Raw genomic sequence first — 229536 nt, forward strand, 5'->3', positions numbered from 1 at the left:
CGGGCTACCTGGACATGGTCGCCGCCGAGCTCAACGACCGGCCCCGCAAACGCCTCGGCTGGCGCACCCCCGCCGAAGCCCTCGACCAACTACTGTCGGAACAGTCAGATCCACACGGTGTTGCACCCACCGCTTGAATCCGCCGCACCAAACCTCGCGAAGATTCCACACGGGACGGACGGTTGTCCCCAAGGGGTCGGCCCGTCATCGCCCCATCCACGGGGACCGCTGCGGGAGCACCACCACCGGTCGCCGGGACCAGAGTGAGCGGTATGACGACCAGGCCGCCTGCCAGCGACGCAGCACCGACCGCCGACCAGGGGCGGCAACCTCACGAGCGCGAGTTCCCCCGGGTGCCGGGCCAGGTCGGACTCGCGACGCGCCGCCAACTGCGTGACAGGGGTTGGCGCCCCAAGGCGGTGCGACATCGACTCGCTCACACCTGGCAGCTGGTCTACCCGCGACTGGCCCAAGCGACACGAGGAGACGCACGTCCGGCGCTCTGACCGCGCCTTCGCCACCTATCGCGTGTGTGCTGCCATCCCCGTCACGACGCCCTCGCGGTGCCTCCTTGACGCGGCGTCCTGGGAGATCCCCGACACCGAGGACCAGATGGCCCTGACCCTCGCGGTCCTCCAGCAGGGGCTCACCCGCCCGAGGGACGTCCACCGCGAGCCGCGTTACGCCCGCCGCAACCACACCCTGGGCGTATCCCAGGGCGTGGCCGCCTTCGAGCGCGGCGCATGGTCGAGGCCCGAGGCGGTGCTCGGCGAGCTCTTCGACGGCAGCAACGTCCTGCCGCATGTCTGCCTCAACACGAGGCTGGTGCTGCCGGGCGGTTCCGTGCGCGTCCCGGACGGCTACGTGCGGGAGGTGGCGCTCGCCATACAGGTGCATTCGCGCACTTACCACGCGCGCGAGGAGTACTGGCAGCGCACGGTCGAGGCCGACACCGACCTGACGAGGGCGGGTGTCGTGGTCCTTGGCGTCACCCCGCAGACGCTCTACGACACCGGCGAGTCGTTCCTACGCGACGTCGAACAGACCGCGGCGAAGCTCCACGGCCGACCGTTGCCCGACATCGCGATCCGCTCCCGCTGCTGCTGACCCGCTTCCGGCCGCCCTGGCTCGGGAGGGACTGGGGTGGCCGGGGGCGGGGCCGGGCGGGTCAGGTCAGGTCGGTGCGGCCGGACCGGTGCAGTATGTCGACCACGGACTTCACGTCCTGCGCCCGTTCGCGGGTGGTCACCAGCAGGGCGTCCGGGGTGTCGACGACGACCACGTCGTCCAGGCCGAGGGTGACCACGGTCCGGCCCGAGCGTGGTGCCACGACCCCCGTCGAGTCCTGGGCGATCACCAGGTCGCGATCGCCGAGGACCTTCAGGCCCGGCACGTCGTCGGTGTCGGCGAGCAGCGCGGCGAGAGAAGCGAAGTCGCCCACGTCGTCCCAACTGAACGTGCCCGGGACCACGGCCACCCGGCCCTGCGCAGCAGCAGGCTCGGCCACCGCGTGGTCGATCGCGATCTTGGTGAGCGAGGGCCAGAGCTCGTCGAGCCGCGCCGGGTCGCTGGCGATGTCGCGCAGCCCCTGGGCGAGGTCCGGCTGGTAGCGCGCGAGCAGCTCGAGCAAGACGCTCGCCTTGACCACGAACATTCCTGCGTTCCAGCGGTATTCACCGGTCTCGAGGTATTCACGAGCCGTTTCGGCATCGGGTTTCTCCACGAAGGACGACACCTGGCGCGCGTGCGGCGCTCCACGCACGGTCAGGCCGTCGCCGACGTGGATGTATCCGAAGCCGGTCGCCGGGTAGGCCGGCTCGATCCCGATCGTCACGAGGTAGCCGGTGCGGGCCACCGCGACCGCCTCCCGCACACACCCACGGAACGCCTCCGGCTCGCCGATCACGTGGTCGGCCGCGAACGACCCGATGACCGCCTCGGGATCGCGTCGTTCGAGCAGCGCCGCGGCCAGACCGATGGCCGGCATGCTGTCGCGGGGGGACGGTTCGGCGACGAGGTCCTCGGGCGCCAGGCCGGGCAGCTGCGACCGCACCGCGTCGGCGTGCCGCGCCCCGGTCACGACGAACAGGTTGCCGCCCACCAACGGCGCCAGCCGGTCGCACGTGTCCTGCAGCAGCGAGCGTCCGGTGCCCGTCAGGTCGTGCAGGAACTTCGGTGAGGAGGCCCGGGACAACGGCCACAGCCGCGTGCCGGCACCCCCCGCCGGGATGACCGCCCAGAACCCCTCGAGGTCTCGGACCGACGTCGTCTCAGGCATGCCGGAAACGGTAGCGCACGGCATACGACGCAGTGAGTCGTTGCTCACAACTGACGGACGCGAGACCACCCCGGGGCCGGTGGCGGCCGACCCATCACTAGCATTGTGCCGATCCGGACGACACCGTCCCCGCGAGAGGACCGTGGTCGTCCTTCGTCTCGCAGGAAAGGGACGCACCGTGGCAGTGCAGCCAAAGGCCGCCTCCGGCTCGTTGTACCGGGGCCGAGAGGGCATGTGGTCGTGGGTCGCCCACCGCATCGCCGGCGTACTCATCTTCTTCTTCCTCTTCGCCCACGTGCTGGACACCGCCCTCGTGCGCGTCTCCCCCGAGGCCTACAACACGGTCATCGGTACCTACCAGAACCCGGTCGTCGCGTTCGGCGAGATCGGTCTGGTCGCGGCGGTCGTCTTCCACGCCTACAACGGCATCCGCATCATCCTGGTCGACACCAACACCTGGGCGACCCGCAACCAGCGCAGGCTGTTCTGGGTCGTCGTGGGCCTCTGGGTCGTCACGATGGGCCCCTTCATCTGGCGCCACCTCTCCCACGTCTTCGGCTGAAAGGACTGGTCCCCATGAGCACCACCACCTCGGCCGACTCCAACCGTGGCCCGGTCGTCACCGACCTGACGACGAAGTCCCCCTACGAGCGCCGCACCCACAGCCGCGGCAACTTCGAGCTGTGGTCCTGGCTGTTCATGCGCGCTTCGGGCGTGCTGCTGCTCGTCCTGGTCTTCGGCCACCTCTTCGTCAACCTGATGACCGGCGACGGCATCAAGGGGGTCGACTTCGCTTTCGTGGCCGGCAAGTGGAGCAGCCCGTTCTGGCAGTTCTGGGACCTGCTGATGCTGTGGCTCGCCGAGCTGCACGGCGTCAACGGCGTGCGGACCATCATCAACGACTACACCGAGCGGGACTCGACGCGGCTGGTCCTCAAGACGCTGCTGTTCCTGTCCGCACTCCTCGTGATGGTGCTGGGGACCCTGGTGATCTTCACCTTCGACCCGTGCATCGACCCGAACTCCACGTTGCAGCAGTGCACCGGCCGTTGAGCCACCCGAGCGACCTGAGCCAAGTGAGGCATTGAGAGCATGCAGACACACCAGTATGACGTCGTGATCGTCGGTGCCGGAGGCGCCGGCATGCGGGCCGCCCTCGAGTCGTCCGGGCGGGCCCGGACCGCGGTCCTCACCAAGCTCTACCCCACCCGCTCGCACACCGGTGCGGCCCAGGGCGGCATGTGCGCCGCGCTGTCCAACGTCGAGGAGGACAACTGGGAGTGGCACACCTTCGACACGGTCAAGGGCGGCGACTACATCGTCGACCAGGACGCCGCAGAGATCATGTGCCGCGAGGCCATCAAGGCCGTCATCGACCTGGAGAAGATGGGGCTGCCGTTCAACCGCACCCCTGAGGGCCGGATCGACCAGCGCCGGTTCGGCGGGCACACCCGCAACCACGGTGAGGCCGCCGTGCGCCGCTCCTGCTATGCGGCGGACCGCACCGGTCACATGATCCTGCAGACGCTCTACCAGAACTGCGTCAAACAGGGCGTCGAGTTCTACAACGAGTTCTACGTCCTCGACCTGGTCCTCGCCGAGAGCGAGGCCCACGGCGGCGAACCGGCCGTCGCGGGGGTCATCGCCTACGAGCTGGCCACTGGGGAGATCCACTCCTTCCGGGCCAAGGCGGTCGTGCTCGCCACCGGGGGTGCGGGCAAGGTCTTCAAGACCACGTCCAACGCACACACGCTGACCGGTGACGGCATGGGCATCGCCTTCCGGCGCGGGCTCCCCCTCGAGGACCTCGAGTTCTTCCAGTTCCACCCGACCGGCCTGGCCGGGCTCGGCATCCTGCTGTCGGAGGCGGCGCGCGGCGAGGGCGGCATCCTGCGCAACTCCGAGGGCGAGCGCTTCATGGAGCGTTACGCACCCACCATCAAGGACCTCGCGCCCCGCGACATCGTCGCGCGCTCGATGGCCAACGAGGTCCGGGAGGGCCGCGGTTGCGGTCCGAACCGGGACTACGTGCTGCTCGACCTCACCCACCTCGAGCCGGCCCACATCGACGCGAAGCTGCCGGACATCACCGAGTTCGCCCGCACCTACCTCGGCGTCGAGCCCTACACCGAGCCCATCCCCGTCTACCCGACGGCGCACTACGCGATGGGCGGCGTGCCGACCAACACCGACGCCGAGGTGCTGCGCAACAACACCGAGACGGTTCCCGGCCTGTATGCCGCGGGAGAGGTCGCGTGCGTCAGCGTCCACGGCGCGAACCGCCTCGGCACCAACAGCCTGCTCGACATCAACGTCTTCGGGCGCCGGGCCGGCATCGCGGCGGCGAAGTTCGCCCAGGACGCCCCCTGGGTCGAGATGCCGGACAGCCCCGAGCAACACACCCTCAACCTGCTCGAGGACATCCGCGGCCGGGCGCAGGGCGAGCGGGTGGCCGACCTGCGCCGGACGCTGCAGGAGACCATGGACCGCGACGTGCAGGTCTTCCGCACCGAGGAGTCGATGACCGAGGCCCTCGAGGTGGTGCAGCAGCTCAAGGAGCGCTACCAGCACGTCGTCGTGCAGGACAAGGGCAAGCGCTACAACCTCGACCTGCTCGAGGCGGTGGAGCTCGGCTTCCTGATCGAGCTCGCCGAGGTCGTCGTCCTGGGCGCCCTGGCCCGCAAGGAGTCGCGCGGCGGACACTTCCGTGAGGACTTCACCAAGCGGGACGACGAGAACTTCATGGTCCACACGATGGCCTACCGCACGCCGCTCGGCGCGAACGAGCAGCGCGGGGTGTCCATCTTCACCGACAAGGTCCGGCTCGACTACAAGCCGGTCAAGGTGACCCGCTACCAGCCGATGGAGCGCAAGTACTGATGAGCGTCGACGCACCCAGCAAGAAGCCGATCGCCGAGGCGGTCGAGGTCCCCACGTTCCAGATCACGCTGCGGATCGAGCGCTACAACCCTGAGTTCGACACCGAGTCGCACTACGAGGACTACGAGGTCACGGTGCACGGCACCGACCGCGTCCTGGACGCCCTGCACACGATCAAGTGGGACATGGACGGCTCCTTGTCCTTCCGCCGCTCCTGCGCCCACGGGGTGTGCGGTTCGGACGCGATGCGCATCAACGGCAAGAACCGGCTGGCCTGCAAGACCCTCGTCAAGGACGTCAACCCGGACAAGCCGATCACGATCGAGCCGATCAAGGGCCTGCCGGTCGAGAAGGACCTGATCGTCGACATGGAGCCGTTCTTCGACTCCTACCGCGAGATCATGCCGTTCCTGGTGACCACCGGCCACGAGCCGACCCACGAGCGCATCCAGAGCCAGGCCGACAAGGACCGCTTCGACGACACCACCAAGTGCATCCTGTGCGCCGCGTGCACGAGCAGCTGCCCGGTCTTCTGGAACGACGGTCAGTACTTCGGGCCCGCCGCGATCGTCAACGCGCACCGGTTCATCTTCGACAGCCGGGACGAGGCGGGCGACCAGAGGCTGCAGATCCTCAACGACAAGGAGGGCGTGTGGCGCTGCCGCACGGTCTTCAACTGCACCGAGGCCTGCCCCCGCGGCATCGAGGTCACCAAGGCCATCGCCGAGGTCAAGCGCGCCATCATCACCCGCCGCGTCTGACGCGAGGAGTCATCCCGGCGTGGAGTCGGGGGGCGGCGCGCGGCGGGTCAGCGGCGGCGCACGACGTCCACCACGGTCCGGGCCAACCGGCCGACCGAGCCGACCGCGAGGGCACCGGTGGCTCCGAGGACCGCACCGGCCGCCAGGCTGGCCCGGTCGCTCTCCCGCTTCGCGAAAGTGGGCGAGACCGGCACCGAGCGCGGCCCGACCTTGGGCCGCAGGGGGATGCCGGCCGCGGTGTGCCGCGCAGGTCCCACCGGTACGCCGGCCCGGACCGTGGACCCGTCCCCCGTGGCACCGGGGTTTGCGCCGTGGACAGCGGCACCCTCGGGTGCCGCGTCGTCCGCCTCCGCGGTCGCGGAATCGCGGGCCGTGGCGACCTCGAGGTCGTTGGCTGCCCAGGCCGCCGACAGCAACGTGAGCCGTGACATCAGGTTGAGCCAGAACAACAGCCCGACGACGATGCCGAGGCTGGCCGTCAGCGGGTTGCTCGTGGCGTGGCTGATCAGCTGACCGGCGAAGGCCTTCATCACGGTCAGGCCCACTCCCCCGATCAGCGCACCCTGGAACAGCCCCCGCGTGCCCACCGGCACGCCGGACAGGGCCCGCAGCAACAGGATCATCAGACCGGTGTCCGCGAGCGCACTGAGGACGAGCACACCGGCCTGCAGCAGCCACGAGGCCCCTGCGAACCCGACCAGCCCGGCGACCCACCTGATGAGCGAGCTGGCCACGCTGGTGAAGATGCCGGACAGCGCGATCCCCAGGCCGAGCGAGAGCATCACCCCGAGGTCGCGCAGCTTGTCGGTGATGAAGTTGCCCGGGGTGTCGTCGGCTCCGAACACCGCGCGGATGCCGGTGCGCATCGCACCCAGCCAGCCCATCCCGGAGATCAACAGGGTGACCAGCGCGATGATGCCGGTGATGGTCAGGGCGTCGGCCCCGGGTGCCTTGGCGGGGATGATGCCTCCGGCGCCGGGGTTGTTCGGGTCCTTGATCATCCCCGGCAACTGCTCCCGCAGCGCGTCGAAGACGGTGTTCAACAGGTCGGGGTGCCCGCGCAGGACGAAACCGAAGACGGCGAAGGCCAGCGCGACGGCCGGGAAGACCGAGAAGAAGGCGAAGTAGCCGACCCCACCGGCCAGCACGTTGCCGTGCGCGTCGCCGTAGCGCTTCCACGCCCGCCAAGGACGTGTCCGCTGCAGTCGGGCGACCAGCGCTTTCAGGCGGTTCATCCTCGTCCCCTCCTAGTGCTCCGCTGCGGCGACTCCGAAGTCGTACGTCGCCACCGACCTCCATACCAGGTCCACTCCGTGCTCATAGAGATCGAACCCGTGCACGTCGAACGAGCAACTGTATGTCGCGAGCTCATCGAAGGCGCGGTCGAGGGCCTCGTCGGGCACACCGTGCGCGACGGTGACGTGGGGGTGGTAGGGAAAGCTCAGCTCCCGGTCGAGCGGGCCCCTTCGGACTGCGTGCTCGAGCCGCTCGCACGCGGGTATCCCGCGAGCCACCTGGACGAAGACCACCGGTGACACGGGACGGAAGGTCCCGGTCCCCCGCAGGATCATGTCGAACGGACGGGCCGCGGCTGCGGCCGAGGCGAGGTGGGCGTGGACGGAGGGCATCGCCTCGGTGGCGACCTCCGTCGGCGGCAGAAGGGTCACGTGGGTCGGGATCGCGTCGGCCAGCGGGTCGCCGAAGGATCGCCGGCACTCCTGCAGCTCCTTGGCGTAGGGCTGCGGAATGGGCAGCGAGACGCCGATCGTGGGCATCGTGGGCCGTTCAGCGCTTGCCGGGCAGGAACCCGACCTTGTCGTAGACCCGCGCCAGGGTCTGGCTGGCGACGGCACGGGCCCGGTCGGCGCCCTCGGCGAGGAGTCGGTCGAGCTCGGCGGGATCGCTGAGCAGCTCGTTGGTGCGGTCACGGAAGGGGGTGAGCACCTCCAGCACGACGTCGGCCACGTCCTTCTTGAGGTCGCCGTAGCCCTTGCCCTCGAAGGCCGCCTCCAGCTCGGCGACCGATCGGCCGGACAGGGCCGAGTGGATGCGCAACAGGTTGGACACCCCCGGCTTGGTCTCCTCGTCGAACCGGACCTCGCGGCCGGTGTCGGTGACCGCGGAGCGGATCCGCTTGGCCACGACCTTCGGGTCCTCGAGCAGGTCGATCACCCCGGCCTGGCTGGCCGCGGACTTGCTCATCTTGGCCGCCGGGTCCTGCAGGTCCTGGATCTTGGCCGTGGCCCTGACGATGTGCGGCTCGGGCACGACGAGCGTCTCGCCGTAGCGGCCGTTGAACCGCTGGGCGAGGTCGCGCGTCAGCTCCAGGTGTTGGCGTTGGTCCTCGCCGACCGGCACCTGCGCGGCGTCGTAGAGAAGGATGTCGGCGGCCATCAGCACCGGGTAGGTGAACAGCCCGACGGTCGTGCCCTCGGTGCCGTGCCGGCTCGACTTGTCCTTGAACTGGGTCATCCGGCTCGCCTCACCGAAGCCGGTGATGCACGACAGCACCCAGGTCAGCTCGGCGTGCTCGGGGACGTGGCTCTGCACGAAGACGGTGGCTCGCTCGGGGTCGATGCCGGCCGCGAGGTACTGCGCGGCCGTGACCCGGGTGCGCTGGCGCAGCCTCGCCGGCTCCACCGCGACGGTGATGGCGTGCAGGTCGACGACGCAGTAGAACGCGTCGTGGGTCTCCTGCATCTTGACCCAGTTCTGCAGGGCCCCCAGATAGTTGCCGAGGTGGAGCGAGTCCTGCGTGGGCTGCATCCCGGACAGCAGCCGGGGTCGGCCGCTGCTGGACGCGGCGATGTCGTGCTCAGGCATGCGCGCCATTCTGTCAGGTCGCCCACAGCCGGGACAGGCGGAGGTCTCTGCGGGGGCCTCACGGGCGCATCGCGCGTTCTGGTGGCGCGGCCGCTCCACACCGGGGCTCGCTAGCTGCGCCCTCGTGAGCGATCGTGTCGGTTCTTGCGTCCCCTGCTTCGGCAACTCGGGACGCGGGTAGCGCGGACGTGCGCGGAGGTGTTTGATTATGTCGCGGGATCGACCGGTCCCGGTGAGAGGACGGTCCTCGAGGAGGCGTCGTGCTGGCACGGCAACGTCAGGAACGCATCCTCCGGGAGGTCGATCGTCACGGGGGTGCCCGGGTCTCGGAGCTGGTCGAGATCCTCGGGGTCTCCGACATGACCGTGCGGCGCGACATCGAGGCCCTCGCCGAGCGCGGCCTGGTCGTCAAGGTCCACGGGGGCGCCACCGCCGTCACCGATCGCAGCGCCGACGAACCGGGCTTCCAGGTGAAGTCGGAGATGAACCCCGTCGAGAAGTCCGCCATCGCACGCGCCGCCGCCGCTTTGATCAAGCCCGGGGCCTCGGTCGCGATATCGGCCGGCACGACGACGTATGCCGTGGCCCACGAGCTGCGCACGTTGCCCGGCCTCACCGTGGTCACCAACTCCCCCCACGTGGCGGAGCTGCTGCACGACCCCGCCCGCGACGACTACCAGGTCGTCCTCACCGGTGGCGTGCGCACACCCAGCGACGCGCTCGTCGGACCCGTCGCCGACGCCGCCCTCGCCACCCTTCACGTCGACACCCTCATCCTGGGGGTCCATGGCATCGACGAGCACGCCGGGCTGACCACGCCGAATCTCGTCGAGGGAGCGACCAACCGCGCGCTGATGTCCGCCGCGCGCCGCGTCGTCGTGGTGGCCGACCACAGCAAGTGGGGCGTCATCGGGCTGTGCACCATCGCCACGCTCGACGAGGTGGACGTGCTCGTCACCGACGCCGACCTGAGCCCCGAGGCACGCCGCACCGTGAGCCAGCAGGTCGGCCAGCTGGTCGTGGCGCCGCAGTCGGACCACGCAAGCGCATGAGTGGCATGGCTGGCACCTCGCGATCCACGCTGCTGTCGCCGACGGTGCGCCGCACCCCGTCCGTGCTGGCCGACGGTCGCGAGCTGATCTACTTCGACGACACCGAGCCCTGGCTGTCCGGAGCCGCCGAGCGCTCTCAGCCGGACGAGCGCGCCCTGGGCCCGCGGGCTGCCGCAGGCACGATGCGCCGCGACGCGCTCACCGGCGACTGGGTGGCCATCGCCGGGCACCGGCAGGGGCGGACCTTCCTGCCGCCCAAGGACGAGTGCCCGCTGTGCCCGACGGGGCGAGGGACGGTGCCCAGCGAGATCCCTGCGCACGACTACGACGTCGTGGTCTTCGAGAACCGTTTCCCCTCCTTCTCCACCGTGGCGGGTGACCCGTCGGGCGCCGAGCATCCCCCGGAGGGTGAGTCACCGGCATACGGCCGATGTGAGGTGGTCTGCTTCACCTCCGAGCATGACGCGAGCTTTTCGTCCCTCACCCCCTCTCGCGCGCGCACCCTCGTCGAGGCCTGGGTCGACCGCACCCGCGAGCTCTCCGCGATGCGCGGGGTCGCGCACGTCTTCTGCTTCGAGAACCGCGGACCCGAGATCGGCGTGACGCTGCACCACCCGCACGGACAGATCTACGCCTACCCCTTCGTGCCGACGCGCAGCCGGCTGCTGCTCGAGCGCGCCACCGACCACCACCGCAGGACCGGTCGCCTCCTCGGTGCCGACGTGCTGGCCGCCGAGCGGGCCGCCGGTTCGCGCGTCGTGCTGTCCGGCGAGCACTGGACCGCCTATGTCCCGTATGCCGCCCGGTGGCCGGTCGAGGTCCACCTCGTCCCCCACCGTGACGTGCCCGACCTGGTCGCGCTGGACGACGAGGAGCGCGGGGAGCTGGCCGCGGTCTACCTCGACCTGCTGCGCCGACTCGACCGCTACTTCGTCGCCCGGGACGGCGCGCCGATCCCGCTGCCCTACATCGCGGGCTGGCACCAGGCGCCGGTCCACGAGGGGCGGGACGTGTCGCGCCTGCACCTGCAGGTGATGTCGGTGATGCGCGCCCCCGGCAAGCTGAAGTACCTCGCCGGCTCGGAGTCGGGGGTGGGCGCCTGGATCAACGACGTGGCGCCCGAGGCCGTGGCCGCCCGGCTGCGCGAGGTCGGCGGTGAATGAGTCACCGACCGGGGCCGACGCGGCGGTTGACCCCGAAACCGCGGCCGCGGCCCAGGCGGCGGCGCTGGTGGCGGCGCGGTTCCGGGAACTGCACGGCGCCGATCCAGAGGGGGTCTGGTCGGCGCCCGGCCGGGTCAACCTCATCGGCGAGCACACGGACTACAACGCTGGCCTGTGCCTGCCGATCGCGATCCCGCAGCGGACCCTCGTCGCTGCGCGGCGCCGCACCGACCGCCGGCTCACGCTTGCCTCGCTGCAGGAGCCGAGGGGCTACGACCTGGGGCTGGACGACGTCGCAGCGGGAGCCCCTCAGGGCTGGGGGGCCTACGCCGCCGGCGTGCCGTGGGCGCTGGCTCGCCGCCGCCACGACGTCGGCGGACTGGACCTGGTCGTCGATGGACGCGTGCCGCTCGGCGCGGGGCTGTCGAGTTCGGCGGCCCTCGAATGTGCCGTGGCAGTGGCCTGCTCCGATCTGTTCACTCTCGGCCTCGTCGAGCACGACACCGGCCGCGCCGAGCTGGCGTCGGCCTGCCGGGACGCCGAGAACGTCGTCGCGCAGGCGCCGACCGGCGGCATGGACCAGTCCGCGGCGCTGCGCTGCACGCCGGCCCACGCGCTGCTGCTCGACTGCCGCGACGGCTCGACGCAGCAGGTTCCCTTCGACCTTCCGGCCCACGGGTTGGTGCTGCTCGTGATGGACACCCGTGCCCGGCACGCCCTCGTCGACGGGCAGTACGCCGCGAGGCGGCAGTCCTGCGAGCGGGCCGCCCACGACCTGGGCGTGAGAAGCCTGCGCGAGGTGCCGGCCGACTCGCTCGACCGTGCGCTCCCCCGGTTGGACGATGACGTGACCCGTCGGCGTGCCCGCCACGTCGTCACCGAGATCCAGCGTGTGCGTGACACGGTCACGGCCCTGCGCGCCGACGACTTCGCCGCTGTCGGTGTGCTGTTCGACGAGTCGCACGCATCGATGCGCGACGACTTCGAGATCTCCTGCGCAGAGCTGGATCTCGCCGTCGAGACCGCTCGGAGACACGGCGCGCTCGGCTCGCGCATGACGGGCGGTGGTTTCGGCGGCTCGGCGATCGCCGTCGTGCCCGCGGATCGGCTCGCGGTGGTGACCGAAGCGGTGACGGAGGCGTTCGCCCACGCGGATTTCCGTGCACCCCAGTGCTTCCCGGTGCAGGCTGCAGGGCCGGCCCGGCGCGACGGCTGACCCGGTCGACACCGGTCAACGCGCCGGATCGCACGTTCGTGGGACGGTCGGCTCGTCGGTCAGGCCGGTTCGGCGACCCAGCGCATCGGGTCTCCCCAGCCCAGGTCGGTGACGCCGGCCCGGTCGAGCGCGAGCGCCACCAGGGTGCGGCGATGGGCGGCGAAGGTCAGCACGTGGGCGATCATCCCGCCATACGTGAACACCTCCGCCGGTTCGCACAGGGCGTCGACGAAGGTGTCGTCGAGGCGGTTGCCGTCGACGACCTCGCGCACGTGCGCCAGGTAGGTCGGCCCGTCCTGCGCCAGCCTGCGCCGCATCGAGGTGACGCTCTCGTGCTCCTCGAGCGACCAGTCGTAGTCGCGGCTCGCCAGCGCGGCGTTCCACATCGCCATCTGGCCGACCAGCCGGGACAGCAAGGACCGCAACGTCTGCCGGTCTTCGTCCACCGAGACCTCGATCGGCGCGTCCAGCTGCTCATCGCTCAATGTCGCCGCGCGAGAGACCATCTCGCCGACGAGCCAGACGTGGTGCTCGACCATCTTGGTCAACAGGTCCATGGAGCTCACCTTCGTTCGTGCAGGCAGCCGCAGGCTGCCGGGTGGATGGAAGTGCACGTCGCTGGGCGCCTCGAGCTGGGTGCGGGTCGGGTGCAGCCGCCAGGCGGCCGGCCCGATCCCGTACGCCCGGGTGAACGCGCGGGTGAACGCCTCGTGTGAGGTGTAGCCCGCCTCGACGGCGACGTCGAGGATGGTCCGCCGGGTCGTGATGAGCCGGTATGCCGCCCGCTCCAGCAGGATGCGTCGGCGAAACCTCGCCGGCGGCTCACCGCAGACGCCCGAGACGACCCGGTCGAGGTGGAACCGCGACAGGTGCAGACGGGCCGCGAGATCCGCACCGTCGGCGTCGTGGTCGTCCAGCGCCGCGGCGAGGACGTCCACGAAGGCGGTGAAGGTGTCGCTGCCTGGTGTCATGGCACGATCATCGGGCGGGCGCGCGCGCCGGGCTTGATCGATCTTGCGCACCAGGGCCGTCGGTAGGGGCCGGCTCTCCGGCCGGCGGGGACAACTCGTCGATCAGGGGGATGAGGTCGGCGACCGAGTCGACCACCCGCGTCGGCCGGAAGGGGAATCGCTCGACCTGCTCCGCGCGCGTGGACCCGGTGAGCACGAGGACGGTGCGCAGTCCGGCCTCGAGGCCGCTGATGACATCCGTGTCCATGCGGTCGCCGACCATGACCGTCGTCTCGGAGTGGGCCGAGATCTGGTTGAGCGCGCTGCGCATCATCAACGGGTTGGGCTTGCCCACGAAGTAGGGGTCCACCTGGGTCGCGCGGCTGATCAGCGCGGCGACGGCGCCGGTGGCCGGCAGCGAGCCCGCCGGCGAGGGGCCTGACGGATCCGGGTTGGTGGCGATGAACCGCGCACCGCCCTCGACCAGCCGGATCGCGCGGGTGATCGCCTCGAACGAGTAGGTCCGGGTCTCTCCGAGCACGACGTAGTCGGGGTTGCGGTCGGTCATCGTGTAGCCGATGTCGTGCAGCGCCGTGATGAGGCCAGCCTCCCCGACCACGAACGCGCTGCCTCCGGGGCGCTGCTCCTCGAGGAACTGCGCAGTCGCCAGTGCCGAGGTCCAGATGGCCTCCTCCGGGATGTCGATCCCGCTGGCGGACAACCGGGCGCGCAGGTCGCGCGGTGTGTAGATCGAGTTGTTGGTGAGCACCAGGAAGCGTCGGCCTATCTCCATGAGCCGCCCGATGAACTCGGGCGCGCCGTCGATCGCCCGGTCCTCGCGCACGAGCACGCCGTCCATGTCGGTCAGCCAGCACTCCACCGGCCTGCGGTTCGTCATGGCCCCATCCTGCACCGTCCGGCCCCGGAACGGCCCGCTCAGTGCAGCTCGTAGTCGACCAGCACGGCGGCGTGGTCGCTCCACCGCTGCGCGTAGCTGTCGGCCCGACCCACCGACGTGGCCGTCACCAGCTGGGCGAGCGGCTCGGTCGCGAGCTGGTAGTCGATGCGCCACCCCGTGTCGTTGTCGAAGGCCTTGCCCCGCCAGGACCACCACGTGTAGGGGCCCTCGACGTCGCCGGCCGACCGACGGGTGACGTCGACCCAGCCCGCGCCGAGCCACCCATCGAGGTAGGCCTGCTCCTGCGGCAGGAACCCGGACCTGCCCAGGTTGCCCTTCCAGTTCTTCAGGTCGACCTGCCGGTGGGCCACGTTGAGGTCACCGGTCACCACCGTGAGCCGCCCGTCCGACCCGAGCTGCTTCATCCGCGAGCTCATCGCCTCGAGGAAGGCGTACTTCTCGTCCTGGCGCCCGGTCCCGGCCTCCCCGGTGTGGACGTAGACGGACACGAGGGTGACGACGACCCCGCCGAGACTGACGTCGGCCTCGACCCAGCGCCCGCAGTCGGAGAAGCCGAGGTCGTCGAGCTCGCGTTGGACGCGGGTCGGTGACCGTGGGGTCAGCACCGCGACCCCGGCCCGGCCGGCCGACGAGCACGCCGCGTGCGTCACCTGCCAGTCCTGGAACGCACTGCCATGCAACGCCTTCGCGAGCTGCTCGTCGCTCGCGCGCACCTCCTGCAGACAGAGGGCGTCGGGTCGCGCCTCGGCCAGCCAGTCGAGCCCACCGCGACGCACGGCGGCCCGGATCCCGTTGACGTTCGCACTGATGAGCCGCATGGCGCCATTGTCCCGATCCCACTGCCACCGAGGGCCGCCGGGGTGCGGCTATCGTCGCGGGATGGCCGAACCGACAACTCCCCAGCGCACCGAAGCCGACTCGAAGGTGGAGGAGACCACGACGAAGGAGCCTGCGCCGCCGGCTCCGGCCGACGATCTGGTGACCACCCGGCATACCCTCAAGGTCGGTCGCCGGACGTTCCGCTACAGCGCCACCGCCGGCCGCCTCGTGCTGCGCGACGAGGTCTACGAGGACGGCGTCTTCCGCGGCCACAGGCCCAAGGCAGAGGTCTTCGTCACCTCCTACGTCCTCGAGGGCGAGGGCGCCAAGGACGCGACGAAGCGGCCCGTGACCTTCGCCTTCAACGGTGGTCCGGGGTCGGCATCGGTCTGGCTGCACCTCGGCCTGCTCGGCCCGCGTCGAGTGGTGATGGGTGATGTCGGTGAATTGGCTGCTCCCCCATACGGGCTCGTCGACAACGCCGAGTCACTGCTGGCCGTGAGTGACCTCGTCTTCATCGATCCGGTGTCAACCGGGTACTCACGTGCGGTCGAGGGCGGCAAGCCCGCCGACTACCACGGCTACCAGCCCGACATCGAGTCCGTGGCCGAGGTGATCCGGCTGTGGACCACGCGCAACGGACGGTGGATGTCGCCCAAGCTGCTGGCCGGCGAGTCCTACGGCACGCTGCGCGCCGCGGCCCTGGCCGAGCGACTGCAGAGCCGCTACGGCCTCTACCTCAACGGGCTCATGCTGATCTCGAGCGTCCTCGACATCGGCACCATCGACTTCTGGGACAACAACGACCAGGCGTGCGTCAACTACCTGCCCACCTATGCCGCCATCGCGCACTACCACGGCAAGCACGGGCGCAAGGCGCTACGCACGGTCCTCGCCGAGGCCGAGGCGTATGCCGACCGCGACTACCCGTGGGTGCTGTCGCGCGGCAACCGGCTCACCGCCGAGGAGCGCGCGGAGGCGATCTCGACGCTGGCCCGCCTGACCGGGCTCTCCGAGGACTACGTCGACCGGGCGGACCTGCGGATCGAGCACTGGCGCTACTTCACCGAGCTGTTGCGCGCCGAGGGCCGCGTGGTCGGACGCCTGGACGGGCGGTTCAGCGGGCCCGCTGCCAGCCGGATCGCCGAGAACATGGAGGCCGACTGCTCGATGGACGCACTGGTGGGGCCGTTTGCCGCGGCCTGGGGGCACTACGTCCACGACGAGCTCGGCTACGCCAGCAACCTGCCCTACGAGCTGTCGAGCGAGAGGGTGCACCCCTGGTCCTTCAAGGAGTTCGAGGGGAAGTCGGTCGACGTGCGGGCCAAGCTCGAGCGGGCGATGCGCGCCAACCCGCACCTGCTCGTGCACGTCGCCTACGGCTACTACGACGGGGCAACGCCGCATCGAGGAGCGGAGGAGGTGCTGGCGCACCTGAAGATCCCCCCGCAGTTGCAGTCGAACATCGAGCACGCCTACTACGAGGCCGGCCACATGATGTACGTGCACCAGCCGTCACGCGTGCGTCAGTCCGCCGATCTGGCCGAGTTCGTCCGTCGGGCCTGCCACCAGGTGTGACTCGCCAGTGCCCCGGTCACCCCGCCGTGCTCAGCGTGCACCGCGGTTGACCCGCCCCCGAGCGGCGTGGCGCGAGCAAGGGCAGGGAGCTCAGCCGAGGGCGGCGATGGCGGCGTCGTAGTCGGGCTCCTGGCCGATCTCGGGGACCGCCTCGGTGTAGGTCACCGTGCCGTCCACGTCGAGCACGATGACGACCCGGGCGAGGAGGCCGCGCATCGCCCCGTCGGCCATCGTCACGCCATACTTCTCGCCGAAGTCCGAGCGGAAGTCGGACCCGACCACGACGTCGTCGATGCCCTCCGCGCCGCAGAAGCGGGCCTGGGCGAAGGGCAGGTCCTTGGACACGCAGACGACCGTGGTGTTGTCGAGGCTGGCGGCGAGCTCGTTGAAGCGGCGCACGCTCGCCGCGCAGACCCCGGTGTCGATGCTGGGGAAGATGTTGAGGACGGTGCGACCCGTGACGTCCGCGGACGAGACCTCGCCGAGGTCCGTGCCGGTGAGGGTGTAGTCCGGCGCCTTGGTCCCGATGGCAGGCGGCTCGCCAACGGTGCGGACGGGGGATCCCTTGAGTGCGGTAGTAGCCATGGGTCATTTCTACACGGTGCGCTCAGGGCTGCGTTAGCGTGGCCCGGTCGCGGTAACATCAAGGGAACTTGAGGTCGAGGTGTGGACAAGAGCAACCTGTTGTCGATCGGCGAGGTGGCCAGGCGCGCCGGCGTGGCCCCGTCGGCCCTGCGCTACTACGAGACGTTGGGCCTGATCAGCAGCACGCGCACGGCTGCCGACCGCCGCCGTTACGAACGCGCGGTGGTGCGGCGCATCGCGGTCATCCGGGCGGCACAGCGGGTCGGGCTGAGCCTGCACGAGATCACCGAGGCCTTCCGCGACCTCGACCCGCACCGGGCACCGAACAAGGCCGAGTGGAGCCGCATCTCGCGCAGGTGGCGTCCGCTCCTCGAGCAGCGGATCGCCGACCTGGAGAAGCTCCGCGACGACCTGACGGGGTGCATCGGCTGCGGTTGCCTGTCCCTGAAGAGCTGCAGGCTCTACAACCCCGACGACGTCCTCGGCACCGAGGGCTCGGGCTCACGCCGCCTCTTTCCCGACGACGGCTTCACGACGGACCCCGCATGACTCTCGCCTCTGCGATCAGAGCCCGAGCCGGTCCACCGCAGCCGTTCGATAGCCTGAGCGCCACCAGCAATCACCCCGCTCGACCACTCGACGCACAGGAGTAAGCCGCTCATGGCCAAGATCATCTACACGCTCACCGACGAAGCGCCGATGCTGGCGACCTACTCCTTCCTGCCCGTCGTCCAGTCCTTCGCGGCCACGGCCGGCGTCGACGTGGAGACCCGCGACATCTCCCTCGCCGCTCGCATCATCGCCGCGTTCGGCGACCGCCTGCCGGAGGACCAGCGGGTGGGCGACTCGCTCGCCGAGCTGGGGCAGCTGGCCACCACGCCGGAGGCCAACATCATCAAGCTGCCCAACATCTCCGCATCGCTCCCCCAGCTCAAGGCCGCGATCGCCGAGCTCCAGGGCCAGGGCGTCGAGCTTCCGGACTACCCGGACGAGCCGACGACCGACGAGGAGCGCGACACCCACGCCCGCTACGACAGCGTCAAGGGCAGTGCGGTCAACCCGGTGCTGCGCGAAGGCAACTCGGACCGTCGCGCCCCCGCCGCCGTGAAGAACTACGCGCGCAAGCACCCCCACTCGATGGGTGCGTGGAGCAAGGACTCGCGCACCGACGTCGCCACCATGGACGCCGACGACTTCCGGCACAACGAGCAGTCCGTCGTCCTTCCCCAGGACGACACCCTGACCGTCCAGCTCGTCGCCGACTCGGGCACCACCGTGCTCAAGGAGATCCCCGTCCTGCAGGGCGAGGTCGTCGACGCCACCGTGATGCGCGCCGCCGCCCTCGAGGCGTTCCTCAAGGACCAGGTCGCGCGCGCCAAGGCCGACGACGTGCTCTTCTCGGTGCACCTGAAGGCGACGATGATGAAGGTCTCCGACCCGCTCATCTTCGGCCACGTCGTGCGTGCCTTCCTGCCTGAGGTCTTCACGCAGTATGGCGAGCAGCTGGCCGCCGCCGGGCTGTCCCCCAGCAACGGGCTGGGCTCGATCATCGCGGGCCTGGACTCGCTGCCGGCAGACGTGCGCGACGGCGTCCGGTCGGCGATCGACAAGGGGTTGGCCGACGGCCCGAAGCTGGCGATGGTCAACTCCGACAAGGGAATCACCAACCTCCACGTGCCGAGCGACGTCATCATCGACGCCTCGATGCCGGCGATGATCCGGACCTCCGGTCACATGTGGGGCCCGGACGGCGAGGAACACGACACGCTCGCCGTCATTCCCGACAGCTGCTACGCGGGCGTCTACCAGGCCGTCATCGACGACTGCAGGGAGCACGGCGCCTTCGACCCCACGACGATGGGTTCGGTGCCCAACGTCGGCCTGATGGCGCAGCAGGCGGAGGAGTACGGGAGCCACGACAAGACCTTCGAGATCCACGAGTCGGGCCGCGTCCAGGTGGTCGACAGCGCGGGCGAGGTGCTGATGGAGCACGAGGTCGCGCCCGGTGACATCTGGCGTGCGTGCCAGACCAAGGACGCCCCGGTGCGCGACTGGGTCAAGCTGGCCGTGACCCGGGCGCGGGAGTCACAGACCCCGGCGATCTTCTGGCTCGACCCGGAGCGGGCACACGACGCCAACCTCACTGACAAGGTCAAGACCTACCTCGCCGACCACGACACCGAGGGCCTCGACATCAGCATCATGTCGCCGGTCGAGGCCACCAAGCTGTCGGTCGAGCGCATCCGCCGCGGCGAGGACACCATCTCGGTGACCGGCAACGTGCTGCGCGACTACAACACCGACCTGTTCCCGATCCTCGAGCTGGGCACCAGCGCCAAGATGCTGTCGGTCGTCCCGCTGATGGCAGGCGGCGGACTGTTCGAGACGGGTGCCGGCGGGTCCGCGCCCAAGCACGTCCAGCAGCTGCTGGCGGAGGACTACCTGCGCTGGGACAGCCTGGGCGAGTTCCTCGCGCTGGCCGAGAGCTTCCGTCACGAGGCGAGCGCCGGCAACGCGCACGCGCGCGTCCTCGGAGACGCCCTCGACCGCGCCACCGAGACGCTGCTCAGCGAGAACAAGTCACCGGCGCGCAAGGTGGGCCAGATCGACAACCGCGGCAGCCACTTCTACCTGGCGCTCTACTGGGCCCAGGAGCTCGCCGCACAGACCGCCGACCCCCAGCTCGCCGAGGCGTTCACCCCGCTGGCTGCGGCGCTGGCCCGGGACGAGGACCGGATCAACGAAGAGCTGATCAGCGTCCAGGGCCATCCGGCCGACATCGGCGGCTACTACCGCCCCGACCCCGACAAGGCCGCCGAGGTCATGCGCCCCTCGGCGACCCTGAACGCAGCGCTGGCCACGATCTCCTCCTGACCCCGCTCGGGGTGCCGAGGGCGGTCAGGACGGCACCGCGTCAGGATCGGTGTGCCGTGTCCGGCGCCACCCGGTCGTCGAGGCCCTCGAACCAGGTCGTGCCGGTGAACTCGAGCGCCCGGTCGAGCTTGAACCGAGAGCTGGTCGACAGCTCCGGCAGGCCGGACAGGTCGAACCACGCGACCTCGAGCGACTCGTCGTCGGCCACGTGCGCCAACCCGCTCACGTAGCGGCACCGGAAGGTCAGGTCGAGGTACTGCGCCCGGTCGCCGCCCGGGTAGACCACCGGCGGCTGCACGTGGGTGCTGGTCAGCGCCTCGACGGCTGCCACGACACCGGTCTCCTCGAGGATCTCGCGCAGGACGCCGGTGGCGGGCTGCTCGCCGGGCTCGAGAATGCCGCTCGGCAGCGACCAACCCCCGGTGTCCGCGCGACGGCCGAGCAGCAACCGGTCGCCGTCGAGCACGACGCCGGTTGCGCCCGACATCGGCAGCAGGTCGTGCCCGATCTTCGAGCGCAACCGCAGGACAAAGTCTGGGACGGGCATGGCCCCGACGCTATCGGCCGACGGCGCACGCCCCTCCCGGACACCCATCGTCGGGTGGCGGGAGGGGCGTGCCGGAGGCGGTCATGCGGCGAGGTCGAGCGACTCCCGGGGGTGCTGCCGCACCAGGACGACGATCATCACCAGGGTGAGCGCCAGCAGGCCCGCCGAGGCCAGGAAGGCCTGGTCGGCCCCGACCGCGAACGCGTGGTGAGCCTGGGCCACCGCACCGGCACCGGGTAGGGCCTGGGCCCCGCGGCTCGCGCTGCCGAAGACGGTCACGAGCACGGCCAGACCGAGCGAACCGCCGACTTGCTGCATGGCGTTCATCAGGCCGGACGCGGCGCCGGACTGCTGTGCAGGCACCCCGGAGAGCCCCACACTGGTGAGCGGCACGAAGGCCGCACCGTTGCCAGCACCGAACAGGATGAGCGGACCGAGCACGTCGAGGTAGGAGTCACCGGCCCCGAGGCGGGAGAGCCACAGCATGCTGAGCGTGGAGAGCGCGAGACCGGCCAGGATCACCCGTCGCGGGCCGAACCGCTCCACCCACACGCGCGCGCTGAACTGTGCGGAGGTGAACAGCGCCACCGTGACCGGCAGGAACGCCATACCGGTCGTCAACGGCCCGTAGCCGAGCACGTCCTGCAGGAACAGGGTGAGGAAGAAGAACATCCCTGTCATCCCGGCCACGAGCAGGAGCCGGCCGATGTAGGCCCCGGCGCGCCCGCGGTCGGCGAACAGGCCGAGCGGCACGACCGGCATCGCGGCACGCCGCTCGATCAGCACGAACGCCGCCATGAGCACGGCGCCCAAGGCGAACGAGGCGAGTGTTGTCGTGCTCTGCCAGCCGTCCGAGGCCGCGTGGACGAAGCCGTAGACGAGGGCCGTCATCCCGACGGTCGAGCTGATCGCGCCACCGAGGTCGAAGCGACCGGCGGCCCGCGCGCTGTTGCGCACCACGACGAGGGCGGCGACGAGCAGGCCGAGGCCGACGGGCACGTTGACGAACATCACCCAGCGCCAGGACGTCCACTGGACGAGCATGCCGCCCGCGACCAGGCCGATGGCGGCGCCGCCGACCGAGGCCGCGCTGTAGAGCCCGAGGGCCCGGGTGCGCTCACGCCCCTCCGGGAACTCCGAGGCCAGCAGCGCGAGGACGGCCGGAGCGGCGAGGGCCGCGCCGAAGCCCTGCACACCGCGCGCCGCGAGCAGCCACCACCCCGCCGTGGCGAGGCCGCCGGCGAGCGAGGCGAGGCTGAAGACGGCGACCCCGGCGAGGAACACGCGGCGACGTCCGAAGATGTCACCCGCCCGCGCTCCGAGCAGCAGCAGGCCGCCGAAGGCGAGCGTATAGGCGTTGAGCACCCAGGACAGGCCGCTCGAGGTGAAACCGAGGGCCTGCTGGATGGAGGGCAGCGCCACGTTGACGATGCTCATGTCGAGCACCACCATCAGCTGCGCGACGAGGATGACGGCGAGCAGCACGGTCTTGCTGTGACGAGGCTGCGCGGGCGCAGGTGCGCCGCGCAGCAGGAGGTTAGTCTGAGAGGACATTGAGGTGGTTCCTTCGAGGTATCATCGGTAAGTGGAGGCGCCCTCCATTACGATACGGAGGCGTCCTCCACTTCGCAAGAGGTTTCGGACGACGAATTTCCGAGCACGTTCTCGGACCGAGATGACGGAGGTGCCCCAGGTGGTGACGCCCAAGGCGTCGGACGCGGCGACGACGGAGCGCCCCCTGCGCGCCGACGCGCAACGCAACCAGGCCAAGCTGATCGAGGCGGCCCGCGCGGAGTTCGTCGAGCACGGCGCCGACGCCCCGCTGGAGGACGTCGCCCGCCGCGCGGGCGTCGGCATCGGCACCCTCTACCGCCGCTTTCCCACCCGGCTCGACCTGCTCGAGGCCATCTACAGGAACGATGTCGACGCGATCGCCGGCCGGGCCGTGGAACTGGCCGACGAAGCCGACGTCTGGTCCGCGTTCCGCACCTGGATCACGGAGTTCAGCGCGTATGCCGTGTCCAAGCGCGCGTTGTTCCAACAGCTCTTCGACGCCATCGGCAAGGGTTCCGCCACCATGACGCACTCTCGTGAGACCGTCTCCGCGGCGATGACCACGATGCTCGAGCGGGCGCAGCAGGCAGGTGTCGTGCGGGCCGATGTGTCTGCCTCCGACGTCACCCGCCTGGTGGGCGGCTGCACGATGATGGGCGCGCTCGAACCCGACCAGGCCGCGCGGATGGTCGAGGTCGTGCTGGACGGCCTGCGCGCCTGAGTCCCACTGCTTCCTGTTGCGGGGCGAGCGGCCCCTCGAGGGAGCGCTCCCCTCTCACGACTGCCCCGGTCCCGATGACTCGCCCCGATCTGCTGGCGCACACGCTGCTAACGTCGCTTTCGTACCCAAACTCATTCGCCTGAAGGGGTCGTCACCGTGAGCACCACACCCATCAAGGTCGCCGTGACCGGCGCCGCCGGCAACATCGGCTACAGCCTGCTCTTCCGCATCGCAAGCGGCGCCCTGTTCGGCCCGGACACCCCGGTCGAGCTGCGTCTGCTCGAGATCACGCCCGCCCTCAAGGCGCTCGAGGGCGTCGTCATGGAGCTGGACGACTGCGCGTTCCCGACCCTGGCCGGTGTCCAGACCGGCGACGACCCCAAGAAGGTCTTCGAGGGCGTCAACCACGCGCTCCTGGTCGGCGCCCGCCCCCGCGGCCCGGGCATGGAGCGCAGCGACCTGCTCGAGGCCAACGGCGGGATCTTCGCACCGCAGGGCAAGGCGCTCAGTGAAGTCGCCGCGGACGACGTCAAGGTCACCGTCACCGGCAACCCGGCCAACACCAACGCCCTGATCGCGATGAGCAACGCGCCCGACATCCCGCGCGAGCGGTTCACCGCGCTCACCCGGCTCGACCACAACCGTGCGACCGCCCAGTTGGCCAAGAAGCTGGGCGTGCCGGTCACCGAGATCAGCAAGCTGTCGATCTGGGGCAACCACTCCTCGACCATGTACCCCGACCTCTTCCACGCCGAGGTCGGCGGCCGGGGCGCCGTCGAGGCGGTCGGCGACCAGACCTGGATCGAGGAGACCTACATCCCGACCGTCGCCAAGCGCGGCGCGGCGATCATCGACGCGCGCGGCGCCTCCTCGGCCGCCTCCGCCGCGTCGGCGACCATCGACCACGCTCGTGACTGGCAGCTGGGCACCGACGGGCGCTGGGTCTCCATGTCGGTGCCGTCCGACGGCTCGTACGACGTGCCGGAGGGGCTGATCTGTTCCTTCCCGGTGACCGTGGAGGACGGGAAGTGGCAGATCGTGCAGGGGCTCGAGATCGATGACTTCTCGCGCGCCCGCATCGACGCGTCGGTCAAGGAGCTCACCGAGGAGCGCGACGCCGTGAGCAAGCTCGGCCTGCTCTCCTGACGGCCGCGACACGACGGCCCCGGCAGCACCAGCTGCCGGGGCCGTTTCGCGTCTGTCGCCTCGGCGGGACTCAGCCTTCCAGCGAGATGGGCGGCCGGGCCCGCGTTGCCGACTGCGCTGCGGTGGTCGGCAATGCTGCGCCGGGTGCGATCCCAGACGTCGATGACGATGCCGCGGGGGCCGCGGCTGTTGCCGCGCCGTTGACCGAACCCGGACCGCGGGGGCGCATGTCCAGGACCGAGAGCACTCCCGCCAGGACCGCGGCCAGCGCGAGCATGACCACGACGTCGGTCGCCCGCGAGCGCACCGCCAGGCTGCCGGCGGCGGCAGGCGGAAGCACCAGCCGCAAGAACGCCGACAGGGCAAGGGAGCCCGCGATGACGTAGCCACCCCGCAGCAGGTGGCCGTCAGCGATGAGGAGCAGGCCCACCACGAGTCCGGCAGCGAGCACCCACCAGACCCCGAGCGGGCGGTCGCTCATGCTCGCTGGCGTTCGGCGGCCTCGACCACGTTGGTCAACAACATCGCTCGCGTCATGGGCCCCACCCCACCGGGGTTCGGCGAGACCCACCCAGCCACCTCGTCGACGCCGTCGGCCAGATCACCGGCCACCTTGCCGTCGACCCGGGACACGCCGACGTCGATGACGGCGGCACCGGGCTTGACCATGTCGGGGGTGATGAGGCCCGGCTGCCCGGCTGCGGCAACCACGATGTCGGCCTGCCGCACGAGCCCCGGCAGGTCGCGGGTCCCTGTGTGGCACAGCGTGACGGTGGCGTTCTCGCTCTTGCGGCTGAGGAGCAGGCCGAGGGGGCGACCGACGGTGAGTCCGCGACCGACGACGACGGCGTGCGCGCCGGCGAGCGGCACGTCATACCGGCGGAGCAGCTCGATGATGCCGATCGGGGTGCACGGCAGCGGCCCCGTCTCGCCGAGCACCAGACAGCCGAGGTTGAACGGGTGCAGGCCGTCGACGTCCTTGGCCGGGTCGACGCGGGAGAGGAGGGCGAATTCGTCGAGTCCCGTGGGTTGCTGGACGAGGAACCCGGTGCACGCGGGCTCGGCGTTGAGCTCGTCGACGACCGCCTCGACCTCCGCCTGGGTGGACGTGGCGGGTAGGTCGCGGCGGAGGCTCGCGATGCCGACCTCCTCGCAATCACGGTGCTTGGCACCGACGTACCACCGGCTGCCCGGGTCATCCCCCACGAGCACGGTCCCAAGACCCGGGACGATTCCGTGCTCCCGCAGTTCGGCGACGCGCGACTTGAGCTCTGCCTTGATCGTCGCGAGGGTGGCCTTGCCGTCCAGGAGAGTTGCCGTCACGGGACCTCATCCTGCCATGGCCGATCCCGACGGACGATGACTGTCGGCGCCGCCTGCCCGGCGGTGGTCCATTACTGGCCCGATCACCTCGGCCTCCAACCCGACCACCCTTGGCGCCGACGGCTGCGCGAGCATCGACATGTGCTTCGACCGCTCGGACCGCGAGGCCTCGTGGGAATGATTCTCAGTTGAGCGGCGTTGTCGCGAGTGGCGGGCGTTGTGCCTGTCACTGTCCCGGCTGGCCGCTCGGGGCAGCGTTCGTAGGCCTTTTGTCGACTCACGAGCCAGTCAGGACACCACGATGAGCACGCCCACCCTCGACCGCCCCGACCTGCGTGATCCGAGCACCGGAAGGGTGCTGCCGCTGGCGGCCACCCGACCGTTGACCAAGAACGACCGGTGCGACGCACTCGGGTCGGTCCCGGACGCCAAGGGACGGCGGATGCGTCCGGGAACCTGCGGTGTCGAAGCACTGGTGCGTGCCTGGATCCCCCGGGTCGACCGGCCGTTGTACTTCCGCGGGCACCACTATCGCGCCCACGAGCCCCGACTGCTCGAGGCCGGCGCCTTCGTGCACGACGAGCGTGATCGCGTGGCTCCCGCTGCCGTGACGCAGGGCTGAATCTCTCGTTGTTCGCGGGCGATTCCGGACGTCGTCGACGCGGCGCTCACCCCAGCAGCTGAGTCCGGATTCAGGCGCTGGCTCGGCGCGCGGCCTGTGAGCGCCTCCGGCCGGCAGCGACGCTCGCCATCGCCGCAGCGGCCAGCGTGATCGCGAGACCCAGCACGACCTGGGTGCCGATCTGGCCCCTCGTGCGGGGCGAGGCGAGGTCCAGCGCGAGTGCGGTAAGCAGCTGTCCCGACAACGTGACCAGCCCGAAGAGCAACACGCCCGTGTGACGGACCGCCCAGGCCGCCAGGGCGATGAACCCGATCCCGCACAGCCCGCCGAGCCAAGACCACCACGGAGGCGTGCCGGCGCCCGAGCCTCCGCCGTCGGACCGGGCCAGGGCCACGATCCCGGTGAGGACCAAGAGCAGCACGGTGCCGGTCGCGAAGTTGAGCCAGGTCGTCGACAGCGGCTGCCGGGACACCCCGTTGACCTTGCCGTTCACCGCCTGCTGCGCGGCGGACGAGACACCGACGAGGAAGGCCAGCACGGCCGGGAGCAGCGCGACCGTCGAGGTGCCGTGCTCGCCGAAGACGGCGACGGCGACCCCCACGATGGCCAGCAGGGCGGCGAGCATCCTGGCCCGGGTGACGTCGGTGCGGCCGGCCGGGCCGAGCCCGAGCCGGTCCACGCCCAGCCCGCTGAGGGTCTGGCCCCCGACCACCGCGACGGTGAACAGGGCCACGCCGACGAGCGGCACGGCGTACGTCTGCACCGCCACCAGACAGGCGCCGGACAGTCCGCCGATGCACTCCCACCAGCACAGCTCACCCGACCGGACCGCCGCAGGGACGCGGGCCATCCCCCGGCGCAGGGCCGGGACGAGCAGCAGGGCGGTGAGCAGGGCCAGCCCCGAGCCGAAGCTCCACAGCGCTGCCTCCATCGACTGCCCGAGCCGGTGGCTGAGCTCACCGTTGATCCGCGACTGCACCGCGATCAGCGCGCCGCCCGCCGCGGCTCCCGCCAGCGCCAGGCCGAAGAGCCGGTCCCCCGCCCCGCCTGTGCTCACCTCAGACCGCTTTGCTCGATCCGGGCCGCGTCTGACGCCCGCAAGAGCGGTCCGAGTCGAGCAAAGCGGTCCGAATCGAGCACGGGCACGGTCAGTGGAAGAAGTGTCGGGTGCCGGTGAAGTACATCGTCACGCCGGCCGCCTGCGCCGCCTCGATGACCTCCGGGTCGCGCTTCGAGCCGCCCGGTGCCACGACCGCACGCACCCCGGCGTCCAGCAGCACCTGCAGCCCGTCGGCGAACGGGAAGAACGCGTCGGAGGCCGCGACCGAGCCGCGCGCCCTCTCCTCCCCGGCGCGCCGGACGGCCAGGTGGCAGGAGTCCACCCGGTTGACCTGGCCCATGCCCACGCCGACCGACGCCCCGTCGTGAGCCAGCAGGATCGCGTTGGACTTGACCGCCCGGATCGCGCGCCAGGCGAACTGCAGGTCCGCGAGCGTGGCCCCGTCGGCCGCCTCACCCGACACGAGCGTCCAACGCGACGGGTCGTCGCCGGTCGGCTGCCCGTCTGCGCCCGTGCCCTCGGCGTCGATCTGGTCGACGGCCTGCATCAGCATGCCGCCGCTGATCGGGCGCGTCTCGACGTCGTCCGCGGTGCGCGCCCGGCCGGCGGGCAGCTGGAGGATGCGAACGTTCTTCTTGCGGGTCAGCACCTCCAGCGAGCCCTCCTCGTAGGAAGGCGCCACCACGACCTCGGTGAAGATCTCCGCGACCTGCTGCGCCAGCTCGACGCTCACCGGACGGTTGGTGGCGACGATGCCGCCGTAGGCCGACTGCGGGTCGCAGGCGTGCGCCTTGCGGTGGGCCTCGGCGATGTCCGCGCCGACCGCGATGCCGCAGGGGTTGGCGTGCTTGATGACCGCGACCGTCGGCTGGTCGCCCTGGTCGTGCGCCGCCCGCACCGCGGCGTCCGCGTCGACGTAGTTGTTGTAGGACATCTCCTTGCCGTGCAGCTGCTCCGCCGACGCGATGCCGCTGCCCCAGCTGCGGTAGAGCGCCGCGCGCTGGTGCGGGTTCTCCCCGTAGCGCAGCACCGTGGACCTGTCCCAGGTCGCCCCCACCCAGGCCGGGAAGCCGGTGCCACCCGAGGTGTCGGTGAGGACGTTGCCCATCCAGGAGGCGACGGCCACGTCATACGTCGCGGTGTGCACGAAGGCCTCCGCCGCGAGCTGCTGCCGCTGCTCCAGGGTGAAGCCACCGCCGCGGGCCGCCTCCAGGACGAGCGCGTATGCCGTGGGGCTGGTCACGATCGCGACGCTGGCGTGGTTCTTGGCGGCCGCCCGCACCATCGACGGCCCGCCGATGTCGATCTGCTCGATGCACTCCTCGGGCGACGCCCCCGACATCACCGTGTCGACGAAGGGGTAGAGGTTCGAGACGACGAGGTCGAAGGGCTCGACGCCGAGTTCGCCCAGCTGCGAGACGTGTTCGGGGTTTCGCGTGTCGGCGAGGAGGCCCGCGTGGATCTTCGGGTGCAGCGTCTTGACCCGGCCGTCCAGGCACTCCGGGAAACCGGTCACCTCCTCCACTCGCGAGACCGGGACCCCGGCGTCCGCGATGCGGGCCGCGGTCGAACCGGTCGAGACCAGCGCCACCCCGGCCTCGTGCAGGCCGCGGGCCAGCTCCTCCAGGCCGGTCTTGTCGTAGACGGAGATGAGGGCACGCTTCAAGGGACGCTGGGTGCTCACGCGAGGGTGACCTTCCGTTGGGTGATGGTGAATCCGTGACGGCACATGCGGCCCACGCAGTCGACGAGCAGGCTGCGCTCCGCCGTCTTGATCCGCTCGTGCAGCGACTCCTCGGTGTCGCCGTCCACGACCGGCACGGGCACCTGGGCGACGATCGGGCCGGTGTCGATGCCGGCGTCGACGACGAACAACGTGCATCCGGTGACCTTCACGCCGTACGCGAGGGCGTCCCGGGCACCGTGCATGCCGGGGAAGGACGGGCAGAGGGCGGGGTGGGTGTTGACGTAGCGCCCGCCGAAGCGATCGAGGAAGGCCTCACCGGCGAGCTTCATGAAGCCGGCCGAGACGACCAGCGCCGGGTCGTAGGACGAGACGCGGTCGGCGAGCGCCTGGTCCCACTCCTCGCGGGTCGGGAAGTCCGTGACCCGCAGCACGAAGGTGGGGATGCCGGCCCGCTCGGCCCGGGCCAGTCCCTCGATGCCGTCGCGATCGGCTCCCACGGCGGCGATCCGCACTCCGTAGGCGGGATCGGCGCTGGCGTCGATCAGCGCCTGGAGGTTGGTGCCGGTTCCGGAGACGAGCACGACGATCGGGTGGGGCGTGCCCGAGGTTCCGGCCCGGGCCGACCCGGTGTCAGAGGCACTCGTCACGATGAGAGACGATATCCGAAGGTCCGGTGCGCTCCGGACCCGAGTCGAACGCCGAGCACGGGGGTGAGGAATGTCCACCGGCGAGAGCCGCAAGGCGCCTCGCGGACTCGTGCACTCCCGTCGCGCCGCCGTGCTCATGCTGCTCGGCTTCCTCGCCACCGAGATGCCGATGCCCTACCAGGCGGTGGCGCTGGTCGCCCTCGTGCCGGCCGCGTTCGAGTCGGTGCGGGCCATCCGGCTGCTGAACCACGACGGCGCACCGCGGGCGACCACCCTCTGGTCGGGAGTGGGCCTGGTGCTGGTGGTGGGGTTGTCGGCCGTGGTGGCCCTGTCGGCGGGCGCCTACGCGTTCAACCGCGACTTCCGCGAGTGCATGCAGGGCGCCAACACCCACGCCGCCGTCGCGGACTGCCGGCAGCAGGGCGGCACCGGGCCGCTCAGCGACTTCCTGCTCAGCGGCTGACCAGTGCTCGCCGGGCCCACTCGGGGGCAAGGACGCGTAGGTCGTCCAGCTCCAGAGCGAGTGCGAGCGCCACGGCCGCGGCGCTCGAGGACACGGCCCGCTCGTCCAGGCCCGCGACGGGTTCGAACGGGATGACCTCCACCCGTGAGCCATGGCCATGACCGCCGTTCACCATGCGCCAGGTCCCGACGACCCGGCCGTCGTGCAGCAAGCCCGGTGAGAACATCCCGTTCTCCCGGCGCCAGATCCGGGGCAGGTGCCGCGGGTCGAGGAACCGCCCACGGCCAGGTCCTTCGTAGCCCAGCAGCAACCCGTCGTACTCCGGCAGCAGCACCGTCCCCGGGTCGGAGCCGCCACGCGGGGGTTCGGCGAGGTCGAGGTAGGTCGCGGCCCCGGGCCCGGTGAGTCGCACCACCGCGTCCCCCAGCCGGTCCAACGCCCGGTCCACGTCACGCAGCCGGACGCCCATCCACCACGCGACGTCCCGCCTGGTCGCCGGCCCGTAGGCGCCCAGGTGCAGCCTGACGAGTTCGTCGTGCGCGTGGTCGAGGTCCCGGCCGCCGTCCCCGCCGTCGAGGAGGGTGCTCCCCCGGCCCGGCTCGCCCGGTCGCAGGTGCCGGTGCCAGGTGTCGGTGCGGGTCTCCCAGCGCTGGTCCGGAGGTCGCCGCACCAGCGCCGAGTGCCCCCAGACCAGGTTGGCCGCCGCCGTCGTCAGCGCGGGCCGCGGCGACCCTGCCCGCGCGGCGAGCCAGTCGCGCACCTGGGCGACCAGTTCATCCCGCTCGATCCAGTCGGTGGCGATCCTTTCGATCTCGGCGGTCAGCGTCTCGGGCTCGACCGCGTCCAGCCCCAGCAGGTTGCGCAGCATCAGCGCCCGCGGACGACGCGAGACCGCGTCCAGCAAGGGGTGCAGCTCTCGCTTCGAGGAGTGCACGGTCCCACGCAGGTTGCTCCCCTTCACCAGATCCTCGGACTCGAACGCCGCCACGATCTCGGCGTAGGGCACTCCCGGCAGGCGGGACGCGGCGAAGAGGAAGGCGGCCCTCGGCACCTGCGTCTGCACCGGCCCGAGCCGCTGGTACAGCTCGACCACCGCGGCCCGGCGCCGCCCCCGCACCCTCGGGAACTGCCGTCGCAGCGTCATCGTGGCCAGGCGCTCGCGGGTCAACCTGCGCGTCATACGGACACCTTCCCAGCCCGCGCCGGCACCCGGACCTCCCGCACACCTTAGAAGTTGCTGGGACTTGGCGTCACCGGTGACGCCAGGTCCCAGCAACTTCGAGAGGGGTGGGACGAAGAGGGCGCGTCAGAGGCGGGACTGGCGCCAGTGCGCGACCGACACCACCAGCAGGGCACCGGCCACCAGCTCGAGCAGCAGCACCCCGGCCACGCTCACGGCGTGCACCCCCACACTGGCGAGGTGGTCGGTGCCGAGGGACCCGCTCGCCAGCGCCGCGAGGGCACCGAGCAGCGCTGCGGCGAGCACACAGGCCGTCGCCGCGGCACGCGCCTTGGCCCGCCAGGTGGCCAGACGAGTGGTCGCCCGCAGACTCCGCCAGCCGACCACGCCGCCGATCGCGACCGGCACGAGGACCGACAACCACAACCCCGGCGGTAGGGTGCCCGGCTGCGGCAGGGCCCCGAACACGGGCACCAGCGGCAGCACCCCGGGATCCACATGGGTCCAGGTCACCACCACGTCACCGACCGCAAAACCGGGCCCGGCCACCCAGCCGAGCGCCCACAGCACCAGGTTGGGCAGGGCGAGCGCTTGACCGACCGACAGCACGGTGGCACCCACGACGCCGGCGCCGAGCTCGTCATACAGCCGACCGATCCGGGACAGGTGGGTGACCAGCACCAGGACGACCACGAGCAACCCCGCGAGCAGGAGCAGGCCCGCGCCGACCAGTGCCGGGCGCACCGCCTTGCGCAACCAGGCCGGCGTGCGACGGCCCAACCAGAGCGCGACCTCCTCGCTCAGGCCGCCGACCCCGCTCCGGTGCTCGCGCCACAGTCCGAGCAGCAGCGCGACGACCGGCACGAGCAGCACCCCCGGGACGAGGCCGGGCAGCGAGACCCGGGCGGCTCCCGACGCGACCACCGGCACGAGGAGTCCGGTCACGGCATACGCGAGCACGAACAGCGTCAGCTGGGCCATCGCGGGGCAGCGCCACCCCGGGCCGGCCGTGGCACCCGGCCAACCGGCGAGACGGGCCAGGAGCTGCCGCGCCGCAGCCAACGCGACCAGCAGTGGCACGGCGGTCAGCAGCAGCGGCATCATCCGCAACGACACCGCGCCCACCTGCAGCGACGCGCCGTGCGCGAGGACCCAACCGTCGACGCCGACGCCGAGGGCGGAGCTCCACGAGGTGGTGGTCCGCGGATCGGTCATCCACGCCACCAGCACCGGGAGACAGAGCAGGATCATCGACGCCAGTGCGGCGAGGACGCCCGCGCCAGCGGCGAGGCCACGCAGGTGCCACGGTCCGGCCTCCGCGTCGGAGCTGGATCCGGTGAGGTGGCGCGTTCGTTCGAGCAGAGTCATGACGCCTCCATGGTCGCGGTTGGATCACGATCCGCGGCGAGGCGCGCCGAGTGGGGCACTATTTGGGACACGCGCCACAGCCGCGGCAGATCGCACGCAACCGGGCGGCGTCCCCGGGCGTCTGCTCAGGTGACGGGCCATCCGACCGCCCGCGGACAGCCGAGGGAGGTGGGCAGGTGGCAGCCAACGGCCGGCCGGAGCAGGACTTCGAGGAGTTCTACCGCGCGACCGCGACCTCGGTGATCCACCTCGTCTACGCCGCCACCGGCGACCTGACGTTGGCGCAGGACAGCACGCAGGAGGCGTTCAGCCGAGCGTGGCAGCGCTGGTCGGCCGTGAGCACGTATGACGACCCGCGGGCCTGGGTGCGCACGGTCGCCAGGCGCCTGGCCATCTCGTCGTGGCGCAAGACGACCAACCAGCGCAGCGCCCACCTGCGACACGGTCCCGGCGCCGAGGTGCCGCCACCCGACGAGAACCGGGTGGCCGTCATCGAGGCGCTGCGGACGCTGTCCGCGCCGGTCCGCGAGTCCGTCGCGCTGCACTACATCGCCGACCTGTCGATCGACCAGATCGCCGCCGAGACCGGCACACCCGCGGGGACCATCAAGGCCCGCCTCCACCGGGGCAGGGCCCAGTTGGCCTCCGCCCTCACCAGCGAGGAGTCCCGTCATGGCTGAGCAGGAAAGGTGGACGCAGGAGCAGGACCAGCAGCTGCGTGCCGCGCTCGGGACGCTGCGCCACGACGTCGAGGCCCAGCCGTTGCCGGACGTGCGCTTCGTGATGGCCCGGGGCAACGCGCGCCGCCGGCGCCGCATCTCGATCGGCGCCGCTGCCGCCGCCGCCGTGCTGGTCCTCGGTTACACCGGGGTCCAGCAGCTCGACCCGGACGCCAGCCTGGCTCCCGCGGCGACCGTGTCGCCCGTGGCGCCCGACGGGGCACAAGCCGATCCGAGCAGGCCCCTGGCCATCGCCGGGCCGCTCCCCCTCAGCGCCGAGTGGGGCCGCGCACTGGGAAGCACCGGCGTGGTGCGTCTCGTGCCGGCCCCCTCGGACCAGCCCGTCCCCGGCCCCTGTCCTGCCACGGCCCCCGGCGAACGCGTGCGGGCGGAGGACGTGCGCGCCGAGCCGGCTGGTTGGAACGGTGAGCAGTCGCTCTACCGCGCGTCGTCGGCGAGCGCCGGAGACCGCGCAGTCGAGACGATGCTGACCCGGGTGATGGCCTGCAACGGCACCGCGGTCACCACGCAGGGGTCCGGATCGGAGTGGCCGAGGATCCTGCTGATCCGCGGTGGTGCGGGCGTCCAGTCGTGGGTCGCTGTCGCGCACAGCGGCGCCGACACCAGCGTCCTCGCGGTCAGCGGCACGATCGGGGACCAGCAGGTCGCCCGCAAGCAGGTGGGCGACCTGGCATCCGTCGCGCAACAGCGACTGGAGCAGACCAGCGGCGCTGACCTGTCCAGGTCGCCCGGTGGTCCGGCACCCACCGCCACGCCGCCTGCGGCAGGTCCCACCACCGGCTCCACGGGTGGGTCCACCGACGACGAGCCGATGCACGTCGTCGGCCCCCGTCCGTTGCTGGACGGCGCACTCTTCGTGCCCGCCAGCGCCTGGTCCGCTCCGGGCCTTACCCACGGCGCGGCGACCCGCTCGGTGACCGGCGACTGGGAAGGACAGGCCGCGATCAGCAACTGCGACGCCGACACCGCGCAGGACGGGGCGCCGGGCGCGGGCCGCTTCGGGATCGTCTCCGTGGCGACCGCGACCGACGGGACGTTTGTCGGCAGGCAGCGGGTGCGACTGACCAGCGACGACGCGGCGGCGACGGCGGAGCGTGACCGGCTCGTGCAGGCGTTGCGCACCTGCGCGGCGCGGGTCGAGGGCATGACCGTCACCCCGGACCCCGACCACGCCGGGGCGTTCCGGCTCGACTTCGACAACCCCCATGGCGGACCGGTGATCACCACCTGGGTGGCGGTCACGACCCAGCGCACCACCGGTGCCGTGTCGACCTTCGCGCTGACCGGCGGCGTCCCCGGCGACGAGGGCTTCAGCCAGCTGCAGCGTCTGGTGGGTCTGGCCGGGCAGCGGTGAGCACCCGGCATACCGGCCTCGCGCACGAGGCCATCCAACCCACGGTGACCGGAGCCGGTGCCGCGCCGGGGCCGAGTGCTACTTGGCCAGGCCCTGCATGATCTCCTTCATCAGGCCGGCGGTCTCGGACGGCGTCTTGCCGACCTTGACGCCGGCGGCCTCGAGGGCCTCCTTCTTGGCGGCCGCGGTGCCGGACGACCCGGAGACGATCGCGCCGGCGTGGCCCATCGTCTTGCCCTCGGGGGCCGTGAAGCCCGCGACGTAGCCGACCACCGGCTTGGTGACGTGGTCCTTGATGTAGTCGGCCGCGCGCTCCTCGGCGTCGCCGCCAATCTCACCGATCATCACGATCGCGTCGGTCTCGTGGTCGGCTTGGAAGGCCTCGAGCGCGTCGATGTGGGTCGTGCCGATGATCGGGTCCCCGCCGATGCCGATGGCGGTCGAGAAGCCGAACTCCCGCAGCTCGTACATCATCTGGTAGGTCAGCGTGCCGGACTTGGAGACGAGCCCCACCCGGCCGGCCTCGGCGATGTTGGCCGGGATGATGCCGGCGTTGGACTTCCCGGGGCTGATCAGACCGGGGCAGTTCGGGCCGATGATGCGGGTGGTGCCGGCCTGCTGGGCGTAGGTGAAGAACTCCGCGGTGTCCTTGACCGCGATCCCCTCGGTGATGACGACCGCGAGCGGGATCTTGGCGTCGACGGCCTCGACCACGGCCGCCTTGGCGAACTTCGCCGGCACGAAGATCACCGACACGTCGGCGCTGGTCGCCTCGACCGCCTCGGCGACGGAGCCGAAGACGGGAACGGAGACGCCGCCCTCGAACTCGACCTTCTGACCGCCCTTGCCGGGCGTGACGCCACCGACGATGGTGGTGCCGGAGGCCAGCATGCGCTGGGTGTGCTTCTTGCCCTCCGAGCCGGTCATGCCCTGGACGATGACCTTGGAGTCAGCGTTGAGAAAAATGGCCATGAGTGGGAGCCCTTTCAGTTCGCGGCCGAAGCCAGCTCGGCAGCCTTGCGGGCCGCACCGTCCATGGTCTGCTCGATCGAGACGAGCGGGTGCGCCGCCTCGGCGAGGATGCGGCGACCCTCCTCGACGTTGTTGCCGTCCAGGCGCACGACCAACGGCTTGGTCGCCTGGTCGCCGAGGGCGTTCAACGCACCGACGATGCCGTTGGCCACCGCGTCGCACGCCGTGATGCCACCGAAGACGTTGACGAAGACGCTCTTGACCTGCTCGTCACCCAGGATGATGTGCAACCCGTTGGCCATCACCTCGGCCGAGGCGCCACCGCCGATGTCCAGGAAGTTGGCCGGCTTCGGCTGGCCGGCGACGTCCTCACCGGCGTAGGCGACGACGTCCAACGTGGACATGACCAGCCCGGCACCGTTGCCGATGATGCCGACCGAGCCGTCCAGCTTGACGTAGTTGAGGCCCTTCTCCTTGGCCGCGGCCTCGAGCGGGTCGGCCGACGCCTGGTCCTCCAGCGCCGCGTGGTCGGGGTGGCGGAAGCCCGCGTTGTCGTCGAGGGTCACCTTGCCGTCGAGGGCGATGATCGTGCCGTCCTGGGTCTTGACCAGCGGGTTGACCTCGACCAGCGTCGCGTCCTCCTCGCGGTAGACGTCCCACAGCTTGCCGAAGGTGTCGACCAGCTGCGGCAGCAGGTCATCGCCGAAGCCGGCTGCCTGCGCGATCTCGGTCGCCTTGGCCTCGTCGATGCCGACGAGCGGGTCGACCTCGATGCGGGCCAGCGCCTCGGGCCGCTCGACCGCGAGCTGCTCGATCTCGACGCCGCCCTCCTTGCTGCACATCGCCAGGTAGGAGCGGTTGGCACGGTCCAGCAGCACGGAGAAGTAGTACTCCTCGGCGATCTGGGCGCCCTGCGCGATCATCACCTGGTGGACGGTGTGGCCCTTGATGTCCATCCCCAGAATCGCCTCGGCGTGGGTGCGGACCTCATCCGGCGTCTTGGCCACCTTGACGCCACCGGCCTTGCCGCGGCCGCCGGTCTTGACCTGGGCCTTGACGACGACCACGCCGCCGCTGTCTGCGCCGATCGTCTCGGCCGCAGCCACGGCCTCGTCCACGGTCTTGGCGACGGCACCGGCCAGGACCGGGACGCCGTGCGCCTCGAACACGTCACGTGCTTGGTACTCGAATAGGTCCACGAGCGAATCCGTCCTCGTCGTCGAAGGGATGGTCCGACGGCAGACTAGTCCTGCCACGGCCCATGCGGTCGGCGCGGGTGCCGTGACCACCGGAATGCGAGCGATCTCACCGCGCTCCCGATCGGAGGCAACCCGAGCCGCCGCCGGCGCGTCCAAGTCGGCATGATGACGTCCATGACACGCGCGATCCGGACCCTCGGCATCCCGGCCACGGTGCTCGTCCTCGCCGCGTGCGGCTCGAGCGAGGTCGGTGGGGGCACCGGACCGGCTTCGTCCACGCCCGTCAGCAGCGAGAGCACGCAGAGCGGCCCGGCGACCGGCCTGCCAAGGCCGACCGCCCCGGCGACGTCGCCCACCTACGGCCAGGGCCCCCATGGGCCGGATGCCTCCCGAGTTCCCTTCCCGATGACGGTGTCACGCACCGGTGGCATCGCCGGTTTCCGCGACCGGGTGGTGCTGCAGGCGGACGGCACCGCGACGGTGACGCGCAGGGCGAGCTCCCCCCAGCGCTGCCGGGTCGACACCGCCCTGATGGAGCAGATCCGGGCCTCGGTGGACGGCGTCGACTGGCCGGTCCCCGGCTCCTCCCGCGCCACGCCGCCGGGCAAGATCGCCGACCAGATGTTCGTCACGGTCACGAGTGGTCGCCACAGCGCTTCCCTGGACGACCCGGGGCTGGGCAAGCTCGCCGCGCCGCTGAGCAGGCTCCTGGGTGATATCACCCAGCCGCCGGCCGAACGCACCCTCTGCCAGCCCCTGTGACACGGGCACACCAGCGGGACCGGCCGTCATACCTGCTGGTATGACGGCCGGTCCGGTGTGCGCGGGTGGCTCAGCCCGTCGTGAGTGACGTGTCGTCGACGACGAAGCTGGTCTGCAGCATCGAGTCCTCCTGCATCACGAAACGCAGGGTCACCGTCCTGCCGGTGTAGGCGGACAGGTCCAGTGTCTGCTTGCGGTAGTCGCCGGTGGCGTCGAGGTTGCTCCAGGTCCTGAGGGCCCTGGTGGTGCCGCCGGAGGTGACCTGCACCTGCATGCGGTCGTAGGCGGAAGAGCTGGTCGACTCGGAGGTGTCGGTGCGCAGCCAGAACGACAGGGCCGCCGACGACGCCGACGGGATGGTCACCTGCTGCGACTCCGACTCGGTCGCGCTCGTGCCGTTGCCGCCGAGCCACATCTTCCAGCTGCCACTGTGCGCCGGGCGCCCGGTGTTGGTGGTGATGGGGCCGCTGGTGCCGGTCCAGACCGTCGCACCGGACTCGAATCCCGGGTTCTGCAGCAGGTTGTCACCGGAGGGCGGGTCGCCGGGGTCGGTCGCGCCGGAGCAGCTCTGTGCCCCGGCCGGGACGGCGATCGCGTCGAAGGCGTTCTGGATCCCGGTGCACTCGGTCCCGTCGCCGTAGAGGTCCTTGGCGGACCGGATGGCGGCGTTGCGGGCGTCCTTGTAGGTGCTGCCGGACGTCAGGTAGGTCGACAGAGCGCGGTACCAGACCTTCTCGACCTTCGCACGGCCGATCCCGGACATGCTCTGGCCGTCGCAGGTCGGGCTGTCGTAGCTGACGCCGTTGATCGTCTTGGCTCCGGATCCCTCGGAGGCGAGGTAGAACCAGTGGTTGAGCGGGCCGGACGAGTAGTGCGGATCGAGGCCCGACACCGAGCTGGACCAGCAGTTGGGGCTGCTGCCGTCGCGGGACGGCTTGTCCTGGTAGCGCAACGGCGTGCCGTTGCCGTTGATGTCGATCTCCTCGCCGATGAGGTAGTCGCCCACGTCGTTCGGGTTGTCCGCGTAGAACTCCACGGCGGTCCCGAAGATGTCGCTGGTCGCCTCGTTGAGCCCGCCGGCGTCACCGTAGTAGTTGAGCCCGGCGGTGTTCTCGGTGACGCCGTGGCTCATCTCGTGTGCCGCGACGTCCAGCTCGACCAGCGGACGGGTGTTGCCCGAGCCGTCGCCGTAGGTCATCTGGGTGCCGTCCCAGAACGCGTTGACGTAGTTGTTTCCGTAGTGGACACGCGAGCGGGCTCCCCGGCCGTCGTCCCAGATGCCATCCCGGCCCATGACGTTCTGGTAGAAGTCGAAGGTCTTCTCGGCGCCGTACTGCGCGTCGACGGCAGCCGACGCCCGGTCACTCACGCTCCCGTTGCCCCAGACGTCATCGGCGTCGGTGAAGGTCGTGCCCGTCCCGGAGGTGGCGCCGCGCAGGTCGGTCGTGTAGTTGCCGTGTCCGTCTTTCAGCTGGTAGCCGCCGGACACGGGCCCGCTGCCGATGGTGACCGTGCCCACGAAGATCCCGTGACCGGTGCCGTTCTGGATGTCGTCCCACGTGGCCAGCGTCTTGCCGTTGCGGGCGTCGACGATCGTGTGCAGCCGGCTCGGGGTCTGGTCGGGACGGAACCCCTTGACCACCACGTCGTAGGCCAGCCTCGGGGCCCCCTGCCCGGCGAAGACGACCAGGGTGTCGGAGCTCCTCTCGCCTGCCAGGTGCGCCTGCTGCAGCGAGGTGTGCCGGGCCACCGCGGCAGCGACCGTCGGTGTCGTCGAGGCGACCGAGACCTTGCCGGAGGCGTTGTCGTTCACGCCCTCGATGGCACCGCCCGCGCCCCGGTGGACGACCAGGTCACCGCCGACGACCGGCAGACCGGCGAAGGTGCGGTCGTAGCGCACGTGGGTGGTCCCGTCGGGGTCCTTCGTGACGGCTTTGACCTCCAGCCTCTCCCGGGCGCCCAGCGACAGTCGCTTCGCCATGGTGTCGGCACGGGCCTGCTCAGCCTGTATGGCGCGGTGCGAGTCGCCCTGGACGGCACCAGGCGCCGCGGCGCCTTCGTGTCCGGTCGCAAGGGCACTCCCTGCTGGGGCCAGGGCCGCCGCGGCGACCAGTGCGCCACACGCCATACCGCATGTCAGTCGGTTCACGGACATCTCCTTCTCGGGGCCATCGGTTGATGGCGCGATCCACCCGGAGAGGTCTGGCGTCACGAGGTGACGCGAGCTGGCGAGGTGAGCCGACCGATCTCGTCCCGGGCCGGTGGCAGACGCTCGCGGACCGGCGGGGAGGAGGTCAATGGCCCTTGTGCAATCTTTGCCAAACACTGGCCACAACCCACCGTCACCGTGAAGGGCAAGGCGGGTTCACCGACTGGACGCGCGGAAGGGTAAAGAACCGTCCCTCAATGCCGTTCGACGTTGCCGCGAACCCACTCGACGATCTCGGTCGTCGTGGCGCCGGGGGTGAACACCTTCGCCACACCGAGCTCGTCGAGCTGGGGGATGTCGCCGTCGGGGATGATCCCGCCTCCGAAGACCACGATGTCGGAGGCATCCCTGGTCTTGAGCAGCTCGGCCACCTTCGCGAAGAGGGTCATGTGCGCCCCGGAGAGCACGGACAGGCCGACCGCGTCGACGTCCTCCTGGATGGCCGCCTCGACGATCTGCTCGGGGGTCTGGTGCAGCCCGGTGTAGACGACCTCCATACCCGCGTCCCGAAGCGCTCGCGCGACAACCTTGGCCCCGCGGTCGTGGCCGTCGAGTCCTGGCTTGGCCACCAGGATCCGGAGCGGGCTGGTGCCGGGGTCGGTCGTCTGCGTCATAGGTGCAGACTAACCGCAGCCGGTGCGCGACGCCGCGCCGTGTCGGGATGCTGTCGACGGGACCAAGGGCCCTCTCGGCTCCCTCGATCCCGAGGGATGATGAGCGTGAAGGCGTGGAGGAAGAGGTGAGGACGATGATGTACTGGAACAGCGGAGGCTGGATCTGGATGATCTTCATGTCCCTGCTGTGGATCGTGCTGATCGGCTTGATCGTCTGGGCGGTGGTTCGCCTCACCCAGCAGCCCTCCAGACACGACGATGCCCGCGGCGGGGGACCTGCGCCGAGGGAGACGCCGGAGGAGATTGCCGACCGCCGGTTCGCCTCTGGCGAGATCGACGCCGACACCTACACCGCGATACACGAACGCCTGGCCAGGCGTCGCGCGAGTCAGCACCGGTGACGTCGTCAAGCGGGCACGGCGGCAAGCGCGTCGACCTCAACTCGCGCATCTGGCAGCACGAGGCCGACAACTTGCAAGCGAGCTCCGGGAGCGCTCCAGCGGCCACCAGAGCAAGTTTCACGTTCACGAACACTTGCCGAGCCTGAGTGAGCGGGTCGCCTGCCGAAACCAGCCGGCCTGACGCATCCAGGGCAGCTGACCCGAGCGACACGATGGATCGGCTGTTCTCACGGGTGCGCAGGTCCGGCTCGTCGTGGAGCCAAGGTGCGTGCACGGGGGCCGCTTTCGCAGTACGGTCGGCCGGACCAGACCGGCGCCCCGGCCACCGAGCGCCGCCCAGACCCGAAGGAGCCAGCCACGTGACTGTGTCGCTCCCCTGGCCCTGGTCGGCGCCCCGCACGACCGACGGCACCGGCCGGACCCGAAGCGACGATGACGCAACGCTGCGGGACGGACTCCCCGGTGCGGTGGCACGGTCCCTGGTCCGTGCCGGCCGCAGGCTGGCCACACCGAGCGGACTCGCTGGAGCGGCGGTCGAGGCCGCGTGGGTGGGCACTCACCTCGCGCTCTACCCGTTCGGGGCGCTGGCCCGCGGCGACCGCCGCGGCGGCCACGGTTACGGCGTGGAGCACCTGCCACCGGTGCAGCGGGGGTTGCTCATCAGCGACGTGGAGGCCGCGGGGACGCCGATCCTGCTGGTCCACGGCATGGTCGACAACCGCTCCATCTTCACGCTGCTGTCCCGTGGGCTGCGGCGGCGCGGCTTCGGGCGCGTCCTCTCGATCAACTACTCGCCGCTCACCACCGACGTGCGGACCGCCGCCGCGCGCCTCGCGGAGCAGGTCGAGGAGCTGGTGGCCGAGACGGGCTACGAGCGCATCCATGTGGTGGGGCACAGTCTCGGTGGGCTGATCGCGCGCTACTACGTGACCCGGCTCGGCGGGGACGCACGCGTGCACACACTGGTCACCCTGGGCACGCCCCACGGTGGAACCTGCGATGCCTACGTCCTGCCGCTTCGGCTGGGCCGCCAGCTCCGCCCGGACAGCGCCCTGATGCGGGAGCTGGAGGAGCCGGCCCCGGGCTGCATGACCCGGTTCGTGGCCTACTGGTCCGACATCGATCCCCTGGTCGTGCCCCAGGAACACGGGCGGATCACCCATCCCGACCTCATCGCGCACAACATCCCGCTGCAGGGAGTCGGGCACATGAGCCTGCCGATCAACGGCTCAGTGGTCCACGGCATCTCCACCACGTTGGCCCACCTCGCGCAGGACGGCTCGACCCGCACCGCCGGCGTCACCCAGCTGGAGACCGGCCGGCGCTCCCCCAGCCACCGGCGCTGACGAGCCGCGGCAGCGGTTTTGCCGCGCGTCAGGTGGCTCGGTATCCTCGTGACCTTCTCGTGTCCTCCCGCGTTCCCGAAAGGCCCCGCTGTGCCGCGTCGGCAGTACCACGGCCGCCACCGTGCCCCCCGTGCCCGGCGTGCGGGCGCGGCGTCACGTCATACCAGCCTGCTGCTGGCGGCTGCCACCGGGACGATCCTGTTGACGAGCACTGGTGCCGCACCTGCCGCCCAGCGTCCCGTGCTCGACGGGGCGCGGTCCTCGATGCACGCCACGGCGCGGGACGCCGGCCAGGACGTCATGGACCGCGCGGAGCTCCAGCGCCAGGTGTCACGCTCGGCTGACCGGGTGGCGTCGGCCGTCAGGGAGGTCCGCGCGCAGCAGCAAGAGGCCGCGCAGCTCGTCAAGGAGCGCAGGGAGGCGGCCCGCCGCGAGGCCCGGGCCGGGGCCAGGGCCGAGGCGGCGGAGCAACGCGAAAGGGAGCGCCGCGAGGCGGCTCAGTCGTGGGTCCAGCCGGTGAGCGGGATGCACTACACGTCTGGGTTCGGCTATCGGTGGGGGCGTCTGCACGCCGGCAGCGACTTCAGCGTCCCGATGGGCACGCCCGTGCGCGCCATGTCCAGCGGCACCGTGACCGCGGTGAGCTACAACGCCACCTCGGGCAACCGGGTCGAGATCGAGTACTGGGACGGCACCGTGTCCTACTACTTCCATCTGTCGTCCCGCGCGGTCGTGCCCGGCGAGAGCGTCACGCCCGGTGAGGTCGTGGGCTACTCGGGCAACACCGGCCGCTCGACCGGGCCGCATCTGCACCTGGAGATCCACCCCGGTGGCGGGGCACCGATCAACCCGATGCCCTGGCTCGCCGCCCGCAACCTCGTCTGAGGTCACGCGACGAGTGGCACGGTTGCCGACGAGCGGCACACCTCTACCTGTGCGCTTCGCCGCGAATTGTGCCGTTCGCCGCAGCCACGCCGAATCCGACGTCAGAGCTTCTCGACCGGGGCGTAGCGCAGCAGCAGGCGTTTGACGCCGGCGTCGCCGCCGAAGTCGACGTGAGCCATCGCCTTCTCCCCCTCGCCCTCGACGCGCACCACCGAGCCGAGCCCGAAGGAGTCGTGCGTGACGCGGTCCCCGGCGTGCAACGAGATCACCGGGCGGTTGCCCGGTGAGCGGACACCGGGACGTCCTGCGAGCCGAGCCACGGCCGGGGTCGACGACGGTCGCATACCGGTGGATTCCGTGCGCTGCCAGTCGATCAGCTCCTCCGGGACCTCGGCGAGGAACCGGGAGGCTGGGTTGTATGACGGCGCTCCCCACGCCGAGCGCACCACCGCTCGCGACAGGTGCAGGCGCTCGCGTGCCCTCGTGATGCCGACGTAGGCGAGCCGCCGCTCCTCCTCCAGCTCCTGGGGGTCGCCCAGCGCGCGCAGGTGGGGGAAGGTGCCGTCCTCCATGCCGGTGAGGAAGACCACCGGGAACTCGAGTCCCTTCGCCGTGTGCAAGGTCATCAACGTGACGACTCCGCCGTCGTCCGCCTCACCGTCGGGGATCTCGTCGGCGTCTGCCACGAGTGACACCTGCTCGAGGAAGTCCTCGAGCGTCCCATCGGGATAGGTCTCGTCGAACTCCCTTGCCACCGCTATGAGCTCGGCGAGGTTCTCCACCCGTGTCTCGTCCTGGGGGTCCTGGCTCCGGCGCAGCTCGTCGAGGTAACCGCTCTGCTCGACAACCGCCTCGAGCAGCTCGCCGACCCCCGAGCCGCCCTCGTGAACTGTGCGCAGCGCCTCGAGCAGCGACGTGAAGGCCGCGATCGCGGTGACCGAGCGCGTCGCGATGCCCGGGGCGTCGGCCGCGCGGCCGAGGGCGGCGACGAAGGGAATTCGCTCGCGTTCGGCCAGCGCCGCCACGCAGGCCTGGGCCCGGTCACCGATTCCCCTCTTCGGGGTGTTGACGATCCGCCGCAGGTTGACCGTGTCGGCGGGGTTGGAGATGACGCGCAGGTAGGCCAGCGCGTCCTTGACCTCACGGCGCTCGTAGAACCGGGTGCCGCCGACGATCTTGTAGGGCAGGCCGACCCGCACGAGCACCTCCTCGAGGGCTCGGGACTGGGCGTTGGTGCGGTAGAAGACCGCGACGTCGCGGGGCTTGACGCCGTGTTCGTCCCCGAGCGTGTCGATCTGCTGCGCGACGAACGCCGCCTCGTCGTGCTCGGAGTCCGCCACGTAGCCGATGATCTTCGTGCCCGCCCCGGAGTCGGTCCACAGTCTCTTGGGCCGACGCTCGGAGTTCTTCGCGATGACCGCGTTGGCCGCTTGCAGGATGGTCTGGGTGGAACGGTAGTTCTGCTCGAGCAGGGTGGTCCGGGCGTGGGGGTAGTCCTGTTCGAACTCCACGATGTTGCGGATCGACGCGCCACGGAACGCGTAGATGGACTGGTCGGCGTCGCCCACCACGGCCAGCTCCGCCGGCGGCACGGCATGCTCCCCCTCTCCGCCTCCCTGTCCGACCAGTTCCCGGACCAGTTGGTACTGCGCGTGGTTGGTGTCCTGGTACTCATCCACCAGCACGTGCCGAAACCGTCGGTGGTAGTGCTCGGCGACGTCGGGGAAGGCCTGCAGCATGTGGACCGTCATCATGATCAGGTCATCGAAGTCCAGCGCGTTGGCCTGCCGCAGCCGCCGCTGGTACATCGTGTAGGCCTCGGACAGCATCCGCTCCTGGTGGGTGCCCTCCCCCACCTGCCCGGCGAACGTCTCCTCGTCGACCAGCTCGTTCTTGAGGTTGGACACCTGGTGGGAGAACGATCGTGGCGGATAGCGCTTCGGGTCGAGGTCGAGCTCGCGCATGACCATCGACATGAGCCGCTGGCTGTCGGCGGCGTCGTAGATCGAGAAGGTCGACTTCAGGCCGACGTGCCCCGCTTCACGGCGCAGGATCCGCACGCACGCGGAGTGGAAGGTCGACACCCACATCGCCTTGCTGCGCCCGCCGACCAGTGCCGCGACGCGCTCGCGCATCTCGGCGGCCGCCTTGTTGGTGAAGGTGATCGCGAGGATCTGCCCGGGCTGGACGCCGCGAGCCGCGAGCAGGTAGGCGATCCGGTGGGTCAGCACGCGGGTCTTGCCCGAGCCGGCGCCTGCCACGATGAGCAGCGGCGCCCCCTCGTGCACGACGGCCTCCCGCTGCTGGGGGTTCAGCCCGGCCAGCAGCGCCTCCGGGTCCTGGGCTCCGGGAGCGTCGGTATGCCGTGTGCCCGCCGACGCCGGCGGCTCACCGGCGGCTTCGGCCCAGGTGGGCACTCCGCGGTGGTCCACGTCGCCCCGCGCGGCGGCTGGCGGGAGTCCGGGCATGGGGAGGTCATCGAAGAGCGTGCTCATATCTCCTCCAGCCTACGGGTCGGCGACGACAGCGTGAGGATCGCAGCGGAGCGAGGACCGGAGCGCCGAGGAGCCGACCCAGTCCAGCGGGTCGGCGACGACAGCGTGAGGATCGCAGCGGAGCGAGGACCGGAGCGCCGAGGAGCCGACCCAGTCCAGCGGGTCGGCGACGACAGCGTGAGGATCGCAGCGGAGCGAGGACCGGAGCGCCGAGGAGCCGACCCAGTCCAGCGGGTCGGCGACGACAGGGGGGGACGGATCGAGGCCACGGGCGCGAGTTGCCGGGTTTCGCGGACGTGCGGTAGGACGTGACGGTGACCACGACCTCGAACTCGCCCGTCCGTCCGGCAGCACCGGGAGACGTCCCCGCGATCCTGCGCCTCGTGCGCGCGCTCGCCGTCTACGAGAAGGAGCCGGACGCGGTCGACGCGACGGAGGACGACTTCAGGGAGGCGCTGTTTCCCGCCGAGGGCGGCCCGACGGCATACGCGCACGTCGCGGAGGCGGACGGCGAGGTCGTCGGCATGGCTTTGTGGTACCTCACCTTCTCGACCTGGACCGGGCGGCCCGGGATGTGGCTCGAGGACCTCTTCGTGCTGCCCGAGCAGCGGGGCTCGGGTCTCGGCAAGCAGTTGCTGCGCACCCTCGCCCAGCTGTGCGTCGAGCGTGGCTACCCGCGCCTGGAGTGGTGGGTCCTGGACTGGAACGAGCCGTCGATCGGCTTCTACCGCAGTCTCGGCGCGGTGGCCCTGGACGAGTGGACGGTGTTCCGGATGGACGGCGAGCCGCTGGCCGCCCTCGGTGCACCGGCCGCCGCCCCGGCCACCGGTCGCGACGGGTGACGTCGGCCGTCCGGTGCGGTCAGGCGTCCCGCACCGGCGAAACGGAGGAACCAGTCGTCGAAGGCTGCGCCCTGCTCCTGCGGCCACGCCGTGGCCGGTGTCGTCGCCAGGAACTCGTTGAGCGCGCCGCGCGCGGCGGCCGGGCCCAGGGCGCTCATCAGGGCCGCCAGCGCAGCGCGGTGGGTCCCGACGAGCAGGGACAGTCGCGCCTGGTCGGTGAGATGGCGCAGCACCTCGGCGCCGGGGTCGTCGTCCGGGAGTTCGTCGCTGGCTCGGGTGGTGTAGCCGAGCAGCTCCGCCTCCCGGCGGGCGGTGTCCCCTCTCGAGTGGTGGACCGGGGGGATCGTCGACCGACCGGTAGGACCGGCGGCGGCTGGGTGCTGCTCCACGGCTAGGGACTGCCCGGCGGCGGACGGGGGCCGCCCGGCGGCAGCCACGACCGTGTGGATGTCGGTCAGGACGCGCCGCAGTCCGGTGACGCCCATCTGGGCGATGGAGTGCGGCACCGCCTCGAAGAGCACCGCCCGCACGTTCGGCAAGCGAGGTAGCGCCCGGCGTGCCAGCTCGAGCACCTCGGGCGCCACCGGACCCACGTGGGAGTCGAGGTAGCACTCACCGAGGTAGTCGCCGCCCGCGACGTGGACCTCACGAACTCGCTTCAAGGGAATCTGGTCGAGGAAGTCCTCGACGCTCTGGCGGCCGTTGAGCTCGTTGGCCCAGATGTTGTGCAGGTCGAGCAGAATGCCGCAGTCGGCACCCTCCGCGATGGCGGCGACGAACTCACCGTCGGTCAGGTCACCGGGCACGGCGCTGAGGTAGCTCGTGGGCGTCTCGACCAGGAACGGCTCGTCGCGCTGGTCCTGGTAGACGCCGATGTGGGCGATCGCGGCCGCCGCGGCCTCGGGGGTGGGGATGGGCGGGAGCAGGTAACCGGCATACCGGCGCCCGTCCGGTCCGGCTGCCTGGTTGAAGGACAGGTGCTCGCTCCAGTGCGACGCGCCGAGCTCGCTGGCCGAGCGGGCGGACGCACGGACGCCGTCGCGCTCCGGCGCGGTCGTGCCACCCACCGGGTAGCCCACGCCGTGGCTGAGCAGCGGGCGGTCCCGGGCAAGCACCCAGTCGAGCGCGGCCCGGTTGATCCGACGACTGCCCGCATCGCCCCACAACGTCTGGGGCTCCACCTCGACCACGTCGACCAGGTCGGCGATCTCGTCCCACAGGCGGTCGATGCCGCCGGTGGCGATGACGCCGACGCCCAGCTCGAGGTGGGGCGACGCGGACACCGTTCAGGCCCCGAACGACTGCTCGCGAGACGCGACGGGCGTGGCCTCGAGCTTCGGGTTGATGTAGTACTGCTCGAAGTTGCGCCACTCCAGCTGCAGGCCGGACGTGCAGCCGGCGTGGCCGGCGCGGTCCAGGACGCTGCGGAGCGCCTGACTGAACTTGTCGAAGTCCCAGAGGACGTCGGACGCCGCGAAGACGCTGATGGCCTTGGGCGGCAACGGTTGTGGGTTGAGCTCGGCATGCATGACGGTCTCCCTTGAGATGCGCGCCGCACCCGGCGTGCGGCACCTTCAAGGAGCGGCTTCGCCTGACCGTGATACCCCGCGCCAACCCACGTTCGGCGCCACAGATGCGTCCCGATCCTGAATACGACGTTCACCCGGTGGAACGTGAACCCGTCGTCCTCGTCGGTGCTGCACGGCAGGATGGGCGTATGGCGCGCTGGGTGCTGCACGTGGACCTCGACCAGTTCATCGCTGCGGTCGAGGTGCTGCGACGGCCCGAGCTGGCCGGGCTGCCCCTCATCGTCGGAGGTCGGGGCGACCCCGCCGAGCGCGCCGTGGTCTCGACCGCGTCCTATGCGGCTCGCGAGTTCGGCGTGCGGTCGGGGATGCCGCTGAAGGTCGCGGTGCGGCGCTGCCCGCAGGCGGTGCTGCTGCCCGTGGACACCCCCACCTACCTGGCCGCGTCAGCGCAGGTGATGCAGACGCTGCGAGAGCTGCCTGACGTCGTGGTTCAGGCGCTCGGTTGGGACGAGGCGTTCGTCGGCGTCCAGACCGAGGATCCCGAGGCCTTTGCTCGTCAGGCCCAGGCGGACGTGCTCACGGCGACCCGACTGCACTGCTCGGTCGGGATCGGCGACACGCTCGTGCGTGCCAAGATCGCGACCGAGTTCGGCAAGCCGCAGGGCGTGTTCCGGCTCACCGCGCACAACTGGTTCGAGGTGATGGGCGACCGGCCGACGGATGCTCTGTGGGGGGTGGGACGCCGCATCCAGCAGCGACTCGCCGACCGCGGCATCCAGACCGTGCGTCAGCTCGCTGACGCCGAGGAGGCAGTGCTGGTGGCCGAGTTCGGCCCCAGCATGGGACCGCACTACGGCCGGCTGGGCCGAGGCGTCGGCAGTGCCACGGTGGACGACACGCCGTGGGTGCCCAGGGCGCACGGCCGCGAGACGACCTACCAGCACGACCTCGTCGAGGAGTCGGAGATCGCCGACGCACTGCGGTCTCTCGCCGACCAGGTGGTCGAGGACATCCGCAGGGAGGGCCGGCCCTGCGCCCGCGTCCACCTCAAGGTGCGGTTCGCGCCGTTCTTCACCACGACGCGGATCCGCAAGCTGGCCGAACCCACCTACGACGCAGGCATCATCGCCTCGACCGCGTTGGGCCTGCTGCACCGCCTGGAGGACAACCGGCCGATCCGGCTCCTGGGTGTGCGGGCCGAGATGACGGAGCCACCCGGCGGCTACTGATCGCGCACCCGGCCCAGCTCGCCGGCCCGCGAGGTCGCGCCCCTCAGCAGAGCCAGTCCGGTCGGCTGAGCAGATCCTGCAGCTCGCGGGCAAGGCGCGCGACGTGGAACCCGTCGGCGACCGCGTGGTGGATCTGGACCGCGATAGGCATGTGGGTTCGGCCGTCCCGCTCGTCGAAACGGCCGAGCGTGACGATCGGCAGGTAGTGACGATGCCCTTCCACGATGTCGAGGTTGAAGCCGGTGAAGTGCATCCAGGGCAGGCTGGAGATGTCGAACACGTCCTCCGGGAGGTCCCCTTGGGGAAACATCGAGGTGGCGCTGCGGTGTTCTCGAAGCAGATCGACGACGCGTTCGTGAAAGGGCGAGAAGTCCGGGTCGTAGGGCGTCCAGACCGCCGCGAAGGTCTCTCGCTCGGGATTGAAGACGGTGAAGGCCGGGTGCACCGTCTCCCACACGGCCGGGCGACCGAGGTCGTCGACGGCCATACGGAACTCGTCGTGACGGTTGACCACCGTGGCGATCGCCCAGATCTGTGCCGGGTAGGTCTTCCGCCGCGCGTCGGACAGCGCCCGGCGGAACTCGGTCACGTCCAGCTGCAGGGTCACGCTGTAGGTGCAGGGAACGCGATCGGAGTAGTGCTCGAAGTGCGCCCGGCGGGGCCACGTGGCGAGATCAACGGGTCGGACGAGCGACCGCGGGCCAGCGGTTGCTCGTCGAGGCGGTCGGTCAGCCATGGCAGACACGCCGCGGACGTTACCGGGTCGCCTGCGGCGCCTCACCTCCTTTTCGAGGTGTGCACCGTCAGATGAGCCGCCGGCCCATCGCCCAGCTGGTCAGCTCGTGCCGTGAGGAGAGCTGGAGCTTGCGCAGCACCGAGGAGACGTGGGTCTCGACCGTCTTGATCGAGATGTAGAGCTCCTTGGCGACCTCCTTGTACTGGTAGCCGCGGGCGATCAGCCGCATCACCTCGCGCTCGCGCGCGCTCAACCGGTCGAGTTCCTCGTCCACCTCGGCGATCTCACCCGCCGCCGCGCCGAACGCGTCGAGCACGAAGCCCGCAAGCCGCGGGCTGAACACCGCGTCACCCTCGGCGACCCGGCGGATGGCCGTGGCGAGGTCGGTGCCGCTGATCGTCTTGGTGACGTAACCGCGAGCACCCGCCCGGATCACTGCGATCACGTCCTCCGCGGCATCGGACACCGACAGCGCGAGGAACCGCACCGGCGCTCCCGCCTCCGTCTGCACCCCGGCGCACCCGGTCAGCACGTCGACGCCGCCGTTGCCGTTGCCGCCCGGCAGGTGCACGTCGAGCAGCACGACGTCGGGGCGGGTGTCCCGCACCACGGCGATCGCCCGGTCCACGTCCGCGGCCTCGCCCACCACCTCGCTGGAGGTGTCGAGCTCGGCCTTGACTCCGGAACGGAACATGCGGTGGTCGTCGACGAGGACCAGCCTGATCGGCGCCATCATGTGGGGTGTGGTCATGTGAGGTCCTCGCGAAGTATCGGAGCGAAGCGGAGAGCGGGGTCCCCGCGAAGTACCGAGCGAGGCACGAGCGAGGACTTCGTGGGGTGCTCTTCGTGGGGCGTGGTCATGTGAGCTCTCCTCGGGTCGGGTGGGTCGCGGACACAGACGAGTCGGTATGCCGTGCAGCAGGTTCCGGGGACGAGGCGCCACCGTCCGGGGGCGCGCCGGGCTGGGCGACGGGAAGGGCGAGCGTCACCTCGGTGCCGGTCTCGAGCCGGCGCCACCGCGCCGTCCCCCCCTGGCGGGTCATCCGGCCCAGGATCGACTCCCGGACGCCGAGCCGGTCCTCCGGGACGGCCTCGAGGTCGAAGCCGGGGCCGTGGTCGCGCACGAACGCGTCGACCGAGGTGTTGCCGACCTCGACGTAGGCCGACACCGGCGGTGCGCCGTGCCGCACCGCGTTGAGCAACGCCTCCCGCAGCGCGCGCACCAATGCCGTCCCCGGCTCGTCCAGGGCCCGGTCACCCGTCACCACGAGCTCGATCGGGGTGCCGTGGAGGTCCTCCACCTCGTGACTCACCTCGGTGACTGCGGAGGCGAGCGACGCCTCCGAGCCGCGCGGCCCGGCATACAGCCATCCTCGCAGCTCGCGCTCCTGCGCCCGGGCGAGCCGCGCCACCTCGGCGGGGTCTTCGGCCTTGCGCTGGATGAGAGCGAGGGTCTGCAGGACCGAGTCGTGCAGGTGCGCTGCGATGTCGGCCCGTTCGGTCTCACGAATGCGCTCGGTCTGCTCCTCCCGCAGGCCGTTCCACAGCCGGATGACCCACGGGGCGGCGATGAAGGCGGCGCCGACGAGCACCGCGATCGCGGCGAGGCCCACGTCCCACAGACCCGCGAGGCCGCGGCCCTGGGTGGCCAGCGCCACGACCCCGACGCTGGCCAGCGCGATGCCGAAGACGAGCCGGGTCAGGCCTTCACGCTCACGTCCGCCGAAGATCCAGCGGTCTCGGTCGGCGTCGTCCAGCCGCGACCAGGCGAGCACCGCTCCCACCCCGATGGCCAGCAGCGGCACGAGGATGCCGAGCCGCAGGTTGACCCCGCGGCTCTGCGCGAAGACCCCGATCCCGATCAGGACGAGCACGGCGCCGATCAACAGGTTGCGGCCGGCTTCGGTGTCGAACCGTCCGGAGCCGCCAGCTGCCTCGGCCGACCTGCCCTGGCCACCGGGCACGAGGCCACTCGTCGGGCGGGAGACGCTGCCCGGGCGGCGGGTGCGCTCGGCCGGCGGTCCTCCGCGGGCGGCAGTCGACTCCCCCTCGGGGGTCAGAGCCCACAGGAACGCGTAGGCCAGGAGGCCCGCGCCGGCCACGAAGGAGGCGATGACGCAGCCGATCCGCACCTGCTTGACCGGCACGCCCAGGTGGTCGGCGAGGCCGATGCACACCCCCGCCACGACCCGCCCGCGCACCGGACGGCGCAGCTGCGGTCGCTCGGCGTCCGGTCCCCGAGTGGACCGTCCCAAAGGCTCGTAGGGAGTGGGCACGTTCCCATCATCGCCCACCGCCCGCCCCTGCAGGACCATCGGACCGCCTGTTCAGGGCAGGCTCAGGGGCCGCTCAGGGTCGACCCTCATGGCGAGCGCGCCGCGTGCTCGGCACCATCGAGGTATGAACGACGACACCCAGGGGCGCACGTCCCCCAGCGCCGGCCACACCTCGGCGGACCAGACCCCGGACGACCCGCAGGACCACTCGCGCGGCTCGGACTCCGCACACGCCGATGCCCGCAGCGGCCTGGACAAGGTTTTCGACAGCCTGCGCGGCCTCGGGGTCTTCCGCAGGTCCGACGACAAGTGGATCGGCGGCGTCTGCTCGGGGGTCGCCGACCGGTTCGGTGTGGACCCGATCATCGTGCGCGCCGGCTTCGTCCTGCTCGGTGTCCTCGGCGGCGTCGGGGTGACCCTCTACCTGCTGGCCTGGACGCTGCTGCCGGACGACGACGGTGACATCGCCGCCGAGCTCGCGCTGCGCGACGGCGACACCAGCTCGATCATCCTGTCCGTCGTCACCGCACTGGTGCTCTTCAGCGGCTTCCCGTGGTGGTGGGGACACGGGATCCTCGGCTGGAACTTCCCGTGGCTGCTGGTGGTGGTCGCGGGGCTGCTCTGGTGGTTCTGGTCGGCCGCGCGTGGCGGGGCGCCCGGATCGCTGGCTCCCGAGCAGCAGCGGGCCCGGCGGGAGCGGATGGCACAGCGGCGCCAGCAGGCGGCCTCCCGCAGTCAGGAGCGGAGCGAGAGGGCCGCGGCTCGCGGCCAGGAGTGGAGCGCGAAGGCGGCCGCCCGAGGTCAGGAATGGGGCGACAAGGCTGCGGCGAGCAGTCAGGAGTGGAGCGAGAAGGTGTCCGCAAAATCGGTCGAGCGCGGGCAGCGGCGCCGCGCCGCGAGGCGCCAGGCACGCGAGACTCGCCGTCCCTCGGGCGGGATCGTGCTGGGCCTGATCACGATCGGTCTGGCGCTGGTCACCTACGGCACGCTCGAGTGGATCGGCCCCTTTGCCGGAGTGACGGGCAATTGGGACGCCATCGCGTTGGCCGCCGGACTGGCCGTCTTCGGGGTGGTGCTGGTCCTCGCTGGTCTGTGGGGCCGGAGGGCGGGGCTCGTGGGCTTCCTGGCCATCTGCATGGCGTTTGTCACGCTCGGGAGCGCGGCCACACCCGACAACCTGCGTTTCGGCGGCACGGTCGGCACCGAGCGGTGGGCACCCTCAGTGGTCTCCGGCACCCCTGACTACCGGATCCTCGTCGGCGACGGGACGGTCGACCTCTCGCGGCTCCCATCGCAGGGGTTGCAGGACGCGCGGGTCAACGCCTCGGTCGGTGTCGGCGGCCTGACCGTGATCGTCCCCGACGACCTGACGGTCCGGGTGAAGGCGCACGTCGCGGCCGGGGAGATCAAGCTCCCGCGAGGCTTCGTGGACGATCACGGGCAGAGCGATACCAGCAATGGACTGAACGTCTCACGCGACGTGGTGCTCGGCGACGGACCGACCGAGATGGTGCTCGACGCCAGTGTCGGCACCGGACAGATCCGCGTGGACCAGGACGCCCGCTGAGCACCGACCCGTCGGACCGAGCGTCCGAGACACCGACAGACCCGATGAGAGGCACCCATGAACGACACCCGTGACCCGCAGGAGCCGAGCGACCCGACGCGGCCGATCGAGCAGGACCATCCGGTCCGGCCCACCGAGGAGTCCACCGAACAGATCCCGGCATCCCGGGAACCGAGCGAACCCGTCCCCACGCCGGACCAGCCCGGCGTCGAGGCGGTCGCGCCCCCGAGCCGCCCCAGCGGCCCGCACGCACCAACCGTCCTGCTCGGTCTCGCCTGCCTGGTCGTGGCCGCGCTGGTCATCGCCTACCAGACCGCCGGCCTCAGCGTCGACTGGTCGCTGCTCGGTCCCGGTGCCATCATCGGCGCCGGTGGCGTCCTCGTGCTGCTGGGCCTGGTCGGCCTCACCCGCCGGTCCTGAGGTGGCTGCCGCCGAGCAGGTCCTCGAGCACCGGCCGCCAACCGGACGTGATCTCCAGCGAGCCCAACCGCTCGGGGGCCACCCAGGCCGCCGAAGCGGTGGTCCCTCCGACGTCGTGCACCACCGGCTCGGTCGGGTCGTCGCAGGTGGCGCAGAAGAGAATGCGCACGGCGTGGTAGTCCTCGAGCCGGCCGTTCGGCGCCCGTCCGACCCAGTGCCGCGTCCGCAGCCCCACGAAGCGGCCCACCGTGACGTGCTGCCCGGACTCCTCCCAGACCTCACGCAACACGGCGTCCGTCGGCGCCTCACCCGGGTCGAGGCCGCCGCCGGGCAGGCCCCAGGCTCCCGGCGCACCGGTCCGGTCGGAGTACTCGGTCATGAGCACCCCACGGTGGCTGGTCACGACGGCATACGCCGCGACCCGCTGGTAGACCGTGGGTTCCTCGTCGTCCTCGACGACCAACCCCTCCTCCCGCAGCAGCGCCGGAGTGGACGCGCGGCGCCGCGACCCCGCGGCGGACACACGCAGGCGCGCGGTGAGGACGTGACCGGCGGAGGTGTCCGAGCCGATGCTGACGCCCTCCCCCACCAGCCAGCCGCTGTCCGCAAAGAGCAACTCGGGGTCGTCCCCGTGGCCGAGCACGGCGTGCACCACCTCGCGGCCGTCCGCGTCCTCGCCGATCACCTCGAGCCGCGGCGCCGGACGGATCTGCCGCGCTGCGGGCGGACCGGTCTGCCCGTCGTCGGCCGTCACCGCACCGGCCGTCGGGCTGCGCCCGCTCGCGCGTACTCGCCCTCGGCCACTTCGACGACGTGCTCCCACGACTGGGCCGGGGGCACGGTCTCGTTGTGCCGGGTCAGGCGCTCCCGGAGGTCGTCGTCGACCGCCAGCCTGGCGATGCAGCCGGCCATCGCCTCGTCACCGTCGGCGAGCAGCCCGCTGACGCCGTCCTGCACGAACTCCTCCACGCCGCTGCCGTGCCGCGCGACCACCGGCAGACCTGCCGTGCGCGCCTCCAGCGTCGCGATGCCGAACGACTCGAGGACTGTCGGGGCGAGATACAGGTGCGACCCGGCATACGTCGCCCTGAGCTCCTCGCGACTCACCCGGCCGGGCATCCGCACCCAGGCGGACATGTCGTGACCGGCGACGTAGCGCTCGAGGCGCGCGCGGTCCGGTCCCTCCCCCAGCAGGTCCAAGGACAGGGAGGTGCGCGCCGGCACGAGCTCACGCACACGGGTCATGATGCGCAACAGCGGCATCGGGCGCTTCCGGGTGGCCAGGCGCATCGCGGAGACCATCCGTATGCCGTCCGCCCGACCGCGCCGCGAAGCGTCACCGGCCGGTGCCCACTCGGCGACGTCGATGCCGTTGGGCAGCACGGCCACCTCGCCGGCGTCCCCGACCATGCGCTGCAGCGGCTCGGCGGCCATCGCCGAGACCGCGCTCATGGCCACGCCACGGGCCGCCCAGCGGCGGACGTATCCGGCGAGGCGGAAGAAGGTCTCGGTGCGCGCCAGCACACAGTGCCAGGTCATCGCGGTGGGGACGCCCGCGGCCAGCGCCACCCGGGCGCTGTCGAACGCAAACGGGCTGACCACCCCGGTGTGCACGTGCGCGACGTCGAATCCACCCTCCCGCAGGCGGCGCCGCAGCTCGGGCGGCGCGAGCGGGTTCACCGGCAGGTCGAAGGGCAGCCGCAGCGCCATCCGGTGCACCGCCACGCCGTCGACCTCGTCCACGAAGCCACCACGCTCACCCTGCGGCCCCGGCGTCGCGGTGAAGACCTCGACGTCGTGCCCACGTCCCTGCAGACGACGCGCCAGGTCGTGCACCTGCACCTCGATCCCGCCGAGACGGGGCAGGTAGCAGTCGGACAGCAGGGCGATCTTCACCCGCCCAGCCTCGCATGAGAGAGGATGAACGCCGATGGCCTACACCCTGCTCGCCTTCCACGCCCACCCCGACGACGAGGCGCTCCTGACCTCGGGGACGATGGCGCGCGCCGCCGCCGAGGGGCACCGGGTCATCTGCGTGGTGGCCACCGACGGCGACCTCGGGCTCGCGTCCGGGCAGTTCCGCGACGACGGCCGGCTCGGCGAGCGGCGGATGGCCGAGTTGCGCGAGAGCGGGCGTGCCCTCGGCGTGAGCCGGATCGAGCACCTCGGCTACGCCGACTCGGGGATGGGTCCGGAGACCGACCCCGACCCACCCGGCCGGGTGCGGTTCATCCGCGCGGATGTCGACGAGGCCGCGGGGCGCCTCGCGGACATCCTGCGCGAGGAGTCGGTCGACGTGCTGCTCACCTACGACGCCAACGGCGGCTACGGCCACCGCGACCACGTGAAGGTGCACGAGGTCGGCGGGCGGGCGGCCGAGCTGGCGGGGACGCCCCGGGTGCTGCAGGCCACCGTGCCGCGCGACACGATCTGCCGGGGCATCGCGCTGGCGAGCAAGATCTACCGGTTCCCGCCGGAGTTCGACCCGACCTCCTTCGAGCGCGCCTTCAGCCCGCGCTCGGCGATCACCCACCGGATCAGTGTGTGGCGCCAGGCGGGTGCCAAGCGGGCGTCCATGCGCGCGCACGCCTCGCAGGCGACCGTCGACGGCGAGGCGGACCGCACCCTGGCCGCCTTCCTGCGCATCCCCCGGCCGCTCTACGACATGGTGTTCGGGCGCGAGTGGTACGTCGATCCCGCAGCCGACCCCGGCGCCCAGGTCGCCCGCGACGTCTTCGCGGGGCTGCCGTGAGCCCTGCCACGGAAGTCCCACCACGGCACGGCCACCGTGTCCGTGGCCGCCAGGTGCTGCAGGGCCTCGTCGGGCTGGCCCTGGCTGTCACCCTGCTGGGGTGGGGGCTGCCCTACTTCTCGGGGACCTCCTGGGGCGACATCGTGCACACGATGGAGCAGGTCGGCTGGGGCACTGCCGGCTGGCTCTTCGCCCTGATGGTGCTGGGTCTCTGGCTCTACACGTTCACCCTCACCGGCTCCCTGCCGGGATTGACGCACGCCAAGGCGCTCACCGTGAACGTGGCCGGCTCAGCGGTCGGCAACCTGCTGCCCGGAGGCGGCGCGGCGGGGGTGGCGGTGACCTACGCCATGTGCCGGTCGTGGGGATTCAGCCGGCGAGACATCTCCACCTCGATCATCGTCAGCGGTGTCTGGAACGTCATGGCACGGGTCGCGCTGCCGGTTCTCGGCGTCCTGGTCCTGGTGCTCGGCAGCAGCCCCATGCCGCGCGCCGTCTCGCAGGGCGGGGTCGTCGGGGCCATCGGCGCGCTGCTGCTGCTCGGCGTCTTCATCGCGATCATCGCCTCCGAGCGGGCGGCCACCAGGATCGGTCACTTCCTCAGCCGGCTGCTGCGCCCGATCTCCAGCCGGATCCGCCGCGGCCCCACGCTGACCATCGACGAACTCATCCACGACCTGCGCGCCCGCATCACTGCGGTGGTCGGGTCCGGCTGGCTGCCCATGACGACGGGGGTCGTGGGCTTCTTCGGCGTCTACTGCGTGCTCTTTTGGGGCTGCCTGTCGTCGGTCGGGGTGCACATGCCCTTCGCGGAGCTGTTCGCGGCGTATGCCGTGGGCCGGCTGCTCACCGCCGTCGGCGTCACGCCGGGTGGCGTCGGCGTGACCGAGACGGGCACTGTCGCCGTCGTCATCGCCTGGGGCGCAGATCCGACGGCGGCAGCAGCGGGAGTGGTGCTCTTCTCGATCTACACCCACCTGCTCGAGATCCCGCTCGGCGCCCTGGGCGGCCTGGCCTGGTCGCTCGCCCGTCGCCCCGCCCCGAGACTCGCCGACACGAGGCTCACCGACTCGAGACTCCCCGGAGTCGCTGGCTCCCCGGCAACCTCGGAGAGGGAGCAGGCGGCGCGGTCAGCGGAGTAGCCGGCGGATCTGCCGGGTGCGCGCCTGATCGGCCACGTTGTCGTCGATCTCGCCTGGCTCGAAAGACGCGCCGGTCTGCTCCACGGCCATCCTGATCAGCGCGTCCGCGAGCGCCGGGTTCGCCGGCAGGATCGGCCCGTGCAGGTAGGAACCGATGACGTTGGCGGTGGCCGCGCCCTCGGTGCGGTCGGTGCCGTTGTTGCCCGAACCGTGCTTGACGTTGCCGAAGGGATCCTGCCCGGCCGCCAGCACGGTCGAACCGGAGTGGTTCTCGTAGCCCACGACGTCGCCGTATGCCGTGTCGAGGACCACCGGACCGATCATCCGCTTGGCGTTCCCCTGCGTGGTCACGTCGAGGATGCCCAGACCGGGCAGGCGCCGGCCGTCCACCGTGATGAAGGCCCTGCCGAACAGCTGGTACATGCCGCAGATCATCAGCATCGGCACGCCACGGTCGACCAGCACGCGCAGCCGGTCGGCGTTGCGTGACAGGTCGTCCTCGACCCGTGCCTGTCCCGAGTCCTGCCCACCGCCCCCGACGAGCAGGTGCGCGTCGTCCGGCAGCTCCGAGCCCGGGTGGTGAGGGTGGACGACCGGCTCGTAGCCGTGCCACCTCAGCCGCGAGGCCAGGCACCGGGTGTTGCCCAGGTCGCCGTAGATGCTCATCTCGCGCGGGTAGAGGTGGACCAGGTTGATGCGCCCCTTGGCTCCGCTCATGCCATCGTCTCCGCTCGCATCCACGGTCGCGCTCCTCGGCGCTCCGGGCCTCGCTCGTACCTCGCTCGTGTCCTCACGCCGTCGTCTCCGCTCGCATCCACGGTCGCGCTCCTCGGCGCTCCGGGCCTCGCTCGTACCTCGCTCGTGTCCTCACGCCGTCGTCTCCGCTCGCATCCACGGTCGCGCTCCTCGGCGCTCCGGGCCTCGCTCGTACCTCGCTCGTGTCCTCACGCCGTCGTCTCCGCTCCGAACTCAGGGAGGTCGTACCGCTCTGCCAGGTCGCGGCGCAATCGCATCATCGCGGTGTAGGTGCAGAAGATCCGCTTGGGCTCGTCGCGGTAGACCGTGAGGAACCGGGAGAGCGCCTCCCCCAGGTCGGGCTCGATCTCGTCGACCACGACGTCGTCGTAGCGCAGCCGCAGGGCCATGTCGTAGGCGCGCACGCCGCTCGCCATCGCCACGCCGCGCTCGCGCAGCGAGTCGAAGCCCACGTCATACAGCCAGGAGACGTCGCGGCCGTCCGCGTAGTTGTCGTTGATCGCGATCATCGAGGCGACCGGTGTCGAGCCGTAGGTGCCGAGCGCGACGGTGAAGCCGGCGGGATTCTTCACGAGCACCAGCTCGAGCGGTCGGCCGTCGGCATCGATGACCTCACCGCGCCCGAAGGGCGGACGAACCTGCCGCAACGCCTCGACGACCGACGCCTCGTCGAAGCCCTCACCCAGCAGCATCCGGGCCATGGAGGTCGCCGCCGTCGCGTTGATCATCGCCGCGAGCCCGCGCTGCTGCAGCGCCAGCGGCCCGACGGAGCGGTCCCCGAAGACGACCTCGAAGGACCGTTCGTCCGACGGTTTGAGCAGTCCGTCATCCGAGGTCGGCTCGGGGGCGGTCGCGGCGTCCTCGAACCGCACGTCCGCCTCCTGCAGCTCGGGCAGCCGGCCGGCGACCGAGGGGTCCACACCGAAGTAGCACACGTCCACCCCGTCCGCCAGCTGTTGGCGGATCCGGGAGATGAACGAGTCGTCCAGGTTGAGCACCACCCCACGTGTGGTCTGCTCCGCGAGCCGGGCCAGCAGCTCGGCCGTCTGGTCGATCTCGGCGAAACGGTCGAGCTGGTCGCGGGCGACGTTGAGCAGCAGCGAGTGGGTCGGCGCCACCGTCGCGGCGAACTTCAGCGCGTGCGCCTCGTCGAGCTCGAGGACCGCGATGTCGGCGTCAACCTGTCCCCCCAGCCGGATCTGCCCGAGCATGGAGGAGATGACGCCGCGGGTGAAGTTGCTGCCCGTCGGGTTGCTGAAGACCCGCAGGCCGTGCTGGCGCAGGATCGCGACCAGCATCTTGGTGGTGGTCGTCTTGCCGTTGGTTCCAGTCACCACGACGATGCCGCGAGGAAGGTCGGACAGGGCGTGCGCGAGGAAGCGCGGGTCGATCCGTTCGACGACCAGACCGGGCAGCGCCGACCCCCCGCCCTTGAGCCGTGCGGCCACCCGGGCCGCCTTGCCGGCCACCACGGCCACGGTTGTCCTCAGCACCCGGTCACTCCCACTCGATGGTGCCCGGCGGCTTGCTGGTGATGTCCAGCGTGACTCGGTTGACCTCGGCGACCTCGTTGGTGATCCGGTTCGAGACCTTGGCGAGCAGGTCGTAGGGCAACCGGCTCCAGTCGGCGGTCATCGCGTCCTCCGAGCTGACCGGGCGCAGCACGACCGGGTGGCCGTAGGTGCGCCCGTCGCCCTGCACCCCTACCGAGCGGATGTCGGCGAGCAGCACCACCGGACACTGCCAGATCTCGCGGTCCAGCCCCGCCTCCGAGAGTTCCTCGCGCACGATCGCGTCGGCGGCCCGCAGCACCGCGAGCCGCTCGGCAGTCACCTCACCGATGATGCGGATGCCCAGCCCGGGGCCCGGGAAGGGCTGGCGCCAGACGATCCCCTCCGGGACGCCGAGCTCGAGCCCCACCTGACGGACCTCGTCCTTGAACAGGGTGCGCAGCGGCTCGATGAGCGAGAACTGCAGGTCCTCGGGCAGGCCGCCGACGTTGTGGTGGCTCTTGATGTTCGCTGCGCCGGTGCCGCCGCCGGACTCGACGACGTCGGGGTAGAGCGTGCCCTGCACGAGGTACTCGACCGGATGGCCCTCCGCGTCGGCGGAGCCGGCCACGTCACGAGCCGCCTGCTCGAAGACCCGGATGAACTCGCGCCCGATGATCTTGCGCTTCTCCTCGGGGTCGCTGACCCCGGCCAGCGCCGAGAGGAACCGCTCCCGGGCGTCCACCACCACCAGGTCCACGCCCGTCGCCGCCACGAACTCCTGCTCGACCTGCTTGGCCTCTCCCTGCCGAAGCAGGCCGTGGTCGACGAAGACGCAGGTCAGCTGGTCGCCGATCGCCTTCTGCACCAGCGCGGCCGCGACCGAGGAGTCGACCCCGCCGGACAGTGCGCACAGGACGCGTGCCTCACCGACCTGCTCGCGAATTCGCGCCACCTGCTCGTCGACGACGTTCTCCGGCGTCCACGTCGGCTCGAGACCGGCGCCCCGCACGAGGAAGTTCTCGATCACCCGCTGCCCGAAGGTCGAGTGCATCACCTCGGGGTGCCACTGCACGCCGTAGCGATGCGCCTCGTCATCCTCGAAGGCCGCGACCTCAGCGCCGAGGGTCGTCGCGGTGACGGCCATGCCCTCCGGGGCCTTCGTCACGGCGTCGCCGTGCGACATCCAGACCGACTGCTCGGGCGTCTGGCCGTTGAACAACGTGGACTCGGTGTCCTTGACCTCGGCGACGGTCGAGCCATACTCGCGCCGCCCGGTCTTTGCCACGGTGCCACCGAGCGCCTGCGCCATCGCCTGGAAGCCGTAGCAGATGCCGAGCACCGGCACGCCGGCCTCGAGCAGGGCGGGGTCGAGACCCGGCGCGTCCGACGCGTAGACCGATGACGGGCCGCCCGAGAGGATCAGAGCACCGGGCTTGCGCGCCAGCAGCTCCTCGACCGGCGTGGTGTGCGGCACGACCTCGGAGTAGATCGAGGCCTCACGCACCCGGCGCGCGATCAGCTGGGCATACTGCGCGCCGAAGTCGACGACGAGGACGGGGCGATCCTGCAGGGCATTCGTCACGGGGAGAGGTTACCCGGCGAGCTGGGGCTCTACCTCCTGCGCCACCTGGTGCTCCTGCCAGAACGCGAGGAACGGCACGCAGCAGATCAGCACGATGGCGACCATCCGGCCGAAACCCCAACCCACCTTGAAGCCGAGGTTGACCACCGAGACGGCAAAGACCAGGAAGATGAAGCCGTGGATCGGGCTCCACCAGGACAGCGCCTGGTTGTCCAGGCCGTACTGGAGGATCATCTCGGTGATCAGGACGAACATCGCGAGTCCCGCGAGGATCGCCATCACCTTGAAGAACCCGAGTGCCTTGCGCGTCGCCTGGGTGTCCCGGACGACACCGGACGCGGATCGTTCCGCCTGCTCAGACATGTGCTTCCTTCGTCGTGCGTTCTCGGGCGGGTGAAGTGCCCGTCCGGCGGTCCTCGTTCCAGTCGTCCCGCACCATGCGCCACCACATGTAGGCGGCGAACCCGGCGAAGACCCACCACTGGAGAGCGTATGCCGCGTTGCGCCAGCTCAGTCCGTGGGTCTGGATCTCGGGGGGCGGGATCGGCTTGATGCCGGCGGTCGTGGCGTTCGGCTGCTCGCCCGTCTTGAAGACGAACGCGTTGTAGAGCGAGCCCTTCCACTGGTTGAGCAGCACGCCGAGGTCGATCGTGCCGACCTGTCCGGCCGGCAGCGTCCCGCTGGTGCTGGGCGACTCCCCGGGCGCCAGGGTTCCCGTGACCTTCACGGTGCCGCTCGTCGTGGGAGGCGTGGCCCGCGCGGGATCGGTCACGAAGCCCCGGACCACGACGAGCCGCGCGCCGGTGGCCTCGACCACCAGGGGCGTGATCACCCAGTAGCCGGAGACGCCGTCGAGACGGCGGTCGGCGACGAGCAGCTGGTGCGCCGCGTCATACCGGCCGGTGGCACTGACGGGGCGACCCGAGCCGTTCTCGGGGAACTGCTGGTGCGGTCGGATGACCTGTGAGACGGGCGCGACCGGCAGCTTGGTCGCGGCCTCGGCGGCCTCCGACTTGCCCTTGTCGCGGGCGACGTTGAGCTGCCACAAGCCGAGCCAGGTGAAGCTGACCAGGACCACCAGCAGGAACGCCAAGAGTCCCAGCCAACGGGGTTTGAGGACGGTGCGCAGCACCCCCTCAGGCTACGTGACGTCCTTGTCGTCGAAGACCAGGATGCTGCCGCCGTAGCAGGCCACCCAGACCGTCTGCGTCGTCGGCTCGTAGGTGATGCCGATGGGGTGGGCGTCGGTGGTCACCGTCTGCAACACCTTCATGTCCTCGGTGCGGATCTTGGACATCGAGCCGACGTCGTAGTTGACGACGTACAGCGCGGTGCCGTCCGGCGAGATCGCCATGCTGCGCGGGTCCTGGCCCACGTCCGCCTCGTCCACGATCGTGCCGGTGTGCGCATCGATCTTGCTGATGATGTGGGTGGCGCTCACGGCATAGAGGTACTTGCCGTCGGGGGACACGTCCAGGTGGCGCATCCGGTCTCCCGGAGACACGAAGACGGGCGCCTGCTCCGGCGGGTCGGTCAGGTCCACCTTGTAGACGTGGTCGGTCCACATCGCGGTGACGAACGCGGTCCTGCCGTCGGGGGCGACCGCGATCCCGCGCGGCATCGGGCCGATCTTGACCGTGTCGACGACCTTCGCCTTCGCCCGGTCGATGATGCTGAGCGTGTAGTCGCACCAGTTGGTGACCAGGACGGTCTTCTGGTCGGGGGTGATCGCGACGTACTTCGGCACCGCCCCGACCTTGATCGCCTGGTCGACCTTCATCGTCTTCGTGTCGACGCGGTAGAGGTAGCTGGCGTCGAAGCCGTCGGACGGCTTGCACACGTCGACACCGTGCGGGCCGAACCCGACGCCGTACATCGAGTAGTTCGACACGTAGGCGTAGCGGCCGTCCTTGGTGAACGCCGCCTCGACCGGCGCGCCCCTGGAGGTGCCCGGGTGCCCCTTCACGCCCAGCGAGGAGAGGTCGACCGAGTCCGGGATCGTCGCCTCGAGCTTGCGGGTGGACGCGTCATACATCGTCATCGTGTGGCTGTACATCATGTTGTTGGCGATGACCAGGCCGTGGCCGTTGGCGACCACCGACTTCGGCGTGATCGCCCCGGTGATCCTGTCGACCTGGGTGAGCCTCGTGGTCGCGGAGGGGTGCTCCGGCGGTTTCGTCTCCTGCGACGGCGTGGCGGTCGGCTGCTGCGACGGCGTGCTGTCCGGCGCGTCACTCGCGGCGGCCTGCGCCGCGGTGCCGCCGGCCTGGGGCGTGCCGGGTCCGCGGGACATGCAGCTGGCGAGCAGGACGATCAGGACGACGATGAGGACCAGCGCCGAGACCGCTACCCGTCGCCGACGGACGTGGACGGCTTCCTGACTGATCTGCACCGGCTGCTCCCGGGTCCTCGCGGTCACTGGTCTGGTCGTGGAACCGCGCACCAGCGTACGGCCCGGCGGCCCGACCCTCGTGGAGGCACACCGGGGCGACCGCCCGTGCGCAATCCGCGGACCCGTGAACAACGCACGGCATCACCGGTCAGACACGTGCGCAATCCGCGGACCCGTGAACAACGCACCAGGGGCGACTCAGCGCAGGCCGAAGCGCTTCATGGCGCGAAGTGCCGCGGTGAGGACGTCGGCGAACCGGGCGTCGCTCATCCCGAGCACGGGGGCCACCGGGAGCAGCCGCTGGACGGTGACGTTCTGCGACTCTGTGTACTTCAAGATCCCCTCCGCGCCGTGCCGCCGGCCGAGCCCCGACGACTTCAGCCCGCCCATCGGCGCGCCGAGGCTGCCCCACGCCGCCGCGTAGCTGTCGTTGACGCTGACCGTGCCGGCCTGGATCGACGCCGCGATCGCCCGGCCACGCCGCGTGTCCTTCGTGCAGACGACGGCGTTCAGCCCGAACTCGGAGTCGTTGGCGAGCCGGATCGCCGCCTCGTCGGAGCCGGCCCGGTAGACCGCGACGACCGGGCCGAAGGTCTCCTCCCGCGCGCAGGCCATCTCGGGAGTGACGTCGTCGAGCACGGTGGGCTCATAGAAGTAGGGCCCGAGATCGGGCCGGGAACGACCGCCGGTCAGGACCCTGGCGCCCTGGCGGCGTGCGTCCTCGACGTGTGCGGTCACCCGCCTGAGCTGGTCGGCGCCCACCAGGCTGCCCAGCTCGGGCCCGTAGGCCAGGTCGGCCGACATGCGCAGCGCCCTGGTGGCGGGCACGAAGGCGGCGAGGAACTCGTCCGCGATCGACTCGTGCAGGATCAGCCGTTCCACGGAGACGCACAGCTGTCCGGCGGAGGAGAAGCAGGCGCGCACGGCGCACGCCACGGCCCGGTCCAGGTCGGCGTCCGCCGCGACGTACATGGGGTTCTTGCCCCCGAGCTCGAGGGAGGCACCGACGAGCCGCTCCCCGGCGTCCCGAGCCACCCCTCGGCCGGTCTGCGTCGACCCGGTGAAACAGACGTAGTCGGCGCGGTCGAGCACCGCCTTGCCGACCGTCGGCCCGTCGCCGAGGACGACCTTGAGGACGCCCTCCGGCAGGCCTACCGCGTCGAGCAGCGCCACCGCCTGCAACGCGGTCAACGCGGCCTGGGTGTCCGGCCGCAGCACCGCGGTGTTGCCGGCGATCAGGGCCGGGATGAGGTCGGTGATCGACATGGAAAGTGGGTAGTTCCAAGGGGATACGAAGCCGACCACTCCTCTGGGCTGGTGCAGCTCGACCGCCTGGCTCAGCACCGGCAGGGCCCCGGCACGGCGTCGTGGCCGCAGGTAGCCGGCTGCCCGGCGCGCGTAGTGCCGACAGACCATCGCCACGTCGGCGATCTCCTCGAACGCGTGCCGGCGCGCCTTGCCCGACTCGAGCTGGATCAGGTCGAGCAGCTCGGTCTGTCGCTCCAGCACGAGGTCGTGGAAGCGCAGGAACACCTGGGCCCGCCGCTCGAGCGGCGTGCGGGACCACGCCCGCGCGGCCGACCTCGCGCCCTGGTAGGCGACCTCGACGTCGTCGGGCGTGGACATCGGCAGGTCGGCCAACGGTGCACCCGTCATGGGCGTGCGCGTCTGCATCCGGGGCGGGCGCGCCGCGCAGACGACCCGGTCGGTCAGCCGCCGGACCAGGGCGGGGTCGATGGCATACGTTGCAGTCGGGTCGGTCTCGGGGTCGACGAGCGTCTCGGGGGCCATGGGTCGAGAGTATGCCGAGCGGCGCGCTCCGGACAGTGCCGCAGCCGACGCGCGGCTCGGCAGAGCGGCGCGACCCGGGCGGCTGGTCAGCTGCGCTGGTAGGGGGCGATGACGATCTCGACCCGCTGGAACTCCTTGAGGTCGGAGTAGCCGGTCGTCGCCATCGCCCGCTTCAGGGCACCGACGATGTTGGTGGTGCCGTCGGCGCTGCGGCCGGGTCCGAGCAGGATCTCCTCGAGCGAGCCGACGGTGCCGACCTCGACCCGCTCCCCGCGCGGCAGCTGGTGGTGGTGCGCCTCCGACCCCCAGTGGTAGCCCTGCCCGGGCGCCTCGGTCGCCCGGGCGAGGGCGGCCCCCATCATCACCGCATCGGCGCCGCAGGCCACCGCCTTGACCACGTCGCCGGAGGTGCCCATGCCGCCATCGGGTATGACGTGCACGTAGCGGCCGCCCGACTCGTCCATGTAGTCGCGCCGGGCCGCCGCGACGTCGGCGATCGCCGAGGCCATCGGGGCGTGGATGCCAAGGGTGAGTCGGGTGGTGTGTGCCGCGCCGCCGCCGAACCCGACGAGCACGCCGGCGGCACCGGTGCGCATGAGGTGAAGCGCCGCGGTGTAGGACGCTGCGCCGCCGACGATGACGGGGACGTCAAGCTCGTAGATGAACCGCTTGAGGTTGAGCGGTTCGGCGCGGCTGGAGACGTGCTCCGCGGAAACTGTGGTGCCCCGGATCACGAAGAGGTCCACACCAGCCTCCACCACGGTCTTCCAGAACTGCTGGGTCCGCTGCGGCGACAGCGCGCCGGCGACGGTGATGTCGGCGTCCCGCAGGGTGCGGAGCCGCTCGGTGATCAGCTCCGGCTGGATCTCGGCGGAGTAGAGCTCACGCATCCGGGCCGTCGCGTCGGCGGTGTCGAGGTGGGCGATCTCCTCCAGCAGCGGCGTGGGGTCGCTGTAGCGGGTCCACAGGCCCTCGAGGTCGAGCACCGGCAGGCCACCGAGCCGGCCGAGGGTGATGGCGCTCTCGGGCGAGACGACCGAGTCCATCGGGGCGGCGAGCACCGGCAGCTCGAAGTGGTAGGCGTCGATCTGCCAGGAGACGGAGACCTCCTCGGGGTCGCGGGTGCGCCGCGACGGCACCACTGCGATGTCGTCGAAGGAGTAGGCCCTGCGGCCCCGTTTGCCGCGTCCGATCTCGATCTCGTTCACGCCGGACAGGCTACCGGTCAGCTGCCGGGGTCCGGGATCCAGCCGAGGCGGGTGTTGTCACCGCCGCGTGTAGTTGGGCGCCTCGAGGGTCATCTGGATGTCGTGCGGGTGGCTCTCCTTGAGACCAGCCGAGGTGATCCGCACGAACCGGCCGCGTTGCTGCAGCTCCGGGATGGTGTTGGCCCCGACGTAGAACATCGACTGGTGCAAGCCACCGGTCAGCTGGTGCACGACGGCGCCGAGCGGGCCGCGGTAGGGCACCCGCCCCTCGATGCCCTCGGGCACGATCTCGTCGTCGCTGGAGACATCGGCCTGGAAGTAGCGGTCCTTGGAGAAGGACTTCTTGCCCCGCGACGCCATCGCGCCCAGGGAGCCCATGCCGCGGTAGGACTTGAACTGTTTGCCGCTCACCAGGACCAGCTCGCCCGGCGACTCCTCGCAGCCGGCCAACAGCGAGCCGACCATGACCGTGTCGGCCCCCGCCACGAGGGCCTTGGCGATGTCGCCGGAGTACTGCAGCCCGCCGTCGCCGACCACCGGGACCCCGGCCGGCTTGCACGCCAGTGACGCCTCGTAGATGGCGGTGACCTGCGGGACACCGACGCCCGCGACCACCCGGGTGGTGCAGATGGAGCCCGGACCCACGCCGACCTTGACGCCGTCGACGCCGGCGTCGACCAGCGCCTGCGCACCCGCTCGGGTGGCGACGTTGCCTCCGAGGACCTGGACGTGCCGGGTCGCCGGGTCCCACTTGAGCTTGCGGATCATGTCGAGCATCAACCGGGCGTGACCGTTGGCGACGTCGGGCACGAGCACGTCGACGCCCGCCTCGACCAGGGTCGTGGCCCGGTCCCAGGCGTCACCGAAGTAGCCGATCGCCGCGGCCACCAGCAGGCGGCCGTCGGCGTCCTTGGACGCGTGCGGGAACTGCTCCGACTTGACGAAGTCCTTGACCGTGATCAGGCCGGCCAACCGCCCGTCGGCGTCGACCAGCGGCAGCCGCTCACGCTTGTGCTGGCGCAGCAGCGCCGTCGCCTCCTCACGGCCGATGCCCTCGTGGCCGGTGACCAGTGGCATCGGGGTCATGACCTCGCTGACCTTGGTCGTGGCCCACTCCGCAACCGGCGTGAACCGCAGGTCGCGGTTGGTGCAGATGCCGATCAGGCGGCTGTCCACGTCGACGACCGGCAGGCCCGAGACGCGGTAACGGCCGCAGATCTCGTCGAGGTCCTCCAGCGTCGCGTCCGGCCCGATGGTGACCGGGTTGGGGATGATGCCGGTCTGGGTCCGCTTGACCATGTCGACTTGGTCGGCCTGGTCGGCGATGGAGAGGTTGCGGTGCAGCACACCGATGCCGCCCTGGCGTGCCATCGCGATGGCCATCCGCGACTCGGTCACCGTGTCCATGGCCGCCGACAGCAGCGGCACCCGCACCGACAGCTCGCGGGTCAGCCGCGAGGTGGTGTCGACCTCACTCGGGATGACATCGGTCTCGCCGGGCTGCAGCAGGACGTCGTCAAAGGTCAGACCGAGGGTGGCGAAGGGAGCGGGGACTTCCGGGATCGAGACGGGGGCGTCGCTCATTGCTCGATTCTATGGCCCCGGCCGGAGCGGACTGCACACGCCTCGACGGCTGTCACTGCCCGGCCTGCCGCGAGCCGGCGCCCTCTCTCGCGGGAGCAGGGTTGGTCGCCTTCGCACCGTTCAACGCAGTCGACACCTCTGCCGGCCACCCGTTCGCCTGCACGGACGCGGGAGCCGAGGCCAGCCGGGTGGACCGGAGGCCGTGCGGAGGGTCGACCAGGCGGGCGAACCGCCGCTCGCTCAGGTCGTGCCGCCCCAGCACCGGCTCCCAGAGGCTCGTGGCCACGGGGTCGAGCGCCTGACTGGTGCGCTTGACCGGCAGCGTCTGGTCGAGCTGCCCGCTCTGGAGGGTCGGGTCCGCCGAGTCCGCCGAGCTCACCGACGGGCTCGGTCCAGCCACCAGCGAGCTCGCCGTGGGCTCACTCGTCGCCGGCGAGGCGGTCGTGCGGCTCGGGTTGGGTGTGGCGGTCGGCCGGCTCGACGTGGTCGTGGTGGACCCGGCCGGAGGTGGCGTGGTCGTCCCTGCGCTGGTCGTGCCCGGCGAGGTCGACGCGGTGGTGGGGGGCGGAGGTGTCGTGACCGACTCGCCCGGCACCGGCGTGGTGGTCGACGGCGTCGGCAGGGCTGACGGGTCGGACAGCGACGGGCTCACCGGCGGCACGACCGGGGCGGCAGGAGCCCGGCCGGACCCGGCCTCGCCGTCGGCGCCGCCGCCTGCGCGGTCCTGGGAGCCCTGTCGGCCCGCCGCGGGCTGGTCGCCGGCGACGGAGGAGTCGCGGCCCGTGCCGTCGCGCCGAGTCCCGTCCGACGACGTGCCGCCGTGGACCGTCACCGCGTCGGAGGTCGCCGGGCCGGTCGGGACGGCCCCTCCCGGCTCGACCACGTGCTCGGAGCTCAGCGCGGGACCCGTGCCGCCGTGGAAGTCGTGGGGCAACAGCCGCTGCGTGACTGTGGCGAGGCGACCGAGGACGGGCAGATGGGTGTCGGTGACCGCGGCCGCGACACCGGTGCCCGACAGGGTCAGGCCGAAGACGGCCACCACTGCCGCACCACGCAGGCCCCGGCGGCGGAGCGCCCGGCGGCGGGTGGCGCGTGCGGAGGCGAGGCTCGGCGGGATCGCCATGTCGGTGTCGATCGACCTCGCCCAGTCGCCGAGCACGGCGGACAGCTCGTCGGCAGGGTCGGCGAGCCGACCGCCCAAGACGTCGAGCAGTTCGTCGTCGTCGCGGATGCGCCGCAGTGAAGGTGGCGGCGTCATCAGCCGGCCTCCTGCTCCGCGGCCTCCTCGGCCATCAGCTCACGCAGCCTGTTCAGCGCTCGGTGCTGCGACACGCGGACGGCACCGGCCGTCATACCCAGGGACTGGGCCGTCTCGTCGGCGGACAGCCCGACGGCCACCCGCAGGATGAGCAGCTCGCGCTGCCGGCCGGGCAGCCGCTCCATCAGCCGGTAGGCGCGATCGGCCTCGTCGCTGATGAGCGCCCGTTCCTCGGGACCCGCCTGGAGATCGACGCGCTCGGGCACCTCGTCCGTGGGTCGTGGCAGACGCATGGCGGAGCGCTGGGCGTCGACGACCTTGCGCGAGGCGATCGTGTAGACGAAGGCCTCGAACGGCAGGCCCCGCTCGTCATACCCCGGCAGTGCGGTCAGCACGGCGACGCACACCTCCTGCGCTGCGTCCTGGGCTGCTTCCCGAGCTCCTGGGAAATGCCCCAGCCGAGCACGCGCGTAGCGAGCCGCCATCTGGTGCACGGCGCCCAGCAACCTCTCCTTGGCTGCTGAGTCGCCACCTTGCGCAGCAGCAGCCAGGTCGCGCAGGGAAATCTGCACGTCCGCTGGATGAATCGCGGGAACGCCCTGAAACGTTACCCGCGTCTCAGCGGTCGGTTGCGCGGCCAAGGCGGCAGGGGAGGACCAGCCGTCGTAGCCCGACGTCCCCGAGAGCATGAACCACCGCCCGATCCGATCCTTGACACGCGTGCCCCACCGTACCGAGCCACAGCCGGATGCGGAAACCATCCCCCACAGGTTGCACAGACCGCAACGAACGGGGCTGCTCCCCCGCCGCAGGCTTCGTGGCCGAGACGAGACCCGCGGAACAGGTGTTCTGTGCGCGAATGGGGGTAGAACACCACTGAACGGGTAGTGCACGTCCACGTGTGACGGAGAGGCACATTCGAGACATTCGGAGGCATATCTTGGCTGAGTTGACGCGACTTCCGGGCCCACTCGCCGATGTGTGGGACTGGCAGCTGGAGGGATCCTGCCGACGTTCGGGGGCGGAGGTCTTCTTTCACCCGGACGGCGAACGCGGGGCGGCACGGCGCGACCGCGACCAGGCCGCCAAGTTGGTGTGCATGGGTTGCCCCGTGCTCGAACGCTGCCGCCGCCACGCGCTCGCCGTGCGTGAGCCGTATGGCGTGTGGGGCGGCACCACCGCAGCCGAACGCGAGAGGCTCTACGCCACCCAGGTGACCTGAGCCCGCCGGGCGGGCTAACCGGTCGTGACCCCGATCACGACATCGGCAAGCTCGACGGTGCTGCCGGGATGGACCTGGCGCCCGCGACGGCGCTCGACCACGCCGTCGACACGCACCTCGCCGTCCTCGATCAGCGCACGTGCCTGTGCACCGTCCTCGACGACGCCGGCCAGCTTGAGCAGCTGCCCGAGCCGGATCATGTCGCCGCTGATGGGCACACTCTGCTCGCTCACGAATCCATCCCACCACGCCTGGCAAGCCGCGCGCGAGGGACGGGGTGACCAGCACGCCATACACGCAGACGGTCCCCCCGCCCCGGACCAGCCGGGACGAGGGGACCGATTTCAGCGGGGGTCAGTGACCGTGGCCGTGGCCGTGACCGGCTCCGGCCCCGTCCTGCTCCTCGGGCTTCTCGACCACCAGCGTGTCGGTGGTGAGGACCATCGAGGCGATCGACGCGGCGTTGCGCAGCGCCGAACGGGTCACCTTGACCGGGTCGATGACGCCGGCCTTGACCAGGTCGACGTACTCACCGGTCGAGGCGTCCAGGCCGCTCCCGGCCTCGAGCTCACGGACCCGGGAAACGGCGACGTAGCCCTCGTACCCGGCGTTCTCGGCGATCCAGCGCAGCGGCTCGGCCGCGGCCTTGGCGACGAGCCGGACACCGGTGGCCTCGTCACCCTCGAGGGTGAGCGAGTCCAGACCGGTCAGCGCGTGGACGAGCGCCGAACCGCCACCGGCGACGATGCCCTCCTCGATCGCCGCGCGAGTCGCCGAGATGGCGTCCTCGATGCGGTGCTTCTTCTCCTTGAGCTCGACCTCGGTGTGCGCGCCGACCTTGATCACGCAGACGCCGCCGGACAGCTTGGCGAGCCGCTCCTGGAGCTTCTCGCGGTCCCAGTCGGAGTCGCTGCGCTCGATCTCGGCCTTGATCTGGGAGACGCGACCTTCGACCTCGTCCTTGGCGCCCGCACCGTCGACGATCGTGGTGTCGTCCTTGGTGACGACGACGCGGCGGCACTGGCCGAGCGTGTCGAGGTCGGCCTGGTCGAGCTTGAGGCCGATCTCCTCGGAGATGACCTGGCCACCGGTCAGGACGGCGATGTCCTGCAGCATGGCCTTGCGGCGGTCACCGAAGCCGGGCGCCTTGACCGCGGCGACGTTGAAGGTGCCGCGGATCTTGTTGACGACCAGCGTGGAGAGAGCCTCGCCGTCGATGTCCTCGGCGATGATCAGCAGCGGCTTGCCGGACTGGACGACCTTCTCCAGCACCGGGAGGATGTCGGCGACGGCCGAGATCTTGCCCTGGTTGATCAGCACGTAGGCGTCCTCGAGGACGGCCTCCATGCGCTCGGGGTCGGACACGAAGTAGGGCGAGAGGTAACCCTTGTCGAACTGCATGCCCTCGGTGAAGTCGAGCTCCATCGCCGTGGTCGAGGACTCCTCGACGGTGATGACGCCGTCCTTGCCGACCTTGTCGAAGGCGTCGGCGATGAGACCGCCGATGAGCCCGTCCTGGGCGGAGAGGGTCGCGACCTGGGCGATCTCGTCCTTGGTCTCGATCTCGCGAGCGGTCTCGAGCAGCGTGCTGTTGACCGCCTCGACGGCGGCGTCGATGCCGCGCTTGAGGCCGGCCGGGCTGGCGCCCGCGGCGACGTTGCGCAGGCCCTCCTTGACCATGGCCTGGGCGAGCACCGTCGCGGTGGTGGTGCCGTCACCCGCGATGTCGTTGGTCTTGGTGGCAACCTCCTTCGCGAGCTGGGCACCGAGGTTCTCGTAGGGGTCCTCGAGCTCGATCTCGCGAGCGATGGTCACACCGTCGTTGGTGATGGTGGGGGCGCCCCACTTCTTGTCGATGACGACGTTGCGGCCCTTGGGGCCGAGCGTCACCTTGACGGTGTCGGCGAGGGCGTCGACACCGCGCTCGAGCGCCTTGCGGGCGGAGTCGTTGAACTCCAGGGTCTTGGACATCAGCTTCCTTCGGGACTACGAACGGGGGAAATGAACGTGCCCCGACGCGCGCTGTGAGTCAGATGGTCAGGCTCGTCAGGCGGCGCGCCGGGGCACGACATACGGGCTGGAAGCGCCGTGACTACTTGGTGACGACCGCGAGCACGTCGCGGGCCGACAGGATCAGCAGCTCGTCACCGTTGTACTTGACCTCGGTGCCGCCGTACTTGCTGTAGATGACCTTGTCACCCACGGCCACGTCGAGCGGGACGCGGTTGCCGTTGTCGTCGATACGGCCGGGGCCGATCGCCAGGACCTCGCCCTCCTGGGGCTTCTCCTTGGCGGTGTCGGGGATGACCAGCCCGGAGGCCGTGGTCTGCTCGGCCTCGACGGACTTGACGACGATGCGGTCTTCGAGCGGCTTGATGGAAACCGACACGGTGGGACCTTCCCTTCTGGGATGTCGAATTGGACACAACAGTGGACAGTGGCTTTCGCCTGGTGAGCCGCCGTCGCGGGGGTCGACCTACCCAGGTGATCGCGCTGGCACTTGCCGGAGGCGAGTGCTAACCCGAATCTAGGTCTCCGATTAGCACTCGGTCAACTCGAGTGCCAACACGCGCCCCAGGTCGCGTGCCCCACGTGCCCCAGGTCGCGTGCCCCACGTGCCCCAGGACGGCTTCGCTCGCCGTGCACGGGGGCTGCGCACGGCCCCCGGATGCCCTGCGCAAGGATGACCGGATGGACCTTGCGGTGCTGGAGCGGCTCGTCTCCGGCGAGGGGTGGGGACTGCTGGAGTCACTTCCACCGTATGACGAGTCGTCGGCCATGTCGCTCGGGGAGCGTCTGCGCGAGGCCGGCTTCGACGCCGACCTGGTGGCCGGTGCGCTCACCCAGTCGAGGCTGCGGGCGCGCGGGCGGGACAAGTTCGGGGACTTCGCCGCGGGCATGCTGTTCACGGCGGACGGTCTGGAGCAGGCCACCCGGCTCGACGTGGCGGCGCGCCACGCCGAACGGTTCCGTCGGGCCGGGGTGCGTCACGTCTGGGACCTCGGCTGTGGCATCGGCTCGGACGCGATGGCGTTCGCCGGGCTCGACCTGCGGGTCAGCGCGGTCGACTCGGACCCGGCGACCGCGCTCGTGGCCGGGGTCAACCTGCGGCACTGGCCCTCGGCGTCGACGCTGGTCGGGTCCGTGGAGCAGACCCGGCTCCCCGCCGGCGAGGGTGCCCGCCACGCAGGGGCCTGGCTCGACCCGGCACGCCGCCTACCCGGCGTCGCCGACGGGATGGGGCGCACCAGGAGGGTCTTCCGGCTCGACGCGATCTCGCCGAGCTGGGCCACGGTGCAGCAGGTCGCGGCGTCCCTGCCGGCCGTGGGCGCGAAGCTCAGCCCGGCCTTCCCGCACGCCTCGGTGCCCGCCGGCTGTGAGGCCCAGTGGACGTCATACCGGGGTGAGGTGGTGGAGTGCGTCGTCTGGTGGGGTGCGTTGGTGCGCCGTTCGGGCCGCAGCGCGCAGGTCATCGGCTCAGACGGACGCGCAGCAACGGTGACCGAGGCCGACGTCACCGCCGAGATCCCGCCGTTGCCGGGTCTCGACGCGCTCGGACACGTGCTCTACGAGCCGGACAGGGCCGTGATCCGAGCCGGTCTGACCGGTGCGGTCAGCGCGGAGGTTGACGGCGCCGAGCTCGACCCGGGCGTCGGTTACGTCACGTCCGAGCGGACCCGCGAGCTGCCCTTCGCGCGCCGCTTCGTCGTCGAGGACGCGATGCCGTGGGGGGTCAAGCGGCTTCGCGCCCATCTGCGCGACCGGGGCGTCGGGCGAGTGACCATCAAGAAGCGGGGCGTCACGGTCGACGCCGACCAGCTGCGCCGGCAGCTGCACCTGAGCGGTGACCGAGAGGCAACCCTCGTCATCACCCGCGTCGCCGGTCGCCAGGTCGTCCTCGTCGTCCGCCCGAGCTGATCCGGCAGTCCACCATCCCGGTCAGGACGCGAGCTCGGGGTCGGGCTGGGCGCCCATCCGGGCCACCGCCGCCGAGCCGGCCCGCACGGCGACGGTCAGGGCCTCGGCGCGATCCGCTCCGCGCGCCAGGGCCGCAGCGAGCGCACCGCAGAACGCGTCACCGGCACCGGTGGTGTCCACCACCTCGGCCACCGGGGGACCAGCCGCGGTCTCGCCGTCCCACACCGCGCCCGCCGCGCCGCGGGTCACCACCAGCGACGCAGGGTGCGCGCCACCCGCGCGCAGCAACGCGGCCTCGGGCTCGTTGACGACCACCGGGTCGGCGAGGGCGACCACGGGAGCCGGCAGCTGGGCATACGGCGCGAGGTTCAGCACCACCCGCGCGCCGGCCGCCACGGCCCGGCGGACGGCCTCGTCCACGACCCGCAGGGGGACCTCGAGCTGCAGCAGCACGACGTCGCGGCGTGACAGCCGGTCCAGGGGCGCGAGGTCCCCGGACGACAGCCCGCCGTTGGCGCCCGGCACCACGATGATCGCGTTCTCGCCCATCGCGTCGACGACGACGTGCGCCGTGCCGGTCGGAACCCCGGGCAGGGACCGCACCCCGGACACCTCGACGCCGAGGGCCGACAACCGGGCGCGGTAGGCGTCACCGTCGGCGTCGCGGCCGACGCAGCCGATCATCGCGACCTCCGCCCCCGCCTCACGGGCCGCCACGGCCTGGTTGGCGCCCTTGCCTCCGGCGAAGGTCCCGCCAGCCTCGCCCAAAACCGTCTCCCCCGGCCCGGGGTGCCGGTCCACGCGCGTCACCCGGTCGACGTTCAGCGATCCCACCACCACGACCCGGCCCATCCGCGCTCCCTCTTCGACTGTGCGGTCACTGTGGCACAGCTCGGGCACCGAGCACCGAGCACCGAGCACCGAGCACCGAGCACCGAGCACCGAGCACCGAGCGTTGGGCTACTGCTCCGCGACGCGGTGCTCCCCCGCCACGGTGGACAGCCACAGGTCGGCGTAACGCCCGCCGTCGACCTCGAGCGCGACCTCGACGACCGCCGGCGCGACCCCGTGCGGGTCGTGGGACAGATCTCCGGCCCAGTCCCTGCGGTCCACGACGGTACGACCTCGCGACCACGTGCCGGTCAGCTCGACGCGCACCGGCAGCCTCCGGGTCGACAGTCCTTCGGGGTCGATCACGGCGCAGACCGCGCCGGCGTCCCCGATCGTCGCGTCGGCGGCCTGGAAACGGGCACAGCTGAACTCGAGCAGCCTCCCCGCCAGCTCGACCGGTCCACGACCGCCGACGGCCACGAGCTCACGCGCCCGGTCCAGGCCGACTCGCACGTCGTAGAACACATCGAGGCCGTACATCCGCACCGGCACCCCGAGCTCGGCCGCGCTCTCCAGCACTATCGCGGCCGCCTCGGGGTCGTGCCAGACGTTGAACTCCGCGGACGCGGTGGCGTTGCCGGTCTGCGCGGCACCGCCCATGAAGACGATCTCGGCCAGACCCGCCGCCGCGTCCGGCCAGGTCCGCATCAGGAGCGCGATGTTCGTGAGTGGTCCCAACGGCAGCAACGTGATTCGTTGCGACGGGTCACGGGCTGCCGCCTCCCGCAACAGATCTCGCAACAGCTCCACGGCGTGTCGAGGGTCCGGCGGCACGTCGGGCCGCACCCAGCCCAGGTCCGCCATCCCGTCGCGGCCGTGGACGTGCCGTGCCTCCTGCGGCGGCTCCAGCAGGGGCCGCTCCGCACCACGGGCCACCGGAATGTCGGGTCGTCCGCAGGTGTGCAGCACCAGGGCCGTGTTGCTCACCACGTCGTCCACGGATGCGTTGCCTCCGACGCAGGTCACCGCTCTCAGGTCCAGCGCAGGGTGGCGTGCCGCGAGCAGCAGTGCCATCGCGTCGTCCACGCCGGTGTCCACGTCGAGGACTACCGGCCGCACCATCACGCCTGCACCATCACGACGGGACCGCCACACCGGACCGTCACGCCTGGACCACGGTCACCGGCATCGAGGAGTCGGCCGGCAGGTCGAGCCGGGAGGCAGACCGTCCGCGGCTGACCATCTGCGCGCCGAGCGACGCGACCATGGCACCGTTGTCGGTGCACAGACCCGGTCGCGGCACGCGCAGGCGGATCCCCGCGGCCTCGCAGCGCTCCAGAGCCATCGCCCGCAACCGCGAGTTGGCGGCCACGCCACCGCCAACCATGAGGTCGTCGACCCCGTTCTCCCGACAGGCCAGCACCGCCTTGCGGGTGAGCACGTCGACCACGGCCTCCTGGAAGCTCGCGGCCACGTCGGCGATGGGCACCGGTTCACCGCTCTCCTCCCGCGCCCGCACCCACCGCGCGACCGCGGTCTTGAGCCCCGAGAAGGAGAAGTCGAAACGGTGGCGTTCCATGTCGCGACCCGAGGTGAGACCTCGCGGAAAGTCAATGGTCACCGAACCGCCTTCTCGTGCCAGGCGATCCACGTGCGGGCCACCGGGGAAGGGCAGCCCCAGCACGCGCGCGACCTTGTCGAACGCCTCGCCCGCTGCGTCGTCGAGGGTGCTGCCGAGAGAACGCACGTCGCGGGTCACGTCCGGCACGAGCAGCAGGCTGGAGTGGCCGCCGGAGACCAGCAGGGCCATCGCCGGCTCGGGCAGCGGCCCGTGCTCGACGACGTCGACCGCCACGTGGGCGGCGAGGTGGTTGACGCCGTAGAGCGGGGTGCCGAGTGCCACGGCCAGCGACTTGGCCGACGCCACTCCCACCAGCAGCGCCCCCGCCAGGCCCGGACCGGACGTCACGGCGAGGGCATCGAGGTCCTCGAGCCGGACTCGCGCCTCCCGGCAGGCTCGTTCGATGGTGGGGACCATCGCCTCCAGGTGCGCCCTGCTGGCGACCTCGGGCACGACCCCGCCGAACCGCGCGTGCTGCTCGACGCTGCTGGCCACGGCGTCGACGAGCAGCCTCTCGCCGCGCACGATGCCGACACCCGTCTCGTCGCACGAGGTCTCGATCCCGAGGACCAGCGGCTCGTCACTCATGCCTGTTCTCCTTGGTCGCGGCTGCGTTCTCGGTCGCGGCTCCCGGCGTCGCCGCTCCGCGCTCGAGGTCTACGCGCATGACGAGGGCGTCGACGTCGTCGGGCTGGTAGTAGCGGCGTCGGGTCCGCACGAGCCCGAAGCCCATTCGCTCGTAGAGCCGCTGCGCCGGCAGGTTGTCGGCGCGCACCTCCAGCATGAGGTGCCGGGCGCCGCGCTCCCTCGCCTCGGCCATCAGGTGCCGCACGACCCTGGTCCCGGTCCCGCGGCCCTGCTGTCCGGGCGCCACTGCGACCGTCATGATGTCCGCCACCTCACCCCCGTGGTCGAGACCGCCGTAGGCCGTGATGACGTCGCCCGTGGCGAGCGCCGTGTAGGAGCGGCGTGGTCGCTGCGCCAGCTCCGCCCACCAGGTCGGCTCGGACCACGCCTCCGCGCCGAACAGCGACCGTTCCAGCTCGGCCAGGGCCGGGATGTCCTGCCAGCGCACCTCGCGCAGCGTCACGACGAGGCCGCACTGGTCTTGGAGACCGGCTGGGCGTCGGGACGCCGCAGGTAGAGCGGCTCCGGCTCGAGCAGCTCACCACCGGAGCGCATTCGCTGCACCGCGAGCTCGGCCAGCGCCGCGGCCGACACGTCGAGCGGCGGCAAGTGCGCACCGAACGCCTCCGGATAAAGCACGGGTCCGCGCCCGACACACGACCGTTCGCGCACCCACTGCGGCAGGTCACCGGGCCGGGTCACCGCCGGGTCGTCGCGGCGTTCGACGCCGACCGGAGTCACGTCATACTCCGCCCAGTAGACCTCCTTGCGGCGGGCGTCCGTCGCGACCAGGAAGGGACTCGGCGGCGGCTCCTCGGAGCGGCTGGCGGCGTGCGCCAGGGCGTCGAGGCTGCAAACGCCGCGCACCGGGATGGCGCGCGCCAGGCCGAAGACCCGGGCCGTCACGATGCCGACGCGCAGGCCGGTGAACGGTCCCGGCCCGACGCCGCAGCAGACCTCGGTCACCTCCGTGGTGACCCGACCCGACCGCTCGAGCACCTCCGCGATCGCCGGCGCGAGCAGCTCGCCGTGGCCGCGCACGTTCAGCGTGGTCGACTCGGCCAGGGCCCGCTCCCCGTCGTGGAGGGCGACCGTGACGGCCGAGGTCGCGGTGTCGATGGCGAGGAGGAGCACGGGATCAGGTTAACGACACGAGTTCGGCCAGCTGCTCCCGTGCCTGCGACGACGACCACCGGGGCCCGCGGGCCGCCAGCCGCAGCGACCGCCGGCTCAGGCCGCTGAGCGTGATCGACAGCAGGTCCGGGCTGAGGTCCTCCGCGAGGCCCTCACCCCACTCGACGACGGTGACCGCGGCGTCGATCGCGGTGTCGAGGTCGAGGTCGTCGAGCTCCTCGGCGCCGCCGAGCCGGTAGGCGTCGACATGCACGAGCTCCGGACCACCCACGAGTGAGGGGTGCACCCGCGCGATCACGAAGGTCGGCGAGGTGATCGGTCCGCGCACCCCCAGGCCCTCTCCGATGCCCTGGGTGAGCGTGGTCTTCCCGGCCCCCAGCTCACCGGTGAGCAGGACCAGGTCACCAGCCCGCAGCAGGCGTCCCAGCCGCACGCCCCAGTCACGGGTGTCCTCAGCGGTCTCGAGGACGAGCTCGCCGACGACGGGCATCCCTTCGTCAACCGGCCCCGCGCCGGCCGCCGACTCAGCCACGGCTGCTTCCCGGCCGACCGCTCGGGTTTCCACGGCCACCACGGCCCCTCCGGCCAGCACGTTCGCCGGTGGCCCCGTGGCCCACCTGCCGTGCCCGACCGCGCTGGACGTCGGGGACGCGCCGCACGCTGCGCGACGCCCGCCGGTCGCGGCGCCGCTTGGCCAGGTCGGTGATGGTGCTGCGGACACGCGGTGCCGGCGTGCCGTCGCGCGGCCCTGCCTGCCCACGTCGCGCCCGCTCGAGCAGCTCCAGGAGCTGCTCGTTCACCAGCTCGGGGTGCTCGAGCATCACGATGTGCCCGGCGTCGTTGAGCACGACGTGCTCGGCGCCCGGCACCAGCCGCACGATCTCCTCGCTGTGCTCCGGAGGCGTGAGCAGGTCTCCGGATCCGTTCAGCACCAGCACTTCCGTGCCGTGGAACTGTGCGAGCGCCTCGCGCTTGTCGTGGCCCTCCAGCGACGGCATGAACGCCGCGATCACGTCCATGCTCGTGCCGAAGATCATGTCGGCGGTCAACCGCACGACCGCCAGCGGCACTGGGGACGCGAACGAGTACCGGTTGACGAAGAACTCCTCGACGTCCCGGCCCGCCCGTCGGGCCGAGTCGATCAGGGCCTGTCGCGACGACAGCCGGTCGACGGCCTGCGGCCCGACCCGGTGGATGACCTTGCCGAGAAGCTTGCCGAGTCCCCAGGACACGTCGGCAAGTCCGCCGGGGCTGGTGGCGATGAAGGCGGCGCCCACGCAGCGCTTGCGGATGAGCTCGTGGTGGTCCACGGCCAGGGCCATCATCGTCATCCCTCCCATCGAGTGCCCCACCAGCACGATCGGCCCCTCCGGCACGGCCTCCTCGATCACCCGGGCGAGGTCGCGACCGAGCTGGTCCACGTCGTATGACGTCCGCTCACCGGTCCCGGACCTCCCGTGCCCGCGCTGGTCCCACAGGACCACGGGGTAGCCGGCCGCGCGGAGCGCCCGCCGCTGGAACACCCAGCTGCGCAGGTTGAGCGTGTAACCGTGGCTGAACACGACGGTCGGCACGGCGTCGTCCGGTCCGGCGCCCGCGGGCCGATCCTGTGGGCGGTCGATCTCGACGTGCAGCGGCACGCCGTCGTCGGCCATCACGACGCGTTCCTCGTCGGGCACGTCGTCATACTCCTGCGCTGTCCCCAGGGCGATGGCGGTGCCACGGGCGCGCAGCAGCCGGTCGGCAGCGACGCCCACGGCCGCGGCACCGGCCGCGGTGGCCACCCCGACCCCCAAGCCGATAAGGGACCTGCGCTGGCCGTCACTCACCCGTGGCTCCCACGTGGATCCGAGGCACGCGCGCCCCGACCCGCGTGACGATCTCGTAGGCGATGGTGTCGGTGGCGCGCGCCCAGTCCTCCGCCGTCGGCTCGCCGTGGGTGCCGGTGCCGAAGAGGACGGCCTCGTCCCCGGCACCCGCCACCAGGTCCGGCCCGACGTCGACGACGAACTGGTCCATGCAGACCCGTCCGGCGATGGTGTGGCGCCGGCCGCCGATGCTCACCGGCCCGACGTTGGTGGCGTTGCGCGGAATGCCGTCGGCATAGCCCATCGGGACCAGCGCCAGGGTGGTCTCCGTCGGCGTGACGTACTGGTGGCCGTAGCTCACTCCCTGGCCCTGCGGCACCCGCTTCACCAGTGACAGCCCGGCGGTCAGCGTCATCGCCGGTGTGAGCCCGAAGGACGCGGCGTCACCGATGTCGGGCACCGGGGAGAGGCCGTAGACGGCGATGCCCGGTCGGACCAGGTCGTAGGTGGCGCCGGGGTTGGTCAGCAACGCGGCCGAGTTGGCCAGGTGGCGCACCTCCAACCGACAGCCGGCACGCTCGGCCAGCGCCACCGCCTCCTCGAAGGCCTCTTGCTGCCGGTGGACGCTCGGGTGGGCCGGCGCGTCGGCATAGGCGAAGTGCGACCAGACGCCGACGACCCGCAGGACCTCCTCGGCCTCCAGCTTCCGTGCCGCGGCCACGAGCGCCGGCCAGTCCTCGCCATAGGCACCGTTGCGCGCCAGGCCCGTGTCGACGCACAGGTGCACGCGGGCCGGGCGGCCGGTGTCTCGGGCGGCCTCGGCGATGGCCTCCAGTGCCCACGGCGCAGCGGCGGACAGGTCGATGTCGGCGGCGACGGCGGCCCGGAAGTCGCTGCTCGGCACGTGCAGCCAGGTCAGGAGGCGCGTGGTGATGCCGGCCGCGCGCAGCTGCAGCGCCTCGCCGAGCTGGGCCACGCCCAGCCAGCTCGCACCCCCGCGCAACGCGGCGGTCGCACAGGGCAGGAGCCCGTGTCCGTAGGCGTCCGCCTTGACCACGGCCATGACCTGGGCGCTGCCGGCGCGCCGCCTCAACTCGGTCACGTTGGCGCTGACGGCGGCCAGGTCGACCGTCGCCCGGGCCGTCGCCGCGTGCACGGCGATCGCCGGGGACGACTGTGCTGACGCGGTGCTCATGGCGCCAGTCTGTCAGCCCCGAGTCCGCGCTGCTGGCACCGGGGACTCCGTGTCGACCGGCTCGGGCCCGGCGGTGTCCTGCTCGATCTGCAGCATCTGCCATGACGCAGAACGGACAGGAAGAGCCTCGGGTGCCTAGACTCCGGCCCATGAGCCCCGAGCGGACCGGCTCGACCGGGACCCCCGCGCCGGGGCACGCGCGTCCGGCCGACCTGGCACCGTTCCCGCTCGACGACCTCGCTGCGGTCGGGGGGCTGCGTGAGCGCAAGAAGCAGGCCACTCGGCACGCCCTGCAGTCGGCCGGGCTCTCGTTGGTCGACGAGCGGGGTCTCGAGCGCGTGACCGTGCAGGAGATCGCCGAGGCGGCGGACGTGTCACCGCGCACCTTCTTCAACTACTTCCCCACCAAGGAGGCCGTCCTCGTCGGCAGCGATCCGACCGGCCCGCAGCGGCTCGCCGAGAGGTTCCTCGCCCGCCCCGACGCCGAGCCGCCCCTGGTCGCCCTGCGCGCGGTCTTCCTCGCCCAGGCCGAGGCCATCGCCGAGAGCCAGCCGCTGTGGCAGCTGCGCCAGCGGGTGGTTCAGCGCAACCCGTCGCTGTGGCCGGCGCTGGTCGGGGCGAGCGCCGACACCGAGCGCCTTCTCGCCGAGGCGGTCGCCGAGCGCACCCGGGCGGCCGCGGACGACCCCTACCCGGCGCTGGTGGCGGCCGTGGCGGCAGCGGCCATGCGCACCTCCATGCAGCACTGTGCCGCAACGGGATTCGCCAAGCCGGTCGCCGAGCTCGCGGAGTCGGCCTTCGACGCGCTCATCGCCGGGCTCCCTCCTCCGGGGGACTGAGGGGCGTCGTCGGCCGGCCTGGCACCGGTCGCACCGCGCAACCAGCGCGGCGCGACCGCCAGCCGATCGGAGCCGTCAGCGCCGCAGCAGGTCCGCCACGACAGCGGGTATGGCGTGTGCCACGCCCGTGGCGCGGACCGGTCCTCCCGGACGGGCCGCCGCCCCCGCCAGCCCGTGCACCAGGGCGGCAAGAGATCCCGTGTCCAGCAGGTCGAGGCCGGATGCGAGGAGGGTCCCGGCGAGCCCGGCCAGGACGTCACCGGCCCCCGCGGTCGCCAGCCAGGGCGGGGCGTCGCACTGCGACCGCACCGGGAGCCCTGAGGACGTCGGCGGCACCACCAGGGTGGTCGATCCCTTCAGCAGCACGGTCGCGCCGGTGCGGTCGGCCACCTGACGGGCATACCGCAGCGGCGCGGCGGCCACCTCCTCCCGGCTCACCTCGCCCTGGTCACCGAGGCGGCTGACGAGGCGAGCGAGCTCGCCCGCGTGCGGCGTGAGCAGTGCGGGGGACGGCAGCGGCAGGTCTGCCTCCTCGAACAGGTCGAGGCCCCCCGCGTCGACGAGGCAGGGACGGCCCGAGGCCAGCGCCCACCGGGCCGCCCGCACCTGCGCCTGGCCGTCGTCCGAGTCGTCTCCCGCCTCGAGACCGGGCCCGACGACCCACGCCTGCACCCGGCCCTCGCCGAAGACCGCCTCTGGCACAGCGGCCCGCAGCAGCGCCGTCGGGGTCGGCGGCCCGACGTAGCGCACCATCCCGGCGCCCGCCTCGACCGCAGCGGTCACGCACATGACCGGCGCGCCGGTGTAGCCCTCTCCCCCGGCCACGACGCCGAGGACGCCGCGGGAGTACTTGTCGTCGGCCGGCCCCGGCACCGGCCACAGGTCCGCCACGTCGTCGGTGGTCAGCCGCTGCACGGCAGGTGTGGGCGCGACCGCGGCGAGGGCGGCGTCCAGGCCGATGTCGATGACAGTGAGCCGGCCCACGGCGGGCTCGGTGGCCGGCAGCAGGTGCACCGGCTTGGCCACCCCCAAGGTCACCGTCTCGTCGGCGAACACCGCGTTGGTCGCGCTCTGCTCCCCCGCCGGGTCGGCTCCGCTCGGCAGGTCGACCGCGAGCACGTAGGCCGTGTCGGGGATCGCCTCGACCAGCTGCTCGGCAGGGTCACGCAGGCCCGGCCGCCCGCCGATCCCAAGGATCCCGTCGATCACCAGGTCGGCCTCTCCCATCGCCTCGACCGGACCCCGTCGGGAGAGTATGACGTCCACGCCGGCCGAGCGCGCGGCCTCCAGTCCCGCCTCGTGCGCCTTCTCACCGACCAGCACGACCCGGACCTCGAAGTCGGCGGCCAGCCGCGCGGCGGCGTAGAGCGCGTCGCCACCGTTGTCTCCCGAGCCGACCAGCGCCACGACCCGGGAGCCGCCGCGCTCCCCGAGCCGGGCCGCTGCGACCGACGCCACACCCTCTGCGGCGCGCTGCATGAGGGTGCCCTCGGGCAGGTGACCCATGGCCTCGGCCTCGATCGCGCGGACGTCGGACACGGCATACGCCTCGATCATGGTGGATCTCCTCCGCTGCTGGTCTTTGCGTCGTCGCCGATCAGCCCTCGGCGACCACCACGGCCGACGAGATCCCCGCGTCGTGGGACAGCGAGACGTGCAGTTCGTGCACGCCCAGGTCGGCGGCCCGCGCCTCCACCGTCCCGCGGATCCGCAGCCGGGGTCGTCCGTGCTCGGCGCGGACCACCGTGGCGTCCAGCCAGGACAGACCGACGGGGGCGCCGAGCGCCTTGGCGAGTGCCTCCTTGGCCGCGAACCGGGCGGCGAGCGACGCCAACGGCAGGTCGCGCTCGTCGGGGGTGAAGAGCCGGTCGCGCAGACGCGGCGTGCGCTCGAGCGTGCGGCCGAAGCGCGCGACGTCCACGACGTCGATCCCCACCCCGACGATCACGCGCGCCTCACTCGACCGTGACCGACTTGGCGAGGTTCCTCGGCTGGTCCACGTCCAGGCCCTTGGCGGTGGCCAGCTCGAGGGCGAAGACCTGCAGCGGCACGGTCGTGAGCAGCGGCGCGAGCAGGGGTGGCGTGGCGGGGACCCGGATCACCTCGTCGGCGAAGGGTACGACCGCCTCGTCACCCTCCTCGGCTATCACCAGCGTGCGGGCCCCGCGGGCGCGGATCTCCTGGATGTTGGAGACCACCTTGCCGTGCAGTCCGTGTTCGCTGTCGGGCGTCGGGACGATGACGAACACCGGCTGCCCCGGCTCGATGAGGGCGATCGGGCCGTGCTTGAGCTCCCCCGCCGCGAAACCCTCGGCGTGGATGTAGGCGAGCTCCTTGAGCTTGAGCGCGCCCTCCATGGCCACCGGGAAGCCGACGTGCCGGCCGAGGAAGAGCACGGCCCGGGTGTCGGCCATGAACCGGGCGATCTCGCGGACCCGGTCCATCGAGTCGATGACGGTCTGGATCTTGTCCGGGACCTGCTGCAGCTCCTTCATCACCGCCGGCGCCTGGTCGGCGAACACGCCACCCCGCAGCTGCGCGAGGTAGAGCCCGAGGATGTAGCAGGCCGTGATCTGCGCGAGGAACGCCTTGGTCGAGGCGACGGCGATCTCGGGGCCCGCGTGGGTGTAGAGGACGGCGTCGGACTCGCGCGGGATGGTCGCACCGTGGGTGTTGCAGATCGACAAGGTGCGTGCGCCGAGGTCGTGGGCGTGCTTGACGGCCATCAGCGTGTCCATCGTCTCGCCCGACTGGGAGATCGAGACCACGAGGGTGTTGCCGTCGACGACCGGGTCGCGGTAGCGGAACTCGTGGGCCAGCTCCACCTCGCAGGGGATGCGGGTCCAGCGTTCGATGGCGTACTTGGCGACCATCCCGGCATACGACGCGGTGCCGCAGGCCACGATGACGACCTTGTCGACCGCCCGCAGGTCGTCCTCGGAGATGCGCAGCTCGTCCATGACGAGGTGGCCGTCCTCGTCGGTGCGGCCGAGCAGGGTGTCGGCGACGGCGTGCGGCTGGTCGTGGATCTCCTTCTCCATGAAGGTGTCGAAGCCGCCCTTCTCCGCGGCGGCAGCGTCCCAGTCGACGTGGTAGGGCTTGCCCGCCGCGGGCCGGCCGTCGAAGCCCACGACCGACACGCGCTCGGGCGTGATGGTGACGATCTGGTCCTGCTCCAGCTCGAGCGCCTCCCGGGTCGAGCCGATGAAGGCGGCCACGTCGGAGCCGAGGAAGTTCTCGCCCTCGCCGAGCCCCACGACCAGCGGGCTGTTGCGGCGCGCGCCGACGACCACGCCCGGCTGGTCGGCGTGCACGGCGAGCAGCGTGAAGGCGCCCTCGAGCACCTGCACCACCTGGCGCATCGCCTCGGTGAGGTCGTGCGTGGTCGCGTAGGCCCGTGCGACCAGGTGAGCGGCGACCTCGGTGTCGGTCTCGCTCTCGAAGACGACCCCGTCCTCGAGCAGCTCGGCGCGCAGCGCGTGGAAGTTCTCGATGATGCCGTTGTGGATCAGCACGAGCTTGCCGTCGGTGCCGCCGCGGTGCGGGTGGGCGTTCTGGTCGGTGGGACCGCCGTGGGTGGCCCAGCGGGTGTGGCCGATCCCGGTGCCTGACGCCGGCAGCGGGCTGTCGCCCAGGGCCGCGGTGAGGTTGGCGAGCTTGCCGGCCCGCTTGCGGGTCTCGACGTGGTCGCCGGCGAGCACCGCCACCCCGGCGGAGTCGTAGCCCCGGTACTCCAGGCGGGACAGGCCCTCCATCACCACGTCCAGGGCCTTGCCGCCGTTGTCCGGGCCCACATAGCCCACGATTCCGCACATGGGCTGCAGCCTAATGGGCGGACCGCGCCCCCGGTCTCCCCGACCTTGCGCGACAATGGCGCGCGTGTCGTCGTCCCAGGGGAGCAGCCTCCCGTCGCCGTACGTCGAGCTCGACCGTGCGGCCTGGGCCCGGCTGCGCAACCAGCACCCGCTGAGCCTCAGCGCGGAGGACGTCGCCCGTCTGCGCGGACTCGGTGACCGGCTCGACCTCGCCGAGGTGGAACAGGTCTACCTGCCGCTGTCCCGGCTGCTGAACTTCTACGTCGGCGCAACGGCTGGCCTGCACCGGATCACCACAGACTTCCTGGGGGAACGCCCCGAGCGCACCCCCTTCGTCATCGGGGTGGCCGGGTCGGTGGCCGTGGGCAAGTCCACGACGGCCCGCATCCTGCGCGAGCTGCTCGCCCGGTGGCCCGACACACCGCGCGTCGAGCTCGTGACGACCGACGGCTTCCTTTATCCCAACGCCGAGCTCGAACGGCGCGGGCTGTTGCACCGCAAGGGATTTCCCGAGTCCTACGATCGCCGCGCGCTCCTGCGGTTCGTCGCCGAGGTCAAGTCCGGCAAGGAGGAGGTGCAGGCGCCCGTCTACTCGCACCTGACCTACGACATCGTCCCCGACCAGTGCATCACGGTGACCCATCCGGACGTCCTGATCGTCGAGGGGCTCAACGTGCTGCAACCGCCGCACCCCCGCTCCGACGGCACCACCGGGCTCGCGGTGAGCGACTTCTTCGACTTCTCGGTCTACGTCGACGCGCACGTGCAGGACATCAAAGGCTGGTATGTCGACCGGTTCCTGCGACTGCGCGAGACCGCCTTCGCCGACCCCCAGTCCTACTTCCACCGGTATGCCGACCTGTCCGACGGGCAGGCCCGCCTCACCGCCGAGGGCATCTGGGACAACATCAACGCCCCCAACCTGACCGAGAACGTGCGACCCACGCGCAGCCGCGCGACCCTGGTGCTGTCGAAGGTGGCCGACCACAGCGTGCGGCGGGTCCGCCTGCGCAAGCTCTGACACGGCATACGGGCCGGGGTCGCCGCGGCGGCGGGTGGACAATGGGGCCATGAGCGAGGGCAGCACGGAGGGCAAGGACGCCGGGCAGACCCGGACCGAGCACGACTCGATGGGCGAGGTGGAGGTCCCCGCAGACGCCCTGTGGGGCGCGCAGACCGCGCGAGCGGTGGAGAACTTCCCGATCTCGGGCCAGGGGGTGCCGCCGGCGATCATCCACGCGCTCGCCGCGGTCAAGGCGGAGGCTGCGCGGGTCAACGCCGACCTCGGCCGGGTGGACGGGGCCGTCGCTGCCGCCATCGCTGCCGCGGCGGACGAGGTCGCAGACGGACAGCACGACGGTCACTTCCCGATCGACGTCTTCCAGACCGGTTCGGGCACGTCCACCAACATGAACGTCAACGAGGTGGTCGCCCGGTTGGCGCACCTGGCCACCGGTCTGTCGGTGCATCCGAACGACGACGTCAACTCCGGACAGTCCAGCAACGACACCTTCCCGACCGCGTTGCGCCTCGCGGCGGTGATTACCGCCGCACAGTCGCTTCTCCCGGCGCTCGAACACCTGCAGGGCGCGCTCGAGCGCAAGGCCGAGGAGTTCGCGCTCGTCGTGAAGTCGGGGCGCACCCACCTGATGGATGCCGTGCCGGTGACCCTGGGGCAGGAGTTCCGGGGTTTCGCCCGGCAGGTCGCGCTCGGTCGGGAGCGGGTGCAGCGCGCCGCCGACGAGGCGGCTGAGCTGCCCCTGGGTGGCACCGCGGCCGGCACGGGGCTCAACGCGCCGGAAGGCTTCGCCGCTCAGGTGATTGCCCGTCTTGCGGAGCGCACCGGCCTCGACCTGCGCGAGGCGGTCGACCACTTCGAGGCGCAGTCGGCCCAGGACGCCCTGGTGTCCCTCTCCGGTGCGGCCAAGGTCGTGGCGGTCAGCCTGACCAAGATCTGCAACGACCTGCGCTGGATGGGCTCCGGCCCGCGGGCCGGCCTCGGCGAGATCCACCTGCCCGACCTGCAACCCGGCTCGAGCATCATGCCTGGCAAGGTCAACCCGGTCCTCCCCGAGGCGACCGTGATGGTGTGTGCCCAGGTGATCGGCAACGACACCGCGATCACCGTGGCCGGGGCGAGCGGCAACTTCGAGCTCAACGTCATGTTGCCGGTGATCGGCCGCAACCTGCTCGACTCGCTGACCCTGCTCTCGACCGTGTGTCCGCTACTGGCCGACCGGTGCATCGACGGCATCACCGCCGACGAGCAGCGCTGCCTCGACTTCGCCCAGGGCTCACCCTCGATCGTGACCCCGCTGAACCGCTACATCGGCTACGAGGCGGCAGCCGCCGTGGTCAAGCAGGCGCTCGCGGAGCGTCGTCCGATCCGCGACGTGGTCATCGACCGCGGACACGTGAAGTCGGGTGACCTCACCGAGGAACAGCTCGACCAAGCACTCGACGTGCTCGCGATGACCGGCGTGCAGCCCGCCCGAGACTGAGCGGAGCGACCCTGCCGCGGAGGAGCTGCGGCCGGAAGTCAGTACCAGCCGGTCGCCTGGGAGTGGCTCCAGGCGCCGCAGGGGCTGCCGTAGGAGCCGCGGATGTAGCCCAGCCCCCAGCGGATCTGGGTCGCCGGGTTGGTCTGCCAGTCGGCACCGGCCGAGGCCATCTTGCTGCCGGGCAGGGCCTGCGGGATGCCGTAGGCGCCCGACGACGGGTTGGACGCGTAGTGGTCCCAGCCGCTCTCGCGGGCCCACAGGGCGTCGAGGCAGCTGAACTGGTCGCTCCAGCCGTAGGCGGCGAGCATCGACCGGGCGATGTCACGGGGGCTGCCGCTGTAGCTCGGGGCGGTGCGCTCGGAGCTGCGGGACGCGGCCTCCTCCTGGCGCTGCTTCTCCAGAGCCGCCTTGCGCTCCGCAGCCTGCTCGGCGCGCGCCTTCTCAGCGGCACGCTGCTCGGCCGCCCTCTTCTCGGCGGCTCGCTTGGCTGCGGCCTTCTTGGCGGCGGCACGCTTCTCGGCAGCCGCCTTGCGGGCAGCGGCCTTCTTGGCCTCCGCCTTGCGCTCGGCCTCGGCGCGGTCGGCAGCCTCCTTGGCCGCGGCGGCGTGGGCGCGGTCGCGAGCGAGCTCACCGGAGCGCTGGTACTCGGCGAACCTCGCCGCCTCCTGCTGCTGGTAGGTCAGCTGGTCGGCCGCGGCGGTGGTCTGGCCCGTGTCCACCTGGGCGCCGACAGCGGCATACCCGGCAGCGGACGCCGCGAGCGCGGAGACGACGAAGGTCGCGGCGACGGCCGGGCGACGCAGCGCCTTGACGGGTCGCAGCAGAGAGGCGCCGGCACGGTGCCTGGCGGGAGTGCGCTGGACGCGCTGGATCTTCTGGGGCATGCGGGGTAGGTCCTCCAAGGAACAGGCCGCCCCGATGGGGACGGCCTGTGTGGTGCACGATCAAAAACTGTGCGTTATCAATTCGAGATCTGGCCCAGTCACCGTGCCAGAATCGACCGACATCGCAAAATCGGCTCCCCGCCCGTCCGTGCTCAGCGCGGCCGGTGGCTGTGACCAGTGCCTCATCCGGCGACCACCTTCGCAGCACGGCGCGGCCCCCCGCAGATCTTGTCCACACCCCTCCCCTGCCTCTCGTGGGACGGGCCCGGCGGACCTGCGCGCCGGGACGGGGCGGTCAGCTCTCGGCGCCCTCCTCGAGCAGGTCGGTCACCAGTGCGGCGATCGGGCTGCGCTCGCTGCGGTGCAAGGTGACGTGCGAGAAGAGGGGGTGGCCCTTGAGCTTCTCGATGACCGCGGCGACGCCGTCGTGGCGGCCGACCCGGAGGTTGTCGCGCTGCGCGACGTCGTGGGTGAGCACCACGCGGGAGTTCTGCCCGATCCGCGACAGCACGGTGAGCAGCACGTTGCGCTCCAGCGACTGGGCCTCGTCCACGATCACGAAGGCGTCGTGCAGCGAACGACCGCGGATGTGCGTCAGCGGCAGGACCTCGAGCAGCTCACGGTCGACGATCTCCTCGACCACCTCGCGGGAGACCACTGCGCCGAGCGTGTCGAAGACGGCCTGGCCCCAGGGCCCCATCTTCTCGTTCTCGGTGCCGGGCAGGTAGCCCAGCTCCTGTCCCCCGACGGCGAACAGGGGGCGGAAGACGACCACGCGGCGGTGCTGGCGGCGCTCCATGACCGCCTCGAGACCGGCGCACAGGGCGAGGGCGCTCTTGCCGGTGCCGGCTCGTCCGCCGAGGCTGACGATGCCCACGTCGGGGTCGAGCAACACGTCGAGGGCGATCCGCTGCTCGGCGCTGCGGCCGTGCAGCCCGAACGCGTCGCGGTCTCCCCGCACGAGCCGCACCGACTTGTCGGCCACCACCCGACCGAGGCCGCTGCCGCCCGGACCGAGCAGGACCAGGCCGGTGTGGCACGGGAGCTCGCGGGCCTCCTCGAGCTCGAGCCGGCCGTCGGCGAAGAGCGTGTCCAGCTGCTCGGTGCTGACCTCGAGCTCGGCCATGCCCGTCCACCCGCTGTCGACGGCCAGCTCGGCGCGGTACTCCTGCGCGTCCAGCCCCACCGCCGAGGCCTTGACCCGCATCGGCATGTCCTTGCTGACGAGCGTGACCTCGGCACCTTCATCGGCCAGGTTGCGCGCCACCGCGAGGATGCGGGTGTCGTTGTCCCCCAGGCGGAATCCCGACGGCAGCGACGACGCGTCGGTGTGGTTGAGCTCGACCCGCAACGTCCCGCCGTCGGTGCCGATCGGCACGGGAGCATCGAGCCGGCCGTGCTCGACGCGCAACCCGTCCAGCAGCCGCAGCGCCTGCCGGGCGAAGTAGCCCAGCTCTGGGTGGTGCCGCTTGGCCTCGAGCTCGGTCACGACCACGACGGGCAGCACGACCTCATGTTCGGCGAAGCGGACCATGGCACGGGGATCGGACAGCAGCACGGAGGTGTCGAGGACGTAGGTCTTGCCCGACGAGGTCGGGCTCACGGGCGCGCTGGCGGACGAACGGCGGGGCGAAGTCATATGAGGCTCCTCGTCGCAGCGCACGGTGCGTTACGACTTCTCGCGGACCGGATGCCGGAACCGGGCCCGCACCTGACGGCGGGACCGGGACCGGCCCTCCGTCCGGAGCTGCGTTCGCTCCATGAGGCGGGCCTCCCGGACGCGGGACGGGTGCCTCGCGTCAAACCCACGGTATGCCGGGTGCCCGCCTTCGCGCTGCATTTGCCCCGGCGCGTCCGATCAGATGGAGCCCGAGCGCCAGGCAGCGCGTCGAGGAGCCGCCGCGGGGAGAACGACCGGAGCCGGCGCTGGGGACCTCGCGCCCGAGGTCAGCCTCCGTAGCGACGTTCGCGCTCGGCATACGCACGCAGAGCACGCAGGAAGTCCACGCGCCGGAAGTCCGGCCAGAAGGCCTCACAGAAGTAGAACTCGCTGTGGGCGCTCTGCCAGAGCAGGAAGCCCCCCAGCCGCTGCTCGCCGGAGGTGCGGATGACCAGGTCGGGATCGGGCTGTCCCTTGGTGTAGAGGTGCTCGGCGATGTGCTCGACGTCGAGGTCCTCGGCGAGCTCCTCGATGGTGGTGCCGCGCGCGGCGTGCTCCTGGAGCATCGACCGGACCGCGTCGGTGATCTCGCGCCGGCCACCGTAACCGACGGCCACGTTGACGAGCAGCCCGTCGATCCCGCTGGTGGCGTCGGCGGCCTCCTTGAGCCGCAGGGCGGTCTGGGTGGGGAGCAGGTCGAGGGCGCCGACCGGGTGCAGTCGCCAGCGGCCGTCGGCGGCGAGGCCACCCACCGTCGACTCGATGATGGCCAGCAGCGGGGTGAGCTCGGTCGCCGGGCGGGTCAGGTTGTCGGTGGACAGCAGCCACAGCGTGACCACCTCGACGCCTGCGTCCTCGCACCACTCGAGCAGCGGCGAGATGTTGTCGGCGCCGGCCTGGTGGCCGTCCTGGGTGGTGCCACCGTTGGCGCGGGCCCACCGGCGGTTGCCGTCGAGCATGACACCGACGTGGCGCGGGAGGCGGTCCTGCGGCAGCTTGGCCGCGAGCTGTCGCTCGTAGGGCGCGTACAGGAGCTTGCTCCACCGCGGCATCCTCGGCATCCGGATCTCCTCGTCGACCAGCCTGTCTCCCCGGGGGTCAGGGTACTCCGCGGGGGTGGGAAATCGCCGCAGGCCGGGATTCGTCGGACCTACTCTTGGGTAACTTACGAGTCCGTAGGTTACGCTGGGCCCATGAGCAGCCAGCCGACGACGCCCGACGCCCCGCGCTCGGAACGCCTCGACGCCGTCGTGGCGGCGGTCAAGCCCCGGCTGCGAGGGTGGATCCACGCCGGCACGTTCCCCCTGGCGCTCGCGGCCGGCATCGTGCTGGTCTGCCTGGCACCCACCACCAAGTCGAGGATCGCCGCAGCGGTGTTCGGCCTCACCGCTGCGATGCTCTTCGGGACCTCCGCGGTCTACCACCGAGGCACGTGGTCTCCCCGGTTGCAGGGACTGTTGAAGCGGTTGGACCACTCCAACATCTTCCTGATCATCGCGGGCACCTACACCCCCTTCGCGCTGCTCCTGCTGCCCGCCCACGACGCCAAGGAGCTGCTGCTCATCGTCTGGTCCGGAGCCGTCGCGGGGGTGCTCTTCCGGGTGTTCTGGGTGGGCGCTCCACGCTGGCTCTACACGCCGATCTACGTCGCGCTCGGCTGGGTGGCCATCTTCTACTTCGGCCCGTTCCTCCAGCACGGCGGCGTCGCGCTGGTGACCCTGATCGCGGTCGGTGGTTTCCTCTACACCCTCGGCGCCATCGTCTACGGCACCAAGAAGCCCGACCCGTCACCGCGCTGGTTCGGCTTCCACGAGATCTTCCACGCCTTCACCGTCGCCGCGTTCGCCGCGCACTACATCGCGGTGTCTATGGCGATCTACGGCGCCTGAGAGTCGTCCCCGCGTCCGTCGCCGGGCCGCTTCGGTGGTCTTGGCGTGCCGTCGGTCCCGTCGCCGGGCGGCTCCGTTCCCCGACCCGGCCGGGGGTCGGTGCCACCGGGCCCGCCGTCGGGATTCGCTGACCTCTCGCGCTCGGCTGCCGCCCGCTCCGCCTCCAGCCGTGCCTCCTCGCGGTAGCGCACCCGCCGGATCCGGGCAAACATGTTGCGCATCAACAACCAGAGCGCGATCGCGAGGAAGAAGAAGACGAGAAAACCGCCGATCCCGGCGGTGACGCTGACGTCCTCGTCGGCGGCCAACGCGATCACGAGCGCTCCCCGGTGCCGTCGAAGGCCAGCTCCAGGCCACCCCGGCGCGCGAGGGCGTCGGCCTCGTCGAGGCTCGGGATGCCCGCGAACAGGTCGTCCTCGATCGGTTCGACCGGGACGTAGGACAGCGCGGCCTCGTAGTCCTCGGTGGGCCACAGCCGCTGCTGCATGTCCAGCGGCACCCGGAACCACGACCCACCCGGGTCCACCTGGGTCGCGTGTGCCAGCAGGGCCGCGTCCCGCTGCGGGAAGTAGTCGGCGCACGGCACCCTCGTGGTGATGGTGCGCTCGCCCCGCTCCTCCCAGCGCTTCATCCACTCGGTGTAGGGAGACTCCATGCCGGCTGCCTCCATCGCCTCGTGGAACGTCTGGATCCGGCCCTTGGACAGCGTCTGGTTGTAGTACAGCTTCAGCGGCTGCCACGCGTCACCGGCGTGCGGGTATGCCGACCCGTCACCCGCCGACCGGAAGGCCGACATGGACACGGTGTGGCACATCACGTGGTCCGGGTGCGGGTAGCCGCCATTCTCGTCATACGTCGTCATCACGTGCGGACGGAACTCGCGGATGACGCGCACCAGCGCCTCCGTCGTCACCTCGAGGGGCTCCAGAGCGAAGCAGCCTTCGGGCAGCGGCGGCAGCGGATCGCCTTCTGGCAGACCGGAGTCGACGAAACCCAGCCAGGTGTGCCGCACCCCCAGGATCGCCTGCGCCTTGGCCATCTCCTGGCGGCGCACCTCCGGCATGTTGCGCAGGATCTGGGGATCGTCCTTGAGCCCGGGGTTGAGCACGTCGCCGCGCTCGCCGCCGGTACACGACACCACGAGCACGTCGACACCGTCCGCGACGTACTTCGCCATCGTCGCCGCCCCCTTGCTCGACTCGTCGTCGGGGTGCGCGTGCACCGCCATGAGCCGTCGCCGTTCGACCACCTGCACACCTCTACCGTGGGATAACTGACAATGGGTTGGCGCCCATCATCGCACCCGCGCCCCGGCGCCTCACGCACCCCACGAAGGAAGGTCGGCCCCGTGCCTGCAGAGACGTCCACGAGCGCCGACCCCAGCCAGCGCAAGTGGTGGTTCATCGCGGCCGTCGGCATCTCGATCGGGGTGGCGATCGCGATCTGGTTCGGCGTCTCGGCGAGCACCGGCCGACCGCTGTGGACCGACGTGGGATACCAGGTCAGGAACGACCAGGTGGTCCGGGTGACCTACGACCTGACCCGTCCCGTTGGCCGCGAGGTGGTGTGCACGGTTCGGGCCCTGGACGTCCACCACGGCACCGCGGGCAGCATCACGGTCACCGTGCCGCCGGCGCAGCAGAAGACCACCCGCGAGACCACCCTGGTGCAGACCACACACCGGGCGGTCACCGGCCTGGTGGACACATGTGTCTTTCCCGGGCAGGAGGGCTCGTAACCACTTCGTCACCTGATGTTTGGACGCATTCTTGCTATCCTGATGACTTCACCACGTGGGTCTGGGCCCGATGATCGGCAACGATCAGGGTCCGGACCTTCTTGTTTGGCTCCTCGCCGTTCCTCGGTGCTGCCCGGAGCCGGACGACCCGGAACAAGGAGTGTCAAGTGACCGACAGCGCGACCACGGCCAGCTACCTGACCCAGGAGGCGTACAACCGCCTCAAGGCTGAGCTCGACCGCCTCTCCGGCGAGGGACGCACCGAGATCGCCCAGAAGATCGAGGTGGCCCGCGACGAGGGAGACCTCAAGGAGAACGGCGGCTACCACGCAGCCAAGGAGGAGCAGGGCAAGATGGAGGCCCGCATCCGCCAGCTGACCCAGCTGCTCGACAACGCCACGGTGGGCCAGGCGCCCCCGGACGACGGCGTCGTCGAGCCGGGCATGGTCGTCACCGTCGACCTCGACGGCGAGGAGCTCACCTTCCTGCTCGGCAACCGCGAGATCGCCGACGGCAGCGACCAGGTCGACGTCTACAGCGAGAAGTCCCCACTGGGCATGGCGATCATGGACAAGAAGGTCGGCCAGACGACGTCGTTCTCGGCGCCGAACGGCAAGGACCTCGAGGTCAAGGTCCTCGCCGCCAAGCCCTACGCGGGCTGAGCCGCCTCGCCGCGCGCACCGTGGTGCGCGCGGCGTCGGCCGGTCAGCGGCTGGCCGAGCGGCGGTACTGCCAGTTGGCCAACGGCACGAACACGATCAGCACCGCCACCGCCCAGATGAGGGTGTAGAGGGCCGGGTGCTGCAGGGCCCACGAGGCGGGGTCGACCGCGGTGGGGTCGGGGTTGGGGTTGCCGAACAGGTTGCGTGCGGCCTGGGTGACCGCCGAGACCGGGTTCCACGCCGCGAAGGTCTGCAGGGGTCCGGGGAGCGTGCCCAGGGGCACGAAGGTGTTGGCCACGAAGGTCATCGGGAAGATCACGATGAACGCCGCGTTGTTGACCACCTCGGGACTGGGCACGAGCATCCCGATCCAGGCCATCACCCACGAGATGGCGTAGGCGAAGACCAGCAGCACGAGGTAACCGCCGACGGCATCGAGGAACGACGTGCGGATGCGCCACCCCACCAGCAGGCCGGTCAGCGACATGACGACCAGGACGATGACGTTGTTGAGGACGTCGGAGAAGGTGCGTCCGGCCAGCACCGCCGACTGCGCCATCGGCAGCGACCGGAACCGGTCGATGATCCCCTTCTTGACGTCCTCGGCCAGGCCCGCGCCGGTGATCGTCGCACCGAAGATCACGGTCTGGGCGAAGATCCCTGCCACGAGGAACTCGCGGTAGCCCGCCCCGCCGCCGGATCGGTCGATGGCGCCGCCGAAGACATAGGCGAACAGCAGCACGAACATGATCGGCTGCAAGGTGGTGAAGACCAGCAGGTCGGGCACCCGCTTGATCCGGATCAGGTTGCGCTTGGCGACGACCAGCGCATCACTGATCGCGTAGGCGAGGCTCATCAGATCTCCTTCCTGGCCATCACGTGCTCCCCCGCGCGGCGCTGCCGGCCGTCGGTCTGGTGCTCCGGGTGGCCCCCGCGGGCACGTTGACCCGCCCCATCCGTGCCCGGGTCACCCGCACCACTGCCGGAGCTGTCCGTCCCACCGCCGCGGCTGCCGCCACGGCTGTCATCGGCCTGGTGGCCGGCCCGCTCCGCGCTCGCCCCGTGGCCGGTCAGCGACAGGAAGGCGTCATCCAGGGTCGGCCGCCGGATGCCGATGTCCTGGACCTCGATACCGGCCGCGTCGAGCCGGCGGACCGCCTCGATCAGCCCCGCCGTGCCACGGTCGCTGGGCAGGGTGATCCGCCGCACGTGCTCGTCGACCTCGGCGACCCCACCGGGACGGCTGTCCTCGAGCAGGACGCGGGCCTCGACGAGTCGAGCCTGGTCGGCGATGACCACCTCGAGACGCTCACCACCGACCTGCGCCTTGAGCTGGTCCGCGGTGCCCTCGGCGATCACCTTGCCGTGGTCGACCACGATGATGTTGTCAGCGAGGCGGTCGGCCTCCTCGAGGTACTGCGTCGTGAGCAGCAGCGAGGTGCCGCCCTCGACCAGGGTGGTGATCACGTCCCACATGTCGCCGCGACTGCGCGGGTCGAGCCCGGTGGTGGGCTCGTCGAGGAAGAGCACCGGCGGCCGCGCGACGAGCGCTCCGGCGAGGTCGAGCCTGCGCCGCATGCCGCCCGAGTAGGTCTTCGAGGGCCGGTCGCCGGCGTCGCTCAGGTCGAACTGCTCCAGCAGCTCCCGCGCCCGCGCTCGTGACGCACGACGGCCGAGGTGGTAGAGCCGGCCGATCATGTCGAGGTTCTCGAAGCCGGTGAGGTGCTCGTCGACGGCGGCGTACTGGCCCGAGACGCCGAGGCTGTCGCGGGCCCTGGCGGGGTCGGCCAGGACGTCGATACCGGCCACCTCGGCCCGCCCGGCGTCAGGGCGCAGCAGCGTGGTCAGCACCCGCACCGCGGTCGTCTTGCCGGCACCGTTGGGTCCGAGGACCCCGAGCACGGTGCCCTCGGGCACGGCCAGGTCGAGCTGGTCGAGGGCTCGCACCGTTCCGTAGTGCTTGACCAGTCCTTCGGCGACCACGGCATACGTCATGGGTCGAGCCTGTCATCCGGCCCAGACATGCGGCGACTGGTTTGTTGCGGGCAGGGGGTTTCGTCCATGTGGGGTCAGACCGGCGCGTCGCCCGGGACTCATCGCCCCCTCGTGCGGATCTTCGCGACGTTCGGGTCACGCGCCGCGGCGAACGGCAACAGTGATCGGTGCGGCGAAGGCGCCTGCGGCGCGAAACGGTATGCCGTGAGGCCACCTGGCGACCCCGGCTCACCTGCGGTCAGTCGAAGATCGGCTCGTAGCCCCGCTCGCGCATCGCCGCGACCACCGCCTCCTTGTGCGGCGCGCCCTTGGTCTCGACCTGCAGCCCGATCTCGACCTCGTCGACCCGCAACGACGTCCCGGTGCGCACGTGCTCGACCTCCAGCACGTTGGCGTCGGCGCCCGCGAGCGTCTCGAGCAGGCCTGCCAGTGATCCCGGGCTGTCCGGCACCCGCACCCGAAACTGCAGGTAGCGCCCGGCAGCGGACAGCCCGTGCCGGATGATCCGCAGCAGAAGGAGCGGGTCGATGTTGCCGCCCGACAGCACGGCGACGATCGGCCCGTCATACGCGCCCTCTCCGGCCTCGAGCAGGCGCGCGACGGCCGCCCCACCGGCAGGCTCGGAGACCAGCTTGGCGCGTTCGAGCAGGAACAGCAGCGAGCGGGACAGGGTCTCCTCGCTCACGGTCTCGATCTGGTCGACCAGCTCGGAGACGATCGCGTAGGGCACCTCGCCGGGACACCCCACGGCGATGCCGTCGGCCATCGTGCTCATCTTGCCGAAGGGCACCGGGTGACCGGCCCGCAGCGAGAGCGGGTAGGCCGCGGCCTTCTCGGCCTGCACCCCCACCACGCGCACGTCGGGGCGCTGGTTCTTGACCGCGGTGGCGATCCCGGCGAGCAGGCCGCCTCCCCCGGTGCTGACCACGATGGTCTTGACGTCCGGGCACTGCTCGAGGATCTCCAGTCCGCAGGTGCCTGCCCCGGCGACGATGTCCTGGTGGTCGAAGGGGTGGATCAGGACCGCGCCGGTCTCCTGCTCGAACTCCTTGGCGCGCACCAGGCAGTCGTCGATGGTCTCGCCCAGCTGCTCCACGGTCGCCCCGTAGCCGCGGGTCGCGAGAAGCTTGGGGATCGGCGCGCCCAGGGGCATGAAGACGGTGGCCCGGATGTCGAGCAGCTGGGCGGCGAGCGCGACGCCCTGCGCGTGGTTGCCGGCGCTGGCGCAGACCACACCGCGCTCCTTCTCCTCGTCGGAGAGCCGGCTCATCCGGGTGTAGGCGCCACGGATCTTGAACGAGCCCGCGCGCTGGAGGTTCTCGCACTTGAGCCACGTGTCGACCCCGGTCCGACTGCTCAGCGCGCGACTGAACTCCAGCGGGGTGGCCTCGACCGTCCCGCTGAGCAGCTCGCGCGCGGCGAGGACGTCGTCGAGGGAAACGGGCAGCGTCGTGGAGGCCATGACGGCAGCGTATCGACGTGCTCGGGCGCCGTCGCGCCGGACGGGCCCGACGAGGCGCACGCCTGACGGCGAGCGGCACAGGCAGGGGTGTGCCGTTCGCCGGCAACTGTGCGACTCACCGGCCGGAGGTCAGCCGCCCCCGCCGGCCGTCTGGGCGAGGGTGCCCAGCAGCGCGACCAGCAGCAGCCCCCCGACCGCCATCATGGCGATGCTCGGGCCCTTCGCGGGCAGCGCCGCCGGGTCGGTCCGCTCACGCACGCCGCGCTGGTGCCGCTTCCACCGGCGGATGCCGAGGACGAGGAGCACCGCGGCAATGAGCAGGACCAGCATGTTGGCGGTGGCCTGACCGGCAGCCGCAGCCGAGTCGGCAGCCACGGCACTCGTCACCAGCGTCATGACCGGCATGGTGTCATGGCCCCTGGTGGCACGACGACTCGCACGGTCGCCGACGACGGACCTGGTGGGTGAGGGGAGCGGTCAGGCCCGGGGCAGCGCCCGCTCGAGGTCGGCGACCAGGTCGTCGGCGTCCTCGATGCCGACCGAGAGACGGACCAGGTCGGCGGGCACCTCGAGCTCGGTGCCGGCCACGCTGGCGTGCGTCATCCGTCCCGGGTGCTCGATCAGCGACTCGACGCCGCCCAGCGACTCCCCCAGGGTGAACACCGTGGTCCTGGCGCAGAGGTCGACGGCCGCCTGCTCGCCCGCCTTGACCTGGAAGCTGACCATCCCGCCATACCGGAGCATCTGCTTGGTGGCGACGTCGTGGCCGGGGTGCGTCGCGAGCCCGGGGTAGTGCACGGCGCTCACGGCCGGGTGGTCCTGGAGGAAGGCGACGACCTTCTCGGCGTTGTCGCAGTGCCTGTCCATGCGCAGGCCGAGCGTCTTGAGGCCGCGCAACACCAGCCACGCGTCGAACGGGCCCGCGACGGCACCCATCGAGTTCTGGTGGAACGCAATGCGATCGGCCGCGTCCTCGAAGCCCGCGACGTCGATCTGCCGGGCCGTGACGACTGCGCCACCGACGACGTCGCTGTGTCCGCCGCAGTATTTCGTCGTGGAGTGCATGACCACGTCGGCACCCAGGGCGAGCGGCTGCTGGAGGTAGGGCGTCGCGAAGGTGTTGTCGACCGCGAGCAGCGCGCCGGCCTCGTGCGCCACGTCGGCGACGGCGCGGATGTCGGCGATGCCCAGCAGCGGGTTGGTGGGGGTCTCGACCCAGACGACCTTGGTCTGCCCGGGCCGGATCGCCTGGCGCACGGCGTCGACGTCGGCGATCGCGGCAGCGGTGTGTTCGATGCCCCACGGCTGGGCGACCTTGTTGATCAGCCGGTAGGTGCCGCCATAGGCGTCGGTCGGCACGACGACGTGGTCGCCCGGCCGCAGCAGCGCCCGGATCACCGTGTCCTGACCGGCCAGGCCGGACGCGAACGCGAAGCCGCGGCCACCCTCCTCGAGCGCGGCGAGGCACTCCTCGAGCGCGGTGCGGGTCGGGTTCGCCGAGCGGGAGTACTCGTAGCCCTCCCGCAGCCCGCCGACGCCGTCCTGCTTGTAGGTCGAGACCTGGTAGATGGCGGGCACGACCGCGCCGGTGCGCGGGTCGGGCTCCTGTCCGGCGTGGATGGCGCGGGTCGAGAAACCGCTGGGTCGGGCGTCGTGGTCGGTCATGCCCCAAGGCTAACCGTGTGAGCTCGCGCCCGGTCGCACAGCCCGTCACGCCACCCCCACCCCCAGCCCAAGCCGCGGACGACGCGAGGAATCGCGCGCGATCCAGGGGCGGTCTCGGTCAGGTCGGGACCGGCGGCGGTGTGCGTCAGATGGCGGGGTCGGGGCCGCTCGCGGGCCGCACCCGGGGAATCGTGAGCGCCGGCAGGGAGACGTGGATGATCGGCCCGATCGACAGGGCGAACAGCACCGTCCCGACCCCGAGGTTGCCGCCGAGGATCCAGCCGATGATGACCACGCTGACCTCGATCGAGGTGCGGACCAGTCGCACCGAGCGGCCGGTCCGGCGCACCAAGCCGGTCATCAGGCCGTCTCGTGGGCCCGGGCCGAAGCTCGCGCCGATGTAGGCCGAGCTGGCCACGCCGTTGATCACGATCCCGGCCAGCAGCAGGCCGATCCGGCTGGCCATGGCGTCGACCTGAGGGAGCCAACTGAGGAAGACGTCGAGGCACGCCCCGATCACGAGGACGTTGCTCACGGTCCCGAGGCCGGGCCTCTCGCGCAAGGGGATCCACAGCAGCAGCACGACGGCACCGACGATGATCGACCACACCCCGATGCTCAGGCCGATCTGACGCACGAGGCCCTGGTGCAAGACGTCCCAGGACATGACGCCGAGGTTGGCGCGCACGATGAGAGCCTCGCCGAACGCGAAGGCGACCAGCCCGGCATACAGCTGGATCAGGCGGCGGGGCATGGGCGCAGCATCTCACCGCGCCGATCTGCCCTGCCTCCGGCTCCCACCTGTCGGACCGACTTCAGGCCTCGACGACCTTGTCCTTGACGACCTTGACCGCCACCTTGGCGAGCGGCCGGGGCGCCGGCCCGCTCACGTTGTCGCCGGTGGCGAGGGCGTAGACCGAGCCGTGGCAGGGGCACTTGAACTCGCCGCCCTGGGGCGCGACGGTGCATCCCATGTGGGTGCAGATCGCCGAGAACGCCACGATGGTGCCCTCCTTCGGCTGCGCCACGACCAACGGCCTGCCGGCGGCGTCCTGCGCCGAGACGCCGCCGCCGACGGGAACGGCCGAGAGGGCCACCAGGTCAGCCCCGGAACCCCCGGACTGGGCGCGGGGACCGGAGGAGTCCGGCGCACTGCTCCCGGGCCGCGCACCGCCGGTGCCCTCGGCCGCGCCGCTGGACGACCCCGAGCTGCATCCGGCCGTGACCACCAGGCCGGCCGCCAGCGTCGCGGTGCCGGCCAGCACCTGGCGACGGTTGATCGATGGGGTGTGCCGCTCCGGGGGTCGCGTGTCGGGTCGCGTGTCGGGTCGCATGCCGATGGACACGGCGCCGGTCGCAGGGAGGTTCAACGCCCTTCGCCGGAATCGGCCAGAGTGGCCGCGCGTCCGGCGGACCGCCGATCCGACCTTGAACCGACCGGCACCGTGGCTCGTGTCGTCCACAGAGACGTGCCGTGCATCCGCCGGACGACTCACAGCACACGTCCAGCCAAGGAGACGACGATGACCACCAGCGAACGAGGAGCCCGCACGATGGACCTGACCAGGGGCGGCACGCTGGCATGGCGCGCCGCGGCAGCTCTCGGGGTGCTGGTGTCGGCCGGCGTCCACCTGTGGCTGTGGTTCCGGGGGTACGACTCGATCAGCGTGATCGGCCCGCTCTTCCTGCTGAATGCCGTCGGCGGCCTCGTGATCGCCGTCGCCGTCCTGGTGTGGCGGCACTGGCTGCCGCTCCTCGGGGCGATCGGATTCGGCGCCTCCACGCTCATCGCGTTCACGCTGGCCGCGACGGTGGGCCTGTTCAGCGTGCACGAGACCTGGACCGGCACCGACCAGGTGCTCGGCTGGCTCTCCGAGCTGCTCGCCCTCGTCGCCGGCACCGTTGCGCTCTGGCGCGAGCGCTCAGCTCGCCAGCCGTAGCACCGGGCGGCCCGTCGCCGTGCGCACCTCGACCGTGGCGATGTCCGCACGGTTCCACGAGCTCGCACCCTGCAGGCTCATCGCCCGGCCCGGCACCGCCCGCCACGTCGCCACCTGCTGGGTCGTCCCGTCGGCCTGCTGGACCACCAGCTCGTATGCCGGTGGGGCGCCCGCGGTGTAGCCGCGGCCCGACTCGTAGGCGCAGGTGAGGTCGACGCTCGTCCCCCAGGCCTTCCGGGTGAAGGTGACGGTCGCGTGCAGCCGGTCCTGCCCCAGCTGCTGCATGGCCACCGGCCGGGTGCCGGTGCCGTCGCCGGGCGCGGTCGTGGCACCCGACGGGGCCGGCGACGACACGGCGGGTCCCTCCGCCGTGCCGACGCCGCCGCCCTCCTGGCCGAGCCCGCCGGCGAGGCCCACTCCCCCGAGGGTCAGCGCGCCCGCGGCGACGGCTGCGGCCGCGCCGATCGTCCAGCTGCGACGAGTGCGCCTCCGCCGGACCTCGCGCACCAGCCGGGGCAGCAACGTCTCGGGCACCGGACCAGGCCAGCCGAGCTCGCCCTCGGCCAGGTCCCGGGGCACGGAGGCGAGCAGGCCCGGCATACCCGCGATCTGGCGCACTGCTCGTGCACACTCCCGGCAGGTCGCGAGGTGCTCCTCGAAGGCGCGCCGCTCGGCAGGCGAGAGCGCACCGAGGACGTACGCAGCGTCAAACTCACGCAGCTCGTCGTGGTTCACGGACCCTCTCCCATCTCCTCGAGCACCAGGCGCAGGGCGCGCAGCGCATAGTGCGACCGTGACTTGACCGTGCCCTCCGGGATGTCGAGGGCACGGGCGGCCTCGGCCACGGACCTGCCGCGGTAGTAGCACTCCACGAGCACCGCACGGTGCTCGAGGGACAGCCGCGACAGCGCCTCGGCCACGAGCCAGGACTGCAGCCGCCGGTCGACGTCGTCCCCGGTGCCGTTGCCGTCCGGCCCCTCCGGCAGGTCGCCGGTGAGCACCTCGACCCGCGAACGACGCGAGCGCCACTCGTCGATGACCAGGTTGCGGGCGACCGTGCACAGCCACGCCCTCGCCGAGCGCTCCGACTGGTCGAGCACCTGCGGATGTCGCCAGGCACGCAGCAGCGTCTCCTGCACGATGTCCTCAGCGCGGGCCCGGTCGCCCCCGGTCAGGCGCAGGCTGTAGCCCCAGAGCGCGGCCGCGTGCTGGGCGTGCAGCGTCTGCATCAGCTCGACCTGGCTGTCCGTGGGCACCACCTCCTGCAGGTGACACGGACGAGACGTCGTCGCGGTTCAGTCCAGTTGTAGCGTAGTCGTCCTTGGCGTGGCCCGGAGCGGGACGCGCGCGGACGCGACGTGTACCCCGCTTCCCGCGACGATCCGCGACGCTGATCCGCTCGGCGGCTGTCAGTCCACCAGCGCCTCGAGGGCGGGCAGGGCCTGGAGCAGCGAAGCACGCTGGCCTGGGGTCAGGGAAGCCATCCGGCCGCCGAGCGCCTGCATCCGGGCAGCGCGACCGGCCTCGACCAGGGCACGTCCGCTCTCCGTCGGCTCGATCAGGAAGGCGCGGCCGTCCTCCGGGTCCGGTTGCCGGCGCACGTGTCCCATCCGCTCGAGGGCCGAGATGATGCGGCTCATCGAGGCGGCGCTGACTCCCTCGGCCTCGGCGAGCACCCCGAGCCGCAGCGGCTCGCCCATGCTCATCGTGGCGAGCGCACTGAGGGCACCGTGGCCCACCGGCGCGTCCCGGGCGTCGCGGCGCAGGGCCCGGTTGATCCGGCCCAGCGTGAGGTAGAGCCGAGTCACGGCCTCCGGCGTGCTGGGCTGTTGGTCGTCGGCCACGGCGGGGCCTCCCTCGGGATCTGGCCGCCGGTCCGGCGGCGTCCGGTGCCTGTGCCGAACGTATCGCGAGGCGGCCGAGCGGCAGATCGGCACCACACAAACCCCCATGAGCGCGGCCACGATGGTAATAAAGTGACATGGATCACCTCAAGCGCCGTAACTTTCTGACCGGAGCCGCCGGAGTCGCCGCCCTGGCCACGCTCACGACCGTGGACGCGCCGGCCGCGTTGGCTGCCACCGCGCCCCACCAGACCTGTGAACCCGACCCGTCCACACCCAAGCACCAGCTCCGCGGCATGTGGATCGCCACCGTGGTCAACATCGACTGGCCCAGCAAGCCCGGGCTCAGCGCCGACGAGCAGAAGCGCGAGCTCGTGAGCCTCTACGACACCGCGGTCGAGCGGGGTTACAACACCATCGTCCTGCAGGTGCGACCGACCGCCGACGCCTTCTGGCCCTCGGAGCACGAGCCGTGGTCGAAGTACCTCACCGGCACCCAGGGCAAGGACCCCGGCTACGACCCGCTGGGCTTCGCGATCGAGGAGGCGCACGCACGCGACCTGCGGATCCACGGCTGGTTCAACCCGCACCGCGTCAGCATGGACACCGACCTGGATGCCCTCGTGCGGGACCACCCGGCTCGCCTGCACCCGGACTGGGTCGTGGCCTACGGCCCCAAGCTCTACTACAACCCCGGCATCCCCGCCGTCACCGAGTTCAACATCGCCGCCATCATGGACGCGGTCACGCGCTACGACCTGGACGGCGTCCACTTCGACGACTACTTCTACCCCTACCCCGTCGGGACGCAGGAGTTCCCCGACGACGACACCTACGCCACCTACGGCGCCGACTTCGACGACAAGGCCGAGTGGCGTCGCGACAACATCAACCGGCTGGTCAAGGGCCTGGTCGCGGCGATCCACGAGGCCAAGCCGCACGTGCAGTTCGGCGTCAGCCCCTTCGCCGTCTGGCGCAACATCGCGACCGACCCGCTCGGTTCCGACACCACAGCGGGCGCCGAGTGCTACGACGACCTGTACGCCGACACCCGCCGCTGGCTGCGCGAGGAGTGGATCGACTACCTGTGCCCGCAGATCTACTGGGCGGAGGGATTCGCGCCCGCCGACTACGACGTGCTGGTGGACTGGTGGGCCCGCCAGGTCCGCGAGTCCGGCTCGCACACGCGCCTCTACATCGGCCAGGCGACCTACAAGATCGGCACCTCCACACAGTCTCCGGAGTGGATCGACGACCCGCAGGAGATGTCCAACCACCTGACCAAGAACCAGGAGTACCCCGAGGTCAGCGGCGACATCTTCTACAACGCGTCGTCCGTGGTGGCCGACCTGCTCGGCGCCACCTCGCTGGTCACCACCCAGCACTACCAGCACCCGGCGCTCCAGCCGACCATGCCGTGGCTCGACTCGCGCGCCCCGGCGCCGGTGGTCAGCCTGCACGCCGTGGGAGACGGCAACCCGGTCACGCTGTCATGGCGGTCGTTCGGGCGGCCCGCCAGCACGTTCGCGATCTACCGGTTCGACGGGTCCAGCGAGCCCCGGGACTGCGACTTCGTCGACGCGCGGCACCTGGTCGCGACCGTGGCGGCCGGCACGCCCTCCGGCGGGACCCGGTGGACCGACCAGACGGCGACGCCCGGGGAGCGCTACACCTACGTGGTCACCGCCGTCGACGAGCTGGGCAACGAGAGCCGGCGCCGGGCCACCCGGGTGTGACAAGTCCTCGCCGAGCCGTGGCAGCAGCCGTCCGAGCAGTTACCCTCCGCTCATGACCTGCGAGCAACCGTTCGGCTTCGACGTCCTGGAGCGGATGCGCGAGTATGCCGTGCCGGGCGCGTCGGTCGCGCTGCTCACCGGCGGGCGGATCACCGGCCAGTGGTGCTTCGGCACCCGCCGGGCCGGCTCCGACGGGCCAGCGGCCGAGGTCGTCCCGACCACGCGCTTCCAGGCCTGCTCGATCAGCAAGCCGGTGACCGTCTTCGGTGCGCTCCGCCTCGTGCAGGACGGCGAGCTCGACCTCGACGCCGACGTCAACGAACGGCTCCGGTCGTGGTCGGTGCCGGCCAACGGCGCTTGGCGACCGCGGGTCACGCTGCGCCGAATCGCCAGCCACAGCGCCGGGCTGACCACCTCGGGCTTCCCCGGCTATCCCAACGGCGCGGCCCTGCCCACCATCGCGCAGGTCCTGGCCGGGGTCGCGCCGGCCAACTCTCCCGGCGTGCGCGCCGACCTGGTCCCCGGCTTGCAGTTCCGCTACTCGGGCGGCGGGATCACGGTGCTCCAGCTGATGCTCGAGGAGGCGTCGGGTGCGCCCGTCGACGAGCTGCTCGACCGGCTGGTGCTCTCCCCGCTCGGCATGCGGCACAGCACGTTTGCCCAGCCGCTGCCACCCGAGCTGCACGAGCAGGCGGCGTCCGGCCACCACGGCGACGGGTCGGTCGTGGCGGGCGAGTGGCACGTCTACCCCGAGCAGTGCGCCGCCGGCCTGTGGACCACGCCGGCCGACCTGCTCCGCTTCGCCATGGGCGTCCGGGCGGCGGACGGGGGCGAGCCTGACGCCGTCCTCCGCCCCGACCTGGTGGCGCAGATGCTGACCCGACAGGTCCCGACGTCGGAGGCCTCCACCCGGATCGGCGGGCTGGATTCCATGGGACTCGGCCTGTTCCTGCGCGCCGACGCCGACGGTCGGGGCAGCTGGTTTGGCCACCTGGGCGGCAACGAGGGCTTCAACTGCCACCTCCTGGTGCACCGGGACACCGGTGACGGGGCCGCCATCATGACCAACAGCGACGAGTGCGGCGTCAACCTCATCGTCGACCTCCTCGGGGGCCTGGCGGCGCGGCACGACTGGCCTGATCTGGTGCTCGACCCGATCGACCCGCCGCTGCGGAGCGGGCTCGACCCCTTCGTCGGGAGCTTCGCCCTGCCCTCCGGCGCACGGATGGGGATCGAGCGCCGCGGCGAAGAGCTGCACGTCACGATCGCCGACCAGCCGCCGCTGACGTTCTTCGCCACGTCCGCCACCGAGCTGTTCTGCCAGGCCGTCGACGCCCGGCTGAGCCGCTCGGACGACGGGGTCGTGACCCTGCGCCAGGGCGACGAGGAGTGGCCCTGCCGTGAGGGAGCGGCGACCAGCACGAAGGGGCCGCAGCCACCCGGCATACCCTGAGCTCATGGCACTCTTCCGCAGCACCCCGAAGACCGTCACGCGAGAGCAGGCCCTCGCCGGCCGTGCCGAGCCGCTACCCGGGGTCCCGGCAACCCACGAGGTGCTGGGCACTCCGATGCAGGGGCCGTGGCCCGACGGGACACAGGTGCTCTACGTCGCCATGGGGTGCTTCTGGGGAACCGAGCGGATCTTCTGGCGCATCCCCGGAGTCGTGACGACGGCCGCCGGCTACCAGGGTGGCTTCACCCCCAACCCGACGTATGAGGAGGTGTGCACCGGGCGCACCGGCCACGCCGAGGCCGTGCTGGTCGCCTACGACCCGGGTGCCGTGACTCCCGAGGAGCTCCTGAAGGCGTTCTGGGAGAACCACGACTCGACCACACCGAATCAGCAGGGCAACGACCTCGGCACGCAGTACCGCTCGGCGATCTACTGGACCACGCCGGAGCAGGAGCAGGCGGCGCTCGCGACGCGCGACGCGTTCCAGCAGGTGCTGCACGAGCACGGCCACAGCCAGATCACCACCGAGATCCGGCCGGTCTCAGGCGAATCCGGCGCCGGGCCGTTCTACTACGCCGAGGGCTACCACCAGCAGTACCTGCACAAGAACCCCAACGGTTACTGCAACCACGGCCCCAACGGCATGACGTGCCCGGTCGGCATCGTGCGCCAGGACCAGCTCCCCAGCCAGGAGTCGGTCCTGCGTCACACCGACTGACCACCGGTGTCCCCGGCCGGTCTCGACCGGCCCACGATCTCGAGCAGCGCCGTGAGGTAGTCGGCCAGCGCCGTCCCTGAGCAGCGCCCTGCGCCGGGGGCCTGCGGCGACCGTGCCGTGAAGCCCACGGGTCGTGGGCGGTGGAACGGAGAATCCCACCCGTCGGGAATTAATCGGAGGCTCCCTCCGTTACAGCTGACAGTCCCACCCACTCGGCCAGGCGCCGCTGGACACAGCAGGCCTTCGGTCACCCGAACAGAGGGAGTGAACATGTCACGCTCGTCCCAGGTCGTCACGGCCACCACCCGCAATCTGCTGATGCACCAACGCCGACACTCCCTCGACGCGCGAGACGGAAGGGCCGACTCGGCCTCGAGCACTCCGCGCCGGATGGTCAGGGCCGCCACAGCACACAGGACGATCAACGCCGCGCCCGCGCCCCGGACGCAGGAGTGCGTGCCGGCATAGCCTCCAGGAGTGTGCCGACCTGGTCGGTGCCAGCAGCCGCGGTACTGTGAGCCGGTGCAGGACGCCGAGCGCCGAGCAACGGCGCAGGACATCCACGACACCGCGGCGGCGATGCCACACGTCACCGTCGACGAGGGTCCGCTGGGCAACGCGGCATACCAGGTCGGTGGCAAGTCCTTCGTCTTCTTCCGCAATCCGCGCCCCGACGCCGTGGATCCCAGCACCGGCGAACGCTACGACGACGTCATCGTGCTCTGGGTCGAGTCCCCCGCCGACAAGGAGGCCTTGGTGCAGGATCGGGAGTCGCCGTTCTTCACCACTCCCCACTTCGAAGGACACCGCTCGGTCCTGGTCCGGGCCAGCGAGCTGCACCGGGTGAGCCGCGAGGAGATCGTCGAGATCGTGCAGGACGCCTGGCTCGCTCGTGCGTCGAAGCGACGTGGCGCAGCCTGGCTCGCCGATCACCGCTGACGACGACGCCGTGGTCCCCAGCAGGGCAGCCCTCCTTGCCGGCGGCTGTGGCAGGGGTCAGCTGCGTCGCAGCAGCCGTCGCCACACCGAGGCCTGACGCCTCCTCGCGGCGGCCTCCGCCTGCTGCGCGATCCGCGCCGCCTCGGCCTCAGCCCGCGCCGCAGAGGCCCGCTGGTGCAGCTCCTCCCGCAGCCCGCGCCACTGCCCGACCAGGTCGTCCACGTCCACCGTGCGGGCGATGGTCGGCGGGAGGTTGCCCACAGCCGGCCTGAGCCGGTCGAGCTTCACCCGCCAGTTGTAGTCCTCGAGCACCGCGCGCACACTCTGCTCGGTCTGCAGCTCCAGCAGCGACTGCGGAAAGGTCTCGGCCTCCTTGCGCAGGCTCAGCACGGTCGGCATGGCGCCGCTGATGTCGAGGTGCTCGCGCTGGATCAATCGCTTGACCCACCAGTCGGGGTCGTCGGTGCGGAGATCGGGCAGCGGCTTGCCGGAGCCGGGCAGGTTGTCGAACTCTCCCCGCTCCTGCGCCTCGCGGATCTGCCGCTCGACGATGGACTCGAAGCCGTGCACCCGACAAGCCTACGACGGCCGCTGGCAGGATGGGTGACCGTGCGACTCCCCACCGACCTGCCCCGTGACGTGGTGGCGATGTCGGGGGTCGCCTTCTGCGTCGCGCTCGGCTTCGGGGTCGTCGCGCCGGCGATCCCGCTGTTCGCGACCCAGTTCGGCGTCGACGCCGCAGCCGCCGGCGCCGTCGTCTCGGTCTTCGCCCTGATGCGGTTGCTCTCCGGCCTGCTCGCCGGCCGTGTCGTCGACGCCCTCGGTGAGCGCACCAGCCTGATGATCGGCGTGGCCGTCGTCGGACTGTCGAGCCTGCTGGCCGGGCTGTCCGAGAACTACCCGCAGCTGCTCGCGCTGCGCGGCGTCGGCGGCGTCGGCTCGGCGGTCTTCGGTGTGGCGGCCATGAGTCTCGTGCTGCGAGTCGCGTCGCAGCGGATGCGCGGCCGCGCCGTGAGCGTCTATCGCGGCGGTTTCCTGGTGGGCGGCATCGCCGGTCCTGCGGTCGGTGGTGCCGTGCTCGGCATCTCGCTGCGGGCCCCGTTCTTCCTGTATGCCGGGACGCTGGCCCTCGCAGGAGTCGTCGCCATGGTCTTCGTCTCCAGGCCGCAGCCCGCGACCGCCCGTGCGGGGATCGACCAGGCAACGGACCTCCCGCTCGAGCCAGACCCGGCCAGCGGGCGCGACCCGGCCGTCGAGCCGCCGCCGGTGCACGACGGTGAGCAGCCTGACGAACGAGTCCCCGTGGCCTCGAGCGACCCTTCGGCCGGGCGTGATCGCGCCGCGGACGAGGACCACCCGCCCGAGGCGACGTTGCGCGATCTGTTGGGCACCCGCGAATACCAAGCCGCTCTGGTCACCAACCTGGCCGTCGGGCTGGCGGTGCTCGGACTGCGCAGCACCGTCGTGCCGCTCTTGTTCGTGCACCATCTGCAGGTCGACGTCGGCTGGGTCGGGGCGGCTTTCGTCTCCTCCGCGCTGGTGCAGACCGCGCTGATGTTTCCCGCGGGCCGGTTCACCGACACGATCGGTCGCCGCGCCGCCATCGTGCTCGGCTCGACGGTGGCGGCCGTCGGGATGCTCATGCTGGCGGTCGCCAGCTCGCTGGTGATCGCCCTCATCGCCATGGGGGTGTTCGGGGCGGGGTCGGCGTTCCTCGGCACGGCGCCGGCCGCGCTGGTCGGCGACGTCGCCGGCAAGCGCTCCGGGCAGACCATCGCCGTCTTCAACATGGCCAGCGACTTCGGCGCCGTCACCGGGCCGGTGCTGGCCGGGTGGCTCGTGGACCAGGGCTCCTACGCCGCCGCGTTCGGGATGGGCGCCGGCGTGCTCCTGGTCGCGGGGGCGCTGGGTCTCCGCCTCCCCTCATCCCGCTAGCTGCTGGGAGAAGGCGTCACCGATGACGCCCCGGCCCAGCAGCTAGCTAGCGGACGGGATGGGGGGCGCGGAGCATGGCGGGGTGGAGCAGGGTCGCGTCGCCGGCGCGGTAGAGGCGAGCCGGGCGCCCTCCCCCACGCCGGGTGGACTCGCCGGTCGGCTCGACGAAGCCGGGGGTGCCGGTCACCTTGCGGTGGAAGTTGCGGGGATCCAGCTCGGTCCCCCACACCACCTCGTAGACCCGGCGCAGCTCGGCGATGGTGAACTCCGGTGGGCAGAACGCTGCTGCCAGCGGGGCGTACTCGAGCTTCGACCGGGCACGCTCGACCGCGTCGGCGAGGATCGTGCCGTGGTCGAACGCCAGCCGGCGCGTTGCCGACAGGAGGTCCTCGACCGGCCGCCACTCCGCGCCAGCGGCGTCTGAACCGGCCACAGGTTCGGGCAGGTCGGGCAGCAGCGCCAGGTGCGCCACGGTCACCACCCGCCCGCGCGGATCACGGCCCGGTGAGCCGTAGCTGCCGAGCTGCTCGAGGTGCACGCTGCGCAGCGGGACACCGGTCTCCTCCACGAGCTCGCGCCTCGCGGCGTCCATAAGGTCCTCCCGGGCCAGCACGAACCCACCGGGCAGCGCCCATCGGCCCCTGAACGGCGGCACCCCTCGCCGGACCACGAGCACCTTGAGGGTGTCGTCGGCGACGGTGAGCACCGCGAGGTCGACCGTGACGGAGAACTGGCGTGACGTCATACGAGCATCTTAAACGTCACCTTGACGATTAGCCAGCATCGGCATTACTGTCAATATGACGACAAAGGAGAAGCACCATGGCAGACATCAGCCGCTACCCGATCTTCCGCCACCTGCGGACCGACCCCACGACCTACGTGCACCACCTGCACAGCGGGGAGGTGACGCACGCGGGGGCCGGGCTGGCCTTCTGGTTCCGGCCGCAGTCGGCCGCCCTCGCTGAGATCCCGCTGGACGACCGTGAGCAGTCGCTGCTCTTCCATGCGCGCACCGGCGACTTCCAGGACGTCACCATCCAGGCGACGGTCAACTACCGTGTCGTCGACCCGGCGCTCGCCGCGACGCGCATCGACTTCAGCATCTCCCCCGAGAGCGGCCGGTGGAACGCGACGCCCCTGGAGACCCTGGGTGATCTGCTCACCGAGCTCGCCCAGCAACCCGCCCTCGAGCTGATCGCCGGCATGCCGATGGCGGAGGCTCTCGCCCACGGCATCCGCCCCGTCCGGGACCGGGTGGCCGGCACACTCGCCGGTGACCGACGGCTGGCCGAACGTGGCCTCGCCGTCACCGACGTGCGGGTGGTCGCGATCCGCGCGGACGCCGAGCTGGAGAGAGCCCTGCAGACCCGGACCCGCGAGGAGGTGCAGCAGGAGGCCGACCGCGCGACCTACGCCCGACGCGCGCTCGCCGTCGAGCGGGAACGGGCCATCGCCGAGAACGAGCTGAAGAACCAGATCGAGCTGGCCCGGCGCGAGGAGGAGCTGGTCACCCAGCGCGGACAAAACGAGCGCAAGCGGGCCACCGAGAAGGCCGCCGCCGACCGCATCGGGGCCCAGGCCGACGCCGACCAGCGCCGACTCGCCGCCGAAGCGACAGCAGCCACAACGCGACTCGTCGGCGCCGCGGAGGCCGAGGCCCAGCAGGCCAATCTCGCGGCCTACGCCGAGGTCGACCACGCCACGCTGGTGGCCCTGGCTCTGCGCGACCTCGCCGACAACCTCCCGCAGATCGGCAGCCTGACGGTCACCCCAGACCTGCTCACTCCGGTCCTCGCCCGGCTCGGCCAGGGACCGGCCACCGGAGCGGACCGGTCATGACGCTCCAACCCCGCGCCGTCGTAGTCCACCGCACCACCGAGTATGCCGAGCTGGTCGCCCGACACGGCACCCGCCAACAGGCGGCGTTCTTCCTTGAGACGCGGGGGCGTGGCCTCAGCGAGGTGATCGAGCGGGACCGGTCGCAGCAGGAGGCCCGCCGCGTGGTCACTGCAGGCCTGCCGGCGGACTGGCGGCGGGCCGAGGTCGAGCGGACCGATCTGGCGCGGTTCGTCTTCGGCCCGGAGGACATCGTGGTCGTCGTCGGCCAGGACGGGCTGGTGGCCAACGTCGCCAAGTATCTGGGCGGGCAGCCGGTCATCGGCGTCAACCCCGAGCCCGGCCGCAACGTCGGAGTCCTCGTGCCGCACCCGGCCGACGCCACTTCGGCCCTGCTGCGGGCCGCGATCGCCGGGCAGCGGATCACCGAGCGCACCATGGTCGAGGCGACGACCGACTCGGGTGAGAACCTGCGGGCGCTCAACGAGGTCTACGTGGGGCACGCGTCGCACCAGTCCTCGCGCTACTCGCTCCGGCTGCCGAGCGGGGCAGGTGAACGCCAGTCGTCCTCGGGGGTGCTCATCGGCACCGGCACCGGCTGCACCGGCTGGTTGCGCTCTGCCTGGCTCGAGCGGCACAGCACGCTCGGGCTGCCCGGCGCCGCCGACCCGGCGCTCTGCTGGTTCGTGCGGGAGGCCTGGCCGTCGCCGACGACCGGCACCGAACTCACCGAGGGGGCGTTGGCCGACACCGAGTCACTCGTGCTCACCGCCGAGTCCGACCAGCTGGTGTGCTTCGGCGACGGCATCGAGCACGACGCCCTCACCCTGACCTGGGGCCAGCGGCTCACCGTCACCACGTCGGGACAGCACCTGCGTCTCGTCGGCTGACCCGCTGCAGCTTCGTCTCTTCCTGGCACGACGGCCCCGCTCGGGGCGCCGCTCGCCTAGTCTGGCCGCGTGTCCACGCGATCCGCACCGTCCACCCCGCCGCCGGTGATGGCAGCCCTCGACGCCGCCCACGCCAGGCTGGCGGACCACCTGGCCGAGAGCCTGGGCCCGGACGCCGTCAGCCGCCGCGCCATCGACCGGCTGGGCCACGCGCACGACGCCTCCCATTACCTCTTGGTGCCGCAGGTCGTGGTGACTCCCTGCGACACCGACCAGGTGGCCCGTGTGCTGCGGGCCTGCGACCGGGCCGGGCTGCCGCTCACGTTCCGCTCCGGAGGGACCAGCCTGTCGGGCCAGGGACTCAGCGACAGCGTGCTCGTCGACACCCGGAAGCAGTTCCAGGACCTGCAGGTCCTCGACGACGGGCGGCGGGTGGCGGTCCAACCGGGCGTCACGATCGGCCGCGTCAACACCCACCTGGCGCGGTACCGGCGCAAGCTCGGACCCGACCCGGCCAGTGAGATCGCCTGCACCGTGGGTGGCGTGGTCGCCAACAACTCGTCCGGGATGCACTGCGGCACGGAGTTCAACACCTACCGCACTCTAGACTCGATGGTGCTGGTGCTCCCGACCGGCACGGTGATCGACTCGGCCGACCCGAGCGCCTCCCGACACCTTGCCGAGGCCGAGCCAGCGCTTCACGACGGCCTGCTGCGGCTCCGGCGCCGCATCCTGGGCGATCCGGACTCGGTGGCGACGATTCGGCGCCAGTTCTCGATGAAGAACACCATGGGCTACGGCCTCAACTCCTTCCTCGACCACGAGGACCCGCTCGACATCCTCGTGCACCTCATGATCGGCAGCGAGGGCACGCTCGGGTTCGTCGCCGAGGCGAGGTTTCGCACCATCGAGGTGCTGCCCCACGTGGCGACCGGGCTGCTCGTCTTCGACGACGTGGAGACCGCCACCTCCTCGGTGCCGCAACTGATCGAGGCGGGCACCGTCACGGCCGAGCTGCTCGACGCCGCTTCCCTTCGGGTCTCGGCTCGTGACCCGAAGTGTCCGGACGTCATCCGCAACCTGGAGGTGGGCGGGAAGGCCGCCGTGCTCGTGGAGTTCCAGGGCCACACGGCGGACGAACTGGCGGACACACGGCATACCGCCGAACCCATGCTGTCCGACCTGCCGCTCGCCGCTCCCCAGTCGCTGACCACCGACGCTGCCGAGCGCGGCGCGCTCTGGCGCATCCGCAAGGGTCTGTTCAGCGCGGTCGCCGGCGCCCGGCCCAGCGGGACCAACGCCCTGCTCGAGGACGTCGTCGTCCCCGTCGAGCGGCTCGGCGTCACCTGCCGCGAGCTGGCGCGCCTCTTCGATGCCCACGACTACGAGGAGTCGGTGATCTTCGGGCACGCCCGCGACGGCAACGTGCACTTCATGCTCAATGAGCGCTTCGATGACCCGGCGCAGCTGGAGCGCTACGAGGCGTTCACGCACGACATGGTCGACCTCGTGCTCCGGGAGGGTGGTTCGCTCAAGGCCGAGCACGGCACCGGACGGATCATGGCCCCTTTCGTGCGTCGGCAGTACGGCGACGAGCTGTATGCCGTGATGTGGGAGCTCAAACGGCTGGTCGACCCGCGCGGCCTGCTCAACCCCGGGTCGGTGCTCTCCGACGACGACCGCTCCTACCTGCACGACCTCAAGCTCACCGCCACCGTCGAGGAAGAGGTGGACCGCTGCGTGGAGTGCGGGTACTGCGAACCCGTTTGTCCCAGTAGGGCGCTCACGACCACCCCCCGGCAGCGAATCGTGCTGCGGCGGGAGATGGAGGCGGCGCGGCTGCGCGGGGACAACGAGCTGCTGGCCGACCTCGAGCGCGACTATGACTACGACGCGGTGCAGACCTGCGCGGTCGACGGCATGTGCCAGACCGCGTGCCCGGTGCAGATCAACACCGGCGACCTGGTGCGGAGGCTGCGCCACGAGCAGTCGAGCGCGGCGCGGAGCGCGGCCTGGCGAGCGGCTGCGCGCGGCTGGGGCGTGGCGACCGTCGCCGGCGGCGGCGCGCTCAGCCTCGCGCAGGCAGTGCCCGCTGCCGTGCCGACCGGACTCACCCGCGCCGCCCGGGCCGTGCTGGGCGACGACGACGTTCCGCTGTATGACGAGCGGCTGCCGGCGTCGGGGCGGCGGCGGCAACGGCTCGACCCGCCACGACCCGAGGCGGTGCTCTTCGCGGCCTGCATCGGCACGATGTTCGGCCCCGAACCACCAGAGTGTGATTCGGCCGCCGAGGCGCTCGCGGTGCTGTGCCACCGGGCCGGGGTGCAGGTGCGGACGCCGGACGGCATCGACGGCCTGTGCTGCGGCACGCCGTGGAAGTCGAAGGGTCAGCTGGACGGCTACGCGGTGATGCGCGAGCGCGTGGTCCCTGCCTTGAGGTCGGCGACAGATTCCGGTCGCCTGCCGGTGGTCTGTGACGCCTCGTCCTGCACCCACGGGCTGCAGGGAATGTTGGCCGACGGCGTGGACGGTCTGGGCTACGAAGTCGTCGACTCCGTCGTCTTCGCCGCGCAACGACTGCTGCCTCGCCTCACGGTGACTTCTCCGATCGAGACGATCGTGCTGCATCCGACGTGCTCCTCGACCGAGATGGGCACCACGCAGGCGATGGAGCTCGTCGCTCGGTTCATCTCACCGAAGGTCGTCGTCCCGAACGACTGGGGTTGTTGCGGTTTCGCCGGTGACCGCGGCCTGCTCCACCCCGAGCTGACTGCCTCGGCCACCGCCCCGGAGGCCGCCGAGCTGGCTCGACCGCGGGCCGGCGAGCCTGACGCCACGGTGATGGACGGTCCCGAGGCGCCCGGTGGTGACGGGCCTCCTGGAGCCGGCCACCCGGCATACGCCTCGTCCAACCGGACCTGTGAGATCGGGATGACCCGCGCGACCGGCAAGCCCTACCGGCACATCCTGCAGCTGCTCGAGGAGGCCACCCGCTAGTTGCGACGAAAGTGCGCCGCCCGCCGCCCGCTCTCGCCGCAGCTAACGAGCGGGAGGGACGGCGCCGGCCTCGACGGCCGGCGCCCGGTAGGCATCCCCGAGGGTCTCGGCGGTCTCGTGGGCATTGAGCCCACTCGGGTTGGGCACCACCCAGACCGCCGCGCCCGCAAGGGGCTCCGGCTGCCGTCCGATGCGTGCTCGTGGTGCGGCAAAAGCCTTGCGGTATGCCGTGATCCCCGCCACCGCGACGACGACCGGCTCGTGCTCGGCGACGAAGTCGACCAGGTGGCGCGCGCCCTCACGCAGCTCCTCGCTGGTCAGCTCGTCGGCTCGCGCCGTCGCCCGGGCCACGAGGTTGGTGATGCCGACGCCGCGCGAGAGCAGGTGCGTCCGGTCCTGCGGTGCCATGCCCAACGACGCGTCGATCAGGTGGTCGGTGATGCCCGCCCGCCAGAGCGCGGGGTAGAAGCGGTTGCCCGGACGGGCGAAGTGCGCGCCGGTGGCGGCGGTCCACAGGCTGGGGTTGATCCCGACAAAGAGCAATCGCAGCCCGGGACCGACCAGGTCGGGGACGGTCCGGCCGCGGAATCGTTCGAGCTCGGTTTGGCTGAATCCCACCGCGCCATCCTGCCAAGCGCTCCCTCCAGCCCCACCCCCACCCCGCCGTCGCCGCCGCGAAGTTGCTGGCGAATCGCGTCGTCCGTGACGCGGAACACCAGCAACTCCAGGCGTCGTCGCGACGCGCGGGGTCAGGTGCCGGTGAGCTCCTGGACCAGCGGCGCCAACGCCCGCGCAAATCCGCCCGGCACAGTGATGTAGCTGACACCGGCCACCTCGCGCAGGTGACGCAAGGACGCAACCGCCTTCGGCATGTCCCTGCTCAGCACGCCCGCGGCACCCGCCGCGATGAGGTCGGCGGCCGTCATACCCATCCGCTGCGAGATCCACTCGGGAATCTGGTCGCCGAACCCGGTGATCTGCAGGCTCAGCTCGAGTTCCGCCGTCCGGTCGCCCGCAGCCTGTCTCGCCCGGTGCGCCACGTCGCGCACCGCCTCGGCATCGGCCACCGGAGACACCGCGATCGCCAGCGTGTCAGCGCCGGCGCCTGCGATCCGCATCATTCGCGGCCCCGAGCCCGCAACCACGATCCTGGGCACCGGCGACACCTGTTCTCGCACCGCCGTGATGACCTGCTCGACCCGATCGACGCGCGCGCCGGGGCTACCCCACACCATGCCCAGGTCCTCCGCATCCCGTTCTCCGCCGGGACGGCCCGCGCCGATGCCGAGCTCGAACCGGCCACCGGAGAGGGCCTGCAGCGTCGAGGCGTCACGCACCACCTCGCCGACCGTCCGATACGGCGAGGCGAGCACCCAGCTGCCGACGCGCAGTGTGGTGGTGACGACCGCGGCCGCCGCGAGACCCGCGAACGGCGATGGTGTGCCGAGTGTGTCCGGCAGCAACAGCGTCGTGTAGCCGAGTGACTCCACCTCCTGGGCCATCGTGGGCCACCGGGCGAGGTCGTCCGGCGTGCCGACCACGGCGCCGAAGCGAAACGGACGGGCTGTCGTCGTGTCCATGCGCCCCATCCTGCTCCGCTCGCCGGACACGGGCATCCACTGCAGAGCGCAACCCGACATACCCCGCCGGAGGTACTCGGGTTGCCCCGCGCCATAGTGTTCGACCATGTCTTCACCCCTCCCGTCGGCCACCGCCAATCGCCTACTGGTGGTGCACCACACCCCGTCGCCCGGCATGCAGGCCATGCTCGAGGCTGCGCTCGCGGGAACACACGACGAGCAGATCGAGGGGGTCGACGTCGTCGTCCGCCCAGCGCTCGCCGCCACGGCCGTGGACGTGCTGGAGGCCGACGGTTACCTGCTCGGCACACCAGCCAACATCGGCTACATGTCCGGGGCGCTGAAGCACTTCTTCGACCAGATCTACTACCCCTGCCTTCAAGCGACGACCAAGCGCCCGTATGGCGTGTACGTGCACGGCAACGAGGGGACCGAGGGTGCGGTCAGGGCGATCACCAGCATTGCCGGGGCGCTCGGTTGGGAGCCCGCCGCCGACCCGGTGATCGTGATGGGAGGACCGGACAGGACAGGGCTGCAGGCCTGTCGCGAGCTGGGAGCCGTGCTCGCGGCCACGATCATGCCGGAGACGCTGTGACCGCCCCGATCCGCTACCGCTCGCCGGACGAGGACAGTGCCCGGTGGCTGCACTTCCCCTTCCGGGACGGCGACATCGTGATCAGCACGCGGTCCAAGAGCGGCACGACGTGGATGCAGATGATCTGCGCGCTGCTGGTGTTCCGCAGGCCCCAGCTGCCTGCACCGTTGGGCGACCTGTCGCCGTGGCTGGACTGGCTGGTCGAACCACAGCGGTCGGTGTTTGCCAGGCTCGCGGGGCAGTCGCACCGCCGGTTCATCAAGACCCACACGCCGTTGGACGGGATCGTGCTCGACCCGCGCGCCACCTACCTCGTGGTGGCCCGGCACCCGCTGGACATGGCGGTGTCGCTCTACCACCAGGGTTCCAACATCAGCCGCGAACGGCTCCGCGAGCTCACCGGACAGCAGGAGCCGGCGAGGCCGCCGGCTCCCCGGCCGCCGCTGCACGACTGGTTGCTCGCCTGGATCGAGCGGGACGTGTGCCCCCAGGACTCGATGGACTCCCTGCCCGGCGTCCTGTGGCACCTGTCCGACGCGTGGTCGCGCCGGCACCAGCCCAACATCGCACTTGTGCACTACGACGACCTGAGTCGGGACCTGGAGGGCCAGATGCGCCGGATCGCAGCGTTGCTCCGGATCGAGGTGGCGGTGGACGAGTGGCCGCAACTCGTGGAGGCAGCGACCTTCGAGCGCATGCGGGCCGTCGCACCGGCCGTCATCCCCGACCGGTCCGGCGTGCTCAAGGACCCCGGTGCCTTCTTCCGCCGCGGCAGGTCAGGGGCCGGACGGGAGGTGCTCAGCCCGGACGAGCTCGACCGCTACCAGGCCCGGACGAGGGAGCTTGCCCCGCCGGACCTGCTGACCTGGCTGCACCGTGGCGGTGTCGATCAGACCAGCTGACGCACCGGCGCGCCGTCGAGGAAGGCCCGGATGTCCTCGACGACGTGGGGGAAGTAGGCCTCGCCGTAGTTGCGCCGGGTCACGTAGCCGAGGTGTGGTGTGGCCAGCACGTTCGGCAGCCCCCGGAGCTCGTCCTCGAGGGGCACCGGCTCGTCCTCGAAGACGTCGAGCCCCACCCCGGCGATCACGTTGTGCCGCAAGGCCTCCCGCAGATCGTCCTGGTCGATGGTCCCGGCCCGTGAGGTGTTGACGAGGTAGGCGGTCGGCTTCATCGCCGCCAGCTCCTGCGCTCCGATGAGGCCGCGACTGCGCTCACCCAGCCGCAGGTGGATCGACACGAAGTCGCTCGTGCGCAGCAGCTCCAGCTTCGAGGGAGCCAGCGCGACGCCGCGCTCGGCGCACCGCTCGGCGGTGAGGTTGGGGCTCCAGGCGACCACGTCCATGCCGAACGCAAGGCCGACGGCTGCGACCCGGCTGCCGATCTTGCCGAGGCCCAGGAGGCCTAGCCGGCGCCCGCACAGGTCCTGCCCGACGCTGCTCTGCCACGGTCCGCCCTCGTGGAAGGCTGCGTTCTCTGGAGCCACCTGCCGGGCCAGGCCGAGCAGGAGCGCCCAGGTCAGCTCGGCCGGTGGCTCCGAGCGGCTCGGCGTGCCGGAGACCACGATCCCGCGAGAAGCGGCCTCCTTGGTGTCGATGGACGCGTTGGCCATGCCGGTCGTCACGATGAGCCGCAGCTCGGGTAGCCGCGCCAGCAACCCGGCCGGCAGCGGAGTCCGTTCCCGCATCACCACGAGGATGGCGCAGCCGGCGATCCGCGCGACGAGCTCGTCCTCCCGGAGATGTTCGGACAGCACGTCCACCTCGACCTGGTCGAGGACCGACGACCAGTCCGCCATGGACAGCGCCACCCCCTGGTAGTCGTCCAGGACCGCGCACCGCACCCTCGCCCTCTGCTCCTTCACCGGGCCAGTCTCCCCCACGGGTCAGGCGCAGGCCCCACCTCCCCGCGGGCAGCAGACCTCCGCGGTCTCCCACCGATCAGGAGGAACTGAGCTGGCCCGACCCCGGATCCGGCTCAGGGTCGCGTGGGGTCTCGCTCCGGGTCGTCACCGATGGGCAGCACCCGCGGCTTCGGGGAGGCTCGACACGTGAGCGTCAGCGCACCAGCACCGACCACGCGTCGGTCACCGGGCCTCGGGGGAACGGGACCGACGCGCGGCCGGTTGCGCCTGACCGTTCGCGCGGCCAGCGCCGCGCAGATCGCGGTCGAAGGGCTCAGCCTCGCGTCGTGCCGCTGGTTCAAGGCCGTCGTCCTCGTCGACCTGCTCGTCGTCGCCGTCTTCAACTTCGCGGGCAGCCGATGGGCCGCCCTCGCCTTCCTGCCGGCCAACCTCGTGGTGCTGGCGCTGGTCTCCGGGCTGATCCGGCACGAGGGCTTGGCCGGGGAACGCCGTGGACTTCTCACGGCCACCTGGACGTTGGCCTCCCGGGCGAGAGCCCTCCTCCCCCGCCTGCGCACCCCTGTCACCCTGCACCGTCGCCGAGCCTGAGAGATCCGTTCGGCTCCAAGGCCGGGCCGAGGCAGTTAGGGTCGCGAGAATGACAGCGCACTCCTACCTCCGGTTCCCCCACGTCCGCGGCGAGCAGCTGGCCTTTGTGGCCGAGGACGACATCTGGGTCACCAGCCGGGACGGAGGGAGGGCCTACCGGGTCAGCGCCGACCAGGTGCCCGCCCGGTCGCCCCGCCTCTCACCGGACGGCCGACTGGTGGCCTGGACCGCGGCGCGCAACCAGTCGAGCGAGGTCTACATCGCGCCGACGGACGGCGGCACCTCCACCCAGCTGACCTACTGGGGACAGGACCACACCAGGGTCTGCGGATGGCTCTCCGACACCGAGGTGCTCGTCGTCAGCACCACCGGAGAGGCCGACCGGCCGCGTTCATTCGCCCACGCCGTCCCGGTCGACGGCAGCCCGAGCCGGCGTCTGCCCCTCGGCTGGGCCCACGATCTCGCCCTCCACCCGGTCGACGGTCTGGCCGGCGGCGCCCTGCTCTCCACGACCACCACCGTCGAGCCCGCGTGGTGGAAGCACTACCGCGGTGGCACCGCCGCCCAGCTGTGGCTGGACCGCGACGGCAGCGGCGACTTCACCCGGCTCCTCTCCGGCCTCGAGTCGAGCCTGGTGAGCCCCCTCTGGACGACCACCGAGGACGGCAGGACGCGCATCGGCTTCATCTCGGACCACGACGGCCGCGGCCAGGTCTACAGCGCGCTCCTCGGCAAGCGTCGCAACCCCGGCGTCGCCTCGCTGGAGCGACACACGGACCACGAGCTGTATGCGCGGCACGCCAGCGGCGACGGCCGTCAGGTCGTCTATGTGTCCGGTGGAGAGCTCTACCTGCTCGACTCGCTGGCGCCAGGCTCCGAGCCACGCCGGATCGACGTCCGCCTCGGCGGCGCCCGAGTCGGCTTGGCACCGAAGGTGGTCGAAACCACTGCGGGCAAGCTGGAGACCATCAGCACCGACCGAACCGCACGCGCATCGGCGATCGAGACGAGGGGCCGGATCATCTGGCTGACGCACCGCGACGGACCGGCACGGGCGCTGGCCGACGCGTCCACCGTCCGCCGTCGACTTCCGGCCGTGCTCGGCGACACCGGTCGAGTCGCCTGGGTGACCGATGCCGACGGCGACGACGCGGTGGAGGTCGGCAGGGTCGACGGGACGAGCACCGAGCGGCTGATCGGGCCGGGCAAGGCCGGACGGGTTCTCGAGCTGGCCGCCTCCCCCGACGGAAAGCGGGTCGCGCTCGCGACGCACGACGGCCGTCTCCTGGTGGTCGAGGTCCCCACGGAGCCGATCAGCCGGACTGCCCGGCTGAAGCAGGTGGACACCACGACCCAGGGTGACCTGTCCGGACTGGCCTTCTCCCCCGACTCGCGCTGGCTGGCGTGGTCGGCGCCCGGCGCCGAACCGCTCAGGCAGATCCGGATGGTCGAGATCGGGCGCGCTCGTGCGACCGCGTTCGACGTGACACCGCTGCGGTTCACCGACACCGAGCCGACCTTCACCCGCGACGGCAAGCACCTCGCCTTCCTGTCGGTGCGCAGCCTCGACCCCGTATACGACGCCGTCGTCTTCGACCTGTCCTTCCCCCGTGGTTGCCGGCCCCACCTGGTGCCGCTGGAGGCCACCACCCCCTCACCGTTCGCCCCGCTCGTCGGTGGGCGACCACTCGAGAAGCCCACGGACGAGGGCGGACCCGACTCCGAGAAGCGAGACCAGGACGGCGCGGCGCAGCCCACGCCGCCGACCACCACGGTCGACCGCGAGGGCTTGCACCAACGGATCGTGCCCACCCCGGTGGAGGGTGCCCGCTACAGCGACCTGCGCGCCGTCGCCGGCGGGTTGGTCTGGCGCAAGGAGCCGCTGCACGGCGAGCTCGGATCCGACCTGCCCCACGTCGACGACGACCAACCCCGCGCCACGCTCGAGCACCTCGACCTGACCACGGGGACCGTGCAGACGCTCGCGGAGGCCGCGGACGGCATACAGGTCAGTGGCGACGGCACCCGCTTGGTCGTGTCGGACGGCGACACCCTGCGTGTGCTGCCGGCCACTCGCAAGGTCGAGGACGACGCTCCCGAGCGGGTCGAGGTCGACCTTGACCGGGTGCGGGTCCGAGTGGAGCCCGCCGCCGAGTGGACGCAGATGTTTCACGAGGCCTGGCGGCTGATGCGCGACCACTTCTGGCGCGCCGACATGAACGGTGTCGACTGGGACGGTGCTCGCGACCGCTACGCGGCGCTGTTGCCGCGGCTCGCGACCCACGACGACCTGGTCGACCTCATCTGGGAGCTGCAGGGCGAGCTCGGTTCGTCGCACGCCTACTGCACCCCGCCGTCCGAGCCCGGTGAAGAGGGCTCTCGGCAGGGGCTGCTCGGCGCGGACCTGGCGTACGAGCGCGGAGCCTGGCGGGTCCAGCGCGTCATACCCGGGGAGTCCTCGGAACCTCGGGCGCGCTCTCCGCTGGCCGCCCCCGGTGTCGCGGTGCGGGCCGGCGACGTCATCCTGGCGGTCGACGGTCGCGAGACCTCGGCGACCCGCAGCCCGGGATCGCTGCTGCTCGGCGCGTCGAACAAGCCGGTGGAGCTCACCATCCAGCCGGCCGACGGAGGCGCGGTGCGGGCGGCCGTCGTCGTGCCGACCGCCGACGAGTTCCCGCTGCGCTACCAGGACTGGGCCAACGGGCGGCGGGACTACGTCCACGCCCGGAGCAATGGCGCGGTGGGCTACGTGCACATCCCGGACATGGTCTCGGGTGGCTGGGCGCAGCTGCACCGTGACCTGCGCACCGAGGTCGGGCGGGACGCGTTGATCGTGGACGTGCGCGGCAACCGGGGCGGGCACATCTCCGAGCTGATCATCGAGAAGCTGGCGCGTCGCATCATCGGCTGGAGCACGGTCCGTGGCTACGAACCGATGTCCTACCCCGGGGACGCGCGCCGCGGACCGATGGTCGCGGTCACCGACATGCACGCCGGCTCGGACGGAGACATCGTCACCGCCGCGATCCGTGCGCTGGAGCTGGGCCCGGTGATCGGGACCCGCACGTGGGGTGGCGTCATCGGTATCGACGGGCGCTACACCCTGGTGGACGGCACCAAGGTGACGCAGCCGCGCTACTCGTTCTGGTTCCAGCGGTTCGGCTGGGGCGTCGAGAACCACGGCGTCGACCCCGACATCGAGGTGCCGGTCGCCCCGCAGGACCACGTCGCCGGCCGCGACGTCCAGCTCGACCGGGCGATCGCGCAGGTGCAACGACTCCTCGCCAGGACGCCGGCCCTCAAGCCGCCTGCGATCCCGCCGCTGCCCTAGCGCTGACGGGCGGCGGCTGCGCCCGGGCCGAGGATCGGGCCGAGCACCGGGTCGGTGGACGGGTTGTAGGCGACCTCCCACCGGTAGCCGTCCGGGTCGGCGAAGTATCCCGTCACGCCGCCCCACTCACGCTCGGTCGAAGGCGCGATCAGCACACCACCCGCACGGGTGGCATCGTCCAGCACGCGGGCCACCGACTCGGGGTCGGCCACCATGTGTGCCAATGAGATCGGCGCTGCCTCATCGCCCTGGTAGAGCCCGCCCGCCTCGTCGGAGAGCTTGGCGCGGCTCCACAGTCCCAGCAGCATCGCGGGCCCGACCTGGATGAAGGTGACGTCACCGGCGACCTCCATGGCGGGGCTCCAGCCGAGTCCGTCGAGGTAGAACCTTCGCGAGGTCTCCAGATCCCGCACGCCCAGGGTCACCATGCTCATCGATGCGTCCATGCCAGGAGCATGTCACGGCGGGCCCACACGGGCGCAACGACTTTCGAGGACTTGACGCCTCGCCCACGTCACCCGTTCCGTTCCTCCTTCTCCCGCCCGCCCACCGGACGGGACCACCGCATCGCGAAGGAGGTCGGGGCGACCCGGTTCTCCTCCGCCACGGCCGCACGATAGACCGAGGGTGACTGGCCGACGATCTGGCTGAAGGTGCGACTGAAGGTGCCGAGACAGGTGAAACCGACGGCGGTGCAGACGTCGGTCACGCTTCGGTCGGTGTGGCGCAGGAGGAACATCGCGCGTTCGACACGTCGGCGTTGGAGATAGCGGTAGGGCGTCTCGCCGAAGACCCGCTTGAACTCTCGGATGAAGTGGGAACGGGTCAGGTAGGCGACGGCGGCGAGCTGCGTGACGTCCAGCGGCTCGGCATACTTCCGGTCGATCCGGTCCCGCGCGCGCAGCAGCCGGCGGTTGGTGTCCTCCTGGTCCCGGCTCACTCCAGCAAGCCTAGATCCCACCCGCCTCAGGAGCTGCTGGGTGATGGCGTGCTCGGTGACGCCATTCGCCAGCAACTCCGCGGGTGGATCGAGCACTTTTGGAGAAGCATCGGGGAGGCCGGGTGCGTAGCGTTCCACTCACCACTTCACACCTCAGGAGCCGACCATGCTGACCCGCAACAACCTGTCGTCCATCTACGTGCTCGACCAGGACGAGGCGCTGACGTTCTACACCGAGGTCCTCGGCCTCGAGGTCTCTGCCGACGTGAACTTCGGGCCGATGCGCTGGCTCACGGTGCGCGTGCCAGGCGACCGCAAGGAGATCCTGCTGGAGCGGCCGGGCCTGCCCGCCCACGACGAGGCCACCGCGGCCCAGGTGCGCGAGTTGGTTTCCAAGGGCGCCGGCGGCGGGTGGCTGGCCTTCACGACCGACGACGTGCAGGGCACGTTCGCGAAGATCGAGGCCGCCGGTGCGGACATCACGCAGGAGCCGATGGAACAGCCCTACGGCACGGACTTCGCGATCCGCGACCCGTTCGGCAACAACATCCGCATCGGCTCGATCCACGCCGGCTGACTGCCCGCGCGGGGGCGGGCAGCTGAGCGCTACTCCACCAGGAAGCCGAGCAGGTCGGCGCGGGTCAGGACGCCCACCGGCTTGCCGCCCTCGATCACCATCACCGCGTCCGACTCCTCGAGCGTATGCCGCGCCGTCGCCACCGGCTCTCCCGCACCGACGAGCGGCAGCGGCTTGCCCATGTGCTTCTCGACCGGGTCGGCGAGGTGGGCCGCACCGGCGAACAGGGCTGCCAACAGGTCGCGTTCGCTGACTGCTCCGGCCACCTCGCCCGCCATGACCGGCGGCTCGGCGCCGACCACCGGCATCTGCGAGACGCCGTACTCGCGCAGGATCTCGATCGCGTCGCGCACGGTCTCGTTGGGGTGGGTGTGGACCAGGTCCGGCAGGTCGCCGGACTTGCCGCGGAGGATCTCGCCGACGGTGCGCTCGGAGGGGGCGTCAACGAATCCGTAGGACGACATCCAGTCGTCGCTGAAGATCTTCGACATGTAGCCGCGCCCGCTGTCGGGCAGGATCACCACGACCACGGCATCCGCGGGCAGGTCGCGAGCCGCGCGCAGGGCGGCGACGACCGCCATACCGCAGGAGCCGCCGACGAGCAGTCCCTCCTCGCGGGCCAGCCGGCGCGTCATGTCGAAGGAGTCGTGGTCGCTGACCGCGATGATCACGTCGACGACCTTCGGGTCGTAGGCCCTCGGCCAGAAGTCCTCGCCGACGCCCTCGACCAGGTAGGGCCGGCCGGTGCCACCGGAGTAGACCGAGCCCTCGGGGTCGGCGCCGACGATCTGGACGCGGCCACCCGCACGGTCGGCCGAGACCTCGCGCAGGTAGCGGCCGGTGCCGGTGATCGTGCCGCCGGTGCCGATGCCGGCGACGAAGTGGGTGACCTTGCCCTCGGTGTCGTCCCAGATCTCGGGGCCGGTCGTCTCGTAGTGCGACGCAGGGCCGTTGAGGTTGGAGTACTGGTCGGGCTTCCACCCGCCGTCGATCTCGCTGACCAACCGGTCGCTGACCGAGTAGTAGGAGTCGGGGTGGTCGGGCGCGACGGCGGTGGGGCAGACGACCACGCGCGCGCCATACGCCTCGAGCACCGCGCGCTTGTCCTCGCTGACCTTGTCGGGGCAGACGAAGACGCAGTGGTAGCCCTTGCGCTGCGCGATGAGGGCCAGGCCGACGCCCGTGTTGCCCGACGTGGGCTCGACGATGGTGCCGCCGGGCTTCAGCTCGCCGGACTCCTCCGCGGCCTCGATCATCTTCAGGGCGATGCGGTCCTTCACCGACCCGCCGGGGTTGAGGTACTCCACCTTGGCGAGGACCGTCGCGGCGACGTCCTTGCCCTCGAAGTCCTTGACCACGGACTGCAGCTTGACCAGGGGCGTGTGGCCGACGAGGTCGGCGATGTGCTCGGCATACTTCACGCTGGTCATCGTCTCAGATCACCACGATGCTCGCGTATGACGGGCTCGCGCCGTGGCCTCTCCTCGCCGGTCACCGTCCGGCCGCCGGGCTGCCTTATCCATGCGACAGGACACCCCACCCTCGGGATACGGTGAGGGAAGACCATGTGCGTCGGGGACGCGCACGATCACGAGGACGTGAGGCGAGGACATGGGTAGGGCCAGGCGGGCGCGCAAGATCGCCGCAACCGCGGCGTTCGGCGGCGGTCTGGGAGCGGCGGGTGCGGGAGCGGTCGGCCTGCTGGGTTACGGCGTGCTCAAGGCCGAGGCGACGCTGGCCCGCCGCGCCGTGGGCGACCCGGTCGCGGACGCACCCGACGACGACGGGCGCTACGGATCCGGTCTCGGGGAGCCGTTCCGGATGCTGGTCCTCGGAGACAGCTCGGCGGCGGGAGTCGGCTGCCAGCGGCCGGAGCAGACCATGGGCGCCATCATCGCGGGCGGCGTGGCTGCCCTCACGGGACGCCCGGTGGACCTGGTCAACGTCGCGGTGAGCGGCGCCAAGTCCCCCGACCTCGACGACCAGGTCGTCCTCGGGCTGCAGCGCCTTCCCGACCCCGACGTGGCCATGATCTTCATCGGCGCCAACGACGTCACCCACCGGCTCGATCGGGTGCTGGCCGTCGGCCACCTGTCGGAGGCGGTCACCGTGCTGCGCGCCGCCGGGGCGGAGATCGTGGTGGGAACCTGCCCGGACCTGGGCGTCGTGCGCCCGATCGCACCGCCACTGCGCCAGATCGCCCGCCGGTGGAGCCGCGACCTCGCCGCCGCCCAGACCGTCGCCGTCGTCGAGGCGGGCGGTCGCACCGTCTCGCTCGGTGACCTGATCGGACCGGACTTCGTCCAGCGTCCGCAGGAGATGTTCAGCATCGACCGGTTCCACCCGTCACCCGCGGGGTATGCGCGGGCGGCGTCTGCCATGCTGCCGAGCGTCTGCGCCGCCCTGGGACTGACGAGCGTCGACACCGGGCGCCAGCCTGACCGGCGTCGCGGCGAGGGTGTCGGCCCGGTGTCGCACGCCGCCGTCCGCGCCGTGCGCGATCCCGGCACCGAGGTGAGCGCCACCGATCTCGGCGGGCAGAAGCGCAGCCGGGCGGGCCGCTGGGCGTTGCTGCTGCGGCGGCACCGTGACCAGATCCCCGAGCCGGACGACGCGACGCCCGCGAAGCAGGACTCGGTCCATACCCGCTCCGGCTCCGCCGAGGACAGCGCGGCCGGCCTGGCTGACCGGGCCGGGGAACGCAGCTAGGCGACCCCGTCCTCCGAGCCAGCGTGCGCCGGAAATATGCAACCTAGGGGTTGCACTCTGAGTTCTCATGTGCAACTCTGGAGTTGCACATAAGAGCAACGAAAGGACGACCGTTGAGCACTGCAGCGACCGAGCTGGACCGGATCGAGCGACACATCGAGATCGACGCGACCGCAGAGCGCGTCTGGGAGCTGGTCTCCCGTCCGGGCTGGTGGATCAACGAGGGAACCGTCGACCCCGACCCGGATGTGCGCCAGGACGGTGACCTGACGGTGGTCAGCCATCCGAAGTACGGCATCTTCCGGCTGCGGACCGTGACGACCGACCACCCGTCATATGTCGCCTTCCGCTGGCTGGAGCAGACTTCGGACGGCGACGGCGACGGCGACGGCGACGGCGAGGCACCGTCCACCCTCGTCGAGTTCTGGATCACGGAGCGCGACGGCGGCGTGACCCTGACCGTGGTGGAGAGCGGCTTCACCGGACTGGGCAAGGAGCGCGCGGCCGTGGTCGACCACGTGCAGGAGAACACGGCGGGTTGGGAGACCGAGCTCACCGCCGCCAGGACCTTCGTGGAGAGTGCCTCCCGGTGATCGAGAGCCTTCCGAAGGTGTTCTCGGCCCTTGCGGACGACACCCGCTGGCGCATCCTGGCACGCCTGGGCGAGGGGCCGGCGTCCGCGTCGGCCCTCGCCCGCGAGCTCCCGGTCAGCCGGCAGGCGATCGTCAAGCACCTGGACGTGCTGCGCGCCGTCGGGCTGGTGGAGTCGCAGGAGCGGGGCCGTGAGGTGGTCTACCGCGCGGTCGGTGGCCGGCTCAGTGACGTGGCACGCGACCTCGAACGGATCGGCAGCGTCTGGGAGCAGCGCCTGTCGCGCATCAAGCACATGGCCGAGCGCGACGGCTGACCCGCCACTGGTCGACACGAGTGGCATGGACGAGTGGCACAGTTCCCGGCGAGTGGCACACCTCTACGTGTGCCGCTGGTCGGGAACTGTGCCGCTCGTGGGTTTCGGCGGTCATCAACGTCCGAGCAGCCCGCGGTCGTTCTTGAGCTGCAGCACCCGCAGCGCCGAGGCATTCACCGTGGCCCGGAAGCCCGGATCAGACTCCGCCCGGTCCACCACGGCCGACACCATCTGGGCCACGAACGGCCCGTCCACGGTCAGCACCAGGTCACCGCCCGCCGCGATGAACTGCGTGGCCCGCTCCCCCGGTGACCAGGAGGCCACCTGGCGGGCGGCACCGAGGTCGTCGCTGATGACCACGCCGCCGAAGCCGAGCTGTTCGCGCAGCAGGCCGGTCACGATCCGACGCGAGAACGCTGCCGGGTGCTCGGGATCGAGCCGGGCGTAGACGGCGGTCGACATCATCACCATCGGCACGCCCTGCCCGATCGCCGTGGCGAACGGTCGCAGCAAGGGATCCCGCCGCGTCGTCACGTGATCGGTGACCCCGGAGCTCGTGTCGGTGTTGGCGTCGACGCGACCCAGCCCCGGGAAGTGCTTGACGACGGGGACCACGCCGGCGGAGGTCATACCGTCGGCGAAGGCGAGCCCGTGCTCGGTGACGGCGGCGGGGTCGCTGCCGTACTCGCGCCCGAAGGCACCGATGGGCGGGTTCGCGTCCGCTGTCCCGCTCGGCACCGTGTCGAGCACCGGCGCGAGGTTGACCGTGATTCCCGCCGCGGCGAGCTGGTCGCCCCAGTCGCGGGCCTGCGAGCGCAGCTGGGACGGCGACCAGCCCCCCTGGGTGACGGCGGACGGCATACGGGAGAAGCCCGGTCCCTGCAGGACCTGGACGGCGCCGCCTTCCTGGTCGGTCGAGACCAGCAGCGGCGCCCCCGCCGTGGCCCGCCGGGTGGTCAGCGACTGCAACTGCTTGCTGAGCCGCGCCGTTGCGTCGACGCCCAGACTGCTGCGGCCGGTCATCATGACGTTGCCGACATGCAGGTCGGTGATGGCGTGACCGATCGACCCCGTCTCGCCCGTGGCCGGGGTCCCGACCATGAAGAGCTGGCCGACCCGCTGGCGCAGGGTCATCCGGTCGAGGACGGCCTTGGCGCGAGGCGACGCCGCAGGGACGGTGGTCTGCGAGGTGGCGCCGGGCGCCGGCCGGGGTGAGGCGGTCACGCGGGGCGAGCGGGTGGCCGAAGGGGCGACGCGGGGGTCGGGGCTGCCCGTGCGGGACGAGCTCGGACCCGAAGTGGCCCGGGTGGTGGCCGTGGGCGCGGTCGTGCCGCTGCCCCCCGGGGAGGTGGTGGGCCCCTGGGTGCCGATCACCAGCGCCACGACGACGGCGGCGGCCAGCAGCGCCGCCTTGGCCCATTTCGAGGTCACGGCGCCCACCTCGCTCTCGTCGTCGCCGACCGTCGTCGCACGCCGGCCCCTGGACGTCCGTGCGTGCCGGCGCCGTCACGCTATACGACGTCGCCAGGGTCACATCGGTTCGTCGCCGCCGAGCGCGCTTCGCCGCGCGCCGGGACCTAGACTCACGGGAGAAGCTGTGCACCGCGCCGGTGTGGTCATCCTCGCCGCCGTGGTGGCCACCGGCCCTGCATCCTGCGTACTGGAGGAATCGTGTCCGAAGCCGTCATCGTCTCGACCGCCCGCACCCCGATCGGACGCGCGTTCAAGGGGTCGCTCAAGGACGTCCGCCCCGACGACCTCGCCGTGGGTGTGATCCAGGCGGCGCTCGACAAGATCCCGGACCTCGACCCGCACGACGTCGAGGACCTCTACCTCGGCTGCGCCGAGCCCTGGGGCGAGCACGGCTCCAACATGGCGCGCGTGGTCGCCATCCTGCTCGGCCTCGACCACCTGCCCGGCTCCACGGTCAACCGGTTCTGCGCGTCCTCGGTGCAGACGAGTCGGATGGCGTTCCACGCGATCAAGGCCGGCGAGGGCGACATCTTCGTGTCGGCGGGCGTCGAGTGCGTGTCGCGCTATGCGGACTTCACCGGCGCCGGCGGCTCCAAGGCTGAGTGGCAGAACCCGCGGTTTGCCGACGCGCAGGCCCGCATGGCGCAGATCGCGAAGGACAACACCACGTGGACCGACCCGCGCGAGGACGGCCTGGTGCCCGACGTCTACCTGGCGATGGGCCAGACCGCGGAGAACGTCGCGACGATGCGCGGGATCTCCCGCGAGCGCCAGGACGAGTGGGGCGTCACCAGCCAGAACCGCGCCGAGAAGGCGATCGCCGACGGCTTCTTCGAGCGCGAGATCGCGCCGGTGACGCTGCCCGACGGCACGGTCGTCAGCAAGGACGACGGCCCTCGCCCCGGCGTCACCCTGGAGAAGGTCTCGACCCTGCAGCCGGTCTTCCGCGAGGACGGCACGATCACCGCCGGCAACTGCTGTCCCCTCAACGACGGCGCCGCCGCTGTCGTCGTGATGAGCGACACCAAGGCCCGCGAGCTCGGCCTCACGCCGCTGGCCCGCGTGGTCTCCACCGGCGTCAGCGCCCTCTCCCCCGAGATCATGGGCCTCGGCCCGGTCGAGGCGTCCAGGCAGGCGCTGGCCCGCGCAGGCATGACGATCGGCGACATGGACCTCTACGAGATCAACGAGGCGTTCGCCGCCCAGGTGCTGCCCTCGGCCGATGACCTCGGGATGGACTTCGACAAGCTCAACGTGCACGGCGGGGCGATCGCGCTCGGCCACCCGTTCGGATCGACCGGCGCTCGCATCACCACGACGCTGCTCAACGGGTTGCGGTCGCGCGACGGCCAGTTCGGCCTTGAGACGATGTGCGTCGGCGGAGGCCAGGGCATGGCGGTCATCTACGAGCGGCTCAGCTGACCGTTGTCCAGCCGGGGATGAGAGTGCCGTCGTTCGAGTCGGTGTCGACGTGGCACCAGCCGCTGCCGGCGACCTGCTCGGCACAGCGCCAGGCGCTCCTGGACGACGTGGCGACCCGCATCGACGCGCTGGGCAAGCACCGGCTGCGCGTGGCGGTCGACGGTTACACCGCCTCGGGCAAGACCAGCTTCGGCCACGAGCTCGCCGCGGCGTTGCGCCGGTCGGGTCGCCCGACGCTGCGGGCCAGCCTCGACGACTTCAAGAACCCCTGGAGCGAGCGGCACCTCTACGACCGTGAGTCGGGCGAGGGCTACTACCGCAACGCCTACGACTTCGACGCCACCCGCCGGCTGCTGCTCGAGCCGGCCGGCCCGTCGGGTTCCGGCGCGGTCGTGCTCTGCAGCATCGACCCGCTCACCCAGGAGAACCACCAGGACGTCGTGGTGCGCGCGCCGGACGATGCCGTGCTCGTCGTCGACTCGGTCTTCGCCTTGCGGCCGGAGTACGACGACTGCTGGGAGTTTCGTATCTGGCTCGACGTGGAGCCGGAGCTGGCGCTGCGCCGTGGCGCGACGCGTGACACCGAGCGCGCCGGCCGGGCCCAGGCCGAGGCGATCCACCGCGAGCGCTATCACGCCGCCGAGCTGATCTACCTCGCCGAGGTCGATCCCGTCGCCCGCGCCGACGTCGTGGTCGACAACCGCGACTTCACCCGGCCCCGGCTCCTGCGCCCCTGACGCCTCCCGCGGCCCCCGCTCCCGATCGTTGCGGCGCGTCCGGCCAGTCGACGAGCCGAAGGTCGCCGCAGCAACCAGCCGGTATGCCGTCAGGCCAGTACCCTGCGCAGCCTCGCCAGGTCCTCGGCCAGTCCAGCGGCGAGACCCGCCGCGCACGCGTCATACACCGTGACGGTCAGCTGGTCCATGAGCACAGCCGGCCCGAGGTCGGGCAGTCCCCGTCCCACCCCTTCCCCGCTCGTTGCTGGGGAAGGGCGTCGTCGGTGACGCGGTTCCCCAGCAACAACGGGAGGGGTGGCGGCGTCGGCGAGACGCTGGGCGAGGGCCCGCACCGCCCCCACATGCGACGACGCGCGGTCGAGCGGCAGCTGGTGCCACCGTTCGACCACGCGTCGAAGCTCGGTCTCGACGTCCCTCGGGACGGGGGACGCGTGCGGCTGCACTCAGTCGCGCATCCGGGCCAGCAGGCGCAGGATCTCGAGGTAGAGCCAGACCAGCGAGACGATCAGGCCGTGCGCGAGCAGCCAGGAGTACTTCTCCGGCACCTCGGCGTTGACCGCGCGCTGGATCGTGTCGAAGTCGATCGCCAGCGAGTAGGACGCCAGGCCGACCGCGAAGATCGAGATGCCGATGCCGAGCAGCCCGCTGCCGCCGAAGCCCCAGCCGTCGCCGACGCCCATGAAGGAGGCGATGACGTTGACGATGGCAAACAGCAGGTAGCCCATGAGCGCCAGGCCGAAGATGCGGCGCGACTTCTCGGTGACGCGGATGATGCCGAACTTCCATCCGGCGAACATGCCCACGAAGACGCACATCGTGGCGATCACAGCCGTCGCGACCAGGTTGCTCTGCCCCGGCGCGTTGAAGTTGTCGTTGTAGAAGTTGCTGATCGCGCCGACGAAGATGCCCTCCGCGACGGCATAGGTGACGATCAACGGCACGCTGATCGTCTTCTTCATCGCGATGACGATGCCGAGGATCAGGGTCAGCGCGATGCCGCCGATGAAGACCGGCATCGCCAGCTCCGGCGTGCTGTCGGTGAGGATCCACCCGGCGGCAGCGAAGACCACGACGATCGAGAACAGGCCGAGCGTCTTCATGACGACGTCGTCGAGGGTCAGCCGACCCATCTGGACACGGTCGGCGGACTGCTGGTTGTAGAGGTCCTGCAGCTGCTCGGGCGACATCTGCTGGCTCTGCGCGCCGCCCATCGGCGGCTGTCCGTAGGACTGTCCCTGCCCCGGGTAGCCCTGCTGCGGGGACACCTGCTGGGAACCGCGCCGGGGGGCGCGGAAACCGGCGAACTCGCCCTTGTCGATCTGACTATTGATCTTGTTGAAGACCGGGTTGCTTGCCATTCACTGCCTCCAGCGCTCGTGCCCCACTCGCGCGAGGCCTGTCACAAGGGTAAAGGTTCCCATCATCGCAAAAGTTCCCGCCCGGCCCGGCAGTGTCCACATTGTTGTGTTTGCCGTGACCCACGTCACGGCGCGTCAACGAGTCCGAGCCAACTCGCGTTGGCCGCAGGAGAGCCGGCTGAAGCGGTGATCACGTGCCCCCGACGGGTTTCGAACCCGCACTTGAGCGATTTTAAGTCGCCTGCCTCTGCCGTTGGGCTACGGGGGCACCCACAGGCTACCCAGCGTCGGAACGAACGTTCGCCCAGCCGCGCCAGACTGATGCGGCTACAGATAGGTGCGCCGCGGATGTATGTCGGCCGCCCCGCGCACGAGGTCGAGGAAGAGCAGACCCGCCGTGTGGTCGATCTCGTGCTGCAGCGCGATCGCCTCGAACCCGTCGGTGTGCAGCTCGACCCACTCCCCCGTGACCGGCAGCTGGCCGCGCACGACCAGCCTCGTCGCGCGGGTGACGTCGCCGGTGAAGTCCGGGACCGACATACAACCCTCGCGACCGCGTTGGCGGCGGCTCGCGGACAGCACCGACGCGTTGGCGAGGGCGAAGACGCCGTGACACGTCCGGGTCTTGCGGTGCCCGGTCACGTCAACGCCGAACAACCGCGCCGCGACGCCGATCTGCTGCGCGGCGAGGCCGACGCAGCCGGGAGAGACCGCCTGCGTCGCGAGCAGGTCGGCCGCCAGCTGGACGGTCTCGGGCGAGGCCGGGTCGACCTCGGCGCCCTCCTGTGCGAGCACCGCTTGGGGGGACCGCGCCACGGTCCGGACGCGGCCCGGCGGCAGGTCCGGCATCTGCCACTCCTGGATGGGCGAGGTCACAGCAGGTCGTCGTCGACCCGGGAGAGGCGGACCTCGACGCCGAGGTCGGCCGCGACGGAACGCAGCGCCTCCGCGAGCCGGTCCGGCTCGGTGCTCGACGGCACCGACAGCTGCGCCACCAGCACGTAGAGCCCGTCCCCGAGACGGGTGCCGAGGTCGACGATGTTGACGCCGTGGTCGGCCACGACCCGCGTGATCGCAGCGACGATGCCTGTGCGGTCGGCGCCGTGCACGTGCAGGACGAAGTCAGCCTCGCCGCCGGCTGCGACAGCGGTCTGCTCCGACAGTCGCCGCGCGCTGATGACGAGTGAGCCGTCCCCGGTCAGGTGCGCGAGCGCCTGCTCCACGGCGGGCGCGTCGGCGCCCGTCCGCACCAGCACCACCATGGCGAAGTGCCCCCGCAGGAGCGTCATGGTGGAGTCCTCGAGGTTGCCGTGCAGGTCGGCGAGCGCGGAGGTCACGTCGGCGACGATGCCGGGACGGTCGTCCCCCACAACGGTCACGGCGATGATCTGGTCGGTCACCGCGCCACCGTAGCGGTGGGCGGCGGCTCCCGCCGGGGCGTCTCACGACCTGCGGCCCGGAGCCGTGGCTCACAGCCGCGCGAGTACGGCGTCGAACATGTCGGTGGTCAGCCGCCCGGTGAAGGTGTTGTGCTGGCTGGGGTGGTAGGTCCCGAGCAGCCGTATGCCGTGTCCCTGGTCGGTCACGACCGCGGCCTCGGCGCCGTGGCCGAACTTGGGCTTCGGCCTGGGCACGGACCAACCGAGTCGGCGGGCACTGGCGAGCACGGCGTCCCAGCCGAAGGACCCGAGGCAGAGGATCGATCGCAGTTTCGGCGCGCAGAGCTGGAGGTCGCGGTCGAGCCACGCCGAGCAGGTGTCTCGCTCGGTCGTGGTCGGCTTGTTGTCCGGCGGGGCGCAGCGCACCGCCGCCACGATCCGGATCCCGGTGAGCACCAACCCGTCTCCGGCGGCCCAGGCGTGGTCCTGGTTGGCGTAGCCGGCGCGGTGCAGCGCGGCGAAGAGCCAGTCGCCGCTCTTGTCACCGGTGAACATCCGGCCGGTCCGGTTCGCGCCGTTCGCAGCTGGCGCCAGTCCCATGACCAGCACCTCCGCGTCGGGGTCACCGAAGCTCGGGCCGGGGCGCCCCCAGTAGGGCTCGGCGGCGAACGAGGCGCGCTTCCCGGTGGTGGCCACCTGCTCGCGCCAGCGCACCAGCCGCGGGCAGGCACGGCATACCGACGACCGCGCGTCGACCTCCTCCCTCGTAGCGGACGAGTTCGCGAGCCGTGCGGCCTGCCGTGTCGTGCGCGCGACGGGGGTGTCGGCATCGGCGGGATCGCCCGGCCAGCCCGTGCCCGGCGGGACCGGGGAGGGGAAGAGCGCTCCGGTCACCGGGTGCGGTAGCGCTTCGTCGGTCACGCCCGCATCCTCCCGCACCGAGGTCGCGGACGGGCCCCCGCCGCTCTGGCAGGGGCCCGTCGTCGCGTGTCGGCCTCAGGCGCGGCGTGTCCGGCGACGGCGGCTGCCGACCTTCAGGAACGCTCCCAGACCCATCAGGAAGACGCCCGACAAGAGCACGCTTCCGGCCTCGACCCCGGTGTAGGCGAGCAGGCTCGGCTCCGGGTCGGCCTTGGCCTTGATGCCGTGGTCGGTAACGGTGGAGTTGCTGCGGATGGCCTTGCCGGTCGATGCGACGGCAGTGGCGTATGCCCAGTTCTTGCCCAACGTCTTGTTGTGCTTCGCCTGCCATTTGGTGAAGACCAGGGGCTCCGCGTGACAGACGGCGGTCGCACCGGGCACCAGGGTGGTCTGGTCGCAGGTGATCTTGAGGTTCTTGCGGGCCAGTTTGCGGTCCACGATGGCGAGGTCGCTCACGGTCACGTTGCCGGCATTGACGACCTTGAAGCTGTAGACGGCGGAGTCTCCCGCGTCGAAGCGACCGTTCTTGTTCTTGTCCGTCACGGCCGAGAGCCACTGTGCTGCCCTGATCTTCGCCACGAGCCGCACCTTGTGCTGCTTCACGTGGTGCCGCTTGTTGAGGCTCTGGTGTGTCTTCTTGACCCACGTGTGCGTCTTGGCCGGAGTGTTGCTCCGGTGCTTGACGACCCGCTTCACCGGCGGCACCGTGAGGCGGTAGGTGACGGTGCCGTTGCTCGCGACCGTGACTCCAGTTGCCGTGGTGCCTCGGGCGAAGGCCCGGTTGGCCAGGGGGCTGTGCTTGGCCTCCCAGCGGCTGACGGTGTAGAGCGGAGCCGTGCAGGTCACGGAGGCGCCCGGGGTCAGTGCCGTGGTCGGACAGGTGAGGTTGAGGCCGTGCTGGTTCAACTTTCCGTCGACGACGTTGATCCGTCTGACCGTCAGCGTCCCGGTGTTCGTGATGCGCAGGCTGTAGCGCATCTTGTCGCCCTCGCCCGCGTGGCCGTCCCTGTTGAGGTCGGTCACCTGGGTCACCATTTGGACGGCGGTGAGCCTCGCCGAGCCCTTGAGCGCGACTGAGACTGTGCCGGAGGACGCGCTCACCTTCTTCTTGTCCTCGCCCACCGCCTTGGCAATGGCGCGATCGGTGATCGAGCCCCGGTCCATGTCCGCCTGGGTGATCACATGGGTGAGGAGGCAGTTCGCGGCGCTCATGGCAGGCAGAGTGGTCCGGCCGCACGTCTTGGCGCCCAGGCCGCCGGTCACCGTGAGCCCGGTGGCTGTGCCCTTGCCGCTGTTGGTCACGATGTAGCGGAAGGTGACCGTGTCGCCCGCGTCCCTCCGACCACTGCCGTTGGTGTCCTTGACGAAGGCGCGGCCCGCGACACTCAGCTTGGCCGGCTGAGGTTTCGGCGTCGGCTTGGTGGTGGGCGGCGAAGTGGGCTCAGTCGTGGGCGGCGAAGTGGGCTCAGTCGTGGGCGGCGAAGTGGGCTCAGTCGTGGGCGGCGAAGTGGGCTCAGTCGTGGGCGGCGAAGTGGGCTCAGTCGTGGGCGGCGAAGTGGGCTCAGTCGTGGGCGGCGAAGTGGGCTCAGTCGTGGGCGGCGAAGTGGGCTCGGGCGCAGGTGCCAGCTCCGGCGCAGGTGCCAGCTCCGGCGCAGGTGCCGGCTCCGGCGCAGGTGCCGGCTCCGGCGCAGGTGCAGGCTCGGGCGCAGGCTCAGAAGTAACCGTCGTGGTGGTCGACGTCGTCTGCAGTGCACTGTCTTCTGCAGTTACCGGGGAAGTTTCCGCACCCGGTGGCGTCGAACTCTGTGGCGTCGTCGTGCTGGGACTGTCGTCTGCTGCCATGGCAGGCAGGACGGACGTTCCGGAGAAGGCCACAGCCAAGGTGATGGCTGCCCCCAACTGGCGCTTGTTCATAGTGAACTCCCGTGTCAGACGTGACGATCGAATGGTCACACGCCCCGCCCGGGTTTCGCAGCCAAACCCAAGAAAGCCGTTGTGTGGGTTCGTTCCTCGGGCCCGCCCAGCCGGGCGGGCCCGAGGCGGGTTCAGCCGGCGCTGACGGCAACCCGATCGATGTCGCCACTGAAGAAGTCGCAGGTGACCTTGACCTGGTCGCACTTGGTCTTGCCACCGATGGTCATGGCGACGTTGTTGCTGATCGTCCCGGTTGCGCCCTTGGCTCGACGTGTCTTGGTCCCGTCGATGGTCATCGTGATCTGGGTCGCTGTGCGCAGACAGGTCACCGTGTGCCACTGGCCGTCGTTGAGCGCGACGCCCGAGTTGACCGTCTTGCCCACCAGCGTTCCATCGACCATCCCCCGGAAGAGGCAGGTGAGCTTTCCGTGCGGGGCCTCGAGCTTCCAGTAGCCGCCCTTGGCACCGTGCTGCCCCTTCTGCATGATGTTGCCGAAGTCGTGCGTCGTGCGATACCGGATCGTGATGGAGAAGTCGCGATCTCCCGGATTCAGGGCGGAGCTTCCGACCGTTACCAGACGTGGGCTGTCGGCGGGGGTCGTGTTGGGAGCGGTATACGGGAACCGGTAGGCCACGGCGCCCTGGACGAGGGTCCCGGTATCCACGACGCTGCCGATGCTTCCTGTGACACCGTTACCACTCGAATCCCCCATCACGGTGGCCCCGGCCGCTTCGTTCATCTCCCACGTGGCCACGGGAGACAGTTGCGCTGCGGCTTGGGCGGAGCCTTGGGTGAGGCCCGCGACGAGCAGGGGAGCTAGCAGTGCGGCTGGGAGGATCTTGCGCTTCATGACTCCGCTCCTTCCGGTCTCACCCGAGACCGTCATTGATCGAGGGTAGGAGCGGAATGTCGCGGGCGTTGTCACTTTTTCTAGAGTTGCCGAAATTGATCGAAATCGGCCCGGATGCCCTGCCCTGCCCGGCCCGGTCAGGCGCGGGATCCCGCTGGGCGACCGCAGCCAATCATGCGATCGAGAGGGCGATGCCGTCCAGGATGTCGTGCTCGGAGGTGATGGTGTGGCCGACTCCGGCGTCGGCCTGCAGCCGTTCGACGATCCGCCGCCACACGAGCGCCCCGGCGCCGATGACGTCGACCCGGCCGGGGTGCATGTAGGGCAGGGCCGCTCGGTCCGCTCGCGGCATCTCGAGCAGGTCCGTGCAGGCGGCGACCATGCGCTCGACCGGCAACTTCGTGCCATGGATGCATTCGGACTCATAGCGGGGCAGGCGGAGCGCGTGCGCGGTGATGGTGGTGATCGAGCCCGCGAGGCCTACCAGCGTGGCGACGTCGTGGAAGTCGACCACCTGCGCAGCCTGCTCGACGGCGGCGTCAATGTCCGCCACGGCGGCGTTGATCTCGGCCACGGTCGGCGGGTCGCTGCGCAGATGCCGCTCGGTCATTCGCACCGAGCCGATGTCCACCGATCTGGCTCGCTCGACATCGGTGGCCCCCCGAACGAACTCGGTCGACCCGCCGCCCAGGTCGACCACCAGGAAGGGACTGGGTATGCCGTTCGCCCGCAGCTCTCCAGTGGCTCCCCGGAACGACAACGAAGCCTCCTCCTCTCCGCTGACGACCTCGGGCGAGGCACCGAATGCCGCGAACGCCTCCCTCACGCCGTCGACGAACTCGCCCGCGTTGCTGGCGTCGCGGGACGCGGAGGTCGCGACGAAACGAACCTGGGCCGCCCCCAGTTCCTGGCACTGGGCGGCGTATTCGCGGGCCTGCGCCAAGGTCCGGGCCATCGCCTCCGGATCGATCCGGCCGGTGCGGTCCACCCCCTGGCCGAGCCGGACGATCTCCATCCGGCGCAGCAAGTCGGTCACGGTCCCTCTCGAGGCGTCCACATCAGCTACGAGCAGCCGGATCGAGTTGGTGCCGCAGTCGATCGCGCCGACGCGGGTCACGGCGTCGTTGCCTCAGGCGCAACGCCCGGATCGGTTCCCTCTGGGACGCAGGACCCAGCGGTCCACCAGTCCTCCAGCGCCTCCAACGCCTCGTCGCCGAGCGGGTTGACTCCGCGCCCCGCCACCAACGAGTGTGCGACGAGAACGTGCAGGCACTTGACCCGGCTCGGCATGCCGCCGGCGGAGATGCCGTCGATCTCGGCCACGTCGCCCAGCTCGGCCCGACGCCGCAGGTAGTCGTCGTGGGCGGCGAGGTAGGCCGCAGCGAGTGCCTCGTCCTCGGCGAGCCGCGTGGTCATCTGCTTCATCAACCCACTGGCCTCGAGGGTGCTGATCGCTCCAGTCAGCCGCGGGCAGGTGGCGTAGAACGTCGTGGGAAACGGTGTGCCGTCGGGCAACCGGGGCACCGTCTGCAGGACATCGGGCCTCCCGCACGGACACCGGTGTGCGACCGCGGCGACCCCTCGGGGCCGCCGTCCGAGCTGCACCTCGACCGCTGCGAGGTCGATTTCGTCGACCGCGCCGGCTTCCTTCTCGTCAGGCACGCCCACCGGTCACTTGCCACTCTTCGTGTCACGCACGGCGGGCGGCTCCGCCTTTTTGCCCACCGTCGACTCCGACGCCGGTGCCTTCGCGCCCGAGTCCGCGATGACGACTGACTCCCACATCTCGCCGTACCAGGGCCGATGGGCGCGCACGTCGTCCGGCACCGACGCGATGCCCGACTCGGGCGAGGTGGCGTCGGCTGGTTTGTCTCCGGTGATCGTCGTGTACTGCTTGTCACCGGGCATGACGAACTTCAACCGCTCGCGTGCCTGCTGCTCCACGTAGTGCGGGTCCTGCCAGTCCTGCTTCTCCTGGCTGAGTGTCTTGACCGTCGACTTCTGCTGTGCGATCTGCTGCTCGAGCGCCGAGATCTCGCCCCGCTGGTGGATGTAGGCGCGCAGGGTCGGCGCCAGGATCACGGCGAGGAACGTCACGAGGACACCGAGGATGACGAGGCGGCGCAGCGAACGCGGTCGCTGCTTCGTCGTGACCGGCGCACCGCGGGAGACGCGGTGTGCCGTGCGGTTCGTCGGCCGGCTGGACGGCGTGGACCGCCCGCCCGGTCGAGGGCGCGACGTGGTGCCCGTCCGTCGCGACCGCTGCGACGGACCCCCCGGTCTGGTGCTCTTGACCATCGGGCTCCCGCTGCCCCTCAGCCCTGGGCCCGGAAGCGCGGGAAGGCGCCGGCACCGGCATACACCGCGGCGTCGTCCAGCTCCTCCTCGATGCGGAGCAGCTGGTTGTACTTCGCGACCCGCTCGGAGCGCGCCGGCGCGCCGGTCTTGATCTGCCCGCAGTTGGTGGCGACGGCGAGGTCGGCGATGGTGGTGTCCTCGGTCTCGCCGGAGCGGTGGCTCATCATGCAGGTGTAGCCGCTGCGCTGCGCCAGGGCGACCGCGTCGAGAGTCTCGGTCAGCGTCCCGATCTGGTTGACCTTGACCAGCAGCGAGTTGGCGACGTGTTCGGTGATGCCGCGCTGCAGCCGCTCGGGGTTGGTGACGAAGAGGTCGTCGCCCACGATCTGGACCTTGTCGCCGAGCTCGGCGGTGATCGTGGCCCACCCCTCCCAGTCGTCTTCGTCGAGCGGGTCCTCGAGCGAGACAAGGGGGTATGACGTGACGAGCTCGCCGTAGTAGGTGGACATCTCGGCGGCGGTTCGCTGCTGTCCCTCGAACGTGTAGCTGCCTTCGGAGAAGAACTCGGAGGCGGCGACGTCTACCGCCAGCGCGATGTCGGTGCCGGGCTTGTAGCCGGCCTTGCCGATGGCTTCGACGATGAGGTCGAGGGCCGCGCGGTTGCTGTCGAGGTTCGGCGCGAAGCCCCCCTCGTCGCCGAGGCCGGTCGCCAGACCTCGCTCCTTGAGCACGGCCTTGAGGGCGTGGTAGACCTCAGCGCCCCAGCGCAGCGCCTCCTTGAACGAGCCGGCGCCGATCGGCGCGATCATGAACTCCTGGATGTCCACGTTGGAGTCGGCATGCGACCCACCGTTGAGGATGTTCATCATCGGCACCGGCAACACGTGGGCGTTGGGGCCTCCGACGTAGCGGAAGAGCGGCAGGGAGGCCGACTCGGCCGCGGCACGCGCCACCGCGAGCGAGACCCCGAGGATCGCGTTGGCCCCGAGCGTGGCCTTGTTGGGCGTGCCGTCGAGCGCCAGCATCTCCGCGTCGATGAGCCGCTGCTCGCTCGCCTCGAATCCGAGCAGCCTGGGCGCGATCTGCTCCATGACGGCCTCGGCGGCCTGCTCGACGCCCTTGCCGCCATAGCGCGCGGCGTCGCCGTCGCGACGCTCGACCGCCTCGAAGGCACCCGTCGAGGCGCCCGAGGGGACCGCGGCGCGGGAGATGGTCCCGTCGTCGAGCGCGAGCTCGACCTCCACGGTGGGGTTGCCACGCGAGTCGAGGATCTCGCGGGCGCCAATTGCCTCGATGCTGGCCACGAACACTCCTGCTGTGCTGGGGGGCGATCAGTCCGACACGTCCCGTTCCGGGTTACCCAGCGAGCCTAACGGGTGTCCCGGCCCGACCTCGTGAGCGACTCAGCCCACGTGCACGGTGACCGTGGTGTGGGCCAAACGCCGAATGGCGAGCACCTGTCCATGTCTCAAGAGCCACCGGGTGGCGCCGCGGGCTGAGCGGCGTCGCGCCGGTCGCGGCGGACGCACACTATCGAGCGTCCCGGCCCTGTCGCTCGAGGGTGCGCAGGATGGCGCGGAGCGCTGCCGAGGGGTCCCGGCCCTCGGCCCGAGCGCGTATGACGAGGCGCAGCAGCTGCGCGCCGAGGTCACCCTCGTCGGCGCTTGCCTGGTCGAGCAGGTCCTGCCGGCCGGCCCGCTCGAGCCGGCCGGCGACCTTCGCCGCCCGGGCGAGCGGCGGCATACCTACGGGGATGCCCTCGAAAGGTGAGCTGCGGGAGGGCTTCTCGGCGGCCTTGATCGTCTCCCAGTTGGCCTCGACCTCGGCGGGGGTGGACGCATCCACGTCCGCGAAGACGTGCGGGTGGCGACGCACGAGCTTGTCGACGATGCCGGCCGCCACGTCGTCGACGTCGAAGGGTTCGTCCGGGTCTTCCTGTCCCACCCGCGCGTGGAAGGCCACCTGGAGCAGCAGGTCGCCCAGCTCCTCGACCATGTGCTGACGGTCGCCGGACTCGATGGCCTCGACCGCCTCGTGGGCTTCCTCCAGCAGGTAGGGCACCAGGCTCTCGTGGGTCTGCTCGGCGTCCCAGGGGCAGCCGCCGGGTGAGCGCAGCCGGTCCATCACCGCGACCAGGTCGAGCAGGCGGGCGCCGGGCACGTCCCACGAACCGACCAGGATCTCGACCTCGGGCGGCTCAGGGTGCCGGGTCAGCTCGCCAGCGAGGGCGTCGGTGAGGCCGGGGTCGCCGTCGGCCGAGCCCACCCACACCACGACCTGGTCGAGCGCGCGCTCGACCAGGGTGCGTGCGAGGGCCTGGGGAGCCTGCGCGCCCACAGCGGCGGTCGTCATACCGGCGTCGAGCAGTGCCGCCACCTGCGGCTCGTCGTCCGAGCGCACCAGAACGGCGTCGGCCTCGTCCAGAGCGGTCCAGGCGCCGTGGCTGAGCAGACCTCCTGCAACGCGCGGCGAGGTCAGCAGCACGGTCAGCCGTGCGGCCACCGTCAGTTGGTGGGCGTCGGCGAGGACTGGCTGTCGGCCTGCGGCTTGGCGGCCTCGAAGGGCTTGATCCAGTCAGGCTGGGGGTCGAGCACCGTGCGCTGCTTCACGTCGAAGGACGAGCCGTAGCGCGGGTTGATCGTGATGTCGGCCTTGTCGATCGCGGCCTGGACCTTCTTGGTCGCCGCCGGGTCCTGTCGGGCCGCCTCGACGGCGATGACGTTGCGGTAGAAGTTCACGAGCGTCGGGGAGGGGTCTTTCACCTGCATCTGGTCCTTCATGATGCGACGTGCGTCGTCGGCCGAGACCCCCTGACCGGCCTTGCTCTGCTCCTGCAACGCGAAGTGCCCCTCGATGAAGACCGCGAGCGTCTTGTCGGGCGTGGCGCCGTTGGCGCCGCTCTGTCCGGTCAGCTCGTTGTACTCCCGAGCCACCGTCTGCGCCTGGTCGACGGTGATGGCGTATCCGTTGACGATCGCAGCGTCGTCCGCGCTGTGGCTGCAGGCCGACAGGGCCAGCGCCGCGGTGAGCGCGAGCGCGGCGGGTGCGGCGGCGCGACGCGCGTGCGAAGGTGTCAGACGCTTCAACGGTGGTTCCTCTCCTCGTCCCGGACGGGCCGGCTGACCGGGCTTCGGGTTCATCATGTCAGGTCGGCGGGCCCTGGTTCACGCAGAGGTGGCGGCGCGGGCCGCCTGGGCAACGTCGCCGAGCAGCACCGCCTGCATGAGCTGGCTGGCCCAGCGCAGCACCTCCGTGTCGCGCAGCGGCCGGCCGCCAACGCGGGCGGTCATCGGCTTGGGCACCAGCACCGTCTTCAGCGCCGACTTGACCAGCGAGCCGGGGTAGAGCCGCTGCAGCCGCAGCTGCTGGCTCTCGGCCGGCTCCAGGGGGCCGAACCTGATGAAGTTCCCCTGCACGCTGATGTCGGCGATGCCCGCCTGTCGGGCCACGGTGCGCAGCCGCGCGACCTCGAGCAGGTTGCGGACCGGCTCGGGCGGGCTGCCGTAGCGGTCCTGCAGCTCGTCCTCGATCTCGCCCAGTCCGGCCTCGTCCTCGACGGTGGCCAGCTTCTTGTACATCTCGAGCCGCAGCCGCTCACCCGGCACGTAGTCGTGCGGCAGGTGCGCGTCCACGGGGAGCTCGATCTTGACCTCTGCCGGCGCCGTGTCACCGTCGCCACGGAAGTCCGCGACGGCCTCGCCGACGAGCCGGACGTAGAGGTCGAAGCCCACACCGGCGATGTGCCCGGACTGCTCGCCGCCGAGCAGGTTGCCGGCGCCGCGGATCTCCAGGTCCTTCATCGCGACCTGCATGCCGGAGCCGAGGTCGGTGTGGCTGGCGATCGTCGCGAGCCGGTCGTGCGCCGTCTCGGTGAGCGGCTTGTCGGGCGGGTAGAGGAAGTAGGAGTAGGCGCGCTCGCGGCCGCGGCCGACCCGGCCGCGCAGCTGGTGCAGCTGGGAGAGGCCAAAGGTGTCCGCCCGGTCGAGGATGAGGGTGTTGGCGTTGGAGATGTCCAGGCCGGTCTCGATGATGGTGGTGCAGACCAGCACGTCGAAGCGCCGCTCCCAGAAGTCGAGCACGACCTGCTCGAGCCGGGCCTCGCTCATCTTGCCGTGCGCGACCGCGACCCGGGCCTCGGGCACCAGCTCGCGAATCCGTGCCGCAACTCGGTCGATCGACGACACCTTGTTGTGCACGAAGAAGACCTGGCCCTCGCGCATCAGCTCGCGCTTGATCGCCGCGGTGATCTGCTTCTCCTCGTAGCCGCCGACGAACGTGAGCACCGGGTGCCGCTCCTCCGGAGGGGTGGCGAGCGTGGACATCTCGCGGATGCCGGTCACCGCCATCTCCAGCGTGCGCGGGATCGGGGTGGCCGACATCGCCAGCACGTCGACGTTGGTGCGCAGGGTCTTGAGCTGCTCCTTGTGCTCGACACCGAAGCGCTGCTCCTCGTCGACCACGACCAGGCCGAGGTTCTTGAACCGCACATTCTTGGACAGCAGGCTGTGCGTGCCGATGACCAGGTCAACGGTGCCGTCGGCCATCCCCTCGAGCACCCGCCCCGCCTCCGCGTCCGTCTGGAACCGCGAGAGTGCCTTCACCACAACCGGGTAGGGCTGGTAGCGCTCGGAGAAGGTCGTCAGGTGCTGCTGCACGAGCAGCGTGGTCGGCACGAGGACGGCCACCTGCTTGCCGTCCTGGATCGCTTTGAACGCGGCCCGCACCGCGATCTCGGTCTTCCCGTAGCCGACGTCGCCGCAGATCAGCCGGTCCATCGGGACCGACTTCTCCATGTCGTTCTTGACCTCGTCGATGCTGACGAGCTGGTCGGGCGTCTCGATGTAGGCGAAGGACTCCTCGAGCTCGCGCTGCCAGGGGGTGTCGGGCCCGAACGCGTAACCCTCCGTGGCCATCCGGGCGCTGTAGAGCCGGATCAGCTCGGCGGCGATCTGCTTGACGTGCTTGCGGGCCCGCCCCTTCGTTTTCGCCCAGTCGGAGCCGCCGAGCTTGTTGAGGGTGGGCGCCTCACCACCGACGTATCGCGTCACCTGGTCGAGCTGGTCGGTGGGGACGAACAGCTGGTCACCAGGCTGCCCTCGCTTGCTGGATCCGTATTCGATCAGCAGGTACTCGCGGGTCGCCCCCTGCACGGTGCGCTGCACCATCTCCAGGAACCGCCCCACGCCGTGCTGCTCGTGGACGACATAGTCACCCTTGCGCAGCGCGAGGGGATCGACCTGCTTGCGGCGGCGGGACGGCATACGCCGCATGTCCTTGGTCGAGCCGCCCTGGGTGGTGCCGCCGGTCAGGTCGTCCTCGGTGACGACCACGAGCCTGCTGGACGGCAGGGTGAAGCCGCGGCCGAGCAGCCCGTTGGTGACGTGGACGATGCCTTCCCCGAGGTCCTTGGCGCCGGGCTGGATGCGCACCGGGACGTCGTTCTCGGTGAGCACCTCGCCGACCCGGTTGGCCAGCCCCGGGCCGTCGGTGACCACGAGGGTCTTCCACCCCTCGTGCGCCCACTGACGCAGGTCGGCCACCGCCCGCTCGGTGTCGCCGCGGTAGGCGGCGACCTCGGTGGTGCCGATGGTGATCCGCTCTCCCTCGAGCTCGTCCTCGACGAACTCGGCCAGCTCCGCGTCGGTGGCGAACGAGGTCAGCGACCACCATGGACGACCGGTCTGCAGTGCATGCTCGCGCACCTCGGTGAAGGTCCAGAAGCTGGCGGTGCCGAGCACCCCCTGCAGGTCGACCGGCACGGCGTTGCCGGCGGCCGCGTTGGCCCAGCTCGCGTCGAGGAACTCCTCACTGGTGGCGACCAGGTCGTGGGCGCGGGTGCGCACCCGCTCGGGGTCGACCAGCACCACCTGGGTGCCCGGGCGCAGGGCGTCGAGCAGCGACTCCATGCCGCCCGAGTCGGCCAGCAACACCGGGCTGAGCGACTCCATGCCCTCCACGGCGATGCCCTCGGCGACCTTGTGCAGCATGTCGGCGACCCCGGGCAGCTGCTCGGCCAACTCGGCGGCACGCGCCTTCACATCGTCGGTGAGCAGCACCTCGCGGCACGGTGGCGCCCACAGGCCGTGCTCGGCCTCCTCGAGGCTGCGCTGGTCGGCGACCTTGAACCAGCGCACCTCCTCGACCTCGTCGCCGAAGAACTCGACCCGGATCGGGTGCTCCTCGGTGGGCGGGAAGACGTCGAGGATGCCTCCGCGCACGGCGAACTCGCCGCGCCGCTCGACCAGGTCGGTGCGGATGTACGCCGCGGCGGCCAGCGCGTCGACCACGTCCTCCAGCGGCGCCTCCTGCCCCTTGACCAGCGCCACCGGGGCGAGATCGCCGAGCCCCTTGGCGATCGGCTGCAGTAGCGCTCGCACGGAGGCGACCACCACCGCGACTTCACCGTATGTCGTGTCCTCGGCATCCGGGTGCGCCAACCGGCGCAGCACGGCCAGCCGCTTGCCGACCGTGTCGCTGCGCGGGCTGAGCCGCTCGTGCGGCAGCGTCTCCCAACTCGGAAAACCGACCACGCTCTCCGGCGGCAGGAACGCCCGCAACGAGTTCATCAGGTCCTCGGCCTCTCGGCCGGTGGCAGTGACGGCCAGCACGGGATGGCCCTTGACGTGGTCCTGCGCGCCGGCCAGCGCCGCCACCAGAGGTCCGCGCGCGCCCGGGGCGACGGCGACGTCGACCAGGGGCAGGCCGGCCTCGGCCGCCTCCAGGGTCGAGCGGACATCCGGGTCCTGCGCGAGGACGTCGAGCAGCGGGGTGAGACTCATGCGGAAGGCGCTCCTGTGACTTCACGGCGATGGACAGCACGAAAGCCCCTGTCCGACGAATCGGCAGGGGTCCGCGCCCAAGGATACGCCTGCGGGGGAGCCCGGCCGGCCAGCTGTCTACGGCGTGGGCGACTCCGGCACGGCGGCTCCGTTCAGCCGGCGTCGACGGAGATCCGGTCGATGTCTCCTGTGAAGAAGTCGCAGGTGATCTTGACCTGGTCGCAGTTGACCTTGCCACCGATGGTCATGGGCACCCTGTTGCTGATCGTGCCGGTCGTGCCGTAGGCGCGACGGGTCTTGGTGCCGTCGATGGTCATGGTGATCCTGGTCGCGGTGCGCAGGCAGGTGACGGTGTGCCAGTTTCCATCATTGAGTGCCACGCCCGAGTTGACCGTCTTGCCCACGAGCTTGCCGTTGACCAGGCCCCGGAACAGACAGGTGAGCTTGCCGTGCGGTGCTTCGAGCTTCCAGTAGCCGCCCTTGGCGCCGTGTTGCCCCTTCTGCATGATGTTGCCGAAGTCGTGCGTCGTGCGGTAGCGAATCGTGACCGAGAAGTCGCGCCCCCCAGGGTTCAGGGCGGAGTTGTTCACCGTCACGAGCCGGGGAGTGTCCGCCGGCGTCTTGTTGGGAGCGCCGTAGGGGAACCGGTAGGCCACCGCGCCGTGGACCCTGACGCCGGTCTTGACCACGCTGCCGATCTCGCCGGTGACACCGTGCCCGCTCGAGTCGAGCATCGTCGACGCACCCGGCGCCTCGTTCATCTCCCACGTGGCCACGGAAGACAACGGCTCACTGGCCGCTTGTGCCACGGTCGGCGTCAGGCCCGCGACGACCAGCGGAGCCAGCAACAGCGGAGGGAGGAGTTTGCGTGTCTTCATCGTCCTGTTCCTTCCGGCCGGCACAAGCCACTTCCCAGAGAGGGTAGGCCTCCCAGCGCCCCGACGGTGCCTCTTTGGCAGAAATGCGAAAACCGTCGGACCGTATCGCCGGCCCGGACACCGCGCGGCCGATCGCGAGCGTCGACCTTGTCGAACTACTCACCCTCGGCTTACGAAGACGCGGTCCATGGTGCCGAAGAACTGGTCATTGTCGCTCTTGACCGGCGCCCGGCCGCCGATGGTGACCGCGCTGCTGTCGCTGAGCCGTACCGCCCTGAAGGAGACGCGGACCGTGACCTTCGCGTCCACGACGAGGCGGACGGTCGTGGCCGTCCGTTCGCAGCTCAACTTGTGCCACTCGCCGTCCGCGATGCCGGAGCCAGACATGAGCGAGACCCGACGAAAGGCACCGTCGCGCATCCCGGCGAAGACGCACACCGGCCAAGCGCGCGCGCCGTCGAGCTGCAGCTTCCACTGCGAGGGGCTGGACCACAAACCTTTCTGGATGAGGTTCGAGTCGTACCCCTTCGCCACCTGGCTCCGGGTGACCCGCACCGCGACCCCGAAAGAGAAGTCGGCCAGTCCAGGGTTGAGCCCGGACCCGTTGGGGACCGAAATCACGGCCCTGGGACAGGTCGACTCGCGGCACGGAGTGGGAAACTGGGCAGAGCGCCCGCTGTAGCCTTTGACCGACCTGAGCCGACCGCCGTTGACTCCCCGCACCGTGCCGTTGTTCCCCAGCCCGGACGAATCGATCACCCGACTGCCGGCACTGAGCGTCTCACCGTTGTCAAAGGTGAAACGGAGGGCATACGGTGCCGCCTGGTCAGCAGCTGCCATGGAGGGCGCTGCCACGGCGGGGCCGACGAGTGCGAGCGAGAGAGGCAGCGTCGCCGCCAGACCCAGGGCACAGAGGAACTTCCTAGTCATCTCGGCCTCCTGAAGCAAGGCCGAGTCGTCTGCCGGCCCTCCGCCTGAGGGAGCCTAGCGGACCCGCGAACTTCTGTCAGGGAACGGATTGTCCCGTTGGCGGGCGATGGATTGACGTTGGGCTGGCCGGCCAAGAAGGGCTCCAACAGTGGTTGATTCGACCGCAGGTGGGGCTCGCGTCGAACGACAAGGTTGTGGGTCACCCACGGAACCATTCCACAGCAGAGACTTGCCCAGGTCACACTTCGGCTACGAGACCCGCACCAGCCCCGAGTCCGAGGCGCTGTGGCGCCGGCCTCCATGGTTCGGGCGAAATGTCAGCGGCAACACGCGCAGGGTGGGTGCTGGAGCGGGCACACCCCACAAGGGCATTGAACTCCGCCAGACGGGTGCGCATCTCGCCCTGGTTCAGGTCCAGGTGCTCCAGGATGGTGTATCGATCGGGTCGGGTGGACGGCGCGTGCATCAACGCCGCAACAAACTGTTCCTCGTCGAGGCCGATCTCAGCGGGTGCGGCTGGGAGGTGATGCCGACGCAGGCAGCGCAGCACCTCCTGGAAGCGAAGGGAGTCGCCCCGGAGGTGGATGGCGAAGAGTGCGCCCAAGCCGGCCAACTCACCGTGGTTGGACACGCCAGGGTAGAGAGCGTCCACAGCGTGAACAATTTCATGGCACGCTCCGCTGCACGGCTGCGACGTCCCAGCTACCGACATGGCCATCCCCGAGAGGATCAGTGCCTCGGCGAGCGTCTGGAGGAAGTCGTCCTCACCAATCCCGCCTTCGGAATGGAGAATCGAGTGGGCGGCAGTACTGGCGAACGCCACTGCCAGCCCATCTATGGGATCGCCCCGTTGGCGGTGTGCCAGTTTCCAGTCGTCGATGGCTGACAGGTTGCTGACCGCGTCGCCAATCCCCGCTCGCACCATCACGGGAGGTGCCTGGTGCACGCGATCAAGGTCGATGATCACAGCGAGAGGCATGGCAACCCCATAAGAGCCCTTACCCACCTCGCTCTCCAACGACGCCACAGGAGAGCAGATGCCGTCGTGGGCAAGATTCGTCGCGACCGCCACCATCGGCACTCCCGCGCGCGTCGCGGCGTACTTCGCAACGTCGATGGTTCGACCGCCGCCGATCCCGACCACAGCGTCATAGTCGTGTCGCAGCAACTGCTCCTGGAGGTCCCACGCGACCTCGAGGCTGGGTCGTCGTACGACGAAGGCGTCGGAGTGTGGAAGGGACGGAGCAAGAGCGCCCCAAATCTGCTGGCCCTGATCAGGGCCCAGTGCAACCATCACGGTGCCGTTGGCGGACACGTGACGCTCGGTCAGAAGCCTTGCCAACCCATCCAGCGCCCCCCTACGCACTTCGACGAAGAGCGGGCTGGCCAACATGCGGGTCAATAGAGGCATGCGATCTCCCGTGCCTTTGCCAGATCCCGGTGGTCGTCGACCTCAACCCATGGGGTCCCCTGGGCAATGGCCGTGGTCCAAACCGGATCTCCCCCGTCGACCAGCGCTTGGTATGCGTCCTCGTAGTACAAGTCAGGGTCGCGACGCCACGTCACTTCAAGCGCCTCGACCAGACGAGGACCTGCGCCCGCTCCGATCACGCATGCGCCGATGTACTCTCCGTCAGCGGTGGCGGGGGGCATCAACTTGGTGATCTGGACCAAGGCACCGTGGCCGTCGACGGTGACCTTCATCTGCTCTTCGCCGAGGCTGTCAGACAGCTCGACGGCCAGCAACACGCCAGGTTCGCGCCTCGACAACAGCGTCTCCTCTACGGACACCGGGTGCACCGTGTCGCCGTTCAGCAACAAGACATCCGTGCAAAGGTGCTCACGAGCGGTCCACAGCGAGTATGCGTTGTTCCACTCGTCGGCCTTGTCGTTGTGCACCAGGGTGAGGTCTACGCCATGTCGCCGCTCCAAGTCGTCCCGCTGGCAGTGCACGGCCTCCGCCGCGTGCCCCAGGACGAGGACAACATCGGTGATGCCCACCTTGGAGAGATTGGCCAAGGAGATGTCCAGGATCGTGTTGTCACCGTCCACCGGGATCAATGCCTTGGGCAAGGCGTCGGTGTGGGGTCGAAGGCGGCGGCCCATGCCCGCTGCCAGAATCATGCCGATCATCCGGTCCGCACCAACCCTTCATCACCACGCAGCGATCGGGACAGCTGGCCTGCGCCGTAGCCGGCGGTCGTGATCGCCAGGCCTACGCAGATCGCCGAGGCGCGCAGCACCGCCTCCCAGCTCCGTTCCCGTTGAGCCTCCGCAAGGTTGCGCCGTACGCCTTGCGCAAGCGTCTTGCGCACATAGACTCGCTCGGACGACAGGACGGCGCTGGTCCGCGCCAGCCCGGTCACCCTTGCTTTGCTTCGTCCTTCTTCCCAGCAGCGCCGACGAAAGTATGACCATGTGCCGCGGCTGGCTGGAACTCGGTGGCGCACCGAAGATCTCGGATCGTGAAGGATCGAGCCTGAGGGATAGGCAGCGGTCGCCCGGATGGACAACTCGGTCTCCTCACAACCCATCGGCGTCGCGCCCACCCTTCCCAACGACTGGGAGAACCCGCCGACAGACGAGATGACGGGACGTCGAAACGACATGTTGGCGCCGATCGGATTGCGAACCGGTGAGACAGTGGTCGGCTGGCCCAGATATGAGCAGCCGACGACCCACCCGAACTCGGTCGGAAACCAGGCTGGGGCCCGATCTTCCCAATCGGCGATGACCCGTCCACCGACGCCAAGGACATCCGGGTTCGCATAGTGCTTCGCGTGGGCGGCCAGCCAGCCGGGGGCCGCCACTGCATCGTCGTCGAGGAAGACGATCACGTCCCCTCTGGCATGGGTAACGCCGGTGTTCCGCGCGCCGGAGAGGCCCCGCATGCCCTCGTTCGTCACCACCCGCACACCCATCGGCGGGAAGACGCCGATCGCAGCCTCCTCGAGCTCCCCACAATGGTCGATCACCACAATGGTCTCGTAAGGTGCCGGCTTCTGTTCCACGACGGACTGGACCGCGGACTGGAGCATCTCCCATCGCCGGGTCGTGAAGGCACAGATCACGACCGACAGCACCATGGAGGCCGTGCCCGACTGCGGCTCTGTGGCAGTCGGGTGCAGGACTGAGTCAGTCACTTCTCGATACCACGTCAGCCTCGAGCGGGGATGTTGCCCTCACGGCACGGTGACTCCGTTCAAGTCGGCGCACGCTCTGCACGACGCGCCCCGAAATCCCACGGTGATGGTCACGCAGCACGGCTCTGAGGACGAGCGTCCCGTCGGACACCGCTCTCAGGTTCGAGCGACCGCTGAGCCGTTGTGTCTCCAGGCTGGGCACCTCCGCGATCCTGAGCCCCGCCTGTATCGCGTGGACCACCATCTGTGCCTCGATGTCGAAACCGTCGGCGCTCAAGTCCAAGTGGTCCAGGTATCTGCGGTTGAAGGCACAGAAGCCATAACAAAGATCCGTCATGTTCGAGTCATACATCGAATTGACGGCCCAAAGGAGAGCGCGATTGCCGGCCCGGCGGAATCGCGTGATGTCCAGCGATCCTCCCCCACTCATGAACCTCGACCCCTTCACGAAGTCGAACCCATTGTCCAAGAAGTAGACGAAGCGACTGATCTCGGAGGGCGACATACTCCCGTCAGCATCCATCATCACGACAAGCTCGCCGCGTACAGCGGCGAAGCCAGCTCGTAGGGCATTGCCCTTACCCGGACGCGCTTGGTCGACGACCCGGATATCCGGTCGACATGCGAAGGCGGTGGTTCTCGTCGCATCCGTGGAAGCGTCAACGAGGACAACTTCGTCAACACATGCAGGCACCTGGTTCAACACCCAAGCCAGGTTGCGCGCTTCATTCTTCGTCGGGATCACCAGGCTGACCCGAGGTGGAGACTTCGGCGCCATTGCCACGATGTCGACAGCGGCGTGCGCGACCTCGACGGGTTGATCGTCTTCCTGCTCCGAGTAGCCCGGGGCAAAGGAGATGGTGGAGGTCATGGGTTGACCTCCCTTCGCGGCGCAGCAAAACTCTCGGCACGGTTGTCAGGACTCACGATGGCTCCTTCACAGCGCTCGGTGAGTGAGTGGAGCGTCTACGGTCGTGACCGGGAGGCCGGGACACCCGCTCAATGCACGTAGCGTGTCACGTTGGCAAGCACCGCAACCCCAAAACAGTAAAATTGAGGTTCCCAGAGGGTAAACATTCGACCTCGGGATGGGCGCTGACCGTCGTGAGCCGACGAGCGCGCGTTCAGCCGCAAGAGTCAGCCCTCAACCCCTCACGGTGAAGCGCACGACGACGAAGACGACGAAGATCGCTGTCAGGGCAAATGTCGCGATCCGCGCCCTCATGGCTGAGCGACCGTGACGGTCGCTCCCCCGGACATCCGAGCGGTCAGTCCGGCGGCCCAGCTCGCGACCAAGGTCGCCGTACAGAAGGAGTGCGATGCAGGCCACGCCGACGAGGACCACCGCAGCGACGGTGGAGACCAGATCGAGGATCGTCTCGCGCATGCTAGTCGAGCACCCCTTCCCTGCTCCGGGACGGAGTCACCGTCAGCACCACCGTGACCAGCGCAACCAACGCGGCGACGCCCGGCACCGACCAAGCACCGATGATCAGTAGCAGTTGACTGCTCAGGATCAGCACGGTGAGCGATACCGCGATCGCAAGGACGCTGCAGACGGAGACAGACCACGAGCCCACCAGGCGAACCATCAGGGCGCACCCCGGACCGAACCCGACGAATACGACGGCATTGACAGCGCGGGGTGGCCCCAGAGCCCCGGCCGGCAAGAGCGACAGCGCCAGGCTCGCCAGAGTCCACCCGAGCAGGGCCAGCTGTGGCAGCCGAAGTCTCATCAGGATCATCTCGGGGCCTCGTACTCATAGATCCACGCGTCCGGGTTGCTGTAGACGAGCCGGTAGCCGTTTGTCGGCGTGAGCTCTGCTCTGAGCCGGGCGAACCAGTCAGGTGGATCTCCCTCGGCCTGGCTGGCGTACACGACCTGTCCGGTGGTGATCATCAAGTAGTTCGCCCGGTCGGGGTGGGCCGCCGCGTTGACGGGATAGCGAACGGCATGCAGGTTCCCGTCGCGGAAGGCCCGCTGGTGGGTCGGTCGGACGTACCTGTAGTCCACCAGGAACTCGAAGCCCCACGGCACCTGCGTCGTGGCACTGATCAGCTTGGAGCCCTTCGGTGCGATCTTGTTCAGCGCCTCCGCGGCCTGAACCTCGTTGACGCGTGTCTGTTCGTACGACTCGTTTCCGTAGCGGGTGATGAGGAAGGTCGGGATCAGGGCCAGAGCGAGGACTGTCACGAAGAGCCGCATCGGGTGGCCGATCCTGATGCTGGCCAGCAACTGGGCGACGAGCATTGCCGCGAAGGGGGAAGAGAACAGGAAGATGCGCAGCACCCCTTCGGTGCCGTAGTTCTGCGCGACCAGACCGAGCGGTGCCACGGCGAGGACGAACAGCGTGATAGGCCGTTGGCCGCGGAACCACAGGACGACTGCGGACAGGGCCATCGCGGCCCAGACGGCCGCGGTGAAGACGAGGCGAATGCTCACGATCGTGAGGTGCGTCGGCGAGCCCCCCACCCGGTCACCCACCGACGTCTCCAAGACACTCGTGATATGCCCGAGGTTGCCGAAGATGACGTCCAGGTGCCCGCTCCAGTATGCCGTCGCACCGACACTGATCCACCCGAGCGTCAGGATCGCCGCCACGACGGGAAACGCGATCAGCCGACACCGCCCGACGACGACGAGCGCCGCCGTGGCGAGCACGAGCATGACGGGTGAGAGTTGATGGGTCATCGCCAAGGCGGCGCTCAGCGCCACGAGGAGGACTGCCAAGGCCACCCGGGTGCCCGGCTGGACGCCTACGTCCGGAAACCCCTCGACTGATTCCGCCTCATGGCGCGGTCGGCGCGGACGAAGCCAGTGGGGAGTGCCCTGCCTGAAGAAGGTCACCAGGATCGCGATCGCGACGAGGTAGAGCACATAGCCAATCGACTGGGGAGCGAAATAGGTCTGGCCCACCCAGTTGACGGTCAGGTACAACCACAGCCCGAGCCACGCCGCCCTGACCGAGCCGGTCAACTGCCGACCGATCAGGTACAGCGGTGGCAGCGTCAGGAGCACCATGACGACCGGGGCCCACCGCAGCAACGAGACCGCGCTCTCGAGCCCGCCCGAGCCGGTCACTGCCGCTGCCGCACCGAAGAATCCTGGCCAGTTGAACCTGGCGTCGAACCCGGGCACGGCGACGCCGTGGTCCAGGATCTGGTTCGTGAAGCCGGCGTGGAGCCACGCGGTCGCGAAACGTGGCTCCTGCTCGACGAACGCTGGAGCACCATGGAGCACTATCACCGCGCCGAGGACGTGGGCGAAGAGCACCGCCGTGTTCCGCCGGGCCCGGCGGAACGCTTCGAGCACGAAGGACACGCTGAGCCCGGCCGCGCCGACGAAGTAGAGCGGTGGGAGTGCCTGGATCAGGCCCCAGTCACCGATCCGCCCCTGGTCACCACGGCTGGCTGCAACACAGCTCACGACGACCATCAGCATCGGGAGGACCAAGCGGGGGAGCAGTGGCCACAGGAGGGGCACAGCAGAGCGGTCGGTGCGGCTGGTCTGGGGCAGCGCGCGCTCCATGACCGCTTGGCGGCCATCCCCGGTGGTGCCGTTCGAGGGCATACAGGCGTCCCCCTTTGACTGCCAGGTCGTACCAATCGGTCGCAGGGTGAGGCTAACGCGAACCGCGCGTCGAGCGCGGCGGTTTGGCAGAACATTCCCGAAACGGTCCCGTGCCGGGCCGTGTCGGCGTAGCGTCACGAAACGGAGCATGCCGATCGGCGTGATGCTTGTTGTCGTCCTGATGCACTACAGGCGAGGTCCGCGATGAAGTCGGTTGAAATGATCTTCCGCCAGTGGGTACATCGAGGAATCACCGGGGTTTTGGTGATCGCCTTGGCGCTGGTGGTCACTGCCGTGCCTCAGCCAGCCAGCGCCGACACCGGGGACATTGGCATCCAGGACCAGAGCTTCAGCGGGGTCACCAACCCGCCGACCTCCGACAAGCCGCAGAGCAAGTTGTGGTTCAACGACAGCGCGTGGTGGGCCGTCATGTTCGACACCGTGAGCTTGACGTGGCGCATCTACCGTCTGGACCGCACGAGTGAGACATGGATCGACACGGGCACTCCCGTCGATGACCGTCCGCAAACCCTCTCGGACGCTCTGTGGGACGGACAGCACCTGTACATCGCATCCCACTGGGTGACCACCAGCAGCCAGACGACCGCAAAGGCGTCGATCAGCGGCAAGCCAACGCTTCTCTACCGCTACTCCTACAACGCTGCCACGAAGGCCTACACCCTGGACTACGGATTCCCGTCACAGATCAACGGCAGCTCCAGCGAGTCCCTCACCATCGACGAGGACTCGGTTGGCCGAATCTGGGCGACCTGGACACAGGTCAGCGGCTCCGCCCTGACGGGTTACACGACCGCCGTCTACGTCAACTACTCGATGGGCGGTGCAGCCTGGGTCGCACCAACGGTCCTCCCCGTCACGGGTGCGCATCCCTCGCCAGATGACATCTCTGCCGTGGTCGCGTTCAACGGGAAGGTCGGGGTGATGTGGAGCAACCAGCTCGATGACACGATGTACTGGGCCGTTCGTCCCGACAGCTCACCAGTCACCAACTGGTCGGGTAGCATCGCGGTCCGCGGGTCACACCAGGCCGACGACCACATCAATCTGAAAACCCTCCAGGCTGACCAGTCGGGGCGGGTCTACGCTGCCGTGAAGACAAGTCTCGACGAGGCGGCCGGCGCGCCCACTTCGAGCCCTCAGCTCAACCTGCTCGTCTTCAAGCCCGGCACGGGCGCCTGGACGAGCACCACCTTCGGCACGGTGGCCGACTGCCACACCCGCCCGATCGTGATGCTCGACGGTGAGGACGACCAGGTCCGGATGTTCGCTACGGCTCCCACGGCGTCTGGGTGCCCCTACGCCGGCGCCCCGGGAACGATCTACGAGAAGGTCGCCTCCATGGACAACCCGGTGTTCTCTCCGGGCCGAGGCACGCCAGTCATCCGGGACGCGGATTCGGCGGGCATGAACAACGTGACCTCCACCAAGCAGAGCGTCAACAGCGCCACCGGGTTGGTGATCCTCGCGAGCAACACGTCAACGGACCGGTACTGGCACGCCGACCTGACGTTGCCGAGTCAGCCCGTGGCGCCCCCCGTCGCGAGCTTCACTGCGTCGCCCACGTCGGGGACCGCCCCGTTGACCGTGACGTTCACAGACACCTCGACGGGGAGTCCGACTTCGTGGGCGTGGGACTTCGGCAACGGTGAGACCTCGAACAAGCAGAACCCGTCCGTGACTTATGAGGCCGGGGGTGTCTACACCGTCCAGATGAGCGCGACCAACGCTGCGGGGACCGGTGCCACGCCGGCCAGCACCACGGTGACCGTGGACCAACCACCCGCATCGACCGGGATCATCCGCGGGAGCGACAGCACCGCTGTGGCCACGACAGCAGCCGACGGACTCACGATCGACCCACCGGCCGGGACCTCCGCCGGTGACGTGCTCGTGGCGTGCCTGGCCCTCAACGGCACCTCGGTCAGCGGCACCGGCGTGCCCGACGGGTGGACTCGCATCGCCACCACCACCGGGACCAGCCAGTCCAACCCACGCGTCTACGGCTACTACAAGATCGCCGGTGCCTCGGAACCCAGCAGCTACCACTGGGGCTACTCCAAGAGTGTCACGAGCTCGGGCGGCATCGCCCGATACACCGGAGCGTCGGCGCCGGAGACCGAGGTGTCCATCGCGTCCGGCCCATCGGCAAACACAGCCACCCTGCCCGGCATCACCACCACCGCTGCCGACGATGTCCTCCTCGGCTGCATGGGCCTGAACACCGGGGCGACATCGATCACGATCACGGCACCGCAAGAGATGACCCAGGTGTGGGACCTGGACGGGAAACGGCAGGAGTTCGACGACGCCCCACTGTCCCAAGCCGGACCAACCGGCCCCCGGACCTGGCAATTCTCACAAAGCCGTGAGTGGGCCGGTTGGCTCACCGCCATACGACCCGCCGACCAGACGTTGCCGAGTCAGCCCGTGGCGCCCCCCGTCGCGAGCTTCACTGCGTCGCCCACGTCGGGGACCGCCCCGTTGACCGTGACGTTCACAGACACCTCGACGGGGAGTCCGACTTCGTGGGCGTGGGACTTCGGCAACGGTGAGACCTCGAACAAGCAGAACCCGTCCGTGACTTATGAGGCCGGGGGTGTCTACACCGTCCAGATGAGCGCGACCAACGCTGCGGGGACCGGTGCCACGCCGGCCAGCACCACGGTGACCGTGGACCAACCACCCGCATCGACCGGGATCATCCGCGGGAGCGACAGCACCGCTGTGGCCACGACAGCAGCCGACGGACTCACGATCGACCCACCGGCCGGGACCTCCGCCGGTGACGTGCTCGTGGCGTGCCTGGCCCTCAACGGCACCTCGGTCAGCGGCACCGGCGTGCCCGACGGGTGGACTCGCATCGCCACCACCACCGGGACCAGCCAGTCCAACCCACGCGTCTACGGCTACTACAAGATCGCCGGTGCCTCGGAACCCAGCAGCTACCACTGGGGCTACTCCAAGAGTGTCACGAGCTCGGGCGGCATCGCCCGATACACCGGAGCGTCGGCGCCGGAGACCGAGGTGTCCATCGCGTCCGGCCCATCGGCAAACACAGCCACCCTGCCCGGCATCACCACCACCGCTGCCGACGATGTCCTCCTCGGCTGCATGGGCCTGAACACCGGGGCGACATCGATCACGATCACGGCACCGCAAGAGATGACCCAGGTGTGGGACCTGGACGGGAAACGGCAGGAGTTCGACGACGCCCCACTGTCCCAAGCCGGACCAACCGGCCCCCGGACCTGGCAATTCTCACAAAGCCGTGAGTGGGCCGGTTGGCTCACCGCCATACGACCGTTGTGACATCGAGGACCTCGGAGGAGCCTCCTTTGACGCAGATCAGCACCACCGAACGGCTCCGCTCTCAAGCCGTGCGACTCAGGCGAGATGGCCTGGTCCGGACCTCGCTTCCCCTCGTGGTGAACACCGGCGTGAACGGTTTCCTGGGCATCGCCTACTGGGTGGTCGCGGCCCGCGCCTACGACCAGGAAGCAGTCGGAACCAACACCGCACTGATCGCCCTGATGACGACGCTCTCAGGCTTCGCCCAGCTCAATCTGGGACCAAGCATCAGTGTGCTGGTGCCGCGCGCCGGTGAACACGGTCGCCGAGTGGTTCTGCGGATCTACGCAGTCGTGACGGTGTACTCCCTCGCCATCTTGAGTGTGTTCTTGACCTTCGTGCTTCCACACCTGAGCGGGCTGTCGGACATCCTGGGGACCACGAACCGGATGCTGCTGTTCGCCCTTGCGGTGTTGGCCTTCAACATGTTCGCCCTACAAGACGCCGTCCTGGCTTCAACCGGGTGGGGAGTCGCCGTTCCCATCGAGAACGCAGTCTTCGGCATCCTGAAGATCGGCCTGCTGGTGCTGCTTGCGGCGAGCCTGCCCGAGGTCGGGATCTTCGGGAGTTGGTTGATTCCCTTGCTCCTCATCGTGCCGGTGGTCTCCTGCTTCATCTTCCGCAACCAGGGGCGCCGGCCCCGCACACAAGCAACGGCCCCGCTCAGGGGGGAGTCATCACGCAAGCTGGCTCTGGACTACTTCGGCTATCTCTTCCAGGCGTCATCGACCCTGCTGCTGCCGGTTCTGGCGCTCGGGCTCCTGGGCCCGGTTCGTGCATCCGTCTTCGCGGTAGCGTGGCTGGTCTCCTCCACGATGGACCTGCTCGCCAACAACGTCGGCACGGCACTGACTGTGGAGACGTCATACGGTGGAGATCCCGCTGCGCTGCGACGCACGCTGTTGCGCAGCGTTGTGCCGTTTGTCGGTGTTGTGGTCCTGCTCGGACTCGTCTCGGCCCCCCTCATCCTGAAGTTGTACGGCTCGGGCTACGCCGCTCAGGGAGTGCTCACACTGCAGATCTTGCTGCTGGCCAGCGTGCCGCGAGCGGTGGTCACCTTTGCGATCGCCGAGTCGCGGGCACATCGCCGCATTGGGATCATCGTCTGGCTCCGGGCGCAGAATGCCGCCTTGACCATCGGCTTGTGCCTCTTGCTGACTCCGCGCCTTGGTGTCGAGGGTATGGCGATCGCCTGGCTGGTCGCTCAGGTCGCCGGCGCGGCCGCGGCACTGTTGTTGGTCTGGCGCAAAACCGTGACGGCGATCGGAGCCACCTCATGACTGTGACGAACCCCAACTCATCGAAGGTTGCCGAGGTCTTTGGGGCGCTCGACGAGGCAGGGATCCGGTGGGCGCTGCTCCGGGGTCTGACGGGGCTCGGCGAGGAGGGACGAGACATCGACCTCCTTGTCAGCGCAGATGACCTCGGCTCCATGGAGGAGATCATTTATAGTCTCGGCGCCGTGGCGCTGCCCGGGATGATGCACCCTTGGCACCGCTTCTACGTCCTGGGAAGCATGCGTCCCGGGCGTGGCGTGAAGCTCGACGTCGTGACCAAGCTCATCTACCGACGCAATGGACCGATCCATACTGGACTGGAAGACGCCTGCCTCGACCGACGTAGGAGCCGCGATGGCATCAACGTCCTCGATCCCACCGACATGTTCTGGACGGTGCTGCTGCATTGTGTGTTCGACAAGCAGCACGTGAACGACCGTCGACGTGCGGAATTGGTCGCGGTCGTCGATGAGGTGAGCCGCGGCCGCCTCGGTGAACTGGTCTTCGAGGGACTCTGCCCCGCAAATTGGTCCGCCGAGCGAGTCCTTGAGGCGGTAGGCCGCGAGGATTGGGACGCGCTCAACCGGCTCGGGCAGCAGCTGGCCCCATCGGCTGCACCCGCCGGAACGACCCGCCGTCGGGAGTGGCTCAGGGCGGCACCAGCTCAACCGGTACGGGCGGCAGCCAGGTCGATCTACCCCGCGCTGTGGCGCGCGCACCGACGATCGTATGAGGGCTGGCAAAGGGCGAGTACGGCGGGCGCGGCACGGATGAGAGGCGTCGGCAGGTCGGCCGCCGGATCTCCCAGGAGGCAGGTGCGGGTGTCGTTCTCGGGGCTCGACGGCGCAGGGAAGACCCGACAGATTGACTCGCTTGTCGCCACAGTCGGAGAGGACCACTCTGTCGAAGTGTTGTGGATCCCCTTCAAGATCTGGCCGGAGCCGCTGTTGAACCGCCTGCCGGCCAACTTCCGCAGCAGGCTGGGGCCCAAACGCAGGACGGCAGCATCAGGGGAAAGAGCTGAGGCGGTGGGCGCGAGCAGGCGCCACCAGGTCGTGAAGTCCGTCGTGTGGACCACCGTGGCCACCTTGTCTGCCGTCTCTGCTGGATTGAGCCTGCGCCGGCGGGCAGCGGGCAGCCAGGCGGAGTTCCTCGTGCTCGACCGGTATCGCCTCGACACGATCGTGAAACTCCAGTTCTGGTACGCGGACGTGCCTGCGGCATGGCTGTCCCGCGTGGTCGGCCTGATCGCGCCAGCACCCGACGTCGAGTTCCTCCTGCGGGTTGATCCCGAGGTCGCCTATGCGCGCAAGCCGGAACAATGGTCTGTCGCCCAATTGTCCAGGCAGGCACAGTTCTACGACCACCTCGCCGCCGGGGCCTTCCCCGTGGTGACGCTGGATGCGCACCAACCGAGCGACGAGATCGCCGGGCTGGTCCGGGCCCGGGTCCGGTCGGCCCTCGATGATCACTGACACCGTGGCCGAGGATGTCGTCCTTGGCTCCCTGCAGACGGCCTTGTCGGAGGAGGTCAAACACGGCGATCTTGAGCGCCTCGTGGTCATCCGCACCAGCTCGAGGCGACGGTCCGTGCTGTACTTTGTCGGCCTCGCCAGCGATCCGACCAGCTGTCGCTGGGTCGTCAAGCGGCCCAACGTCACCATCCGACAGGATGACCTCGCATCACCCCTGCACGCAACCGCCCAATATGAGGGCCTACGACGTCTGCACGATGGCCTCGCTCGTGCGGGTGGAGCGGTCCGGGCCCCCCGCCCGCTGGCGTATCTCGCCGAGATCGAGGCCTTCGCCATGGAGTACGTTCCGGGCCACGCGATCACCGAGCTCATGGGGCCGCGCGCACTCCTGGACGACGACACTCTGCTTCGTGCAGTCGGTGCAGCGGCAGGGGCCCTCCGGGCGGTGCATTCCATCCAGGCACCGCAGTCCAGCCACTTGGACCTGCCTGATCTGGAGCGTCGTGCGCTGGCCCGTGGCGCTCGGTTGCTGGAGTCGGCCGGACTGCCCGGACATGGGCAGTGGTTCGCCAGGACGCATGAACTCACCCCGATATCGGCGGGGTCTCGGGTTCTACTGCACGGCGACTTCGCTCCGGAGAACGTAGTTCTGTCTTCGGCCACCGTGTACTGCCTTGACCCAGACCTCACACAGGAGGACTGGGCCGAGCTTGATGTGGTGCGCTTCCTCCTGATGCTCTTTGACGCACCACTGTTCGTGGCGGGTGGGGGCCTGCGTCAGGCCCAATGGCTACGGCGCCGGGCCACTGCGACGTTCCTGGATGCCTACTACGGTGGCGCTCCATGGTCGGGCGCCCTGCGACCGCTCATGGTGCTGAGCCTGATCACCCGGTGGGCGACTCGGGACGCCGGCATCACAGAGCGGGCGCCCCGCCTTGCGGTTGGTCGCAGACTTCTGGTCAGACGTCACTTCATGAGCCTCCTCGATGAGGTGGCGTCACCGAGTTGGCCAGCCGCCCATCGCTGAAGACGTGTTCGCCGACCCGGGCGCGATGGTTTGCTCGAGTTGCTCGACGATCGCCACTGACCCGTGCCCGTCATAGGCACCCCACATCTTGGTCAGGAGCCCCTCGTCAGCCGCGGTCCAAGGCACACTGTCCGGATTGCGGACCACCGACTCGACCGCCTTGAGCAGCGACGACTGGTCGCGGGTCAAGATCCCCGGGAGGGTTTCGGGATCGATGGCGAGGCCACGATGCTTCGCGTAGTGCTCGAGGTCGGGCATGTAGTAGACGACAGGTCGGCGCATGAGCAGGAAGTCGAGCGCGATCGAGGAGTAATCGGTGATCAGCACGTCGCACAAGCCGAGATAGGCATGCAGATCGGCGTCTCCGGGTATCAGTACGCACTTCTGAGGGACGGCCGTGGGAGCGACGTTGTAGTGCGCCTTGTAGACGAGCACGGCTCCCTCGCGTTCGCAGGTGTCCACCAGACGACGCACCAAGGCCTCGTCGACGACGTCGTCGACGAGGTCGTCACGCCAGGTAAGAAAGAGGCCGACCACTCGCGTCCCCGCGGTGAGCCGCTCCCACACCTCGTCGTGCCAGACCAGGGCAGCGGGCGGCCTATCGGGAGCCGCCACCAGGTGATCGCTGCGCGGATAGCCCAGCTCCCAGCAGTGGTCGGCAGGCACGTTGAACCAGTCGGAGAAGCACTCGGTGACGAAGTCGCTGGAGGACAGCAAGAAGTCGGGCGGGGCCTCTCGCCCGATCCGAGCGACCCGCGCGGCCAGACGGCTCTGTGACTCTCCTGGGCTCCCGATACTGGACTCGACGCGCTTGATCGGGAGCCCGTGCCACAGTGACACCGTCCTCGCGCCGTGAGACAACCAGGCGTTGATGTCAGAGCGATAGCCGGCGTAGACGAAGGTTCCTGCACGCACCGTGGCCAGCACACCTCGTCTCGACCAACGTCGCTCCGCGCGGTAGCCCTGCGAACGAAGACGACCCACCACATCGGAGGACCCGCTGATCCACACCGTCTCCAGCCCGTCAGCGTGCTCCGACATGTGTAGGAAAAGGTATGCCGCGTTGTCGGCAAACCTGTCCAGTGGCGAGCCCATGACCACCAGTCGCGGGTCGCGTGGCACCGTGGCCAGGAGGCGTCGCGACGCCAGGTGGACCGGCCACTGGAGGATCGCGGCGAGCGTAACCACCCGATGCACGCCGATTCGCCGCACCAGGGACCGGATCGCGCGCAACCGCCGCAAGCGCGACAGCATCAGCCAGGACCTCCTCACCAGTGTCAGATCCACGAGCCGCTGCATGGAGGACATGCCAAGCAGACCAGAGGGAGTGTCCCATGACGCATCTGCACATTTCCGCGCTTTCGTGAATGCAGCACAAGCGAGTACTGCGGCCAAGCGCGAGCGGTCGACGTAGGATCTCGCGACGTTAGTATCGGAAGTAGTTGGAGGTCATCGGCGGCTCCGCCCTGACAGGGTGGTGACATCACCTTTACGAGGAGACGCAATGGGCGCCAGAGGTCATCACGCAGACGCGCGAGGCCCGGCTGATGGATTCGTTCCACTTGTGGTGCAGGATCTCGAGGTCGCCGACGAGACCGCACCGCTGCCTGAGGCCCGGAGCGGCCAGGCGCACCTGCTGTTGCGCCATCATGGCTGGCCTCTGGGTCAGGCGCGGGTCTCCGGCCTCTGCGCAATGGCAAGCCACGCCGACTGGATCGAAGCTGTACGGCGCGTGGCCCCTGACGTCCTCACCTCGGCTCCGCCGAGTCACGCCGCTTCGTTGTCCGAGCCGGCTGCCACCACCACGAGCGGGGGTCCCGCGGCGCGCCGGCTGTCGGTCGTCGTGGCCACGCTCGGGGTCAGCCCACAGTTGCGCCAGGCCGTGACCTCGCTGCTGAACCAGGACCAGCCGCTCGACGAGCTCATCGTCGTGGACAACGACCCGACGTCGCACGGTGTCTCACAACGGCTGGCGGGGATCGACGACACCAGACTGCGCATCCTGCCCGAGCCACGGCTGGGTGCCTCGCATGCGCGCAACACGGGGTTGGCCAACGTCCGGACGCCACTCGTCGCCTTTGTCGACGACGACGCGGTCCCGGATCTCGACTGGGCTCGGCGCATCACAGAAGTGTTCGACTGTGATGAGCGAATCCAGTGCGTCACCGGTCTCGTCGTGCCCCTGTCGCTCGAGACGGTGGAACAGGTCTGGTTCGAGGAGTTCAACGGCTTCGAAAAGGGTTACAGGCTGGCAGTGTGGTCTCCCGACAGACTCGATGTGGCGCTTCAGGATCGATTGAGCACCCTGGCACATGAGGCGGGATCCCCCAGCCCTGCCGTCACTGGTCGGCGCGGGGTGGCATTTCCTTATACCGCGGCCGAGTTCGGTTCCGGCAATTCCATGGCCTTCCGCACCTCAGCCCTTCGTGCGATCGGCGGATTCGACCCCGCTCTGGGCCCGGGCACATCAACGTGCGCCGGCGAGGACCTGGACGTGTTCCGAGCCATCTACCTCTCCGGAGGCTCGATGGTCTACCAACCAGGCGCGGTGGTGCGTCACCACCACCGGCGCGATTACGGCCACTTGCGTCAGCAGGTCTACGCCTACGGGACCGGGCTGACAGCGCACATGACCAAACTGGTCGTGACCCGGCCTGCTCGGTTGCCCCATCTCCTCACGCGGGCACCGGCATCGATACGTGTGCTCTTGTCGCCCCGCTCGGAGAAGAACGCCGGCAAGTCCCCGTTTTTTCCCGCAGACCTGACTCGCACCGAACTCAGGGGCATCATCAGGGGTCCGTGGGCTTACCTCCGTTCGCGACGAGCCATCCGACGCGCGGAACGCTCTGCCACACACACGGACCCTTCGTAGCTGCTCGACCGGCCCCGGCCCCACGCCCTACCTGGGTTGCGCTCCGGTCGTGCACGCGAAGTTGCGGCGATTTCTGCATTCACCACACCGCTCACGCAACATTTCGTTAACGTCATTGCGTGGGGCAGCACGGCGCCGACAGCCAGCTTGGACGAGCCGGGGGTGCTCTACGACGGTGGTGAGAAGGCGTGCGCCGCGTGTGACGGTGCGTAGCCTCGGTCGGGAGGCAGGGACGTGAAGTGATCGATCCAGTGATGACGGTGACGTCGTTCGGGATCGGCATCATCGTGGGCCTGACCGGCATGGGGGGTGGGGCGCTCATGACGCCGGCCCTCGTCCTGATCTTCGGTGTCCCGCCGCTCGCGGCCGTCTCGAGCGACCTCGTTGCCAGTGCGTTCATGAAGCCGGTGGGCTCGTTCGTCCACCTCCGCCACGGCACGGTGAACCTCAACCTCGTGAAGTGGCTCGTCGTGGGCTCGGTCCCCGCTGCGTTCGGCGGCGTGCTGATCGCGCGGGCCCTCGGAGACGGAAAGCATGTCCAGCACGTCATCCAGGTCGCCCTCGGTGGGGCGCTGCTCGTGGCGGCGACCGGCTTGACGATCCGCGCCTACCTCCGACTGCTGGAGCGGGCCAGACGTCGGGACGGCAAGGGCGAGGCACTCCCCGGTGGGCCGCCGGTGATCAAGGTCCGCATCCTGTCCACCGTCGCCGTCGGCATCGTGGGTGGCGTGGTCGTCGGCCTGACCTCCGTGGGAGCCGGCTCGCTGATCATCATCGCCCTCATGGCGCTCTACCCCGGCCTCAAGGCGAGCCAGCTCGTGGGCACCGACCTGGTCCAGGCGGTCCCCCTCGTGATGGCGGCGGCCCTGGGCCACATCTTCTTCGGCGACCTGCACCTGGGCGTGACCGTGTCGTTGCTCGTGGGGTCCATTCCGGGTGTGTGGGTCGGCGCACACCTCTCCTCCCGGGCCCCCGGTGGCCTGGTGCGCCGCGCACTGGCCTTCGTGCTGCTGGCCTCGTCGCTGAAGATGCTCGGGCTCCCCACCGTGACCACGGCGATGGCACTCGGGGGCGTGCTGTGCATCGCTCCTCTGCTGTGGATGCTGGTGCGCCGCCACTACGGCTTCCCAGCCCTGGCGCACCACCGGGTGAAGGCCAAGCAGGCCGTGGCGGCGCAGCGGTGAAGAGATCCTGGCGGGCAGCGCTGGCCGTGCTCGTCCTGATGGGTGCGGCGGCCTGCTCCTCCGACCAGTCGGCACCGGTCAGCAACGAGTGCACTCTTTCCAAGGATCTCGTGCCGTCGTGCGGCGCGCTGTGGGGCGTCTCCACCCAACCCAAGTCCGAGTCGGCGCTCGCGACTTTGGAGCAGCAGGTCAAACGACCCTTCGATCTCGTCTACAACTACCACGACCTCGAGCAACCGATCCCGACCGACGCCGAGCGCCAGATGGTGGCCAAGGGCATGATCCTGCACCTGAGCATCGCGGCGCGCGTGTATGGCGACAGCCAGCAGATCTCGTATGTGTCGATCGCCCGGGGCGACTACGACGACTCGCTGCGACGCCAGGCCGAGGGGATCGCAAGCCTGAAGACTCCCGTCTTCCTGACCTTCGAGCAGGAGGGGAACCAACAGCGCAAGCTCGGCACCCGTGGCAGCGCAGCTGACTACAAGGCGGCCTGGCGACACGTGCACCAGGTCTACGAGAGCGCGGGGGCAACGAACGCCGTCTGGGTCTGGGTCATGACCGGCCGTGAGCAGAACCTCTCCCGCGCCGGATCGATCTGGCCGGGCAACCGCTACGTCGACTGGATCAGCTGGAACGTCTACAACCAGTCCGGCTGCAAGTCGGGTCGTATCAAGGACGACGCCTACCGCTCCTTCGAAGAGCGGCTCAAGCCCTTCTATGACTGGGTCCACGAGCATGGCCCCGCGCTGGGCATCGATCCGGACAAGCCGGCGATGATCAGCGAGTCCGGCTCGGTGCTCTATCCGGACGATGCTCAGCGCACCGCGAACTGGTATCGCTCCATCCCTTCCGTCCTCCGCAAGTACCCGCAGGTCAAAGCCATCACGCTCTGGGACAGCAAGACAAGCGACACCTGCGACTACCGCTTCGGCCGAAACCGTGCGGTCCTCCAAGGCGTCATCGACGCCGGGGCCAGTCCGTGGCTCAACGTCAACACCTCGACCCTCCAGGATGGCGAAACACGATGAGTTCTGACACCGCTTCCCAGAGGCTCGACCTGAGCATCGATCCGCGCCGACTCGTCTTCGTCGGTGGTCTGCACCGCAGCGGCACGACGCCGCTGACGAGGATGCTGGCCGAACACCCTCAGGTGGCTGGTCTGACGGCGACCGGGGTGGAGGAGGACGAGGGACAGCACCTGCAGTCCGTTTACCCGATCGCCCGGTCCTACGGCGGTGCCGGTGTGTTCGCCTTCGACCCCCGAGCCCACGTGACCGAGGAGTCTCCCCTTCGCGTCGCATCGACGAGCGCGGACCTGCTCCGCTCGTGGACGCCCTTCTGGGACGTCGAGCGCGACCTGCTGGTCGAGAAGTCGCCGCCCAACCTGGTCATGGGCCGCTTCCTCCAGAGCGTCTTCCCGGGCAGTTGCCTCGTCGTGGTGATCCGCAACCCCGTCGTCGTCGCGCTCTCGACCAAGAAGTGGGCTCGCTGGACGAGCCTGCCCAAGCTCGTGCGGCACTGGGTCGTGGCCCACGAGGTCCTGCGGGCGGACGCACGGCACCTCGACCGCCTGTTGGTCCTTCGCTACGAGGACCTGGTGCACGAGCCGCACGAGACCTTGGAACGACTACGGCTGTTCCTGGGGTTGACTGGTGACATCCCGCACCATCGCCTCGACCCGGCACGCTCGTTGCCCTACCTGCGGCGATGGGACAGCATGGCCACCGGTAACCCGCTGCAGCGCCGCTCCCGCCGCATCATCGAGGACAAGTTCGGGGACGCCATGGCCGACTACGGCTACGACGTGCACGACCTCACCGCCCGCGCCAGATGGACGTGGGACTGATGTGCCCGCGCCCGGCTCCCTTGCTGGTCACGGGTATGCCGCGCTCGGGCACCACGTGGTTGGCGCGCCTGCTCTCCTGCGCGGCGGGGACCGCACTGGCGGGACGGGAGCCGATGAACCCCCGCGGCTCCCAGTACGCACTCGGTGGCACCCTCGACGGCTGGACCCGGCTCCGCGAGCCGTCGAGGCAGCAACGTCGCCGGCTGAACACGGCATACCGGGGGTTGAACCCCCTAGTCTACAGCCGCTACGGCAACCGGCAGTGGGCAGCCCCCCTGCCCTCGACGCGCATGATCGTCAAGGATCCCTTCGCGCTGTTGTCCCTGCCCATGCTGACCTCCGTGACGGGTGCCCTGCCGGTGATCGTCTATCGCCACCCGGGGGCCATGTTGGCGAGCTTCCGCCGCGTCGGTTGGGCGGCGAACCCCGTTGAGCTCCAACAGCTCGAACGGATTCCGTCCACGCACGGGGGCGGCGCCACGCGCTGGCCGGCCGACGAGGTGGGCAATCTGGGGGCCACGTGGGCCGCGCTCTACCGGATGGCACTCGAGGACCTGTCCAGCCTGCCGGCGGCGATGGTCGTGTCGCACGAGGAGTTGGCCACCGGGGGCGAATCGGCCGCCAAGGCACTCTTCGCAGCAGTCTCACTGACCTGGAGCGACAGTGCCGCACGGTTCTTCGGCGGTGGGGCCGCCTCGGCCGAGAACTCCTCTGCCCTGCACAATCTCGACCGCTCGCCCGCCGTGGTCGCGAACGCCTGGCGCGCCAAGGTGGACGCCGGCGACGTCGCGGTGCTGGAAGCGGGCGCCGGGGACGTGCTCGAGGAGCTCAACCGGCGGCGGTTCCGGCTCCTCACTTGAGCGAGCTGGTTGTCGGCTACCGCCCGAATCTGGTTGTCGGCTACCGCTTGAAAGTGACGCGGAAGCAGCCGGTGTCCTGACCGGACGTCGCCTTGATCTGCCAGGTCCCAGGTCCCGCGATCGGGACCTGGCTGTCGTAGAAGCTGACCCCGGCAGCGTCCGACACGACCCCGTCCCGCACGGTGTTGGTCTTGGCTCCGGCGGCCACCTTGGTGACCTTCAGCACCAGTCCGCCCGAGACCGCCTTGCCCGACTTCGGGATCCAGTAGAGACGGACCTTGGTCGGCTCCGGCGAGGTCGAACGGCTCGTCGCGAACTGCTTCTTGGCCGTGTCGAAGGGCCCCGCCGCCATGCTGCCGGAGCGCACGTCTCGCCCGCCGCCCACAGCCGGGCAGGATCCGGCCGGGTTGGGCAGGCGGTTGAGCACCGAGGCGGCGGTGAGCGAGGGCTCCCCACCGGGCTTGGTCGACCCCACCGCGCTATCGTCCTTGGCCGCGTGGGTCTCGCCCTGGTCCTGCGGCGTGCCGTGCGTGGCGCTGCCGGAGGTCTTGGCCTTGGCGGACCCCTTCGACGACACGGTGGGCTTGGTGCTGTTGCCGGCGCTCGGGGAGCTCACGGCCGCCGGCGCAGTCGAGTGCGCACTCGCGCCAGCGCCGGCGGACTGACCAGGGCTCGCCGAGTCCGAAGCAGTGCTGCTGCAGCCCGCGACGGCCGTCAGCACCACGCATCCGAGAATGACTGCAGAAGATCGCCTGGTCATGACACTTCCTTTACTGGGAGACGCGGAGGGGGATGGTCCACATGATGGCCTGGGAGCCGCGCGAGTTGGCAGTGGCGGTCACGGCACCTGCCGTGGTGCCCGCCTCCGGGCCGCCGTCCGCCGCCAGCACGCTCATCGAGCCACTGCCATCGTCATACGCCTCGCCCCGGACCGACTGACCGGCCGGCACCGACCACGAGGTCGTGTTGGTCGACTTGTCGCTCCACAAGCGCAGCGCCACGTCACCCGGCGACAACGACACCGCCGGCGCCGTGTGGCTGTTGGTCCGAGTGGTGTCCGACGCGCTGGCAAACGCACCCACCGGGTTGGACGCGTCCACACCCGAGTACGCCATCACCTGCAGACCCGACTTCGACCACTTGCTCAGCGACACCTGCACCGGAGAACCGGCATCACCGGCGTCGGCGACCTTCCACCACACCTTCGAGGACATCCCGTCGATCGACACCGTGTCCACCGCGGTCCACCCCGCCGGAGCGTCCATGTCCACCGCCGTGTTGTTCGCGTCAACCGCCAACACCAACACGTCACCAGCCGACACCCCGTCCGGCACCGGCACCGACGGCGTTCGCGAGCTGACCGTGACACTCTGGCCAGCCACGAACGCGATCCCGGCACCCACCGGAGCCGACGACACCGACACCGACTTGGACACCACACCCGTGGCACCACCGTTGTCGGTCACCGTCAGTTTCACCGTGAACTGACCATCCCCGGCATACACATGGCTCGGCTTGACCTCCGTCGACGTCCCACCATCACCGAACGACCACGCATACGACGCGATGCTGCCATCCGGATCCGACGACCCCGACCCATCGAACGAACACGACAGACCCTGACAATCCACCGAGAACGACGCCAGGGGTGTGGCGTTGCCGCCACCAGCTGAAGCCTCCCGCAGGGGGACGGTCCACATGATGGCCTGGGAGCCGCGCGAGTTGGCAGTGGCGGTCACGGCACCTGCCGTGGTGCCCGCCTCCGGGCCGCCGTCCGCCGCCAGCACGCTCATCGAGCCACTGCCATCGTCATACGCCTCGCCCCGGACCGACTGACCGGCCGGCACCGACCACGAGGTCGTGTTGGTCGACTTGTCGCTCCACAAGCGCAGCGCCACGTCACCCGGCGACAACGACACCGCCGGCGCCGTGTGGCTGTTGGTCCGAGTGGTGTCCGACGCGCTGGCAAACGCACCCACCGGGTTGGACGCGTCCACACCCGAGTACGCCATCACCTGCAGACCCGACTTCGACCACTTGCTCAGCGACACCTGCACCGGAGAACCGGCATCACCGGCGTCGGCGACCTTCCACCACACCTTCGAGGACATCCCGTCGATCGACACCGTGTCCACCGCGGTCCACCCCGCCGGAGCGTCCATGTCCACCGCCGTGTTGTTCGCGTCAACCGCCAACACCAACACGTCACCAGCCGACACCCCGTCCGGCACCGGCACCGACGGCGTTCGCGAGCTGACCGTGACACTCTGGCCAGCCACGAACGCGATCCCGGCACCCACCGGAGCCGACGACACCGACACCGACTTGGACACCACACCCGTGGCACCACCGTTGTCGGTCACCGTCAGTTTCACCGTGAACTGACCATCCCCGGCATACACATGGCTCGGCTTGACCTCCGTCGACGTCCCACCATCACCGAACGACCACGCATACGACGCGATGCTGCCATCCGGATCCGACGACCCCGACCCATCGAACGAACACGACAGACCCTGACAATCCACCGAGAACGACGCCAGCGGAGCCTGGTTCGGCGGCGCGGACACCTGCACGGTCTTCTGCACCCGGCCCGTCGCGCCGTTGTTGTCGGTCACGGTGAGCGTGACCGGGTAGCTGCCGGGGCTGGTGTAGCTGTGGGAGGGCCTCGACCCGGTGGCGGTCGTGCCGTCACCGAAGTTCCACGACCACGAGGCCACGCTGCCGTCCGGGTCAGAGGACCCGGTGCCGTCGAACGTGCAGTCCAACGCTGTGCAACCAGACGTGAATGCCGCCACCGGAGGCTTGTTCACCGGCGCCTGCGGCCCGATGAAGACGGACCTGCCGCGCCAGTCGATCCCGCCGGACGCAGGGTCGTTGACCTTGGTCGCCGAGCCCGTGACGGTACCGTTCGCCAGGGAGATCTTCCAGAGAGCTCCCGTCGACTGCTTGACGAAGTAGAGCGTGTTGCCGTCGCGGAAGGCCCCGCCGACGTCCGACCACATCGGGTCGGTCGACGCCGTGAACTCGTCCGGGCCGACGATGCCCGCGTCAGGCGTGAAGTAGCGGTAGCGCAAGGTGCTCTGGCCGAACAGCGTGTAGTAGATGCGCCCGTTCCAGTAGAACATGCTGGTCAGGTTGCTCAACTGCCCGTAGAAGGCGACCGTCACGCCGTCGTAGACGCTGTCACCGCTCCCGGTGCGCACCCCGTCCCACTTGGGGTCGTGATAGGGGTCGAGCTTGGTCGCCGCCCCGAAGGAACCGTTCGACCACACCCGCTGGTAGAGGGCGCCGCTGACGTCTGCGTAGTAGAGCGTGGAGCCGAGCATGAAGGCGCCGCGCGTCTTGCTCCAGTCGAGGTCGCCCGCGTTCACTGGCTGCAGGGTCCCGGCCGTCTGGCCGTCGAAGGTGACCTGGCTGAGGGTACCCGGCGGAGGCGGCGTCGCGCCGCCACCGCCGGCCTTGACGATCTCGATGCCGTTGATCAGCGGGTTCTCGGTGACGTGTCCGAACTGGATGTCGACCGAACCGTCACTGGTGACGTTGAACTGTCGCATGGTGCCGGTCTGGTCACCAGCGGAGGCAACGATGTCGAAGTTCGACAGAACGCGCTGGCCGTCGATGTCGACGTTGAACACACGCTGGCCGGCGGTGCCGGTGCAGCTGCACCGATTGGCGAAGTAGAGCCGCACCGAGACCTGTTGTCCAGCTGGCACGGGGAAGTTCCAGGCCATCTCCGGGTCGCCGCCGCCGTCCCACCGCTCGGAGTCGAAGACCGAGCGCGGTGTCGACGCCGGCACCGTGCCGTCCACCGAAGGCACCGGGTCATAGGTGGCAGCGTTGTTTCCGCTGTTGTGGTAGGGGCTCTGCGGGTTGTCGTCCACTGCCCAGTTGGGACCGGAGTCCACCGCTTGCAGTGCCGGACCCGCGGCGTTGACGCGGTAGAGCACGTTGCTGTTCGCCGTGCTGCCCTGGGAACCACCGATCATCACGTTGCCGGGCAGCGCGGGGGACGTCGTCGATGCCAGCTGCTTGCCCTCGTCGAACTTGAAATAGGCGATCCGGTTGCGCCGGTAATCCCGGTTTCCGATCCACTCGGTGTCACTGCCGACGTAGATCCCGTCGGGACCGGCGTAGAGGGCGAAGGCGCCTGCGCCACGTGGGTTGCGGCCGGGGTTCCAGGCCACCGGGACACCGTTCTGTGCATCCACCGCCGCCAGTCCAGGCCGCGGGACGGCACCCTGCGCCGCGTAGTCACTGCCGAAGGTGTTGTTCATCCAGCGCATGTGCCCGCCGACGAAGACGACCTTGTCGGTGACTGCGATGCCACGAAGGGTGTCACCACCGGTGGCCGAGAACCAGGTCGGCTGGATGTCGGTGCCCGTGGCCGCGGTCTCGAACCGTGCGACACCGTCGCAGAGGGTTCCCGTGTTGTGACCGCCGGTTGCGGTGATCGCGAACCAGTTGCCGCTGGGCGCGAAGCGGACGCCACGGACCGTGGCGTCGAACGCCCACGAGAAGCACAGTGGCTGGTAGCGGTTGGTGTTCCAGTCCGGCTGAACGGTTGCCTGCGTGCCGGCGGTGTTGATCAGGACCACCTGGTCGCGGTCGAGGCCGTCCGCCTTGCGGAAGTTCCCGACGACGACGAGGCGGGAACCGTCCGAGCTGAGGTCCATGTCCCGCACCCCGATCGGCTCCTGCTTCCCGCCGGGCGAGGTGTTGTGGTGCTCGGTGAGCTGCACGTTCAGGAAGCCATCCACGCCGCCGGTGGTGGCGTTGACCGAGGTGAGGCCACCCGCCGGGTCGCCGCCGACCTGGTCGAAGTAGCCCCCGACGTAGAGACGGTCACCGCGCCGACCCAGCGCCTGCACACCCGCGTTCATGTTTGGTCCGTTGAACGAGGTGATCGGCTCACCGGTGTTCACGTCGAGCAGGGCCAGACGAGACTCTGATCGGCCGTTCACCTGGGTGAAGGCGCCGCCGACGTAGACGGTGTCCGCGGTCGGACCCGGCAGTAGTGCCTGCACCAGACCATTGAGTTGTGGGCGGAAGGTCGTCCGGAGGGCTCCGGTGTTGGCATCGAACGCCATGATGTACGGCTGGTTGATGGTGGTACTGCTGGGCGTTTGGCTGATCGTCGTGAAGTTGCCCCCTACGAAGGCCGTGTCACCCACCTGCGTGATGGCCAGCACCTGGCCGTCGTCGATCGCCGGAGTGCCGGACACGGGAACCGCTCCGGGGACGTCGTTCACTGTGGCCGCGCTTGCAGCGGGGACGGCCACTGGAGCCACCACCCCCAACAGCGCGGCGACAAGGGCGAGGACCGAAAGGAAAGCCAGCCGTGTCTTGCGCAAGGCAGTCACCTCATCACCATGAGCGGCTCATCGACATGAGCCCCTGATTTGTCCGCTCTTCCCCTTCGGGCCACAACGGCCACCGCCTATGGCGGTACGGGTGCCAGAGAACCTCCTCGGAGGGCCCCGCGTCAGGAAAACGAGGAAGTCAGACGACCATCAGCCCAAAATGGCCCGAATTGACTAGTCACCCGAGGGCCCCTTCCAGGGGGTCCGTGCCACTTTGCCGAATCGCCCTTCGAATTCCCCCGGACCGACCTACGCTGGGCGGGTCATTGAGGGGAAGGATCGGCATGAGCGTGGAGGGCGTCGGGGCAACCGCCCCGCCGAGTGTCGTTTACCTTGCTGGGGCCAGCCGGTCCGGCAGCACCCTGCTCGAGCGGGTGCTGGGCAGCGTGCCCGGGTTCGTCAACGTCGGCGAGCTGATCGACATACCCCGCCGGGTGGCGCGTGGCGACGAGCGGTGCGGCTGCGGCGAGCACTTCTCGGAGTGTCCGTTCTGGGTCTCCGTCGGCGAGCGTGCCTTCGGCGGCTGGAGCACCGACGTCCTCGACCACATGGGGGCGCTGCAGGCAGGGGTGGCGCGGCAGCGGCACATCGCCCAGCTGCTGAGCCCGATCCGGGCCGCGGGCTTCCGCGCGCGCGCTGCGGAGTACCGCGGTCTGTACGCCACGCTGTACTCCGCCGTCCTGGCGACGGCAGGGGCAAGCCATGTGGTGGACGCCAGCAAGTGGCCGGCCCAGGCGCTCGCACTCTGCGGATCCGAGATCAACCTTCGGGTGGTCCACGTCGTGCGTGACGTCCGCGGTGTGGCCTATTCCATGCAGAAGGATGTCGAGCGGCCCCAGGCCACACACGAGGTCGAGAAGATGGAACGCCGGAGCATCGCCATCACGGCTGCTCGCTGGTCGGTCAACCACGCCGAGACCGGCCTGCTCCGGACCAGGCGGATCCCGACGGCTCTGGTCCACTACGAGGACCTCGTGCGGGACGCGCCGGGTCACGTCAGCCGTGTGCTGGCCGAGGTCGGCCTCCCACCTCAGCCCGGTTGGCTCGACCACGTCCGGGACGGTGAGGTCAGTCTCGGGTCCAGCCACGGACTGTCCGGCAATCCTTCGAGATTCGTCGAGGGCACGGTGCAGCTTCGCCTCGACGAGGCCTGGCGCAACCACCTCTCCCGCCGCGACCGGCTCATCGCCTCGACGATCGGCCTGCCTTTCGGCAGTCGCCGTGACCCGTCGCCGTCCACGCCGAGCGCTACGCCGAATTCTGCCCAGAGAACGGAACCCTTGATCACTGTGAACAGTCGTCTCGAACCGGCCGCAGGTGCCGAATCGCCAACAGCTGACTCCGGCGGTATCACCGGCATGGTCTCCGTGGTGGTCTCCACCCGCGGTCGGCCGGAGCTCGTCCGCGAGACCTTGGACACGATCGTCGCGCAGGACTATGCCGGTCCCATCGAGATCCTTGTCATCCACGACCAGGAGCCGGAGGACCAGTCGCTGACGGCGCGGGGAACGGTCGACCGTGAGATCAAGGTCCTGAGCAACAGGCACCTGCCCGGCCTTGCCGGCTCGCGCAACAGCGGACTCGAGGTGGCCAAGGGGGAGTTCATCGCCACCTGCGACGACGACGACCTCTGGCACACCGACAAGGTGACCAGGCAGGTGCAGCTGCTGCGCGAGCAGCCCGACCTGCTGGTGGTGGGCTCCGGCATCCGACTGCTCTTCCCCGACCGGGTCAGGGACTGGCCGGCGCGTGCCGCCCGGATCCCCTTGTCCACTCTCGTCCACAACCGCGTGAAGGAGCTGCACTCCTCCACGTTGATGATGCGGCGGGACACTTTCGCCAAGGCCGGACGTTACGACGAGACGCTGCCGCACGCGTACGGGGAGGACTACGAATTCGTGCTTCGCGTCGCCAGAGTTGGCCAGATCGGGGTGGTCAAGGAGCCGCTGGCCGACATTCGCAAGAACGTCCAGTCGTGGTTCCTGGCGCGTCAGGACAACAACATCCAGGCCCTCGAGTACCTCCTGACGATCCACCCGGAACTGCGCGCGAGCCGCCGAGGTCACGCCCGCATCCTCGGGCAGATAGCGTTCGCCCAGTCCTCGCTGGGGCGGCGCCGGGCAGCGCTGCGGACGGCATCGAAGGCCCTGGTTCGCTATCCGCTCGCTCCCCACGCCTACCTCGCCGTGGCGCAGGCGGCGACCGGCCTGGAGCCGGTCATCGCTCTCAAGGCTGCGCGCTTCACGGGAAGGGGCCTGTCCTGATGGCACATTCGGCCACCTTGCCCAACTTCCTCTACGTGGGTCCCGACAAGGCGGGCTCCTCGTGGCTGCACATGGCGCTCGCACAACACCCCCAGATCTTCCTCTCCCCCGCGAAGGACCTCTACTACTTCGACCGCTACTACGACCGCGGGGTGAGCTGGTACGCGTCCCAGTTCCGCGGCGCCACCCCGCAGCATCGGGTCGTCGGCGAGGTGTGCCCCGATTACCTGGCCTGCCCGGACGCTCCGAAACGCATCACCGCGGACCTTGGTCGGCCTCGTGTGATGGTGACCCTGCGGGAGCCGGCCGAACGGGCCTTTTCGTCCTACCTCTACATGCTCAAGCACGGCGAGGGTGAGACGACGTTCCGGGCCACCCTGCAGACCCGTCCCGAGCTGCTCGAACACGGTCGCTACGCAACCCAGCTGTCTCGCTTCCTGGAACACCTGGACCGCGACCAACTGCTCATCGCCCTGTTCGATGACCTCAAGGCTGACCCACAGGCCTTCACGAACCAGGTCGTCCGCTGGCTCGGCCTGACCCCCATGACGCTGGACGAGTCGGCGCTCGAGAGCAGACTGCCCGCCAGCGGCGCACGTTTCGTGCCTCTTGCCCGAGCGATCCGCACTGCCGCAAGAGTGGTGCGCGACCACGACGGCGCCAAGCTGGTCGGCAAGGTCAAGGGGTCACCGCTGACCCATCGGCTGCTCTACAAACAACTGGGTGACCGGGCCCCGCGGCTGTCGGCCGAGGACGCGATGTACGTGCGCGAGCAGCTCGACTCCGAGGTCCGCAGACTCGAGACCGACTTCGGCATCCCGGTGATGGAACGATGGGGGTGGAGCGGATCATGAGCGTGCGCAAGGCGGTCCCCGAACCGCTGCAACGACTCGGCCGCCGGGGATACGTCGCTCTCGGGGGCGCCACGGCCGGCGCGCGGGTGCTGCCCGACTTCATCATGATCGGTGGCCAGCGGTGCGGCACCACCTCCCTGTTCCGGGCGCTGATGGAGCACCCGCAGGTGGTGCGGCCGACCTTCCACAAGGGCATCAACTACTTCGACGTCAACTACGACCGCGGGTTCGACTGGTACCGCGGACATTTCCCCTTGCGGGCCTCGGCCCGGCTGCGGACCCGGCAACACGGTCACCCCGTCGTCTTCGAGGCGAGCGGCTATTACATGTTCCATCCCTTTGCGATGGAGAGGCTGGCGCGCGAGATGCCGGACGTCAAGCTGGTCGCCATGCTCAGGGACCCCGTGGAGCGGGCCTACTCCGCGTGGAAGCACGAGAGCGCCCGGGGGTTCGAGCGCGAGGACTTCGACACCGCGCTGGCCCTCGAGGACGAGCGGCTCCTGGGTGAGTACGACCGGATGCGGCGCGACCCGACATACGAGAGCTTCACCCATCGGCACCATGCCTACCGCCGCCGCGGTGACTACGCGGACCAGCTCGAGCGGATTCTGCAGCTCTTCCCGCGCGAGCAACTGCACATCATGTACAGCGAGCGGTTCTTCGAGCAACCGGGGCAGGAGTTCGCCGCGCTTGGCGCGTTCCTTGGCCTGGGCAGCGTGTCCCCGCAGCGGTTCGACCGCTACAACGCGCGGCCGGCGGTGCAGGACATGAGCGCAAGCGCACGCGCGAGGCTCGCGGACCACTTTCGGCAAGCCAACGAGCGCCTCGCGGAGCTGCTGCACGAGACGCCGCCCTGGAGCCTCACGCGCGAGCCGGCGGCCTGATGACTGCGTCCGAGCTGGCCACGGCGCCGCCACGCCCGCGCCTGGTGCCACAGAGAAGCCGACCCGTGCGGGCGAGCTTCAAGTTCTTCCGGCCCGGTTGGCCATTGGTCGCCCTGTTCGCCGGTATGCCGCTGTGGTGGCTGCTTGGCCTGCAGGAGTTCGCGTTCCTCATCTTCAGCGTCCCGATGTTGCTGCACCTGGTGCGGCAGCGGCAGATCCGGGTGCCCCAGGGCTTCGGCACGTGGCTGCTCTTCCTCGTCTGGCTGGTGAGTGGCGTCTTCGTGCTGCAGGTGGACGCACCGGGTGCGGTGCCCGGCAACAGCAGCGCTCGCTACGTGACGTTCGCCTATCGCGCCCTCTGGTACCTGTGCGCGACGGTCGCGTTGCTCTACGTCGGCAACACACGCAAGACGCTTCCCACTCGTCGGATCACCCGGGCTCTGAGCTACCTGTTCCTCGTGCTGGTGGGCGGCGGTCTGCTGGGGGTGTTCCTGCCCCACCTGCAGTTCCCGTCTGTGCTGGAGATGCTCCTGCCCCACGGTCTGGCCTCGAACGGATTCGTCAGGAGCCTCATCCATCCGGCGACCGCACAGATCCAGGACTTCCTGGGCTACGCCGAACCGCGCCCGAGCGCGCCCTTCACCTTCACCAATGAGTGGGGCCTGGCAATCGCCTGCACCATGCCGTTCCTGGTCCTAGAGTGGTTCCGCCGTGACGCCGGCTGGCGTCGCTGGGCCGCGCCCGCGGTCCTGGCGCTGGCCGCGATCCCCATCGTGTCCTCGCTCAACCGCGGCATGTGGCTGGCCCTGATCGCGAGCGGCCTGTTCGTGGCAGTTCGACTGGCGCTGATCGGACGTGGGCGCGCCCTGTTGACACTGCTGGTGTGTCTCGCGCTCGGCGGTGGCCTCGTCGCGGTGTCACCGCTCGGGTCCTTGATCACCGACCGGATCCACACCCCACACAGCAACCAGGGCCGGACCAACCTCGGGACCCTTACCGCGGAGAGCGCCCTGAGCGGGTCCCCGGTGATCGGTTTCGGCAGCACCCGTGACGTGCAGGGCAACTTCGTCTCGATCGCCGCCGGGGCGACGGCCCAGTGCCCGAAGTGTTCGCCTCCCCCACTCGGTACCCAGGGCCAGCTGTGGCTCCTGCTCTTCGCGACCGGCTTGGTCGGCACCCTCCTCTACCTGGGATTCATGCTCATCCAGGCCTGGGCCCACATCCGGCTCACGTCGCCGACGGCGATCGCCGGACTGTGCGTCCTCGTCTGTCAGTTCGTGACCATGCCCGTCTACGGCGCCGTCGGGCCCGGACTGTTCCTCGGCATGATCGCGGTCGGGCTGCTGTGGCGAGAACGCGCCGAGCGCCATGGTGCATGGTTGCGCGCGCCGCGGCTGCGCAACCGCCGGCCAGCGGCTCCGATCGACCGCCCGCTCAGTGAGCTCACCAACCCCATCAACAGACGTCTCGTGCCCATCGTGCTGCTCGCGGCGATCGGCGGGGCCGCTGGTGCGGGCCTGCAGGCCTGGCAGGGTCCGCCGGTCTTCGCCCGGCAGTCCGTGTTCCTCCCCGGCGAGGCACGCGCCCTCCCTGGCGTGCGCTCGCTGTCCATGGACAGCGAATCCCAGCTCGCCACCTCCGACCCCGTGGTGGAGGCGGTCGCCTCAGCGATCGGCAGCGACGAACCTTCTTCCCAGATCAGGGAACGGATCAGGATCACTGCCCAGACAAACACGCGCATCCTCAACATCCGCTACCAGGACACGGACGCCGTTCGTGCGACGGCGGGGGTCGAGGCCGCCGTCGCGGCGGTTCTCGAAAGCCGGAACAAGTCGATCAAGGCGAGCAGTGGCGCCTACCTGAAGGTCATGCAGCAGAAGGACGCTGCCCTGACCGAGCAGGTCCGCACCACTCGGCAGGTCGTCGCGGACGCCGGGAGCAACGTCAACCCGGTGCTGCGCAAGCGGCTGGCCGGCCTCGTCTTCCAGGAGCGCAAGGCCGCTGCGACGATCGCCCGGATCCAGGCCACTCGTCCGGTCGCCGGTGAGGTGACCAGCGGCGTCCAGGTCGCCCGTCCCAGGGATGGATACCTCAAGAAGGCGGGGAGCGGCCTGATGCTCGGGCTCCTCGTCGGGATGACGTGGGCCTTCTACGCCGGTGGGTCCAAGCGGCGGCTGGGACGGCGCGGGTCTGCGGTCGCCCTCGGCGGCCTGCCCGTGATCGGGCGGGTGGACCTGCGGCGAACGGACACATCGGTGGAGGACTGTTCCCGTGTTTCCTCGCTGGCGGAGCCGCTCGCCCACCACAGCCCGATCTCCACGTTCTGGGGCGATGACCGTGATCGGGAAGCCTGTCGCGCGGCGTCGGCGCTCAATCGAGAGTTCGCCACGTTGTCCACCGGCTTCTCGCACGCGGTCATCGTTGCGTCCCCCCGGACCAGGGCTGACGACCTGGCCCGGATGCGGCGCGACCTGCGCCGGCTGGACCTGGAGCCGGTGGGCGTGGTGATCGTGCGGTGACCGGCTCCCCCCAGCACGTACCCGTGCTGATGTACCACAGCGTGAGCTCGGAGGCGACGGACGCCTTCCGTGAGTTCGTCGTCCCTCCCCGCCTGTTCGCGGAGCACCTGGCGGCGCTGCACTCGCTCGGCTACTCCACGACGACAATCACCGCCCTGGCGCAGATGCGCGCGCAGGGGACACCCTTGCCTGAGCGTCTCGTGGCGATCACCGTCGACGACGCCTTCGCCGACTTCGCCGACGCGGCCCTGCCCGCTCTGGCGAGCCACGGCATGGTGGCCACGCTGTACGTGCCCACAGGTTACGTCGGCGGGCGCAGCGCCTGGTTGGCCGACGAGGCGGAGGACCACCGGTCGCTGCTGTCGTGGTCCCAGCTGCGCGAGATCTCGGGGCACGGGGTGGAGTGCGGGGCGCACAGCCACTCCCACCCGCAGATGGACCTGCTGGACCGCCGCGCGATGACCCGCGAGATCGGCCTGTCCAAGGCCCTGCTCGAGGATCACCTCGGGAGAGCAGTGACGTCGTTCGCCTACCCCTTCGGGTATGCCAACGCGACGGTCCGGCGTCTGGTGGAACAGCTGGGTTTCTCGAACGCGTGCGCCGTGCGCGATCTCGTCAGCACCCCAGCCGACGACGCGTACGCCATTCCCCGGCTCACGGTGACACAGGACGTGATGGCGGCGGATCTCGCCTCCATGTTGCAGTCGGCGCGGACCGCCCGGCAGGAGCTGACCTCTTCGGCACGGGCCGTGGCGTCCCGCGGGCTACGCAGGGCTGGCCTCAAGAAGCGTGGCACGCATCCGTCACGGCACGACTGGTGGGCACCCACCTCGGCCTGAGCACACACAGCCGTCAGCGGCGGCGCCACCGGTTGCGACGCCGAGGCGGCAGCAGCTCCACTGCTCGGGCGAACGCCTCCACGGCCGGCCGGGCGTCGGTATCACCCGTGGAACCCGTCAGCACCAGGCGGGTCGGATCGGCGACCGCCTTGTCCAGCGCCTCGACCAGCTCGTCCTCGTTCTCCACGAGCACGATGTCACCAGTGCTGGCCAACTGGCGGCAGAAGGCCACCTGGTGGTCGTCGACCACCTCACCCAAGTCATGCAGTCGCGGCATGACGATCGGGATGCGTCCGCACCGCCGCACTTCGAGGATGCCCATCGGGCCGCCCTGCGTCACGACGATGTCACTCGAGCTCAGTCGGTCGATCAGCTCGTCGTGCGCAAGGTAGTCGTGACATTCCCCCCGCCCCGGACGATCGGCCGTGCCGTACTGGAACAAGACCTCCAGTCCCGCGGCGGACGGCTGTCCCAGCCAGCGTTCGACGCCGCCCACCAACCGGTTGAACGGGTGGTAGTCGGAGCCCACGGTCACCAGAATCGACAAGCTCACAGCAACCGTCCGATCAGCGTCGACCCGGGATAGAGGCGCTGCTGCCGCTCCCACTGGACACAGAACAGGGAACTGAGCGGGCGACAGAGCCGGCCGGTCAACGTCCTGGAGTCCAGGCGATCGAAGACCTCAATGTAGGCGGTGGGGATCCCGAGGATTCTCCCGAACACGAAGAACGGCACGGCGACAGCGGCGCCGGTGGAGACGATCAGGTCCGGCCGCCGCTTCCGGAGCACCTTCGCCGCGACACCGAAGTTGCGGATCAGGTTGGGGATGTTACGAGTCGTGGGGTGAAAGGCGAAGTCGACCTGCTCGTCCCCGAGCTGCGACACCGCGTCCGGGGTGCTGAAGGTCACGAACGACCTCTCCAGGGTCTCCCACCACGGCTTCAGGGTGAGCAGCTGGGCCAGGTGTCCCCCGCTCGAGCTCACCAAGAGGACGCGTCGGCCCGCCGCCGACGGGCTCGACACAGGGCCGCCGAGTTCCCGGTCGGGCATGGTGTTCCCATCGTCGATGTAGTGAAGGCAGCAGCATCGTAACCGTCTGCGCGCGTGCCGTGTTCAAGCGTCGCCCGGGATTGCCGAAAGCGGCCACAAGGCATCAGTCGGCGCTCTACGCTGAAATCCTGACGGGATCAATCCTGACGGGATCACTGGGGAAGGCTACCGAGTCTGTGGATACATCCGAGGTTGAGACGCGCTCTCCACTCATCGTGGGGGCCCTGCGCCGTAACGTGCTACTGCTTCTGGTCATGCTGGTCATCGGGGCAGCGGCCGGGGTCGCTTACACGGGATCCCAAGCAGCGAGCTACACCGCGAGATCGGCGATCCTGATCAAGCCGCTGCCGGGCAACCCGTTGTCCCAGGACACGGCAACGTCCAACGGCGCCCAGCTGACCGTCGCCATGGCGACGGAGTCGGGCCTGGTGGACATCCCTGCGGTCACGACCCAGCTCAGCAAACAGCTGGGCCGCACGGTCCCCGGACCGGGTGAGCAGCTGAACGTGAAGGTCCCGACCGGTGCCCAGATCATCCAGATCGAATTCACCAGCACCACGGCAGACCGGGCCCGGGAGGGTGCGCAGGGATTCGCCGACACGTACCTGAAGTACCGCAGTGAGCGGGCCGCGACGACCCAGAAGACCGAGATCGACAGCCTGAAGAAGCAGATCGACGCCGCGCAGGCCGACCTCAAGACCGCTTCGAGCGAGGCGGTCAAGAGCACCGACACCCGCTCCTATGCCTCCCAGCAGGTCCAGCTGTATGCCGACCGGCTGGCTTCCCTCAACGATGACCTGAGCGGCGCACAGGCAGTTGCGTCCGACCCGGGTTCGGTGATCACCGAACCCTCGACGCCGACCAACCGCGACGGACTGAACCCGTGGTTGATCATCCTCGTCACCACACTGCTCGGCGGCCTGATGGGAGCCGTGCTGGCCGTGACACGCGAACGCCGCCGCGACCTGGTGCGCGCCGAGGACGGTCCCGAGATGGCCGGGATCCCCGTCTTCGCCCGGTTGCGTCGCCAACCGAGGCGTCGCCACGGAAGCGAGGCGAAGGAAGAGCAGGAGTTCGAGGCCTACCGCAGGCTACGCGCCGGCGTGGTGGCCAACGCCCAAGCACCCGGCTCACTTGCAGTCACCTGCGTCTCCGCGGACGAGAGCGCCGCAACGGTAGCCAGCCAACTGGCGCTCGCACTGCGCAAGTCCGACTTCCAGGTCGCGCTCGTCGCGGCCGATCCCGGCGACGACGCGATCGAGCGTGAGCTGGGCATTCCCGCCGGACCTGGGCTGTCCGACGTGCTCGGAGATGACGCACCGATCGGTGCGGTGCTCACGCAGGCCAGAGGCCTCACCATCCTGCGAGGAGGCCTCAAGCCGGTGTCCTCCCGCGAGCTGTACGCAGGCCCCCGCCTGCGTACGGTGATCGAGGAGCTCACCACGGGCCACGACTACGTCATCGTCTCCTCGGCCTCGGCCAGTAGTGCCGACGGGGACGCTGCCGCGACGGCTTGCGACAACACCCTCATGATCGTCACCGAAGGACGAACCACCCATGGTCAGGTGTCCAACGCCCTCGGCCGATTCGATCGGCTCGGCGCCTCGGTGATCGGCGCCGCCGTGGCGCCGGCCGCGCCTCGCCGGCGGCGGCGTTCCGACTCCCACCATTCGGGCGAGGCAGGTGACACGGTGGTGGCCGAGCCGACAGGGCTCTCGGCCGAGGCCCGAGTCACCGCGCGAGCGGTCGATCCGACGGCGGGATGAGGGGGGCCTCCTCCTCGGAGGACGTCGCGCCGAGTGGCAATCTGACCGGCGCCACTTTCCCGGACGGCCTGACCTCCGTCTCCGCCCTCTTGTGGACCGGGGAGACGACGCGCTACGCCGCGCTCCCATCGGCCCAGCGCCCGGCCTTCCTCGTTCCACTGGGACCTCGGCGGGTCACCACCGCGGCACTCCGTGGCCTGCCGCGCCTGTCCTCGTTGCCGACGACCGTTCGTGGTGTCGTCGCCGCGATCGCGGGACAGTCCGGGGCACTCCGACTGTGGCCCCACCAGGTGACGGTCGAGGATCCCGGCGCGAGAGGCTCCCTCCTCCAACACCTCAGCACCTCCTTGCGCCTGCCATTGACGGCCTCCGCACGGTTTGGTCCACCCCGCGCCAACCGCAAGCCGGTGCTCGAGCTCCTCGATCGCCGTGGTCGCACCATCGCCTTCGCCAAGGTCGGATGGAACGAGCTCACCGCTCGCCTCGTCCGCCAGGAGGCCGAGGCGCTGCGCATGCTCGAGGCTCGTCACCTGCACCATCTGGTCAGTCCCCGCGTCCTCGCGAACGGAACTTGGGACGGTCTGGAGTACCTCCTCTTGAGCCCCGTGGACACCGTTGCGTCGGGAGACCCCGGCGTCAGGACCCGGCGGGCCGCCATGCTCGAACTGGCTCGGACCTTCGAGGGCCGTGCCGTGGCCCTCTCCGAGTCTCCGTACTGGAGCCGGCTCCTCTCCTCGTTGCAGTCGCTCAGGGGTGCAGGCGGCGCCCGGCTGTGGGGATTCGCCGAACGCGTCGACGCCGCCGCAGACCGGATCCGCATCATCCCGAGTGCCTGGCACGGCGACTGGACGCCGTGGAACATGACGACCCAGGGCGACACCGCCGTGGTGTGGGACTGGGAGCGATTCGAGTGTGACGTGCCCATCGGCTTCGACGCCCTGCACTTCACCTTCCACCACGCCGTCCGACGAGACGGTCTCACCCCCAGCGAGGCCATCAGGCAGCTGGCGGTGCGAGCGCCCGAGCTCCTGGAGCCGTTCGGCGTCGCCACGGCAGAGGCGCCCGCGGTCGTGGTGCTCTACCTGTTGCACCTCGGACATCGTCACGTTCGTGACGGCCAGGAGGAGGCCGGCGCCAAGAAGGGGCCGCTGGTGACCTGGCTGCTTTCGGAGCTGGATGAACTGGTCTCGTCCCTGGTCGACCTTCCCGGTCCCCCATCCAGCCGGACCGCCCCGTTCGTCGATCCTGGCCAGCCATGAACCCCATCAAACCGCCCCCGACGCGCTCCCCAAAGCACAGGTCGTCCGGCGTCGCCTCCCGTGCCGCCGCCGAGACACCCGTGGACGGCACATCGCACCCGCCCCCTCGCGCCTTGAGCCGCGTCGCGCGGGGAAGCACCATCAACCTGGCCGGGGCAGTCGTGGCGGCCATGGCGAACTTCGGCCTGACAGTGCTGGTGACCCGGCTCACGTCACAGTCGACCGCCGGTATCTTCTTCTCCGTCACGTCGCTGTTCCTGCTCGCCACCAGCCTCGGGCAGCTGGGGACGAACACGGGTCTGGTGTATTTCCTCTCGGGGGCGCGGGCACGAGGTGAGCTGCACCGCTACGCCTCCTACATGCGGGTTGCGCTCCGTCCGGTGCTAGTCGTCGGCGTGGTGATGGCCGTGGCCATGTTCGTCTTCGCCGGGCCCCTGGCACGCGTACTGGCCTCCGGACACGAGGCCGAGTTCACGAGCTACCTCCGTGCGGTCGCCATCTTCATCCCATGCGCCGGGCTGCTCAACCTGGCCGTGTCCGGCACCCGCGGGCTCGGCACCATGCGCATCAACGCGCTGCTGGACCAGATGAGCAGGCCGGTCCTGCAAGTCGGCCTCGTGCTGTTGGCCATCGTGTTCGGCGGCAGGTCTGCGGTCCTCGCGGTGGGTTGGGCCGTCCCGTACGTCATCCTCGCGGGGGTGGGGTGGCGGATCTGGACCACGATGAGGGTCCGCGCCGGCGGAGCCACCGTGGACCACGAGTTCCGGCCGACGAAGGACTTCTGGCGGTTCAGTGTGCCGCGTGCCCTCGCGAGCGTGGCCCAGGTCGCGATGCAGCGTCTCGACGTCGTCTTGGTGGGCGCCTTGGCCGGCATCCCCGAAGCGGCGTTGTATGCCGCGGCAACCCGATTCCTGGCCCTGGGCCAGATGGCCGGTGGCGCGGTCTCCCAGAGCGTCCAGCCGCACCTCGGCGAGACGCTGGCCCGCAAGGATGTCGGCGCCGCGTCCGAGCTCTACCAGGTGTCGACGGCGTGGCTCGTGTGCCTGACCTGGCCGATCTACCTGCTGCTGATCGTCTTTGCCCCGACTGTCCTGGACATCTTCGGGAGCCAGTACGACGCCGGCTCCATGGTCGTCATCATTCTCTGCAGCTCGATGCTGCTCGGCACCGCCTGCGGGATGGTCGACATGGTCCTGACCATGGCGGGACGCACCAGCTGGAACCTTGTCAACGTCCTGATCGCGTTTGCCATCAACCTCAGCCTGGACCTGCTGCTCATCCCCTCACACGGGATCACCGGCGCGGCGATCGGGTGGGCCGTCGCGATCGTGGCGGCGAACGTCATACCGCTCCTGCAGGTGGGGGTCTTCCTTCGGCTGCATCCCTTCGGACCCGGCACGATCACGGCGCTCGTGCTGGCCTCGGTCTGCTTCGGCGCAGTTCCCGTCGTCGGGCGGGCACTGATCGGCCCCGGCTGGTGGTCCCTCTTCCTCAGCGCAGCGGTCGGGTTCGTCGCCTACCTGGTCGGCTTGCGGTGGTGCCGAAAGGTCCTGCGGCTCCACGAGCTGCTCGCCCTGCGCGGGAGGGGCCGTCCTCGCCCGGCCGCAGCAAGCAGGCGGAGGCCGGGCGAGGAACGAAGGTCACACGAGGCCGACGGACATCGATGACTGCAGCGATGCCTTGAAGGCGTTGAGCTTGGCCTGGGACTGCCACAGCAGCCAGTTATTGCCCGAGTTGTTGTGCCGCAGGCTGTTGAAGTAGGAGATGACGCCGAGCTTGTCCGTGTTGGCGATGGACCACTTCCACTGCTGGGTCCACCACTCGCCCGGCTGGTCGTAGCGGTACGCGTCCGTCGTCCCGGTCTCGGCGACGCCGACCATCTTGTCGCTGTGGCCGCGCGCCGCCATCCAGTCGAGGATGCGGCCCAGTCGTTCGTCGTACCCAGCACCGCCCGCGTTCTGGTAGATGTCGAGCCCCAGGAAGTCGCAGCGATCCAGCATCGGGCCGGTGACCCAGTCGGCGGGGTCCTGACGCCGGTTCTGCGGGTTGAAGGTCCACTCACCGATGATGGGAACCGATGCGACGTTCTTGAGCCCGGTCTCCTTCTTCATCACATCGTAGACATGACACCACGCCCGCGCGAACTCCGCACCGGTGCCCGTCCGGTCGTTCTCCGGTTCGTGGTTGAACGTGACGACGATGGGCCCGGGCAGGCTCGCGTAACGGCGAGCCCGGGCGCGCAGATCCGCGTCAAAGCGCCCCGACGACACCTGGTTCCAGCCACCTGGTGCGGACGACGGCGGCTTGAACGAGATCCAGGACAGCCGTCCGGCCGCGTAGTCGCTGCGAATCCGGTTGTTCTCACCTCGGCCACCGTCCCAGTTGTAGTAGGTCCGGTAGAGGCCGACGGGCCCGGTCCGCCGCATGGTGTCCTCCAGGGTTCCCTGGCACGACAGACCAAGGACGATCTTGCCGGGTCGATGTCCCGGCCAGCGCGCTCCTGACGCTGTGTTTGTTGCGGTTGCTTGGGTTGTGGCGCGTGTTGCGGCGTGGGCCTGGAGCGGGGACGAAACCGCCGCTCCGACTGCTGCCACGGACGCCAGTTTGATCACGCTTCGGCGGCTCAATTCGGTCATGGAGGAGCACAGTACACATCACAAGACGGTAACGGAGTGTGGCGAAAATCACATTTGCCAAGTTCATACCTGCACTTTGACCCAAACCGACTCAACTTCTGCTAACCGAACCTCAGTTCGCAAGATTTCCCTCTTTTGCCACAGAGCCGCAGGCCAGGGCCGCGCCAGAAGCGGTGCGCATCAATTCGACTCGCCCGGGGTGCACGTACTTACCGGGCGGTCCTGCCGGTTGCCAGAAAAGCTGAAATGTCTCTTACGACACACCAAGGATGACCACAATGTGAGACAGGGGTCGCCCTTTCGGCTGTCAGTACGCGCCCGATCCGCGGAGGACAGCTCGCGCGGTCCGCCACAGGATCTGCAGGTCGAGAATCATCGACCAGTTGTCGACGTACCGCAGGTCCAGGCGGAGAGACTCGTCCCAGGACAGGTCGCTGCGGCCGCTGACCTGCCACAGACCGGTCAGCCCGGGCCGAACCCGCAGTCGCCGCACCGCGTCCGGCTCGTAGCCCTCCACCTCGGAGCGCAGCGGCGGACGGGGGCCGACCAGCGACATGTCGCCCTTGAGCACGTTGATGAGCTGGGGCAACTCGTCCAGCGAGTAGCGCCGGATGAACTGACCCACCCGCGTGACCCGGGGGTCGTTGCGCTGCTTGAAGAGCACTCCGTTGCCATCGTTGCCCTGTGCAGACACGTCCGCCAGCCGAGCCTCCGCGTCGACCACCATGGACCGGAACTTGAACATCTCGAAGGGTTCGCCCCGAGCACCGATCCGGTCCTGCCGGAAGAAGACCGGGCCTCGAGAGTCGACCTTGATGGCCAGGGCCACGACGAGGGCGACGGGGAGGATGAGCAGCGAGATGAGCACCGACATCACGCGGTCGAAGATGATCTTGCCCAGCAGCCGCCCGCCGTCCACCGTGGGCCGCTCGACGTGGAGGAGGGAAAGGCCTGCGGCCGGACGGATCGACAGGCGCGGACCGGCGACCTCGATGATGCCCGGCGACACGACGAGATCGACATTGCGGGATTCCAGGCCCCACGACAGCCGACGGAGCTCCGGTCCCGTCATCTCGGAGTGACTGGCAACCACCACCACTTCGGCATCCACCAGGTCGACTGCGTCCAGCGCGGTCCGCACACTCCCCAACATCTGGACACCGATCACCGACGAGGGCTCCTCCGCGTCCAGGTCGAGGCTCGACGTGCAGGCCGCCACGACCTCGAGACCGTGGCTCGGGACTCGGCGCAGCTCGTGGATGAGACCGATGACCGAGTCCGCACGTCCGACCACGACGGTCCGCTGGAGGGACTTGCCCTGGCTTCGGCGTCGATGCAGGTGCTTGCGCAGCGCGAACCGCAGCAGCAGCGCCACGCCCAGCAGGATCGGGAAGAACACGACCACGAACCAGCGGGAGAGGAACGGGCGCTGGCTGTACACGGCATACGACATGAAGCCGGTGATTGCCAGCAACCGCACTGCCGCCCGTGCCAGGGCCCGGAACTCCTCGGTCCCCACACCCATGAACCGGCGCTCGTAACCACGGCTCAGGGCCACTCCCGCGACCCAGGCGAAGGGGGCGACGACGGTGATGGTCAGGTAGGTCGGGGAGAACAGGCGCGCGGTGGCCTCATGGCCTTCGCCGAACAGCCCGGACAGCACCCCCGACAGCAGAGCAGCCAGGACGGCAGACAGCGCCGCGGCTGTGACGTCGAGGACCACGGCGGTGCGTTGATAGGACACGGCCCACGTGCGCCGAGGGGGCGACGGCGGCCGCGACAGCGACAGGAGCCCCGTGCTGGCGGTGCTGGAGACCATCTCGGCCGGCTGCCCGGGCAGGCTCGTCACGTGGGGCACCTGCGCTCCCACGTCGACGGTGTCTGTCATGCTCAGCTCCCCTGGTTGAAGGCCTGAGGAGACGCTAGCCGTGATGGTCATGGGTTCGCAGCCAAACAGTAAAGATCTGGTCAACCTAGTCCGTTCGGCCGAGCGACAATAGCGACGACGGGTGCTAGGGACGGGAGTGGAAGCGCTGCTGCGTCGTCTCGAGACCGAGCGCGACCAGGTCGTCCACCGCGTCGACCCCATCGCCGATCAGGAAGGGCAGCTCCTTGCGCTCGCTGCCCGAGAAGTCTTTGAGCACATAGGCTGCGGCGTCCATCCGACCCGGCGGCCGGCCAACCCCCAGTCGCACCCGCAGGTAGTCCTTGCTCCCCAGCGACTTGCTGACGGAGCGCAGGCCGTTGTGTCCGCCCTCACCGCCTCCGCGCTTGAGCCGCACCGAGGCGAACGGTATGTCGATCTCGTCGTGCACGACGATGATCCGCTCCAGCGGGATCTTGAAGAACTGCACGAGCCCGGCCACCGGTCCGCCGGACTCGTTCATGTAGGAGAGTGGACGGGCGAGGACCGCGCGGGGTCCCGGCGCCCCGCCGGGCAACGTCCCCAGGCGTACCTCCGCGACCTGTGCCTGAGCCTTGTGCGCACGCAGCGACGCCCCGGCCCGCGCGGCCAGCTCGTCGACGACCATCGCACCGATGTTGTGGCGGTTGCCCGCGTAGGTCGGCCCGGGGTTCCCGAGCCCGACGATGAGCCAGCTGTCCATGGTGCTCGTCAGTATGCCGAAGGGCCCCGTCCGCGCGGACGGGGCCCTTCGGGCAGTGCAGGGTGCGAAGGGATCAGGACTCGTCGCCCTCGGCAGGCTTCTCGTCGCCCTCGGCGGGCTTCTCGTCGCCCTCGGCCTCCGCCTCCGGCTCCTCGTGCTCGATGCCGGCCTCGGCCTCGGCCTCCTCCAGCTCGGCCTCCAGGGCCTCCTCGGAGATGGTCTGGGAAATGCCGACCACGAGGTACTCCGGGTCGGTCAGCAGCTCCGCGCCAGCGGGCAGGGCCAGGTCGCCGGCCAGGATGCGGGCGCCCACCCCGAGACCCTCGACACTGACCACGATCCGCTCCGGGATGTTGGTCGCGTCCACGGCCAGCTCGATCTCCTGGAGGTCGACGTTGACCAGGGTGTCCGGAGCAGCCTCGCCCTCGATGTGCACGGCGATCTCGACGTTGACCTTCTCGCCCTTCTTGACGGTCACGAAGTCGACGTGCTCGATGAAGCGCCTGATGACGTCGCGCTGGACGTCCTTGGCCAGGGCGAGCTGCTCCTTGCCGTCCACGACGATCTGCAGCAGGGCGTTGGACTGCTTGAGCGCCAGCATGGTCTCGTGGCCGGGGAGGGTCACGTGCAGCGGCGCGGCCCCGTGGCCGTAGATGACGGCGGGGACCTTGTCGGCCCGGCGGATGCGGCGGGCGGCGCCCTTGCCGAACTCGGTGCGGAGCTCGGCGGTCAGCTTGGTGTACTCAGGCACGGTGGCTCTCCTACGATTCGGGCGCCCGCCGATTTCGGCCGACACCAGGTCTGCGTTCACGAAAGGTTCACGAAAGATGGTGCATGGGGCCTCGACGCGGGGGCCGGCACGGGAGTGATCACACGTGCGGACGCGCAGGACACCGGTCCTGCGCCACCGCGTCGATCACGGATCTGCCAGACCGTCCGGCCCGTGCAGTCTCCCTCGCCGAGGCAACTTGCCAATCCTAGGCGACCGCGCCCGCCATACGGAAATCAGGCTCATCACAGCCCGGCATGCTGGGTGGCGACACGTTGCCGGCGCCTAACCCTGCTGAAGCGTGCCGATCGCGGCCAGGACCTCCTCCGCCACGTCCGGGTGAGCGATCACGAGGTCGGGCAGCTTGGGGTCCTCACGGTTGTACTCGAGCGGTGACCCGTCGATCCGGCTGGTGTGCAGCCCGGCGGCCCGGGCCACCACGACCGGGGCGGCCGAGTCCCACTCGAACTGGCCGCCCGCGTGGACGTAGGCGTCGGCCTCGCCGGTGACGACCGCCATACCCTTGACGCCGGCCGAGCCCATCGGCACGAGCACCGCATCCAGCTTCTCGGCCAGCGCGGTGACGAACTCCGGCGGGCGGCTTCGGCTGACCGCGAGCCGGATCGGGCCGGAGCGCGCGGGCACGACCGGCGGCTGACCGGTGTCGTAGACGACGTCGCGGGCCGGCAGTGCGACCGCACCTGCGGTCAGCTCGCCGGTGCCGTCCGCACCGCGCTCCCACAGCGCCACGTGCACCGCCCAGTCGTCGCGCGGGGGCTCGGAGTACTCCCTGGTGCCGTCCACCGGGTCGACGATCCACACTCGCGCCGCGTCGACCCGCCCCCGGTCGTCCTTGCCCTCCTCGGAGAGCACGGCGTCCTCGGGCGCCCGCTCCTTCAGCTGCGCCATCAGCCACTCGTGCGACTCCGCGTCACCACGCCGCTTCAGCGTCGGGCCATCGGTCTCCTGCGCGCGGACCACGAGCAGCATCCGGCCCGCCCCTTCGGCCAGTTCTCGGGCCAGGTCACTGTCGGAAGACACGTGCGACACCTCAGCTTTCGGTGAGTCGAGTGGGAACACAGTATGCCGTCACGTGGCGGCCGGGGCGGAGCGCGCCAGTCAGGCGCGGCCGTCGAACAGACTGGTCACCGAGCCGTCCTCGAAGACCTCACGGATCGCCTGGCTGATCAGCGGCGCGATGGACAGCTGGGTCAGCTTGGGGAAGTACTTCGCCGGGTCGATCGGCAGCGTGTTGGTGACGATCACCTCGCGCGCCACACAGTTCTTGAGCCGCTCGACCGCGGGGTCGGAGAAGATCGCGTGCGTCGCGGCGATGACCACGCTGGCCGCGCCGTCCTTCACCAGCGCGTCGGCGGCCTGGGTGATCGTGCCACCGGAGTCGATCATGTCGTCGACCAGGATGCAGGTGCGACCCTCGACCTCACCGACCACCCGGTTGGCGACGCTCTGGTTGGGCCGGTTGATGTCGCGGGTCTTGTGGATGAACGCCAGCGGCGCGCCGCCGAGGCGGTGCGACCACTGCTCGGCCACCTTGATCCGGCCCGCGTCCGGCGAGACCACGGCCAGCTTCTCGTTGCCGTACTTGCGCTCCACGTGCTTGGACAGGATCGGCATCGCCATCAGGTGGTCGACCGGCCCGTCGAAGAAGCCCTGGATCTGCGCGGTGTGCAGGTCGACGGCCATCAGGCGGTCGGCGCCTGCCGTCTTGAACAGGTCGGCCATCAACCGGGCCGAGATCGGCTCGCGCCCGCGGTGCTTCTTGTCCTGCCGAGCGTAGCCGTAGAACGGCAGGATCACGGTGATCTGCTTGGCCGACGCACGCTTGAGCGCGTCGACCATGATCAGGTGCTCCATGATCCACTCGTTGATCGGCGCGGTGTGCGCCTGCAGCACGAACGCGTCCGAACCGCGCACGGATTCGTCGTAACGCACGTAGATCTCGCTGTTGGCGAACTCATACGCCTGCATCGGCACGAGCTCGGTGCCCAGCTGGTAGGCGACCTCCTCGGCGAGCTCGGGGTGGGCCCGTCCGGAGAAGATCATCAGCTTCTTCTCCGGGCTGTGCTTGAGGCCGGTCATGCCCGGGCCGCCCCGCCATCAGCAGGATCAACCGGCGCGGCGGCCTCCGGTATGCCGTCCTGTTCCGCCGCGCCCGCGCACTCCCCCGCCGCCTTGGCCGCCTCGTCCGTCGCGCTGCCGGGGAACCTGCGCGCCACCCATCCCTCGACGTTGCGCTGCTTCCCGCGGGCGACCGCGAGCTCGCCCGGGTCGGTGTCGAGCGTGACCGTGGACCCGGCGCCGACGTAGGTGCCGTCCGCGAGGTGCACCGGCGCCACGAGCACCGAGCCGCTCCCGACGAAGGTGTACCGCCCCACGGTCGAGGTGCGCTTGGTCTGTCCGTCGTAGTTGGCGAAGATCGTTCCCGCCCCGATGTTGGCGCCTTCCGCGATCCGGGCGTCCCCGGCATACGTCAGGTGCGGCACCTTGGCCCCCTCGCCGATGACTGCGTTCTTGGTCTCCACGAAGGTGCCGATCTTGCCGTCCGGGCCGAGCTCGGTGCCCGGCCGCAGGTAGGCGAACGGTCCGACGCTCGCCCCCTCACCGATGAGCGCGAGCGAGCCGTGCGTGCGTATGACGTGTGCACCCCTCCTGATCTCCACGTCGGTGAGCGTGGTGTCGGGGCCGATCTCGACGTCGTCACCGATCGTGGTGGCGCCGTGCAGCTGGGTGCCGGGGTGGATCGTGACATCGCGGCCGAAGGAGACGTCGGTGTCGATCCACGTCGTGGCGGGGTCGACCACCGTGACGCCTTCGCGCATCCACCGCTCGACGGTGCGCCGGTTGAGCTCGGCGCCCAGCCGGGCGAGCTGGACGCGGTCGTTGACGCCTTCGGTCTGCCACAGGTCGTCGACCAGGTGCGCGCTGACCCTGCAACCGTCACCGCGCGCGATGGCGAGGACGTCGGTGAGGTACTTCTCGCCCTGGGCGTTGTCGGTGCCGACCCGGGCGAGCGCGCTGCGCAGGCGGTCGGCGTCGAACGCGTAGATGCCCGAGTTGATCTCGGTGATCGCGAGCTGGTCGGCCGTCGCGTCCTTCTGCTCGACGATCCCGGCCACCGCCCCGTCGCCGTCGCGCAGCACCCTGCCGTAGCCGGTGGGGTCGGGCAGGTCGGCGGTGATCACGCTGACCGCGCTGCCCGACTCCTCGTGCGCCGCGACCAAGGAGGTCAGGGTCTCGGCCGCCAGCAGCGGCACGTCGCCGTAGGTCACCAGGATCGTGCCGGTCAGGTCCGACGGGAGGCAGGTGAGCCCGCACTCGACCGCGCGGCCGGTGCCCTTGACCTCGTCCTGGTCGGCGACCAGCGCCTCCGGGTCGACCTCGGTCACGTGTGCCGCGACCAGGTCGCGGCCGTGGCGCACCACGACGGCCAGGTGCTGCGGTGCGGCACCGCGCGCGGCGGCGATGGCGTGGCCGAGGAGGCTGCGCCCCCCGATGGTGTGCAGGACCTTGGGGACGGCCGACTTCATCCGGGTGCCCTCCCCGGCGGCGAGGACGATGACGGCGGCCGGGCGGTGGGTAGTCACGCGGTGGCTCTCCCGGTGGTGTGGGGATCCGGACAGGCGAACAGGGGCAGGCTGGCCCGCTGCCGCCTGCGATGCTACCCGCCGGGTGCCGCCGTCCGGCCGCTCCCCTCGCCTACCACCACGCTCCCTCCTCGCCCGCGCCCGCTCCCACCTCATCCCCCGTGCGGGCGTGGAATATCCGGCCGGTTACGGCGCTTCCCCCTCTAGATACCCCCATGGGGTATCATCAAACCGCGAGGGAGGCCGACACATGGCACACGAGCAGACGGCTCACAACATGACTGCCGAGGGGGCGGACGCGCACCACCCGCAATCGAGCCACGACGCCCACGGGCATGACGCCCATGCGGGTCATGGCGGGCACGGCGACCATGCGGCGCAGTTTCGCGACAGGTTCTGGCTGAGCCTCCTGCTCGCCCTGCCCGTCGTGTTCTTCAGCTCGATGGTCGGCGACCTGCTCGGCTACGCGCCGCCGGACTTCCCGGGCGCCCACTGGATCGCGCCGGTGCTGGGCACCGTCATCTTCGTCTACGGCGGGCAGCCGTTCCTCACCGGAGGCTGGTCGGAGGCCAGGTCGCGGCAGCCCGGGATGATGCTGCTGATCGGTATGGCGATCACGGTCGCCTTCGTGGCGTCATGGGTCACCACGCTCGGCCTCGGCGGTTTCCACCTGGACTTCTGGTGGGAGCTGGCCCTCCTGATCGTCATCATGCTGCTCGGGCACTGGCTCGAGATGCGGGCGCTCGGAGCGGCCTCGGGTGCACTGGACGCCCTCGCCGCCCTGCTGCCGGACACCGCCGAGAAGGTGACCGACTCCGGCGTCGAGCAGGTCGCCACCACCGAGCTGCTCACCGATGACGTCGTCCTGGTGCGCTCCGGGGGCCGGGTGCCCGCGGACGGCGTGATCGTGCAGGGCCGGGCCGCGGTGGACGAGTCGATGATCACCGGGGAGTCGGCACCGGTGGACCGCGGCGACGGGGACGCGGTGGTGGCCGGGACGGTCGCGACCGACAACGCCCTCCGGGTGCGGGTGACGGCCGTGGGCGAGGACACCGCCCTCGCCGGCATCGGCCGGCTGGTGAGCGAGGCGCAGTCGTCGTCGTCGCGGGCGCAGGCCCTGGCGGATCGCGCCGCGGCCCTTCTGTTCTACTTCGCGACCACCGCGGGCGTGCTGACCTTCATCGCGTGGGCGCTGCTCGGCGACCTCGACGACGCCGTCACCCGCACGGTGACCGTGCTGGTCATCGCCTGCCCGCACGCCCTGGGCCTCGCGATCCCGTTGGTCATCGCGATCTCCACCGAGCGCGCCGCGGCCTCTGGTGTGCTGGTCAAGGACCGGCTCGCGCTGGAGCGGATGCGGCAGGTCGATGTGGTGCTCTTCGACAAGACCGGGACCCTGACCAAGGGGCAACCGCTCGTGACCGACCTCGCTGTGGTCGCGGACGCCGGCCTCGACCAGGGCGCGCTGCTCGCCCTCGCCGCTGCGGTCGAGTCCGACAGCGAGCATCCACTGGCCCGCGCCATCGTGGCCCGACACCGGTCCGAGACCGGTCGCGCGGCCCCTGCCGCCGAGGACTTCCGTTCCTCGACCGGCCGCGGTGTCGAGGCGACCGTCGGCGGCGCGAGGGTCGCCGTCGGTGGGCCGGCGCTCCTGCGGGAGGCGAGGGTCGACATACCGGCTGAGCTGGTGGCGACCACCGACTCGTGGAGCGCCCGCGGGGCAACCGTGCTGCACGTGCTGCGCGAAGGCGCGGTCGTGGGTGCCGTGGCCCTGGAGGACGAGGTGCGTGAGGAGTCACGGCACGCGGTGGACGCGCTGCACGAGCGCGGGGTCAAGGTGGCCATGGTCACCGGCGACGCACGGCCGGTCGCCGACGCGGTCGCCGCACGGCTCGGCATCGACGAGGTCTTCGCCGAGGTGCTGCCGAAGGACAAGGACGCCAAGGTCGCCGAACTGCAGCGGCGAGGACACCGCGTGGCCATGGTCGGCGACGGCGTCAACGACGCCCCGGCGCTGGCGCGGTCCGAGGTCGGCATCGCCATCGGCGCCGGCACCGACGTGGCGATCGAGTCGGCCGGCGTGGTGCTGGCCTCCGACGACCCGCGATCAGTGCTGTCGGTGATCGACCTGTCGCGCGCGAGCTATCGCAAGATGTGGCAGAACCTGGTGTGGGCGAGCGGCTACAACCTGGTGTCCGTGCCGCTGGCCGCCGGCGTGCTGGCCTTCGCCGGGGTCGTGCTGTCACCCGCCGTCGGAGCGGTGCTGATGTCGCTGTCTACCATCGTGGTCGCCGCCAACGCACAGCTGCTGCGCCGTCTGGACCTGCGCCCTGCGCCGCTCGAGGCAGCAGGCACACGAGGCCGAGATGGCACAGGTGACACCGTTGGCGCCGAGACGACCGTGCACCGGTGAGCGGACGTCATACCGACCACGCCTGATGGATCCCCGCGGGAAGTGATCGTGGGGTTTGCGACAGCGGGCTGTCGCAGACCCCACGATCATTCCCCACGAGCGGCAACCGGCGTCAGCGGCGGCCGAGGCGGCGCTCACCGCTCGCGCCCGGCCGGTAGTCGAGCCCGAAGTGGGCGAAGACGTCGGCCTCGGCCTCCGCGGTGAGCTCGCCGTCGGTGTCGATCGAGGGGCCGTCCTTGACGAGCTTCTTGGCCCGCATCACCCGGACGTGGTCGGGAGCCACGCGCGCCCCCTCCAGCGGCACGAAGACCAGCCGGCGCCGGCCGGCCAAGCCGATCCGCACGCTGGCGAAGGTCGGCTCCTCGCTGGCGGTGTCGAAGTAGACCGCCTCGAGGACCCCCACCTTGGAGCCGCCCTCGTCGACCACGTCGTGGCCGCGCCAGTCACGGATGTCGTCCACCTCGAATGCGCGCATGGCCTCACGGTACCCGCGTCCGGCCCGCTCAATCCGGCTTCGCCGGGTCGGTCACCGGGCCGAGGTCGGGGCGGTCGCGCAGCTCGAGCGGGCCACCAGCGGTCTCCATCTCGAGCACCCACACGATGTTGCTGCCGCTGCGCCAGAGCGGTGCCGGTGCGTAGAGCGTGCGCTGCGGCCCGACGTGCCAGTAGCGACCGAGCAGGAACCCGTTCAGCCACACGAATCCCTTGCCCCAACCGGGCAGCGCCAGGAAGCCATCGCCGGGTGCCGGCACGGAGATCTCGCCCCGGTGGAACGTGGGAGCCTCCGCCGCAACGGGCGCCAGTGCACCCCCGCCGCCGTATGCCGCGCCGCTCCCCTCGGGCGCGCCGCTCCGGTCCGCTCCTGGCCCGGCCCCCGCCCGCTCGGCGAACCGGGTGACGGCGGTGAGGAAGCCCGGGTCGTCCAGCCGGACCGGGCGGCTCGCCCACCCGTGGATCCAGCGGCGCCCCAGCCGAACACCGCCGGTGATGCCCTTGCGTTCACCCAGCTGCGTGCCGTAGTTGACCCGGCCCTGGTTCTCCACGAACAGGTCGAGCCGGACCACGGCGCCGCTGCCTCGCACCGTCAACGCAGCCTCGGTCTCGTTGCCGTCCAGCGCGCCGAGCGGCCGGCCGTCGGCCAGCACGGTCGCTCGGTCGTGCAGCCCCACGACGGACAAAGGATGCTCACCCGCAGGCGCCAGCACCCGGCCGCGGTAGTGCACCAGGCCGTGGTCCTGGCCCAGCTGTTCCATAGTCAGCGGCATCGGTGACGCCGCCGCCTCCCCGAGCTCCTCGGCGACCTCGAGCAGACCCGGCCCGGCGGTCGTCGGCACCCGCTGCGTGGCGAGACGGGGCAGCTCGGGCACACGCGTCAGCGGTGGCAGCTCGCGGTGTCGCCCGATCACCTCGCGGAAGGCGTGGAACTTGGCGGTCAGCTCGCCCGCCTCTCCGACCGCCGCGTCGTAGTCGTAGCTCGTGACTGTGGGCTGGTGCCGGCCCTCGCTGACGTTGGCGCCGCTCCACAGCCCGACGTTGGTGCCGCCGTGCGCCATGTAGAGGTTGAGGCTGGCGCCCGCCGCGAGCAGCTCGTCCAGCACGCCCGCGGCGGAGTCGACCGAGCGCACGTGGTGCGGCTCGCCCCAGTGGTCGAACCAGCCGTCCCAGTACTCCATGCACATCTGCGGCCCGACCGGCTGCTCCGCTCGCAGAGCGTCCAACGACTCTGCCGTCCGCGACCCGAAGTTGACCGTCGCCAGCACTCCCGGCACGCTGCCGCACCGGAGCATGTCGGGCGTCGGCCCGTCCGAGGTGACCAGCAGCACGTCGACCCCACGGGAGACCAGGCCGGCCCGGAGGTGCTCGAGATAGGCAGCGTCGTCGCCGAAGCTGCCGTATTCGTTCTCCACCTGCACGGCCACGACCGGACCGCCGCGCGTGGCCAGCAGCGGCAGGACCCTGGGCAGCAGCACGTCGAACCACTCGTCGACCGCCGAGAGGTATGCCGGGTCGCTGGTCCGCAGTGTGCGGGCGCCACCCGGCAGCACGCCGTCTGCCAGCAGCCAGGCCGGCAACCCCCCGAAGTCCCACTCGGCGCAGATGTAGGGACCGGGCCGCACGATCACGTCCAGCCCGGCCGCGCCCGCCAGCTCGAGGAACCGGGGCAGGTCGTTCCATCCGCGGAAGTCGTGCTCACCGCGACGTCGCTCGTGGACGTTCCACGCGACATACGTCTCGATCGTGTTGAGTCCCAAGGCGCTCAGCCGAGCGAGCCGGTCGGCCCACAGATCCGGGTGGACCCGGAAGTAGGCGCCGGAGACGATCCGGTGCGGCCGACCGTCGCGGAGGAACTGGTCGCCGTGCACGAGAAGGGGGGTGGACACGGTGGATCCTTGCACGCAGCGAGCCACGGACTCTCGAACGGATCCGGGGAACGGGTGTGAGCCGTGGGATCGCGGGTAGGCAGTCCACAGGCGCCGGGCGTTCCCCGGGCGTGTGCCTGGCGCAAGAGCCGGTCGGTCGAGACCAGAGCCGACCGGCTCGCCCCTGTCCGCACACCCGGAGCCGCGCACCAGGTCGAGGGATAGCCTGCAGTCCTCACCGATTTCGAGGAGACTGCCGGACGTGGACGAGGCCGACTACCACCAGCTGAAGTTCGAGCGACGCGACAACGGGGTCCTGCTGATCACCCTGGACCGGCCGGAGAAGCTCAACGCGGCCGACGAGCAGATGCACGGCGAGCTGGCCCGCGTGTGGGCCGACGTCTCGCGGGACCCGAGGACGCGGGTGGCGGTGGTGACCGGCGCGGGGAGGGCGTTCTCCGCGGGTGGCGACCTCGCGATGGTGCAGCGCCAGGCGGGCGACTACGACGCGGTCTCGCACATGCTCGGCGAGATGTCCGACATGGTCTACAACATCGTGAACTGCGAGAAGCCGATCATCAGCGCCATCAACGGTGTCGCCGTCGGCGCCGGCACGGTGGTCGCCCTGATGGCCGACATCTCGATCTGCGCCGAGGACGCCAGGATCGGGGACGGCCACGTCAAGCTGGGCGTGGCCGCCGGCGACCACGCCGCCATGCTGTGGCCGCTCCTGTGCGGAATGGCCAAGGCCCGCTACCACCTGCTCACCGGCGAGATGATCACCGGTGCCGAGGCCGAGCGGATGGGCATGGTCAGCAAGGCGCTGCCCCGCGACCAGGTCCTGGGCGAGGCGCTCCGGGTCGCCGACCTGCTGGCCACCGGCTCACAGCCCGCGATCCGCCTCACCAAGCGCGCACTGAACAACTGGCTCAAGCTGGCCGGCCCGATCTTCGACCAGTCCGCGGCCTACGAGATGCTCTGCTTCATGGGACCCGACGTCCGCGAGGGAGCCGCCGCCATCACCGAGAAGCGCCCGCCCCACTTCCCCTCCGCGGAGGGACCGACCGCCTGAGGTGCCCTGACCTGAGAGTGAGCGACATGACCGCCTACGACCCCACCGCCTACCGCGACTACATCGAGCACGAGTTCAGCTATCTGTCCGGCTTCCGGCGCAACACGCACCGGTATGCCGACCGCGTCGCCTTCCGCGATCCCTCCACCGACACGACGCTCACCTACGCCGAGCTCGGCGCACGGGTCGACCGGCTCGCGACCGGTCTGGCCGACGCCGGCGTGAAGCCCGGCGACGTCGTGGTCTACCAGCTGTTCAACTCGCTCGAGTTCGCGCTGCTCTACCTGGCGACGCAGGCGTGCGGCGCGGTCGGGTCACCGATCAACTTCCGGCTGGCACCCGGCGAGACCGCCTACGTGCTGGACGACTCCACTCCGGTCGTCTTCATCTTCGACGAGTCGCTCCGCGACGACGCCGTGGCGGCGATCGAGCACGCCCAGCACCGTCCCGCCGTGGTGGCGATGGTGGGCAGTGGCGAAACACCTTCGGGCGTGGTGCGGTTCGAGGAGCTGGTCGCGGACTCGCCGCGCGAGCTGCCCGGCACCGCCTCGAGCTACGACGAGACGACCCGGCTCTACACCTCGGGCACGACGGGGATGCCCAAGGGTGTCCCGCTGCCGAGCATGGTCGAGGTCTTCACCGCGCACGACGTGATCATGCACTTCCCCCTCGCCCCCGAGGACCGCACGCTCAACATGTCGCCGTGGTTCCACCGCGGCGGGCTCTACTCCGGCGGGCCGAACCCCGTGTTCTACCTGGGCGGTTCGGTCGTGCCGATGCGCGCCTTCGACGCCGCACGGTGCCTCGACCTGGTCGAGCAGGAGGGCATCACCTTCCTCATCGGAGCGCCTCCGAACCTGGCCATGCTGGCCCGCGAGCAGCAGGCTCGCGCGCGCGACCTGACGACGCTGCACGGGATCGTCACGATGGGCGCGCCGCTGGAACGCGAGGCGTGCCTGCACTACCAGGAGCTGCTGAGCGCCCGAATCTTCAACGGCTACGGCACCACCGAGGCCTTCTGGAACACCTTCCTGCGGCCCAGCGACCTGCCCGAGCACGCGGGCACGGCCGGACGAGCCTGCACCGACGACGACGTGGCCGTCGTCAAGGTCTACGACGACCGGCTGGCGGACCCCACCGACTACGTGGCCAAGGGTGGCGGAGAGGTCGGCGAAGTGATCGTGCGATCGCCGAAGTGCGGCTTCGGCTATGCCAACTCGACCGAGGAGCAGGACGCGAAGTACCACCAGGGCTGGCTCTACATCGGCGACCTCGCCACGTGGGACGCCGGGGAGTACGTCACCATCGTGGGCCGCAAGGACGACATGGTCATCTCCGGCGGGGAGAACGTCCACCCGGTGCAGGTCGAGGAGGCCCTCAACGGGCACGTCGGCATCGCCGACTCCCTCGTCGTCTCCGTGCCGGACGAGAAGTGGGGTCAGATGGTCGTCGCCTACGTGGTGCCGGCCGGAGAGTCGCTCACCGTCGCCGACTGCGAGCGGCACTGCCGCGAGCACCCGATGCTGGCGAACTACAAGCGCCCGCGTGCCTACCGGTTCGTCGACGAGCTGCCGCTGACCGCGACCGGCAAGAAGATGCACTACGTCGCGCGCGAGAAGGCGGCCGGCGAGTACGCCGAAGGCCTCTTCGAGACCGTCTGACCCACCCGCCTGCCCCGCCCTCGGGGGAGCCGGTGGTGGTCAGACCGCGGACGGCTCCGGCTGTGCGTCGGCCTGCTCGGAGCCGGACCGGTCGGCTACAGCGGGTGCACGCCGCATGTGTGCCGGCCGCTCGAAGACCATCGCGGCCAGGAAACCGACCACCAGCACGGCTGCGGGCAGCAGCAGCGAGTTGGCCATCGCCTGGGAGAACCCGTCGTGCAGCGCTGCGGGCAACGGGCCGGTGCCCGCAGCGGCCTCGGCCGAACCTCCACCGGGCATCGCCGGCAGGTGCGAGGCCAGCTGCGACTCCATGAGCACACCGATCGCTGCGCTCCCGAGCACCGCGCCGAACTGGCGGGTCGTGTTGTAGACCCCCGAGCCGGCACCGGCCTGGCTCATCGGCAGGTTGCGGGTCGCGGTCGTCGACAGCGGCGACCACATGAAACCGTTGGCCACGCCGAGCAGGGCGATCGGCAGCAGCAACTGCCAGATCGGCACCTCTGGCGTCATGATCTGGCTCAGCCACACCATCGAGATGGGGAAGGCCGCCAGCCCTACCCCCGCGATGTAGCGCGGGTGGAACCGGTCGGCCAGCTTGCCGACGAAGGGCGCGAGCACGCCGGAGATGACGGCCATCGGCACCAGCAGCAGCGCCGAGCGGGTCGGGCTGAGGCCGCGCACGCTCTGCGCGTAGAGCATGATCGGGAAGGCCATCGCGGTGATGGCGAAACCAACCGTCGTGATCGACACGTTGGCCAGTGAGAAGTTGCGGTCGCGGAACAGGCTCAGCGGCACCAGCGGCTCCCGCCGGTTGCGTCCCTGCCACACCACGAAGACCACCAGGACGAGCACGCCCACCCCGATGAGGGACCAGACCGAGACCGGCCCGGTGATCTGACCCCAGTCATAGTTCTGGCCCTCCTGGATCCCGAAGACCAGGCAGAACAGGCCGATGGCCGACAGCATCACGCCGACCATGTCGAAGCGGTGGCTGTGGGTGGGCAGCACGGGGACGAAGATCATCGCCAGCACGAACCCGACCACGCCGACCGGCACGTTGATGAAGAAGATCCATTCCCACCCCAGGCTGTCGATCAGCACCCCACCGACGATCGGGCCGACCAGGGTGGCGACACCGGCGACCGCGCCCCACAGGCCCATCGCCTGGCCGCGCTTGGTGGCCGGGAAGGTGCGGGTGATGACCGACATGGTCTGTGGGGTCATCATCGCGGCGCCGAAGCCCTGGAACACCCGCGCGATGACCAGGTGGTCGATGGTGCCGGTGAAGCCGCACCACAGCGAGCTGAGCGTGAAGACGGCGAGCCCGACCAGGTAGAGGTTCTTGGGCCCGAAGCGGTCGCCGAGCCGGCCCGTGATCAGCAACGGCACGGCATACGCGAGCAGGTAGGCGCTGGTGACCCAGACCACCGAGTTCACCCCGGCATCCAGGTCGGTCATGATCGCGGGAGTCGCGACCGACACGATCGTGCTGTCGACCAGGATCATGAAGAAGCCGAGGCACAGGGCCCACAGGGCTGGCCAGGGGCTGACCGGCGCCTCGTGGCGTCCGGGTGGTCGGTCGTTCAGGGTGTCGGCCATGTGAGGTCCTTGGAGTCGATGCGGGTGATGAGCCGGCTGATCCAGTCGAGCTCGGTGGTGGTGATGGCGCGCAGGTAGTCGAGCTGGAACCAGTAGGCTTCCGCGACCTCCAGGCGTCGGGCGACCTCGAGGAGGTCCGTGAGCTCCGTGACGGAGGCCTCGAGCGCGGCGCGGCGCCGGGCGAGGGCCTCGAGCACCTCGTCACGCGTGAGGTTGTGGGACTCGGCCAGCGCGACGGGGAAGATCGGGAACTCGTTGACCGGCTCCGCGAGCAGCTCCTGGATGCGGGCACGCAGCGCGGCGCGCCCGCGGTCGGTGAGCTCGTAGGTGGTGCGCTCGGGCCGGTTGCCCTCGCGCTCGGTGCCGGTGGCGACGACCAGCTCGTCGGAGGCGAGCCGCTCGACCGCGTGGTAGAGGGATCCCGGACGCACCTTGACGATGCGGGTCTCCTCGCGCTCGACGAGCAGCTGGTACATCTCGTAGGGATGCATCGGCCGCTCACGCAGCAGCGCGAGGACCGAGATCGCGAGCGGGGTCAGCGGACACGTCACGAGGGTCCCAACACTGGACCGCCCGAAATATTCCACGCGGAATAGTCAAGCACCGACGGGCCGGTGAGATCGAGTTGATTTCTACGCGGCGGCGAGCGGACGGCATACCCGGCACTGGCAGTGGCTCTCCGGCCGGGCACGGAGCTCCCCGGGTAGGAATCGAACCTACGTCGCTAATCCTGATTCAAAGTCAGGCGGCCCCTACCAGCAGAGCAACCGGGGAACGTCCCGCGGGCGGGATCGTGGCAAGGGTAGTGGACCGGACGGCCCCGACCGAACCGCGTGAGGTCCGGCGCACCGACGGCCGTGGGTTACGGTGGCGTAGGTTCGATGGCACGGCGCACGAATACGCGATCGGCATGACGGAGGCACTTGACATGATGGCCGGGTGAACGCGCCCAGGGTCAAGGCCGACGCACCCTCCGTCCGCGCCCGGATGACGGGTGAGCAACGACGCGAGCAGCTCATCGAGGTGGGCCGCAAGCTCTTCGCCGAGAAGGGGTTCGAGGGGACCACTGTCGAGGAGATCGCGCACAAGGCCGACGTCTCCAAGCCGGTGGTCTACGAGCACTTCGGCGGCAAGGAGGGCCTGTATGCCGTCGTGGTCGACCGCGAGATCCGCATGCTTCTCGACGGCATCACCACGGCGCTGACCGCCGAGGCCACGGCCCGCGGCCTGGTCGAGCGGGCCGCCCTCGCGCTCCTCGACTACATCGAGGGATCGACCGACGGGTTCCGCATCCTGGTCCGCGACTCGCCGCCCGGCCAGGCGACCGGCTCCTTCGCCAGCCTGATCAGCGACATCGCCACGCAGGTCGAGCACATCCTCGCGGACGAGTTCAAGCGCAAGAAGCTGGACCCGAAGGCCGCGCCCATCTATGCGCAGATGCTCGTCGGCATGGTGGCGCTGACCGGTCAGTGGTGGCTCGACTCGCGCAAGTTCAAGAAGGCCGACGTGGCGGCGCACCTGGTCAACCTGTCGTGGAACGGGCTGGCCGGCCTCGAGGCCAAACCCCGCCTGCGCCTCGACCCCTGACCTCGGCGACCTGCCCGCCTCACCGGTGAGTAAAAGGTTGCGTGCGAGCTGAACGCACGTTTAGCATACTGATCATGCGTTCAAGGGAGTCCGACCTCACTGCCCGCGCCAGCATCCGCAACGCCGCACTGGCGCTGTTCGCCGAGCACGGGCCGGGCGCGGTCAGCGTGCGCCAGATCGCGACGACGGCCGGGGTCTCGCCGGCGCTGGTGCTGCACCACTTCGGCAGCAAGGCCGGCCTGCGCGAGGCCGTCGACGAGCACGTCGCAGGGGTCTTCGACGAGTTGTTCGACGCGGGCAGCACGGACGACGCCCTCCCGGCGCTGGCGGACGGCGACGCCGGCTCGATCGCCCAGCTCTTCGCCGAGGCCTTCCCGCCCGAGTCCCCGCTGCCTGCCTACCTGCGGCGCCTCCTGCTCTCCGGCGATCCGGCCGGGACGCGGCTGTTCCAGAGCTGGTATGACGCGACGCAAGCCGTCTTCAACCAGATGGTCCGGGAGGGGCTGGCCACCCCCGGCCGCGACCCGGCGGTGCGTTCGGCCTTCGCGTTGGCCAACGACCTGGCGCTGATCCTGCTGCGCGGACCACTCGAGCACGTCCTCGGCTTCGACCCCTTGACACCCGCCGGCATCGACCGTTGGGCCCGTGAGGTGACGGCCGTCTACCGCGACGGGTTGTGGGGCGCCGCTGCGACACCGTCCGCGAGAAAGTGAGACGAGGATGCACGCCACACCCGACGCCACGGCGACAACCCGCGAGCGAGGCAACCACGGGAACGACCTGGACGACCTGGTCAGGGCCGATGGCCTGGTCAAGACCTTCGGCCGGTTCCGCGCCCTCGACGGCCTGGACCTGCGCGTCGCCCGAGGCGAGGTGCACGGCTTCCTCGGACCCAACGGTGCCGGCAAGTCGACCACCATCCGGGTCCTGCTGGGGCTGATGCGTGCAAGCGCCGGCCGGATCGAGGTCTTCGGCCAGGACCCGTGGGAGGACGCTGCCACGCTGCACCGGCGGCTCGCCTACGTGCCGGGTGACGTCGCGCTGTGGCCGGGACTGACCGGCGGACAGTGTCTCGACCTGCTCGGCGACACCCACGGCGGCCTGCGATCCGGGGCGCGGGCGGAGCTGATCGAGCGGTTCGACCTCGACCCGGCCAAACGTGCCCGCGACTACTCCAAGGGCAACCGGCAGAAGGTCGCCCTGATCGCAGCCCTCGCCGCCGACGTCGAACTGCTCGTGCTCGATGAGCCCACCTCCGGCCTCGACCCGTTGATGGAGCAGGTGTTTCAGCAGGCCGTCCGAGAACGCCAGGCACAGGGAGTGACCGTCCTGCTGTCCAGTCACATTCTGGGAGAGGTCGAGGCGCTGGCAGACCGGGTGAGCATCATCCGCGCGGGCCGCAACGTCAGCTCCGGCAGCCTGGCCGAGCTGCGCCGGCACACCCGCACGAGCGTCCACGCCGTCACGCGGGGCCGTTCGTCCGGTCTGGCGACGCTGCCCGGCGTCGGCGAGCTCGACCAGCGCGAGGTGGACGGCCGGCACGCCTCGTCCTTCACGGTCGACGCCGAGCACCTCGACGAGGCGATCGGCCTGGTCCACGGGGCCGGCATCCACACGCTCACCAGCGAGCCACCGAGCCTGGACGAGCTGTTCCTGAGCAACTACGCCGCCGACCCGGCGCTCGCGGGCGGCCGCGGGAACCGCGGCGATGGCGGCGGCGACTCGGTCGACCCGTCTGGCCCGCACGGCAATCGGGGTCGACGTGGCCACCGGCACGGCATACGGGGTGCGCGTCGATGAGCACCACCCGTCTCGGCTCGACAAGCCTTGTCCCCATGGTCGGCATCTCACTGCGCATCGGCTGGAAGGCGATCCTGGCCTGGGTCGTCGGCATCGCCGCGCTGATGGTGCTCACGACGGAGTCGGTCAGCGGCCTCTACGACACGCAGGCGAAGATCGACAGCTACGCCGAGGCGATCGGCGGTGGCGACGCACTGATGCTGCTCAACGGCAAGGTGCACGGGCTCGACACCCTCGGCGGTGTGATCGCCAACGAGTTCGGGTTCGTGGCGTCGTTCGCGGTGCCACTGATGGGGATCAGCCTGATCGCCCGCAGCACCCGCCGCGACGAGGAGTCCGGGCGCCTCGAGCTGCTGCTCGCCGGTCGGATCGGGCGCACCGCGCCGCTGGCGGCCGCCGCGCTGGTGGCGACCGCGGCGCTAATCGTCACCTCGCTGGCCCTGGCCGCGGGCCTGATCTCCGTGGGCGTCCCCGTCGCCGGGTCGCTGCTCTACGCAGCGTCGCTCGGCGCCCTCGGGTTGGTGTTCGCCGGCATCGCGGCTGTCGCCGCACAGGTCGTCCTGCACGGCCGAGGCGTCTACGCGATCGCCCTCGGCCTGCTCGTCCTCGCCTACCTGCTGCGTGGTGTCGGTGACGTCCTCGGCAACGGGCTCACCTGGTTGTCCCCGTTGGGCTGGGCCGAGCAGACGCGGGCGTTCGGGGACGCTCGCACGTGGCCCCTGCTGCTCTCGCTCGCCGTCGGCATCGCCCTTGTGGGTGTGGCGGTCCGGCTCGCCTCTGCCCGCGACGTCGGCAGCGCGCTGCTGCGACGTGGTGCCTCGGCGCCGGCCGCCTCCGCCTTCCTGCGCAGCAGGTGGGGGCTGGCGTCGACGCTGCACCGCGGCGCGGTCATCGGCTGGGCCGCCGGCGCGGTCGTCGTGAGCGGCATGTTCGGGTTGCTCGCCCAGAACGTCATCGACGCGATGGCAGGCAACCCGGCACTGCGTGACGCGTTGGGCGGTGCCGGTGGAGCCGACGGGTTCCTCGCGATGTCAGTCCTGCTCGTGGCACTGGTCAGCGGTGGCTACGTCGTGCAGGCCGTCGGAACCCTTCGTGCGGAGGAGTCAGCAGGGCGGCTCGAGCCGCTGCTGGCCGGCACCTCGAGTCGTATGTCGTGGCTCGCCGTCCACCTCGTCACGATCCTCGCCGGACTGGTCGTGATCGTGGCCCTCGGCGCGCTCACGCTCGGGCTGAGCGTCGCCTGGTCGACCGGCCACGGCGAGACAGGGCGGCTCGTGGGGGCCATCTCGTCCTACCTGCCGCCGGTTCTCGTCCTGCTGGGCGTGGCGCTCGCGGTGTTCGGTGCGTGGCCGAGGGGTTTCGTCGTGGCGTGGGCGGCGTTCGGGTTCACCGCGGTCGTGGCCTTCCTCGGCGACGCCCTGCAGCTACCGACCTGGCTTGCGGACCTCGCACCCACCAGCCACGTCGGCGACCCGCCCGCCGAAGCGGCCGGCGGCGCGCAGCTGGCGCTGCTCACCCTCGTGGCGGTCGGCCTGGTGGCTCTCGCCTTCGTCGGGTTCCGCCGCCGAGGTGTCCCGGCCCGTTGAATCGCTGGTCAGGACCGCTCATCCGGACTGCTGGTCAGGACTGCTGGAGCTCGATCCGGTTGCCCACCGGGTCATCGGTGTGGAACCGTCGCACGCCCGGCACGTTGTCGTCCCAGCGCACTTCGCCGCCGGCGCGTGCCACGGCCTCGGCCACGGAGTCCACGTCCGGGACGAGCAGGCACGGGTGCGCCTTGCGGGCGGGCCGGAAGTCGGCCTCGACGCCGCAGTGCAGCTCGGCCGTGCCGGAACGGAACCACGCCCCTCCCCGGGCGGCCAGCACCGGCGGCTTGCTCACCTCGGTCATGCCGAGCACGCCCGCGTAGAAGCCGCGCAACGCCTGCTCCGACCCGGCCGGACACGACACTTGCACGTGGTGCAGGGCGGTGACCGCCCGGAGTGGTCCGGGGGGTTGGTTCGGCGTGTAGTAGTCGGCCATCAGCTCGCTCGCCCAGTCCGGCTGTCGGACCGCGCCTCTCGGCCCGAACTCGCGCATCACCGGCTTCACGTCGAGCACCGGCGTCCCATCGATCGCGTCCAGTCCCTCGACCTCGAGCCGCGTGCCGTCGACCGCCAGCAACCGGCAGCGACTGACGCCGATCCGTCCGGGCCGACGCTTGCCGCGCTGCGCGAAGATCCCGACCAGCGGCCAGTCGGCCCTACCCCTCGGCCTACGTGCGCCACGCTGCTCGGTGCCGGGCGCGACCAGGTGGAAGTGGTAGACGACCTCGAGGTGCGAGAAGTCCTCGATGACGGCCAGTGCATCCGGGCCGAACTCGGTGGCGTCGAGCTCGATGGCCGCACGCACCGACCCCCAGTGGTCGTCGGCAGCCTCGGTGCGACCGCCGACGACCGTGCCGATCGGCCGCATCGTGAACGCTTCCAAGTCAGCCCTCCCGTCGGTGGCCGACAGCGAAGATCCGCCGGAACGGGAATGGCGTGCCGTGGCGCTGGCGGGGGTAGGCCTGCCGCAGCGACTCGGCATACGCCGTCATGAACTCGGTGCGTTCCTGCTCGCCGGTCAGGACCTCGAGCACGGGGCGCAGCGCCGTGCCCTTGGTCCACTCGAGCACCGGATCTGCTTGCAGCCCTTGGGGATCGAGCATCTGCAGGTAGGTCGTCTCCCACACGTCGACCTCCATTCCGGCGTCCGCGAGCACAGCGGCGTATGCCGTGGGCTCGGCCACGGCATACGCTCCCCGAAACCGCGGGACAAGCTCGTCGGCGCGTGGCATCCGCGCCGCGACGTCGCGCAGCAGAGCGTGCGCGGGGGCGTCGAAGTTGCCCGGCACCTGCATGGCAAACCACCCGCCCGGCGCGACCTGGTCGATCAGCCGTGGCAACAGGTCCAGGTGGGTGGGCACCCACTGCAGTGCGGCGTTGGTGACCAGGACGTCGACCGGCGCTTCCGCCCGCCACGTGACGAGGTCGGCCTCGACCCACTCGACCCGGCCGTCCGGGTCGGCGTCGCGGGCCTGCTCGATCATCGGGGGTGAGGAGTCGACGCCGACGACCCGGGCCCCCGACCAGCGCTGCGCCAGGTGCAGCGTGAGCGGGCCCGCGCCGCAGCCGAGGTCGACCACGCGGTCCGGCGCGTCCGCGTCGATGCGCGAGGTCAGGTCGAAGAAGGGGCGCTCGCGGTGGCCCGCGAAACGGGCGTACTGCTGTGGATCCCAGGTGATGGGCATGATCTACCTCTCGATCTCAAATAGCTTGATATCAAGATACTTGATGGACACTAGACTCGCCACCATGTCGACGCCCGAGGACGAGCAGGACGAGGTCGACCGCATCGTCGAAGCCTGGCAACGCGAGCGGGGAGACCTCGAGGTCACCCCGCTGCACGTGCTCTCACGGGTGTCCCGGCTGGCCCGCCACCTGGACCTGGCCCGCGGCTCGGCCTTCGCCCAGCACCGCCTGGAAGGGTGGGAGTTCGACGTGCTGTCCGCACTGCGCCGAGCCGGCGCACCCTACGAGCTCTCCCCCGGGCAGCTGGTCAAGCAGATGCTGGTGACCAGCGGCACCATGACCAACCGCGTCGACCGGCTCGAACGACGCGGGCTCGTGCACCGCAAACCGAGGCCCGGTGACCGGCGCGGCGTCATCGTGGGCCTGACCCAGGAGGGGAGGAAGGTGGTCGACAGCGCCATGGCCGATCTGCTCGACCGCGAGCGCGAGCTGCTCGCCGAGCTGCCTGAGGGCGAGCGCCGGCAGCTTGCCGAACTGCTCCGCAGGCTGCTGCTGCCGTTCGAGCCCTGACGGCGCGCGGGCGGGCGGCCAACGACCCGTCGGCGCTGCTTCCCACCGGCCGCGGTGCGGTCAGCCGACGATCTCGGCGGCCTCGAGCCACTCCAGCTCCAGCGACTCCCGCTCGTCCACGATCGCGCGCAACGTCTCGTTGAGCTCGAGCACGGCCTGGTGATCGGTGGCCTTCAGCGCCATCTCGTCGTGGATCCGCTGTTCGCGGGTGGCGAGCCTGGACAGCTGTCGCTCGATCCGCGCCAGCTCCTTGCGCGCGGCACGCAGCTGCGCCGGGCGGTGCGTCTGCGCCGCACCGGTCGCCGAAGCCCCGTCTGCGGGCTCGTGGACACTCCCCGTCGAGGTCGCTCCCGCCGACGGGCGCCCAGCGGTCGCGTGTCCAGCCGAACCCTGTCCCGAGACGTGCTGCTGGTGGCGCAGCTCGAGGTACTGCTCGACCCCGCCGGGCAGGCCGCGCAGCCGGCCGTCCCCCATCAGCGCCACCTGCTTGTCGCACATCCGCTCGAGCAGGTAGCGGTCGTGCGACACGACGAGGAGCGTGCCGGCCCAGCCGTCGAGCACGTCCTCGAGCGAGGTGAGCGTTTCGATGTCGAGGTCGTTGGTGGGCTCGTCCAGCAGCAGCACGTTGGGTTCGGCCATCAGCAGTCGGAGCAGCTGCAGCCGCCGCCGCTCCCCACCGGACAGGTCGCCGACCCGGGTCTGCTGGCGGCCACCGGAGAAGCCGAGCCGCTTCGCGAGCTGGCTCGCGCTCACCTCCTTGTTGCCGAGCCGGGTGAACGCCTTGACGTCCTCGATCGCCGCGATGACCCGCCAGTCGGCGAACGCCTCCAGCTCGCGGACCTCCTGGGTCAGGAACGCCATCGACACCGTCTTGCCGACCTTGCGCTTGCCCGACGCGAGCTCGACGTCACCGTGCACCGCCCGGAGCAGGGTCGACTTGCCGGCGCCATTGACGCCGACGATGCCGATCCGGTCGCCCGGCGCCAGCCGCCAGGTCACCCGGTCCAGCAACCGGCGGTCACCGAGCTCGACCGTGGCGTCCAGCAGGTCCACGACGTCCTTGCCGAGCCGGGTCGTGGCAAAGCGCACCAGCGAGACCTCGTCCCGCGGGTCCGGCTCGTCGGCGATCAGCGCGTTGGCGGCCTCGATCCGGAACTTCGGTTTGCTGGTGCGCGCCGGCGGCCCGCGGCGCAGCCAGGCCAGCTCCTTGCGCAGCAGGTTGCCGCGCCGCTCCTCAGTCACCGCGGCGATGCGGTCGCGCTCCGCCTTGGCGAGCACGTATGCCGCGTAGCCGCCTTCGTAGGACTCGACCCGCCCGTCGACGACCTCCCAGGTGAGGGTCGCGACCTCGTCGAGGAACCAGCGGTCGTGCGTCACGGCGACCAGGCCGGTGCCGGGCCGGTTGCGGCGGGTCGCGAGGTGCTGCGCCAGCCAGGCCACGCCCTCGACGTCGAGGTGGTTGGTCGGCTCGTCGAGCAGCAGCAGGTCCGGGTCCTCGACCAGCAACGCGGCCAGGGCCAGCCGCCGGCGCTCGCCGCCGGACATCGGGCCGACGACCGCGTCGAGCCCGCCGACCTCCGGCGCCTCCACCCCGCCGAGCAGCCCGTCCATCACGTCGCGGACCCGGGCGTCCCCTGCCCACTCGTGCTCGGGCAGGTCACCGAGCACCGCCTCGCGCACCGTCGACTCCGGGTCGATCGTGTCGACCTGGCGCAGCAGACCGACCGAGAGCATGCCGACCCGCGTGACCCGGCCGGAGTCGGCCTCCTGGTCTCCTGCGAGCACGCGCAACAGGGTGGACTTGCCCCCACCGTTGCGGCCCACGACGCCGATCCGGGCTCCCCCGTTGACTCCCAGCGACACCCCGTCGAGGATCGTGTGGGTGCCCAGCGTGAGTGAAACCTGCTCGACGGCAACCAGATTGGCCACGCTCAGCGACCCCGGGTCATCTCGTGGCTGAGCACGTGGGCGCCGTGAGCCGGTCCCGTCGCCCGCTTGACCTCCGGAGCGGATCCGACGGCCGCGAGCGCGACCGCGAGGTCGAGGGCCCCCTCCGCATCGGCCGCGAGGAAGGCCACCGTCGGACCCGAGCCCGAGACCACCCCACCGAGCGCCCCCATCTCCAGGCCGGCCGCTAGCAGGTCGCGCAGCGGGGGACGCAGCGAGAAGGCCGCCTCCTGCAGGTCGTTGGACAGGGCCGAGCCGAGGGCCTGCGGATCACCCGAGCGCAGGGCGGCCATGAGGTCGTCGGACGGCTCGGGTGCCGCGATCCGGCGCCGTCCGCGCATCCGGTCGCACTCGGCATACACCGCGGGAGTCGACAGCCCGCCCTCGCTGATCGCGAAGACCCAGTGGTAGCTGCCGCGGGCCAGGACCGGGGCGAGCGATTCCCCGCGACCCGAACCGATCGCCGTGCCACCGGTGAGCGCAAAGGCGACGTCGCTGCCGAGATCACCTGCCATCGCGTCAAGCTGGGGCCGGGACAGCTCGAGGCCCCAGAGCGCGTCACACGCCACCAGGGCCGCGGCGCCGTCTGCTGAGCCACCGGCCATGCCCCCGGCCACCGGGATCTGCTTGTCGATCGTGATCCGCACCGGCGTGTCGACGCCACCCGCCTGCGCCACGCGGCGCGCTGCCAGCAGGGCGAGGTTGCTCTCGTCGAGAGGGATCTGCTCGGCGTAGGGGCCGGCCGCGACGACCTCCCAGTCGGCGGCCGGCTCGACGGTCACGTCGTCGTAGAGGCTCACGGCGTGGAAGACCGTGGCCAGGTCGTGGTAGCCGTCCGCGCGGTGCGGCCCCACGTTGAGCTCGAGGTTGACCTTGGCCGGGACCCGCACGGTGACGTGGCGCGACCCCTCCCTGGTCGTGATCATGCCGGGGTCCCCGCGAAGTATCGGAGGCCGGGGTCCCCGCGAAGTATCGGAGGCCGGGGTCCCCGCGAAGTATCGGAGGCCGGGGTCCCCGCGAAGTATCGGAGGCCGGGGTCCCCGCGAAGTATCGGAGGCCGGGGTCCCCGCGAAGTATCGGAGGCCGGGGTCCCCGCGAAGTATCGGAGGCCAGGGTCCCCGCGAAGTATCGGAGCGCAGCGGAGAACTTCGTGGGGTGGCAGCGCAGCGGAGTGCGGGGTCCCCGCGAAGTACCGAGTGAGGCACGAGCGAGGACTTCGTGGGGTGCTTTTCGTGTGGTGGTTCATGTGCTCACCCGAGGTCCTGCCGGGCGGCGATCGCGATGAAGGCCTCGACGTCGAGGCTCTCGCCACGCGTTCTCGGGTCCACACCGGCGGCCCGCAGGATCTCCTCGGCCCGCGTCGCGGAACCGGCCCAGCCAGCGAGGGCCGCCCGCAGCGTCTTGCGACGCTGGGCGAAGGCCGCGTCGACGCACGCGAACACCTCGGCCCGGGAGGCGTTCGAGCGCGGAGCGGGGTGCCGCCTCAACTCGACCAGGCCCGAGTCGACGTTGGGCGCGGGCCAGAACACGTTGCGGCTGACCGTGCCCGCGAGCCGCACGTCGGCATACCACGCAGCCTTGACGCTCGGCACGCCATACGTCTTGCTGCCGGGACGGGCGGCGAGCCGCTCGGCGACCTCGAGCTGCACCATGACGAGCACCCGCTCGAGGGTCGGGAACGCCTGCAGGAAGCCGAGAACGACCGGCACCGAGACGTTGTAGGGCAGATTGGCCACCAGCGCGGTCGGCTGGGGGTCGGGCAGCTCGTCGACGTTGAGCGCGTCCGCCTGCACCACCGACAACCGGTCCTCGTGTCCGGGGGCGTGCTCCTGCACCGTCTGCGGCAGGGCGAGCGCCAGCACCGGGTCCACCTCGACCGCCACGACCCGGCCCACCTCGGGCAGCAGGGCGAGGGTGAGCGAGCCGAGCCCGGGTCCCACCTCGACCACGACGTCGTCCGGGCCGACCCCGGCGAGTCGGACGATGCGGCGCACCGTGTTGGCGTCGATGACGAAGTTCTGCCCCCAGTGCTTGGTGGGGCTCACCCCCAGGCGCGTCGCGAGCTCACGGATCTGGGCGGCGCCCAGCATCCCGGTCCTCGCCGTGTCGTCCGCAGCCATGTCGAGCAGCCTAATGGCCGACGCCGCCGGGTCCGTCCGGGGTCGTCAGGGCGTCGTCCCGGGGTTGCCCCGCGTCGTCTGGGATGTGGGTCAGAGGTAGCGGGAGCAGACCGGCCACAGGTCGGCACCGAAGCGGGCGTAGAGCTGCTGAGCTCGGGCGGTCTGCTCGTAGGGATCCGCACGGGCCGGACTGCCCAGACCGCCCACCGACCGCCAGGCCGAGATGCTGACCTGGTAGAGACCGAAGTAACCGTGGGCGCTGACCTCCCGCGGGTCGCCACCCGACTCGCACTCGGCCAGGGCGGCCCAGTTCAGGCCCCGCCCGGGGTCGTGGCCGGGCACGTCGGGGACCAGGCGCGGCCGGGCCGCCCCGCCCCGGGAGATCCGGAGCGGCTCGTAGGCCGGCTCCGAGCGGCTCGGCGGGGCGGACGTCGACGGGTCCGTCGCGGTGGACGTCGAGGCGCCCTCCGCGTCGGCCGAGAGCAGCGTGGGGCCGGGTTCGGCGGTGGGCAGCAGATGTCCGCAGAGCAGCGCCCCGGCCGCGAGCGCGAGGAGGGCGACCGCAATGCCCGCGGTGCGTGGCCGGCTCGGCGCCACCTCGGCCCTCCCGTCGTCGGCACAGTCCCGGGGTCTCGGGACATGGCGTCACACCTTGGCGTAGCCCCCGGCCAAGGTCAAGTTCTGATAACGGGATGTCGTCGGTTCGGTAACGTTTCTGCGGCGCGTCTACCAGGGACCATAGATCCGCTCGGAGTTGTCGGCGACCGCGGTGCAGAGCGCGGGCACGTCGACGTTGAGCACGTCGGCCATCGCCCGCACGGTGAGCGGCACGAGGTAGGAGGCGTTCGGCGCCCCCCGGTGCGGGCTGGGGGTCAGGTAGGGCGCGTCGGTCTCGACGAGCAGCTGCGACAGGGGCGTGACGGCGAGTGCGTTGCGCAGCTGCCGGGCGTTCTTGAAGGTCACCGTGCCCGCGAAGGAGAGGTGGTAGCCGCGCTCGACGCAGGTGCGGGCCATCTCGATGTCGCCGGAGAAGCAGTGCAGCACGGTGTGCTCGGGGGCTCCCTCCTCGGCCAGGATCCGCAGCACGTCGTCGTGCGCGTCGCGGTCGTGGATCTGCAGCGCCAGGCCGGTCCGCTTGGCCAGGTCGATGTGCCAGCGGAAGGAGTCCTGCTGCGCCGGTATGCCGTCCGGCCCGGTCCGGAAGTAGTCCAGGCCGGTCTCACCCACCACCCGCACCCGCGGGTGGGCCGCGAGCCGCTCGATCTCGGCCCGGGCCGCGTCGGTCTCGCCCCGGGACGCGAGGCCCGGCGTCTCGTTGGGGTGCAGCGCCACCCCGCCCAGCAACGCGGCATACCGATCGATCACCTCGACGGTGAAACGGGCGCCGGGCAGGTCGCAACCGATCTGCACCATCCGCGGCACCCCGACCGCGGTGGCCTCCGCGATCGCCTCACCCGGGTCGGGTGGCTCGCCGCCGTCGCGGCCGATGTCGAGGTGGGTGTGGTTGTCGACGACCGGGATCGGCAGCGGGTCGGGCGCCGGCGGGCGATCGCCGCGGGACGTCACACCCGCTCCCGCGTGCTCGGCTCAGGCGCCTTTGCTCGGTTCAGGCCGGTTTTGGCCACCCCGAAACCGGCATGAATCGAGCAAACCGGCCCGGGGTGAGCAGGGGTCACCCCGCCTCCTGCGTGAGCCGGGCGAGCTCCTCGTCGACGATCGCGTGGTCGAGCTTGGTGAAGACAGGGGTCGGCTTGCCGATCGGGGCGCCGACCTTGACGGGACGCGACTCCCACGCCGGCGTGGTCGAGTAGTCGCCGGTGATGACGGGGTAGCCCGGGCCGCCGTCGAGGTCGTCGACCTCGTCGATCCTGGGCATCGGCACGAACTCGCCGTCGCCCCCGATGACGAGGTGCACGGCGTTGGCACTGTGCGGCAGGAACGGCGCGATCAGCGTGTTGCAGTCGGACACGGCCTGCGCCAGCACGTGCAGCACCGTGCCGAGCCGGGCGCGCTGCTCCGGAGCCTTGAGCGTCCACGGCGCCTCGTCGGTGACGTACTTGTTGGCCTCGCCGATGACCCGCATGACCTCGCCGATCGCGGCCTTCTGCCGGTGCCGTGCGATCAGCCCACCGACCGTGTCGAACGCCGTGCGCACGTCGGAGAGCAGCGCCTCGTCGCCCTCGGTCAGCTCGCCCGCCGCCGGGATCTCGCCGAAGTTCTTGTGGATCATCGTGGCGGTGCGGTTGACCAGGTTGCCCCACCCCGCGACCAGCTCGCTGTTGGTGCGGCGGACGAACTCAGCCCAGGTGAAGTCGCTGTCCTGGTTCTCCGGCCCGGCCGCGCAGATGAAGTAGCGCAGCGCGTCGGCCTGGTAGCGGGACAGGACGTCGCGCACGTAGATCACCACGCCGCGGCTGGAGGAGAACTGCTTGCCCTCCATGGTGAGGAACTCGGAGCTGACCACCTCGGTCGGCAGGTTCAGCGCGCCATACTTTCCGGGCTCGCCGCCACGCGACCCACGGCCGTCGTAGGCGAGCAGCTCGGCGGGCCAGATCTGGCTGTGGAAGACGATGTTGTCCTTGCCCATGAAGTAGTAGGACTCCTGGGCCTCCGGGACGGTCCCGTCGACCCACCACTCGCGCCAGCGCTCGGGTTCGCCCAGCCGGCGCGCCCATTCGATCGACGCCGACAGGTAACCGATCACCGCGTCGAACCACACGTAGAGCCGTTTGGTGGGCTGGTCGCGCCACCCCTCGAGCGGCACCGGGATGCCCCAGTCGAGGTCGCGGGTCATCGCCCGAGGCCTGATGTCCTCGAGGATGTTCTGGCTGAACCGGATGACGTTGGGCCGCCACGTGCCGGTGGCCTCCCGGTCGTCGAGCCACGCGCCGAGCGCCTCGGCGAGTGCCGGCAGGTCGAGGAAGAAGTGCTGGGTCTCGACGAATTCCGGTGTCTCACCGTTGATCTTGCTGTGCGGCTCGATCAGGTCGGTCGGGTCGAGCTGGTTGCCGCAGTTGTCGCACTGGTCACCGCGGGCGCCGTCGTAGCCGCAGATCGGACAGGTCCCCTCGATGTAGCGGTCGGGCAGGGTGCGCCCCGTCGACGGACTGACGGCGCCACGCGTCGTCTGCTCGATCAGGTAGCCGTTGCGGTGCACCGTGGTGAACATCTCCTGCGCGACCGCGTAGTGGTTCGGCGTCGTCGTGCGGGTGAACAGGTCGTAGGACAGTCCCAGGGCGTGCAGGTCCTCGACGATGAACCGGTTGTTGCGGTCCGCCAGCTCGCGCGCGCTGACACCCTCCTTGTCGGCTGCGACCAGGATCGGGGTGCCGTGCTCGTCGGTGCCGCTGACCATGAGCACGTCGTGGCCCGCCATCCGCATGTAGCGGCTGAACACGTCGGACGGCACGCCGAATCCGGCGACGTGGCCGATGTGGCGCGGACCGTTGGCATACGGCCAGGCGACGGCAGACAGGACCTTGGTCATGCCTCGAATCCTAGGGTGCGACCACAACCCGGTATCCCGCGCCCGTCACCAGCCCGCCGCCCGCACGTTGCCCGCTCGTCCGCCGCTGAGCCAATGACACGCCATCCGCCTCGGCCCGTGAGGGGCGGGGTCAGCGGGTCGGGGGGTCAGCGGAAGGCGGACTCGCCGGTCAGGGCCTGACCGACCACGAGGGTGTGCATCTCCGGCGTGCCCTCGTAGGTCAGGACCGACTCGAGGTTGTTCATGTGCCGGATCACCGGGTACTCCAACGAGATCCCGTTGGCGCCGAGGATGGTGCGCGCGGTCCGGCAGATCTCCAGCGCCTTGGTGACGTTGTTGAGCTTGCCGACGCTGACCTGCTGCGGCAGCAGCGTGCCGGCGTCCTTGCGGCGGCCCAGGTGCAGTGCCAGCAGCGCGCCGAGATTGAGCTCGGTCGACATCTGCGCCAGCTTGGACTGGGTCAGCTGGAAGGCGCCGATCGGCTTGTCGAACTGCACCCGCTCCTTGCTGTAGGCGAGCGCCGCCTCGAACGAGCTGCGGGCCGCGCCGAGCGAGCCCCAGATGATGCCGTAGCGCGCCTCGTTGAGGCAGGACAGCGGACCCTTGAGTCCGCGCACCTCCGGGAAGATCGCGGACTGCGGCAGCCGCACCCCGTCGAGGACGAGCTCGCTGGAGACCGACGCCCGCAGCGACATCTTGTGCTTGATCAACGGCGCCGAGAATCCCGGGGTGTCCGTGGGCACCACGAACCCCCGGATCTCGCTGCCGCCCTCGTCCCCGTCGACCTTGGCCCACACCACGGCCACGTCGGCGATGGAGCCGTTGGTGATCCACATCTTGGCGCCGTCGAGCACCCAGTCGTCGCCGTCGCGGCGGGCGTGCGTGCGCATCGAACCTGGGTCGGACCCGTAGTCGGGCTCGGTGAGCCCGAAGCACCCGATCGCGTCGCCCGCGGCCATCCGGGGCAGCCACTCCTGCTTCTGCTCCTCGCTGCCCCAGCGGTGGATCGCGAACATCGCCAATGACCCCTGCACGCTGACCAGCGAGCGTATGCCGGAGTCGCTCGCCTCGAGCTCGAGGCAGGCCAGCCCGTAGTCGACCGCGCTCATGCCGGCGCAGCCGTAGCCCTGCAGGTGCATGCCGAGCAGCCCGAGGTCGCCGAGCTCCTTGGCGAGCTCGCGGGCCACCGGCAGCTCGCCGGACTCGAACCACTCCGCCACGTGCGGGTCGATGCTCTTGTCACACAGCTGCCGGACGGAGGCGCGGACAGCCTTCTCCTCGTCGGACAGGACGTCGTCGATGCCGACGAGGTCGAGCGGGTCGAGCGAGGGCTTGCGGCCGGGGTGCTTCGCGTTCATCGGGAGGCCTTTCGGGTCGGTTCCTGGTCACCAGTCTGACGGGTCGTGGCAGGTGGGAGCGGTGCCGGGTCGGCTTCGAGGAGCCAGGCCCGGACCTCGGCGTCGTCCTCGCCCAGACGCGGCGGCCGAGACGGGGTGGTGGTGAGGTCGGCGTCGTAGCGCACCGGGTGGCGCACCTGGGGCACGCCACCGGCGCCGTTCGATCCGGCCTTGCGCGTGGCACCCTCGGCGGGGTCGACCCCGGCGCCCCAACCCTCGGCGGGGTCGTCGACCCGCGACCACGGCTCGAGCCCGAGCCGTTCCGCGAGGTCGAACCCGTCGGCAAGGTCGCCGACCCGGCCGGCCGGCACGTCTGCCGCGGTCAGCCGCTGCTGCCAGGTGTCCGCGTCGGCGGCGGCCAGCTGCGCCTCGAGGACGCCAACCAGCTCCTCCCGGTGCCCCACCCGCGACGCGTTGGTGGCGAACCGCTCGTCCGCGGCCAGCTCCGGTGCACCGAGAGCCGTTGCCAACCGGGCGAACTGGCCATCGTTGCCACAGGCGACCGCGAGCAGGCCATCGGCGCAGTGAAGTGTCTCGTAGGGCGCGATCGACGGGTGCCGGTTGCCCATCCGCCGCGGGGCCCTGCCGGTCTGCAGGTAGCCCTGGGCCTGGTTGACCATCGAGGACAGCAGGCTGGAGAGCAGCTCCACCTCGACCCGGCAGCCCTGCCCGCCGTGTTCACGGGCGGTGAGCGCGGCGAGGATGCCGATCGTGGCGTCCTTGCCGGTGAGCACGTCGACGAGTGCGACGCCGGCCTTGGTCGGATCGCCGTCGGGCTCGCCGGTGACGCTCATCAGCCCGCCGACCGCCTGCACGAGGAAGTCGTAGCCCATCAGGTCGGCGCCGGCCCCCCGGCCGAAGCCGGTGATCGACGCGTAGACGATGCGCGGGTTCGCGGCGCGGACCTGCTCGTAGCCGAGGCCGTGCCGCTCGAGGGCGCCGGGCCGGAAGTTCTCGATGAAGACGTCGGCACGCCGGGCCAGCTCGTGCGCGAGGGCGCGGTCGCCCTCGTCGCGCAGGTCGAGCGTGACGCTGCGCTTGCTGCGGTTGATGCTGTCGAAGTAGGACGAGGAGTGGTCGGACCACGGCGGCCCCCACGACCGGGTGTCGTCGCCAGCACCGGGCCGCTCCACCTTGACGACGGTCGCGCCGAGGTCGGCGAGGTTCATCGTGGCGATGGGGCCGGCCAGGACCCGGCTGAAGTCGGCCACGAGCACCCCGTCGAGCGGTGGCCTCACGTGGCGACCCCCTCCGCGACAACGTCCCCACCGGGCGCCTCGCCCGGGTGCGTGTCCCTGTGTTGGTCATCCGCGTGCTGCTCGTCGCCCTCGGAGGTGTCGCTCGCCGCGTATGCCGTGCCGGGCGCCTCCGGCTGCCCGTCCACCCGCCGTGGCACGTTCCACGGGTTGTCGTCGCGCAGGACGGCCGGCAACCCGACCTCGGGCACGGCCTGGAAGGCCACCGGACGGGTGAAGCGGTCGAGCGCAGCGGCGCCGACGCTCGTCGCGTCCGGTCGGCTGGTCGCGGGCCAGGGTCCGCCGTGGTGCTGGGCCCAGGTCGTGGCGACCCCGGTCGGCCAGCCGTCCACCAGCACCCGGCCGACCTGCCGGGCCAGCCGCGCCACGAGCGCCGTCGTGTCCGCGTCGTCCGCACCGGAGGTGGCGACGGCGCCGGCCAGGCTCGGCTGCAGCCGGGCGAGCACCGAGTCAAGGTGCGTCTGGTCGTCATACTCCACCACCAACGCCACGGGGCCGAAGCACTCCTCGAGCAGTGGTGACCCGGTGCGCAGGTCGTCGGCGTGAGCCGTCAACACCGTTGCGGCGGCAGCGAACCCGCCTTCGGCGCACTCGGCCGTTCCCACGACCTCGGCGCCGGCCTCGACCAGCCGGGCCACCCCCGCGGCGTAGGACGAGGCGATCCCCTCGGTCAGCAGCCAGCCCGGTGGCCGGGTCCGCACCTGCGCGGCGACCGCCTCGGCGGCACCGCTCCCGCGCGGCACCAGCAGCAGCCCGGGCTTGGTGCAGAACTGCCCCTGACCCAGCGTGAACGAGCCGACGAAGCCTTCGGCGACCTCGGCCAATCGGGCACCGGCGGCGCCCGGCGTCACCACCACCGGGTTGACCGTGCCCATCTCCGCGAAGACCGGGATCGGGCGGGGCCGGGCGAGCGCGCGCTCGGCGAGCGCCATACCGCCGGCCTGCGATCCGGTGAAGCCGACCGCCGCGGTCTCGGGGGCGTCCACCACCTGCAGCCCGGCGTCGAAGCCGACCACCACCGAAAACACACCCTCGGGCGCGCCTGACCCGGCGAGGGTCTCCGTGACCAGCTCCCCCAGCCGCACGCTCAGCCGCGGGTGAGCGGGGTGGGCCTTGACGACGACCGGGCAGCCTGCTGCCAGCGCCGAGGACGTGTCGTGGCCGACCACGCCGAAGGCGAAGGGGAAGTTGCTCGCCCCGAAGACCGCGACCGGCCCGACGGGCCACCGCACGCGGCGCAGGTCCGTGCCGTCCGGGAGCTGGTCGACGGTGACCTGCGCCCAGCTGCCCTCGACGGCGACCGAGGCGTAGAACCTGGCCTGGTCCGCCGCCCGGACGACCTCGCCGAGCAACCGGTCGAGCCCGAGCGCGGTCTCCTCGTCGGCCAGCCGCGCCAGCTCGTCCCGGTGTTGCTCGAGGGCGTCGGCGACGGCGCCGAGCCAGCGGGAGCGCTGCGCCGGGGCGGTGGCCGCGACCTCGGCGGCGACCGCGCCGGCGGCCATCACCAGCCGGGCCACCTGCACCGGGTCGGTGTGCGGCACCTCGCCGCGGGCAGCGCCGGTCCGGGGGTCACGGCTGGTGTCCACCGCGTCGGTCGGCAGCGTCGTGGTCATCCTTGGCCTCCTGCGTCGTGCGATGGGTTCATGATGCCTCGCGCACGGCCTCGGCGAGGACCGCGAGCCCGTCGGCGAGCAGCTCGTCGCCGATCACCAGCGGCGGCAGCAGCCGGATCACGTTGCCGTAGGTGCCGCAGACGAGCACCACCACCCCCTGCTCGTGACAACGCGCCGCCACGGCCTTGGCCACCTCGGGCGCGGGCTCGAGCGAGCCGGGCCGCACGAATTCCATCGCCAACATGGCCCCGCGTCCCCGCACCTCGGCGATCGTGGGGACCTCCTGCGCGAGCGGCTCCAGGACGCCCCGCGCGACCTGTTCGATGTGCCGGGCGGCCTCGAGCAGACCACCCTCCTCGATCATCGACAGCGCGCCGAGCGCGGCCGCGCAGGCGACCGGGTTGCCGGCATAGGTGCCACCCAGACCCCCGGCGTGCACCGCCTCCATGAGCTCGGCACGCCCGGTGACCGCCGACAGCGGCAGGCCCCCGCCGAGCGCCTTGGCCGAGCAGACCAGGTCGGGCACGATCCCCTCGAACTCGGAGGCGTAGACCGTCCCGGTGCGGCCGAGACCGGCCTGCACCTCGTCGGCCACGAAGACGATGCCGTGCCGCTTCGCGACCTCCTGCACCCCGGCGAGGAACCCCGGCGCCGGCACGATGAAGCCGCCCTCGCCCTGCACCGGCTCGACCACGATCGCCGCGACCTCCTGCGGCCCGACCTCCTCCAGCAGCTCCTCGAGCGCGGCCAGCGCCTCGGCCGCCGCGTTCTCCGGCCCGGTCGGCCAACGCAGCGCGTAGGGGAAGGGCGCCCGGTGCACGTGGCCGGGGAACGGGCCGAAGCCTGCCTTGTAGGGCATCTCCTTGGCGGTCATCGCCATCGCCATCATGGTGCGGCCGTGGTAAGCGTGGTCGAAGACGACGACCTCGGTGCGGCCGGTCGCGTGGCGCGCGACCTTGACGGCGTTCTCGACCGCCTCGGCGCCGGTGGTGAACAGCGCGGTGCGCTTGTCGTGGTCGCCGGGCGTGAGGGCGTTGAGCCTCTCCGCGACGGCGACGTAGCCGTCGTACTCGGTGACCATGAAACAGGTGTGGGCGAAGCGTGCAACCTGCTCCTGGACCCGCGAGACGACTTCGGGCGCACTCGCACCGACGCTGGTCACCGCGATGCCCGACGCGAAGTCGATCAGGTGGTTGCCGTCCACGTCGACCAGCACACCCCCGCCGGCGCGCTCGATGAAGACCGGGAGCACGACGCCCATGCCGACCGGGACCGCTGCGGTGCGCCGCTGCTGGAGCTCCCGGGACCGGGGACCAGGCACCTCGGTGCGCAGGATGCGGCGCTGCTCGGGCTGGCCCGGCGCCGACTCCGTGGCGGCGCCCGGCTCACCACGGGTGCTGTCGGAGGTGGCGGTGGATTCGGCGACGGACATGGCTGCTCCTGAACCTCTGAAGACTGCTGACGGCTGCTGGACCCGGCGTCGGCACCTGGGCGGTGGACCTGCGCGACTGCTGGGCGTGCGGCACCGCCCGGACGGACGGCACTTCGCACGATAAGCGGCACCGGCTCGTCATACCTCATATGATCTGACCGGAAAACGTCGAACCTGGACGATCTGTCCCAGAGGAGCCCTCGTGCCCGACCTGGTCGCGCTCTGTGCTGCCCTCGGTGGCCGCCTCGAGCCGTATGCCGGCGCGCGCGTGCCCGCCACGCAGGTCACCGGCGTGCACGTGAGCGAGCTGGTCGACCCGACACCGTTCCTCGAGGGCGGCGAGCTGCTGCTCACGACCGGCATGCCGCTGGTCGGGCGCGGTGTGCAGACCAGGGCGTATGCCGCCCGGTTGCGCCGGCGCGGGGTCGCCGGCCTCGGCCTCGGCCTTGGTCCGGTGCACGACGAGGTGCCGCCGGATCTGCCGGACGCGTGCGCGGCGGAGGGCGTGCCGCTGTTCGTGGTGCCGCCGGCGACGCCGTTCCTCGCCGTAGCGCGCACCTACTGGGGTCTGCTGGCCCGGACCGGCGAGCAGCGGCTGAGCGCCGCCCTGGGTGCGCACCGCGCGCTGGTGCGCGCGGCGGCCGGACCCGACCCCACGCGGGCGGTCGTGCAGACCCTGGCCGGTGCGGTCGAGGGCTGGGCGGCCCTGCTTTCGAGACGCGGTGAGGTCGACGCGGTATGGCCGGAGACGTCCCGGGGCGTCGCGGAGCAGGCCGCCGTCGAGGTCGCGAGGCTGCGCATGGCTGGCCCCCATTCTTCGGCAACCTTCCCGCTCGGTGACGACGACGTGGTCCTGCACCCGCTGGCTGCCCGGGGCGGCGCGACCGGCTTCGTCGCGACCGGCTGCCGGCGCCCGATGAGCCACGCCGACCGGCAGACCGTGCTGACCGCGAGTGCGCTGCTGGCGTTGCAGACCGAGCAGGAGCACCGGGCGGACGCCGGGCCGCGCGGCCTGCGGGCGGGCGCGGTGCGGTTGCTGCTCGCCGGTGAGGTGCGGGCGGCCCAGCTGCTGCTCACCCAGAGCGGTATGCCGTGCCCGCCCACCTGGGTGCGACTGCTCCTCGTGGAGCTGGGCCGCCCGGGAGACGACGACACGGTCGACGGCCTCGAGCGCTCGCTCGCCGCCCGGCCGGGTCCGGCCGTGTGGGTGCTCCCTCGGGACACCGGGCTGCTCGCCGCGCTGGCCGGTGCCGTCGACGAGGCCGGCCTGCGCGACTGGCTGGCGCAGACCGTCCCGGACGCCCGTGCGGTCGTCTCCGCACCGGTTCGCCTGGAGGACCTCGGCCGGGTCGACGCGGCACTCGCCGACAC

211 protein-coding genes, 2 tRNA genes and 2 pseudogenes (1 of these 215 only partly in view) are annotated in these 229536 nt (G+C 70.5%); 83 read left to right on the top strand and 132 right to left on the bottom strand.

Annotated features, from left to right (window positions below):
• The 3 genes and pseudogenes from FCN22_RS22915 to FCN22_RS01510 all read left to right on the top strand — a co-directional run.
• Positions 1-137 (top strand): annotated as a pseudogene (locus FCN22_RS22915) (IS30 family transposase); the annotation flags it as partial.
• Between the two features lie 135 nt (positions 138-272).
• Positions 273-506, top strand: a complete 234-nt coding sequence (locus FCN22_RS01505; RefSeq protein WP_137119776.1) for a hypothetical protein — start codon at positions 273-275, stop codon at positions 504-506.
• A gap of 22 nt (positions 507-528) precedes the next feature.
• Positions 529-1107, top strand: coding sequence for a hypothetical protein (locus FCN22_RS01510; RefSeq protein ID WP_137119777.1), 579 nt, complete (start codon positions 529-531; stop codon positions 1105-1107).
• Positions 1108-1168: 61 nt separating this feature from the next.
• On the opposite strand, the gene FCN22_RS01515 is transcribed toward FCN22_RS01510, so the two are convergent.
• Complete coding sequence (locus FCN22_RS01515) at positions 1169-2278, bottom strand: mannose-1-phosphate guanylyltransferase (protein WP_137119778.1); 1110 nt, start codon at positions 2276-2278, stop codon at positions 1169-1171.
• A gap of 178 nt (positions 2279-2456) precedes the next feature.
• Here FCN22_RS01515 and sdhC point away from each other — a divergent pair, with 178 nt between their 5' ends.
• Genes sdhC through FCN22_RS01535 form a run of 4 tightly spaced genes read left to right on the top strand, consistent with a single transcriptional unit; the run spans position 2457 to position 5919 of the window.
• Complete coding sequence (sdhC, locus tag FCN22_RS22035) at positions 2457-2840, top strand: succinate dehydrogenase, cytochrome b556 subunit (RefSeq protein WP_274381528.1); 384 nt, start codon at positions 2457-2459, stop codon at positions 2838-2840.
• A gap of 14 nt (positions 2841-2854) precedes the next feature.
• Complete coding sequence (locus FCN22_RS01525) at positions 2855-3331, top strand: succinate dehydrogenase hydrophobic membrane anchor subunit (protein WP_137119780.1); 477 nt, start codon at positions 2855-2857, stop codon at positions 3329-3331.
• A 39-nt stretch (positions 3332-3370) separates the two neighbouring features.
• Complete coding sequence (gene sdhA / locus FCN22_RS01530; RefSeq protein WP_137119781.1) at positions 3371-5158, top strand: succinate dehydrogenase flavoprotein subunit; 1788 nt, start codon at positions 3371-3373, stop codon at positions 5156-5158.
• Positions 5158-5919, top strand: coding sequence for a succinate dehydrogenase iron-sulfur subunit (locus tag FCN22_RS01535; protein ID WP_137119782.1), 762 nt, complete (start codon positions 5158-5160; stop codon positions 5917-5919). The genes sdhA and FCN22_RS01535 overlap by 1 nt, the downstream gene beginning before the upstream one ends.
• Before the next feature lie 47 nt (positions 5920-5966).
• On the opposite strand, the gene FCN22_RS01540 is transcribed toward FCN22_RS01535, so the two are convergent.
• The 3 genes from FCN22_RS01540 to trpS are packed head-to-tail and all read right to left on the bottom strand — an operon-like array spanning position 5967 to position 8742.
• The gene (locus FCN22_RS01540; protein WP_137119783.1) at positions 5967-7154 is read right to left on the bottom strand and encodes a YihY/virulence factor BrkB family protein; all 1188 of its coding nucleotides are present in this window, start codon (positions 7152-7154) and stop codon (positions 5967-5969) included.
• Positions 7155-7166: 12 nt separating this feature from the next.
• Positions 7167-7694 carry a 2'-5' RNA ligase family protein gene (locus FCN22_RS01545; RefSeq protein ID WP_137119784.1) on the bottom strand — a complete coding sequence of 176 codons (528 nt, stop codon included), beginning with the start codon at positions 7692-7694 and terminating at the stop codon, positions 7167-7169.
• 10 nt (positions 7695-7704) lie between these two features.
• The gene (trpS, locus tag FCN22_RS01550; protein WP_137119785.1) at positions 7705-8742 is read right to left on the bottom strand and encodes a tryptophan--tRNA ligase; all 1038 of its coding nucleotides are present in this window, start codon (positions 8740-8742) and stop codon (positions 7705-7707) included.
• A gap of 260 nt (positions 8743-9002) precedes the next feature.
• On the opposite strand from trpS, the gene FCN22_RS01555 reads away from it, so the two are divergent.
• Genes FCN22_RS01555 through galK form a run of 3 tightly spaced genes read left to right on the top strand, consistent with a single transcriptional unit; the run spans position 9003 to position 12173 of the window.
• The gene (locus FCN22_RS01555) at positions 9003-9794 is read left to right on the top strand and encodes a DeoR/GlpR family DNA-binding transcription regulator (RefSeq protein ID WP_137119786.1); all 792 of its coding nucleotides are present in this window, start codon (positions 9003-9005) and stop codon (positions 9792-9794) included.
• A gap of 5 nt (positions 9795-9799) precedes the next feature.
• Positions 9800-10957, top strand: a complete 1158-nt coding sequence (galT, locus tag FCN22_RS01560) for a galactose-1-phosphate uridylyltransferase (RefSeq protein ID WP_202911340.1) — start codon at positions 9800-9802, stop codon at positions 10955-10957.
• Complete coding sequence (gene galK / locus FCN22_RS01565; RefSeq protein ID WP_137119788.1) at positions 10950-12173, top strand: galactokinase; 1224 nt, start codon at positions 10950-10952, stop codon at positions 12171-12173. The genes galT and galK overlap by 8 nt, the downstream gene beginning before the upstream one ends.
• 59 nt (positions 12174-12232) lie before the next feature.
• Here galK and FCN22_RS01570 read toward each other — a convergent pair whose 3' ends face one another.
• The 3 genes from FCN22_RS01570 to FCN22_RS01580 are packed head-to-tail and all read right to left on the bottom strand — an operon-like array spanning position 12233 to position 14860.
• A complete protein-coding gene (locus tag FCN22_RS01570; protein ID WP_137119789.1) occupies positions 12233-13144 on the bottom strand; it encodes a helix-turn-helix domain-containing protein in 912 nt (303 codons plus the stop codon).
• 7 nt (positions 13145-13151) lie between these two features.
• Entirely contained in the window at positions 13152-14021 is an 870-nt protein-coding gene (locus tag FCN22_RS01575) for an HAD-IIA family hydrolase (RefSeq protein ID WP_137119790.1), read from the bottom strand.
• Positions 14022-14059: 38 nt separating this feature from the next.
• Positions 14060-14860 carry an exodeoxyribonuclease III gene (locus FCN22_RS01580; RefSeq protein WP_137119791.1) on the bottom strand — a complete coding sequence of 267 codons (801 nt, stop codon included), beginning with the start codon at positions 14858-14860 and terminating at the stop codon, positions 14060-14062.
• A 61-nt stretch (positions 14861-14921) separates the two neighbouring features.
• On the opposite strand from FCN22_RS01580, the gene FCN22_RS01585 reads away from it, so the two are divergent.
• The gene (locus tag FCN22_RS01585; RefSeq protein ID WP_137119792.1) at positions 14922-16439 is read left to right on the top strand and encodes a S10 family peptidase; all 1518 of its coding nucleotides are present in this window, start codon (positions 14922-14924) and stop codon (positions 16437-16439) included.
• A gap of 90 nt (positions 16440-16529) precedes the next feature.
• Here FCN22_RS01585 and tpx read toward each other — a convergent pair whose 3' ends face one another.
• Complete coding sequence (gene tpx, locus FCN22_RS01590; RefSeq protein ID WP_137119793.1) at positions 16530-17024, bottom strand: thiol peroxidase; 495 nt, start codon at positions 17022-17024, stop codon at positions 16530-16532.
• Positions 17025-17105: 81 nt separating this feature from the next.
• Here tpx and soxR point away from each other — a divergent pair, with 81 nt between their 5' ends.
• A complete protein-coding gene (gene soxR / locus FCN22_RS01595; protein WP_202911341.1) occupies positions 17106-17573 on the top strand; it encodes a redox-sensitive transcriptional activator SoxR in 468 nt (155 codons plus the stop codon).
• Positions 17574-17684: 111 nt separating this feature from the next.
• Complete coding sequence (locus FCN22_RS01600) at positions 17685-19898, top strand: NADP-dependent isocitrate dehydrogenase (protein ID WP_137119794.1); 2214 nt, start codon at positions 17685-17687, stop codon at positions 19896-19898.
• A 40-nt stretch (positions 19899-19938) separates the two neighbouring features.
• Here FCN22_RS01600 and FCN22_RS01605 read toward each other — a convergent pair whose 3' ends face one another.
• Both FCN22_RS01605 and FCN22_RS01610 read right to left on the bottom strand, forming a co-directional pair.
• Positions 19939-20445 carry an NUDIX hydrolase gene (locus tag FCN22_RS01605; protein ID WP_137119795.1) on the bottom strand — a complete coding sequence of 169 codons (507 nt, stop codon included), beginning with the start codon at positions 20443-20445 and terminating at the stop codon, positions 19939-19941.
• 81 nt (positions 20446-20526) lie between these two features.
• On the bottom strand, positions 20527-21999 hold the full coding sequence (locus FCN22_RS01610) for an MFS transporter (protein WP_137119796.1): 1473 nt from the start codon (positions 21997-21999) through the stop codon (positions 20527-20529).
• A 139-nt stretch (positions 22000-22138) separates the two neighbouring features.
• On the opposite strand from FCN22_RS01610, the gene FCN22_RS01615 reads away from it, so the two are divergent.
• Both FCN22_RS01615 and FCN22_RS01620 read left to right on the top strand, forming a co-directional pair.
• A complete protein-coding gene (locus tag FCN22_RS01615; RefSeq protein ID WP_202911342.1) occupies positions 22139-22720 on the top strand; it encodes a TetR/AcrR family transcriptional regulator in 582 nt (193 codons plus the stop codon).
• A gap of 156 nt (positions 22721-22876) precedes the next feature.
• Positions 22877-23866: a malate dehydrogenase gene (locus tag FCN22_RS01620; RefSeq protein ID WP_137119798.1), complete on the top strand. Its 990-nt coding sequence runs from the start codon at positions 22877-22879 to the stop codon at positions 23864-23866.
• A 70-nt stretch (positions 23867-23936) separates the two neighbouring features.
• Here FCN22_RS01620 and FCN22_RS01625 read toward each other — a convergent pair whose 3' ends face one another.
• Together FCN22_RS01625 and FCN22_RS01630 are read right to left on the bottom strand one after the other, a co-directional pair.
• Positions 23937-24347 carry a DUF3017 domain-containing protein gene (locus tag FCN22_RS01625; protein WP_137119799.1) on the bottom strand — a complete coding sequence of 137 codons (411 nt, stop codon included), beginning with the start codon at positions 24345-24347 and terminating at the stop codon, positions 23937-23939.
• Complete coding sequence (locus tag FCN22_RS01630) at positions 24344-25189, bottom strand: bifunctional methylenetetrahydrofolate dehydrogenase/methenyltetrahydrofolate cyclohydrolase (RefSeq protein ID WP_137119800.1); 846 nt, start codon at positions 25187-25189, stop codon at positions 24344-24346. The genes FCN22_RS01625 and FCN22_RS01630 overlap by 4 nt, the downstream gene beginning before the upstream one ends.
• 301 nt (positions 25190-25490) lie before the next feature.
• On the opposite strand from FCN22_RS01630, the gene FCN22_RS01635 reads away from it, so the two are divergent.
• Positions 25491-25811: a DUF7455 domain-containing protein gene (locus tag FCN22_RS01635; protein ID WP_137119801.1), complete on the top strand. Its 321-nt coding sequence runs from the start codon at positions 25491-25493 to the stop codon at positions 25809-25811.
• A gap of 70 nt (positions 25812-25881) precedes the next feature.
• On the opposite strand, the gene FCN22_RS01640 is transcribed toward FCN22_RS01635, so the two are convergent.
• The 3 genes from FCN22_RS01640 to purN all read right to left on the bottom strand — a co-directional run bounded on the left by FCN22_RS01640 (position 25882) and on the right by purN (position 29205).
• Complete coding sequence (locus FCN22_RS01640) at positions 25882-26868, bottom strand: DMT family transporter (protein ID WP_137119802.1); 987 nt, start codon at positions 26866-26868, stop codon at positions 25882-25884.
• A gap of 91 nt (positions 26869-26959) precedes the next feature.
• The gene (purH, locus tag FCN22_RS01645; RefSeq protein ID WP_137119803.1) at positions 26960-28555 is read right to left on the bottom strand and encodes a bifunctional phosphoribosylaminoimidazolecarboxamide formyltransferase/IMP cyclohydrolase; all 1596 of its coding nucleotides are present in this window, start codon (positions 28553-28555) and stop codon (positions 26960-26962) included.
• Entirely contained in the window at positions 28552-29205 is a 654-nt protein-coding gene (gene purN, locus FCN22_RS01650) for a phosphoribosylglycinamide formyltransferase (RefSeq protein ID WP_238384448.1), read from the bottom strand. Before purN ends, purH begins: the two co-directional genes overlap by 4 nt.
• Before the next feature lie 70 nt (positions 29206-29275).
• Between purN and FCN22_RS01655 the strand changes: the two genes are divergently transcribed.
• Positions 29276-29668, top strand: coding sequence for a hypothetical protein (locus FCN22_RS01655; protein ID WP_162308098.1), 393 nt, complete (start codon positions 29276-29278; stop codon positions 29666-29668).
• Here the strand turns inward: FCN22_RS01655 and FCN22_RS01660 are convergent.
• Both FCN22_RS01660 and FCN22_RS01665 read right to left on the bottom strand, forming a co-directional pair.
• Complete coding sequence (locus FCN22_RS01660; protein ID WP_137119806.1) at positions 29658-30848, bottom strand: DNA glycosylase AlkZ-like family protein; 1191 nt, start codon at positions 30846-30848, stop codon at positions 29658-29660. The genes FCN22_RS01655 and FCN22_RS01660 overlap by 11 nt on opposite strands.
• 126 nt (positions 30849-30974) lie before the next feature.
• On the bottom strand, positions 30975-32216 hold the full coding sequence (locus FCN22_RS01665; RefSeq protein WP_137119807.1) for a cell division protein PerM: 1242 nt from the start codon (positions 32214-32216) through the stop codon (positions 30975-30977).
• 176 nt (positions 32217-32392) lie between these two features.
• Between FCN22_RS01665 and FCN22_RS01670 the strand changes: the two genes are divergently transcribed.
• The gene (locus tag FCN22_RS01670; protein WP_137119808.1) at positions 32393-32896 is read left to right on the top strand and encodes a SigE family RNA polymerase sigma factor; all 504 of its coding nucleotides are present in this window, start codon (positions 32393-32395) and stop codon (positions 32894-32896) included.
• Complete coding sequence (locus FCN22_RS01675) at positions 32889-34310, top strand: hypothetical protein (protein ID WP_137119809.1); 1422 nt, start codon at positions 32889-32891, stop codon at positions 34308-34310. Before FCN22_RS01670 ends, FCN22_RS01675 begins: the two co-directional genes overlap by 8 nt.
• Before the next feature lie 78 nt (positions 34311-34388).
• On the opposite strand, the gene sucD is transcribed toward FCN22_RS01675, so the two are convergent.
• Both sucD and sucC read right to left on the bottom strand, forming a co-directional pair.
• Positions 34389-35282 (bottom strand): succinate--CoA ligase subunit alpha, encoded by an 894-nt coding sequence (gene sucD / locus FCN22_RS01680; protein WP_137119810.1) that lies wholly within the window; start codon positions 35280-35282, stop codon positions 34389-34391.
• A 14-nt stretch (positions 35283-35296) separates the two neighbouring features.
• Positions 35297-36481 (bottom strand): ADP-forming succinate--CoA ligase subunit beta, encoded by a 1185-nt coding sequence (sucC, locus tag FCN22_RS01685; protein ID WP_137119811.1) that lies wholly within the window; start codon positions 36479-36481, stop codon positions 35297-35299.
• A 174-nt stretch (positions 36482-36655) separates the two neighbouring features.
• Here sucC and FCN22_RS01690 point away from each other — a divergent pair, with 174 nt between their 5' ends.
• Positions 36656-37243, top strand: a complete 588-nt coding sequence (locus FCN22_RS01690) for a hypothetical protein (RefSeq protein WP_137119812.1) — start codon at positions 36656-36658, stop codon at positions 37241-37243.
• 70 nt (positions 37244-37313) lie between these two features.
• Here the strand turns inward: FCN22_RS01690 and FCN22_RS01695 are convergent, their stop codons facing one another.
• Positions 37314-39392, bottom strand: coding sequence for a M4 family metallopeptidase (locus tag FCN22_RS01695; protein WP_137119813.1), 2079 nt, complete (start codon positions 39390-39392; stop codon positions 37314-37316).
• Between the two features lie 254 nt (positions 39393-39646).
• Positions 39647-40066, bottom strand: a complete 420-nt coding sequence (gene icmB / locus FCN22_RS01700) for a coenzyme B12-dependent isobutyryl CoA mutase small subunit (protein WP_137119814.1) — start codon at positions 40064-40066, stop codon at positions 39647-39649.
• Positions 40067-40191: 125 nt separating this feature from the next.
• On the opposite strand from icmB, the gene FCN22_RS01705 reads away from it, so the two are divergent.
• The 3 genes from FCN22_RS01705 to FCN22_RS01715 all read left to right on the top strand — a co-directional run bounded on the left by FCN22_RS01705 (position 40192) and on the right by FCN22_RS01715 (position 42698).
• Positions 40192-40467 carry an SHOCT domain-containing protein gene (locus FCN22_RS01705; RefSeq protein ID WP_202911344.1) on the top strand — a complete coding sequence of 92 codons (276 nt, stop codon included), beginning with the start codon at positions 40192-40194 and terminating at the stop codon, positions 40465-40467.
• Between the two features lie 359 nt (positions 40468-40826).
• Positions 40827-41813, top strand: a complete 987-nt coding sequence (locus tag FCN22_RS01710) for an esterase/lipase family protein (RefSeq protein ID WP_238384449.1) — start codon at positions 40827-40829, stop codon at positions 41811-41813.
• 90 nt (positions 41814-41903) lie between these two features.
• Complete coding sequence (locus FCN22_RS01715; protein WP_137119816.1) at positions 41904-42698, top strand: M23 family metallopeptidase; 795 nt, start codon at positions 41904-41906, stop codon at positions 42696-42698.
• A 101-nt stretch (positions 42699-42799) separates the two neighbouring features.
• Here the strand turns inward: FCN22_RS01715 and pcrA are convergent, their stop codons facing one another.
• Complete coding sequence (gene pcrA / locus FCN22_RS01720; RefSeq protein ID WP_137119817.1) at positions 42800-45193, bottom strand: DNA helicase PcrA; 2394 nt, start codon at positions 45191-45193, stop codon at positions 42800-42802.
• 308 nt (positions 45194-45501) lie between these two features.
• Between pcrA and FCN22_RS01725 the strand changes: the two genes are divergently transcribed.
• The gene (locus tag FCN22_RS01725; RefSeq protein WP_373681274.1) at positions 45502-46035 is read left to right on the top strand and encodes a GNAT family N-acetyltransferase; all 534 of its coding nucleotides are present in this window, start codon (positions 45502-45504) and stop codon (positions 46033-46035) included.
• On the opposite strand, the gene FCN22_RS01730 is transcribed toward FCN22_RS01725, so the two are convergent.
• Together FCN22_RS01730 and FCN22_RS01735 are read right to left on the bottom strand one after the other, a co-directional pair.
• The gene (locus FCN22_RS01730) at positions 45918-47318 is read right to left on the bottom strand and encodes an MbnB/TglH/ChrH family RiPP precursor modification enzyme (protein WP_137119819.1); all 1401 of its coding nucleotides are present in this window, start codon (positions 47316-47318) and stop codon (positions 45918-45920) included. The two genes, FCN22_RS01725 and FCN22_RS01730, sit on opposite strands and share 118 nt — an antisense overlap.
• A 3-nt stretch (positions 47319-47321) precedes the next feature.
• A complete protein-coding gene (locus FCN22_RS01735; RefSeq protein WP_137119820.1) occupies positions 47322-47564 on the bottom strand; it encodes a hypothetical protein in 243 nt (80 codons plus the stop codon).
• Between the two features lie 188 nt (positions 47565-47752).
• On the opposite strand from FCN22_RS01735, the gene FCN22_RS01740 reads away from it, so the two are divergent.
• Complete coding sequence (locus FCN22_RS01740; protein ID WP_137120014.1) at positions 47753-48793, top strand: DNA polymerase IV; 1041 nt, start codon at positions 47753-47755, stop codon at positions 48791-48793.
• A gap of 43 nt (positions 48794-48836) precedes the next feature.
• On the opposite strand, the gene FCN22_RS01745 is transcribed toward FCN22_RS01740, so the two are convergent.
• The 3 genes from FCN22_RS01745 to FCN22_RS01755 form a co-directional block, all read right to left on the bottom strand.
• The gene (locus FCN22_RS01745; protein ID WP_137119821.1) at positions 48837-49529 is read right to left on the bottom strand and encodes a CatA-like O-acetyltransferase; all 693 of its coding nucleotides are present in this window, start codon (positions 49527-49529) and stop codon (positions 48837-48839) included.
• A 67-nt stretch (positions 49530-49596) separates the two neighbouring features.
• On the bottom strand, positions 49597-50280 hold the full coding sequence (locus FCN22_RS01750) for a LuxR C-terminal-related transcriptional regulator (protein WP_238384450.1): 684 nt from the start codon (positions 50278-50280) through the stop codon (positions 49597-49599).
• Positions 50281-50386: 106 nt separating this feature from the next.
• Positions 50387-51805 carry an ATP-binding protein gene (locus FCN22_RS01755; RefSeq protein WP_238384451.1) on the bottom strand — a complete coding sequence of 473 codons (1419 nt, stop codon included), beginning with the start codon at positions 51803-51805 and terminating at the stop codon, positions 50387-50389.
• A gap of 124 nt (positions 51806-51929) precedes the next feature.
• On the opposite strand from FCN22_RS01755, the gene FCN22_RS01760 reads away from it, so the two are divergent.
• Both FCN22_RS01760 and FCN22_RS01765 read left to right on the top strand, forming a co-directional pair.
• Positions 51930-53372 carry a PspC domain-containing protein gene (locus FCN22_RS01760; protein WP_162308099.1) on the top strand — a complete coding sequence of 481 codons (1443 nt, stop codon included), beginning with the start codon at positions 51930-51932 and terminating at the stop codon, positions 53370-53372.
• A gap of 57 nt (positions 53373-53429) precedes the next feature.
• Positions 53430-53792: a hypothetical protein gene (locus FCN22_RS01765; protein ID WP_137119824.1), complete on the top strand. Its 363-nt coding sequence runs from the start codon at positions 53430-53432 to the stop codon at positions 53790-53792.
• Here FCN22_RS01765 and FCN22_RS21770 read toward each other — a convergent pair.
• Positions 53776-54546 carry an NUDIX hydrolase gene (locus FCN22_RS21770; RefSeq protein ID WP_202911345.1) on the bottom strand — a complete coding sequence of 257 codons (771 nt, stop codon included), beginning with the start codon at positions 54544-54546 and terminating at the stop codon, positions 53776-53778. The two genes, FCN22_RS01765 and FCN22_RS21770, sit on opposite strands and share 17 nt — an antisense overlap.
• Positions 54543-55688: a glycosyltransferase family 4 protein gene (locus tag FCN22_RS01775; RefSeq protein WP_137119825.1), complete on the bottom strand. Its 1146-nt coding sequence runs from the start codon at positions 55686-55688 to the stop codon at positions 54543-54545. Before FCN22_RS01775 ends, FCN22_RS21770 begins: the two co-directional genes overlap by 4 nt.
• 34 nt (positions 55689-55722) lie before the next feature.
• On the opposite strand from FCN22_RS01775, the gene FCN22_RS01780 reads away from it, so the two are divergent.
• Together FCN22_RS01780 and FCN22_RS01785 are read left to right on the top strand one after the other, a co-directional pair.
• Entirely contained in the window at positions 55723-56544 is an 822-nt protein-coding gene (locus tag FCN22_RS01780) for a PIG-L family deacetylase (RefSeq protein WP_137119826.1), read from the top strand.
• Positions 56541-57686: a lysylphosphatidylglycerol synthase transmembrane domain-containing protein gene (locus FCN22_RS01785; RefSeq protein WP_238384452.1), complete on the top strand. Its 1146-nt coding sequence runs from the start codon at positions 56541-56543 to the stop codon at positions 57684-57686. The genes FCN22_RS01780 and FCN22_RS01785 overlap by 4 nt, the downstream gene beginning before the upstream one ends.
• On the opposite strand, the gene FCN22_RS01790 is transcribed toward FCN22_RS01785, so the two are convergent.
• The 11 genes from FCN22_RS01790 to shbA form a co-directional block, all read right to left on the bottom strand.
• A complete protein-coding gene (locus FCN22_RS01790; RefSeq protein WP_137119827.1) occupies positions 57675-58403 on the bottom strand; it encodes a type 1 glutamine amidotransferase in 729 nt (242 codons plus the stop codon). The two genes, FCN22_RS01785 and FCN22_RS01790, sit on opposite strands and share 12 nt — an antisense overlap.
• Positions 58404-58630: 227 nt before the next feature.
• On the bottom strand, positions 58631-59935 hold the full coding sequence (locus FCN22_RS01795) for a Mur ligase family protein (protein WP_137119828.1): 1305 nt from the start codon (positions 59933-59935) through the stop codon (positions 58631-58633).
• A gap of 4 nt (positions 59936-59939) precedes the next feature.
• Entirely contained in the window at positions 59940-61517 is a 1578-nt protein-coding gene (guaA, locus tag FCN22_RS01800; protein WP_137119829.1) for a glutamine-hydrolyzing GMP synthase, read from the bottom strand.
• 9 nt (positions 61518-61526) lie between these two features.
• Positions 61527-61880 carry a DUF3817 domain-containing protein gene (locus FCN22_RS01805; RefSeq protein WP_137119830.1) on the bottom strand — a complete coding sequence of 118 codons (354 nt, stop codon included), beginning with the start codon at positions 61878-61880 and terminating at the stop codon, positions 61527-61529.
• Positions 61873-62649 carry an SURF1 family protein gene (locus FCN22_RS01810; RefSeq protein ID WP_137119831.1) on the bottom strand — a complete coding sequence of 259 codons (777 nt, stop codon included), beginning with the start codon at positions 62647-62649 and terminating at the stop codon, positions 61873-61875. Before FCN22_RS01810 ends, FCN22_RS01805 begins: the two co-directional genes overlap by 8 nt.
• A gap of 9 nt (positions 62650-62658) precedes the next feature.
• Positions 62659-63909 carry a cytochrome D1 domain-containing protein gene (locus FCN22_RS01815; protein ID WP_137119832.1) on the bottom strand — a complete coding sequence of 417 codons (1251 nt, stop codon included), beginning with the start codon at positions 63907-63909 and terminating at the stop codon, positions 62659-62661.
• A 198-nt stretch (positions 63910-64107) separates the two neighbouring features.
• Positions 64108-65700, bottom strand: a complete 1593-nt coding sequence (locus FCN22_RS01820) for a succinic semialdehyde dehydrogenase (RefSeq protein ID WP_137119833.1) — start codon at positions 65698-65700, stop codon at positions 64108-64110.
• An 86-nt stretch (positions 65701-65786) separates the two neighbouring features.
• On the bottom strand, positions 65787-66908 hold the full coding sequence (locus FCN22_RS01825) for a GuaB3 family IMP dehydrogenase-related protein (RefSeq protein ID WP_137119834.1): 1122 nt from the start codon (positions 66906-66908) through the stop codon (positions 65787-65789).
• Positions 66909-66965: 57 nt separating this feature from the next.
• The gene (gene guaB, locus FCN22_RS01830; RefSeq protein ID WP_137119835.1) at positions 66966-68492 is read right to left on the bottom strand and encodes an IMP dehydrogenase; all 1527 of its coding nucleotides are present in this window, start codon (positions 68490-68492) and stop codon (positions 66966-66968) included.
• Between the two features lie 52 nt (positions 68493-68544).
• Entirely contained in the window at positions 68545-69750 is a 1206-nt protein-coding gene (locus FCN22_RS01835; RefSeq protein ID WP_137119836.1) for a hypothetical protein, read from the bottom strand.
• Entirely contained in the window at positions 69750-70322 is a 573-nt protein-coding gene (shbA, locus tag FCN22_RS01840) for an RNA polymerase sigma factor ShbA (RefSeq protein ID WP_238384453.1), read from the bottom strand. The genes FCN22_RS01835 and shbA overlap by 1 nt, the downstream gene beginning before the upstream one ends.
• Before the next feature lie 368 nt (positions 70323-70690).
• Between shbA and FCN22_RS01845 the strand changes: the two genes are divergently transcribed.
• Positions 70691-70972: a WhiB family transcriptional regulator gene (locus FCN22_RS01845; protein WP_137119837.1), complete on the top strand. Its 282-nt coding sequence runs from the start codon at positions 70691-70693 to the stop codon at positions 70970-70972.
• 14 nt (positions 70973-70986) lie between these two features.
• On the opposite strand, the gene FCN22_RS01850 is transcribed toward FCN22_RS01845, so the two are convergent.
• From FCN22_RS01850 to groES, 3 genes are all read right to left on the bottom strand, one after another.
• A complete protein-coding gene (locus tag FCN22_RS01850; protein WP_274381530.1) occupies positions 70987-71205 on the bottom strand; it encodes an RNA-binding S4 domain-containing protein in 219 nt (72 codons plus the stop codon).
• A 121-nt stretch (positions 71206-71326) separates the two neighbouring features.
• Positions 71327-72943: a chaperonin GroEL gene (gene groL / locus FCN22_RS01855; RefSeq protein ID WP_137119839.1), complete on the bottom strand. Its 1617-nt coding sequence runs from the start codon at positions 72941-72943 to the stop codon at positions 71327-71329.
• Between the two features lie 121 nt (positions 72944-73064).
• Entirely contained in the window at positions 73065-73361 is a 297-nt protein-coding gene (groES, locus tag FCN22_RS01860; protein ID WP_137119840.1) for a co-chaperone GroES, read from the bottom strand.
• A 302-nt stretch (positions 73362-73663) separates the two neighbouring features.
• Between groES and FCN22_RS01865 the strand changes: the two genes are divergently transcribed.
• The gene (locus tag FCN22_RS01865; RefSeq protein WP_137119841.1) at positions 73664-74890 is read left to right on the top strand and encodes a class I SAM-dependent methyltransferase; all 1227 of its coding nucleotides are present in this window, start codon (positions 73664-73666) and stop codon (positions 74888-74890) included.
• 21 nt (positions 74891-74911) lie between these two features.
• Here the strand turns inward: FCN22_RS01865 and FCN22_RS01870 are convergent, their stop codons facing one another.
• From FCN22_RS01870 to alr, 8 genes are all read right to left on the bottom strand, one after another.
• Positions 74912-75742 carry a ribokinase gene (locus FCN22_RS01870; RefSeq protein WP_137119842.1) on the bottom strand — a complete coding sequence of 277 codons (831 nt, stop codon included), beginning with the start codon at positions 75740-75742 and terminating at the stop codon, positions 74912-74914.
• 108 nt (positions 75743-75850) lie between these two features.
• Positions 75851-76843, bottom strand: coding sequence for a nucleoside hydrolase (locus FCN22_RS01875; protein ID WP_137119843.1), 993 nt, complete (start codon positions 76841-76843; stop codon positions 75851-75853).
• A gap of 40 nt (positions 76844-76883) precedes the next feature.
• Positions 76884-77930, bottom strand: coding sequence for a tRNA (adenosine(37)-N6)-threonylcarbamoyltransferase complex transferase subunit TsaD (gene tsaD / locus FCN22_RS01880; RefSeq protein WP_137119844.1), 1047 nt, complete (start codon positions 77928-77930; stop codon positions 76884-76886).
• Positions 77923-78432: a ribosomal protein S18-alanine N-acetyltransferase gene (gene rimI, locus FCN22_RS01885; RefSeq protein ID WP_238384454.1), complete on the bottom strand. Its 510-nt coding sequence runs from the start codon at positions 78430-78432 to the stop codon at positions 77923-77925. Before rimI ends, tsaD begins: the two co-directional genes overlap by 8 nt.
• Entirely contained in the window at positions 78429-79103 is a 675-nt protein-coding gene (gene tsaB / locus FCN22_RS01890; protein ID WP_137119845.1) for a tRNA (adenosine(37)-N6)-threonylcarbamoyltransferase complex dimerization subunit type 1 TsaB, read from the bottom strand. The genes rimI and tsaB overlap by 4 nt, the downstream gene beginning before the upstream one ends.
• Before the next feature lie 4 nt (positions 79104-79107).
• Positions 79108-79593, bottom strand: coding sequence for a tRNA (adenosine(37)-N6)-threonylcarbamoyltransferase complex ATPase subunit type 1 TsaE (gene tsaE, locus FCN22_RS01895; protein ID WP_137120020.1), 486 nt, complete (start codon positions 79591-79593; stop codon positions 79108-79110).
• A 34-nt stretch (positions 79594-79627) separates the two neighbouring features.
• Complete coding sequence (locus FCN22_RS01900; RefSeq protein WP_137119846.1) at positions 79628-80932, bottom strand: alpha/beta fold hydrolase; 1305 nt, start codon at positions 80930-80932, stop codon at positions 79628-79630.
• Positions 80925-82106 carry an alanine racemase gene (gene alr, locus FCN22_RS01905; protein ID WP_137119847.1) on the bottom strand — a complete coding sequence of 394 codons (1182 nt, stop codon included), beginning with the start codon at positions 82104-82106 and terminating at the stop codon, positions 80925-80927. Before alr ends, FCN22_RS01900 begins: the two co-directional genes overlap by 8 nt.
• Before the next feature lie 149 nt (positions 82107-82255).
• Here alr and FCN22_RS01910 point away from each other — a divergent pair, with 149 nt between their 5' ends.
• Entirely contained in the window at positions 82256-82945 is a 690-nt protein-coding gene (locus FCN22_RS01910; protein ID WP_137119848.1) for an acyl-CoA-like ligand-binding transcription factor, read from the top strand.
• Positions 82946-83020: 75 nt separating this feature from the next.
• On the opposite strand, the gene FCN22_RS01915 is transcribed toward FCN22_RS01910, so the two are convergent.
• The 3 genes from FCN22_RS01915 to glmS are packed head-to-tail and all read right to left on the bottom strand — an operon-like array spanning position 83021 to position 86760.
• Positions 83021-84502 carry an NAD(P)H-hydrate epimerase gene (locus FCN22_RS01915; RefSeq protein ID WP_137119849.1) on the bottom strand — a complete coding sequence of 494 codons (1482 nt, stop codon included), beginning with the start codon at positions 84500-84502 and terminating at the stop codon, positions 83021-83023.
• A 40-nt stretch (positions 84503-84542) separates the two neighbouring features.
• Positions 84543-84893 (bottom strand): holo-ACP synthase, encoded by a 351-nt coding sequence (locus FCN22_RS01920; RefSeq protein ID WP_137119850.1) that lies wholly within the window; start codon positions 84891-84893, stop codon positions 84543-84545.
• Positions 84894-84900: 7 nt separating this feature from the next.
• Entirely contained in the window at positions 84901-86760 is a 1860-nt protein-coding gene (gene glmS, locus FCN22_RS01925) for a glutamine--fructose-6-phosphate transaminase (isomerizing) (protein ID WP_137119851.1), read from the bottom strand.
• A 55-nt stretch (positions 86761-86815) separates the two neighbouring features.
• Between glmS and coaA the strand changes: the two genes are divergently transcribed.
• Together coaA and FCN22_RS01935 are read left to right on the top strand one after the other, a co-directional pair.
• On the top strand, positions 86816-87781 hold the full coding sequence (coaA, locus tag FCN22_RS01930; RefSeq protein ID WP_137119852.1) for a type I pantothenate kinase: 966 nt from the start codon (positions 86816-86818) through the stop codon (positions 87779-87781).
• Positions 87782-87830: 49 nt separating this feature from the next.
• Positions 87831-89261 carry a class II fumarate hydratase gene (locus FCN22_RS01935; protein ID WP_137119853.1) on the top strand — a complete coding sequence of 477 codons (1431 nt, stop codon included), beginning with the start codon at positions 87831-87833 and terminating at the stop codon, positions 89259-89261.
• A 38-nt stretch (positions 89262-89299) separates the two neighbouring features.
• On the opposite strand, the gene FCN22_RS21775 is transcribed toward FCN22_RS01935, so the two are convergent.
• The 3 genes from FCN22_RS21775 to FCN22_RS01950 all read right to left on the bottom strand — a co-directional run bounded on the left by FCN22_RS21775 (position 89300) and on the right by FCN22_RS01950 (position 92857).
• Complete coding sequence (locus FCN22_RS21775) at positions 89300-90145, bottom strand: aggregation-promoting factor C-terminal-like domain-containing protein (protein ID WP_202911346.1); 846 nt, start codon at positions 90143-90145, stop codon at positions 89300-89302.
• 295 nt (positions 90146-90440) lie between these two features.
• On the bottom strand, positions 90441-91784 hold the full coding sequence (gene phoH2, locus FCN22_RS01945; RefSeq protein ID WP_137119854.1) for an RNA 5'-3' helicase PhoH2: 1344 nt from the start codon (positions 91782-91784) through the stop codon (positions 90441-90443).
• Between the two features lie 308 nt (positions 91785-92092).
• The gene (locus FCN22_RS01950) at positions 92093-92857 is read right to left on the bottom strand and encodes an isoprenyl transferase (RefSeq protein ID WP_137120021.1); all 765 of its coding nucleotides are present in this window, start codon (positions 92855-92857) and stop codon (positions 92093-92095) included.
• A gap of 141 nt (positions 92858-92998) precedes the next feature.
• On the opposite strand from FCN22_RS01950, the gene trhA reads away from it, so the two are divergent.
• Entirely contained in the window at positions 92999-93694 is a 696-nt protein-coding gene (trhA, locus tag FCN22_RS01955; RefSeq protein WP_137119855.1) for a PAQR family membrane homeostasis protein TrhA, read from the top strand.
• Here trhA and FCN22_RS01960 read toward each other — a convergent pair.
• A complete protein-coding gene (locus FCN22_RS01960) occupies positions 93682-94011 on the bottom strand; it encodes a hypothetical protein (protein WP_137119856.1) in 330 nt (109 codons plus the stop codon). The two genes, trhA and FCN22_RS01960, sit on opposite strands and share 13 nt — an antisense overlap.
• Complete coding sequence (gene mca / locus FCN22_RS01965) at positions 94008-94922, bottom strand: mycothiol conjugate amidase Mca (protein ID WP_137120022.1); 915 nt, start codon at positions 94920-94922, stop codon at positions 94008-94010. Before mca ends, FCN22_RS01960 begins: the two co-directional genes overlap by 4 nt.
• A gap of 120 nt (positions 94923-95042) precedes the next feature.
• Here mca and FCN22_RS01970 point away from each other — a divergent pair, with 120 nt between their 5' ends.
• The gene (locus tag FCN22_RS01970) at positions 95043-95432 is read left to right on the top strand and encodes a DUF4307 domain-containing protein (RefSeq protein WP_162308100.1); all 390 of its coding nucleotides are present in this window, start codon (positions 95043-95045) and stop codon (positions 95430-95432) included.
• Between the two features lie 167 nt (positions 95433-95599).
• Positions 95600-96094: a transcription elongation factor GreA gene (greA, locus tag FCN22_RS01975; protein ID WP_137119858.1), complete on the top strand. Its 495-nt coding sequence runs from the start codon at positions 95600-95602 to the stop codon at positions 96092-96094.
• Between the two features lie 43 nt (positions 96095-96137).
• Here greA and FCN22_RS01980 read toward each other — a convergent pair whose 3' ends face one another.
• The 7 genes from FCN22_RS01980 to FCN22_RS02010 all read right to left on the bottom strand — a co-directional run bounded on the left by FCN22_RS01980 (position 96138) and on the right by FCN22_RS02010 (position 102562).
• Positions 96138-96950 (bottom strand): ABC transporter permease, encoded by an 813-nt coding sequence (locus FCN22_RS01980; RefSeq protein ID WP_137119859.1) that lies wholly within the window; start codon positions 96948-96950, stop codon positions 96138-96140.
• Positions 96950-98089: an ATP-binding cassette domain-containing protein gene (locus FCN22_RS01985; RefSeq protein WP_137119860.1), complete on the bottom strand. Its 1140-nt coding sequence runs from the start codon at positions 98087-98089 to the stop codon at positions 96950-96952. Before FCN22_RS01985 ends, FCN22_RS01980 begins: the two co-directional genes overlap by 1 nt.
• Before the next feature lie 238 nt (positions 98090-98327).
• Positions 98328-99551, bottom strand: a complete 1224-nt coding sequence (ilvA, locus tag FCN22_RS01990) for a threonine ammonia-lyase (protein ID WP_202911347.1) — start codon at positions 99549-99551, stop codon at positions 98328-98330.
• A gap of 129 nt (positions 99552-99680) precedes the next feature.
• Positions 99681-99947, bottom strand: a complete 267-nt coding sequence (locus FCN22_RS01995; RefSeq protein WP_137119861.1) for a hypothetical protein — start codon at positions 99945-99947, stop codon at positions 99681-99683.
• Positions 99948-100028: 81 nt separating this feature from the next.
• Entirely contained in the window at positions 100029-101216 is a 1188-nt protein-coding gene (locus FCN22_RS02000; RefSeq protein ID WP_137119862.1) for a cystathionine gamma-synthase, read from the bottom strand.
• Between the two features lie 145 nt (positions 101217-101361).
• Positions 101362-101970 (bottom strand): membrane protein YczE, encoded by a 609-nt coding sequence (gene yczE / locus FCN22_RS21540; protein WP_162308101.1) that lies wholly within the window; start codon positions 101968-101970, stop codon positions 101362-101364.
• Positions 101971-102031: 61 nt separating this feature from the next.
• Entirely contained in the window at positions 102032-102562 is a 531-nt protein-coding gene (locus FCN22_RS02010; protein ID WP_238384455.1) for a Rieske (2Fe-2S) protein, read from the bottom strand.
• Positions 102563-102739: 177 nt separating this feature from the next.
• Here FCN22_RS02010 and FCN22_RS02015 point away from each other — a divergent pair, with 177 nt between their 5' ends.
• The gene (locus tag FCN22_RS02015; RefSeq protein WP_202911348.1) at positions 102740-103156 is read left to right on the top strand and encodes a hypothetical protein; all 417 of its coding nucleotides are present in this window, start codon (positions 102740-102742) and stop codon (positions 103154-103156) included.
• Here the strand turns inward: FCN22_RS02015 and FCN22_RS02020 are convergent.
• The 3 genes from FCN22_RS02020 to FCN22_RS02030 all read right to left on the bottom strand — a co-directional run bounded on the left by FCN22_RS02020 (position 103139) and on the right by FCN22_RS02030 (position 105000).
• Positions 103139-103891: an anti-sigma factor family protein gene (locus tag FCN22_RS02020; protein ID WP_137119863.1), complete on the bottom strand. Its 753-nt coding sequence runs from the start codon at positions 103889-103891 to the stop codon at positions 103139-103141. The genes FCN22_RS02015 and FCN22_RS02020 overlap by 18 nt on opposite strands.
• Entirely contained in the window at positions 103888-104385 is a 498-nt protein-coding gene (locus FCN22_RS02025) for a sigma-70 family RNA polymerase sigma factor (protein WP_238384473.1), read from the bottom strand. The genes FCN22_RS02020 and FCN22_RS02025 overlap by 4 nt, the downstream gene beginning before the upstream one ends.
• Before the next feature lie 180 nt (positions 104386-104565).
• Positions 104566-105000 carry a MarR family winged helix-turn-helix transcriptional regulator gene (locus tag FCN22_RS02030; protein WP_202911349.1) on the bottom strand — a complete coding sequence of 145 codons (435 nt, stop codon included), beginning with the start codon at positions 104998-105000 and terminating at the stop codon, positions 104566-104568.
• Positions 105001-105137: 137 nt separating this feature from the next.
• Here FCN22_RS02030 and FCN22_RS02035 point away from each other — a divergent pair, with 137 nt between their 5' ends.
• The 5 genes from FCN22_RS02035 (at position 105138) to FCN22_RS02055 (ending at position 109846) form a co-directional block, all read left to right on the top strand.
• Positions 105138-106736 carry a family 10 glycosylhydrolase gene (locus FCN22_RS02035; protein WP_137119865.1) on the top strand — a complete coding sequence of 533 codons (1599 nt, stop codon included), beginning with the start codon at positions 105138-105140 and terminating at the stop codon, positions 106734-106736.
• A 52-nt stretch (positions 106737-106788) separates the two neighbouring features.
• The gene (locus FCN22_RS02040; RefSeq protein WP_137119866.1) at positions 106789-108189 is read left to right on the top strand and encodes a serine hydrolase domain-containing protein; all 1401 of its coding nucleotides are present in this window, start codon (positions 106789-106791) and stop codon (positions 108187-108189) included.
• Positions 108190-108193: 4 nt separating this feature from the next.
• A complete protein-coding gene (msrA, locus tag FCN22_RS02045; RefSeq protein ID WP_137119867.1) occupies positions 108194-108907 on the top strand; it encodes a peptide-methionine (S)-S-oxide reductase MsrA in 714 nt (237 codons plus the stop codon).
• A gap of 270 nt (positions 108908-109177) precedes the next feature.
• Positions 109178-109375, top strand: coding sequence for a hypothetical protein (locus FCN22_RS02050; protein WP_137119868.1), 198 nt, complete (start codon positions 109178-109180; stop codon positions 109373-109375).
• A 54-nt stretch (positions 109376-109429) separates the two neighbouring features.
• Positions 109430-109846, top strand: coding sequence for an MmcQ/YjbR family DNA-binding protein (locus FCN22_RS02055; RefSeq protein ID WP_238384456.1), 417 nt, complete (start codon positions 109430-109432; stop codon positions 109844-109846).
• Positions 109847-109903: 57 nt separating this feature from the next.
• On the opposite strand, the gene FCN22_RS02060 is transcribed toward FCN22_RS02055, so the two are convergent.
• On the bottom strand, positions 109904-110416 hold the full coding sequence (locus FCN22_RS02060) for a DnaJ family domain-containing protein (RefSeq protein ID WP_137119869.1): 513 nt from the start codon (positions 110414-110416) through the stop codon (positions 109904-109906).
• 39 nt (positions 110417-110455) lie between these two features.
• Here FCN22_RS02060 and FCN22_RS02065 point away from each other — a divergent pair, with 39 nt between their 5' ends.
• Positions 110456-111781 carry an MFS transporter gene (locus tag FCN22_RS02065; protein WP_137119870.1) on the top strand — a complete coding sequence of 442 codons (1326 nt, stop codon included), beginning with the start codon at positions 110456-110458 and terminating at the stop codon, positions 111779-111781.
• A 46-nt stretch (positions 111782-111827) separates the two neighbouring features.
• Here the strand turns inward: FCN22_RS02065 and FCN22_RS02070 are convergent, their stop codons facing one another.
• Positions 111828-112526 (bottom strand): NUDIX hydrolase, encoded by a 699-nt coding sequence (locus FCN22_RS02070; protein WP_137119871.1) that lies wholly within the window; start codon positions 112524-112526, stop codon positions 111828-111830.
• Between the two features lie 77 nt (positions 112527-112603).
• Between FCN22_RS02070 and FCN22_RS02075 the strand changes: the two genes are divergently transcribed.
• The 3 genes from FCN22_RS02075 (at position 112604) to FCN22_RS02085 (ending at position 117507) form a co-directional block, all read left to right on the top strand.
• On the top strand, positions 112604-113623 hold the full coding sequence (locus FCN22_RS02075; protein WP_137119872.1) for an SPFH domain-containing protein: 1020 nt from the start codon (positions 112604-112606) through the stop codon (positions 113621-113623).
• Entirely contained in the window at positions 113620-114510 is an 891-nt protein-coding gene (locus FCN22_RS02080) for an NAD(+)/NADH kinase (RefSeq protein ID WP_137119873.1), read from the top strand. Before FCN22_RS02075 ends, FCN22_RS02080 begins: the two co-directional genes overlap by 4 nt.
• Positions 114511-114618: 108 nt before the next feature.
• Positions 114619-117507, top strand: a complete 2889-nt coding sequence (locus tag FCN22_RS02085; protein WP_137120028.1) for an FAD-binding and (Fe-S)-binding domain-containing protein — start codon at positions 114619-114621, stop codon at positions 117505-117507.
• 42 nt (positions 117508-117549) lie between these two features.
• On the opposite strand, the gene mug is transcribed toward FCN22_RS02085, so the two are convergent.
• Together mug and FCN22_RS02095 are read right to left on the bottom strand one after the other, a co-directional pair.
• On the bottom strand, positions 117550-118125 hold the full coding sequence (mug, locus tag FCN22_RS02090; RefSeq protein ID WP_137119874.1) for a G/U mismatch-specific DNA glycosylase: 576 nt from the start codon (positions 118123-118125) through the stop codon (positions 117550-117552).
• A gap of 131 nt (positions 118126-118256) precedes the next feature.
• Entirely contained in the window at positions 118257-119087 is an 831-nt protein-coding gene (locus tag FCN22_RS02095) for an LLM class flavin-dependent oxidoreductase (protein ID WP_162308102.1), read from the bottom strand.
• Between the two features lie 106 nt (positions 119088-119193).
• Between FCN22_RS02095 and FCN22_RS02100 the strand changes: the two genes are divergently transcribed.
• Both FCN22_RS02100 and FCN22_RS02105 read left to right on the top strand, forming a co-directional pair.
• On the top strand, positions 119194-119682 hold the full coding sequence (locus FCN22_RS02100) for a flavodoxin family protein (protein ID WP_137119876.1): 489 nt from the start codon (positions 119194-119196) through the stop codon (positions 119680-119682).
• Complete coding sequence (locus tag FCN22_RS02105) at positions 119679-120584, top strand: sulfotransferase domain-containing protein (protein WP_137119877.1); 906 nt, start codon at positions 119679-119681, stop codon at positions 120582-120584. The genes FCN22_RS02100 and FCN22_RS02105 overlap by 4 nt, the downstream gene beginning before the upstream one ends.
• Here FCN22_RS02105 and FCN22_RS02110 read toward each other — a convergent pair.
• Complete coding sequence (locus FCN22_RS02110) at positions 120572-121546, bottom strand: D-2-hydroxyacid dehydrogenase family protein (RefSeq protein ID WP_238384457.1); 975 nt, start codon at positions 121544-121546, stop codon at positions 120572-120574. The genes FCN22_RS02105 and FCN22_RS02110 overlap by 13 nt on opposite strands.
• Before the next feature lie 186 nt (positions 121547-121732).
• Between FCN22_RS02110 and FCN22_RS02115 the strand changes: the two genes are divergently transcribed.
• Positions 121733-122134 carry a hypothetical protein gene (locus tag FCN22_RS02115; RefSeq protein WP_137119878.1) on the top strand — a complete coding sequence of 134 codons (402 nt, stop codon included), beginning with the start codon at positions 121733-121735 and terminating at the stop codon, positions 122132-122134.
• A 49-nt stretch (positions 122135-122183) separates the two neighbouring features.
• Positions 122184-125465, top strand: coding sequence for a S41 family peptidase (locus FCN22_RS02120; protein WP_137119879.1), 3282 nt, complete (start codon positions 122184-122186; stop codon positions 125463-125465).
• Here FCN22_RS02120 and FCN22_RS02125 read toward each other — a convergent pair.
• Both FCN22_RS02125 and FCN22_RS02130 read right to left on the bottom strand, forming a co-directional pair.
• Entirely contained in the window at positions 125462-125911 is a 450-nt protein-coding gene (locus tag FCN22_RS02125; RefSeq protein ID WP_137119880.1) for a VOC family protein, read from the bottom strand. The genes FCN22_RS02120 and FCN22_RS02125 overlap by 4 nt on opposite strands.
• Before the next feature lie 68 nt (positions 125912-125979).
• Complete coding sequence (locus FCN22_RS02130) at positions 125980-126405, bottom strand: helix-turn-helix domain-containing protein (protein WP_137119881.1); 426 nt, start codon at positions 126403-126405, stop codon at positions 125980-125982.
• A 166-nt stretch (positions 126406-126571) separates the two neighbouring features.
• Between FCN22_RS02130 and FCN22_RS02135 the strand changes: the two genes are divergently transcribed.
• Complete coding sequence (locus tag FCN22_RS02135) at positions 126572-126982, top strand: VOC family protein (protein ID WP_137119882.1); 411 nt, start codon at positions 126572-126574, stop codon at positions 126980-126982.
• Positions 126983-127011: 29 nt separating this feature from the next.
• Here FCN22_RS02135 and FCN22_RS02140 read toward each other — a convergent pair whose 3' ends face one another.
• Positions 127012-128403 (bottom strand): cystathionine beta-synthase, encoded by a 1392-nt coding sequence (locus FCN22_RS02140; protein WP_137120030.1) that lies wholly within the window; start codon positions 128401-128403, stop codon positions 127012-127014.
• A gap of 190 nt (positions 128404-128593) precedes the next feature.
• On the opposite strand from FCN22_RS02140, the gene FCN22_RS02145 reads away from it, so the two are divergent.
• The 3 genes from FCN22_RS02145 (at position 128594) to FCN22_RS02155 (ending at position 130598) form a co-directional block, all read left to right on the top strand.
• Entirely contained in the window at positions 128594-129691 is a 1098-nt protein-coding gene (locus FCN22_RS02145; RefSeq protein WP_137119883.1) for an SGNH/GDSL hydrolase family protein, read from the top strand.
• 113 nt (positions 129692-129804) lie between these two features.
• Complete coding sequence (locus FCN22_RS02150; RefSeq protein ID WP_137119884.1) at positions 129805-130284, top strand: SRPBCC family protein; 480 nt, start codon at positions 129805-129807, stop codon at positions 130282-130284.
• Positions 130281-130598, top strand: a complete 318-nt coding sequence (locus tag FCN22_RS02155; protein WP_137119885.1) for an ArsR/SmtB family transcription factor — start codon at positions 130281-130283, stop codon at positions 130596-130598. The genes FCN22_RS02150 and FCN22_RS02155 overlap by 4 nt, the downstream gene beginning before the upstream one ends.
• A 114-nt stretch (positions 130599-130712) precedes the next feature.
• Here the strand turns inward: FCN22_RS02155 and FCN22_RS02160 are convergent, their stop codons facing one another.
• The gene (locus tag FCN22_RS02160) at positions 130713-132029 is read right to left on the bottom strand and encodes a glycoside hydrolase family 3 N-terminal domain-containing protein (RefSeq protein WP_137119886.1); all 1317 of its coding nucleotides are present in this window, start codon (positions 132027-132029) and stop codon (positions 130713-130715) included.
• A 240-nt stretch (positions 132030-132269) separates the two neighbouring features.
• On the opposite strand from FCN22_RS02160, the gene FCN22_RS02165 reads away from it, so the two are divergent.
• Positions 132270-133493 (top strand): acetyl-CoA C-acetyltransferase, encoded by a 1224-nt coding sequence (locus tag FCN22_RS02165; RefSeq protein WP_137119887.1) that lies wholly within the window; start codon positions 132270-132272, stop codon positions 133491-133493.
• 17 nt (positions 133494-133510) lie between these two features.
• Positions 133511-134230 carry a nucleoside/nucleotide kinase family protein gene (locus tag FCN22_RS02170; RefSeq protein ID WP_137119888.1) on the top strand — a complete coding sequence of 240 codons (720 nt, stop codon included), beginning with the start codon at positions 133511-133513 and terminating at the stop codon, positions 134228-134230.
• A 443-nt stretch (positions 134231-134673) separates the two neighbouring features.
• On the opposite strand, the gene FCN22_RS02175 is transcribed toward FCN22_RS02170, so the two are convergent.
• The 23 genes from FCN22_RS02175 to FCN22_RS02285 all read right to left on the bottom strand — a co-directional run bounded on the left by FCN22_RS02175 (position 134674) and on the right by FCN22_RS02285 (position 158252).
• Entirely contained in the window at positions 134674-135588 is a 915-nt protein-coding gene (locus FCN22_RS02175) for a Bax inhibitor-1/YccA family protein (protein ID WP_137119889.1), read from the bottom strand.
• A gap of 195 nt (positions 135589-135783) precedes the next feature.
• Positions 135784-135856, bottom strand: a tRNA-Leu gene (locus FCN22_RS02180).
• 59 nt (positions 135857-135915) lie between these two features.
• On the bottom strand, positions 135916-136464 hold the full coding sequence (locus FCN22_RS02185; protein ID WP_202911350.1) for a peptide deformylase: 549 nt from the start codon (positions 136462-136464) through the stop codon (positions 135916-135918).
• Positions 136461-136988, bottom strand: a complete 528-nt coding sequence (locus FCN22_RS02190; protein ID WP_202911351.1) for a glycine cleavage system transcriptional repressor — start codon at positions 136986-136988, stop codon at positions 136461-136463. Before FCN22_RS02190 ends, FCN22_RS02185 begins: the two co-directional genes overlap by 4 nt.
• Positions 136989-137057: 69 nt before the next feature.
• The gene (locus FCN22_RS02195) at positions 137058-137888 is read right to left on the bottom strand and encodes a uracil-DNA glycosylase (protein ID WP_137119890.1); all 831 of its coding nucleotides are present in this window, start codon (positions 137886-137888) and stop codon (positions 137058-137060) included.
• 75 nt (positions 137889-137963) lie between these two features.
• On the bottom strand, positions 137964-139802 hold the full coding sequence (locus FCN22_RS02200; protein ID WP_137119891.1) for a CLIPPER-2 domain-containing protein: 1839 nt from the start codon (positions 139800-139802) through the stop codon (positions 137964-137966).
• A gap of 131 nt (positions 139803-139933) precedes the next feature.
• On the bottom strand, positions 139934-140653 hold the full coding sequence (locus FCN22_RS02205; protein ID WP_162308104.1) for a laminin G domain-containing protein: 720 nt from the start codon (positions 140651-140653) through the stop codon (positions 139934-139936).
• Between the two features lie 172 nt (positions 140654-140825).
• On the bottom strand, positions 140826-141770 hold the full coding sequence (locus FCN22_RS02210; RefSeq protein WP_137119893.1) for a Ppx/GppA phosphatase family protein: 945 nt from the start codon (positions 141768-141770) through the stop codon (positions 140826-140828).
• On the bottom strand, positions 141767-142315 hold the full coding sequence (locus FCN22_RS02215; protein ID WP_137119894.1) for a DUF501 domain-containing protein: 549 nt from the start codon (positions 142313-142315) through the stop codon (positions 141767-141769). The genes FCN22_RS02210 and FCN22_RS02215 overlap by 4 nt, the downstream gene beginning before the upstream one ends.
• A 9-nt stretch (positions 142316-142324) precedes the next feature.
• Positions 142325-142750 carry an FtsB family cell division protein gene (locus FCN22_RS02220; RefSeq protein ID WP_162308105.1) on the bottom strand — a complete coding sequence of 142 codons (426 nt, stop codon included), beginning with the start codon at positions 142748-142750 and terminating at the stop codon, positions 142325-142327.
• 218 nt (positions 142751-142968) lie between these two features.
• Entirely contained in the window at positions 142969-144255 is a 1287-nt protein-coding gene (gene eno / locus FCN22_RS02225; protein WP_137119896.1) for a phosphopyruvate hydratase, read from the bottom strand.
• A gap of 226 nt (positions 144256-144481) precedes the next feature.
• Positions 144482-145453 (bottom strand): nucleoside triphosphate pyrophosphohydrolase, encoded by a 972-nt coding sequence (locus FCN22_RS02230; protein WP_137119897.1) that lies wholly within the window; start codon positions 145451-145453, stop codon positions 144482-144484.
• A 2-nt stretch (positions 145454-145455) separates the two neighbouring features.
• A complete protein-coding gene (locus FCN22_RS02235) occupies positions 145456-146037 on the bottom strand; it encodes a hypothetical protein (RefSeq protein WP_137119898.1) in 582 nt (193 codons plus the stop codon).
• Positions 146038-146115: 78 nt separating this feature from the next.
• Complete coding sequence (mfd, locus tag FCN22_RS02240; protein WP_137119899.1) at positions 146116-149730, bottom strand: transcription-repair coupling factor; 3615 nt, start codon at positions 149728-149730, stop codon at positions 146116-146118.
• Between the two features lie 152 nt (positions 149731-149882).
• On the bottom strand, positions 149883-150608 hold the full coding sequence (locus FCN22_RS02245; RefSeq protein ID WP_137119900.1) for a LamG domain-containing protein: 726 nt from the start codon (positions 150606-150608) through the stop codon (positions 149883-149885).
• A gap of 159 nt (positions 150609-150767) precedes the next feature.
• On the bottom strand, positions 150768-151538 hold the full coding sequence (locus FCN22_RS02250) for a LamG domain-containing protein (protein WP_137119901.1): 771 nt from the start codon (positions 151536-151538) through the stop codon (positions 150768-150770).
• A 238-nt stretch (positions 151539-151776) separates the two neighbouring features.
• Positions 151777-152949 (bottom strand): iron-containing alcohol dehydrogenase family protein, encoded by a 1173-nt coding sequence (locus tag FCN22_RS02255; RefSeq protein WP_137119902.1) that lies wholly within the window; start codon positions 152947-152949, stop codon positions 151777-151779.
• The gene (locus tag FCN22_RS02260; RefSeq protein WP_137119903.1) at positions 152937-153671 is read right to left on the bottom strand and encodes a phosphocholine cytidylyltransferase family protein; all 735 of its coding nucleotides are present in this window, start codon (positions 153669-153671) and stop codon (positions 152937-152939) included. The genes FCN22_RS02255 and FCN22_RS02260 overlap by 13 nt, the downstream gene beginning before the upstream one ends.
• A complete protein-coding gene (locus FCN22_RS02265) occupies positions 153668-154624 on the bottom strand; it encodes a glycosyltransferase family 2 protein (protein WP_137119904.1) in 957 nt (318 codons plus the stop codon). The genes FCN22_RS02260 and FCN22_RS02265 overlap by 4 nt, the downstream gene beginning before the upstream one ends.
• Before the next feature lie 49 nt (positions 154625-154673).
• Entirely contained in the window at positions 154674-155552 is an 879-nt protein-coding gene (locus FCN22_RS02270; protein ID WP_137119905.1) for a glycosyltransferase family 2 protein, read from the bottom strand.
• Between the two features lie 273 nt (positions 155553-155825).
• The gene (locus tag FCN22_RS02275; protein ID WP_137119906.1) at positions 155826-156068 is read right to left on the bottom strand and encodes a hypothetical protein; all 243 of its coding nucleotides are present in this window, start codon (positions 156066-156068) and stop codon (positions 155826-155828) included.
• 1 nt (position 156069) lies between these two features.
• Positions 156070-156417, bottom strand: a complete 348-nt coding sequence (locus FCN22_RS02280; RefSeq protein ID WP_137119907.1) for a hypothetical protein — start codon at positions 156415-156417, stop codon at positions 156070-156072.
• Positions 156418-156422: 5 nt separating this feature from the next.
• Positions 156423-158252, bottom strand: coding sequence for a hypothetical protein (locus FCN22_RS02285; RefSeq protein WP_137119908.1), 1830 nt, complete (start codon positions 158250-158252; stop codon positions 156423-156425).
• Positions 158253-158456: 204 nt separating this feature from the next.
• On the opposite strand from FCN22_RS02285, the gene FCN22_RS21780 reads away from it, so the two are divergent.
• The 4 genes from FCN22_RS21780 (at position 158457) to FCN22_RS02305 (ending at position 165400) form a co-directional block, all read left to right on the top strand.
• Entirely contained in the window at positions 158457-161582 is a 3126-nt protein-coding gene (locus tag FCN22_RS21780) for a PKD domain-containing protein (RefSeq protein WP_202911352.1), read from the top strand.
• Between the two features lie 158 nt (positions 161583-161740).
• Positions 161741-162901 carry a lipopolysaccharide biosynthesis protein gene (locus FCN22_RS02295; protein WP_238384458.1) on the top strand — a complete coding sequence of 387 codons (1161 nt, stop codon included), beginning with the start codon at positions 161741-161743 and terminating at the stop codon, positions 162899-162901.
• The gene (locus FCN22_RS02300; RefSeq protein ID WP_137119910.1) at positions 162898-164373 is read left to right on the top strand and encodes a nucleotidyltransferase family protein; all 1476 of its coding nucleotides are present in this window, start codon (positions 162898-162900) and stop codon (positions 164371-164373) included. The genes FCN22_RS02295 and FCN22_RS02300 overlap by 4 nt, the downstream gene beginning before the upstream one ends.
• Positions 164363-165400 (top strand): aminoglycoside phosphotransferase family protein, encoded by a 1038-nt coding sequence (locus FCN22_RS02305; protein WP_162308107.1) that lies wholly within the window; start codon positions 164363-164365, stop codon positions 165398-165400. Before FCN22_RS02300 ends, FCN22_RS02305 begins: the two co-directional genes overlap by 11 nt.
• Here the strand turns inward: FCN22_RS02305 and FCN22_RS02310 are convergent.
• Both FCN22_RS02310 and FCN22_RS22040 read right to left on the bottom strand, forming a co-directional pair.
• A complete protein-coding gene (locus FCN22_RS02310) occupies positions 165371-166708 on the bottom strand; it encodes a CDP-glycerol glycerophosphotransferase family protein (protein WP_137119912.1) in 1338 nt (445 codons plus the stop codon). The two genes, FCN22_RS02305 and FCN22_RS02310, sit on opposite strands and share 30 nt — an antisense overlap.
• A gap of 459 nt (positions 166709-167167) precedes the next feature.
• Positions 167168-167326: a hypothetical protein gene (locus tag FCN22_RS22040; RefSeq protein ID WP_238384477.1), complete on the bottom strand. Its 159-nt coding sequence runs from the start codon at positions 167324-167326 to the stop codon at positions 167168-167170.
• Between FCN22_RS22040 and FCN22_RS02315 the strand changes: the two genes are divergently transcribed.
• The 5 genes from FCN22_RS02315 to FCN22_RS02335 all read left to right on the top strand — a co-directional run bounded on the left by FCN22_RS02315 (position 167283) and on the right by FCN22_RS02335 (position 172165).
• Positions 167283-168272 carry a glycosyltransferase family 2 protein gene (locus FCN22_RS02315; protein WP_238384474.1) on the top strand — a complete coding sequence of 330 codons (990 nt, stop codon included), beginning with the start codon at positions 167283-167285 and terminating at the stop codon, positions 168270-168272. The genes FCN22_RS22040 and FCN22_RS02315 overlap by 44 nt on opposite strands.
• A gap of 239 nt (positions 168273-168511) precedes the next feature.
• On the top strand, positions 168512-169456 hold the full coding sequence (locus FCN22_RS02320) for a sulfite exporter TauE/SafE family protein (RefSeq protein WP_238384459.1): 945 nt from the start codon (positions 168512-168514) through the stop codon (positions 169454-169456).
• Positions 169453-170487, top strand: a complete 1035-nt coding sequence (locus FCN22_RS02325) for a glycoside hydrolase family 26 protein (RefSeq protein ID WP_137119914.1) — start codon at positions 169453-169455, stop codon at positions 170485-170487. Before FCN22_RS02320 ends, FCN22_RS02325 begins: the two co-directional genes overlap by 4 nt.
• Complete coding sequence (locus FCN22_RS02330; RefSeq protein ID WP_137119915.1) at positions 170484-171305, top strand: sulfotransferase family protein; 822 nt, start codon at positions 170484-170486, stop codon at positions 171303-171305. Before FCN22_RS02325 ends, FCN22_RS02330 begins: the two co-directional genes overlap by 4 nt.
• On the top strand, positions 171305-172165 hold the full coding sequence (locus FCN22_RS02335; RefSeq protein ID WP_162308109.1) for a sulfotransferase: 861 nt from the start codon (positions 171305-171307) through the stop codon (positions 172163-172165). Before FCN22_RS02330 ends, FCN22_RS02335 begins: the two co-directional genes overlap by 1 nt.
• 40 nt (positions 172166-172205) lie before the next feature.
• On the opposite strand, the gene FCN22_RS02340 is transcribed toward FCN22_RS02335, so the two are convergent.
• Positions 172206-172781 carry a hypothetical protein gene (locus FCN22_RS02340; protein ID WP_137119917.1) on the bottom strand — a complete coding sequence of 192 codons (576 nt, stop codon included), beginning with the start codon at positions 172779-172781 and terminating at the stop codon, positions 172206-172208.
• 154 nt (positions 172782-172935) lie between these two features.
• A complete protein-coding gene (locus FCN22_RS02345; RefSeq protein WP_137119918.1) occupies positions 172936-177528 on the bottom strand; it encodes a PKD domain-containing protein in 4593 nt (1530 codons plus the stop codon).
• Positions 177529-177812: 284 nt separating this feature from the next.
• Here FCN22_RS02345 and FCN22_RS02350 point away from each other — a divergent pair, with 284 nt between their 5' ends.
• The 5 genes from FCN22_RS02350 to FCN22_RS02370 all read left to right on the top strand — a co-directional run bounded on the left by FCN22_RS02350 (position 177813) and on the right by FCN22_RS02370 (position 184888).
• Positions 177813-179792 carry a glycosyltransferase family 2 protein gene (locus FCN22_RS02350; protein WP_137119919.1) on the top strand — a complete coding sequence of 660 codons (1980 nt, stop codon included), beginning with the start codon at positions 177813-177815 and terminating at the stop codon, positions 179790-179792.
• Complete coding sequence (locus tag FCN22_RS02355) at positions 179792-180646, top strand: sulfotransferase family protein (protein ID WP_137119920.1); 855 nt, start codon at positions 179792-179794, stop codon at positions 180644-180646. Before FCN22_RS02350 ends, FCN22_RS02355 begins: the two co-directional genes overlap by 1 nt.
• On the top strand, positions 180643-181530 hold the full coding sequence (locus FCN22_RS02360) for a sulfotransferase domain-containing protein (protein ID WP_137119921.1): 888 nt from the start codon (positions 180643-180645) through the stop codon (positions 181528-181530). The genes FCN22_RS02355 and FCN22_RS02360 overlap by 4 nt, the downstream gene beginning before the upstream one ends.
• 65 nt (positions 181531-181595) lie before the next feature.
• Positions 181596-184049, top strand: a complete 2454-nt coding sequence (locus tag FCN22_RS02365; protein ID WP_137119922.1) for a hypothetical protein — start codon at positions 181596-181598, stop codon at positions 184047-184049.
• A complete protein-coding gene (locus tag FCN22_RS02370; RefSeq protein WP_137119923.1) occupies positions 184046-184888 on the top strand; it encodes a polysaccharide deacetylase family protein in 843 nt (280 codons plus the stop codon). Before FCN22_RS02365 ends, FCN22_RS02370 begins: the two co-directional genes overlap by 4 nt.
• Positions 184889-184901: 13 nt before the next feature.
• Here the strand turns inward: FCN22_RS02370 and FCN22_RS02375 are convergent, their stop codons facing one another.
• Entirely contained in the window at positions 184902-185441 is a 540-nt protein-coding gene (locus FCN22_RS02375; RefSeq protein ID WP_162308110.1) for a glycosyltransferase, read from the bottom strand.
• Positions 185438-185938: a PssD/Cps14F family polysaccharide biosynthesis glycosyltransferase gene (gene pssD, locus FCN22_RS02380; RefSeq protein ID WP_137119925.1), complete on the bottom strand. Its 501-nt coding sequence runs from the start codon at positions 185936-185938 to the stop codon at positions 185438-185440. The genes FCN22_RS02375 and pssD overlap by 4 nt, the downstream gene beginning before the upstream one ends.
• A 176-nt stretch (positions 185939-186114) precedes the next feature.
• Between pssD and FCN22_RS02385 the strand changes: the two genes are divergently transcribed.
• The 3 genes from FCN22_RS02385 (at position 186115) to FCN22_RS02395 (ending at position 190630) form a co-directional block, all read left to right on the top strand.
• Positions 186115-187704 (top strand): hypothetical protein, encoded by a 1590-nt coding sequence (locus FCN22_RS02385; RefSeq protein ID WP_137119926.1) that lies wholly within the window; start codon positions 186115-186117, stop codon positions 187702-187704.
• Positions 187701-188963 (top strand): hypothetical protein, encoded by a 1263-nt coding sequence (locus tag FCN22_RS02390; RefSeq protein ID WP_137119927.1) that lies wholly within the window; start codon positions 187701-187703, stop codon positions 188961-188963. Before FCN22_RS02385 ends, FCN22_RS02390 begins: the two co-directional genes overlap by 4 nt.
• Positions 188964-189076: 113 nt before the next feature.
• Positions 189077-190630: a lipopolysaccharide biosynthesis protein gene (locus tag FCN22_RS02395; protein ID WP_162308111.1), complete on the top strand. Its 1554-nt coding sequence runs from the start codon at positions 189077-189079 to the stop codon at positions 190628-190630.
• On the opposite strand, the gene FCN22_RS02400 is transcribed toward FCN22_RS02395, so the two are convergent.
• The 8 genes and pseudogenes from FCN22_RS02400 to glmU all read right to left on the bottom strand — a co-directional run bounded on the left by FCN22_RS02400 (position 190604) and on the right by glmU (position 198579).
• Positions 190604-191389, bottom strand: a complete 786-nt coding sequence (locus FCN22_RS02400) for a hypothetical protein (protein WP_238384460.1) — start codon at positions 191387-191389, stop codon at positions 190604-190606. The two genes, FCN22_RS02395 and FCN22_RS02400, sit on opposite strands and share 27 nt — an antisense overlap.
• Before the next feature lie 132 nt (positions 191390-191521).
• Positions 191522-191599 (bottom strand): annotated as a pseudogene (locus tag FCN22_RS22755) (twin-arginine translocation signal domain-containing protein); the annotation flags it as partial.
• A gap of 307 nt (positions 191600-191906) precedes the next feature.
• Positions 191907-193487, bottom strand: a complete 1581-nt coding sequence (locus FCN22_RS02405; protein WP_162308113.1) for a sugar transferase — start codon at positions 193485-193487, stop codon at positions 191907-191909.
• 124 nt (positions 193488-193611) lie between these two features.
• Positions 193612-194205, bottom strand: a complete 594-nt coding sequence (gene pth / locus FCN22_RS02410) for an aminoacyl-tRNA hydrolase (RefSeq protein WP_137119931.1) — start codon at positions 194203-194205, stop codon at positions 193612-193614.
• A gap of 73 nt (positions 194206-194278) precedes the next feature.
• Positions 194279-194956, bottom strand: coding sequence for a 50S ribosomal protein L25/general stress protein Ctc (locus FCN22_RS02415; protein WP_137119932.1), 678 nt, complete (start codon positions 194954-194956; stop codon positions 194279-194281).
• A 303-nt stretch (positions 194957-195259) separates the two neighbouring features.
• Positions 195260-196015: a 3'(2'),5'-bisphosphate nucleotidase CysQ gene (locus FCN22_RS02420; protein WP_238384461.1), complete on the bottom strand. Its 756-nt coding sequence runs from the start codon at positions 196013-196015 to the stop codon at positions 195260-195262.
• 78 nt (positions 196016-196093) lie between these two features.
• Complete coding sequence (locus FCN22_RS02425; RefSeq protein WP_137119933.1) at positions 196094-197074, bottom strand: ribose-phosphate diphosphokinase; 981 nt, start codon at positions 197072-197074, stop codon at positions 196094-196096.
• Positions 197071-198579 carry a bifunctional UDP-N-acetylglucosamine diphosphorylase/glucosamine-1-phosphate N-acetyltransferase GlmU gene (gene glmU / locus FCN22_RS02430; RefSeq protein ID WP_137119934.1) on the bottom strand — a complete coding sequence of 503 codons (1509 nt, stop codon included), beginning with the start codon at positions 198577-198579 and terminating at the stop codon, positions 197071-197073. Before glmU ends, FCN22_RS02425 begins: the two co-directional genes overlap by 4 nt.
• Positions 198580-198856: 277 nt before the next feature.
• Between glmU and FCN22_RS02435 the strand changes: the two genes are divergently transcribed.
• Complete coding sequence (locus FCN22_RS02435) at positions 198857-200992, top strand: heavy metal translocating P-type ATPase (RefSeq protein WP_137120036.1); 2136 nt, start codon at positions 198857-198859, stop codon at positions 200990-200992.
• Positions 200993-201104: 112 nt separating this feature from the next.
• Here FCN22_RS02435 and FCN22_RS02440 read toward each other — a convergent pair whose 3' ends face one another.
• Complete coding sequence (locus FCN22_RS02440; protein ID WP_137119935.1) at positions 201105-201467, bottom strand: PRC-barrel domain-containing protein; 363 nt, start codon at positions 201465-201467, stop codon at positions 201105-201107.
• A 28-nt stretch (positions 201468-201495) separates the two neighbouring features.
• On the bottom strand, positions 201496-203373 hold the full coding sequence (locus tag FCN22_RS02445; protein WP_137119936.1) for a glycoside hydrolase family 35 protein: 1878 nt from the start codon (positions 203371-203373) through the stop codon (positions 201496-201498).
• A 241-nt stretch (positions 203374-203614) separates the two neighbouring features.
• On the opposite strand from FCN22_RS02445, the gene FCN22_RS02450 reads away from it, so the two are divergent.
• Positions 203615-204424: an enoyl-CoA hydratase/isomerase family protein gene (locus FCN22_RS02450; RefSeq protein WP_137119937.1), complete on the top strand. Its 810-nt coding sequence runs from the start codon at positions 203615-203617 to the stop codon at positions 204422-204424.
• A gap of 26 nt (positions 204425-204450) precedes the next feature.
• Positions 204451-206085: a class I adenylate-forming enzyme family protein gene (locus FCN22_RS02455; protein WP_137119938.1), complete on the top strand. Its 1635-nt coding sequence runs from the start codon at positions 204451-204453 to the stop codon at positions 206083-206085.
• Between the two features lie 39 nt (positions 206086-206124).
• Here FCN22_RS02455 and FCN22_RS02460 read toward each other — a convergent pair whose 3' ends face one another.
• The 3 genes from FCN22_RS02460 to FCN22_RS02470 all read right to left on the bottom strand — a co-directional run bounded on the left by FCN22_RS02460 (position 206125) and on the right by FCN22_RS02470 (position 208458).
• Positions 206125-207684, bottom strand: coding sequence for an MFS transporter (locus tag FCN22_RS02460; protein ID WP_137119939.1), 1560 nt, complete (start codon positions 207682-207684; stop codon positions 206125-206127).
• On the bottom strand, positions 207669-208235 hold the full coding sequence (locus FCN22_RS02465; protein WP_202911354.1) for a PadR family transcriptional regulator: 567 nt from the start codon (positions 208233-208235) through the stop codon (positions 207669-207671). Before FCN22_RS02465 ends, FCN22_RS02460 begins: the two co-directional genes overlap by 16 nt.
• A 144-nt stretch (positions 208236-208379) precedes the next feature.
• Positions 208380-208458 (bottom strand) — tRNA-Gln (locus FCN22_RS02470).
• Between the two features lie 213 nt (positions 208459-208671).
• Here FCN22_RS02470 and FCN22_RS02475 point away from each other — a divergent pair.
• The 4 genes from FCN22_RS02475 to FCN22_RS02490 all read left to right on the top strand — a co-directional run bounded on the left by FCN22_RS02475 (position 208672) and on the right by FCN22_RS02490 (position 212657).
• A complete protein-coding gene (locus tag FCN22_RS02475; RefSeq protein ID WP_137120038.1) occupies positions 208672-209271 on the top strand; it encodes a TetR/AcrR family transcriptional regulator in 600 nt (199 codons plus the stop codon).
• A 74-nt stretch (positions 209272-209345) separates the two neighbouring features.
• Complete coding sequence (locus FCN22_RS02480; RefSeq protein WP_137119940.1) at positions 209346-209984, top strand: TetR/AcrR family transcriptional regulator; 639 nt, start codon at positions 209346-209348, stop codon at positions 209982-209984.
• Positions 209985-209991: 7 nt separating this feature from the next.
• Positions 209992-211071, top strand: a complete 1080-nt coding sequence (locus FCN22_RS02485; RefSeq protein ID WP_202911355.1) for an ABC transporter ATP-binding protein — start codon at positions 209992-209994, stop codon at positions 211069-211071.
• On the top strand, positions 211068-212657 hold the full coding sequence (locus tag FCN22_RS02490) for an ABC transporter permease (protein ID WP_137119941.1): 1590 nt from the start codon (positions 211068-211070) through the stop codon (positions 212655-212657). Before FCN22_RS02485 ends, FCN22_RS02490 begins: the two co-directional genes overlap by 4 nt.
• A gap of 34 nt (positions 212658-212691) precedes the next feature.
• Here FCN22_RS02490 and FCN22_RS22640 read toward each other — a convergent pair whose 3' ends face one another.
• On the bottom strand, positions 212692-213540 hold the full coding sequence (locus FCN22_RS22640; protein ID WP_202911356.1) for a TrmO family methyltransferase domain-containing protein: 849 nt from the start codon (positions 213538-213540) through the stop codon (positions 212692-212694).
• 1 nt (position 213541) lies between these two features.
• On the bottom strand, positions 213542-214342 hold the full coding sequence (locus tag FCN22_RS02500; protein WP_137119942.1) for a methyltransferase domain-containing protein: 801 nt from the start codon (positions 214340-214342) through the stop codon (positions 213542-213544).
• A gap of 64 nt (positions 214343-214406) precedes the next feature.
• Between FCN22_RS02500 and FCN22_RS02505 the strand changes: the two genes are divergently transcribed.
• The gene (locus FCN22_RS02505) at positions 214407-214913 is read left to right on the top strand and encodes a MarR family winged helix-turn-helix transcriptional regulator (RefSeq protein WP_137119943.1); all 507 of its coding nucleotides are present in this window, start codon (positions 214407-214409) and stop codon (positions 214911-214913) included.
• 60 nt (positions 214914-214973) lie between these two features.
• On the opposite strand, the gene FCN22_RS02510 is transcribed toward FCN22_RS02505, so the two are convergent.
• From FCN22_RS02510 to gabT, 10 genes are all read right to left on the bottom strand, one after another.
• Complete coding sequence (locus tag FCN22_RS02510) at positions 214974-216842, bottom strand: ABC-F family ATP-binding cassette domain-containing protein (protein ID WP_137119944.1); 1869 nt, start codon at positions 216840-216842, stop codon at positions 214974-214976.
• Positions 216843-216844: 2 nt separating this feature from the next.
• The gene (locus FCN22_RS02515; RefSeq protein WP_137119945.1) at positions 216845-217786 is read right to left on the bottom strand and encodes a 4-(cytidine 5'-diphospho)-2-C-methyl-D-erythritol kinase; all 942 of its coding nucleotides are present in this window, start codon (positions 217784-217786) and stop codon (positions 216845-216847) included.
• A gap of 324 nt (positions 217787-218110) precedes the next feature.
• Positions 218111-218980: a 16S rRNA (adenine(1518)-N(6)/adenine(1519)-N(6))-dimethyltransferase RsmA gene (rsmA, locus tag FCN22_RS02520; protein ID WP_137119946.1), complete on the bottom strand. Its 870-nt coding sequence runs from the start codon at positions 218978-218980 to the stop codon at positions 218111-218113.
• A 90-nt stretch (positions 218981-219070) separates the two neighbouring features.
• On the bottom strand, positions 219071-219577 hold the full coding sequence (locus FCN22_RS22645; protein ID WP_137119947.1) for a transglycosylase family protein: 507 nt from the start codon (positions 219575-219577) through the stop codon (positions 219071-219073).
• Between the two features lie 129 nt (positions 219578-219706).
• A complete protein-coding gene (locus FCN22_RS02530; RefSeq protein WP_137119948.1) occupies positions 219707-220546 on the bottom strand; it encodes a TatD family hydrolase in 840 nt (279 codons plus the stop codon).
• Between the two features lie 106 nt (positions 220547-220652).
• Positions 220653-222467 (bottom strand): methionine--tRNA ligase, encoded by a 1815-nt coding sequence (gene metG / locus FCN22_RS02535; RefSeq protein ID WP_137119949.1) that lies wholly within the window; start codon positions 222465-222467, stop codon positions 220653-220655.
• Positions 222468-222613: 146 nt separating this feature from the next.
• Complete coding sequence (locus FCN22_RS02540) at positions 222614-223825, bottom strand: acyl-CoA dehydrogenase family protein (protein WP_137119950.1); 1212 nt, start codon at positions 223823-223825, stop codon at positions 222614-222616.
• On the bottom strand, positions 223822-225102 hold the full coding sequence (locus FCN22_RS02545; RefSeq protein WP_137119951.1) for a CaiB/BaiF CoA transferase family protein: 1281 nt from the start codon (positions 225100-225102) through the stop codon (positions 223822-223824). The genes FCN22_RS02540 and FCN22_RS02545 overlap by 4 nt, the downstream gene beginning before the upstream one ends.
• On the bottom strand, positions 225099-226733 hold the full coding sequence (locus tag FCN22_RS02550; RefSeq protein ID WP_137119952.1) for an aldehyde dehydrogenase family protein: 1635 nt from the start codon (positions 226731-226733) through the stop codon (positions 225099-225101). Before FCN22_RS02550 ends, FCN22_RS02545 begins: the two co-directional genes overlap by 4 nt.
• A gap of 28 nt (positions 226734-226761) precedes the next feature.
• A complete protein-coding gene (gene gabT, locus FCN22_RS02555) occupies positions 226762-228165 on the bottom strand; it encodes a 4-aminobutyrate--2-oxoglutarate transaminase (RefSeq protein WP_137119953.1) in 1404 nt (467 codons plus the stop codon).
• Between the two features lie 202 nt (positions 228166-228367).
• On the opposite strand from gabT, the gene FCN22_RS02560 reads away from it, so the two are divergent.
• Positions 228368-229536, top strand: the 5' portion of a protein-coding gene (locus FCN22_RS02560; RefSeq protein WP_137119954.1) for a PucR family transcriptional regulator. The gene runs 307 nt beyond the window's last position; the window shows 1169 of its 1476 coding nt (coding positions 1-1169); its start codon is at positions 228368-228370; the stop codon falls past the right edge of the window.

It is taken from the genome of Segeticoccus rhizosphaerae (genome assembly GCF_005222685.1).
GTDB lineage: Bacteria > Actinomycetota > Actinomycetes > Actinomycetales > Dermatophilaceae > Segeticoccus > Segeticoccus rhizosphaerae.

Bases quoted from the DNA above. Each gene is read 5' to 3' on its own strand.
- FCN22_RS01505 (WP_137119776.1), top strand. From the start codon at position 273: ATGACGACCAGGCCGCCTGCCAGCGACGCAGCACCGACCGCCGACCAG.
- FCN22_RS01515 (WP_137119778.1), bottom strand. From the start codon at position 2,278: ATGCCTGAGACGACGTCGGTCCGAGACCTCGAGGGGTTCTGGGCGGTC.
- FCN22_RS01525 (WP_137119780.1), top strand. From the start codon at position 2,855: ATGAGCACCACCACCTCGGCCGACTCCAACCGTGGCCCGGTCGTCACC.
- sdhA (WP_137119781.1), top strand. From the start codon at position 3,371: ATGCAGACACACCAGTATGACGTCGTGATCGTCGGTGCCGGAGGCGCC.
- FCN22_RS01535 (WP_137119782.1), top strand. From the start codon at position 5,158: ATGAGCGTCGACGCACCCAGCAAGAAGCCGATCGCCGAGGCGGTCGAG.
- FCN22_RS01540 (WP_137119783.1), bottom strand. From the start codon at position 7,154: ATGAACCGCCTGAAAGCGCTGGTCGCCCGACTGCAGCGGACACGTCCT.
- FCN22_RS01545 (WP_137119784.1), bottom strand. From the start codon at position 7,694: ATGCCCACGATCGGCGTCTCGCTGCCCATTCCGCAGCCCTACGCCAAG.
- trpS (WP_137119785.1), bottom strand. From the start codon at position 8,742: ATGCCTGAGCACGACATCGCCGCGTCCAGCAGCGGCCGACCCCGGCTG.
- galT (WP_202911340.1), top strand. From the start codon at position 9,800: ATGGCTGGCACCTCGCGATCCACGCTGCTGTCGCCGACGGTGCGCCGC.
- FCN22_RS01570 (WP_137119789.1), bottom strand. From the start codon at position 13,144: ATGACACCAGGCAGCGACACCTTCACCGCCTTCGTGGACGTCCTCGCC.
- FCN22_RS01575 (WP_137119790.1), bottom strand. From the start codon at position 14,021: ATGACGAACCGCAGGCCGGTGGAGTGCTGGCTGACCGACATGGACGGC.
- FCN22_RS01580 (WP_137119791.1), bottom strand. From the start codon at position 14,860: ATGCGGCTCATCAGTGCGAACGTCAACGGGATCCGGGCCGCCGTGCGT.
- FCN22_RS01585 (WP_137119792.1), top strand. From the start codon at position 14,922: ATGGCCGAACCGACAACTCCCCAGCGCACCGAAGCCGACTCGAAGGTG.
- tpx (WP_137119793.1), bottom strand. From the start codon at position 17,024: ATGGCTACTACCGCACTCAAGGGATCCCCCGTCCGCACCGTTGGCGAG.
- FCN22_RS01600 (WP_137119794.1), top strand. From the start codon at position 17,685: ATGGCCAAGATCATCTACACGCTCACCGACGAAGCGCCGATGCTGGCG.
- FCN22_RS01605 (WP_137119795.1), bottom strand. From the start codon at position 20,445: ATGCCCGTCCCAGACTTTGTCCTGCGGTTGCGCTCGAAGATCGGGCAC.
- FCN22_RS01610 (WP_137119796.1), bottom strand. From the start codon at position 21,999: ATGTCCTCTCAGACTAACCTCCTGCTGCGCGGCGCACCTGCGCCCGCG.
- FCN22_RS01625 (WP_137119799.1), bottom strand. From the start codon at position 24,347: ATGAGCGACCGCCCGCTCGGGGTCTGGTGGGTGCTCGCTGCCGGACTC.
- FCN22_RS01635 (WP_137119801.1), top strand. From the start codon at position 25,491: ATGAGCACGCCCACCCTCGACCGCCCCGACCTGCGTGATCCGAGCACC.
- FCN22_RS01655 (WP_162308098.1), top strand. From the start codon at position 29,276: ATGTCCACCGGCGAGAGCCGCAAGGCGCCTCGCGGACTCGTGCACTCC.
- FCN22_RS01660 (WP_137119806.1), bottom strand. From the start codon at position 30,848: ATGACGCGCAGGTTGACCCGCGAGCGCCTGGCCACGATGACGCTGCGA.
- FCN22_RS01665 (WP_137119807.1), bottom strand. From the start codon at position 32,216: ATGACTCTGCTCGAACGAACGCGCCACCTCACCGGATCCAGCTCCGAC.
- FCN22_RS01675 (WP_137119809.1), top strand. From the start codon at position 32,889: ATGGCTGAGCAGGAAAGGTGGACGCAGGAGCAGGACCAGCAGCTGCGT.
- sucD (WP_137119810.1), bottom strand. From the start codon at position 35,282: ATGGCCATTTTTCTCAACGCTGACTCCAAGGTCATCGTCCAGGGCATG.
- FCN22_RS01690 (WP_137119812.1), top strand. From the start codon at position 36,656: ATGACACGCGCGATCCGGACCCTCGGCATCCCGGCCACGGTGCTCGTC.
- icmB (WP_137119814.1), bottom strand. From the start codon at position 40,066: ATGACGCAGACGACCGACCCCGGCACCAGCCCGCTCCGGATCCTGGTG.
- pcrA (WP_137119817.1), bottom strand. From the start codon at position 45,193: ATGAGCACGCTCTTCGATGACCTCCCCATGCCCGGACTCCCGCCAGCC.
- FCN22_RS01735 (WP_137119820.1), bottom strand. From the start codon at position 47,564: ATGCATGCCGAGCTCAACCCACAACCGTTGCCGCCCAAGGCCATCAGC.
- FCN22_RS01740 (WP_137120014.1), top strand. From the start codon at position 47,753: ATGGCGCGCTGGGTGCTGCACGTGGACCTCGACCAGTTCATCGCTGCG.
- FCN22_RS01745 (WP_137119821.1), bottom strand. From the start codon at position 49,529: ATGGCTGACCGACCGCCTCGACGAGCAACCGCTGGCCCGCGGTCGCTC.
- FCN22_RS01750 (WP_238384450.1), bottom strand. From the start codon at position 50,280: ATGACCACACCCCACATGATGGCGCCGATCAGGCTGGTCCTCGTCGAC.
- FCN22_RS01760 (WP_162308099.1), top strand. From the start codon at position 51,930: ATGAACGACGACACCCAGGGGCGCACGTCCCCCAGCGCCGGCCACACC.
- FCN22_RS01765 (WP_137119824.1), top strand. From the start codon at position 53,430: ATGAACGACACCCGTGACCCGCAGGAGCCGAGCGACCCGACGCGGCCG.
- FCN22_RS01780 (WP_137119826.1), top strand. From the start codon at position 55,723: ATGGCCTACACCCTGCTCGCCTTCCACGCCCACCCCGACGACGAGGCG.
- FCN22_RS01790 (WP_137119827.1), bottom strand. From the start codon at position 58,403: ATGAGCGGAGCCAAGGGGCGCATCAACCTGGTCCACCTCTACCCGCGC.
- FCN22_RS01805 (WP_137119830.1), bottom strand. From the start codon at position 61,880: ATGTCTGAGCAGGCGGAACGATCCGCGTCCGGTGTCGTCCGGGACACC.
- FCN22_RS01820 (WP_137119833.1), bottom strand. From the start codon at position 65,700: ATGGCCCCCGAGACGCTCGTCGACCCCGAGACCGACCCGACTGCAACG.
- guaB (WP_137119835.1), bottom strand. From the start codon at position 68,492: ATGAGCGACGCCCCCGTCTCGATCCCGGAAGTCCCCGCTCCCTTCGCC.
- FCN22_RS01835 (WP_137119836.1), bottom strand. From the start codon at position 69,750: ATGACGCCGCCACCTTCACTGCGGCGCATCCGCGACGACGACGAACTG.
- groL (WP_137119839.1), bottom strand. From the start codon at position 72,943: ATGTCCAAGACCCTGGAGTTCAACGACTCCGCCCGCAAGGCGCTCGAG.
- FCN22_RS01865 (WP_137119841.1), top strand. From the start codon at position 73,664: ATGGACCTTGCGGTGCTGGAGCGGCTCGTCTCCGGCGAGGGGTGGGGA.
- FCN22_RS01870 (WP_137119842.1), bottom strand. From the start codon at position 75,742: ATGGGCCGGGTCGTGGTGGTGGGATCGCTGAACGTCGACCGGGTGACG.
- FCN22_RS01875 (WP_137119843.1), bottom strand. From the start codon at position 76,843: ATGGTGCGGCCGGTAGTCCTCGACGTGGACACCGGCGTGGACGACGCG.
- tsaD (WP_137119844.1), bottom strand. From the start codon at position 77,930: ATGAGTGACGAGCCGCTGGTCCTCGGGATCGAGACCTCGTGCGACGAG.
- tsaE (WP_137120020.1), bottom strand. From the start codon at position 79,593: ATGCCCGTCGTCGGCGAGCTCGTCCTCGAGACCGCTGAGGACACCCGT.
- alr (WP_137119847.1), bottom strand. From the start codon at position 82,106: ATGAGCACCGCGTCAGCACAGTCGTCCCCGGCGATCGCCGTGCACGCG.
- FCN22_RS01910 (WP_137119848.1), top strand. From the start codon at position 82,256: ATGAGCCCCGAGCGGACCGGCTCGACCGGGACCCCCGCGCCGGGGCAC.
- FCN22_RS01915 (WP_137119849.1), bottom strand. From the start codon at position 84,502: ATGATCGAGGCGTATGCCGTGTCCGACGTCCGCGCGATCGAGGCCGAG.
- glmS (WP_137119851.1), bottom strand. From the start codon at position 86,760: ATGTGCGGAATCGTGGGCTATGTGGGCCCGGACAACGGCGGCAAGGCC.
- coaA (WP_137119852.1), top strand. From the start codon at position 86,816: ATGGCGCGCGTGTCGTCGTCCCAGGGGAGCAGCCTCCCGTCGCCGTAC.
- FCN22_RS01935 (WP_137119853.1), top strand. From the start codon at position 87,831: ATGAGCGAGGGCAGCACGGAGGGCAAGGACGCCGGGCAGACCCGGACC.
- FCN22_RS21775 (WP_202911346.1), bottom strand. From the start codon at position 90,145: ATGCCCCAGAAGATCCAGCGCGTCCAGCGCACTCCCGCCAGGCACCGT.
- phoH2 (WP_137119854.1), bottom strand. From the start codon at position 91,784: ATGACTTCGCCCCGCCGTTCGTCCGCCAGCGCGCCCGTGAGCCCGACC.
- FCN22_RS01950 (WP_137120021.1), bottom strand. From the start codon at position 92,857: ATGCCGCGGTGGAGCAAGCTCCTGTACGCGCCCTACGAGCGACAGCTC.
- trhA (WP_137119855.1), top strand. From the start codon at position 92,999: ATGAGCAGCCAGCCGACGACGCCCGACGCCCCGCGCTCGGAACGCCTC.
- mca (WP_137120022.1), bottom strand. From the start codon at position 94,922: ATGGCGGTGCACGCGCACCCCGACGACGAGTCGAGCAAGGGGGCGGCG.
- FCN22_RS01980 (WP_137119859.1), bottom strand. From the start codon at position 96,950: ATGAGCCTCGCCTACGCGATCAGTGATGCGCTGGTCGTCGCCAAGCGC.
- FCN22_RS01985 (WP_137119860.1), bottom strand. From the start codon at position 98,089: ATGACGTATGCCGTGGTCGCCGAAGGACTGGTCAAGCACTACGGAACG.
- ilvA (WP_202911347.1), bottom strand. From the start codon at position 99,551: ATGGCCTCCACGACGCTGCCCGTTTCCCTCGACGACGTCCTCGCCGCG.
- FCN22_RS01995 (WP_137119861.1), bottom strand. From the start codon at position 99,947: ATGACGCTGGTGACGAGTGCCGTGGCTGCCGACTCGGCTGCGGCTGCC.
- FCN22_RS02000 (WP_137119862.1), bottom strand. From the start codon at position 101,216: ATGACCGACCACGACGCCCGACCCAGCGGTTTCTCGACCCGCGCCATC.
- yczE (WP_162308101.1), bottom strand. From the start codon at position 101,970: ATGCCCCGCCGCCTGATCCAGCTGTATGCCGGGCTGGTCGCCTTCGCG.
- FCN22_RS02015 (WP_202911348.1), top strand. From the start codon at position 102,740: ATGACCACCAGCGAACGAGGAGCCCGCACGATGGACCTGACCAGGGGC.
- FCN22_RS02025 (WP_238384473.1), bottom strand. From the start codon at position 104,385: ATGCAGACGCTGCACGCCCAGCACGCGGCCGCGCTCTGGGGCTACAGC.
- FCN22_RS02035 (WP_137119865.1), top strand. From the start codon at position 105,138: ATGGATCACCTCAAGCGCCGTAACTTTCTGACCGGAGCCGCCGGAGTC.
- FCN22_RS02040 (WP_137119866.1), top strand. From the start codon at position 106,789: ATGACCTGCGAGCAACCGTTCGGCTTCGACGTCCTGGAGCGGATGCGC.
- msrA (WP_137119867.1), top strand. From the start codon at position 108,194: ATGGCACTCTTCCGCAGCACCCCGAAGACCGTCACGCGAGAGCAGGCC.
- FCN22_RS02050 (WP_137119868.1), top strand. From the start codon at position 109,178: ATGTCACGCTCGTCCCAGGTCGTCACGGCCACCACCCGCAATCTGCTG.
- FCN22_RS02070 (WP_137119871.1), bottom strand. From the start codon at position 112,526: ATGACGTCACGCCAGTTCTCCGTCACGGTCGACCTCGCGGTGCTCACC.
- FCN22_RS02075 (WP_137119872.1), top strand. From the start codon at position 112,604: ATGGCAGACATCAGCCGCTACCCGATCTTCCGCCACCTGCGGACCGAC.
- FCN22_RS02080 (WP_137119873.1), top strand. From the start codon at position 113,620: ATGACGCTCCAACCCCGCGCCGTCGTAGTCCACCGCACCACCGAGTAT.
- FCN22_RS02085 (WP_137120028.1), top strand. From the start codon at position 114,619: ATGGCAGCCCTCGACGCCGCCCACGCCAGGCTGGCGGACCACCTGGCC.
- FCN22_RS02095 (WP_162308102.1), bottom strand. From the start codon at position 119,087: ATGGACACGACGACAGCCCGTCCGTTTCGCTTCGGCGCCGTGGTCGGC.
- FCN22_RS02100 (WP_137119876.1), top strand. From the start codon at position 119,194: ATGTCTTCACCCCTCCCGTCGGCCACCGCCAATCGCCTACTGGTGGTG.
- FCN22_RS02120 (WP_137119879.1), top strand. From the start codon at position 122,184: ATGACAGCGCACTCCTACCTCCGGTTCCCCCACGTCCGCGGCGAGCAG.
- FCN22_RS02125 (WP_137119880.1), bottom strand. From the start codon at position 125,911: ATGGACGCATCGATGAGCATGGTGACCCTGGGCGTGCGGGATCTGGAG.
- FCN22_RS02135 (WP_137119882.1), top strand. From the start codon at position 126,572: ATGCTGACCCGCAACAACCTGTCGTCCATCTACGTGCTCGACCAGGAC.
- FCN22_RS02145 (WP_137119883.1), top strand. From the start codon at position 128,594: ATGGGTAGGGCCAGGCGGGCGCGCAAGATCGCCGCAACCGCGGCGTTC.
- FCN22_RS02170 (WP_137119888.1), top strand. From the start codon at position 133,511: ATGAGAGTGCCGTCGTTCGAGTCGGTGTCGACGTGGCACCAGCCGCTG.
- FCN22_RS02175 (WP_137119889.1), bottom strand. From the start codon at position 135,588: ATGGCAAGCAACCCGGTCTTCAACAAGATCAATAGTCAGATCGACAAG.
- FCN22_RS02200 (WP_137119891.1), bottom strand. From the start codon at position 139,802: ATGAACAAGCGCCAGTTGGGGGCAGCCATCACCTTGGCTGTGGCCTTC.
- FCN22_RS02205 (WP_162308104.1), bottom strand. From the start codon at position 140,653: ATGAAGCGCAAGATCCTCCCAGCCGCACTGCTAGCTCCCCTGCTCGTC.
- mfd (WP_137119899.1), bottom strand. From the start codon at position 149,730: ATGAGTCTCACCCCGCTGCTCGACGTCCTCGCGCAGGACCCGGATGTC.
- FCN22_RS02245 (WP_137119900.1), bottom strand. From the start codon at position 150,608: ATGAAGACACGCAAACTCCTCCCTCCGCTGTTGCTGGCTCCGCTGGTC.
- FCN22_RS02250 (WP_137119901.1), bottom strand. From the start codon at position 151,538: ATGACTAGGAAGTTCCTCTGTGCCCTGGGTCTGGCGGCGACGCTGCCT.
- FCN22_RS02255 (WP_137119902.1), bottom strand. From the start codon at position 152,949: ATGCCTCTATTGACCCGCATGTTGGCCAGCCCGCTCTTCGTCGAAGTG.
- FCN22_RS02260 (WP_137119903.1), bottom strand. From the start codon at position 153,671: ATGATCGGCATGATTCTGGCAGCGGGCATGGGCCGCCGCCTTCGACCC.
- FCN22_RS02265 (WP_137119904.1), bottom strand. From the start codon at position 154,624: ATGGTGCTGTCGGTCGTGATCTGTGCCTTCACGACCCGGCGATGGGAG.
- FCN22_RS02270 (WP_137119905.1), bottom strand. From the start codon at position 155,552: ATGACCTCCACCATCTCCTTTGCCCCGGGCTACTCGGAGCAGGAAGAC.
- FCN22_RS02275 (WP_137119906.1), bottom strand. From the start codon at position 156,068: ATGCGCGAGACGATCCTCGATCTGGTCTCCACCGTCGCTGCGGTGGTC.
- FCN22_RS02280 (WP_137119907.1), bottom strand. From the start codon at position 156,417: ATGAGACTTCGGCTGCCACAGCTGGCCCTGCTCGGGTGGACTCTGGCG.
- FCN22_RS02285 (WP_137119908.1), bottom strand. From the start codon at position 158,252: ATGCCCTCGAACGGCACCACCGGGGATGGCCGCCAAGCGGTCATGGAG.
- FCN22_RS21780 (WP_202911352.1), top strand. From the start codon at position 158,457: ATGAAGTCGGTTGAAATGATCTTCCGCCAGTGGGTACATCGAGGAATC.
- FCN22_RS02300 (WP_137119910.1), top strand. From the start codon at position 162,898: ATGACTGTGACGAACCCCAACTCATCGAAGGTTGCCGAGGTCTTTGGG.
- FCN22_RS02305 (WP_162308107.1), top strand. From the start codon at position 164,363: ATGATCACTGACACCGTGGCCGAGGATGTCGTCCTTGGCTCCCTGCAG.
- FCN22_RS02310 (WP_137119912.1), bottom strand. From the start codon at position 166,708: ATGTCCTCCATGCAGCGGCTCGTGGATCTGACACTGGTGAGGAGGTCC.
- FCN22_RS22040 (WP_238384477.1), bottom strand. From the start codon at position 167,326: ATGAGCTCGTCGAGCGGCTGGTCCTGGTTCAGCAGCGAGGTCACGGCC.
- FCN22_RS02330 (WP_137119915.1), top strand. From the start codon at position 170,484: ATGAGTTCTGACACCGCTTCCCAGAGGCTCGACCTGAGCATCGATCCG.
- FCN22_RS02335 (WP_162308109.1), top strand. From the start codon at position 171,305: ATGTGCCCGCGCCCGGCTCCCTTGCTGGTCACGGGTATGCCGCGCTCG.
- FCN22_RS02350 (WP_137119919.1), top strand. From the start codon at position 177,813: ATGAGCGTGGAGGGCGTCGGGGCAACCGCCCCGCCGAGTGTCGTTTAC.
- FCN22_RS02355 (WP_137119920.1), top strand. From the start codon at position 179,792: ATGGCACATTCGGCCACCTTGCCCAACTTCCTCTACGTGGGTCCCGAC.
- FCN22_RS02360 (WP_137119921.1), top strand. From the start codon at position 180,643: ATGAGCGTGCGCAAGGCGGTCCCCGAACCGCTGCAACGACTCGGCCGC.
- pssD (WP_137119925.1), bottom strand. From the start codon at position 185,938: ATGCCCGACCGGGAACTCGGCGGCCCTGTGTCGAGCCCGTCGGCGGCG.
- FCN22_RS02390 (WP_137119927.1), top strand. From the start codon at position 187,701: ATGAGGGGGGCCTCCTCCTCGGAGGACGTCGCGCCGAGTGGCAATCTG.
- FCN22_RS02400 (WP_238384460.1), bottom strand. From the start codon at position 191,389: ATGCGGCGGACCGGGCCCGTCGGCCTCTACCGGACCTACTACAACTGG.
- FCN22_RS02405 (WP_162308113.1), bottom strand. From the start codon at position 193,487: ATGACAGACACCGTCGACGTGGGAGCGCAGGTGCCCCACGTGACGAGC.
- pth (WP_137119931.1), bottom strand. From the start codon at position 194,205: ATGGACAGCTGGCTCATCGTCGGGCTCGGGAACCCCGGGCCGACCTAC.
- FCN22_RS02425 (WP_137119933.1), bottom strand. From the start codon at position 197,074: ATGACCGGCCTCAAGCACAGCCCGGAGAAGAAGCTGATGATCTTCTCC.
- FCN22_RS02435 (WP_137120036.1), top strand. From the start codon at position 198,857: ATGACTGCCGAGGGGGCGGACGCGCACCACCCGCAATCGAGCCACGAC.
- FCN22_RS02440 (WP_137119935.1), bottom strand. From the start codon at position 201,467: ATGCGCGCATTCGAGGTGGACGACATCCGTGACTGGCGCGGCCACGAC.
- FCN22_RS02455 (WP_137119938.1), top strand. From the start codon at position 204,451: ATGACCGCCTACGACCCCACCGCCTACCGCGACTACATCGAGCACGAG.
- FCN22_RS02460 (WP_137119939.1), bottom strand. From the start codon at position 207,684: ATGGCCGACACCCTGAACGACCGACCACCCGGACGCCACGAGGCGCCG.
- FCN22_RS02475 (WP_137120038.1), top strand. From the start codon at position 208,672: ATGACGGGTGAGCAACGACGCGAGCAGCTCATCGAGGTGGGCCGCAAG.
- FCN22_RS02480 (WP_137119940.1), top strand. From the start codon at position 209,346: ATGCGTTCAAGGGAGTCCGACCTCACTGCCCGCGCCAGCATCCGCAAC.
- FCN22_RS02485 (WP_202911355.1), top strand. From the start codon at position 209,992: ATGCACGCCACACCCGACGCCACGGCGACAACCCGCGAGCGAGGCAAC.
- FCN22_RS02490 (WP_137119941.1), top strand. From the start codon at position 211,068: ATGAGCACCACCCGTCTCGGCTCGACAAGCCTTGTCCCCATGGTCGGC.
- FCN22_RS02500 (WP_137119942.1), bottom strand. From the start codon at position 214,342: ATGCCCATCACCTGGGATCCACAGCAGTACGCCCGTTTCGCGGGCCAC.
- FCN22_RS02505 (WP_137119943.1), top strand. From the start codon at position 214,407: ATGTCGACGCCCGAGGACGAGCAGGACGAGGTCGACCGCATCGTCGAA.
- FCN22_RS02515 (WP_137119945.1), bottom strand. From the start codon at position 217,786: ATGATCACGACCAGGGAGGGGTCGCGCCACGTCACCGTGCGGGTCCCG.
- rsmA (WP_137119946.1), bottom strand. From the start codon at position 218,980: ATGGCTGCGGACGACACGGCGAGGACCGGGATGCTGGGCGCCGCCCAG.
- metG (WP_137119949.1), bottom strand. From the start codon at position 222,467: ATGACCAAGGTCCTGTCTGCCGTCGCCTGGCCGTATGCCAACGGTCCG.
- FCN22_RS02540 (WP_137119950.1), bottom strand. From the start codon at position 223,825: ATGAACGCGAAGCACCCCGGCCGCAAGCCCTCGCTCGACCCGCTCGAC.
- FCN22_RS02550 (WP_137119952.1), bottom strand. From the start codon at position 226,733: ATGACCACGACGCTGCCGACCGACGCGGTGGACACCAGCCGTGACCCC.
- gabT (WP_137119953.1), bottom strand. From the start codon at position 228,165: ATGTCCGTCGCCGAATCCACCGCCACCTCCGACAGCACCCGTGGTGAG.